The following is a 230686-nucleotide window of genomic DNA, read 5'->3' on the forward strand; positions in this document are numbered from 1 at the left end:
TTGACGAAGTTCGATTTAATTACCAGTCGCGCCTCAAACTTGTCGTACAAACCAACAGAATCGGCAACAGGTATCACATCCATCACGGCAGGAGTGTTTGCATCAGAAGACTGTGCAACTACAGGTATACTGGCCACCACCATCAAACACAAAATCAAAAGGCGCATGTGATTCCGGGTAAGAGAAGCTCAAAGTAACCCTGAATGACACATAGAACAAAAGTCCTTTACAGGAACGGAAACCAGAGGAAACCGGCCTTTGCCGCTGTTATACATGGGTTGGCCAATAAACGACAAAACACTATTTTCAACCATCACTTCCAGTAAGACATTGTCTCATGACCCAATTCACGGCAAACGTGCTTTCCAGATTAACTTTCGCAATGCTGGGAATACTCCTTGCGATATCGTGCAAAAACAAGATTGAAGAGAGCCCCACCGCTCCCATCGGACTTCAGTGCGAATACATGGAAAATCCTGTTGGTGTCGATTCTGAAACACCCCGCTTCCGCTGGAGATCCAATGTTGTTCAGGACGAATACCGCATTGTGGTGGATGAAGACTCCGTGCAAGTCAGCAACGGAAAAGGAACAATATGGGATTCCGGTCAGTTAAAAGGTTCGGATAATCTTGCCGTTTATGCTGGCTCCAGGTTGAAACCATACACCCGATATTTCTGGACCGTGCAGGTTTGGTCAGATGGCGAAACACGCACGAGTGCCGTCGCATCTTTTGAGACCGGCTTGAAGGAGGAATCCAACTGGAAGGGCAATTGGATCACTGACAGTAAAGATGTAAATCTCAAACCCGCCGGCTATTTCAGAAAATCATTCGATGCGACAAAAAGCATCCGTTCCGCCCGTGCTTATGTTGCCGCCGCAGGGCTGTTTGAACTTTCAATCAATGGTGAAAAAATCGGTGACCATGTGATGGATCCCATGTACACCCGCTTCGACAAAACCATTCTGTATGTTACCCACGATATAACCCGTTCAATGAAGCAGGGACAAAATGTAGTCGGCATGTTGTTGGGTAATGGCTGGTACAATCATCAATCGACAGCGGTGTGGGATTTTCATAAGGCTCACTGGAGAGGACGCCCTCGCTTCTGTATAAATATTCGCGTCGAATATGATGACAATACTGTTGAGACTATCGTTTCTGACACCTCCTGGAAAACGTCGTTGAGTCCAGTGATCTTCAACAGCATTTATACTGCAGAACACTACGATGCCCGTCTGGAACAGGGAGGCTGGAATGCTCCCGGATTTGACGATAACAAATGGGCATCTTCAATTGAGGTAGTCAATCCGGCAGCAAGAATCAAATCGCAGGTACTGCATCCGATCCGCCACGTGACACGGATCGCGGCGCATGGCTTCAAAAAGATCGACGATCGTAAATATATTTTTGATCTCGGAAAGAATATCGCCGGAGTAAGCGAATTAACAGTAAAAGGAAATGCCGGCACAACGATCAGGCTAAAGCACGGTGAGCAGCTGGACAGCATCGGAAACGTAGATCAGTCAAACATCGACGTACACTATCGCCCCACAGACGACTCCGATCCTTTTCAGACCGATATCTTTATTCTTAAGGGCGGCGACACAGAAACCTTTTTGCCCCGTTTCAATTACAAAGGTTTTCAATACGTTGAAGTCACCAGCGATCAACCTATTGAACTAACGCAATCGAGTCTTTCCGGTCTAGAGATGCACAGCGATGTGCCAATCGCCGGACACATTCAGTCATCAAGTGATCTCATTAACAAGATCTGGTCAGCGACGAACAATTCTTATCTCTCGAACCTCTTCGGTTATCCAACTGACTGCCCGCAAAGGGAAAAGAATGGCTGGACGGGCGATGCTCACATCGCTTCCGAAACTGGCTTATATAACTTTGATGCCATTACCATTTATGAAAAATGGTTGGCGGATCATCGCGACGAGCAGCAGGACAACGGCGTATTGCCTTCAATCATTCCTACTGCAGGCTGGGGATACGAATGGGGGAATGGTCCGGACTGGACAAGTACAATAGCGATCATTCCGTGGAATCTATATCTGTTTTACGGTGATGTTCGACCGCTTCAGGAGAACTACGAGAACCTCAAACGATACGTTGATCATATTACTGAGATCAGTCCAAAGGGCACTACCGATTGGGGACTGGGTGATTGGGTACCCGTAAAATCAGTGACGCCAAAGGAGCTCACCTCGTCATTGTATTACTATGCAGACACACGCATTCTTTCTAAAGCTGCATCCATCCTCAATAAACCCGAGGATGCAAAACACTATGAGGCGCTTGCTGCCACCATCGCCGATGCCATCAACGCTAAGTTCCTCAACAAGACTGAAGGCATCTACGGCAAGGGATTGCAGACCGAATTAAGTGCGCCGTTATTCTGGGGTATTGTTCCCGATGACGTAAAAGAAAAAGTTGTGAACAATCTTGTAAAGCGGATTCATAGCGATGGTGATCACATCGATGTCGGACTGCTGGGAACGAAAGTAATTCTCAATGCCCTAAGCGAGAATGGTCAGGCCGAACTCGCTTACACGTTAGCCTCGCAGGAGACATTTCCATCATGGGGATACTGGATCAGGAATGGCGCCACCTCATTGTTTGAGAACTGGCCCATCGATGCAAAAAGTGATATCTCGAGAAATCACATCATGTTTGGAGAGATCGGTGCCTGGTTATATAAATCGCCCGGAGGAATCAAACCGGATGCTGCAGCTCCGGGTTTCAAACACGTTCTGCTCGAGCCGCATTTCATGCACGCACTTCAGTCATTCGAGGCGCGCCACACAGGACCATATGGTGAGATCGTTTCCTCGTGGTCCAGAAGCGGAGACCAGATTCACTATACAGCTACGGTTCCTGCCAACAGCAACGCGACGCTGCGCGTGCTGGCGGAGACAATCGACATTACCTCAAAAACAAATGTCGAAGTAACGACTGAGGGACCGCAAAAAGTTGTAAAGTTGCCGGCTGGCACCCACACTTTCGAGATCGTTCAATAGTAAATGGACAACCGGCGACGTCAACGCATTCTTTTAAGTCTGTTCTTTTTTCTGGCAGGCATTTGCTTTTCCTCCTGGGCATCGCGCATTCCAACAATCAAAGCATTCTTTGGTTTTAATGACGCGCAGCTTGGAACAGTTCTGTTGTTTATGCCCATAAGTTCACTGTTGGGATTGCCCGTATCCGGGTGGTTGGTTTCCCGATTCGAAAGCCGGTATCCGATGACGGCCGGATTCATATTGATAGCTTCATCACTCTTTATGATTGGCTTCGCCACATCCGAACTTGTGTTGATCGCCTCGATTTCAGTGTTTGCTTTTAGTACGAGAATCATGAGCATCGCACTTAACACGCAGGCTATCCAACTGCAGAAACAATACGACCGAAAGATCAATGGTTCATTTCATGGCCTGTGGAGCACCGGAGGCATTGTCGGAGTTGGAATCTCGACAGCCTTCGTTGCATGGAATGTGAGCATCGTGATTCACTTTGCCATCATTTCGGCGCTTAGCCTAATCGTTACGCTTGCGGCGTTCCGAAGCCTCAATGGCAACGAGCGATCAACGACGGGCAATCGCATCGCGTTTGCCAAACCAGACCCTTACATTGTCTATCTGGGGCTTCTCGTATTCCTTGCTGCAGTCTGTGAGGGGGGCATGTTCGACTGGAGCGGCATTTACTTTCGTGAAACGGTCGGAGTAGAGCTGTTTACTCTCGGCTATCTGCTTTTCATGGTGCTGATGGCTACGTCACGTTTCGTTTCCGACGGACTTGTTGAACAGTTCGGCATGGCAAAAATGTATATCATGAGTGGAAGTATGATGTGCCTCGGAATCCTCATGGCTGTGGCAATGCCTACTTTCTGGCCATCGCTTATTGGTTTTTGCCTGGTCGGATTCGGATGTGCCTCAGTAATTCCCATGACGTTCTCCCTGGCAGGCCACAGCAAAAAGTATTCACCGGGAATGGCCATATCAATCATAGCCACGTACAGCATCGTAGGCATGCTTATCGGTCCTCCGGTTATCGGCTATATCTCACATGCGCTTAGCTTGCGCGTTGCCTTCCTTGTTTTTGCTTTTGCCGGACTCCTGATGTTACCAATATCACAACTGCTTTTCCGTCTCATCCGGAAGACTGCATAACAGTCTTTCAATCAAAAGTACATCCTGATTAAATGGAAGGATCCCGACTGGAGTTCGTGCGTCAATCAACTTCAATCTCGCCACGAAGATAAGAACGCGCTGTTCCACTGATCTCAACGCGGTCGCCAAGATCTTTGCAGGTGAGTTGTCCTTTTCTCGAAGACAGTTGAATCGCTGACAGAGTTGTCTTACTCAGTCGCTTTGCCCAATAAGGCGTAAGGGTTGTATGTGCGGAACCCGTTACCGGATCCTCATTGACTCCTGATTGAGGCGCGAAGAAGCGCGAAACAAAATCAACGTCATCTCCGGGCGCAGTAACGATCACCCCACGACATGATAGTTTGGCAATCTCACTAAAGTTTGGAACGATAGTTTTGACGTCATGCTCCTTTGCATAGACAAACATATAGTCAGTCTTGCCGCGATAAATCTCCAGAGGCCTGATGGATACTCCCGCGGTTAAAGATTCATCAGGTTGAATACGGGAGTACAAGTCTGCAGGGAAATTCATGGTTAACCTGTCTCCGTCCCGACGGACGGTAAGGTCGCCGCTCCTCGGAGAAAAGAAGTGTATCTCGTCCCCCTTATATCCCTCAAAATTGAAGAGCACGTAGGCCGAGCCCAGCGTGGCGTGACCACAAAGATCCACCTCCACCGTTGGAGTAAACCAACGGATCTCTACACGCGAATCATTCCTGACGAGAAATGCCGTCTCGGCAAGATTGTTCTCCATGGCAATGTTTTGCATAAGCCGGTCATCGGGCCATCGATCGAGCGGACACACCGCTGCAGGGTTACCACCAAATACGTGATCAGTAAAAGCATCGACCTGATAGATTCTTATCGTCATAGTTGGTTCATTGTCAGGATGAGATTCCGTCTTGTCAATTTTCAAAAATTCTGATGCTGGGGCAATGGCGTACCAGAGAATTATTGCAAATAATCAACCTCCATCACGCATAAAGACCATTCCCGCCGATCGCGCGGGAATGGTTGCTTTACGCAGTCGTCACTTAGCCGACTCACAAACGTTGCTACACGAAGATTGCTTCACGCAGGTTCCGTGACACGAGCTGCACCCGGCAGATCGCATTACGAAAAATTGTTCGCGAAAGCTGTGTTCATTTAGCTGGCTTTCACAACGACCTTCACTTACCTCACTTGTCAAACGTGGCAACGGTGGCGTTACCCGCAAAGTCTGTGGCCGTCACCTGAACTTTCGTTCCGGCGATTGCCGCATTCTCTGTTGTGGTCACGTAAGTCCACGCGTCTGCCAGGCCCTCACCCGCTTTTGCAGCGCCCGATTCTATCGCCACACCCTCAGCATTTAGAATCTCTACTGAAACAGCAGCCACTCTGAAGTCATCGGATGCATCGATCAGGATCGTTTGTCCTGTCGCGCCTGTGTAGCCTGTGAGATTCACTTCTGCAATCTCGGGTGCCTTGAGATAGTCACTAAGCGCTACCAGGAATGCGTTGTGTTTCTTTGCCGTTAGGCCCTGCGCATACAAGCTTTTAACCTCGGGTTTTGCATTCTGCCGTTTCGCATAACCCGCCGCCTTCTTAAAACTCTTCCTGACAACAAGTTGCTTTTCCGATACCTCGGTTGATGACGTTGGTCTTTTCGCCATCACCACCTTTCCACGAACGCGACGGTACACAACGACCCTCGCGAACTTTCCACTAGCCCCTTCGAGCAGTGGGTTTTCATTTACAATACTCATTTTATTTGAATTTTTGAATTTCGCATCAACACGACTATCGACAGACGTCATATCGCATAAGCCGCTGATGCTTGGAACAAACATGCAACATTCCGCCGGCACAGAGTTCAGGTTTGAAATGACTCGAAGCAACTTCGCGCAACTTTGATCAAATACGCACGATTCGTAACGGTCGTCTTTTCCGGCGCTTCCATAGGTCAATCGCAACATGAATCATAATTCACAGTCCCCAACTGATCCTCAATAAAGCCTCAATAAAAGGTCAATAAAACCTACACTTAATTTAAAAACGACCGGCTCAGGCTTAGCCGCAACGAACGGAATTCGACTTTGGAACGTTGCCTTCTAGGCCGTCACACGCAGGAAATCTATGACTTGCTGTAAAAGTTGGAAATGCTTGGCCACAACTGGTAACGATTGGAAAAGTGAGTTTGGGAAAAGTTGCAGGTTTGTCTCCATGCATTTAAAACCATCAACTGCACACGTCATGTCAAACTCAATTACACTTCCGGATAAAAATCCTGCACTTAACGATCAGCAGACAACATGTCACGAACCTGCACTTCCGAAGAGCGCAGCCCCTGAGGATCAGGGCCCAATGCCTTCCGACTATGAGCGGAATAAACAACCAGGTCCGCCGCATCCACAATTAATACGGTGGCCAAAGACCATCAAACCGATCCAACCGAGAAATTCGAAGCAGCTGGCCGAAGACCTGGGCATTAGTCTCAGGGTGCTTCGCCAGTACTACCAAGCGATTAAGGACAAAGTCGGCGAGCGCATCGGCCATATGTTCAGCAGAAAACAAGTTTTTATATTCTACGACCATTACGGCTTCCCGGATGGGTATTTTGAAAATTAATCTAATACCATGTCCGGAATATACCCTCCGTCGTCATAATGCGAAACTGAATTTCGTCGGTGTGCCCATCGATATTCATTGTGTTCAGTCTCTCCAATGAATATCTTTACTTTCATGCAAGCCCATCCACGAATCACTCTTTCCATATTTGCCTGTCTTTTGATACTGTCCTCTTGCAGGCAAGCACGCGAGAATGCGAATGAAAATCATAAGCTCAAAGCGCTTATCATAGACGGACAATCCAATCATGGCGTATGGCCGAAGACGACGGCCATGATGAAAGACTATCTCGAACAGACGGGACTATTCACCGTTGATGTTACCCGCACAGCTCTCACGTGGCAAGGCCCGCACAGCGATAACGATGTGACCCTGGGTAAAGACCGACGCGAAGGGCTCCTCCTGGCCTACCCAATAGCCGGACTCCCTCCTACCACCGTTGTTGAGAAGGCTCAACCTGATCCTGATTTCCATCCGGACTTTTCAAATTACGATGTAGTGATTTCGAACTTCGGATGGCAGGCCGCTCCGTGGCCGAAGGAAACACAAACCGCGCTGGAAATGTTTGTAAGCGGAGGCGGCGGACTGGTAGTTATTCATGCAGCGGATAACTCGTTCGGTGATTGGGAGCAGTTCAATAAGATGATTGGAATGGGTGCCTGGGGCGATCGCAACGAAAAGACAGGACCCTATGTTTACTATGACAAACAGGGTAATCTTGTACGCGACACCACGGCGGGGGCAGCAGGTTCGCACGGAAAACAATATCCTTTCCTGATTACCATGCGCGACACCGTGCATGCCATCACCAAAGGGATGCCAACGGAATGGCTACATGCGCAGGATGAACTCTACGACCGCCTTCGTGGCCCGGCGCAGAATATGGACATACTTGCAACAGCCTTCTCAGACGTCTTGGCCAACGATTCACCGTTTTCTGACTTTAAAGGGACGGACCGGAATGAACCCATGGCCATGACAATCGCCTATGGCAACGGACGCGTGTTTCATACACCGCTCGGTCATGCCGACTATTCATGGGAATGCGTTGGGCTCATAACACTCTTTCAACGCGCCTGCGAGTGGGCCGCCACAGGCAAAGTGACAACACCCATTCCATCAGACTTTCCAACAGCCGATAGCGTTCACACCAGAAAGTGGAATCATTGAGACGTGTATAGCTGTTGCGTTATCTCGTGCCCGTACGGGACATCAGCTGATGGCTCTCTGCTGTTATCAAACGGACAATATCATCCACTGTATCGGTAGAATACAAGGTATCCTCCGGCTTCAGTACGTAGGCGGAATAGATCGTATCCGACGTTGTCGCGGAATTTGTTTTCCATATCCCACGGCATTTTACGAGATGATAACGCTGATCGGATACATCGAAGATGACGCCCTGAACCAATGCCTCTCTCATTGAACCAGGATAAACCAGGAACAACGGAAAATCAAACAATCGCGCGCCCGCCAGATCGGGAATCAGGTTCGCATCGAAAAATTCATAACGCGTGAGACGCGCTAAGATGCCGATAGCCAGCAAACTGTCTTTAAGCTTTGACAGTTTCTGATGCATGACTTTAAGAGGCGTACGGTTCTCATGAAACAAAGCAATCGGCAACCATTGTTCATGTTCAAACTGAAGGTACTGTAGGGCGTTCTTGCCAATCGAGAGTTTGTAATCAAAAAAAGGATACCCGGGAACGAAGTAGCCAGGATAGAAGTACCGCATCCCCAACTCCTTGCAGTGATTCATCTTCAGATAGATGAGGTACTTGCCAAGACTGAATTTTTTATAGTCCGGATCATAGATGCTGGAGATGCCCATTCCTGCCTCTTTGCCCAGATCAAAGTATCCAACTGCTATTAACTTTTCGCCGTCATAAACATCCACTTCGAACGTATTATATACGGTAGCATTAGATTTACCGAACAACAGATGATGCAGTGATGCGGAAGCCTCGAAGGGTACACTTTTCTTATACTTGGCAAATAAGGATTCCTTCTCGTCGGTGATAGTTGCCCGCCGGATCTTTGTAGTGAACACGCTGTTGTTCTTGAAGAGCTTTGCCTGGGTTTTTCCCCCTTCAAATTCTGCCAGGTCTACCCGCAGCCAGACAGCGCTGTACAGGTTGTCCTTAAAACTCAGAAAGTTTGTTGTGAATATGGTTGGTCCCATACGAAACCATCCCCGCATCAGGTATGCGTCGAGCTCTGCAGGCGATAGACTTTCAGGATCATGAACCGAAGCAAACATCTGGTATCGCATGGCCACAGAAAAAATGGGGCACAAGCAAATTTAACAAGTTTGACCACGGATAACAACGGTGGCAGGTCGTATGGACAGCAATTCCAACGGTAAATTAAACCAATTCAACCGACGCGTTTAGCGGGCCGGATCGCAACCATGGTTATTATCGCGGAAATCAGAAGTGAACCCGACATAAAAATGTACGACAATCCAAATCCGCCGGTAGTCGCGTTAAAGACCCCTACCAGGTAGGCCCCTATAAAGGACCCTAATGCCCCAAAACTATTGATCAGTGCCATAGCGCCGCCTGAGACGTTCTGAGGCAGCACTTCTGGTATGATTGCGAAAAACGGACCGTAAGGAGCATACATAGCTGCGCCTGCAATGACCAGTAATACAAATGACGTCCAGAAACTATCGGCTCCGATCAGGTAGGAAACATAAAAGGCGATGGCTCCAATCAGGAGAAAGGGCCATACGAAAGCTTTTCTGTTAAGAGTCTTATCCGAATAGTATGAGGCAGTAAGCATCCCCACAATTGCGAACACGTAAGGGAGAGACGACAGCCATCCCGTTGTAACAATATCCATATTGGGAGCCGCCTTGATAATCGATGGAAGCCACATCACGAATCCGTATACGCCTATGCTCCAAAGCGCATACTGGAAACAAAGCATGATAACAATTGGAGACTTAAACGCCTCACCATAGTTGCGCATGGGTTTGATTCCCTGCTGTTCGCGCTCGAGCTGAGCTGCAAGCGCCTCCTTTTCAGCAGGCGTAAGCCACTTCGCTTCATTAGGCTTATCGTTAACGAGGATCCACCAGAATACTGCCCATATCACGGCTGGCAGGCCTTCCAGAATGAACATATTGCGCCAACCCACTGAGTGAATCAGGTATCCGGATAAGATCGACATCCAAAGGATTGTAGCGGGGTTTCCGAGGATAAGAAACGTGTTCGCCCTTGAACGCTCGGTCTTTGTAAACCAGCGGCTCAAAAGAATAAGCATGGCGGGCATCACAGCACTCTCTACAACACCAAGCATGAAACGGATCACGATAAGGACATTGACGTCGTTCACCATGCCTGTGGCCATGGCAAGGATACCCCACAAAATGAGTGACCAGAAAATCAATCTCTTTGCACTCCTGTTAGCTGCATAAAGCGCGCCGGGTATCTGAAAAAAGAAATACCCCAGAAAGAACAACGATCCAAGCAACGACGAGACCTCTGGCGTAATGTTCAGATCTGCCGACATCCCTCCAGCCGTACCAAAACCGAAGTTTGCCCGATCTAGATAAGCCAGGCTGTAGGTGATGAACGCAACTGGTATCAGCCGGTACCACCTTGATTGTGCAATAGTGTTGTCCATTTTTAAATTTCCAACGTGCTTCAGGGGTAACGTTGGGTCTGCCGCTATATTAGTACTTAAACGTTACTGCCACAACCGCGTATGTGATGACAGGCAATTGTGTGCATGTGCGCATAGAATCATCTGCCTGAGTATGCAACTACTGGCCTGAGTATGCAACCTTCAATTGCCTGAGCAGTTCTTCTCTTCCTTGTTTCACTTCCGCCTCCATATCCTTCCATCGGCACTCCAGCACGATTACCTTGTGGTATCCTACTTTGTTTAATGCTTTCAGATAGGGAACGAAATCCTGTCCATGAACACCCGGAGCAGTTCTTCCGTCGCGCTCGGCGATGTCGCAGTGCACAAGGTAGCTCCGGGTACTTTCGATTACCTGCGGCGGTTCATTCTCCATCAGCATATGATAGATATCAACACACAGACGAAAGTTCGGGTGGTTGACATCCTTAACCACCTGCAGAGCGTCCGCTGCAGTATTGATAAAATTCGTCTCGGTAGAATTCAGATTTTCAAGTGCAAGGCGAATCCCATATTCTTTTGCCACTACAGCAACCTTCTTAGCAATGGAGACAAACTGTTGCCTCGCTTTGCGAACATCGTAGCCATCAGGTACACGACGCGCACCGCCACTGCCCCAGATAATGAGATCGATATTTGCCTTCTTACATCTGGCAAACACGCCTTTGGCATATTTAAGTATTGCCTCTTCATTCACATCAGGACCTACGAGCTTCATGTCGCCGGGCATGAAAATATTGAGCGCATAGATTTTCGTCTTCAACCCGGCGAACGTCTTCAGGTTTTGCTCAAACGTGGCGTCGTCGACCGAGAGCGGTGAGAAGTATTTCACAACATTTTCCACAATGTATTTGTATCCCGAGGCATACACCATGCTATCGCGGGTGTTATCCATCACAATACCAAGTTCAGGAAGCTGGCCATACAGGGAGGCGGACAACATTAAACACACCGAAAGCATTTGCAGTTTCTTCATAATGGAAATTTGCAGAATCTTCCCAGTGATTAAAAACCGTTAGTGGATAAAAAAAAGACGCAGGCCATGCAATGCAGGCCTGCGTCCAGAAGATGATTACCGAGGTAATTACTTTACGTGCTTGCTAACCACTTTGGCCAGTTCAAACATCGATACCTGGTTCTTGCCGTCGAATATCGGCTTCAGTTTTTCGTCAGCGTTGATCATACGTCTGTTCTTGCTGTCCTGAAGGCCATTCTTCTTGATATAATCCCATATCTTCTTAATGACTTCAGTGCGAGGCAATGCCTTGCTACCTACTACCTCAGACAACAAAGCGCTGGGCTGGAGGGCTGCCATGAACGCTGCATTAGGTTTTCTCTTCTTAGCAGCCTTCTTAGGAGCTGCCTTCTTTGCGACCTTCTTAGCAGCTTTCTTTACGACTTTCTTGGCTGCCTTCTTGGCCGGTTTTTTAGCTGCTTTCTTCGCAGCCTTTTTCGCTTTCTTTGCCATAGCGTTTTTTGAATTTAGGATTTAGTGAAATTGTTTATTGATTATTGCCACAACTCGTGTGGATCCATTGAGAGTAAGTACGATGTCGATGATTTCCCTCGTGAAATGTGTACTTAAAGATAAAACCATTCGCTCGTTTCGCTGGAGTATTGATCGCCAAAAATAGAATGCTTAAACAAATTATCCTAATGTACACGAGAGAGTTCCCCTCTGAACTCCCTCTGAAACGTCATCATTTTGCCACGATCATCGGAAACAATCGCCGTATGTCCGCCTCTGAAGGTTGAGTTCCGTACTCACATATCTCAAATGCTTCGGCGTGTTTTACCTGCGCCGCGTATGCCTTTCCATACCATTTCTCGAGGGAAGAACGCACTTCTGGCGTTATCCGCACCGTTCTGTTACCCATTAACCATTGCTCACGCTTCGATACATCCTGGGGAACTTCCGAGAGAAAACCACCAATCCAGGGCAGCCATTCATACACTTGAGAAACATGCGCATCGAGCGCATGAATTTTTTGTGGAAATACTTCCGATATATCTACTGCTACGTCGGGACGGAAGGGATTTGGTCTCTGAAAGAAGTCCTGAAAGTATAGAAACACGGGGTTCTTCTTAAGGGGCGGAGTATCGGATGCCACATTTGGAACGGCAACCATATAAGCTGCATCCTGTACCAAAACGCCAGTGTAACGGTGATCAGGATGATAGTCATTTGGCCTGGGAGCAATCACGATGTCTGCATTCCACTCCCTTATCTTGCGAATAACCTGAAGACGCACATCAAGCGTAGGAAGTAATTCTCCGTCGTGATTACCCAAAACTTCATAGGTAACACCAAATCTTTTTCCTGCCTCTTTCGCCTCTGCCAGTCGGCGCGCTGCTAATACTCCACCTCCCTGTGACTGATGACCAGCGTCACCGTTGGTTACTGCAACGAACTTAACAGCGTATCCCATTTTGGCAAAGAGAATAGCCGTTCCTCCTCCATCCTGATCACAATCGTCAGGGTGGGCGCCGAGCATAATTACTCTCAATGGTGTATTCGACTGGCTGATTGCCGGGGAGAAAGCGGCCGTTAAGAGAACGAGAACACTTACAATTATCTTCATACCGTTTAGTTTTATTTCAATTGTTTCATAGATCCGATTCCCACTTCCAGTCCACGCAGTTCTGCCAGACCCCGAAGTCTTCCTATTGCTGAGTACCCTGGATAAGTAGTTTTCGAAAGATCGTCAAGCATCTGATGCCCGTGGTCGGGACGCATTGGAATTGCCCTCCCCGTTCTTTGCATGAGTGCAACCACCTCTCTTACCACTGAGGGCATATCCGCATTTCCCTCGAGGTGATTTGCCTCATAGAAGTTACCTTCAGGATCACGCTGAGTGCTTCTCAAGTGCAGGAAATGTATGTGGTCTCCAAGACGGACAACCATTTCTGAAAGATGGTTGTCGGCACGCGCTCCATACGAGCCGGTACAAAAGCACAATCCATTTGCAGGAGATGGGCATGCATTGATAACTCCCCAGGCATCTGCTTCGGTGCTTACAATCCGGGGGAGACCGAGTATCGGATACGGAGGATCATCGGGGTGAATGGCCATCTTAACTCCATTCTCCTCTGCAACGGGCACTACCTCCCGGAGAAAATAGAAAAGATGCTCTTTCAGCTTCGAAGCATCAATGCCCGAATACAACTTCAGCGCGGAAAGAATCTCCGCCGGTGTAAAGGGCACATCGCTCCCAGGCAATCCCAACAAGCAGTTCTTGAACAACTTTGCTTTTTCCGCATCCGTCATTCCCGCAAAACGCTTTTGCGCGCGCTGAATCTCCTCCGGCGCATAATCTTTTTCAGCCCCTGGCCTCTGAAGTAGAAACATATCAAAGGCAATGAAAGCAGCGCGTTCGAAATAAAGTGCCTTGCTTCCGTCTTCCATAGGATAAGAGATATCTGTTCTCATCCAGTCCAGGATCGGCATGAAGTTGTAGGTCACGACCTTAAGACCGCATGAGGCAACATTGCGAAGACTGATCTTATAATTTTCAATCCATTCAAGATATCTGCCAGTCTGCCTCTTGATATCTTCGTGCACGGGCAGACTTTCAATTACTGTCCAGTCCATGCCAGCATCTTCTATCAGCTTGCGGCGTTTGTTAATTTCCTCTACTGTCCACACTTCTCCGACGGGAATGTGATGGAGCGCCGTCACGACGCCAGTACATCCTGATTGCCTGATGTCGCTCAGACTAACAGCATCATGGGGGCCATACCAGCGCATTGTTTGTTGCATTCGAATCATAGTCACAAAGAAATTTTTATTCAGGTATAAGCAATCAAATGGTTCTTGCCTGATGGTCCGGTAAGTTTGACGAGTCAGGGGTGATCCGCATTTGCATTGCCGTGTTATATTAGCGAATATGCTGATACCGTCGTGAAAGAATCCATTTATTTGTCGGATAAAATGCTTTAATTTCAATCTCTGGTTCGCTTCCATGACTATTGGTTGATCAATGGCATCGAAGCGAATTTCAGTTCTTCATTTTGAATGCGACCAGAACCTATCCTTTGAGTTATGAGTGAATCCAAAAAACATTTGAATCGCCGGCAGTTCATCAGCAAGTCGGCAAAGACCGCTGCTGCTGTCGCCGCAGTAACCGGCTTCCCAACGATAGTACCTTCGAGTGTATTCGGCAAACATGCTCCAAGCAATCGCATCAATGTAGGAGCCATTGGGGCAGGCCGCATTTCACGATCACATGACCTGCCCGGTGTATGGAAGTTTGATACAGCTCAGATCATGGCCGTTTGCGACCTGGATCAAAAACGCGCCGCCGAGGGAAAGGTGCTGATCAATGAGTTCTATACAAAGAAAAACGGCAAGCCTTTCGATGGCGTAAGCGTTTATCACGACTACAGGGAATTGCTCGCCAACAAAGACGTGGATGCCGTTCTCATCAGTACACCAGATCACTGGCATGCCCGCATTGCTGTCGATGCTGTCAAAGCGAAGAAAGATATCTATATGCAGAAGCCTGCGTCCCTCACGATCTCTGAAGGCAGAGCGATGAGCGATGCCATTCGCAAGAGCAAGCAGGTGTTTCAGATCGGAAGTCAGCAGCGTTCGAGTCCGCAGTTCCGATATGCTGCCGAACTGGTTCGCAACGGACGCATTGGTGATTTGAAAACTGTTTATGTCGGATTGCCTGGTGATCCCTCGGGAGATGAAGAGCCTGAAATGCCAATACCGGCAAACCTGAACTACGACATGTGGTTAGGATCGACTCCCGAAGTTTACTACACTGAAAAGCGAGTCCATCCTCAAAAGGATTATGACCGACCAGGATGGCTGCGATGCGAACAGTTTGGCGCCGGCATGATTACTGGATGGGGATCGCACCACATTGACTGCGCTCACTGGGGAATGGGTACTGAATTAACTGGTCCCGTTGAAATCTGGGGACATGCCGACTTTCCAAAATCAGGGCTGTGGGATGTTCACGGGATCTTTCGTACCGAGGCACTTTATGCCAACGGAGTGCATATGGTGGTGAGCAACGAGCTTCCCAATGGAATAAAATTCGAAGGTACAAAGGGATGGATTTTTGTAACCCGCGGAAACTACCAGGCTACGGCAAGTGATCCTGTTCCGAACGCCGATGGTGTCAAGCCTCTCGAGGCAAGCGACTCGGCAATCATCAAATCCGTTATCGGACCGAACGAAATCCATTTGTACGAAAGCAGTGATCACCACGGAAACTGGCTCGAATGCATCAAGAGTAGAAAAGAGACCATCGCTCCAGTTGAAGTTGCTCATCGCTCCTGCAGCACCTGTCTGCTTCACCATATCGTAATGAAACTCGATCGCAAGTTGTATTGGGATCCCTCGATCGAGAAATTCAAGAATGACGAGGAGGCCAACAAAATGTTATCAAGGCCACAACGTTCGCCATATGCGTTGAAAACCTGATTCGGTATCTGGCATCAATCAAACATCAACCTGAACTAGTATCTTAGACTATGTCTATTTGTAGACCAGCAACCACTTTGTTTGTAGGCGCAGCTTCGCTCGTCTTTTCAACCTGTAAACCGAAAACCGAAGAGCACGCCGTGACTTCCAAACCAGTACAGATCATTACAGTAGATCCGGGACATTTTCATGCAGCGCTTGTTCAAAAGTCGATGTATGGAGATGTCGACAGCACTGTGCATGTATACGCTCCTGCTGGTCCCGATGTCGACATGCACCTTACGCGTATCGACAACTTTAACAAGCGGGCCGACCAGCCCACCCGTTGGAACGAAGTCGTCTATACGGGCGCCGACTTCTTCGATAAAGCAATCAGTGAAAAGAAGGGCAACGTAATAGTGCTCGCCGGCAACAACGAAAAGAAGACCGAGTACATAGCGAGATCAATCGACGCAGGATTCAATGTTTTAGGCGACAAGCCAATGGCCATTGATGCCAAAGGATTTGACCTTTTGAAAACCGCCTTTACACAGGCTGCATCGAAGAACCTTCTGTTATATGATGTTATGACAGAGCGCTATGAAATCACGACCATTCTTCAAAAGGAGCTTTCACAACTCCCTGAGGTATTTGGTACACTCGAACCTGGCACGCCCGATAATCCTTCAGTAACCAAGGAAAGCGTTCACCATTTCTTCAAATATGTATCGGGAAGCATCCTTACCCGTCCACCCTGGTTCATGGATGTAAAGCAGGAAGGCGAAGGGATCGTTGACGTTACTACCCATCTGGTTGACCTCGTACAATGGGAATGCTTCCCGGAACAAAGTATCGACTATACGAAGGACATTGAGATCGGGAAATCCAAAAGAACAAAGACTAAAATGACTTTGTCACAGTTCAAGGCGATCACCAAACTTGAAGCCTTTCCTGAATATTTGAAGCCAGATGTGAAGTCCGATACTATTCTTGAAGTGTACAGTAACGGTGAAATAAACTACAAAATAAAGGACGTACACGCACGGGTATCGGTGATCTGGAATTACGCGGCTCCTGAAGGTGCCGGGGATACCCATTATTCCATTATGCGTGGTACAAAAGCCAACCTTGTTATTCGCCAGGGAAAGGAAGAGCAATTCAAACCAACGCTGTACATCGAGCCATTAAAGGCCGATCAATTTGAGGCCGTGCTGACTGAACAATTCAAAAAAATCCAGGAAAAGCATGCCGGAGTAGAACTGAAAAAGAACGCAAAGGGATGGGAAGTTGTTATCCCCGAACAGTACAAGGAAGGGCATGAGGCACACTTTGCGAGGGTGATGGAGAAGTTTCTCGAATACCTGAAGGATCGGAATATGCCGGCGTGGGAAGTTCCCAACATGCTTGCCAAGTACTATACAACCACGAAAGCATTAGAGGTAGCAGTTAAGGAACCGTAGATGAAGAATGTGATTCGAAACGGATTGTCGCTATGGGAGTTTGATTCCCTTTCGGCGCAACCGGGAATAAGGCACTTTGTAACAGATCGAAATACAAATCCGGAAGGCGAGCCGTTCACGCTAAGCTATTCCAGTACACCCGATCGTGAACTGGTGGTAAACAACCGTCGCCTGCTCGCAAGCGCCATGCTTGTTGACGAACGGGCCCTTTACCTGCCATCACAGGTGCATAAGACGCGCATTGTTCACGTTACGCCTTCAACAACGAAGGAAGAACTTCAGGAAACAGATGCGTTGATCACCTCTCATCCGGGGGTTTGCATTGCTGTGATGTCGGCGGATTGCGTTCCCATCGTATTATATGATTCAAAAAACAACGTCATAGCAGCTGTACATTCGGGCTGGCGCGGGACTGTAGCTCGTATTCTTGAGAAAACGCTTAATGAACTGAGCGACCGCTATGGCACAGAGGGAAAGCATGTATTCGCAGGCATTGGACCTTCCGTAAGCCAGGAGTCATACGAGGTCGGCGAAGAAGTGATCACCGCAGTGAAAGCTGCTTTCGATTCGCATAGCGAGCTCCTCGTGCACACCATTCATCAGAAGGCGAAGCTGGACCTCTGGAACGCTAATCGTCACCAGCTATTGGAATTCGGCGTGCCTGAAGAACAAATTGAAATCTCCAACCTCTGCACAGTGATACACAACCATGCGTTCTTTTCCGCACGTAAAGGCGATGCGGGCCGGTTCGCAGCAGGCATAGTGCTGGCGAACCGATAGCCGCATCGTTAGCTGTTATTTTAGTCTTTGTAAAGTTTCGGTGCCGAGTTTAGCCCGTATTGCTGACGCTGATGCCAGTATGGATAAACGGGAGGCACTTCGCTTGCGGCATCCAGACGTTTAACCTGATCTGTTGTCAGATTCCAGCCAGTAGCCCCCAGGTTATCCTGGAGTTGTTCCTCATTGCGGGCGCCGATGATTATGCTCACTACCGTCGGGCGCTGGAGCAGCCAGTTAAGTGCCACCTGGGCAATGGTCTTTCCAGTTTCTTTGGATACTTCATCGAGCACATCAACTATGCGGTAGAGCAGATCATCAGATACGACAAAACCAGGAACAGGACTTCCCCCCTGTGCAACGCGTGCATCCGGCTGAGGCTTACCGCGACGGTACTTTCCGCTTAACAGGCCCGAAGCTAGCGGACTCCATACCAAAGTCCCCACACCTTGATCGATGCCTAATGGCATAAGCTCCCACTCGAAATCACGATTCACCAATGAATAGTATGCCTGGTGTCCCACATATTTTGCCCAGCCATACCGTTCGGAGGTACTGAGCGACTTCATCAAATGCCAGCCCGAAAAGTTGCTGCATGCGATATAGCGTACCTTCCCGCTTTCAACGAGGTTATTCAAGGCACTGAGCAGCTCGTAAACTGGAGTGTTCGCATCGAATCCGTGCATGTGATAAATGTCGATGGTGTCAACACCCAGTCGGCTCAGACTCTGCTCGCATGAACGAATGATGTTAAATCGCGACGACCCATAATCGTTGATTTCGTCGGTCATTCTGAACGTACATTTCGTCGATATCAGCAATTTTTCCCGCTTGCCCTTGATGGCTTTACCTAGTATTTCTTCCGACAATCCTTTCGAATAAGTATTGGCAGTATCAAATAGATTTACGCCCGAGTCAAGGCAAACATCTATGAGACGGCTTGCCTCATTAACCTGCGTTGATCCCCACGCCTTAAAGAAATTTCCGGCACCTCCAAAGGTTGCCGTGCCAAAACTCAATACGGGTACGCGTAAACCCGAAGCTCCCAGTTGTCTGTATTCCATAACTATTGATTGTATTGAAGTCCGTTTATGTTCAAGAACAAGTTCTGCGACCTGAAATCGGGAAGTCCATCCGAAACCAGTACATCACCATTCGACAAACAAATTTCCCGTGTCTGTCCGTTACGACAGCAACGCTCGCATTTCCGCGTCCGTGTCGTCCAGGAGTTCAAGAACATGTACTCCTTCTTTGTTTCGGGTGTCAACGTGAGCGCCTGCCTCGATCAGCAATTTTACACATTGATACTGATGGTGCTGATTTCGTAGTCCGCCCTTTTTGCATCCATGAACTGCCCAGAAAAGTGGTGTCGATTCGAAATCAGTGCATCGGGTGTTCACCAGCGAACCCGCCCAGATTAATTTCGCTACCAATTTATCTCTTCCGCACCAGGCAGCCCAATGCAAAGCCGTTCCTCCGTGACAGCCACAATGAGTTACAGAAGCGCCGATGTCGACGTAATACATTCCCGTTTGATCAGCTGAAAGACTTGCAGCCGCTGTAAGGGGTGAATCCTGATTCCTGCGCAGGTCTACACCATTCACATTGGCACCCGCTGCCACAAAGACCTGCGCCATCTGCCATGCACTTGCGTCAGTATAAACGCCTTCAAATACGCCATCGCAGAGGCGATGCAACGGATGGGCCACTGCTTCGTTTCGGTCTTTCAGACCGATGCCCTTATTAGCCAGCTCAGGATGACGGGCCAGCAGCAGCCTCAACGACCCGATATCCACCCGTTCGATTAATGTTCTGATGTCCGACATATCAACCGATGTTGAAGCCAATATAGGTCATATTCGAAAAAATCCTATTTTGCCTGAAGTTTACCTCCGCCTATGCCCTCAACAACATACCTGGTGCGTAGAACACCCGGTGACTTTGATATCTCGGGTGACGGATCATCACCGGGGTGGCAACAATCAACATGGCTCACTGACTTCAGTTATCCGTGGGAAGACGACAATCCTTCACGAACTTCATTCAAAGCTTTGCATGGAGACTTGTGGATCTATTTCCTCTTCGATGTCGATGATACTAACGTTCATGTCGACATTAAAACTAACGACAAGCTTGAAGTGATCGACAGCTCCCGAGTTGAGATCTTCTTCCGCATCAACGAACAGCTAAATCCCTACTATTGTCTGGAGCTCGATGCCGCCGGAAGAATCCTTGACTACCAGGGACATTTTCACCGGAAATTCGATTTCACCTGGAACTGGCCGGCAGGCGAATTGGTTGTAAAGGCGACCAAAAGAGAGGGCGGATATATGGTTGAAACTGCAGTGTCAAAAAGTTCTTTGAGAACATTAGGACTTCTTTCACCTGATGAGCAATTTCTGCAGGCGGGCCTGTACCGTGCTCAGTGTACCCGTGCCGTTGCTGCCCGGGAACATATGCGGTGGATCAGCTGGATAAAGCCGGAAAGCAAAACACCGGATTTTCACATCCCCTCGTCTTTCGGTTCACTCCAGCTGTTGGATTGACCCCGCTAACTCCTTTATAAAATATCATTGCATAACCGAACTTGCAGGCTTCTGAAAAATTTTGCAAAATCACATTTGAAGACCCTAAGTACCCTTGCCAAAGAGCAAATGACCAGTCTTCGAAGCTATTTCCTCTATGAGTAAAACGCAGGTGTCGGTAGCCGTAATTGACGACGATCAGGACGATCTCGAAATAATGGAGCAGGTGATCACAGGTCTTGATCACGAGATAAAGTGTTCACTGTTCATGTACCCACAGGAGGCAGTCGACAAGTTGGTTGACGCCGCAAAACGTCAACTGCCGGACTATATATTCATTGACATCAACATGCCGGGGCTCTCCGGCGACAAATGCCTTCAGATCTTCCGCGCAAACTCTGCGTTCGACGACGTTCGGATCATTATGTATTCGACTTCTATGCCCGGAAAAACGGCTCAGCAATTACGATCGGCAGGCGCAGACTTCGTTTTCGAAAAACCCGTTCGAATCCAAGACTACTCAGAAATAATCGGAACCATTGTAAGGCAGTCCCTGAGTTAATCCCCATTCTTGTATTCGGCAAATTGTATTGCCGGTAGTACTCAGAACAAAGATCAGGCGGTCGTTATTCGGTTACCCCCTACCTCGACACGTTCAATATGCTCATCAAGGCATTCAGATTGTTTTGATTCAGTAGCATATCAACCGATACCTGGTCAACTGCCTGTTGCGGCATCACCGGAAATTCCGAGTCCGAGGGATCCTGAACAACGATGAAAGCACCCTTTTCTTTTGCAGTCACCAACCCGGCAACTCCATCCGCATTGGCACCTGACAGCAGCACGCAAATCAATCTTTCGCCAACTATCTCCGCGGCACTCTCGAATGTAACATCTATGCTGGGCCGACTGAAGTTTACTTTTTCGGAATCATCGAGCGAAAGTGTACGGTCCTTCTCGATCAGGACGTGGTAATCCGGTGGGGCGATGAAAATGTATCCCGGCTTAAGGTCGTCTTTGTCATCCACTTCCTTTACTTCGAAATCACTTTTCGCAGCCAGCAGCGACACCAAAACATCATCTTCACTTGGCTTCCTGTGCAGCACCACGATGATACTGAGTCCTGAAGTAGATCTGATTGCTGAGGTGATCTCCATTACCGTCTGAAGCGCACCAGCAGATCCACCAATCACCAGCAGCTCATATCTTCTTTCGTGTTCCATGCTAGGCGATTTTACGCCAGATCCGTTCGCGGCCCTCCAATTGTTTGTATTTGTGAGCCATGGAGGTGAACTTGATCGTTTCCTTCGAACCCAATGCAAGATACCCCAGCGTCTCCAGACTATCATAGAAAAGGCGCATGGCCTTATCCTGAAGCGCCTTGTCAAAATAAATCATAACGTTCCGGCAAAGGATAAGCTGAAACTCGTTGAATGTCCCGTCTGATACGAGGTTGTGGGTTGCTAACACTACACGTTTCCCCAATGACTCATCGAACTTAGCTGACGAATATTGGGCTGTATAATAAGACGAAAAGTCAGCGCGTCCACCCGACAAAATGTAATTCTCGGAATACTGCTTCATCTGACTCAATGGAAATATTCCTGCCCGGGCAGTTTGCAATACCGATGGATTGATGTCTGTAGCATATTGTACAGCCTTATGCTGAAGGTTTGCTTCCTTTAGCAGAATTGCAAGAGAATATACCTCTTCTCCTGTCGAACATCCGGCATGCCAGATGCGAATCATCGGCCACGTAGCAAGCACGGGCAGAATTTGTTCCCGGAGAGTCCGGTAGAAGTGAGGATCACGAAACATTTCTGTTACGTTCACCGTCACTTGTTCCACAAATCTTGTGAGATAGCTGGCATCGTCTATCAATCGGAATCTGAATTCGGCAAAACTCAGGAACCGGTCCTGGTCCATCAAGCGCGTAACACGTCTCTTAAATGAAGCGCGTGAATAGTCCGTAAAATCATATCCGTAACGATCAATCAAATCGCCTAACAGCAACTCAATCTGCTGGTCGGTAAGTTCGATTCCGCTCCCGGTTTTCATCACTTAATCATGCGGGTAATGACTTCCATGAGTTGATCCACATCAATCGGTTTGGATAAGTAGGCATCAGCACCTGCTGCCAGACACTTATCCCGATCGCCAACCATTGCCTGTGCAGTGACCGCGACAACAGGCAACAAATTTCTTCCGCTTCTTCGTATCTCACGAATAGCTTCGTAACCGTCCATGTCCGGCATCATCATGTCGATGAGTACCATTTTTATTGCAGGTTCTGAATTGATCAGCGCCAGTCCTTCAGCCGCGCTGCTGGCACATAGAGGATTCAGCGATCGCGACTTAAGCACCGCCTTCAATGCAAAAATATTGCGTTGATCATCATCAATGATCAATACGGTACTATTATCAATGACCTCCTTCATACAACCAGACTCGTAGTAAAGAAAACAACTGATCGGCATCAATAGGCTTCGTGATATAATCTGACGCACCAGCATCAATGCATTTGGCCCGATCTCCCATCATAGCCTTCGCGGTTACGGCAATGATCGGTAACTTTCGGAATTGATGAATGTTGCGGATTTCGCGGATTGATTCGTATCCATCCATTTCCGGCATCATCATGTCCATCAAAACAATATCGATCTGCGGCGCCCCTTTAAGTTTCTCCAGCGCGTCCTTTCCATCCACAGCAGGTATCACATTCATTTCATACTTCTCAAGCGCCTTGGTAAGAGAAAAAATGTTTCTCATATCATCGTCGGCGATCAGTACCGTCTTATTCTTCAGCACTTCATTGAGTGCCCCGAGCTTCGCATAATTTGTCGCTTGTAGTGGAGCGTTCTTGTCCTTCTCCATGAGATGGAGAAACAGCGATACCTCATCGAGAATGCGGCGATACGAATGCGCCGTCTTAATGACAATCGTATCGGCGTATTGCTTGATACGCATTTCTTCGGCATGGGACAAGCTCTTGCCTGTAAAGATGATGATAGGCATTCCTTCAAGACCGGGAGTCTTCTTCACGGCTTCCAGGGTATCATATGACGACTGATCCGGCACGCCCATATCCAGGATCACACAATCGACATTCTTCTCCTTGAACGATTGAATTGTCTGATCGATCCTTGAGGTGACTTCGATATTGACCGCAAAACTTTCCAGGTAGTAGGCAAGCGCCGTGGCATGTTGCGTATTCTCTTCGACGATCAATACCTTTTTCGGGTGTTGCGTCAGAACATATTCAATACGCTGAAAAATATCCTGCATCTGTTCCGAGGTAACGGGTTTTGTAAGAACATCGATCGCACCACGTACCCGCCCCTCATTCTTCGCTTCGTATGAAGACATAATGTGGACTGGGATATGACGTGTTAACGGATCAGCTTTGAGCTCTTCCATTACCTGCCATCCGCTCTTCACGGGGAGCTGAATATCAAGGAGGATTCCCACGGGAAGCAATGCCGCTGCGAGTTCTACCGCTTCATCACCACGAACAGCGACAACCGCTTTATAACCCTTCTTTCGCGTATAATCGAGTAACGCCTTAGCAAAGTTAACATCGTCTTCTACGATGAGAATAGCTTTGTCATACGCTCCAATGCTATTTCTGTCATCCGGCAGTCCTTCGGGTATATTCGGACTGATAAATTTGTCTGCAGCCGCCTTAGGTGTCGCCACTCTATCGATAGCTACACTCAATGACTCCTTCGATGGCGATGATCCTGTTACCGCCGCGGCCTGCTTTCGCAACGGTACGGTTAGAGTAAACTCGCTGCCTGTTCCTGGTTCGCTGGTCAGGCTTATTTCCCCACCTAATAATTTCGCGAGCTCGCGGCTTATTGAAAGACCAAGACCTGTACCTCCGAACTTTCTGCGAGTCGAACCGTCGGCCTGCTGAAAAGCTTCGAACACCAGCTTCTGCTTGTCTGATGGAATTCCAATCCCGGTATCCTTTACTATGAACTTCACCAGATCCGGCATCTCTCCCGCACGCAATGAAAGTTTAACATATCCCTTCTCCGTAAACTTGATGGCGTTCGAAAGGAGATTGCGAAGGATCTGATCCAAACGCATCTTGTCAGTCTCGATCATCGGAGGCAGTCCACCGTCAGTCTCCACTTCAAAAGAAATGTTCTTATCACGCGCCACGGGTCCGAACAGTCCCACAAGATCTCCAACGATTTCCTTCAGCGACACTGCCTTGTACTCCAGCTGCATCTTTCCGGCTTCAATCTTGGACAGGTCGAGAATCTCGTCAATCAGCGATAACAGTCCATTACCTGAACTCTGAATAACGCGGGCATATTCAATCTGATCTGTGCTAAGGTTGTTCTCGAGATTTTCGGTGAGCAACCGCGACAACAACAAAATTGAATTCAGCGGTGTCCTGAGCTCATGCGACATGTTTGCCAGGAACTCAGACTTATAACGTGAACTTTCCGACAGCTCTTCAGCCTGGCGCTGGATGTCGATGTTTCGTTCAGTAATAATAAAATTCTTTTCCTCGAGCATACGGCTGCGCTCCTCCAATTCCTGGTTCGCCTGTTTAAGCTCCTCCTGCTGCACCTTCAATTCCTCTTCGGAAGCCTGCAATTTTTCCGCCTGCACTTCGAGCTCACTGGTAAGATTTTCCATCTCGGTATGCTGAACTCTTAATTCCTCTGCCTGTGCCTGCGTCTCATCCAACAGATGCTGGAGCCGGCGACGGTTGAGGGAAATATTGATGGCAATCCCAATGATCGATGCACTGTTCGCAAGCAAATCCAATTCAAGGGCGCTATAGTTTGACAATGAACCCAGCTCGATTGCTCCTGCAACATAATATCCGTCAAAAACGGGAAATGCCACCACCGACGATGGACGCGCTTCACCTGTTGCAAAGGTTATGCTTAAGTTGTTTTCAGGAATATCCGTAAGAACAATCGGCCTTTTACTCGCAACGGCCTGTCCAAGCGCACCGTCGCCAACTTTAATAGCCGGTCTGCTTGCCGGCAAACAGGAGAACCCCGCCGTAGGCACAAGATCCGTTCCCTGTGACAGATACACAACACCTACCTGGCTGTTTGTATAGGTTGCCAGCGTCTCCACTACATCCTTACATAGAGTTTCAACTTCCTTTTCGCCAAGCATCACCTCATTCAATTTGGTGATGCCCTGCTGGAGCCATTCTTTATCGGCAAGGGATTTGAATGAATACTGCAGCGACTCTGCCATTCTGTTAAGCGCACCTGCTACGCTACCAAGTGCGTCGCTTTGTTTGTCGTCAACACGCACTTCATAGTTGCCCTGAGCGACTTTGTCGGCAATACCGCGAATAATGGAAATCCGGTTGCTGATTTCTTTATCCTTGTCTTCGAGTTCTCCCTGAAGACGAATCCGTTCATCGTAATCTCTCTTAACCCGCATGTAGAAAGAGATCGTGATCAGTAAAGCAAGCACGGCAGCAACTACAATCAGCCGCGGCGTGAAGCTTGCAAACTTATTAAGATCATCAGTTCGCGTCTGCAGAAGTGCAAGTTCACTTTGTTCCATCTCGGTCACCAGCGCGCGAAGTCGTTGCATGATGCCATATCCTGCGAGTAAATCGTCGTTACTAACGATCTCGTTCGTCTCTTTCCTTTTAACGCTCTTATCGAGATACTCAAAACGCTCCACTACAATGTCATTTAACAAGGGCATCCGTGCGCGCTGCTCCTCGTTATCATTTGTCAGCGTTCGCATCACCGCAAGGCCTTCCATGGCGCGTGTACGGGCTTCGTTGTATGCCTGCAACATCGTTCTGTCTCCGGTCAACAGAAATCCTCGCTGCACACTTTCAGCGTCAGTCACAGACCCGCGAAATCTTTCCAGCGTCTGAATAACTTCATGCGTGTGATTTACCCATTGGGAGCTTTCAAGCAGATTGGAAATGCTTACGTAGGAAGCAATGGAAGTTATAATTAGAATGATCAGTGATGCACTGAAACCAAAGAGCAGGTTTCTTCGAACGTTATTCATGTCTCTGTCGACTTAACTATTGTTTACTATTGTGTGAGGGTATGAAGATTGTTTCTATTCTGAATACTCTACTTCCTTACTTATTCTGGCGTTGCTGGAATGACGAAAGGGCAGCACAATGACAAATGTCGCACCGGAGTTCTCCTGGGCGTAGGCCACGATCAGTCCCTCGTGCCGCTCGACAACTTTATGAACAATGGACAAACCAATTCCTGTCCCTTCAAATTGATCGCGATCGTTTAAACGCTGAAATATTTCAAAGATCTTATCGGCATATTCCTGCTTGAATCCGATTCCGTTATCACGAAATGTGATACGACACCAATCTCCCGTGGACGACGGCACCGATGTAACACTTCGGGTCTCGATTCGTTCAGCCTTAATGTGAATGGTGCAGGGCACATCCGGCTTGCGAAACTTAAGAGAGTTGCTGATCAGATTTTGAAATACCTGCCTGATCTGTGAGGGCATTACTTCTATCTCCGGCAAATCATCCATTTCGATAACCGGCTGAAGAGCATACGACGGAAATTCCAGATCGCCAATCGTTTCTTCAAGTATGGTTGTGAGCCTCGTCTTGACAAATACCTCTTCGGCATTGACAATGGAGTACCGAAGCAGATCGGTGATCAGATTACGTAGACGCTTCGTAGACGAGAATATCTTCTCAAAATAGTATTGGATCTTTGACCTATCATCAAGATATCGTTCGAGGCAGATATTGATAAAAGTCTGGATCTTTCTAAGTGGCTCCTGAAGATCGTGCGACGCCACGTACACAAACTGCTGCAGCTCTTTGTTGCTTTGTTCAAGCCGTTGATTGGACCTGAACAGCTCCCGCGTGCGTTCGGCTACTTTTTGCTCCAGCAAGTTCTCGGCCGCTTTCCTCCATTCAATCTCGTCACGAAGAGATTTTTCCAATGCCATCAGTTGCTGAGTCTGCTCGGATAAACGGTAAAACGTTTTGACCTTTAGAAGAAGAATATCGGGATCAAATGGCTTGGTCACATAGTCGATGCCACCGGAGCGATATCCCTTCGTTACAAATTTCTTATGAGTATTGACTGCCGATAAAAAGATGATGGGAATATCGCGACTCTTGCTATAGCCGGTGATCGCATCCGCGACTTCAAATCCGTCCATGTCTGGCATCTGAACATCCAAAATCACGAGAGAGTAATTGTTCAGAATGATCTTCCTCAACGCCTCTTCACCAGAGGAAGCAGAATCCACGTCGAAGTTGTTGAGGACAAGAAGTGACCTCAGTGAAAAGATGTTTTCCTGGTTGTCGTCTACGATAAGTATCATTCAAATCAGGTATCAAGGCGCGACTGCAGCGGCAGCCAGGTAGGTTTGTTTCCCGGGTCTATGCGCGAAAAATATACCAACTAAGACGTTTGGCAGCTAAATGCGGTTGAAAGGCAACTGAGCCCGATTCAACACGCATTTACAAAGCCATTTGAAATGGATGGCGACATTTGTTGTGGAAAAATATCTACAGTTTCGTTTATATTATTGCATCAACGGCTTACCAGTCCTTCAGCCAAAGCCTGCCACTGAATTTCAGAGAATCGCGCCCGGGCTGCCCATGCCACCATATGATTTCTCACTTTATCAACCACATTGGCCGTGTCGTTGTTCGGCTTGATGTTGCGGTCACTAATCGTAACCACTACCCGTTGCCCCTTTCTGATAACCTGAAAGGTGCTCGTTGACTCGTCATCATAGAAATGGTCGGGACCACTGCGATTTGTTGCCGGTTGGCTTGAGGGCCTTACCCTAAATCCATACATGTCGGCGTCATCAGAAAGCTCTTCTATCTTTACCCAGTCGTAACCTTTTCCGGAAGTACCGCCTGGTCCCATCACGTCAATCCTCAGATAGTCTCCTTCCTGCGCCTTCCGAAAAACTTCAAGACCTTCCTTGTTCACAAGCTGAAATTCCGCCGATAACTTGCCGGCAATGACTGACCAGCTGTTAACATGTTGCATTCTGTTTTTAACCAGTTCGAAAAAAAAATTTGCCGTCTTTTCCGTACTCAACACAGCAAATGCACTCGCGTCGATTGCTTTTCCTGAACGTTGAGGAGGTACAAGAGATCCACTAACATTAGAATTGTCTGTGTTTCGATTTTCATTCTCGTTCATATCACATCGTACCAAAAAGTCATGCCACAGGATTTAAGAAACTGTAGGGCATTTACAACGCATGGTGTATTTGCGGCGCCTCAGGTGCGATACCCCGGATTGACTATGAATTTCCACACTTCTCCACCTAACGTGGAAATCGCTTTCTATAAATGCGGTCGTATGTTGGATTAGTTTTGAATAATGATCCATCATCACGCGATGACCAAGTGGCACGCATATTGACCACTTTAAATAAGAATTAGTTGACCTGGCTTTAATATCAACGTTATGAATACAATAACAATCATAGCCATTTTGATTATCAGTCTCTTCTTCACCATCACTTTCGTTGTGATACTGAAGAGTCGTGGACCGTGGGGAAGTGCATGGACTTTCTTAACTATTAATATATTATGGCTGGCAGCCGTATCGTTGTGGATACCACCGGCAGGGCCACTATGGATTGGTGCACCGTGGATTGACTTATTTATTACAGGATTACTGCTGTCATTTTTGTTGTCTGCGACGCCGGGCTCATCACCGAATGCACGTGCAGATGAGGAAGACATTCTGAACGAAAATAACCAGAAGAGCTCTGTCAAGACTATCCAGCACAACGGTGTCTCTATTGTTACTTCAACGGAGAAAGCGTCAAAAGACGAAGCGATGGCTATCCCCAGTCACGGCACAGCAACGAAGGTAAGGGTCGGCGGATTGTTCTGGATGTTGTTGCTTTGTTTGTGCGCGCTCATAATAATTGGCGCGGTGTGAGTGCCGTTATCCGATGCACTCAAGTATCCAATTCACTCAAGGGGATGCTTAGCCAATTGAATGTTACCATTGATTATGTTATCGACTAATCAGGAAGCTGCCATCAATCCAATCTGAAAGCGCGAATATCTTCGCCGAAACGTTCACTATACGCCGCGGCCACTTTCGCCTTTACCTGATCTCGCGACGTAAGATCGCTTGTTTCCCACAACAGGTAGTAGTGCGCAGGTTCTGCCTTATCGAAGTTCTGGCGATTGTTTATAAAATGATATGCCAGTTCTGCAACCTCCTCTTTCGAAAGATTAAAAAGCAGATTATTAACAAGGCGTTCGCCGCTGCTGAGGTTCGACGTGAATTGAGAAAGCATTGATATGTCGCCTTCATTCCTGGCATGATACATATCAACGAGTATCCGGCCTGTACGCATCACGAGATACGGATGTCCTGGATGAACTTTCAGCTGACGCAGGATATTGTATAATGCGACGTCATACTGACTGGTCTGATAGGCGGCCTCGATAGATTGAAAGGCCATCACCGACGCAATGGTCCTTCGCTCCTGTGTATCGATGTCGCTGTTCGAAACCACTGCATCGCATGGAAGCCTGTCCGAGTTTAAAACGTATCCGGAAAGCATCTGAATTCGTCTTTCCATTTGTGGATGTGAGCGGAGCGAATCGAAAGACCAAAGAAAGGTATTCGTCGGCTTTCGGTAGTAGATTTTCAAGCGCTCATCAAGCCAGTGATCTTTAAAAGGAAAGTCGTTGAATTGAAATTCCGTAAATAAATCACGTGTATCAGTCTGGCGCAATGACGCAAGAGTAGTCAACGCGTGCTCAGCGTTTGATGGCGCATAACCTGAACGTTGTATCATCGACAATGCCAGTGAATCGGCCTGCATTTCATGTTCGCGGCTCATGGCAGCGCTCGCATACATAGTCGTTCTGAAGGCGTCAATATATTCGTCGTTGACATCGGTAAGAAGAATTCTGGCGAATGTTGCCGCGGGGTTTCGCGCTTCACGCTCACGCGACAATGCACGAAGGCTTTGCTGAACATGAAGGAGCTCATCATGGGCCATCTCGTGAGCCAGTATGAATGCCAGTGATCCTTCATCCTGCATGTTTGCCAGTAGCCCGGTGGTAACTATAAATACTCCCGAACCGTAACACGCCGCGTTACTCTCAGGACTATTCATAATGAGCACAAGCCTGGGTTTTGAGCGCAGCCTGTTATTGCGCGCAAGCCTGTCAAAGTACCGCTCCACATAGCTCTGGATGCTATCGTTCTGTACAAAAGCATGCGCCCGAACCATTCTCTTCAAAAGTGTGGCCTGCCGAACCCTGACATGCTCAACCCATGGATCGCGTTTTTGATCGGCGTTTGATTCTCCGCTCAGGTGCCTGTCGATCCGCGACATTAATTCGACCGATCTCGGACCGTGAAGGGTCATTGGCGTGAAATTCAGTTGTTGCCCGCAAACCGAAAATGCACACATCGCCGTCAGCACCAGGGCCATCAGCAATGGTCCTGTTTTGGGACAAGCCCCGTTGGACGAGGTGCGTTTGTATTCGACGGATATCAACAATGGTACAGGCATTTGCTGGCAACTCTGGCCGTTGTTAAGGCAGCAGTATAAATCTGAGTGCTTATTCCATGGTAACCCATTACTGCAGTTCAAATATCACCCGAAAAGTGGCTAATCCACGCATTGCACCCGATTCTTAACGGCAGTCACATTACTGTATTGTCATAGCAGGTGTTATCTTTCGCCACTCATTCTGCCACCCTCGATGCAGATATGAAAGACAATTCAGCTAGTTATCAAACCATCATCTGCCCCATGGCCAAACATCACGGATTTCTCAGGAGCCTGCTAACGATCAGGTCCCTTGCATTTCTATTCCTGCTGCTCGTATCACATGTCATCAGTGCCCAGGATTTCATCTGGACTTCGGATGGAACCGGATTCTATGTTGTAGAGGAAAATGAACTCGTGCGATACGATGTCAAAGCGACAAGCCGCACCATCATCATTTCAGCAAACGACTTGCAGGTTAACAACCGCCGTCTGGATATCCGCTCTTTTTACTTTTCAGCAGACGGGACAACGGTCCTGATCTACACAAACTCCGTAAAAGTATGGAGACTGGATACACGGGGTGACTACTGGACGCTCAATCTGCAAACCAAGCAGCTTAAACAACTCGGAAAGGAGCTGCCTCCTTCCTCCCTGATGTTCGCTAAGTTCTCACCTGATAGCAAACGGGTGGCCTATGTGTCAGGTAACAATATTTATGTTGAAGATGTGACTACAGGTGCTCAAACTCAACTCACCCATGATGGAACACGAAAGTTGATCAACGGCACGTTCGACTGGGTCTACGAAGAAGAACTCGCATGCCGCGACGGCTTTCAATGGAGTCCCGATGGAAAGAACATCGCGTTCTGGCAGGTAGATGCCACGCGCATCCCTGATTTCAACATGATCAACAATACTGATTCTGTGTACTCGTCGATCATACCTGTAGAATATCCAACGGCCGGACAAGATCCTTCTTCTGTTCGCATTGGGATTATCCCGTCCTCGGGCGGCGATGTAAAATGGTTACCGATTCCGGGCGATCCCAAACAAAATTATCTGCCGAGGATGGAATGGAATTCTCCGAAGTCATTATTCGTTGAACAAATAAACCGGAAGCAAAACGAATCCCGCATTTACGATTGCAACACTGAAAGCGGGCAAATAAAACTCATACGCACCGAGACCGACAACGCCTGGGTAGACGTCATAACTCCATGGCAGGATTTTTACTTCATCGAGTTCAGACATCGCTTCCAATGGATCAATAACAACCAGGAGTTTATCTGGATAAGTGAAAAAGATGGATGGAGCCATCTGTATCGCATTACAAAAGCAGGGCATGAAGTGTTGATTACACCCGGCGCCTTCGACGTTATGAGCCTCGAAGCTATCGATGAAAAGAATAACCTCGTGTATTTTACTGCGTCTCCTTCGAATGCTTCACAAGCTTATTTGTTCAAGATGCGTCTGGATGGCAAAGGTAAACCTGAACAGGTTACACCAGCTGATCTTAAAGGAACACATGAGTATGACATTTCACCCCTTGGCAAATATGCCTGGCATACGTTCAGCAACACCTATACCCAACCCGTTGGCGAATTCATTTCACTACCTGATCACAAAGCTCTAAATGCCTCACAAAGCATTGCTGCCAGTCTTCCAAAGGCCACAGAAAAAAACAAGGTCGAATTCTTTAAAGTGAAGACAGAAGAGGGCGTAGAGCTGGACGGGTGGATGGTGAAGCCAGAGAACTTCGATCCGAAGAAGAAGTATCCAATCGTGTTCCTGGTTTATGCTGAGCCCGCAGGTGCGAACGTGAAAGACTCATATGGCACAGGCCGCAATCATCTGTATTCCGGCGACATGCGTGCAGACGGTTATATCTATGCAACTATCGACAATCGGGGAACACCAGCTCCCAAAGGCAAAACGTGGAGAAAGGCAATCTATCGCAATATCGGCCGGCTAAACATTAAAGATCAGGCGTTGGCTGTGAAAGAAATGTTAAAGTGGCCTTTTATCGATCCAGAGCGTGTAGCCGTATGGGGATGGAGCGGCGGCGGTTCAACCACTCTCAACCTTATGTTTCAATATCCGGAAATTTATAAGACCGGAATCGCCGTTGCAGCTGTGGCAAATCAACTTACGTACGACAACATCTATCAGGAGCGTTACATGGGAATCCCCCAGGAGACTATGGCTGATTATGTCGCTGGCTCACCAATTACACACGCGAAGAACCTCAAAGGTAACTTGCTTTACATCCATGGCACCGGAGACGACAATGTGCATTACGCTAACGCCGAAATGCTGATTAACGAATTAGTGAAGTACAACAAGCCATTTCAGTTCATGGCCTATCCAAATCGGACGCACAGTATCAAAGAAGGAATGGGCACAACAAAGCACCTGTCGACTTTGTACACGACTTTCCTTAAGATGCATTGCCCGCCCGGAGCGAGATAAGATCACTCAAACACGCCTCATCTGCGTTTGGACGATGAGGCGTGCTTTAGTTCAATGCTCAATTCTTTCTCCAGATCAGATTCTTTCACAACTGAAAGCTCCTGGCCGCAGCGTAAATGGAATACGATCTGACCTTCATTATCTTCGCTTACCTGAGTGATCGTCCATGATTTTCCCTCGTGGTCGAGCTTATCACCAGTTTTCAGTATCTTGTTCATAAGCTTTTTTTATCTACCACCCAAATACTATACCATCGCCCCAGGCACACCAAACGCGCCCGGGGTTGATATTGAAGTTAAAAAATGTGGAATCCTATCCCCTGATTTACTTCACTGGCCAAAAGCGCCACGTCATTTGATGCGAATTTCGAACATCACATTTAAGTCCGATTCTCCCATATCCGACGTTGAAGTTGCACTTTTGAGTTCGGGCTGATGTTTAAGGAGGATTCGAAACGAACCTGATGTCGGGGTGCCAGTAGTCCATATTGTATTCAGACCCAATGGCAGCCCGTTCACATCTTCGTCCTCGTATTGAATCGGATCGTTGCGGGAATCAATGTTACCATCACCCGAAGGATTAGTGAACAGATTGCCTGTCCATCCAAAGAAGATCATGTGTTCATCACCTTCAGCTTCCACTTCTGCAGAGATATCATATTCATCTGAGTCCTTATCTGCGAGATCGTTGTACATTCCAAGAGTCAGCATGTACGTGGTTCCTGCTTTCAGTTCAATTGGACCATCGGTCTCAATATCCCTAATGCCTTCAGCGTCCGGATCAACAGCCGTGCCGACAACGGGTTCACTACCGTCCTGAGGTGTAAATGTTAAGGTTACTGTGGTTACCATTTCAGGCGAATCCTCTCTTGTAGGCTCCTCCGCTTCACATGATGTCATGATACAAAGGATGATGACCATTAAACCTGCTGTATAGGTTGTTGCAAACAGTGCACTCTGCACATTGCAAACAATGAATCGGAACTTGTTCATCAGAAGATACATTTTACAGAAAGGATGATGTTACGTCCCATGTCGTCGGCATAGTATCGAAAGCGGTTCGTGTACTCGCGATATGAAGTGTTCAGCATATTCTCAGAAGCAAGCCGGAAGTCATACTGCGTACGCTTACCCCCGAGAGTCCATCCCACGGCGGCGTTCCAAAGCAGATATCCGTCAGGAGCGGCCATGTAATCGAAGTTTGATGGATCGCCGGCAAACGGATTGCTTCCTGATTCAATTGCATCTTTGATCTCTTCGATCGTCACAACCCTGGGCGAACGTGTTTGCTTTGCGACATACCGGAACTTCGTTTCAGCATAGAAATTCTTTCCGAATGCAAGCACCGGCTTTTCGTATCTAACAGTCAGATCATACCTGTTGGAAGGCACGTAGACCAGGTAGTCGTTGTTTCGAACATCGCTTGCCAACAACAGCGAACTGCTTCCCGCGATTTTCCAATGATGGCTGGCCTGCAACACAATGCTGGCATCGGCTCCAGTAAACAGTGCGTCTGTCTGCGTGTAACGAAAATATGGATACGTACCTCTTGAATTTTGTGTTATGCCTGTTGGACGCAGATAAGTGTAATTGAAAATGTAGTTGATGAAAGGACTAACCTGTATCGACCACTTGCGCCAGTCGAGCTGATATGTGATAACTGACTTTACTGCCTGTTCTGTGCGAAAGTTAACATCATCAAAGTTCATGACCTCGTTGGTAGAATCATTCAGCAGCAAACCATATTCAATTGCTGCAGCACTTTGATGTGTACCCAAACTAAAAAGCTCAGCAACATGCGGCGGTCTCCAGGCACTGCTAACACTTATCCGAAGCGATTGCTTATCGGTTATCTGGTGCGTTGCACCAACAGTTGCACTGGCATTGTTGAACTGAAACGATGTCGCATAATAAGTGTTCTTGAAATCGTAGCCCTTCACATCGTAGTAACGGAAGTCGTAACGGGCCCCGACATCGATAGTCCAGGTATGAAGTGAGATCTTGCTGAATCCAAAGGCCCCCGTATTGAAGGTAAAGAAGTTAGGAATGAAGGGGATGCGTTGAGTGCCCGGAACATTCTGATTGTCCTGCGTCATAAGATTCACGCCAAAGGTGTGACTAGCGCGGCCTGTATGAAGAGTTTCCCATTCGGCATCCAGGGTCTGCGTTGTGAGCTTCAGGTTCATGGCCGGCGTGTTTTCAAGATCACCCATGCGCAGATCGTATTCCTTTCGGTTATTCTGTTGCAATCCGTATTGAACACGCCACTCTCCGCGATCGGTCTGATGGTGACCATTGATCTTCAGCAGGCTGTGATTAACGGTTTGCCTGGGCGCACCTATGTCATATGAAAAATCAGTCGTGTACAAAGGCTCCTCGCGGCCCATAGCATTGGCAAGATCGTCCAGGTTGCCTATTGCAGTTCCTTTCAGAATGCCAAGCTCACTTTGAAAGCGGCTGAAAAACACATCAAACCCGCGCTTCTCTTCGTGATAACCTGTGGCCATGGAGAAATTGAATTCACGGACTCCGGTATTAGTCAACGAATAGTTGGGAGCATGATAATCACCGGCCCCTTTGGCTGTGCCCTGCAACCTCCATCCCCAGCCTGTCTTCTCTCCGATTCCACCTTCCAACGTACCGGATATTGTACCAGAGCGTCCGTTGCTTTGCAGCACGGTGTGTAACGCTCCCGTGATGCCGCCGCTCTCAGGCAATTCGGCCGGGTTCACTATGATGGTTCCCCCAAGAGCGTCGGAACCATACTTGATTGCAGACGCGTCCTTTACGACAACAACATTGGATGCAACGAACGGATCTATCTCCGGAGCATGTTCTGCTCCCCATTGCTGTCCCTCCTGTCGTATGCCATGATTTAATATCAGTATTCGTTGGCTGTGGACGCCGTGAATAACCGGCTTAAATATTCCGGGACCGGATTGAATACTATTCACACCTGTTACATCACGCATCACTTCACCAAGACTTTTACCCGCATTTTCGGATAGCTTTCGTTCATCAAGTTCGGCAATGTTCGTCGCCGTCTCGGTATGTTCGGCATCGTGATGAATAACGACTTCCTCAAGTTCAGTGGCTAGCTCCTTCAAGTGTATCTCACGATTGACGCTACCTGAAATGCGTAACGTCATCGAAAGGTCCTCATATCCGAGAAACTGAACTTTAACTGTGTAATCACCAGGACAGAGTCCTGAGAATTGAAATTTACCTTCTGCATCCGACAACTGCCCCAGCTGCCTGGGTGTGATCATGATGGCCGCCCCACTAAGTGGACGGTCTTGTTCATCGACAATGATACCAGTTAAAGAACTGGTACATGACGACTGGGCCGTGGCTGGTATGCAGAAACACAACCAGGGCGCCAGCAATAGTATACTGCGCATGAGCATTTTAAAATGGGAAAGGGTATTAAAGAATTACAGCGTCATTATTATGCGTGTAATTCTGAAGGCGGTCCCCTGGTAAGAAAGGTGTAGGTTACAATAACCGTCTCAAGGCTGTCTGGCAACAGCACTTTTGATATCGGTGGAGTGGTGAAGAAACCATGACTCGTATCGAACAGCGCCGGATCCGAGTGCGTTAGCGTGTGAATGAACGAACACGAATGCTTTTTGGCAAGGTGAAACTCATGCCGGCAACCGGTATCCACACCGTGGTACATGGACCGGTGGCATGGATCCTCTTCCTGTTTCGGAGAATGACTTGCAGTTGCCTCCTGGGGATGAAGCAGTTGGTGAAGGTAACCTGTCTGCGCTGTGCCTATTACATAGAGCAACAACATCGCTGCTGCACTGAGCATCCTCAGTGAGTTTTTGATCTGCCGCTTAGATACCAGGACCTTCATTCGTAAAAATCAATGGGTATTGACTGAATCGCTTGTTACCGGGTCAGTCCTAACCTTTGAGGGCACCAAAATAGAAAGAGCGCTTTCTATTTGCAACAATATTGCAAGTAGGAAGCGCTCTTTTATGATGACAGCGATTTATGCCTGATTATCTACGGGAAATTCTTTGACAGTCGGTGGTTCAGTTTTACGACGGAACCACTTGATCGCAGCAGATACCATTCCGACGATGGCGAGCCCGATTAGTTTGATGTTCTTTAACAGCAGAGCAAAGATTCCCGCTTTCGCCAGCACCTTGCCTGCCACCAGGCCTCCTACGGTCCAGGCAGCCACCTTGTCTATACCCGGATCAAAATCATCGTATTGATAACCATCGGCATATTGAAATGCGCTCAACACAGGATCGATGTTCTCTTTTACAGTTGGCAATGCATCCATTGAAGCAACGGCATTGAGAACCAAAACGCCCTTGCGTCCGAGCACGCGAACGTTGTAGTTAAGAGTGTGTACGTCAGAATTGCCGAAGCTTATCTCTTTGGCCCAGTGCAGTACTTTCTTGTCCTTATCGTAGAAAGGCTTTGATGCCCATCCAATGATTGAAATCGGATCGTAACCCTCCTGCTCACGCTCTTTGTTTTCCTCGGTTGTTTCCTCCTGCATATCGGAAAGCATGTCGTCGTAATCGATGTCGTCGGCATCATCATCTTTCACGAAACCCATCTCATCGTACGTAACAATAAATGCCCACGACTCTGCCGATGTAATAGGAATGTTCGAAGGAACAATCATTCCCATGGTGCCTTCACCGCCGGGGTTTCCCCACAGGTCATGAATTACAAAACGGGCCTGATCGGCATCGAGATAACGGAAGCCCTGAGGTACCTTCAGTATGCCGACATTGTTGTCGAATTTGATTTCACCCTCCTGGTAATGGAAGGTAGATTCGAGACTGTCCAGAAACACTTGCGTACTGTCGACTTCAGGGTCGGCTGCGAACGCAGGCAGCAAGACGCAGCTCAGCATTAGCGTAATTAATTGCTTCATAGGGGAAGGTTGGTAATATTGTAAATAAGTGACTCCATTCGGCAGACCGGTATCAGGTAACCAGCGCCGTACCCGTTGGATACAGCGAGCGACACTGTTGTGACCACACGCCGCCGGGGTACGCGGCAAACTGCCCTTTTCGGTTGACGAATGGAGTATGATACAGTCAGATTTCAGGCGTAAAAAGACCCGGAAACAGACCAATTAAACCATTCACTCATTTCACAATTCAATTCATAATTCATAATTCTTAATTCTTAATTCTTCATGTTTGTCATCGACCTGCACTACATCGTCGCCCTCGAAAAGCTCGACGCGCATATGACGGAACACGTTAAGTTCCTTCGTAAATACTATAGCCAGAACGTCTTCATCGCTTCCGGCAGAAAGGTGCCCAGAACAGGCGGGATCATTCTGGCCCTGGCAGATTCACGCGAAGCGCTGGATGAGATACTCAGCGAAGATCCTTTTTTCATTCATAAACTGGCAGAGTTCCGGATAACTGAATTTCAGACTTCACAAGTTCATCCGGAGTTTAAGAAGCTGCTCAATATGAAAAGACGGGAGTAATCGATATTTTGTAGCAACAAACATCCGCATTAACCTAAACTTTCCCATGCGAATAGCCGCCCTATGTGCTGCGCTTATGATCTCCGTTGTCGCCGCAGCACAGAAACCTGTCTCTCAAAAAACTATTAATGAGTTCGATTCATACGTCTCCAAAGCGATGAAGGAATGGGACGTTCCGGGTCTCTCCATCGTGGTGGTTAAAGACGGCAAGATATTGTTGAAGAAAGGTTATGGTGTGCGTGAACTTGGCAGACAGGGAGCAGTCGATACACAAACTCTCTTCTCCTGCGCGTCGACGACAAAAGCCATGACTGCTCTCGTTCTTGGAACGCTGGTGGACGAAGGAAAATTGAACTGGGATGATCCGGTAAACAAGTACATACCCGAGCTTCGCCTTCGTGATCCCTATGTCACACGTGAATTGAGAGTGCGCGATCTGTTACTGCACAATACAGGAGTTGCAGGCACCGACTACTTTTGGGACATAGCCGATTTTACATGGGAGGAAATGATTCAAAAGCTCGTGCACGTTGAACCCTCCTACTCATTCCGCGCCGGCTTCGAATATCAAAACACCATGTACATGATTGCTGGTGTTGTGATCGAACGTATCACTGGTAAGAAGTGGAACGATGTGATGACTGAACGATTGTTCAAGCCGCTGGGCATGACGAGTACGGTTCCCGATAGAGTGTTAACAAACTCTCCAAACATCACAAAGCCTCACTTTGCAATTAACGGTGAAATTAAAATCATCGGTTACGACAAGAGCACGCGAATTGGTGCGGCAGGTGGCGTATGGTCGAACGTTGACGACATGAGCAAATGGATACTGGCATTGCTCGACAGCGGAAAATATGAAGGCGGTCGACTGGTGAAAGCGGCTTCTTTTCGCGAGCTATTCAAGCCCCAGACCATTGCGCCTCATAACGATTATCCAACATTCAGTATTCTCAAACCACATTGGGTAACCTACGGCCTTGGTTGGTATCAGATCGACTACCGTGGTCGAATGGTAAACTTTCACACAGGTAGTCTGGCCGGGCTAACCGCTATCGCTGGCCTGCTGCAGGATGATCGATTCGGTGTGTATATCTTTGGTAACTACGACCACGCCGAAGTTCGTCACGCGCTAATGTATAAGGCATTCGATCATTTCGTGTTGGGCAATGACCGCGACTGGAATGCGGAGTTCAAGACACTTTATACTTCGCTGAAACAAGAACACGAAAAGCGTGTTAGAGAATTTGAAAATGATCGTGTTGCCAGTACCAAAACTACTTTGCCCCTTGCAGAGTTCGAAGGAGAATACGTCAATGAAGTTTATGGTATCACCAAAGTTACTGTGGTGGGCAACAGTCTGAGGTTCGATGTCAATAATGGGTTCCTGGTTGCTGAACTGCCGCACTGGCATTACGATACTTTCTACGGGGCAGCTGGAGATCATTACAAGCTGTCTGCGACGTTCATAGTCGGCGTCAACGGCAAGGTTGAAAAACTTAACTTCGATGGACTAGAGTTTGGAAAGAGTCAGGTCACAGCGAAACCATCGCCTTAATGACCTTCGACTTTGGATCGAGCAGCGCAGGAAAGCGTCCCGCTAATTCATCGAAATGCATTTGATGTGTGATATATGTAGTCGGGGTCACGAGACCCTTGCTCATGGCATCCATTACTTTATCAAAATCTTCCCGTGTGGCATTGCGGCTGCTCATGAGCGTAGCCTCACGCTTGTGGAATTCAGGATGCACCACGCCGATACGTTCGCGTTGTAATCCCACCAGAACATATCGACCTCCGTGCGCTATCATTTGAAAACTCTCCTCGATGGCCCGCAGATTTCCTGTGGCGTCTATGATTACCGTTGGCATATCCCCTGCGGTGATTTCACGAACAGTGTCGATTGCATTGGGACGCGACGCATTAACGGTAAAAGGAACGCGTAGTTTGGTGCGACAGAATTCCAGCCTGTCTTCGTTGATGTCCATAGCAATAACCTGTCCTCCTGCGATGCGGGCAAACTCCATGACTCCTAAACCAATCGGCCCGGCTCCCACTACGAGAACAAACTCACCCACTGCTACCTGTGCACGTCGGATCCCATGCGCCCCAATGGCAAGCGGCTCAACCAGGGCCAGCTCCTCGTAGGAAAGATCCGAGCAGATCAACTTATCGTTCGGTACCTGAAAGTACTCCACCATTCCCCCATCGCTGTGTACTCCACATACATTAAGCGTAGCGCAGCAATTGGGTTTTCCATTCCTGCAGGCGATGCAGGTTCCGCAATTGAAGTAAGGGATAAATGTTGCCCGCTCACCATGCTGTGGTTTGTTGCCGTTCCAGTCGTAAACATCGCCCGCCAACTCGTGACCAAGAATGCGCGGATAAGAAAAAAAGGGTTGTGTTCCCTCGAAGGCGTGCAAGTCAGTTCCACATATCCCAATGCGCCGGATTTTCAGAAGGACATGATTCTCCTTCAATGGCGCGGGATCGACATTTCTGTATTCGAATTGAAATGGCTCTGGGCAGACTAGTGCTTTCATCTGTTATTAATCTTCAATGTACTATCCTATCCAAATCATCGGATGAACAATATCAATCAGTTCTGATGGGATATCAATCCTGAAAGGTTCATTTCTTCTTATAAGAAGAGAATGCCGCTGAATTTGAATCAGCATCCTCTAATATCAATATCCAGTCGTTCTCTGCACCTGACGAAGGCGGCGTAAACTTCATTGAAGATGACTTCGTTAAAGTGGCACTGACAGTGACCTCGCCGTTTCGCGGATTATACCAATACGCTTTTGTGCGCTTACCAGTGAGCTGAGTAGCATTGACGGATATCTCTTTCCCCACCGGAAGGTAAATCATAGCGTATTTCTTTGACGCAGCACGAAACGCTTCAGCGTGATCTTTCTTACTGTTCCCCTGCCCTGCAATTATTATCGACAGGTCTCTTTCCCGACCGGAGGCAGGATAAGATTCCATCAGATATTTTAAGTACTTCACCTGCCTGGCGCCTGGTCTGTCGAGCGCATTAACCCATCCCCTATCTGCATAGTTTCCCACTTCTTCCCGCTCGTTAAGAAATTGCCAAACGGCGTGGTGCCCATACGTTACGCCGGCCGCTCCCGCGAACACGGACCGATATAATTGCTTACGTACATCATAGTCTCTGAAGTAACCGCTGTCAGGCTCCCATTTGGGCCAGGGGTGTGCCGGGTGGTCTTCATAGTTGGGCTCTGCATCCAGCGTTGGTTTTTTCGGCGTAAGCTTCAAATCCGTTGCTACAAATTCCCACGTTGGAGCATCATGTTCACCATGGCTTGACTGAATCATATTGAAGTCAAGCCACTCTGTATTATTAAACCACGCAGAAGACGACCGATAACCCGAGGGATGATAGGTGATCAAACGATCCTTTCCTGTACCTGAGATAATGCCTTCGGCCATAGCACCCCATACGCTCCGAAAATCACCTTCCTCTCTTACGGCAGCAACGTCACCACCGAGTATCCACACAATGTTTGGAAACTGCGCATATCGTCTGGCCATCCAGTTGCCAAAGAACCGGGCTTTCGCCTCATCAAATATTATAGGGTCGGCGCCATAACCCGGAACGCGAACAACCTTGTCGCCCCAGGTCACCACCAAACCGATCACAAGTTGTCTGTCAAGAGCAAGCTTTACTATCGTGTCCAGTCTGGTAAAGTAAGCTTCATTCGGCTTCAAGGGGTCACGGTTATGCAGTGGCTGCTCGCCGTACCTGTTTTTCCGTTCCAGGGATTCAAGGGAAAGCCCCGTGATCTGGATGACATTAAAACCCTTCTCCGCACGATCATCGAGGTAATGGATGGCCTCTTCTGTTGTGAGACGGTTCAATAACTCCCACCCGGTATCACCCAACCAAAAGAAGGGAGTGCCGTCGCGGTATTGAAATCCGGTCTTGTCGGGTGTTACATGTAACCGACCGTGCTTCCATGTTGTTTGTGCCTGAATCGAGCCGGGAAATAATACTGCGATCGCCAGTACTATAGACAAATGTATCTTCATATGAGAATAGAGGAGCCGAACGGAAATATACGACGCTTCCGCTACCCATTACAACTAGTCGCATTCTACCTCTGAGAATGTCGGATCCGCCCATACCACACAGCACCCGATTTTATAACTTTGATTCACTATGCAACGGGCATAGAAAAAAATGCTTAACAGCACAAATCAAATTCATCTGAAATAAACTTCCTCTCATATGAAAACGACCAAAATTCTCTACTGGATCTTCACCGCTCTGTTCGCTGCTTTCATGATTTTCTCGGCAATTCCCAATATTATGGTAAACCAGCAGTCCATAGAGATTTTCACAAGTCTGGGCTATCCCAAATATCTTATCAGTTTAATGGGCTGGCTGAAGTTGCTTGGTTCGATTGTTATTCTGGTGCCTGGATTTCCACGCATAAAGGAGTGGGCGTATGCGGGCCTCTTCTTCGATCTCTTTGGCGCGACCTATTCGGCAATTACAGTGTCAGGATTTGTGCCTCCCATGTTGTTCATGGTCGTACCGTTTGCGTTGGAAGCGTTGAGCTACATCTATTACCACAAACTGCTTAGTGTTCCTTCTTCGCTTCCTCGATCTCACGCCTGATTGCCCAGCGCAGATCTTTTAGATTGTAGTGTGAAATAAGGTGGTCGATGCGATGAACAACATATTGAAAATCATCGCCAAACTCTTTCTTCACTTGCTGAAGAAGGTAGTCTTTAATGCCCTTGTCAAGTAGCGAACGTCCGAGCTGATCCATAGTTGTTGTATGAAAAAATCACCAAAAAATACGCTAATAAGCATGGTACTGTAAATATCGTGCCTCTGTAAAAAAGTTCCATTGCGCAACCAATGGCCACATCATTGACAATCCGCTGAGGCGAATAAACCACAATGGCTCCACAGGACGAGACAAGCGTCATGAACGTGGAACGTACGTCACACCGCTAATACATCTTTGTAGAAAAATCCAACAGAAATTGCTGCATTGACCAGCATAAAGCCCAAAGAACACGATTGAAGTCGCGTTGGCACGGTATTCATTCATGATATGACAACTGAATCTTTAAACTTTAACTTAAAATTTAAACAGAAGTATCATGAAAAAGATAGTATTGATGATGGCAGGTGCACTGTGTTTGGGTGCGGCTGCATATGCACAAGAGCCTGCACAACAACAAGCGAAAGACTCGACATCGTTTAGGCCTTCACAACCTGCTGAACAAACTCAGCAGCCTCAAACTGATCCAAGTCAAACGCCGACTGATCCGAGCCAAACGCCTCAGACACCGCAGCCTCAAGCTCAACAGCAACCTACTGAACCGGCTCAACAGCCTTCTCAGTCCGCAACTGTTCCTGCATATCGTAAGGACATGACTCAAATCCAACCAGGCGATGTACCAACAGGTCTTCGTTCAACACTGGATCGTCCTCAATTTAAAGGATGGGAAAATGGAGCAGTCTACTCCAATACCGATAAGTCAGTGTTCATCGTTGAAATCAAGGATGAAGTAGAAGGCCGCCTCAAAGCATATCGATTTGATGCTAATGGAAAGCCAATCACGGATAACTAGTACGCCTGGTATTAGTAAAAAAAGAGGCTGTCTTAACCGACAGCCTCTTTTTTTCTTTCATAACAGCGACGGCACAATTCATCCCCCTATAATATTCTCAGGTAAGTTAGATAACTCAGTTGTACACCAGCCTCACGTTGCCGGATGTAGAAAGATTTACATGAATTCCTCCACCATTTGACTTTCCCTGTACATGCTTCTCATCAGAACGACCGGAAAAATTCGTTAAGGGAACGTCGATTGATTCGCCTTTAATATCCAGATCGAGACCAAGGTTAGCTGGCACAGATATACTGATGTTGCCGTCGCTCGTATGCGCACTCAACTCCTTTGTAAGTCGCTGAATGTTGCCCTTTATATTACCATCCGAAGTACTTGCCGTTAATGCTCCATCCAGGTCCTGAAAATTGATGTCACCATCCGACGTTTTTGCTTTTACGTCACCCTTTGCCTTCGTAATGGTTATGTTGCCGTCGCTTGTAGTGGCCGTTGCTCCCGCGGTTACTTCGTTCACCTTGATGTCGCCATCGCTTGTTTTAAGCTCAACTGCGCCACCCACATGCTTAGCTTCAATATTTCCATCGGATGTAGACGCCCATACAGATCCCTGAATGTTCTCAATGTGAATGTTTCCATCGCTGGTACGCATCTTTTGATCACGTGACAGCCCGGTAATGCTGATGTTGCCATCGGAAGTACGTAAGTCGCAGGTTGTTCCTTTTGGGGTTTGCACGCGGAAACTCACCGTAACACGGTCTTTCCAGTCCATAATGCCATGACTGTTTGGATACTTTACAACGATATTGAGTGAATTATCGGTTTTCTCAACGGTCAGTTCAAGCTCCTTTTCAAGCGCAGCACGGTTCATGCTCAACACCTTATTCTGCTTCTTCACAATAAAGAAGACATCAGTGTTGGGTCCTTCAATATTCACGACTTCTATGTCGCCGTCCGAAGAAGAAATTGCCACCTGCGGTGAGGATGAGAGAGTATAGCTTTCTTTGAAAGAAAATCGGGCATCCTGTGCCAAAGCACCTGTCGCGATTAGTAGTGAGCCGATGTAGGCTAATAGTTTCATGTTCAGGCTGGTTTTAAGGAAAGAGACGCGTTTGAGGTATCGGGAGTTGCATCCCGGCCCAAATTATCTCAGTTTTACCGTAAAAATAGCCTTAACCTGCTGTTCTAGGCAGGCAGCGCCTCCAATTCCCGTGTATTATTAAGGCGATTAATGGCCGAAGTCACCTTGCTGTTGATTGGAATGGTGACCGAGAACCTGGTAAAAGATCCCGCAACGGTCTCAACGTCAATTTTGCCATTTAAGGTTTGCACCGACTTCATAACAATATACAATCCCAGCCCATTGCCTTTGGAATGCTCATGGCCCACAAAGAACATCGTCCACAACTTAATACGCGTTTCGTCATCAATGCCCACACCGTTGTCGTAAACACTCAGGAATAGGTTATTCTCTTCCACACTGGCCATGACCTGAATTTTCGGACGTCGCCCCCGGGTGAGCGTACTAAAGAACAGCGCATTCTCGATCAGATTGTACAAAATGATTTCAATCAGATCAGGATAAGAATAGAAATGTACGCTTGCGTCGTTGTCCACGAGCACTTCAATGTTGTGCTCGGTAATCGATCTGCTGAATACATTGCAGATCTTTTTGATCATAGCCGGCAGTAGAACAGGAGAATAATTGCTTGGCTGATTGACTTCGCTGATCATCTTCAGCTTCTTCAGCAAGCCATCCATTTTGATGGCGGTGTTTGAAATCTTATTTACAAGCTCATCGTCGCCATTCGCATCATGCATAGCAAGATTACACAACCCAATGATCGTACATATTGGTGCACGCAGGTCATGAGATGCCCGATAAAGAAAGATATCCATTTCTTTATACGCTTCCACCAGCTGCCTCGATCGTTCAAATACAAGTACTTCAAGGTTTTCATTGATGCGCTGTATTTCATCGTTGGCTCTGACAAGGCTTTTCTTCTGTGTCATCACGCGATTACGCAACAGCATAGACCAAATAAGAAGCGCCCCAAAAAGGGTAAGTGTTGTAACCGCCAGTAAGATCTTCGTACGAAACTCCTGCTGTTCTTCGAGGCGGCGAATCTCACTTGCGCTGAGTTTGTCCTGAAGATCTTTAATATCGGAAAACGAGGCCTTAAGTGAGCGAAGTATGATCCTGTAGTCTGATATGTTCTTATAGAACTTATCTTCGTTTCGTCTTAGAACCTCCTCAAGCGTACCAAGATCATTCAATAAATTCTCACGCTCTGTCGCGCTTAATGCCGAGGTACCTCCGGTTAACTTTTTGTTAATCACCTGGATCTTGTCGTCGAACTCCTGCCGGAATTCATCCATCATAGAACTTTCAAACTTCGCCTGCTCGAGGAGGTTCTCTACGTCGTTCTTCACAAACGATGAATCTGAAATGCGGCTCACAAATTCGTTTTGCCGCGTGCGGGGTTGCAGTTCTCCTATCAACTCATGAAACCTTTCGTCGATACGTTTTCGGGTAGCTTCATCCAGATCAGACATGTTTTGGGCCTTCAGCATCGAATAGAATACAGTGAGTGATTCAATCGAGTCAAGACTTGCAGTATTGAACGTGCCTGAAGGAGCAATACCGTCGCGTTTGCCCGGCTGTTTTTGGGGCTCTACTAAAAGTACCTTTCCGGTTGAACTGCTTATCAGACGCGTTACTTTGTAACCTTCTATAGCGAACTGAGCGTTTGACGTGAGCTGCTCATCCAGTGCTATAGGTAATTCAATACTTCCTGCGGCATCAGTTGTGAGCTTTACATTCTTACGACCGAAGTATTCGATTGCTACTCCTGCCAGCGGTCTCTTGTTTGCCGTTTGTACCGCGAGCTTGATAATCTGATATGGTTTCGGCCGAATGATTATTTCCAGCGTTCCTTTTGAAAAATTCCACGACTCGACCTCCCATTCCTGCTTGCTTAGCCTGATAGATTTTGGAGGCAGTGAACTTTTTGGCACCTCATAAAACGTCGCCTTCTTATCTGCCAATGGAATGAAGTCGCCATCGTTGATCGAGATGCTGAGATTTGAGGCAGCATTCATCTGCTGATCAAAGGCCTTGATCTGTATCATGCTCGTTTCCTGAGCAAGAAGCGAAGTTGCGCTTCCAACCAGTGAGCAAAAAAACAGCAATGCTACGTTCCGACCCATAAACAGTTTTAGTAATCCTTCTTGAAACTATTCTTCACCACTACCAATTCGAATCTGTTCTCGCCATAGCGGGTTTTCCCAAGGTCAAGGCTAACGATAGCCTGATCGCCATCAGTTGAGCCTGTAACCTTTATCCTGTACTGACTGAAATAAGGAATTGTAAGATTGAATTCGCCTTTTGCATCAGACACAGCGCGCGCAACAACAGTACCCTTGAGGTTGTCTATTAGTTCGAGCTCTGCGAGAGGATAAACAGTCAGCGTTTCAGATTCACGCCAGTTCTCTTCTTTATATTTCAGTACCCCTGCGATCGTGAATGGATAAGTCTGCAGATCTATAGTCACCTCGTAGATATCGTCGCCGCCATTTCTGTTTGACGTGAGATAACCCTTTGATCTGTCGGCATTCAGGCTCAAAGCAAAGTCATCAAAGTTCGTATTTACAGGATACCCCATGTTTTGAACTTCTCCGATGGCCCGATCGCTCATCATCACGCTGAATACATCGAAGCCTCCAAGCCCCGGGAGACCATTGGATGAAAAGCTCAACGAGTTCCCGCTGATAGATGGAAATGCCTCATCACCTACAGTGTTTATTTCATTTCCGAGATTCTTAGGTTTGCTCCACGCCTTTCCATCAAATGTCGATTGATAGAGATCAAGACCTCCTTGTCCACCCCCCATGTCTGAAGAGAGATAAAGTACTTTTCCGTCCTCCCGAACAGTAACAGACGTAATCGAATAGTTCGCTCCATTGAAATCAAAGGCACGAGAGAATTGCCATCCGTCCGGGCCTTTAACAGCAAAGAACAATTGCAACGGACGCTTTCCTTTCAATTGATGATCAGCATTGCTGGCTATAAAAGCCATCTGTCGCTCATTGTCAAAAAATGAAACCGGCCCTAACTGATAGCGGGCCTGAAGTTTTTCAAAGAATGAAACCGGTTCTCCATAATGAACGATGATTCCAGTTGAGTCAGTCTTCATCGTTGACTGATACCAGCGAAAGAATGGACTGTTGCCTTCATCCACATTCTTTATTACCGACGGGCGGGCACGATTTGAAAGAAACACAAATCCATTTTCATAGGGGACCGCGGCGATATCCGCAGACGGTTTGTTGCAATCCAACCGTTTGATGGTGTAGTGCAGAGAGTCTTCCAGAAGGTAGTTTCTATTCTTGATCTGCCAGATCTTTTTCATGACCATGGGATCGTTGTCCGAAAGCTTTTCGTACTGCTTATAGTAATTGACGGCCTGGTCGTACTTCTTTTGTGAGGCAAGTGCCTCTGCATACAGGAGCACATCATTTGCAGGCAGCTCAGATTCAATTGTCAGATACTTTTCATACCATGTGGAAGCTTCCACCGGTTCGTGCAGATAATAATGAGCGCGCGCGAGCGCCAGATAGTACTTTGAGTTGGGAGCACGATCGGCCATCGATTCATACAGACGCGCAGCCTGACGATAACGTTTTGAGGCAAACAACTCAGACGCTTTCCGATTGTCCGACTTCATGATACTAAACACCGTCTCCTGACCGAAAGTGGTAATCACAGCAGTCATCTGAAGTGAAGTGCTGAAACACAAAGCGGTCAATATCGTCCACGTCAGTTTCATCTCGGCGAATCCACGTTTTCGTGTGAAAACTTGAACAGGTAACTGACACTGATCTCATGCGTGCCCTTGCTGGCGTTTACTACGTCTCCGGTAACATGATCATAGGAATATCCAAACTGTAACTGTCGGGTAAGTTGAGCGCGCAGCAGAAAATCAACAGACTCCTTATTACGATAGGAAAGGCCGAGCGTGAGCGCGTCACGAATTACAAGGCAGGTGTTAATGTCAAATGATATCGGTGCACCAGGATAATACTTAAGCAAAATGCTTGGTTCGAGTCTCAGATTGTCGCCAATAAGAAAATCGTACTTCGAGTACAGCAGATAGTTAACACGCTTCCACTTTATGGTAAGGGTATCATTCAATGACGTCGTTTGAGGAAGGACCGATGGCATGGACAATCCAAGATGAAAGTGCTTGCTGCGGTAGTAAGCACCCATGCCCATCATCAGCGAGGTCGATGACATGCCAGCTCCTGCCAGTTGTGGATCAAGTGCAGACCCGCTGCTTAAGGACACATAGTTGGAACGTGCGATCGACAGGCCCGTCTGCATACCAAATGACAAAGTTGCTTCTTTGGACACAGGCAGGTGGTATGCCACCATGCCCCGCAGGTCCTGATTCTTATGGACACCGATCTTGTCGTTCACAAATGAAAGACCCACACCAATCCTTTGCCTCTGAAACAGGCCGTTTGCATACAGGCCCTGCGTTACCGGTGCGCCGTCCACCGAAACCCATTGACTGCGGTTTAGCAGCGTGAGCTTGAGTGCTTCATCAGATCCCGCATAAGCTGGATTGATGACGATGGGATTAAACATGTATTGTGTAAACTGTGCGCCTTGTTGTGCCCTTGACTCTGAAACAGATAAGGCTGTACATGCACACAGCAGGCTGAACCAAAGTCGATATGAAATCATGGCCCTCATCTCAATACTTCGATAAAGCCCCTGGTTTCACTACTCTCCGCTCCGGACCGAACCGTTATCGTATAAAAATATGTTCCGGAAGGAACAACGCTGCCCTGAGTGTTGCGTCCACGCCAGACTTTCGTCTCGTTGTCGTAGCCTGATTCCGAATACACTACGCTCCCCCATCGGTCGACGACGGTAACTTTATTCTCCTTGTACAGTTCTATATTTCCGATGATCCAGCCGTCATTAATGGCGTTGCCATCTGGTGTCAGAAGTTTCGCAATGTCCAGCTTGGTGTGCTCCTGTTTGACAGTGACGACGAAGCTGCACGTCGAGCTGTTTCCTGAAACGTCCTTCGCCGTATAGGCCACCGTTGTAACTCCCAAAGGGAATTGATCTCCGGGCTTATACGTCGATGAAAGTTCAGGAGTTGAGCAGACGTCAGTTGCTACCGGAGGTATCCACGAATAGCGAACACCGCCCGTCGCGGTCGTTGAAATTGTGGTATCTGAAGGACAGCTGCTAAAAAGCGGAGCCGTTTTATCCTTAATCAACACATTGAAAGTACAAACCGCCGTATTGCCAGCTGCGTCCTTTGCTGTGTACGTAACGACGTTGGCACCGGCATTGAACGTATCGCCCGGTTTGCTCGATGAAGTGACAGTGACGGCAGTGCATCCATCTGTAAACTTAGGCGGTGTCCACGTCGCCGTTGCAGTACACCCGGTGGCCACCTGAACGGTGATATCGCCGGGACATTCACTTACGACTGGTGGAGTGGTGTCTTTTACAGTGACCGTAAATTGTGACGTCGCAGTGTTTCCAGAGACATCCTTTGCTGTGTAAGTCACCGTGGTCGCACCGATAGAAAACACGGAGCCGGAGGTATGTGTCGATGTTACTGTTGCACCCGAGCAGTTATCGGTAAACACCGGCGCTGTCCAGGTTGCAGTAGCCTTACAATCATTTCCCGCGTTTACCACGACATCCGGTGTTGTCGCTGTAACTGTAGGTGGCGTACCGTCGGTGACGGTAACTTTAAATGTGCATGTCGAGGTGAGGTTGGCGGAATTTTTCGCAGTGTAAGTCACTTGCGTGACACCCAGCGGAAACGTAGCTCCGGAAGCGTGCGACCCCGTAATTGAAACTACATCACACGCGGGAGCAGTAGGCTCAGTCCAGGTAGCCTTAGCGTTGCATCCCGTTGTTGTTGAAATAGCAATATCCTGCGGGCATCCGAATATTTCGGGGGGCGACACTGATCCGGAATTAGATGTGCAGCATAGGGTTCCACCGTTCTTGCTTTCAGCCGAGACGATTGTAAACAAACCGAAATATGTAAAGGGATCGAACGCAAGTGTACAGTTTACTTTGATGGTGGCATTTACGACGAGGCCGTTCAGCCAAACGTAGGCGAAGTTTCCGGAGAAGACGCCGGCGCCACGGCCATTCACTGTGAAAGTCTGACCAGGAAAGACCCAATCGTTGAATAGCGCGTTTGCGGAAGCATCATTAACCCGGACCACAGCCGGGAATACGCCATGATATCGCAGTGTCAGTGAACTTATGCCACCACTACAGGGGCTACAGGTCCCAGGTGCCGGGCAACATCCCTGGCCGCGAAGCTCGATGGAAAGCAATAGCAGGCAGCCCAGGAAAAAGGATCCTTTTGCAAGGGAAAAAAGCAGCCTGAACATTGATATCTGGGACAAAAGTAGGGATCAATTTAGCCCCGTTATCACAAGTAAGCCAGACCGTTAGACGACGATTCCGCAGCATTGGTCGAACATGTAAGAGACGCGTACCTTTTGCCCCAGCCTTCAATTTCCCGAAGAGAAAACCGCGTTTCCGCCTACAAAAACGGCGTTGATCTTGCGCGTATTCCGGATGTCCTGCAATGGATCTGCATCAAGAATCAGAAAATCTGCCCAGTTTCCGGTCCCGATAACGCCCAGGTTCTTAAGTCCAAGGTATTCTGCAGCATTTTTCGATGCAGCCACTATGATTTGCATCGGCGTCAGCCCTGATTCCTGCATCATTTCCATTTCCAGATGCTCAAAGTACCCCATGAACCGCGTAGGTACCCCGCTATCTGTCCCGAATACCACAGGCACTCCTCCATCCGCCAATAGTTTGAGGTTTGATTTAGCTACTGCAAGTTGCGTCTTGTAAGTCATTGCAGACTTGCTTTCCTGTATCTGCTTTTGACGCGACGCATCCTTCAATGGCGCAACGGTTGCGCTATCGTACACTTGCCTAAAAAAGGGATCTGCAAAAAATGCCGGAGCACTTGCATAAACAAACGTCGACAACTCCCTCGTTAGAGTAGGACAATAAGGAATTCTCTTCGAGGCCAGCAACTGAACGAAATCACCGGGGACATTCGTGTCGCGAATACTGTGTGCAAGCATGTCTGCACCGGCCGCTACAAGTTTTTGCGCATCATCGAGGTAATACATGTGTGCAGCCAATCTGAAACCCAGCTCATGCGACCTTGATATGACCGCTTTATAAATGTCCTCAGACATCTTTGGTGAAGCGCCGAGATTGTCGTCTACTCTTATCTTCATGATGTCAACACCCATGTGGGCATTGCTGTCAACAACTGCGGCAGCAGCAGAAGGCGTAGCGCCATTTATGACTGCACCGGCTATGAACAAGCGCGCGTGCGCAGACTGTGCCGAATCGTTCACCTGCCGTACTGACTCGGCCGCTTTTTGATCACCCCCTAAGCTCACGACAGTAGTCACACCGTAACGCGAATAAATTTCCAGATTGTCCAGCACGTTCTCTTTCGAGTAGTGACCCCCTTCAATACCTTTGGTCTCACCGACGTGCCCATGTCCATTAATGATACCAGGCATTATGAACTTCCCGGACAAGTCCCGGGTGGTAGCTCCGGCCGGTATCGTGGTCGATGCAGCACTTCCTATCATTTCAAATTTTCCATCTTTGATTACCAGAATCCCGTCTTTTATCGGCTCAGCCCCCGAACCATCGATAATCGTTGCCCCTACAAAGGCAATAATTTCACTACTCTGAACATCATCGTTCTTTCGAGTACAGGAAAATAATATTGATACAAAAGCAGCACCTGTAAGGACATTCGATGTTTGTCTAACCAGCGTGCGGGAAATTTTCAGTAAGTATAACATGCGAGAAGATAGACACTCTGGCATGGAAAACAAAAGAGGCGGCTGTCAGCCGCCTCTTTACGATCATCTTGCTTTTCCTGAAATGAATGCAGGAACTAGCATGATTCGCGAAAGCCTATTTATCTTTCTCTTTCAGAACATTACCCTGTTCATCGAACTTAACTTTCTTGGTATCCGATCCATTCTTCAGTTCGACAGCATACATGGTCTTTCCATCTTTTTCCTTTTTGAAAGCTTTGGACACCATCCAGCCGGAATAGTCCTGGCCTTTTAGCTTGTCCTGAATGGCTGCGGGAAGTTCCGTAGCAGATATAGCGTCCTTATCAGAATATTCGCTCTTTGGTTCTTGTTGTGCCGGAGTTTGATAACGATCGCTTTGAGTGGCAGTCGAATCCTGCGCCTGCAGGAATGCTATTGATCCCACTGAAAGCACACATACTAATGCTAGCTTTTTCATAATGATTTTAATTTGATGATGTTATTCATTTTTAATAGCGGTACATGATCACTTACTATCAATCATCGTCGTCCTGAACAGACGTCAGTGGTTTTAGCTTTGAAGTCATTAACCGCAGGATCAATTCTGATCCTTACCATAAGACATTAACAATCATGCCGCCTGGGAAAAGAATCGCTTTCATTTGCGTTTGAGCCAGAATAAGGGCCTTTTTAGCGTGCCAGAGCCTCGCACTGACGTGGAAATTTGGGTACACAGTGGGTAGGGTTGCAGAGGTTTACGGCCAACGGCCCGCATAGTGCACAATGGCCGAAAGCCCTGACGGTTACCGCATTTCGTGAAGTTGTATTAAATGCGCTAAATTACTTTAAACTGTTACCCCCTAAATCCGATGAGATTGGTATCGGCCGTCTTTCTGTGCGTCCTTGCCGGACAGCTAATGGCCCAAAATAATGGATTCCCCTTTGGCAAAGTTACTTACAATGATTTAGGATTATCGGTTTATCCCAAGGACACGTCTGCTTACGCAGTGGTTCTTAGAGAATTTGGCGAGGCGTACATAGACGAGGGGCGCGACAACAATCTGATCTTCGAGTATCACACCGTAATCAAAATCCTGAAAAAAGAAGGACTGAAGCTCGCCGATGTTACTATTGATCTGCGGCATCAGGACCAATCGAAAGAGTTCATTCGCACGACCCGGGCATCAAGTTACAACGTTGAGAATGGAAGCTTAAGAGATACATCCCTGGATCCGAAATCGGTTCACACAGTAAAAGTGAACAACTATTGGGACCAGACCAAGTTTGCAATCCCCAACGTCAGAGTAGGATCCGTCATTGAAATCTCTTATGCACTGGAATCACCGTTCATATTCAATTTCAGAAACTGGGAGTTCCAGTCAGATATTCCAAAGATGAAGAGTGAGTACTGGGCAACGATTCCAGGAAACTATCTTTACAATATTTCACTCCGGGGGTACCTGAAGCTTACAAAAAATGAAAACGTACTCATTAAAGATTGCTTCAGGCCAGGAGGAAGTGCCTCTGCCGACTGCTCCAGATACAAGTGGGTAATGGACAATGTGCCCGCCTTCATTGAGGAGGACTACATGACAGCGAAATCCAATTTCATTTCAATGATCAACTTCGAGCTTTCTGAAATCGTTTACTTCGATGGCCGGAAAGACCGTGTAACGAAAGAATGGAAAGATGCTGACCAGGAACTCAAGTCAAGCGACCTTTTTGGTGTACAATTGAAACGCGGTAAATCCATAGTCGACGGGCACATCGATGCCTTGCTCAAGAATGAAACTGATCCTCTGATCAAAGCGCAAAAGATATACTCGTTCATTCAGGGTTGGTACCAATGGGATGATGTGCTGGGGAAATACAGTGAACTAGGGATTAAGAAAGCATTTGACGCCAGAACAGGCAACGTTGGCGATATCAATTTATCTCTTGTAGCCGCACTGCGTTATGCAGAGATTGAAGCAGATCCTTTGCTTTTGTCAACGCGGGCCAACGGTCTCCCTACTGACATTCATCCTGTGCTCAGTGATTTCAATTATGTAATCGCAAAGGTAAACATTGGTGACAAGGAGTATTTGCTCGATGCGACTGACGATTTTCTGCCGTTTGGAACAATTCCGGAGCGATGCCTCAATGGAAAAGGTCGCGTGTTCGGAGATAAAGCCTCGTATTGGTATGACATTAAAACTGCAGTTAAGGCACGGAAGAGATCGCTGGTAAATCTAAAGCTTAATCCCGACGGAGTAATCAAAGGCAGCATTGAACAGGTTTATACTGGCTATGATGCCATCGACGAACGCAAAGAAATTTTTGTATCGGGTTCTGAGGAAAACTATTACAAGAAACTAAAATCAGATTACAAGGGTATCGAGTTCACTGGCTACACGGTAGATAATCCAGAGGACCTAAGTAAACCGGTTAGCGTAAAACTCGACTTCGAATTGACGTGCTTTGACGATCCGAAAACAACGAACTTCCTGTTCAATCCATTCCTATTCGATCGCATAACACGAAACCCATTCCGCTCGGACGAAAGATTGTATCCTGTTGATTTCGCTTCAGCCATAGAAAGGACTGTAGTTCTGACACTCGAGTATCCTCAGGATTTTCAGCTTTCTGAGCTACCCAACAAGGTGGGCATAACGTTGCCTAATGGGTCGGCGAAATATGGATACGAGGTAAAGGACGACGGCAATAAGCTTACCGTCCAAAGCTTTCTTACTATAGGGAAGCCAGTATTTACATCAACAGAATATCATTATCTCAAGGAGCTTTACGCGCAGATTGTTTCCAACCAGCAATCCGACATGCTATTCAAGAAGAAATCGTAGACTTGCAAAAAGCTTCTGTTTATCTGTGCCGTAAGCGGCTTACTTCTTTTTGTATCTGCCCGTACGCTTGAGCGCCTGTGCGACTATCCATTCAAGCTGACCATTCGTACTTCTGAATTCGTCCGCTGCCCACTTCTCAACTGCTTTCATCACATCGGCATCTAACCTCAGTACAAAAGGTTTTTTGTCCGCCATCCTATAAGTCTTTTGAGATCAATTCTCTTACGCTTAGTTCTGCATTTAATGTTTACCGTGTCTGCTTTTCAATTCTTTCATACTTCTCTCTCCTGCTTCGGCCCGAAAAGTATGATGTCCTACTGATGCAGCGTACCGGTATTAACCACAGGCGTTGCGTCTCTGTCGGAACAAAGCACAACCATCAAATTGCTAACCATGGCCGCTTTACGTTCCTCGTCCAGCTCCACTATGTTTTGCTTTGCAAGATGATCAAGCGCCATCTGCACCATGGTTACGGCACCCTCAACGATCTTAAAGCGTGCCGACACAACTGCTGTCGCCTGCTGACGACGCAGCATTGCGCTTGCAATTTCAGGGGCGTAGGCCAGATAGCCAATACGCGCTTCAATCACCCGAATACCCGCTATCGTTAGCCTGTTACTAAGGTTGTCTTCCAAAGCACTGTTAACTTCATCGTGACCCGACCGGAGAGTGACTTCACTGTCGTCGTCGAAATTGTCGTATGCGTACTGACCGGCAAGTTTTCTCACGGCGGAATCACTCTGCACTTTTACGAAGTTCTCATAGTTATCAACATCGAAAGCCGCCTTGAAGGTGTCTTCCACATGCCATACAAGGATCACCCCGATCTGTATGGGATTACCCACTTTATCGTTCACCTTAATTTTCTCGCTATCAAAATTGCGCGCCCGCAGCGATATATGCCGGCGGCTGAACAATGGATTAACCCAAAAGAATCCGTTGTCTTTAACAGTTCCCTGGTAGTCGCCAAACATGGTCAACACCATAGATGAGTTGGGATTAAGAAAGAAGAACCCACGCACCAGGAAAACACCAATGGCGAGAATCACCATCGCTACTCCCTGTGACGCAGTTCCTATAGCAATAGCCACGAAAAACAGGGCAACCAAAGCGCCAATCATAACATAACCCGATAACGGGGAAATCTTTTTCTCGGCAAGCATACAGATGATATTAAAATGATATCATAAATATATCACTCACCAGTGAACAAAACAAACCCTCACGAATAATTCCGTTGAAGTAGGGTTGCGTATCTTCAGGTCGAATGAACGCAGAATTGCCAGCCGATATACGTTCAGACAAAGCCTGGGAAAGCCGGTACAAAGCCTGGAAAAACCGGTAAAGAGCCGGTAGAAAGCCGGTTGCGAGCCGGTAGAACACCTAATGACAGTACGTTGACTGTTGGTTGACAGCCGGTTGACAGGATTAGAAATTTCAATAAACCGTTGGGGACGAAGTCATGATAAGATCACGGCGTGCGGTGATCCACAAAGTTTCTTACCACATCCTTGTATTGCTCGCCGATGGGTACTGTTGTGTCGCCTATCTGCAGCGAGGTTCGTGTAATCGAAGAGATTTGATTGAGTCCTGCGATATAAGACCTGTGCACGCGCATGAAGCTGTGTGTTGGGAGCTTTTCTTCAAGTGCCTTCAGCGAAGTAAGCGTTAACAACGGACGTGACGCCCCCTTTAAGAAAATTTTCGTATAGTCTTTCAGCCCGACGATGTAGAGAATATCCTTGAAATCCACACGTACGAGACTGTAGTCGACCTTTACGAAAAGGTGATCTATCGACGCAACGTGCTCCATACTGGCCGATTTCAGCTGCACCTGCCGCAGGGCCCGGTTCGCGGCGCGCAGAAATTCCTCATAGCTGAATGGCTTCAGTAAAAAATCGATGGCGTTCACCCTGAATCCATCTATAGCAAAGTGATCAAATGCCGTGGTGAACACTATCATCGGAGGATTCTGAACCACCTGCTGATTAAGCATAGTTGCCAGCTCCAGTCCATTGGTGTGGGGCATTTCGATATCAAGAAAAAGCAGATCAACCGGATTTGCGTGCAAGGCTGCAAGGCCGTCAGCTACCCTGTCACTGCCTCCTGTATAGTGTAGAAAGGGAGTACGTACAATAAAATTCCTGGTAAGCTCGAGCGCGTGTGGCTCGTCGTCGATGGCGAAGCAGGTCAGCGTTGTCATAGGGCGATTTCAAGCGTCACAACGTACGTATTGTCATTATCGTTTCTTCCGTGCTTCAAATGATGCTTGTCGGGATATAACAGGGCCAGGCGGCGCGAGGTATTGGCTATACCAACCTTGCTCTTATGCGCGTCATCCACCGACTTTGTTATATAGTTGCTCACCAGTAGTTGAAGATGAGAAAATGTCTGACGAATTACAATGCGGATATTATGATGCTCGTCGGAGCCGGAACCATATTTAAATGCATTCTCAATAAATGGCAGCAGCAACATCGGAGCAACCGTTGCACCATTCTTTAGTTCATGAATCTCCAACGCTACAGATTCGGGTGTTCTCAGGCGGAGTTTCATCAGATCGACATAATCCCTGATAAACGAAACCTCGGAAGATATCGGTGTAAGTCCCTCTTCGTTCTTGTTCAGGGCGTAGCGCATCATCCGCGACAATCTCAGCAGCGACTCACGTGAATGTTCGACATTCGTGTACGTGAGTGAATAAATTGTGTTGAGAGTATTGAAGAAAAAATGGGGATTGATCTGCGACCGCAGAAAAAGGAGCTCTGCGTTAATATTCTGTTTTTCTGATTGCTCTTTCAGGTAAGTGTTAAGCCTGTAATAACCGACGAGCGTGACACTCGCGGAAAGGGCAATAACCATAACTGTAAGAAAGAACACGAAAAGATCGAACGACAGTGTTTTGTGTTTATCCGCTACTCCCCATGCCCGGCTTAACATCCTTGGCAGATCGGTGTACAGGTCAAAACCTCTGCTGGCTACCTGCATCAGCAGCACGATCAAAATGACCACCAGCGTATACTGAACATGCTTGCTATTGATCAGCAGCCGTGGCACCAGCACACGGGCGTTCAACAGGTAAATACCAGCCAGCAAAGTGTAGTGCATCACCTGCTTAACCCAGAATTCACGGGGGATATCGATCGACCATGTCAGAACCGGATGGATGAACAGTATGAATCCAAACAGTGCCCACGCCAGGACCTGAACTATGACACCAATGTTGTCTCTAACCAAGAGACTGGCCGCGTCGCGGTTAGACATGCTGGATATGCTTGGAGAATATTCCAAAGGTAACTATTACTTACTCAGTTACTCTGGCATGAACATATTGGTCCTGTTACTTCGAATGACGCAGCTTAATGAATTGATTTCTGGATTCGTCGATGAAAACGTCAAGGACTTCACGGAACTCCATGTCATTTTTTACCTGAATAATTAACCAGGTTAGGTGTCCACTCTGCCGCTCCGGAAATTGACGTACACCCAAATCGATGAGTCTGTTGAGGGATAATTCCTTATGTTTCTGAAGGGAGTTGGTAATCAATTCTGCAATCGGCTCATAATCCTTCCTCAGAATTCGCATAACGCGAGCCCCCTTTGCTCTTACCATCCTCACCTTAGCGGTGGGTACATACACTTCCACAAATTCCATGAGCGCCTGGTTGGTCGATTGAATTACATTATTCATAACGGTAAAATTAACCCCGCGATCATCACTGAACACGGATAATAGACAGTCGCCCGATATTCTTAGACGAACACCGGATACTACACCATCGAACACGATCTCGCTATCGGCAGCGATACGGTATGCATAACTCGAGTGTGTGCGTGTGGCCCGCTGATAACTGAAATCATCCATTCATCGAAGGCGAGTTTCCGATGGGTACTGATACAACAACAGGCACTTCACCCATCAAGTTGAAACAATACAATCATCATAAAAGAAAAGAGCTGACTGGCAGGTCAGCTCCTTGATGTGCTAAAGGTGTAATGTCTGTTCAAAGACTTCACGAAATCTGGGGGATCTATGTCATTCAGTTCGAAGACTGTTCACCGGATTAGCAATCGCAGCACGGATGGACTGATAGCTTACGGTGGCGCAGGCAATCATCAAAGCTATGAAACCAGCCACAGGAAAAACCCACCACGAAACATCGATCCTGTAGGCGAAACCTTCCAGCCATTTGGCAATCAGATACCACGCCAACGGGGTGGCTATTGCAACGGCAAGTACTACCAGACGCAGAAAGTCGCGTGATAAAAGCGACGTAATACCATAGACCGACGCCCCTAAGACTTTACGTATTCCGATCTCTTTGGTCCTTTGTTCTGCCATGAACGTCGCGAGTCCAAACAATCCCATGCAGGAGATGATAATGGACAAGGCAGCGAAAACGGTGAATAACGTTCCGGCCTGGCGTTCACCCTCATACTGGCGGTCGTAATCAGCGTCCATGAAACTGTACTCAAAGGGAAGCTCAGGGACGATCGACTTCCATTTTGCCTCAACAGAACTCATCAGCGCCGTTATATCCCCGGCATCCAGCTTCAGCACAATGCTCGACTGATCCTTGCCATATACGAGCGTCAGGGGCGCCACCTGCTGGCGAAGCGTACTGAAGTTGAAATCCTTCACAATACCGACCACGGTCAATTCCCTTACAGACTTTCCGGTGGCATCGTTCGGAGTATACAACTTCTTTCCTATCATACCAGAGCCACCCAGAAAACGAGCTGCGCTTTCATTAAGGATAACGGCCGAGCTATCCGATGCGATTTCTTTCGAGAAGTCGCGTCCTTCGGCAATGTGCATGCCCATGGTTTTTAAATACTGATCGTCGACACGCCACTCCTGCACACTCATCGCACCTGTGATATCCAGTGTAGGACTCTGAAAGAGAGTGTTGTTCGACCGCTGATAACTCACGGGCAAAAAGCCGGAGACCGTTACATTTCTGACTCCGGTGACCGATAATAAGCTGTTCTTTAGCGGCTCGATCCTGTTTCCGACTTGTCGCCCGTTGTTGATGATCAGAATCTGCTCACGATCAAAGCCGAGATCGCGCTTCCTGATGTAATCCATTTGCCTATAGATAACAATGGTTCCCGCGATCAGCGTCACCGACGCAACAAACTGGAATACTACGAGCGTGTTGCGCATCATCGAACGTCGTACACTTCCACTTCCTCCCTTCAACACAGCTACTGGTTGAAATGCCGAGAGGTAAAATGCCGGATAACTGCCGGACAACAAACCAACAACAAGAACCAGTGCGGCGAATGAAGCAATCATCGATGGCGAGTACAGGACATCAACCTCAAATGACTTACCAGTTAATATATTGAACTGTGGAAGCATGATTGCTGTGAGCGCAAGGGCGATGATCATCGCCAAAGCGCAGGTGAGCACTGATTCAAGAATAAACTGCTGAATAAGGCTGGATTTTACCGAGCCCAGAACTTTACGAACACCTACTTCACGCGCGCGCTTCGCTGACCGTGCCGTTGCAAGGTTCATGAAGTTGATTACAGCAATGATGAGAATGAAGACAGCAATAGCAGAAAACATATAAACGTATTCGATCTTACCGGTACCATACAGCTCACCTAACCGGTTCGAGTGCAAATGGATGTCAGGCAATGCCGTAAGAGAAGCGAGGAAAAAGTCACCCTGGCCTCTAAACTCTTCAATCGTCTTATTGATGATCATCTTAAGCTCCGGTCCGACGTGGCGATCCATCATCTTGTTTAATTCCACAGCAAGGGCATAAGGATCAGCATCTGGCCTCAACAACAAATACGTTGCATAGTTCTGGGCTCCGGCCCAAAGGTCTTCGTTCGCCCGATCATCATCAACCAGAGGAATAAAGCACTCGAAACGAAAGTGTGAGTTAGAAGGAATGTCTTTAATGACCGCCGTCACCTTGCGCGTCTTATTGTCGTCAATATTCAGTGTCTTTCCCAGGACATCAGTTGTTCCAAAGAATTTTCTCGCTATGGACTCAGTAAGCACAATTGTGTTTGGCTCATTTAATGCTGTCTTCGCGTTGCCGGCAACTATGGAAAGAGTAAACACATCAAACAGTGTACTGTCGGCAAAGCCTACATTTTGTTGCCGTACGCGCTCATCACCTACATTCACCAGCAGACTGCCAGCCCAACGAATTCGTGTGACTGCTTCGATCTGGGGAAATTCAGCTTTTGCAGTCGATGCAAAGCTTGCTCCTGCTGCGGCTACATCGATGTGATTGTCGCCAAATTTGATTTCATTATTTACGCGATAAATCCGATCTGCTTTTTCATTGAACCGATCGAAACTAAGTTCGTGCCGCACATAAAGCACGATCAGCATACACGCAGTTAGCGCAATTGCTAACCCGAAGATATTGATGCTGGAGTAGCCCTTGCTCTTCTGGAAGTTTCTCCAGGCAACGATGATGAAGCTCTTATACATACTATAGGTGTTTATGAATTGAGGGGATTGCCAGGGTCGGATAATGCCTGGCCGGAACAGGAGAATCAACTCTACCGCCAGACGAAAGTTTGCCATTCCTTGTCCATGCTTACTTATCCATTCACGATGGACCTCTATAAGGTCGCCTTCAATATGATCGGCAAGCCGCGGGTGGCAATACCACCGAAACAGCCGGAGCATGGCGCGTGGAGGTCCCGTGTAAGGCATGACAATTATTGATAAGGTGTTAGCCAGTAATCTTCAGCTTCAACGCAATCTTTGGGATTGCACCCCACAGCTCGTCGCGGGTTTCTTTCGCATGCTCCATTGCCCGCTTACCCAAGGCAGTTATCTGATAGTATTTGCGGGGCCTGCCCATTCGTTCTTCCGTCGCCTCTCCGTCCACTGAAATGATGTAGCCCTTTGTCTCCAGCCGCACCAGCGCCGTATGCATGGCGCCCATGCTTACCTTTCGCGAAAGCCGTCCTTCGATTTCGTTTTTGATCGCCACACCATAAGCTTCCTTGTACAGAATTGCAATGGTCAGGATAACGATCTCCTCGAATTCGCCGAGCTGATATTTCTTCATGATGGACTTATTTCCTAAATGTAGGAATAACAACCATGCCAAAACCCGACAGACGACTCCCATCGCAGCACAGAGATCAAAAAGGGCATTGCCTGGCCTTTCCCCGGCCTTGACCCACGTCCGTATGCGAACGTGCTTGCTCGGAAACGATCAGGCAATAATTCGATTCCTCCTGAGTTCATGAAGACGAAATCCACCGACCTCATTTTACAAATCCCAAATGTTCCTATTTTTGTTAATCAAATAATCCACGGTATGAGACTCATCCTTTCTTTAGCAGCGTTTCTTATAGTTAGTGTCGGACTCGCTCAGCCTCCCGATGTCCCCGCTACCCCCGGAACCACCTATGGCGAAGACGTAAAAGTCGCCGGAGCAACGCCGGTTGCAGAGTTGCCAAAGCTTTTGAAAGAGACTCAACCGCAGACGGTAAAAATCAAAGGAACAGTACTCGACGTCTGTCCTAAGATGGGATGCTGGCTTTCGTTGGAAATGCCTGATAAGTCTACTGTCTTTGTAAAAATGAAAGACTACGGGTTCTTTGTTCCCACAGCCTTAAAGGGAAAGACAGTGGTTATGGACGCCGAAGCGAAAGTGATTAAAACCTCTGTCGAAGAGCTCCGTCATTACGCAGAAGATGCCAAAAAATCGCAGGCTGAAATCGACGCCATTAAGGCCCCAAAGGAAGAAATCAGACTTACTGCCTCAGGAATTACCGTAGTAAAATAATGGAGTGACAGCTTATTACTTGTCACTGCATGCTCATCACGCCAACCGTACGACTTACCAGCATAGTCAAGGGCACCTGGAAACACTTCCTGATCGACCTTTGCGTTTGCATCGTTGCATACTTTTTCAATCAACATGTGCTGGCAAACTTGTTCGATGTCCCCCCTATCATTCCGACATTACTGGGTACGGCACTCGCATTCTTCATAGGTTTCAACAACAATCAGGCGTATGACAGATGGTGGGAAGCACGCAAAATCTGGGGCGCGCTGGTAAATGATTCACGTTCCTGGACCAGGCAACTTCTGCAATACACGCGCAACACCGAACAGCTTCCGGAAACTGAGCTGCTGGCCATCCGAAAAAAAATGGTGATGCGACACCTCGCATTTGTTTACGCACTGAAGGAATCACTCAGAGGTTCGTCTGCCAAAGTGTATCACGACTTCCTTTCTGAGGAAGAAATTAAGGCCGTAGAGCACGAGGTCAATCGTCCAAATGCGTTATTGATGATGCAATCGCGCGACCTGGAGTTTCTTTATCGCACCGGTGCGATTGACGGATTCAAGTTTTTGGAACTCAACCGGATGATCACGAACTTCTGTGATCAGATGGGACAGTCTGAAAGAATCCGGAACACAATCTTCCCGACCACCTATAGTTACTATTCCCGCTTCTTTATCTGGATTTTCATCATCTGCGTAACTCTTGTAACAGCTGACATGATCAACCTTTGGGCTATTGGCGCAGGTACTTTGGTGGGATACGTTTTTCTAACGATACACACCATCGGTCAGGCGCTGCTGAATCCTTTCGATTACATTCCGACGGGTATTCCTCTCGATCAGATTTCGCGAACAATTGAAATCAATTTGCTGCGTGCCATTGATCATCCGGAGATACCGGATCCTATCAAGAACCTGGACAATGAATATGTGATGTAATCTCTCTGACCGGCATTGCCCTTCAGGGAATGCAAAGACATGACCGGCGGCGACGTGACTGCATGTCAATCCGAACCCTCTAAAACTCAATCACGTTGCCTCCGATCGATGCCTTGCTAAGTACCATACCAACACCCCACGCGTCGCTGTACTCTTTTATAAACCCAACACCCGGAGCCAGTGAACTGGTATACTCCTCATCCACCCAACCTTTAGCATCAAAGTAGTAGTTCTTGCAATTGTTTACGGTCTTCGATGATGTTTCTATCGGGCCTATGTAGAGCACTACATCCATATAGTCGTCATTAAAGAACGGATACGTCCAGGTATCGCCCTCCTTTGCATCGAGCTTATACTTCAATTCCTCATTCTCCATGCTCTTCCTATACAGGTACACATTCTTCTGATCGTCCACGCGATAGTATGCTGAGTCAGCAATCGACTTGCCCGAGGGCACACTGGAAATGGTGAGATAATATTCATGTCCGTTCAGCTTAACAATTGCCTTAACCTCGCGATGTAACACTACATCGTCTGTCGCGCTATTGACACCAATGAAGTCCCAATAGTTACCAACCTCAAGAGGCAAATAGCCCGGCGACAATTTCACCGGGTCAGAACCACCATCATCACACGACGACAGAAGGCAAACAGCACATCCCAACCATAACGCGCGTACCAATCTCGCAGTCCTCATACTAGTTTCATTTTCATCATTCGAACACATCTTTTACACACATGATTGCGGGAAAAGATATCAGTCAATGCCCGATTCAATTTCAAAATCCGCAATACATCAGTATATTGACTTAGACACAACACCATGTCAAAAGGTTCGAAAGGCCCTTCCCAATATTCATTACCGAAACATCCCCTTTAATAATATGGACCAAACTCTCCAAGTCAGCTTTACGGCGATAATCGTCGCCACCATTGCAAATTTCTTCTTCGGATTCCTGTGGTACACCCCACTTTTTGGGAAGGCATGGGCGAAAGAATTAAAATTCGACATGTCCCGTACGCCGCAGAAAGGTGAAATGGCACGTGGACTGATCTTCAGTCTCATCGGCAACTTCCTGCTGGCATTCGTGCTCGCTCACAACAATGCCGCCTGGGGATTTGTCCCAGAGATGAAGGGTGCATCATCAGCAAGCATCATCGCCAACTCCGCGATATTTACGTGGCTCGGATTCTATTTACCTGTTGACCTTAACCGCGTGTCATGGGAAAGTGCATCGTGGAAATTGTTTTTTATTAATACCGTCTATCATCTGCTTTCACTGGTTATAGCGGCAGCGATTTTGACTTTAATGTCCTGAGGGAACATGATCATTCGCTTTGACTTCTTGTTCTTTGCCATGTGTCTTTCCAGATGGCAAAGCACGACTTACATGATGGCCAATACCATAATGTCAACAATCATCAAAAAGCGATCAAATTATATACGGAGCGCTAAGACAGATCTGCGATCCTGAAGACGAGTATCCCTACAAGCGCACTGGTGACGATCACATAGAATACCTGCAGTGCCTGCCGAACATTGGGGCGATTATTCAACATGCGACCCGAAACCGCAGTGAGCACCCAGAATACCAGGTTGAAGAAGATTAAAATAGGAAAGATGGTAAACGTCAAAAAGTATTTCCAGCTGAACCGTTGACTTGATGCTATGGGAGCTTCTCCCGATCCTGAGAGAGTAAGAACGCCAAAAATGTTTAGCGCAATTAATAAAATGGCTACTGTTGAAATAATTGTGCAACCATATAAGAGAGCCTTTCCTTTACCTGATGCCACTTTTTAAGCTGTTCAGTTGATGCCGAAAGTTAAATAATCAAAAAGATAATCCTCCAAGGTAGTCAGGTCCGCGAAAATATCCAAGACGTCGCGACAGGCCCTCTCACGGATCAGTTCAACTTAGTGAACTATCAGCCTAACTTAATAACAGTAAGCGTTCTATTGCTTTTACTTCAGTGGTATTCTGACAACGCTGAAGGACTGCTTGTCAAGGACAAGCGCCAGCTTATTTCCAGACACCGCCAACGTACTCTCCTTCGGCGCAATAGCCTGCGGATTTTCAAGACTGTTTACAGCATCAGGCTGCGCGTTCATTTTCCAGACACGGGCCTGACCGTTACGCTTTAGCGAACCTTTAACCTCCAATTCGACATTAGTTGTCTGTTGATTTGTGTTTACAAGTTTCAATATCAACTCATGACTTTGATCGTCGATTACCGCAGATGCGAAAAGACCATTCTCTCCTTCAACGGCATGGCTATTCGACAAGAGCGAAACAATCCGTGTTCCCTTGTTCACGGAGAACAATTTCTGGACATAGTAGTTCGGCGTACCAAACGAGCTGAGGTTATCGAACCAGATCAAATCAGGTGTCCATTGCCAGCCGTCTGTATGAGCAAACAGCGGGGCGTAAGAAGCCATGTAAACCACGTCGGCATTGCGTTCCAAACCCGTCATGAAGGCCGCTTCCGACATGGCACAAAGCCAGTTGTTCTTATTTTCAGGGCTGACGGTGGCAACGCTTTGCGCTGCATATTCACCGGCAAAGATCCTGGGACCATTTCTATCGTAGGAATCGTAACGGCCCGCATTCGAAAGAAACCATTCGGGCTTCTGATAGTAATGTTCATCGACGATATCCGCCTTCAATTCCTTTAACTCATTCGATGCAAAATTAAACAGCTCTCCATCCGCCGTAGGCCCGGCACTCGATACGAGTTTGATTTCGGGATACCGCGCGTGAATGGCGTCAGCGAAAATCTTATAGCGATCAATGTACTGAGGTCCCCATTGTTCATTGCCTATACCCAGATATTTCAAATTGAATGATTCGGGATGCCCCATTTCCGCGCGGACCTTTCCCCACTTTGACTGAGCAGAACCATTTGCAAACTCGATAAGATCGAGTGCATCCTGAAGATAAGGATCCAATTCATTCAGCGGCACCACTTCAGCTGAGTTGAATTGGCAGGCCATGCCACAATTGAGTATTGGAAGAGGTGCCGCACCAATGTCTTCGGCGAGCTGGAAGTATTCATAAAAACCAAGACCAAAGGTTTGATAATAATCCGGAGCGGGGCGATGTTTGAATTCATCATTCCATCTGTTCTTAATCATTTCACGCTGATTGATATCACCAACCGTCTTCTTCCATTGATAACGGGTATCAAGACCAAATCCTTCTACGATACATCCTCCGGGGAAACGAACAAATCCTGGCTTCATGTCCGCGAGCAATTGCACAAGGTCTTTCCGCAAACCGCCCGGCCGCTGCTTCCATGTATCCTGTGGAAAGAGCGAAATCATGTCAACATCGGTAACGCCTTTGCCTTTGAAAACAAGACTGACACTTGCTTTGGCGTCCGTGCCTTTCGAGGCGAGGTTGACACTGTAGTTTTTCCATTCCTTGCCCGCAATCTGAATCTCCGAGCTACCCAGTATCTTTCCTTCCTTTGAGACAATATCAACACGAAGAGTGCCCGACGTTCCATCTTCACGACGCGCCCAAACCGAAAAGGCATAGCTCTGCCCTTCTTTTATACCCATGCCCCGAAATCCTTCATTGGTGATCGTGAAGTCTGTGCTTGAATTTACGGTAACACGGGCGAAGTGAGGATTGACTGTATTTTCCACGCCGCGGTTGATCACCAGGACGGTGCCCGATTCCTTGTTAAGCGAAAACCCTGTTGTTATCCACCAGCGTCCAGCCCATGAGGGGCTGAGCAAATTCGAATGACCGATTCTTGATGAGTTCGGCATACAATCCACCATCAGCGCCAAAATTGATGTCTTCGAAAAAGATCCCCCACATGGTAGGCTGGATCTTTGCCAATGGTTTATCAGCTTGTGCGACGAGTTTTACCTGGCCGAAAGCATGATTAATCGAAAGCCAAATGGTGATAAGGCAGAGTACAGCAGCAAAGCGTTTCATGGTTTCAATTCAGTTTGAAACCCAATATAGTGAAACGTGATTTAGATCAACGCCCCTAGGCTTGAAGCTGTCGGCTCATAAGAGACGTAACATCCAGGCTCAGCCCGATCACCTTTTGAGGTCGGCCGGTGATATCGCGAACAATGTTGTATGATCCGTGCACAAACAGAGTTTCGCGCGAACGGTTTATTCTCTTGAATGTTCCTGAGCTGACCTGGCCGCTTTGAAGGTCGTCCCAGAATCTTCTGTATCCATCCGTGTCGGCTTCTCCTTCAGTAACAAACATCCGATGATGCTTGCCCTGGATCTCATCCAGTCTGTAACCCATCATCTTCAGGAACGATTCGTTTGCATCCAGCAGATGTCCGTTCAGAGAAAACTCCGCCGATCCAATCCCCGACGAGTTGAGTGCCTTCAGGCGTTCCTCATGCTCGAGTTGTTTGCGTCCCATCTCTTCCTGTGTGGCCTGCAATTCTTCCATGTTCTGACGCATCTCTTCTTCCTGAGAGCGCATCTCCTCGGTACGCTGCTCGCTGTCGGCCAGCAACAGTTTAATGCGCTGCGTTGTACGCGACGACAGGATTGCTGAAGCAATATCTTCTGCTGCGCGAATGATAAAATCCTTCTCGCACTGACGAAGCGGATTGAAAGATGCCAGCTCAATAACGCCTGCTATTTCATCGCTGGTCTTTACTGGCACGATGAATACACATCGCGGTATGGCCTCTCCGAGACCTGACGTAATCTTAAGATAATTTGATGGAACAGCCGTGAGATAAATGGCATCACGTTCAAGGAAACATTGTCCGACAAGTCCCTGTCCCGCTTCCACCCTTTGATCGATAAACTTTTTTCGGTTGTATGCATAGCAGGCAGCAAGTCTTAAATGTGCATCACTCGCTTCGCCCTCGCTGACAAACAATGCACCCTGATTCAAGCCTACATATTTGACCAACGTAGCAACAAACGCATCGGCCAAGGCAACCGGATCGTGGCCATGTTCACGAACGACGTCACCGATTTTTGTAATGCCGACGGTGATAAACTTTTCTTCTTCTTCCCGCTCGAGCGATGAACGAAGGCTGTCGCGCATTTTTACGAGAGACCTTCCAAGTTCATCTGAAGCATCCGTTACATCGTATTGGGTTTTCAGATCGCCTTGCGTGATCGCCTCCGCGAACTTCATATTGTTTTCAACATTTGATACCTGGCGCTCCAGCATCAGGGTCTTACTTGCATCCTCAATTACCGACTTCCCAAGATCATAACACCAGAAACCGCAGATGCCCATGATCACCGCAGCCAGACCAGCATGAAAAAGAAAAGCCTGAAGCGACATATAATCCAGCTGAGTAAAATAGATCTCACGATTGCCTGAATACTGGAGCCACGAAAACCATGCATGATGTATCACCGTAACAATGAACAGGGGCAGGATGAGTTTCCAGTTTCGATAAGTGATCAGCAATGCAGATCCAACAAAGAACATGAAGTGCATCTCAAACATACCATGCATCTGATAAATGAACTGCGCTGCGAAGAGTGCAAACACCACGCTCATAACGTAGTGGCTAAGCGATGACTCAGGTAACAGCAGCCGGCAACCGAAATATGCTACGAGGCTAAGACCGCCCACAGTGAGCGCGACAAACCAGGTATCGTAGAAGAAGGCGAGAAAGATCCCAAAGAAGAAATAGACAAGCAGCACATAGTTCATTATGCCGTCTGATTTCCGGTTGATGGATTGAAACGCGCGTGCGTGTTCTGCTTTGGATAATGTGATTGAGAGGGGCATTTTGAGGGACTTTTTTGTATTGTTAATAGAGCGACACCAGGTCCGGTTTATCCGGCTCGAGTTCACAGCCGTACGACTGCATGGCCAAAATTCCAAATTGAGGTGGCTGCTGATGGTTCAACAACGCTATGAGGGAAAGCTCTGCAAAGTTGGTAGCTCTTGAGGTGCAATAACGTGACACATTGTAGTTACCCCGGTAAAACAGGGAACCACTACCATCAACAATGGCAGCTTGTGGCGTCGAGTATACGCCGCACGCCCGGGCAATGGTACCATTCTCATCCTGAACGATCCGAACCTGTTCACCAAAGGCCTTTCTTGCCCTTTCAATGTCAGCGTTCGACTCAACAACGACAGCAATTGCAACGCTGTCACTATACGTTCTGATCAGACTTCTGAGATGCTGAACATTAAATCTGGAACAGGGACAATCCGGATTATAGAAATGGAGAAACCAGGCGGTGCCCGCCTTAAGTTCACTTGGCAGCTGAATGGAATCGCCAATCGCCACAGGGACATACTTCTCCGGAACAGGAGTGGGTCTTCTGTACTGCAATTCCTGTTTCCAAAAAACACAGCCCACACAAAGCATGCAACATGCAAGCAGAGCCAAAGCAATTGCCGTACGCGAGCGTCGGCTAGCGAAAAAAGTCATCAGTCGAATATCAAGGATTTCAATCCGGAGCTGAAAAACCAGCAGGCTCCTGGGTCAGAGCAAACCGGTTGGGCTAAACAGTACAACCCCGGATTTCGCACACAAGTTATATGTTCCGACATTTTGATTCGCCATGAAATCGACGAGATGGGTCATCAGGCAAGATAATCGAACTGAAATTGACGATAAGCCGACGAGGTGGTCGTAGCCGAAATCGTTTCCATTAGCCTCGATCGTGAACGATTTTCCCCAACCACCTCATGCGATAGGCGTTCTTTGCCGTCTCGCCAAGCCTTCGGGTGAGGCGATAATTAACAACAGTTCCAACCGCTGCGCCTATACCAGGTACCAGTTGTAAAAGCTTTGACAGATCAATGTAGTCGCGATATTCCTGTTGAAACGTTCGCCAGTCAAATGCCTCAAAGTGTCGGGCATTTTCCTTCGCTGCTCCTCCCAATTGTTTACTACATCCAGCAGCTCGCGCTTCCGGTCATAACCCGAGAACGTGAGCTCAAAGATGCGCAAGAGAAATACCCGCTCCTTATAGTCTGTGGCATCGTAACCATAAATGGATGCTATCTCAAACAACATCTTCATCTTCAATGTCAGCCACAGAGGAAAGTCGGCAAGGCCGAGCAGGATCCCACCTGCTCCGGTTAATGCACCTTCAGCTGCAGCAGTCTTTGCGTAAAAAGCAATGCGACCATCTGCCTTCGACTCCGCCTCCTGAAATGGAATGTTTGCAAGCGGATCCATCGACGTATATCCAATTCCAAAGCAAACTGCCTCGGTCATGTGCTTCACCGCCGACGTGATAGCGGCGTGGACCTTCTCAGGAATGATGCTGTTGATCTTCTTTTGAAAACGACGCGCTAATTGGGTGGAGTAATAGGGCTCCTTCCTGATAGCTGCCGACCAGCTGTCAACCGCCCGAACGACGTGATCTTTATATACAATGTCGTTAGCTGTTTCCATGGCACATATCCTCAGGCATATTATCTCAGGTTATCCTCCCTACACATCTTAAGCCAACTACTTCAAAAGTATGTTCATAAGGCGCCAATTTTCCGTTCATCAGACTCACCCTTTTAGCGTCGGAAACCTGTATGCAAGAGCATTTTTTGATTTCTCCTGACAGATTGACACGGAAAGACTTCAGATCAATTGACACGCGCTTGATGAACCCTTAATGAACCCTTAATGAAAGGTCAATGAAACGTCGACTTGTTGCTGCGCAGGTTCTCAAGACTCGGAACAGCGTGAGGTTCGCAAACAAAACCTGCCTAAAAGTCATGAATGCTCAGGGATACCAATAAGCGGCTATTCCAAGCTCATCTTTGACTATTTTTGAAGCTGTTGTCTTAAACTATTCAACATTTCATCATGAGGATTTACGTGCTCCTGCTTCTGACATTGTCATCTCTTTCTTTAATCGGTCAACCCGTCGATCGCGGCGAGACCTATCAGCCCACTACCGAAAAGAAGATCAGTCTTATCCATACCAAGCTCGAAGCAAGCTTTGACTATGCAAAGTCACAAATGGCGGGCAACGTAGCCATCACCCTGCGACCATACTTTTATCCAACCGATTCTGTCCAGCTCGACGCAAAAGGAATGGACATCCATCGCGTTTCCATGAACAACCAGGACCTGCGTTACAGGTACGATGGCCTGATCCTTTCCATCAAACTTGGCCGCATCTATAAGGCAGATGAGCAGGCAACTATCGATATTAAATATACGGCTAAACCTTCGACCTTCCAGGCGAAAGGAAGCGCCGCCATCAACGATGCACGGGGTATGTACTTTATTAACCCGACAGGAAAAGAAAAGAACAAACCAACCCAGATCTGGACACAGGGTGAGACTCAGGCCACATCGGTGTGGTGTCCGACAATCGACCATCCCAACCAGAAGTGTACAAGCGAGATGATCCTCAGGGTTCCGTCAAAATATGTATCACTGAGCAACGGTAAATTGATAGGTCAGCAGAACAACGCTGACGGTACGCGCACGGACCACTGGAAGATGGAACTTCCACATTCACCATACCTATTCTTCATAGGCATCGGCGACTACGCAATCATCAAAGACAAATACAAGCAGATGGAGGTAAACTACTACGTTGAAAAGGAGTATGCCCCGGTAGCGCGCAAGATATTCGGCTACACACCTGAGATGATAGGACTTTTTGAACGACTTACCGGCGTAGATTATCCATGGGTCAAGTACTCGCAGATGACAGCCCGCGATTATGTAAGCGGGGCCATGGAAAATACAACGGCAACACTACACGGATCGAGTGCCCAGCAGGACGCACGACAGCTGGTTGATGAAAATTCCTGGGAACGCGTTATCTCTCACGAACTTTTTCATCAATGGTTTGGCGATTATGTGACTGCCGAAAGCTGGAGCAACCTCAGTATGAACGAGTCGTTCGCCACCTATGCAGAATATCTGTGGGACGAATACAAGCATGGAGCAGAGTATGCACACAGCAGCCTTGTCACCGATCATGAAACTTATTTGAACGATTCCTCAAGCTACGAGAAAGATCTCGTACGGTTTCACTATAACGAACGTGAAGACATGTTCGACAACGTAAGTTATCAGAAAGGTGGCGCGATCCTTCACCTGCTTAGAGTGTATGTTGGAGACAGCGCCTTTTTCAAAGGCTTGAAAAACTATCTCGTCAAAAACAAGTTTGGTAACGGGGAAGCACATCAGTTGCGTTTGGCCCTCGAAGAAGTAAGTGGACAAGACCTGAACTGGTTCTTTGACCAATGGTTCTTCAATCACGGTCATCCGATGGTCGACATTACTTACGATTACAGTGTAAAGAATCGGGTTACGGTTAACATCGTTCAAACGCAGCCTTACGTGTTCCGAATCCCGTTAAAGATCGATGTTCATGAGGGCACCAAACGAACAACTTATAATGTCCTGATCGACGAAGCGCGCGAACAGTTCACGTTTCCCTACAGTCAAATGCCCGATCTCGTAAACGTAGATGCCGATAAGTTCATGCTCTGGCAAAAGGCAGATCGCAAGACTCTCGATAACTATCTGTTCCAGTATCAAAGCGGTAATTTCGTTGACAGACTTGAAGCCGTGCATGCTGCTCTGTACACTTCGGAGAACCCGAAGAGCCAAAACCTCTTAAAGGCGGCGCTGAAAGACAAGTCGGAGCGCATCAGGGTTGAAGCACTCCGGTATTTGCCACAACTGCCCGCACCAGTCAAGGAAACGCTCACCCCATCCGTTGTGGAAGCCGTGAACGACAAGCGCCCTCTGGTTCAGGCCGAAGCAATTGATTTCCTGGCATCGCTTGAACAACCAAAGTATGCCGATACATTCAGAAAACACCTGAACGACTCATCGTATTCTGTCGCCGGCAATGCGCTGTCAGGTCTGATGACGCTGTATCCCAAAGAGGCGACCGCAGTTGCCCTTAATCTTAAATCTGCATCAGTCAAAGGCAATCTTGCTGCAGTAGTGGCAAGCACACTAATGGAGACTAATAGTCCTGAACACTTCGAGTTCATCATCAACTACTTTAATGATCTTGAATGGTATGAGTCTGCAGGCATGGCGCAGTCGCTTGCAGAATATGTGGCTCAATTGAAAGACGAGAAGTTAGTCATGCGCGGAGTTGACCTTCTGGCAAAAACCAAAGAACAGATACCTGAGGCTTACAAAGCTATGTTCGAGCCCACCGTTTCCTTCGCCATCAAGCATGTGGCTGACAAGAAACGAGAGGCAGGAAAAAAGAAACTGGCAGCTGATATTGAAAAGCGGGTGACAGGAATTTGAGAGCCCTGTTGTCCGCAGGCAATTAGTCCTGTGATTTTACTTCAGTATCTTCAGTTACGATCGGAGTTAACCGATCTCCGACACTGATTCGCCCGCTTTGGATTACCTTAGCGGTGATGCCTCCATGCCCGCGCATAGCATTGTATGCACCAGGACCAAATGCTTCTTCCATCCTGCTGCAGGGATGACAATCTCCGGAGTAACGAAGCACTGCTTCTCCGAGCCGGAAATCTTTATCTTTCAATGACAGCAGATTGATCCCGCTCACCAGAATGTTTCTTCTCGTGAGGGTGAAGTCGATGCTTTCAACTCCCAGTATAGATGCGACGGCTGACAGATGCTCGGCCTGGATTAATGTTACCTGTCTCACCCCACCGCGGCCTTTGTAACGGTCACCCTGCAGGCCAAGTCCGGCAGCAGCCTCTACGTTATTTAGTTCGACAACGTTTGCCCTTCGTTCGGGGCGCACAGTAATGCGCTCTACCAAACCGTCCTGACGAAACGTCTTCATCAGCTCTTTTATTTCCATAGACTATTGAAGCAAATGTGATATTTTCGTACGCCTGTATATTCCCCGACACTTTCAAGAATGAAACGTTTTTTTCTCGCGCTGCTTGCAGCAATTTTATTAGTGATTGTCATTGTGTTGTTCAAGACATACACATTCAAATCAACACAGCTTACTTTCCCGTCTTCCCAGGCCGCCACTCCTTCGGAAGGCACAATACAGCATCTCTCAGATGCTATCAAATTCAAGACCATAAGTTACGGCGACACCAGCAAACTGGACACCGCTGCTTTCTTCGGATTGCATCGCTTTTTGCAAAAAACCTATCCACTTACGTTTAGTAAGCTGACATTAACCAGGGTAGCGAAATACAGTCTTCTTTTCCGATGGGCTGGCTCACGTGCTGACCTGAATCCCATTATTTTTATGGCACACCAGGATGTTGTTCCTGTTGAAGAGGCGGCAGCATCTCTGTGGACAGTTGATCCATATGCCGGAACTGTAAAGGATGGATCGATATGGGGACGTGGCACTGCCGACGATAAGATTAATCTCATTGCAATGCTTGAAGCTGTTGAGGCATTGTTAGCAAAAGGTTACACGCCATCGCGAACACTTTATCTCTGCTTCGGTCACGACGAAGAGATGGGCGGTTATGGTGCCCAAACCATGGCGAAACTCCTGCTCGATGAAGGCATACATCCCGACCTGATTCTGGATGAAGGAGGAATTGTAACAAGAGAAAAAGTGCCTGGAATGAAAGTACCTGTCGCATTGATTGGAACCTCAGAGAAAGGATATATGACCGTCTCGCTTTCGGTTGAGAAAAGCGGTGGTCATTCGTCGATGCCGGAAACAGAGACCTCGATCGATATTCTGACCAAGGCGATCGTACGACTGCGCGAACATCCATTTGAATCGCGTTTCTCCCCTTCAACCGAGGGGTTCATGCGCAACCTCGGACCCGAAATGCCCTTTACGAATCGTATGGCCTTTGCTAACCCGTGGCTGTTTACACCGATGATAAAGGGTATCTATGAACAATCAGCAGGTGGCAACGCGATGATCAGGACAACGCTCGTACCAACCATCCTTGATGCAGGCATAAAGGACAACGTAATCCCTACACGTGCGGAGGCTTCTGTAAATGTGCGATTGCTTCCGGGTGACAGCTCATCCTTCGTCCTTTCACGGATAACGGAAATCATCAACGACGATCGTGTTAAGATTGCCAGACAAAGCCAGTTTGTTCATGAGCCCTCAGCGGTTACGGATGAAACTTCATATGCCTACCAGGTGGTAAATGAAGCGGCCAAGCGCTCATTCGACAACGTCATTACAAGCCCGTTCCTGATGATCGGTGCAACAGACTCCCGTCATTTCGCAAAAGTATCATCAGGCATTATCAAGTTCAGTCCTATGATCGACCCCGTAGGATTTCACGGCATCGATGAACGGGTAAGTCTGGAAGGCTACGGCAGAGCACTGCTGTTTTACGATCAGCTGATTGCCATTATCAACCGCTAGTGCAGAGAATGGGCCTCCCCTTTTAAATAATTGGAGGCACAACTATTGCTACTTCGGAATTATATTTCCGGAATGAAGGCCACCATTAGGATTGCAATTGTTTTAACCCTGTGCGTCGCAGCAGCGCAGGGCCAGCCTCTAACCAGACAGGACACCTTACGCGGCACGATCACGCCGGAGCGAAAATGGTGGGACGTACTCAAGTACGATGTGTCTGTCGAACCAGATTTCGCCGCCAAAACAATCCGGGGTAAAAACGTCATCACCTTTAAGGTACTTTCCACCGGTTCGGTCATGCAAATTGACCTGCAGCAGCCGATGCAAATCGACTCCGCTGAAATGAATGGTGAAAAAGTTCAGTACACCAGGGATGGAAATATCTATTTGCTGAACCTTAGCTCTTCTCTTAATTCCGGCCAACAGGCAACGTTGAGGCTGGTGTATTCCGGCAAACCCAAAGAAGCAAAAAATCCTCCCTGGGACGGCGGATGGATATGGGCACGTGATAAGAAGAATCGACCATGGATGTCGGTGGCTTGTCAGGGCCTTGGGGCAAGTGTGTGGTACCCTTGCAAAGATCATCAAAGCGACGAGCCCGACAACGGTGCTACATTAAGCATGATCGTAGCGGATACACTCGTGGCCGTTGGCAACGGAAGGATGCTTAACAAGCAACCGTACTCCAATGGGAAAGTTGCCTACACCTGGGGAGTGAAGAATCCCATCAACAACTACAATATCATCCCTTATATAGGGAAGTATGTTCATTGGAGCGAAGTTTATTCCGGAGAAAGTGGAAAGCTTGACTGCGATTACTGGGTACTTGACTATGAACTTGACGCTGCAAAAAAACAATTCGCACAGGTAGTACCCATGCTCAAATGTTTTGAGCACTGGTTCGGACCTTATCCCTTCTATGAAGACGGTTATAAGCTTGTTCAATCGCCTCATCTTGGTATGGAACATCAGAGTGCCGTTGCCTATGGTAACAAGTTTGGAAACGGATACCTCGGCCGTGACCTTTCCGACTCAGGCTGGGGACTTAAATGGGATTTCATTATAGTACATGAGAGTGGTCACGAGTGGTTTGGAAACAACATCACTTCCAAGGACGTTGCCGACATGTGGATACACGAATCATTCACAAACTACTCGGAGACAATATTCACGACTTGTCAGTATGGCGTAAAAGCCGGCGATGACTACAGTATCGGCAGCCGCCGCAACATCGACAATGATGCGCCGATCATTGGCACCTATGGTGTGAATCGCGAGGGAAGCGGCGACATGTATCCAAAGGGTGGCAGCATGATCCATAATATTCGTCAGCTGGTTAACAATGATGAGAAGTTCCGCACGATCCTGCGCGGACTCAATTCAACTTTTCGTCATCAAACAGTAACAGCTGCGGATATCGAAAATTATATGAGCACGGCATCGGGTATAGACCTCTCCCCGATCTTCAAACAATATCTCACAACCACAATGGTTCCTAACCTTGAATTCAGGAAGGAAGGAAAGGTAACGCGTTGTCGCTGGACCAATGTTGTAGACGGTTTCGCGATGAAAGTAAAGCTCACGAATGGCACATGGATATCGCCCACATCGCTATGGACGACAGTACCTGGAGGTGCCATCCCGACTCCCGATCGGAATTTCTACATCACGACAAGCACGGTGAACTAGGGGGGGTTCCAACATTTTGACATTCCCACAATGTGAATTCAAAACGTTTGCGTAACTTACTTTTTTAATTTTTAGCTTACTTTTTAAACGTGCGATTAAAGCTAGACCACCCCGAGGATGAGATCGAGAGATGGAATGCAATGCGCCACGGCGACGCGCTGTCTTTTCAATGGCTCTATCTTCGAAACTTTCAGCCGCTCTACTCCTTTGGAAAAAAGATCGGAGTAACTGAAGAAGCACTTCTTCAATCAATCCACGATGTTTTCGCTGACCTGTGGTTTTATCACGAAAATCTTTCTGAGACCCATTCGGTTAAACTTTACCTGTTCAGGTCATGGAGACGAAAAATAAATCGTCACATCAGCAGCCAGGCACTTATAGATTCACTGGAGGCGCTTCTCGAAGAGCTTCCAGTTTATGAAGACAACGAATTAAGAGATGAAGCGTTTTGCTCCGATGGTCCGGAGCTGCAGGCACAAACGCTGAGAAAGCTAATCAACGATCTCTCTCCCCGACAATATGAAGCACTGGTATTAAGGTGCCACAATGAGTTCAATTACCGCGAGATAGCCGAAATTCTCGACATCAATGAAGGCGATGCCGAATCACTTGTAGAGCGCGGGCTGAGTCATCTGAAAAAGTTCGCGAAGTATGTGATGACCATAGGGCTAATGCTTATATGGAGCGGTATCTGAACTATTCATGCATCGAATTCGTCCACGACGATGATTTTCTCAATTGGGTCAATCACGGCAAATACAACATATTGCTCGATCAGCGATGGAGGAATTGGATCGACAATAATCCGCACAAGGCTGACGATATTGAAGAAGCAAGACTGTTTGTGTTAACGGTTGCCCAGGAGCCTTCGGTGCTTGCCTCCCGTTTAATGCGAGAAGAAGTTTGGCGACGGATCGAGACTACGCTTTGTGAGAACGATGCACCCATTCATCAGCCGCCACTGATATCCCGCTGGTACAGCAAGCTGGCAGTTGCTATTGGATTGATCATTGCCTTTTCGTTGCTGGCCGGTCACCGTGAATCGAAAGTGCCGGCATTAAAAATTCAGGATGCTAAAGTAGAGACGGGATCTCCCAACACAATTCTTGTTAAGTCCGCCGCTGAGTCCAAGACCCTGGTGTTAACGGATGGCAGCTCGATAGTTCTTATGCCCGGAAGTACGCTTGAGTATCCGCGCGATTTTGGCGAGTTAAATCGGGAGGTCTACTTATCGGGCGAAGCCTACTTTGAAGTATCAGCAGAGAATAATCAACCCTTTGTCGTTAACACATCATCGCTGACATTAGCGGCGTTGGGCACGAACTTCAACGTAAGAAGTTATGAAACTGAAGATGACACGAGGATACAGGTGAAGAACGGCCGAGCGTCGGTTTCTGAAAATACCACAAGTTCCACCAATAGCATCGTTCTTCTTTCAAATCATCAGATCGTTTACAGGCATTCCAATCAGGACATGGTTCGGTCGCTTGTAGATAACCCCGGCATTCTGGTCCCTGTTGCACAGGCGAACTTCGTGTTCGAGGGCACACCTATCACCGCGGTGCTCAAATCAATCGGAAACGCCTACGGTATTGATATCTCTTTTAACGAGTGGCAGTTTTCTGGTTGTAACCTTAATGCCGATTTGAATGAGTTGCCGCTGTACGGCAAGCTCAAAACTATATGCGACAAAGTAGCCTGTACCTATGAAGTGGTGGACGAGCGAATTGTAATGCACGGAGGAAATTGTGGAAGTGAACTGGCGGCGACCGTGAACAGATTAAAGGGGAGGTAACACTTGTAAGCCCGGAGAGTTTATCTGTGTTTTTATTAATTATTTATAAAACCTTCTTTCGCCATGATCAACTCCCTGGCTCCATTCCTGGTTGCTGCTGCAATCAGCGTAACAACTGTAGCTGAAGTCGCAATTCTTCCCCCAAACAGCAGTTCAACGCCGACAACTGTTTCCAACGCTCCCACAACCGAATCGCTGGCTGTGGAACACAATGGAAAGAAGCCGGGCAAATCATCAAAAAAGTATAAGAAAAAGATGAGCAAGCAGATGAAGAAGAGGAAGCATCATTAAAGATCACGATGCACTATCGGGGCGATATCGTATAGAGCTGACCCTTTGATGTAGGGAAGGTTGTCAGGTAACTATCTCCCGATTTAGCTATCGTAAACTTCGCTCCTTTCACCTTCACCGGCGCAGATGATCGGATGGTACAGGATTGTCCATCGAGCGATTTGATTGTGGCCGTCTTCAATAGCTTCCTTTCCCAGGAGAGGCTAACTTCGAACGCTCCGCGAGCCCGGAGGCCAGCCACTGAACCAACCGACCATCCATCTGGGAGAGCAGGAAGCAGATGCAGTTCACCCTGATGACTTTGAAGCAGCATCTCAGTCATTCCGGATGTCCCTCCAAAATTTCCATCAATCTGAAATGGAGGATGCGCGTCGAAAAGGTTAGGATATGTTCCTCCGCCATTAGCGTAGTCTGTTCCCTCTACTCCTGTTAACGTCAATTGCTCACGAATCAATTTATGTGCATGGTTGCCGTCCCACAACCGCGCCCACACGTTTATCTTCCAGCCTTTAGACCACCCGGTGCCGCCATCACCGCGAAGCTCCATCGTTCTTCTTACAGCCTTCGCAAGGTCCGGCGTGAGGGCTGGAGTAATTTCATCGGCCGGAAATATTCCATACAAGTGAGAGATATGACGGTGCTGTGGTTCTGCGTCTTCCCAGTCCTTATACCATTCCTGAAGATTACCTTTCGCTCCGATCTGATATGGTAACAGTCGCTGCTTCTTTTCCTTCCATGCTGCTCTCAGATCGGTATCTGTATTCAGCACTTCAGAAGCCCGGATAACATTGTTCAACAAATCACGAATGATAGCCATATCCATCGTGGTTGCAACAGAAACAGTTCCCTTTGAGCCGTCGGCAGTTATGAAAACATTTTCCGGAGAAGTTGAGGGGGCAGTGACGAGATGGCCTTTGCCGTCTTCGATGAGCCAGCTCACGCAAAAAGCTGCACTCCCTTTCATTAACGGATAGGCTACCTGCTCAAGGAACTTCCGATCACCGGTGTACTGATAATGTTCCCAGAGGTGCCGGCTGAGCCAGGCGCCACCCATCGGCCAGTTCGCCCACGAAGGACTTCCACTTACCGGGTTCGTCGCTGCCCATATATCAGTATTGTGATGCAGCGTCCAGCCGTCGAGCCCATAAAAATTTTTGGCCGTCTCAGCACCGGTAACCGCGACGTCTTTAATCAATGACATCAGCGGCAGATGGCACTCGGAAAGATTACACGACTCAGCCATCCAATAGTTCATCTCCGTATTGATGTTCACAGTATAGTTACTGCTCCAGGGAGCTCGCAGATGATGATTCCAGATACCTTGCAAATTGGCAGGACGTCCACCTTCGCGTGAAGAAGAAATCAATAAGTATCTCCCGAATTGAAAGTAGAGCGCTTCAAGTCCAGTATCAGCAGCTCCTTTTGTGTAAGCAAGCAGTCGCTCGTTCGTTGGGAGCTTTACATCTTTGTTGCCATCCAGTATCAGTGATACACGATTGAAAAACGATTGATAATCGGCAACATGGCGTTCACGCAGCGAACTGAAATCTTGAACAGTCGACTGCGTCAGATATTTATTCATCAATGCCTGTTCATCTACACCCTCACTGTCGGGACACTTATCAAACCCATTGAAGCTTGTGGCCGCACTTATATAGATCGTCACTTCTGTAGCATTGTTGACTGAAAGCGAATCGCCGGCAGCAGTTACCTTTCCACCCTTGTTCTTTAATTTTACGCTCCACGCATATCGCATTCCCTTGCATCCGGACACGTCGTTATAAACTACCGGTATCTCCATCGTCTGAAGGTAACTTGGATCCACATGCGACGGTGCCTTTCCTTTGATAGTCATTTCATCACCGGCGGCGGCAACATTATGCTGGAGCTCGCTGGATGCTTTAAGAGTAAGATTAAGTGACGCTTCCTTGCTGGCCGTGATTCTAAGAGCAATCACCTGGTCCGGAGCCGACGAAAAGTATTCACGTGTGTAAATAACATCGCCGACCTGAAAAGTTGTCCGGGCAACAGCATGATTGATATCCAGCTCGCGTTGATAGTTTGTTGCTTCGCCTTTTAGGTTATGCCGTATGTACAAGTCGCCCAAAGAGAGATACGACTCCGTGAAAAGTCCCTGCAGCATTGAGGTCAGTGACTCAGCCTTTTTATAATCCTCTTTAAGCAGTGCTTCGCGAATGCTTCCCAGGTACTGCTTTGCTTTTGGATTCGGGTCGAGGTTAGCGGGGCCACCAGACCATAACGTTGCTTCATTCAATTGCAGATGCTCTTCGGCAACACCACCAAATATCATTGCCCCAAGTCGGCCATTGCCAATTGGCAGCGCTTCATTCCAATTGCTGGCGGACTTCTGATACCAAAGTTTCAATGGAACTTCTTCCTTCTTATTTACTGAAGTTTGGGCAAGTGCTTCCAGCGACAGTGCCAGGAAGAGAATTTGCACAAGAGACGTGCGTAGTGAATTAACAATCACGGATTTATTTGTTTAAGCAGCTTCAAGAAGATTTGTAAACAGGAATGAGTAACTGAATAGCATTAAAAGGTCACTGACAGTGTCACCACTTCATTGGACCGCCGGACCTTGACGGGGATGGTTTGTCCCTTGTCAAACTGACCGAGCGCTTTCATGTAGTCTTCAATATCGGAGATCTTAAGTGTTCCCATCTCAATGATAATGTCTCCCGATTGGATCCCCGCCTTTTGACCGGGACGGCCATCGGAGACGCCATCTACCTTAAGTCCGTTTTCGTTACCCGCATAACTGGGCATTATGCCAAGCGTCACTTTAAACGATGCCCGGCCCGCCGACGATTTGGTACGCGTTTTCAGAAAAGCAAGCTTCGGTTCTGAGTCAAGCACGGAATTAAGGCGGATGATGAGATCGAGCACCTTCGCTTCACCGGATGCATTTATCTTTTCCCAGTCGTCGGATGGCTTATGATAGTCCGAATGGCTGCCTGTAAAAAAGTGAAGGACGGGAATATCCTTGAGGTAAAACGAAGTGTGATCGGAAGGACCGGTCCCTGATGAATCCATTTTAATGATGAGCTCAGGTGATGAAAGATGCTGAAGCAACGGTTGCCATACTGGACTCGTGCCCGTTCCGGTTACAAACACATTTCTTGTAGATCGATCGAGACGGCCAACCATGTCCATGTTGATCATATAGTTAACTTTCTCCAGTTCAACTGCAGGATGTTCGGTAAAATACTTCGACCCAAGCAGGCCTAATTCTTCTCCTGAGAAACAGATAAAGAGAAAATTATTGTTCTCGCGGGTTTTGTTGGTGGAATAATGCCTGGCGAGTTCGAGTACGCCGGCAACCCCGGACGCGTTATCATCGGCTCCGTTATGGATCTTATTCTCGGGATTAGCATCAAGAGAGCTGCCCTGGCCGTCATTACCAAGATGATCATAATGTGCTCCAACTATAATGGTGTTTACGGCTTTGTTATCGAGAAAAGCGATAATGTTATTTGACTCTGCAGGCTTGCCTTCGCCGTGAACACCTTTGTTAAAAGAAAACTTTTGCTGGAATGTCCCCTTGTCACCTTTCGGCTGTAGCCCGAGTTTTTTAAAAGCTGATGAAATGAATGCGGCGGTGTTCTGCTCTCCTTCCGATCCGGCTGCCCTGCCTTCATTTCGGTCATCAGCCAGCCATTTGATGTCATTCAAAACGCGGACGCTATCCGTTTGTGCCTGAGGTACTGCCTGCGCATGCGTTACTGAAAATACGCATGTCATAAACAGAACCAGACATTGGTTTAACATGACGTGGGATGATAAGCGGTATCCTGTAGCCATTTACCAGAGGGGACAATATGAATTGAAAATAAGACGTGCTTTCATGTAGTGGTCAATGACGGGAGAATTATTCCGCCGTTGAAAATTGTGTAAAAAATACTCAATCCGTTCAGGACTTCATTGATTTATCTCGCAACTCTCTCAGCAGGGCACTGTAAATGAAGCATTTAATCAAGGAAATCTAAAATTGGAGGCAAAATTGTTGGCCTCGATGCTACAGGCTGTTATTGACATCGGGACTTAACGATAGAATATGCTTCGTGATCTTACCGTCGCTAAAGGGCTACGCCCTGCATTGGCAATTTGTGCTGTGTTATTTTCTCTCATTCATGGTTACGGACAGGGGACGTCCGTCGGCATATACGCTACGCTGTCTGAATATGATGGCGATCTGAATGGCAACAAACATCAATTCTATCAATTCAAGACCAACAAAGTTGGAGCTGCTATTTCGTTTCAGCAATACATCAATCCGTCATTCAACATCGTAGAGAAGCTGTCATTTAATCAGCTTCGCTATCAGTCCGACGACCATCAAACAGGTTTTGATGGCGATTTCTACGGCCTTAATGTTAAGCTGAAATACAAGTTTAACAACGGATACATCTTCAAAGAAAATGCCGTCGTAGCTCCTTTCCTCGTTGCCGGAGGGGGCGTGCAATATGTGTTTACCGACCAGTACAACGGTGTGAATAGTGGTCCGATCATGGACGGCGGGCTCATCGGAAATGTAGCGGCAGGCGCGGGAATCCTGTTTCAGTTGAATGAGCGTCTGGGCATTGAAGTGGGTAGCACTTTGAACATGCCTCTCGACGATACCTGGGATGATGTTGATAACGGCTATGACGATTTCTACCTGCAACATAATGCAGGTCTCGTATTCAAACTTCGCAAGCCTTCGGATGCTGACAAAGATGGTGTCTCTGATAAAAAGGACAAATGTCCCAATACCCCATCAAGTGCCCAGGTCGATGAAAAAGGATGCCCTGTTGACGGCGACAAGGATGGCGTACCGGACTATATTGATAAATGCCCATCGCTTTCCGGAAAACAAAATCTTGAAGGATGTCCTGATAAAGACAACGACAATGTCGCCGATCAGGATGATAAGTGTCCGGATGTCAAGGGTGTTGAGCAATTTGGAGGATGTCCTGACAGCGATAACGATGGAGTTGAGGATTCGAAAGACAAGTGCCCTAATCAGGCCGGCCTGAGTCAATTTGATGGCTGCCCGGATACTGACGGTGATGGCGTACAGGATGGAGAGGATCAATGTCCCGATACGCCCAAGGGAGTTCGCGTCAACGCTACCGGCTGTGCGATGGATTCTGATAGTGACGGAGTACCCGATACTCAGGACAGATGTCCTACTTCGAAAGGCGATCCTGCAAACAACGGTTGCCCTGTGGTAAAGGAAGAAGTCAAGAAGCGTCTCAATTTTGCCATGCGCGGTATACAGTTCGAAACTGCGAAAGCAACACTCAAGGCATCATCGTATCCAATGCTTGATGAGATTGTGAGCATCATGGGTGAATACACCGACTATAATCTGAGGATGGGAGGACATACCGATTCGAATGGCAGCAACGCAACGAATCTTAAACTATCGCAGGCACGCGTTGATGCTGTAAAGGATTATCTCACACGCAAAGGTGTTGATCCGGCACGTATCGAGGCCACGGGTTATGGGGAAGAGCAGCCCATTGCCACCAACAAGACCGCAGCAGGTCGCGCGCAAAACAGACGTGTAACACTTGAGCTCGTACTGAAGAATCCTTAGGCAATAGAGAAGGCGTTCTTAGAAATCGATAAGAACTTACGAGAGGCAAAAAAAGAGGTGTTCCCGTTTTGCAGGAACACCAAACCAACAGACGTGCAAACGGCCATCTATTCCGGAGCCGCTACTATATCCGCTACCACCACCGGCCATACTCCGGGCTTAGGCACGCTCACACCTTTATTGTCTCCTCTGTTTGCATCATTACCAAAGTAATATAAAGGCCAGCCTTTATAAGTGAGTTGTGTATTACCCATGACGGTGATTGTTCCGAAGAGGGTCTTATCAAGCGTCGATGGAACACTGCCCATGGTCCCTCCATAGATAGGCCAGTTCGCATCGTGAGCGCCATCACCAGTGGTAAAGTTGTTATCATTCTTTTTGTCTTGAATAAACCCATATACGGTTCGCCCCTTCGCATCAACAAAGTATTTCACTTTTGCATCACCTTCAGTGTAGTCGCCTTTATAGTGCTTACCGTCCAGGCCGATCAATTGAGCATTTGCAATCATAAACGTGTAGTCAGTCTTTGCCACGAACCATATTCCACCGACAGCTTCACCTGTTGTTTGACCTGCGGCTTCTCGTACGCCACTTGGTGCATAGTAGTAAAGTGGCCAGCCTTTGTAAGTTGTTTGGGTACCAACTACACTAAAGTCATCGATCGATAACCCTTCACCCAGATTTGCTGCCGCCAAACTTCCTGCACTGTAAACGGGCCAGTTTGTTGCACAACCGCCCGTGCAGGTATTCTGCCCGGCAACATCATTTGAGAAAAAATACAATGTATTTCCGTCGGCGTCGGTGAGATACTTACCAAGCGTGGCACTTGTTCCCAGTTTAACCTTTACCGGTTCTGTGGGTGTTCCCGAACTGCCATCGTCGTCATCACTGCAACCGGTTGCCAGCACACAAGCTGCCACAGCAAATACGGCAACCAGCAGTTTTGTAAGAGAATAGGTTTTTTCGTTTTTCATAGCGTATGTAAAAAGTTGGTTATTATCTGATTTCAAAAAGGAAACTCACTCAGCATCTCTTTAATCATTCGCCTCCACCTTTGAACGAAAATTCTAACGTGACCTCTACCCGCTCCGCAATGTTCTGCCACATCAATCGGGGTATTTCAACTTTATAATCTTTCAGCTCAACCATGAATTTGGATGACATTGAAAGCCCATTATCCGTTTTGGTGATTTGTCCAGGTACGTTGATGTCGCGGGTGACACCGTGAATGGTCAACTTGCCCTGCGCTGTTACATTTTGCTGAGTGGCAACTTCCGGATTGAATCCAACAATCCGTCCCTGAAATGTCGACTTCGGATATTTCTCGCTCTCGAGGTATTTTTCATTGAAGTGCTCCTGCATCAATGACTTGGCAAACTGAAACTGATTAATAGGAACAACGAAGGCGATAGAACCAGAACCCGCATCAAACAATCCGGTAGGTTTTTCATTTGTAGCAGTGATGTCCTCTATCGCTGCGTCGGAGAAGAACTTAACAAAGCCACGATCCAACATGAACTTCTGTCCATAGGCACTGCCGGCGACAAAAATCAACGCAATCAGTCTGATGCTGCTCATAAACATATTTCTTTAAGGCGCGGGCAATACACATCCACTCCCCCTATTCAGGGCGATTTGCCTCTACCGTTTTTTAGTTGCATTACTTAGCGGATCTTCACCGCGAGACCCAACATAGCGGCAACTTGCATTCGCAATCCAGAGCCACATTCAAGCGAGTGTGCAAGTTGCCCTATGAGTTGGTATGTTCTAGTCCTGAGTCCTTAGTCCTGATTCCTAAGTCCTTAGTCCTGAGTCCTTAGTCCTTAGTTTGGTTCATGGTTCTTAGTCCTAAGTATTTAGTAGATATTAATCCGTTCGGGTTAAGTCATTAATTCCGGTGGTCACTAGTCCCAAAAATCACTAGCCCAATACCACTGAGCCAGCATCACCACTACTCAGGACTCAGGACTAAAGACTCAGGACTACCTTATCCAGTACTTTACTGATACAAAAACACCCGCACTCACCAGGTTCACTTTACCTGCCCCTATTCCCTTCATAGGCGCTTTCAAAAAGGGCTCGCCCTGAACAAACCATCTTTTCCCCACCTGATGCTGAATTCCGGTCGACAGGTTCAGCATGCTAAACCATTCATTGTTTTCATGCGAATAGCTCTCGACGTATTCGTAATCTTTATTGTTATGAGTAACCGTGTACACGTATTCCTCATTCAGCATGATATAGGACGAGGATCCGACAGTGACAAACAAGCTCGTTTTGCGTCCGGGCAGCATGTAATAAGTTACATTCAAAGGGATGTCCAGTATTCGGCAATCACCATTGAGCATTTTGGCATGAAGCGGATAGCCACCACCCTGATTATAAGTCTTTGAAGGGTTCTCCTGATCATAGAGCTTCTTAGACCAGATTGCCCCTGTGCTTATGCCGAACCTTGGTGATAAACCATACTCTACCATAGGACCAAAATTAACCCCGGTCTTACCCGCGCTTCCATAATCAATGGAGCTGAAGTCCGGCGAGATGGCAAGCTTCACAAACAATGGATGCCGCGCCGTTGACTGAGAGACTACTACGGTTCCCGGCGACCTCAGCTTCAGACCCTTTGCCTGCAACTCGGGCTCTGCAAATAGGGGATCCGTTGAAGGCGTGTTTATCGCCACAGCTGATGCGGTTACAAAGCTTCCTTCTTGCGGTCCCGCTTTTCCATTATTCACGCCCGATGCCCCGTCATTGCTTGAATGTTCTGCAGTTCCCGAATTTATCTTCGCCGAAGGTGTCCCTGCAGCCTGTCCGGCAACAACACCAGCTGTTCCTGCCGCCGCTGCGCCAGTAATGCCAGAAGCGTTTGAATGATCCGCCTTGTTCGGTCGTCCAGTCCGCGCGTTCCCCGCCCCGGCAATACTTTGTTCTCCTGCTACACGTTTATCTCCCGATACATCGTGCTGTTTGGCAGAGGCCGAAGTGCTTTTCGCATTGGCACCTTTATCAGCTTGTCTTCCCTTTGTGGCAGTGCTGGCTACTTCTGCGTCGCTGGCCTGATCAACCGGAGCATTGGCATCATTCTGTTTCTCAGTTGCAGGGTCGCTGCTATTTTTTGAATCATCGCCCCTACCTACTGCATCATTACCACTATCCACACCACCACTTCCAGCTATATCATTACCATTGCTACTACCTTGTGTAACGCTACCATTGCTTTTACCACTTCCAACGACACCTTCATCACTGCTGACTGCATCATCATTATTAATCGTCTTATCACCAGCGCCTGTCAATCCCGTTGGCTCAGCCTGCTGCAGTTGCTCCACCTTGGGCACGAGCGACGCCTGATCTGATCTGCCTGACTTAAAGTCTTCCGGCACCACGAAGCTGTACAGTAGCAATAATACCAGCATCGAGTACAACGAAATATTCCTTGCACGTGCATCGCGTTCGGCGGCCTCCAGCCGGTGCTGCATGTCTTCCCAATCACCCTGTTGTTGCTCGGGTGAGATCCTGTTGGCGGCTTGCTGGAACAGGTGGTCGAATTCCTGATCAGTCATCTTAGGCATACCGCTTCATGTTATTTTTCTTAAACGCAGCCTTCAGATGTTCCCGCGCTTTGAACAGATTTGACTTGGATGTTCCTACCGAAATATCCAACTGGCTGGCAATCTCTTCGTGCGTATAACCATCGATCACATACAGGTTAAACACCGCGCGATAAGCGGGTGAAAGTTCCTGAACCATAGCAATCAACTCCTCATAAGACAGCTCGTTCAAAGCGTCTGCTTCGTTCGATGCTATCCACGTTACAGAATCGTCGACTTCCTTTACTTTGTAATGTTTGTTGTGCTTCCTATGGTGATCTATGGCCGCATTGATCATAATCCTGCGTAGCCATGACTTGAATGAAGCGTTCACGTCCCTCGTCCCCAACCGCATAAAAATCTTCATAAACCCGTCATTCAAAATCTCCCTCGATTCTTCGCGTGTCTTGGAATAGCGCAGACATATGCTCGCAGCGTATCCGTAGAAGTGCTGGTAAAGCATCTTTTGCGATTCCCGGTCGCCGCGAAGGCAACCCTCAATCATCTTGTTCAAATGAGATGGATCTTCCAAAGAATCCGGGATTTTTGATTGCCGAGACGCGCAAGCCCGAAAAAGGGTTGCCCGTCCGCAAAACAATTATCTAAACTCAATTTACAGGTTAATTCAGTGCCGTTTTTCACATTTTTGGCGACATCGGGCAGTGGTGGAATCGAATCCATCTCGCAACATATTGTAGCCGCCATTCCTCAATAAGCCAAATCACCGAACGTTTTCCTGCGGTATTGGCGCGATCTGCCAAACGGCATTGTTTTTAATTAATCAAATCCAAAGCTCACGGGTAACTGAAAAAGCAATGGAATTTGAACGCTGGACTGGATTGATTCTCAAAAAGCTGCAGGGGTGGCTTCAAATGTTCATTAAGATGCTCCCCAACATGGTCATCGCGGCACTGGTTCTCGTCGTGGTGTACTTTATTGCAAAGCTGGTAAGGCGCATTTCTTACAGAATTTCACTGCGCATTTCTCATAGCGATTCAGTGGCAAGTGTGGTCTCTGTTGTATTGCAGACGCTCATCATGACTTTTGGGTTGGCTACTGCATTGAGCATACTCAACCTGTCTCAGGCGGTTTCTTCGATCCTCGCAGGCGTAGGTATCATCGGCCTCGCTCTGGGTTTTGCCTTCCAGGATCTGTCATCGAACTTTATATCCGGGCTGTTCATGGCTTTCAAGCGACCATTTGAAATTGGAGACAAAGTTGAAACCAATGCTTTTATCGGCACTATAAAGGAAATCAAGCTGAGGGCTACGACCATTACAACCACAGCCGGGCTTCACGTGATCATTCCGAATAAAGATATTTTTCAAAAGCCGATTATTAATTATTCCCGTTCAGATCAACGACGCGTAGAACTCGACTTTATCATAATGAATACAACCGATCTTGAATACGCCGAATCGGTAGTACGTGATGCGATCACAGCTGCAGCCTACGCTCAGGATGTCGAGGTATATTATTCAGCTGTAGAGGATCCTAAGATCAAGCTTACCATTTCATACCACATCGACAACGCCGAAGCTCATGGGTTCAAAAACCACCGCCATCAAACTATTGTCGCCGTATATAAAGCACTGGCCGACCATGGTATTGTGAAGGTAAGCGTTCCGGAAAAAGCTGATGCCGGCGCCTGAACTTAAACGTCTCTTTTCTGTGGCCACAGACCCTGAAGCTTCCGAAGGAACATGATCTGCCCGGTGTGATAACTGTCGTGTGAGGCAAGGCTCAGGAGCTGGCCACCTATTGGTGCTTCGGGCAACGGCTTATCAAGATCAGCATCTGAAAACGTCAATACCTTTTCCCTTATAACGGCCTGTATATACGCCAGGTGTGATAACCGCGCCTGCCACTCGCTCTCTGTGGTTCCGATGCCGCGCTGAAAAGTCTGCTCATTGTCCGTAATCGCCGGTTCAAAGACTATGCCTTCGAGACGGCTTACGAAGCGGTCTTTGTAGCAGATGAGGTGATTTAGAAGTTCCCATACGTTGTGTGCATCTTGATGCGGACGCCACAACGCTCCCTCAGCGTGCATGTTCTCCAACGCATCCTTCAAAGGCGGGTGCCAGCCCTCAACATCATAGCTCGTATCCCATAGATGCAGGATGATGGCTTTACGATTCATAGCAATAACATTTTATCCCTGAATGTACTTCTAATTTTTGAATTAAATTGACAGTACGAACCGGATGCAATGAGCCAACCAATCCATAAAGTGGTGACGTGTTTTATAGTAGTGATGCTCTGGCAATCCGAAGCCCTAGTTCGTGCGCAGAATTCCTCCTCCCCTTCTATTAAATTACAAAATACCTCTGCAAGCGCTGAGCTGAGGTCTCATAACATTATTACGAATTCTATTGGGATGGAATTCGTACCTGTTCCCGCCGGAAGGTTCATCATCGGTGCTTTTAATCCTCCCTATCCGGTTCCCGATGATACCGTTAAGGGAGCGAAAAGGCCTATTAACATGTACATGGGAGATGGACGAGGTTATAACTCTGTTGAGTTTGATCTAGCCAGAACGTTAGCCATGCGCGACAAACGCAATGGCTTTACGGTTAAAATAAAGAAGTCGTTTTATCTTGGTAAATATGAAGTCACACAACTTCAATGGAAAAAGATCATGGGCACCAATCCTTCGACATTTAAGGAGAACGGAGACAATCGTCCAGTGGAAAATGTATCCTGGAGCGACGCGCAAGCATTTTTGATCAGGCTTAACGAGCTTGACTCAAAATATAAGTACAGGCTGCCAACAGAATTTGAATGGGAATATGCAGCCCGGGCTGGCGCAACTGATGACATTCCATGGTCTGTGATTGAAAAAACTGCTAATCTGAATAAGTCACACACTACGCCCGTTGGCGAGAAGGCACCAAATGCATGGGGATTGTTTGACATGCTTGGCAATGTCTGGGAATGGACCAATGATTACTATAACGAAAAGCTATTTGCCGATCCGCAGCCGCCTAAGCGCGGTGATGAACATGTATTAAAGGGGGCTTCTTTTGCGGGCGATGTGAAGAATGCAACCTATATGACACATGCAGCAGGACCCGGCAACGGTTGGGATGTGGGTTTCAGAATCGTTCTTGAGCAGAAATGAAAAAGCCAGTGAACATATCGAACCGGATAGCTGCATTTTTTTTAGTAGTGTGTTCATTGGTTGCTTCTGCTCAGTCTTCAACGAATAATAATGAACAGCATTCACGAGGTGCTGATGCTCAATATCTGGAAGTTGCTGACCACCGGCGTGAAGGCTTTGTGCCACTCTTCAATGCCCGCGATCTTTCAGGCTGGCATGTAAGCCGGACATCGCACCAGGGAACCACTCCCAATTTCTTTGTGAAGGATAGCGCAATCATTGTTAATCAGCGGCCATACGGACAGGGAGGTGTGCTTCTCACAAACAAAAAGTATAGTGCCTTCGAGCTCCACATCGAAGTAAAGATCGACTCATTCTGTAATGGTGGAATCTTCCTTCGTTCCACAGAAAGTGGTCAGGCTTATCAAATTGAGCTAGCGATACCAGGAGGCAATGGCTCTTTATATGGAGAAGCAATGGCCATCAGCAAATCGGTGAAGGCAGAGAATGTCGAACGCGTTTGGAAGCCCGGCGATTGGAATGCGCTTCGCATCCGCATGACCGGCGAGGTGCCAAGGGTTGCGCTATGGATTAATGGCACCTTCATGTGGGAAGTCACGCAGCCGAAGAACGACTTTACTGCCGGCGCCACGTCAGGAATGATTGGACTTCAGTCACATTGGTCCGCCACATATCAGGGTTTACCCGGTGGCTTCAACATGCCAGGCGCCTGGAGGCCCGGTGCAGCACATCGCTTCAGAAACGCGTACATCAAGGAACTCGACTAGTTCGAAGTAATTTTCTTGCTCTATTCGTATAGCTTCCCATCTTTTGCGGACTAGTATTTGCTTTGTACCGGCATAAATAGATTTTTTCGCCTCTCATGTCAGCTTTTTGTAGAGTCTGGCTGCTGGGTCTGATTGTAATAATGATATCATCAGGCACTGCGCTTGGCCAGTTTAATGATTCGATTAATCACTATATCTATATCGGTTCTACCGGTTCTTTCAGCAAAACAAACGATTTAGCTTCGTATGTGCTGTCGAACAACTTCAAATTTGCCATCAGCAAAAAGAAGCTTTCATTCAATACGGTTAATAGCTGGGTGTACGGGGAGCAGTCTGACGTAAAAAGCAATAACGACTTTTCAAGCCTCATCGAATTCGATTTCCTGAAGAAACAAAAGCGCCTCTATTACTGGGGTAACGGTACCTTCGACAAGAGCTATTCCCTGAAAATCGACTTCCGGTATCAGGCCGGGGCCGGTCTCGGTCTTAATATTTCCCAGACACCAAACCTGGTTCTGAACGTTACCGAAGGTCTCATTTATGAAACCGGTAGTATGATTGACAAAGACCTGGGCGAAAGAGATTACGACGTCTGGCGAAACTCGGCGCGATTCAAATACCGATGGGTCATGAAGGATATGATCATTCTGGATGGATTCGTTCTATACCAGCCGTCCATCTCCACGCGTCATGATACTATTTTCAAAACCTCCACGACATTGTCGATAAAGGTGAGGAAGTGGCTAAGTCTGTCGTCCGCGTTAACATATAACGAGATCACGCTAACCGACCGACGAAATCTTATCGTAACTTACGGTGTGATTATGGAGCGCTTCTTCTAAATGCCTGCACAGGGACCGAACTGGACACAATTCTGGAAAGCGGAACGGCATGCATTTGACGACGTTATGCGACTTGCCACGCGTTATTTTGCAGATCGGTTCTGTTCTGCTTTCGCAGTCTCAAATAAGACCCGCGTTTTCGACTACGGCTGCGGCCCTGGCTTCCTTGCCGATGAACTCATTCCTAAGGGACTCATCTTTTCCGGAGCCGATATCAATTCCTATTTTATCGAACGATGTTCAGCGAATCATCCTGACGCGAACTTCTTCTGCGTCAATGCCGATGCACAGAGCAACACATCGATACTTCAGCAACATTTAAAAGGGCCTGCTGACTTCATCATACTCCTGAGCATTGCTCAATATCTGTCGTCTCCCGGGGATCTTGAGAAAATTATTGCTTCGCTACGACCTCATCTTTCAGCTGAAGGACAAATCATTATCGCTGATGTGGTGGATGAACACACTCGTTCCTACCGCGATGCACTTTCCCTGCTAGCCCACGCGATAAAAAGCGGCAAAGCAGGTGCCTTCCTGCGGTTTATGAATTATGTATTGCGATCAGAATATGCTCGGATAGCTAAAAACAACCAGTTGTTACTTATTCCACAGACCTTTGTTGAACAGATGGCGGGGCGGCTGGGCTACACATGCCGGCAAATGAAAGGGCTTACCTTTCATCCAACCCGAAAAAACTATATCCTTCAAACAAAGGATTGATTACTCCGACATTCCATCTTCCTGATTCACCATGAACATGGCCGTTGGTACAAAACGCTTGAACAGGTCATCTTTCACCTTCTCATCTGCATCGAGAGCACCGATGGCCTTTGCCATACACGAAAGCCAGGCGACAGCATCTTCCTGTCCGATGGGATGAGGCATGTGTCGCGCCCTTAGCTGCGGGTGACCGTACCGTTGGCTATATAAGGGTGGTCCTCCGAGAAACTGAGTCAGAAATAGCCTTTGCTTCTCCTTGATCAATTCCTTATCAGTTTTAAACAAATGACTGATCTGAGGATGCTGAAACACAAGATCGTAGAACTTGTCAACCAGAATGGCTATCCGCTCTTCTCCCAATTGTTCGTACAATGTTTCCAATGTGGACATGACACAAAATTAATCTTACAAAGATAGCGCACTTAGAAATTACCCGATTTGTTATTACGAAAAGCCCCTGCCTATGCTGTGGAAACTTTTATATTTGACAACAAAGTCCTCATTACTATGCAACCTAACATTGGAATTAAAAGCGAACACCTCGCAGCAGTAGCAACATCATTAGGCAAGATCCTTGCCGATGAATTCGTACTCGTAACCAAGACGCGCAAAGCGCACTGGAACGTAGAAGGACCTGACTTCTACAGTAAGCACAAGTTTTTCGAAAGCCATTATGAAGCGCTTGATGAGATCATCGATGAAGTGGCTGAACGAATCCGTTCCATCGGACACTTCCCTCCGGCAAGTTTGAAGGAGTTTCTTGCGCTCACGCATCTTACCGAAGCATCGCGCGGAAAGAATGACAGCCAGACATTCGTAAAGGAACTTCTTTCAGATCACGAAAGCATAATTATTCACATTCGCGAAAACATCGATGGATACGTGACCGCCTTCCATGATGCAGGTTCCAGTGATTTTGTCACGTCACTCGCGGAGAAACACGAGAAGATGGCGTGGATGCTGAGAAGCCACCTTAGCTAGAATTTGTCAGCCTCTTTGGGAAAGGACAACGCCATAGCCGTCAATGAGATGGAAGGCATTGAATTCCCGCAGAAATCGTACTTTTGTTGAAATTTTACCAACCCGCTTATGCCAGGAACAGAATTATTTGGCGCAGAGGAAAAGAAGGAAGTCAACGACGTGCTGGAAACCGGCATTCTTTTCCGCTACAATCATGACGCTCAACGCAATAATATTTGGAAAGCCCGTGAATTTGAAGAAGAAGTAAAAAAGATCACGAAGGCCAAATTTGCCCACGCTGTGTCCAGTGGTTCTACCGCTGTGTCGTGTGCACTGGCAGCTGCCGGTATTGGAGCCGGAGATGAAGTGATCGTTCCTCCTTTTACATTCATTGCCAGCGTAGAAGCGGTTTTGTTTGCCGGCGCCCTCCCTGTTTTTGCCGAGATCGACGAAAGCTTGTGTTTGAGTCCTGAAGGCATTCGCGCTGCAATAACACCGAAGACAAAGGCGGTGCTGCTCGTACACATGTGCGGCGGCATGGCTCGCATCGACGAGATCGTCGCTCTTTGCAAGGAAAAGAACATTGCACTTGTAGAGGATGCCGGACAGGCGTTCGGCGCAAGCTTCAAAGGCACCTTCGTAGGTCTGTTTGGTAAAGCCGGAAGCTATTCATTCGACTTCTTCAAGATTGCTACTGCTGGTGAAGGCGGAGTGTTCGTTACCAATGACGAGCAGGCCTATCGCCACGCTGAAACATATTCGGATCACGGTCACGATCATATCGGCAACAACCGCGGAATGGAGAACCATCCTATCGTTGGATTCAATTTCCGCATTGGTGAACTCAACGCTGCTGTCGGCGTGGCGCAAACACGACGTGTTCCTTATGTAATTAAGAAGAACCGTGAGAACAAGGCATTCCTCACTGCGGAACTGAGCAAGATCCCCGGCGTCAGCTTCTCTAAACTGGCAGACCCTGCAGGAGACTCTGCAACATTCCTCAACCTTTTGTTGCCAGACACCGCTTCAGCAAAACGCGTAGTCGAAGAGTTTAACAATGCAGGCGTTGGAGGGTTCAACTATTGGTTCCTCAATATGTATCATTTCATTAATCAGTGGGACCACCTCAAGAACATGAAGACCGCAGCACCGCTTGCGATCCAGGTTCTTGGTGCACCACAGGACTATACCAAATTGCAATTGCCGAAGTCGCAGGAAGTGGTTGGACGTCTTATCTCGTTTGGTATCCGCGTAACGTGGACCGAAGATGAGATGAAAGCACTTTGCGCAAAGATCAAGGCCTGCATCCAAAAAGCGTTATCACCAATCCATGCATAAGAACTTCAAAGGAATTGAAAAGACCGTATTTGGTCACGGTAGTTTTAATCAACTGGATGAAATACTGGCAGAACGTCGCGGCGACAATGCCAAATTCATGCTGTTCGTCGTTGATCAGTACTTTAAAGACAAACCACTTGCCAAACGCATACCGGCGAAGCCCGAAGACTCAGTGGTCTTTGTCGACGTTGATGTTCACGAACCTACTACCGAACAAATCGACAATCTGCGCGACAGTATATTGAAGACGAAAGGGCTTCCTGCCGGCGTTGTTGGAATCGGCGGCGGCAGCGTGATGGATATTGCTAAGGCGGTATCACTCATGTTCACCAACGAAGGATCGTCAACACTCTACCAGGGCCTTAATCTTATCAAGAAACCAGGCATTTACCACTGTGGTGTTCCCACCATTTCAGGGACCGGTGCCGAAGTTTCGATGACTGCAGTTCTCACAGGACCAGTTAAGAAGCTTGGACTTAAATGTGAATGGACCGTTTTCAATCAGGTGGTGCTCGATCCGGAATTGATTGCCACTGTTCCCCGCAACTGGTGGTTTTATACTGGTATGGATACGTATATCCACTGCGTTGAGTCGGAAAACGGACAATATAACAACGCCTATAGCCACGCATATGCCGAGCAGGCAATGAAGCTCTGTCGCGATATATATTTGGGAGAACAAAGCGGACAGAATGCTGAGAATGATGAAAAGCTTATGGTCGCTTCCCTCATGGGTGGCCTGAGTCTTACGTATTCAGAAGTAGGCGTTTGCCATGCACTGTCTTATGGTCTGTCTAAAATTCTCGGAACCAGACATTGCTACGCAAACTGTTTAGCATTCAATCATCTCGGTGATTTCTATCCTGAAGGAGTTGCCGAATTCAAGGAGATGATTCGCAAACACAAGATCGACCTGCCGCAAGGTCTTGCCAAAGAATGGACCGATGAGCAGATCACTGCAATGGCAACTGTATCGTATAACCTTCCACATATGTGGAACCACGCGATTGGTTCTGATTGGAAAGACAAGATCACTGTAAAGTCAATCGAAGAACTTTTCCGCAGGCTATAAATGGCGCGCAGCGGTTGTATCAACGTTATACGGATACGATCAGCTGCACCCGATTCAATTAAAAAGATCAACCACGCTTAAAGCGAAAACAATGAGCAAGAAAATTGTAAAGGTAGGAAACATCGAATGTGGAACTGATGATCTCTTTGTCATTTCAGGTCCCTGTGTGATTGAGGAAGAAAGCATCATGATGAAGACTGCGGAGAAGCTGAGAGAAGTTTCCGAGCGCATGAAAATCAAGATCATCTATAAGAGCTCGTTCCAGAAAGACAACAGGAGCAGCCTTAAGTACTATAATGGTCCTGGTCTCGACAAGGGTGTAAAGATGCTGGCCAAGATCAAAGAACAGTTCGGCTTCTCCGTATTGACGGACATTCATTATCCGGATCAGGCAAAGGCTGCAGCTGAAGTAGTAGACGTACTTCAGATCCCCGCTTATTTGTGTATGCAGACAGACCTTATGGTTGCTGCTGCCAAGACTGGACGCGTAGTGAACATCAAGCACGGACAATTCCTTGCACCTGATAATATGAAGCATCCCGTTACAAAATGTAACGAGGCAGGAAACGACCAGATCATTCTTACCGAACGCGGCTATACCTTTGGCTATAACGACCTGATCGTTGATCCAAGAAGCTTCTATCACATGGGTAAACTCGGTTATCCTGTAGTATTCGATATCACACACTCCATTCGGAAATATGGAATTCCAAGTGCTTCATCTGCGGGTGGTGCGCGTGAGTTCCTTCCCGTTTTATCCAGGGCTGGCGTTGCAGCCGGTGTTGATGGTGTATTCATCGAAACACACCCTACTCCTGAGACTGCTCTTTGCGATGCCGCAAGCCAGTTGTGTGTATATGATTTGGAGGAGTTCCTGAAGCCTTTGATTGAGCTTCACGCCATCCAGGTGAAATACAGGGATCGCGAAGTTATTCCTGCCTGATCTTATACGTAAACAATTGTATACATGGAGCTGTATCTGGATTCAGCAGATATTAACGAAATAGAAGAAGCTTTTAAGCTGGGCTTCTTATCCGGCTTGACCACTACACCGACGTTTATGCATCGCGGTGGCGTTACGGATATCGATGGGCTTATTGTAAAACTTTCGAAGATTGTCCCTGTACTTCAGATCGAAGCCCTGGGCGATACTGCAGAGGAAGTACTTGCTGAGGCCGAACGACAACTGGACCTCGGACTTGATCCACAGAAAACGGTATTCAAGATTCCGGTGTCACTGGAAGGCCTTCGCGGTTGTGCGCTTTTGAGAAAGCGTGGACTGCAGGTTAATGTCCACCTGGTGTATACGCTACAGCAGGCCTACATGGCAATGCAGGCCGGTGCTACTTATGTTTGTCCTTTGGTAGGACGACTCCAGGATCAGGGTCACGACGCATTGTCGTTAGTGGAGCAATGTGTATTTGCAGCCGATCATTACGATTATGACACTAAGGTGATGTTCTCCTCCGTTCGGACGGTCGAGCACGTGCGCAACGCGCTCAACATCGGCGTCCATACGATCACCGTTCCCTGGAAGATCCTGAAAGTGTTGCCTGAAAACAACTTTACCACGCTTGGCACTGATCAATTCATCGAGCACACGAGACTGATGACGGTAAAGGTGGGTGATGCAATCAGCAAAACCAATCCGATCGTAAATGCCGATGTACCATTGATGGATGCCATCGTTAAGATGACAGAATATGGATTTGGTGCAGTGACGGTTGTTAAGAAAGATGGTAGCCTCGTCGGGGTTTTCACCGATGGCGATCTGCGTCGGAAGATTCAATCTGAAGGACGCGACGTTCTTAAGAAGAACATCGGTGACTTTACATACAAGGCCCCTGTTTCAGTTGAAGCGAATGCGATGCTTAACGATGCTTCGACGTTGTTCAAGAAGACCAGTGTCGATTCGATCCTGGTAACGGACGGCGGCAAGCCTGTGGGCATGCTCGACATTCAGGATCTGAAAGCAAACGGCACAAACTAGAAAACAGTTTATCAATGAATATTAAGTCGGGCAACTCGCCCGACTTTTTTGTTAATCAACATGGACATAGAGAAGTTATTTACTGATATCGGCGGCGAGTTCCGCATACCATACGAAGCATTCCATTCGAAACTGAAGGGCATCCGTGCCTTCATCTTTGATTGGGATGGTGTTTTTAATGACGGCGTGAAAGATCATCAGGGCAGCAGCAACTTCAACGAAGTAGATGCCATGGGTACGAACCTTCTCCGTTTCAGCCGGTGGCTCGACCGTGGTGAGTTGCCTGTTGTTGCCGTGATGTCCGGTGAGCGAAACACGTTGTCGTTTCAACTCACGACGAGAGAACACTTCCATCAGGGATACTTCCGTGTAAAAAACAAGATGCAGGCGTTCCGGCATTTTGCAGCACTGCATAATCTGAATCCAAAGGAAATTGCTTTTGTGTTCGACGATGTTCTGGACCTGGGACTCGCTGAAGAAGCCGGACTTAGAATTATGGTACAGCACCCGGGCAGTCCATTATTCAAAAAGTTTGTGCATGATCATCAGCTGGCCGACTATGTCGCAAGTCGTTCGCTTTACAACGTACGCGAAGCTTGCGAACTGATCATCGGTGCCACTGGCAACTACGAAGCAGTGATTTCAAACCGGGCACACTTCACCGAAACCTATGAGCAATACCTGGCTGCCCGTCAGGCGATAGAAACACAGTATTTTACCGTTCAGGAACAGGAACTTCGCCGGACCGAGATTTAGTTAGGCCTGCCAAGTTCCCATCTCGTGTGTCGGAAGCATCTATCTGTAGGAGCCTTCCATCTGGCGTTCCTATTATTGGTAGCTTATGTGTGTTCCAATTTAAACCCAAACACATGAGACAGGCCGAGACATCAATAGCAGGCAATGGAAGGGCACGCACGATGTGGCTGGCCTGGCTCATAGTGGGAACATTGGATATCACTGCAGCCGTTATCCAAACGCTAATCAATGGTAGAAATCCCCTGATGATGCTTAAATTTATTGCCAGCGGAGTGTTCGGTTCCGATGCGCTGGCCGGAGGCAACGGCTACGCTGTACTGGGTTTGCTCTTTCACTATATGATCGCCGGCATATGGACGTGGCTTTTCTTTCAGCTATACCCCCGGCTCAGATTTCTTCAGGAGAACGTCTGGGTAACCACGATCGTCTATGGGCTTTTCGTATGGTTTGTGATGAACCGTATAGTCCTGCCGTTATCAAATACTCCTTCAATTCCCTTCACCGTAAAGGGAGCTCTTATCAGCGCAACAATTCTGATCTTTGCCATCGGTATGCCGTTAGCAATGATGGCGAGGCGACATGCATGGTCGAGATAACAGGACATCCTGATTCTTCAACTGGTTTCAAAAGGATCAACGAGAGTCGCCTGGCTAAACGAGACTTTTACTCACTGCTAACATTATTCAATTGAAGTTCATCAACGCGCTTATATATAGCCAGCGTCCCTGGATCCGGCTCCTCCGTCACATTATTTTCTGGCTTGCTGACGTTTTCAATTGGATGGTAGTCGCTATCGGAGCCGGCGCACCGAAGGGCGAGTTGTACACTTTTCTCCTGTCACTACCCATATGCATGGCCGCGACCTACTTTATCCTCTACTATCTCATGCCGCGGATTTCCGGCGCTGCCTTATTTGGATACATCGCCCTGACTATAGTAGCGTTGGGAATATTTCTACGTGCGTACAAAATCTATTTCGCATACCCACTGACAGGTATGACTTTCCCCGAAGGGTTTGCTCAATGGAATCTCGGTGTAGTGATCAGAGAAATCTTTACATGGCTTGGAGTTGTGTGTATGGCGATCATTGTGAAACTCGTAAAGAACAAGAGGGATCTGCAGGAGAAGAATGAACAGCTGATTGCCGAAAAACGTCAGGCAGAATTAAACTTTCTAAAGGCACAAATGCATCCGCACTTTCTGTTCAATACGTTGAATACGCTTTATTCGGAAACGCTGAAGCATCCAGGGCGGGAACAGGAAATAGTATTGAATCTTGCTTCTTTGCTTCGTTTTACTCTGGAGGAGTGCAACAAGCCCGACATACCGCTGGGACGCGAGATCGAAGTCATAAAGCATTATATAGAGCTGGAGAGAATGCGACACAATTCAAGATTGAATGTATCTCTTACCACTCCACGGGAGGCGCTTTCTCAAAAAATATCGCCGTTGATCTTCCTTCCCTTTGTTGAAAACAGCTTCAAGCATGCCCTTCGAAACATCAGAGGTTCGGTACAGATTGTGATCAACATCCAGGCATCGGGAAATCGCGCAATGCTGATGGTGGAAAACGATCACATCTCAGGCAACGGCAATGGTAACGGACAGGGTACTGGTATCGCCAACATCCGCCGCCAGCTGGAGCTCCTGTATGACACCAACTACTCATTACAAATCTCTGACACTGACAATAAATTCCGGGTCTCATTATCTATACCAGTTAACGCATAGTTATGGAAAAGGTGAGTTGCTTAATTATCGAAGATGAAAAGCCTGCACAGGAAATTCTTCGGACATTCGTGGGCAAAACAGATTGGCTGGTTCTTCAAGGTGTATTTAACGATGCTGTGGAAGCTCTTGAATACCTGAGGAACCACCAGGTGGATTTATTATTTCTCGACATTCAACTGCCGTCACTAACAGGGTTGCAGTTTCTGCGCACGCTGCAGGATCCTCCGGCCGTCATCATCACAACGGCCTATTCAGAATATGCTCTCGATGCATTCGAGCTTCATGTGCTTGATTATCTCAAGAAGCCATTTTCATTTGATCGCTTTCTTAAGGCGGTGAATCGTTACCCGGCTCTTGCTGCAAACGGCGACAACAAAGAAGTTGCCACAGGGAATCAGACGTTTGGTTTCTTCAACGTTAACAAGACCATGAAGAAAGTAATGTTCGACGACCTCCTTTATGTAGAAAGCATGCGGGAGTACATCTATCTTCACACCAATAAGGGAAGAGTTATCACCAAAATGAGTACTCATGAGATCGAGGAGATACTGGGCGAAAAGTTCCTGCGCATACACCGGTCCTTTATTGTGAACGTCGATAAGATCACAGCCTTTAATGCGGAAGAAATCTTTATTGATGTAAAGAACATTCCAATCGGCATCAGCTATAAGAAGCAGGTAGATGAGGTGTTGCGGAAGCACGCTTTTTAGCTGACTGTAAAATAAACTGTGTCACTTATTACTATTAACCGGCGCGCTCCTGGAACATGCCTCCCAATGTAGTAGGCACTGGGCAGGCAATAAGGCCGCAGCATTTTGCCTACTGGTTGGCTACCGTCAGGCGGCATTTTCGCTACGTTTTCCGAAGTCGCTCCCAACTTTTTCGCAAGTCTTACCCAACCCCGCCCAGACTTTCCCAGTCGTTTGCTCAACTCTTCCCAGACTTTCCCAGACCGTTTCCCAACGTTTACCAGACTTTCCCAGACCAGTCGCCCCGACTGTCCGATCCGGAAAAACCTTTACAGTCTGAGTTATTCCGGCTGGGACTTTACACGACCTTCATATTCTGAGGATGGGGAAGACGTCCTGCAATATTTATAAATTGAATACGTCCTAACCATTATCAATAACAGCAAATCATGTCCCTCAAAGTAATTATAACAGGTTCGACCGGGATGGTAGGTGAAGGTGTATTGCTCACTTGTCTCAACCGGCCCGAAGTAAGTCAGGTGCTCTCTGTTAGCCGGAAGCCGGTAGGAATAAAGCATCCAAAACTCAGGGAATGTCTTGTCAGCGACTTTCTTCATCTCGAAACCATTGAGGCACAGCTTGCCGGTTATGATGCATGCTTTTATTGTGCGGGCGTGAGCTCCGTCGGCATGACAGAAGAAGCATATACTAAAATCACGTACGATACTGCGGTTAATTTCGCGAGCACCGTTCAGCGTTTGAATCCAGGCATGGTAATCACGCACATTTCCGGATTGCATACCGACGGAACTGAACAAGGCAAAGTAATGTGGGCGAGGGTAAAGGGTAAAGCGGAGAATGCGTTGATGAAGATGCCGTTCAAAGGTGCATACAATTTCAGGCCGGGGTTCATGTCGCCTGTAAAAGGTCAGCAGCATCTGAAAACGTTGTATCGCGTAATGCTTGTTCTCGCTCCCGTTGTCAAAGCATTGTTCCCCTCTCAGGTGCTTACACTGGATGAAGTTGGAAGGGCAATGATCAATGCTGCGAACAAAGGTTACGAAAAGCAGGTCCTCGAAATTGCAGACATCCGCAAGCTCGCAACACGTTGATTCGCAACGCGTAATTGTTGGCCTCCTCACAAGTTGCGTGGTTAATTGCGCAGGCAACTGCGCATATTACGCAAAAACCCCCTCGTCCATCCGGTTCGAAATCGTGTTCTGCTGGAAAGGCATTGTGTAACTCGCAGGAATTTTCTATAATTCCTGTTAAGTAATTAACACAAACACTAACAATTTGTAAAAAGTATGAGCTCGCAGCGTTTATTATCAATGTTTTTTCTGCTGGCAATTGCAACGGCAGGCTATGCGCAAACAACTAAACCCGCATTCACTGACGACGACCTGAAGAAGTATGCTATCACGATGGACTCCGTGAAGGACATGCAGGAGAACCTCAATGAAAGCATCACCGAAATGGTTCAAAAAACCACGATCATGGAAGTCCCCCGTTACAATGAACTGTTCAAAGTTATCAATGATTCCACGAAGCTTGTTGCTGCGAATGCAAAACCTGAAGAAGTAGCCTTCGTGAAAGAAGTAGCAAAGAAGCGCGCTGATGAATCAGCAAAAATCACCGCCACATTCCAGTCACTTGCAAAGGACTATGTTGGCCTGAAAGCCTTCAATGCCATCAAGAAATCACTAGCTACTGATACCGCGGTTAAGGAAAAGTACGATGCACTGGCTAAAGAGTTAGATGCAAAGAGTTAGTCTGACCGATTCAATCACATACGACATCTTAGAAAAGCGGCCCATTACAGGGCCGCTTTTTTTGCTTTGGGTTGTTATCTCTCGACGGGAGTGCGTTCAGTTTTCCTGATCGGCTGCTTGTGAGAACTCGCTTCAACTTTTGTGGTCTTCTGGCGGATTGCCCCCAGGTACATGATATAGGCCGCGACTGCCAGAAGAACATGACTTATGTCTATATAATTGAACCAGGTATGCAGAGAAATCTCGTTCGTAAACACAACTGAAGCCACGGAAGTCACGACAACTGCCCCTAAAATGATAAGGCTTCCCTTGTCGCGTGTGCGATAGTAAGCATAACCATGAAAGCCGGCGACATTGATAAGGAGTCCGTAGGCGTTGTGATATTGCACCCATTTAAAGTCGAGCGAGATCATCGTGATGGCCAGAATTGCACACATCTCGATGATGTTAAATATCAGGAAGAACTTGCCGATCTTCGGTTGAATGAGCGCCTGTGCATGTGATATAGCCGACCGCTCGACGAGCGCCACAGAGACGATACCCACGATCCATCCCGGTAGTTTCCATGCGAACGTAAATGCATAGAGGAATCCGTGCCCGATAATGCCGCCCCAGGCAGTAGCTATAGCAACGAGCAGAAAATAACGGCGGAAGTGAATCTGGGACCAGTCATTCAAACCCATGCGACGCATTTGCACATACGCATAAGTGCAGACAACCGTCACCAGCAGGTCAGTGATGGTGGCGACTGGTTCGTCGATTCGGATTCCAAATGGAAAAATGGACGTTTGCGGATCTACCATGCTAACTTAAAACGGCAGTTCAATCGATTTGTTCCGCCACATGTGGGGTGGCATTCGGCCCAAGGTAAGTCTTTCCGGCCCAACTTCTCGTAACGTCCTGTATCTCCCATTGTTAAACGTCCAGCTCGAAATTAACCAAGGTAAACCAATTCCTTACGGCACCATTTACATTCCCCAAGCCTTCAATCGTAAACAATGACGGCGATTCTGGGTTCCCCTGGGCTGGAACTTAGTACAGAATGTAAAGATTTATTACACCGACGTTGACCTGCATCGATTGCAACAGCATTTTTTGCAAGTCAGCGGTAACTTTGAATCATTAACCCAGATAGAATGGCGGCTATAAAAAACCTAAACGGCCTTACCGCTGAACAAGTCAGCCGTGAAATCCAGCGCGGCGGACGGTTTGTGATGTATCAATACACTGTCTCTCTCCTTGTTGTCACATTGCAAAGATCGTCGGACATATACTTCATTTCGGCTGACGAAAAGGGAATTGCCGAAGGCATGGGATTCACCCTGCTCTCATTCACCCTTGGGTGGTGGGGTTTGCCATGGGGACCGATAAGAACCGTTAGCAGCATCGCCTGCAATCTGTCCGGAGGTAAAGACGTAACTCAGGAAGTGATGGCACTGATGGATGCCTTCGACAATGGCAAGCCGGCCTCACGCCAGGTTGCATAATATGAGGCGGCATACCTCGCTATGCGCTATGCGCTCATTGACTGAGCATCGTCACTTCCCGTCATATGAAGAACTTCTCCCGGATTCAAAATCTTCAACCCTGCGTTTAGTTTCCCAGCGGATTTAAGTGACAGAAGTTTGGAAACCGGTTCGCCCGGTGGTTCATCACTTAAGTCGAACGTTCCATAATGCATGGGAATCATCAATGAAGCATTAAGATCATTGCATGCATTTACTGCCTCCTCAGGTGAAATGTGAACGTTAGTCATCATCCAGGAAGGCTTGTATGCCCCAACGCCAAGAATAGCGATATCAATGTCGGGGAATAATTCCGACGCGTGTTTAAAATGCTTACCGTACGCAGTGTCTCCTCCAAAATAGATGGTATGGTCCGCTGACTGAATACTGAATGCTCCCCACAGTCGTGTATTCGTATCGTTGTAGCTTCGCTTTGACCAATGCCTGGTTGGCAGGAAACAAAGAGCTAAAGCAGATCTCGTTTTGAATTGCTGATACCATCCCGCACACTGGATTCGTTCGATGGGTATCCATTTCTTCAATAACGAGTCCATTCGGAGACCTGTCAGGACCTCTAACTCAGGATTGTGCTTGAACACTTCCCGAATAGAGCGCTCCTGGCAATGATCACGATGATCGTGAGAGATAAGAAGATAGTCGATGCGTCCCAGCGTCGCAGGTGAAAGGGCATGCTTCGAATAACGTTTCACAAAAGGCAAATCGTAAAATACGGGGTCTATCAGGATCACGACTCCACTGACACGTATATAAAAAGTCGCGTGTCCAAGCCACACAATGCAGTCGTCATTTTGATGAACGAAAGAATTATCGTCGGACACTTTTAGTCTGAAGTGATCCCGCGCTTTCTCATTTCGCTGAGGGTTTCTTGAAAAGGTCCATTTCAGAACATCAGTGAATTGTGGAGCAAAAGGGTGCTCTTCATCTACAAACCGATTGTCATTTTCATAAAGGTTGCCCGGCCATCCTGGCTTGATAACCGGCAACCTGTAGTTTCTCACGCGTATTGCAGTCACGGATCGAAAAGATTGAAGTTTCAAGGTAATGCATTGCAGTCGCAACTCCCGGATATTCCTCATTACATTAGTCCGTATTCGGACAAAAATGTCCCCGGCCGTTCAACCATTTTATTGAAGATTGTTCCTGGGGCCTATTGGAACGCATGGAAAATGTTGGTGCGACTTTGGCAATGGCAGTTCAAAATACGGGCGCATGCTGTACAACTACCTGAAAATCGCGCTGCGAAATCTGTCGAAGTACAAGGCATTTTCCATTATCAATATGCCGGCATGGCAACAAGCCTTGCCTCCTGCATACTGATATTTGTCTTCGTTTCCGATGAACTCTCCTTCGATAACTATCACCCCGACGGAGATCGCACCTATCGTATTTACAATACCGTTACCAACGAGGGCGTCCAGCAAAATCTCCCCATTGTTCCATATCCATACGCATCAAGGATGCAGGAAAGTTTCCCGGAGATAGAATCAACATTAAGGATACTGGACACCTATGAGGAACAGTTGTTTGACAAAGACGGAAAGAAGTCCAACGAAGGCCAGGGCGTTCTCTCCGAGTCCGGAATATTTGAGATGCTCTCATTGAATGTTGTTAGTGGCAATCGCGACTCGGCAGTGACCCGGCCGGGAACAGTCGCTTTATCAAAGTCATTAGCGGAGAAATATTTCGGCGCGAACGATCCTGTTGGACAATCAATTAAGATTGACAATATAGAAAGAGAAGTTACCGCAGTGTTCGCCGATCCACCTTCTAATTTTCATTTGAAACTCCGCTACATACTTTCACTGTCAACCACCAACTGGGCCGCCCGGTTTGGCGACAACTTCCGGCGGCAGCAGATATTTACTTATCTCAAACTGAAACCTGGCTCAGATGCGGCTACTCTTGAATCTAAGTTCCCGGCATTCATTGAAAAATACGCTGCGCCCCAGTTGAAGGAGCTCGGATCACACTATGATGCGCACCTTCAGAATATCAGCGATATCCACTTGCACTCGTCATCTTTTCAATGGGAGATTGCGCAACGCGGCGATGCTCAAAGTGTTTACATATTGATTGCCACTGCCGCGATCATACTTCTGATTGCCATCTTGAACTTTGTAAATCTTTCAACAGCGCGGGCAACGAAGCGAATTAAGGAAGTAGGTATCCGAAAATCCACAGGCGCATTGCAAAGCCAGCTCATACTTCAGTTTCTGTCTGAATCGATCCTCGTTACCTTGGTCGGACTTGCCATCGCGGTGGTAATTGCAGAAACCTCGATGCCATTCTTAAATGCGATCGTGAACAAACAGCTGTATATAGATTACAATTTTCAGTTCGTGTCAGTGGCGGTGCTGTTCTGCCTGACGCTCGGAATAGCTGCCGGCTCCTACCCTGCCCTGTATCTGTCCCGGTTCAGACCCGCACTCGTGCTATCGAAAAAACGACTGGATGGTAGCGGTGGATCAATGCTGAGGCAATCACTCGTAATTGTTCAGTTCATGTTATCGTTCTTCCTCGTTAGCGGATCCCTGATCATCATTGCGCAAAACAAATTACTGAGGGAAAAGAACCTTGGCTTTGACAAGTCGCATGTTGTAGTTATACCGTTGCGTTCTCCTCAATTGACAAACCAGTCGACCACCAGGCTGCGATATATGAATCATCCGAATGTGGTGAATGCAACGATTGGTTTCGGCCTCCCAGGCAACCTGGTTGCAGGTGATGGCGTCGTCGATCCTGTATCTGGTAAAGAATGGTCGACATCATTGTTCTGCATCGATCACTACTACATTGAGACCATGGGAATGGAACTGGTTGCGGGCCGCAACTTCGCCGTCGAGTTTCCATCTGATTCTACTGATGCTTTCATCGTTAATGAAACGTTCCTTAAAACGTATGGGCTGGGCGACGCCGAATCATCCATTGGCAGGCGGCTCGATTGGCCCCGCTGGGACAAAGGAAGAAACGTAATGAAGCGGGGAAAGATCATCGGCGTGGTGAAGGACTTCCACTTTAAAAGCCTGCGTGAACAGCTCACACCTGTAGTGATGCAGTTGTTTCCTTATGCCAGCTGGCAAATGGCCGTCCGGATCAAGAGCAATGATGTGTCTTCTACACTTGAACATCTGAAGAAGACCTACGAGCAGCTTGATCCCGAGTGGACATTCTCATATGAATTCCTTGACGAACGACTCGACGAGATGTACAAGTCTGAGCAACGGCTCGGCAAATTGTTTCTGCTCTTCACTTATCTCGCAATTGGAGTTGCCTGCCTCGGACTATTTGGATTGGTAGAATACACAGTGAATCAGCGCGCGAAGGAAATAAGCATTCGCAAGGTTCTCGGTGCCAGCGTTTCCTCGCTGCTTGTGCTTCTTACAAAGAGATACGCAGCCCTGCTCGCCTTCTCGTGCGTCGTAGTCGTTCCTGTAATCTGGATGGCAGCCCAACGCTGGTTGAATCAGTTTGCTTATAAGATCAATGTCGAGCCAGCGATTTTTTTCAAAGCGGGTCTTCTCATCACAGTCATCACAGCCATTACCGTAGCGTCACTGGCGATACGGGCGGCACTTCAAAATCCGGTGCGCAATCTGCGCAGCGAATAAGTTTTCTCAGGCCTCACGATAGGAAATCTTTGCTTTTGGAGTGTGAACCATTTGCCACACTTCGTACCCCGATGCGGACATCACCCAATATAATGACGTGCAAGTATTCTAAGATCCGCCATTAAATCACGCCAAATACTCACGCACGCAATTTGCGTCCTGCCCTGAGAAAAGACCTATGGAAAAGGAAGCATCAAAAATTAAGAACCTTGTCAATGAGGACGCAATAGATAAATTCAAAGAGCTCGTAAAGCATGAATCGACTTGCTTGCTTACAACCAATTTAACGCAGTTGCCACTAAACACGCGTCCCATGGCGGTGCAGAAAGTCTGTGACCAGGGCAATTTCTGGTTCCTCAGCGGAAGTGACACGGATAAGAATATCGAAATATCGAAGGATCCCAGAGTGCAGTTGTTCTTTCTGAACACAAGCAACTACGAGTTCCTTTCAGTTTACGGTGAAGCAACCATTACGAGAGACCGGGCGAAGATTGACGAACTTTGGACCGATATCGCTAAAGCATGGTTTGAAAAGGGAAAGGACGATCCCAGGGTCACAGTGATCAAAGTAACTCCGATTGAAGGATACTATTGGGATACAAAGAGTGGCAAGCTGGTTTCACTTCTGAAGATTGCAGCTTCGGCAGTTACTGGGAAGACATTGCAGGAAGGAGTCGAAGGTACAATTGCTGTGAAGTAGCCGGAGAGCGGTTGAATGAAGTGGTGGTGATCAACTCAACAGGCGCCTTAGTGTTTTGAAGTGTAACCGCAAAATGTAAAACACTGAATGTAAAATTTAAAAGTGTTTGAATGTAAAATGAAAGAGTGTTAATGCAAGAGAGGCTGTCCTATATGACAGCCTCTCTCATTTTTCTTCGGATGAAGGGAACCATTACGGGAACAGTTTCGGTGCCCGTGACGTCCAGGAACAACCTTCACGCTATACGCAGATCGACGGTCTTCTCACTCGCTCTTGAGTGCATTGGCCGGACTTCCTGATCAATAGTTGATGTTTAATGTAATCGGCACTGCAGCGAGTGCCTTGGAAATTGGGCAATTTTCTTTAGCGCCGTTAGCAAACTTTTTGAAGTCTTCAGCTGAAAGGCCATCGATTTTGGCAGCATTAAGATCAAGGGTAATGCCAGTGATTTTAGGTCCACTTGTATCGAAGTCAACAGTTGCTTTCGTAGTCAGGTCGTTTGCAGTATGCCCGGCCTGCCCCAGGGCAGCGCTTAGAGCCATGGTGAAGCAGCCTGCATGAGCAGCGGCAATTAGTTCTTCAGGGTTCGTGCCAACGCCTTCGGCAAACCGGGCATTAAAGGAATATTGAGTATTGTTCAGGGTGGAGCTTTGTGTTGTGATCTCGCCTTTTCCGGCCTTAAGATCACCTTTCCAATGAGCACTTGCTGTTCGTTTCATAAATCGAAAGGGTTAGTTGAATCAATTGCGGAAGTAGGGGAAAAAAACTGATCCGCACAATCAATCGGCCCTCTGAGTTGGTCCTTTGAAGGCCGGTGGTAACATCAAAAAAGCCCGATTTCAGGTTGTGTGTCCGGTACCTGTAAACGTTAGCGGTGTGCGGTCGATTGCACTGACAATACGTACTTCAAAGTCGTCTCCTCATCCGTTTATCATTCCCATACGCCGTGTGAATCCACTTTGGAAAAATAAAGGTAGATAACACACTTGTCTTATAAGCCAAAAATTGCAATCTTCGATGCAATCGATTGCGTTATTTAGTCACTTTGAATAGCTATGAAATTCTCAATCCTGCTGCCTCCAACACGATCTCCAAAATGACCTGTCGGTGCCCGCCATATAGCGGGCAGGTTGACTTGACATATAGCCATAGCCACACACATTGACTCACACACGCAATCAGATTTTATGTTGAAAACTTCCTAATCCTAATCATATGACAAGATCACTACTACTATGTATGCTAGGGTGGATAGCCATATGCGCTACCGCACATGGTTATCCGCTGTCGCCACCCTCGGCGTCGGTCCTATCCGACGAAGCACCTCTCTTTCAGAATTCAACAATAACAGGAACCGTAAGCGATGAAGTCGGCGCTCCTCTTCCCGGCGTAAACGTAATCGTAAAGGGAACATCCAACGGTACCACTACTGACGCAGATGGTAAGTACAGCCTCCGCCTGGAAGGAGACCAGTCTTCAGCAGTACTCGTATTCTCCTTCATAGGCTTCAAGCCTCAGGAACTGGCCGTCGGAGGACAGAGCAAAATCAATGTAAGCATGTCAGCAGATCTTGCTGAACTTACTGAGATCGTTGTCGTCGGTTACGGTACACAGGAGAAGAGAGACGTAACTTCCTCGATCTCTTCGATCAGCGGTGAAGCCATCACAAAGGTATCTACTGGTAATGCCATGGATGCTATGAAGGGACAAATAGCCGGCGTGGACGTACTATCCACCGGCGGTCGCCCCGGCCAGTCACCTCAAATTGTAATTCGCGGACGACGATCACTAGCAGCATCGAATGATCCCCTGTTCGTTATTGACGGTATCCCCATGACCGCCGGAACACAAACCATCAGCGACTTCAACCCGTCAGACATCGCTTCTGTAGAGGTATTGAAGGATGCTGCTTCGCAGGCTATCTATGGTTCCCGCGGATCAAACGGCGTCATCCTTATCACCACAAAACGGGGTAAGCCGGGCGAAGTATCCGTGAACTTCTCAACAACTTATGGCGTAACGCAACCCTTCAAAACGATACCCATGATGAATGGTGAAGAGTTCGCCGCCATGAAGCGCGAAGCAAACCGACTTGATGCAAAAAATCAAACAGGCCGCACAGCATGGGGTGACGTAGGCTCCACTATCCCTTCCGATGCAGCAGTCTTTAACGATGCAGTCGAATACAATTCCGTTGTTAACGGACTGTCTACTGACTGGCAGGACCTGATCTATCACAGCGGGTCCCAGTTAAATCAACAACTAAGCTTGTCGGCAGGTACGGAAAAGTCTTTGATCCGTATGTCCTTCGGTAACTTCAAGGAGAAGGGTATCGTTGACGGCACAGATTATACGCGGTATTCAGGTCGCATAAATGCCGATCAGGACATTGGCAAATACTTCCGCGTAGGTATGTCCGCTATATTTTCACGGGCGATTCAAAACTACGGATCCAACGGTGTGATACCAGAGGCGGTAAATCAATCACCGCTCGGCTTGCCCTATGATGCTAACGGAAATCTCATCTTCCTCCCTATCTCTGACGGTATCCGGTCAAACCCTTTGAACGAGTTGGTACCAGGCAAGAAGATCGATGAGCGCAAGACTGATCGTATCTTCAGCTCAGCATACCTGGAAGCAAAGATCACGAAAGGCCTCACTTACAAATTGCTGTTTGGTGTAGACGTTCAGAACTACCAGCAGGGTATTTTCGATGGCCAGTTCACCAACAGCAGAAAGAACGGTACACCAGCCGCATCACTGATGAAGGGCCAACAGTTTGGCTACACGCTGGAAAACCTCCTTACCTACAGCAAAGAATTTGGTGACCATACTCTTGGTCTGACAGCATTACAAAGCGCGGCCAGCCAGCAATATGAGTTTGGAACGACTGCAGCGCAGAACCTTCCATACGAAACTATGAAGTGGTACAATCTGGGACTGGGAACAATCACCAGCTATTCTACCCGCTTCCTGGAATATCAATTGTTGTCTTATATGGGGCGTGTCAACTACTCATATAAAGGCAAGTACTTATTACAGGCGAGCATGCGATGGGACGGATCTTCACGTCTCGCACCTGGAAACAAGTGGGCGAGCTTTCCGGGTATTTCAGCAGGCTGGCGCATTAAGGACGAGGGCTTCATGTCCGGCGTGAGACCGATCAGTGAATTGAAACTTCGTGCTTCCTATGGTGAAGTGGGTAACACATCAGTACTGCCTTATCAAACCCAGGGCACACTCACGGGAACATTCTACGACTGGAACAACGTGGATGCACGTGGTTTCCGCCTCGATCAGATTGCTAACCCCAACCTGAGCTGGGAAGTGTCACAATCCTTTGACGTCGGCGTCGACTTCGGATTTTTCGAGAACAGACTCACTGGTTATTTTGATTACTATCATACGTCAACTGGCACTTCACTGCTGTTAAATCGCCAGTTACCTCCAACTTCGGGTTACGCTGCCATTCTGCAGAACATCGGCGGAACACAAACCGAAGGTTATGAAGTAACATTGAACGCAACCATCCTTGATTTACCCAACAGTCTGAAATGGACGGCCGAATTCAACCTCGGAAGTTTGAAAGAAAAGATTGTCGATCTCGCACAACGCGGACCTGATGGCGAAAAGAAGAATGATATCGGTAACGGATGGTTCATTGGTCAGCCCATTCGCGTGTTCTATGATTACGAAAAGATCGGTATCTGGCAGACTGAAGAAAAGGATGCGGCCGCCGGCTTCAAGCAGTATCCAGGCGAAATTAAAATCAAGGATCAAAACGGAGATGGCAATATCGATCTGACCAATGATCGCAAGATTATTGGCAACGATGTACCAAAAGCTTACGGTGGCTTAAGCAGCAAAGTGGAGTTTAAGGGAATTGATTTTTCCTTCTTCTTCTACTACCGTCTTGGCTTCATGATCAACAGCCAGTTCAGCAACGACCAGGCGACTATGCAGGCCAGATATAACAACCTTAAGGTTGACTACTGGACAGTCGACAATCCAACGAACAACTATCCTCGTCCGAATAAGAATCAGGAGAGCATTACTTATGGCTCCAGCCTCAACTACATGGACGGCGGCTACATCAAACTGCGTACTGTTACGTTGGGTTACACACTCCCTGCGAGCTTAACTGAAAGGATATACACGAAGAAGATCCGTGTTTACGCTTCTGCACAGAATCCTCTGGTGTGGTCAAAGTACAAGTTGTTTGATCCTGAAAGGGCCGGCAACGTGACATCAGGCGAAATGCCATCTACTACTTTGTATATGGGCGGCATCGAGATCGGCTTCTAATGAACATTCTAAAGCATTCCAACATGAAAAAATATATTTCAACAGCGGTTTCAGTCACCCTCGTGATCGTCGCCATGGTTGCGCAGTCGTGCAGCGACTATCTTGACGAAACACTGGTGTCCGACGTCACCGCAGCAACCTATTACAAAACGGCTGCGGGTTATGAAGACGCCGTAGATGCTACCTACACTTTTCTTCGTGAAATTCACAGCGAGGAACGGGCATGGAGTCTTTCCGTATTTGGTACCGACACTCACACAAATGGAGCTGACGGTGGATACAAGTCATTTAACTGGTACGATAACGGATTAAACTCGTCAGTTGATATTCTCCTGCAGCAGTGGACATTCCTGTACCAGGGTATCAACCAGGCCAACGCTGTCGTTGGTCGTGCCGAGTTCGTTGAAGGAATGGCTGATGACCTCAAGCTTCGCCGCCAGGCTGAAGCCCGGTTCTTAAGGGCCTTTTATTACTTCTATCTCGTTCAGACCTGGGGCAACGTGCACCTCTCATTGGAAGAAACAATGGAGGCACAAACTTCAGCAAACTATACGAATGAAAGTGACATCTATGCGCAGGCAATCATTCCCGATCTTGAGTTTGCAATCGCCAATCTGCCGAATTCACAATCTGACTATGGCCGTGCAACAAAACCTGCTGCTCAGTTTCTACTGGGTAAGGTTTATTTGACCCGCAGTTACAAGTCATTCGCCGACGGCGGTGACGCTGCTAAAGCTAACGAGCTTTTCACACACGTGATCGATGACTACGCTTTCTCCCTGGTGCCATCACATGCTGACCTCTTTAACCAGGATAAGCAAATAAACCCTGAGGTAATCTGGGCAGTTCAGTACTCTACAGACATCATCCTGAACGGAGGCGACAACTCAGTCGGTAATCGCGGGCACCTCTATTTCGGTATGGAATACGATGTGCAACCCGGTATGATCCGCGACATCGCCAACGGTCGCCCATTCAAGCGCTTCAGACCGACGGAGCACATGCTCGACGTTTGGGCTACTGAACGTGTCAAAGATCAGCGCTATGATGATAACTACAAGAGCGTATGGTATTGCAATGATAACCGCACTTCAGGTAATGGTATCCCGCTGTGGAAACAAATTCACGTAGACAAGGGTGCAAAGAAGGCGGACGGAAGTTTAGTAACTGCTGCCGACATTGGAAAGCGCAGGTTCGCCATCGGCGATACAGCGATTTATGTTCCCGGACCCGGTAAGGATGCTAAGTGGCTCGGCGATGAAAAGCTAAAGGTGCGCTATACCGTCGTTACTAGAACGAAGGCAAGCTATCCAGGCAGCACTTTACCAACAAACGATCCGAACTTCTATCCTTCTGATCCCTTCTTTTACAATGAACGTTTATTCCCGGTGATCAACAAGTTTCTCGATCCCAGACGCCCTACCATCCAGTGGGAACGCGGTTCGCGTGACTGGTTCTCGATGCGTCATGCAGACACGTATCTGTTGCGCGCAGAGGCACGCTTAAAAATGGACCAGAAAGCTCTTGCTGCCGACGACATAAACAAAGTACGTACGCGCGCTGCTAAACCTGGCAAGCTGGCAGAAATGCTGATCACACCCGATATGGTGGACATCGATAGAATTCTTTTCGAGCGCGCTCTTGAATTTGATGCTGAACAGGTGCGTTGGTTTGACCTCACCCGTACAGGCAAACTTATCGAGTACGTCAAGAAGTGGGGATCATCAGCCGGGGCAACCAACATTAAAGATTTCCATATTCATCGTCCGATTCCTCAGGCGCAAATCGACAGAGTTATCGGCGGCTATCCTCAAAATTCCGGATACTGATATGATGACGAATTGAAAGCTAAGATTACACGCACCTGATTTCTACGGGTGCGTGCAATTGCGCAAAGAGATTACAACCTAAACCTCTTAAATTGAAAACCCCTGGCACTGTTTGGTATGCCAGGGGTTCTTTGTTTTTGCCAGTTTATCCGACGTGGACAAACAGCATGATGCAAATGTGATAAGTTTTTTGACTGGTAGGTATCTGCTCCAATGATTTATTTTTTTCATTACAAGCATCCTGTAACAAAATGGTCTGGAGACGGCATTCTCACAACTTTACGTGTGTCACCATCAAATGAATAATTGTTACAACGAGGTGTTGCGAAGTACTTTCTCGTGACCTTTTCATATTTTGGTGCTCCTCCTTATGAATCCGACCTGCCAAAATTGTGATCATCCTCTCGACGAATCCTATGGCTATTGTCCCGGATGTGGTCAAAGAACAAGCCTTCGCCGACTCCGGTTGATGGAGATCATCGGCGATTTCTGGATGCAGTTCACAGATATCGACAAAGGTTTCTTCACTTTACTTCGGTCGCTCGTTATTCAGCCTGGAATAGTGGCGCGCGAGTACATAGCAGGTAAAAGGAAAAAGCACTTCGGGCCATTGAACTTTTACCTGATCGTGGGAACACTCCTCATACTTTCAATGAATGTAACGGAGTGGATACACGCCAACGGTACACCTTCAAAAGCAACGGCGGGTGCATCCACTCAAAGCAGCCCGGGCGACACCGGCGTTACCAATCCCTCCACTCAGTCACACTCCAAAGGTTCACAAAACATCCCTGCAGACAGCATCGGGTCACCATCTGCCAGGATGAAAAAAATAAACACCAGAAGAATGGCAGCCACCTCATTCTGGAAACAATACTCAGATCTTGTATCCATCGCAGCTGCACCATTGCTATGTGTTTTCTTCTGGATGTTTTATCGCAGCGCCGGATTCAACTACACAGAGCTGCTCGTTGCCTGCTTCTATATGATGGGTTTCACTAATCTTGTATTTGCTGTCATCGTCTCGCCTATCAGTTCGTCTCTTGCCTCGATGGGATCATACAAGGCTAATTACATGGTAACCGGAATCTTCAAACTGTTCGAGATTCTCTACTTCACCTACTTTTGTTTTCAACTTACCACTGGACTTGTACGTCGCCCTCTTTTGCGCGCATCCATTGTTTCAACGCTGGTGGCCGTGTTTTGGGTCGTGCTGACTTTTGCACTGATGTCTGTTTATATCACAACAGGCTTTGGACTGGATTAATACTTAGATTAACTGCACCACCTGGCTCAGGTCTTTATTGTCGTCCCTCTGTCCCTGTCATACATCTTCCGGATTTGCAGAGCGAAACTCAGCAGGAAAAGGATGCCGAGAACGATATAGAATATCATTGGCGACACGGACCACTTGCTGACAAAAAATGTCCCAAGCAAAATAAAGCATCCACTGGCAAGAAATGATCCTACCCCGGATCCGACAACATACATGATGTACTGAACACCAACTGCTTTTATGATCTTCTTGTCTGCGAGGATTGCTGTCCATCCCAGCCAAAAGGGAAGCTGCACAGGATTCACGATCATAATGACGAAACCGAGGATTAACGGTGACGCATCATCGACAATCATTGTATCCGGTTGTTGATGAACGCTGAATGCTGCAATGAAACATCCAAGCGCAAAAATGAATAGCACAACTAAAGAAGTCCACTGAAGCACGTTTGCCATGTTTTTGAATCGCAGCATTCTGTCGACAAGAATGAGACTCGCGGATACGGCAACCAATTCCGCCAGCAAACAGCCAACAGAAAACCAAACAGCAGACGCAGCACCGGATTCTGTAGCAAGACGGATAGTCATCAGGTTGGTGGTGCCAGGTGGCAATGAGCCGAGAAAACTCAATAACACGGCAATACAAAACAACCTGGGATTATCAATGCGCGTCGCCGACTGCTGGTTGACGAGCCCGGTGAAGAATTTTATAACCGATAGGTTTGAACGCATAGTTATTGGATTTTTCGGCTGAGCAGGCAGTCATGCCCACAATGAGATCCATCTCGGCCTGAATGCAAACATAGTCACCGGCTGAACTTAGTGGCGGGCGTACGTCTATCCTTCCGGTTGTGCCATCCACATCCACGTGCATGAAGATATTGAAGCAAACTGGTATCTGATCCGGCTGTATTCCATACGGTGCCAGTGCTTCAACCAGGTTGCCAAAACAGCCGCGGTGAGGTTCCTGATGACCATAAATGATTCGGAATGTATCCTTGCTGCAAGGCGTCAGCAGAAAGTCATGACGCCCCACCGTATCTTCACTCATTGTGAACATCACATTGCTTCTGTTCGAATAGAATCGGTGACCGGTAGTAAGAAAAATTGTGTCGGCATAATCGATCGTGCGCCCGGATGAAAGATACTCGCGCGTATCGTGCAGATTAAAGCAAACAAAGTCCGATACCTGTTCGCCTTTTATATCAGTAACCAGAAGCTGATCTCCTTTATTCAGGATGAACGCCGCCCCTGTTCTCGGAGGAATAACAATCATCTCTTCAATGCCTCGAGATGAAAGGGCATTTCCAGTTATTTCCATTTTGTATTCCGCTGTATTGAATTGCTTCCGACGATTCGCCGAAGTCGGTCAGCATTGGGTTCACAGACCCTGCATAAGACATGTCCCGCTGACGCACGGCGCGTTTTAGTGAATCGTACTTACCACGACTGCGCAGTTTTTCAAACTGAGCGTGAGGATTGAACACGATGGCCGGATGCGCAAAACGCCGCGCAGGTCGTAAACTATCCGCATGAAGCCCAATAACATAGAGCGCCTCAGACTTAATTGAAAAACCAAAGTTCCTCGCAGTGGGGTCGTCTGAGACACGAAGATCATACGCGAAGTTATCGCCATCAATGTCGGCAAGTGCCTGCAAACGGGTCCACAAACAACGATCGAAGTCTGCCTCAGTAAAATGCAATGGCGATTGAAAGATTATTGCAGCGCTGCAAAGCAAGCCATCCGACAGCCTGTACATGTCGATAAACTCATAGAGAAAGTTTATGATGCGCTTATCGTCTTCGTCACTTCTCATGTCAGCGACAACTAGGCTCCTGAGGTTATCTTTCGCCAGCACAGCTTTCGCACCAACACACGGATATGCCGGTTGACCTACCATACGAACGAGGTCTCCTACATAGTCTTCAATCGCAGGGTTGACTTCCATTGTCATACGATTTCAGAATTAGTTGAGATGGCCCTGGAATAGCGCTCAGCAAATGAGGCGAATTCGGCAGGTACTATTACGGTTTCTACCGAATCGCAAAACTCGAAGCTTTCATCGAGTACCTTGAGCAGTCGCATGTGGCGCCCTGCATGATTTATAAAATGCCTTCCTGATTCATGATGCCAGACTGGAATGCCCTTCTTCCTGTTTGCTTCTGCAATTCGAAACAAAATCCCCCAGTGCTTAACCAGTACACTGCATGCAGAGAACAATCCAAAGCCACCACTATATACATGATGTGGTTCAGCTCCTGCTCCATTGTATTCGAGTATGCTAAAATTGCGCCCTGCCTTCAGATCTTCGATCGACCGGCATTTCACATCATAACGGCCATAGTAGAAATTTTTTGTATAGCGGCTGATGTCATCAAAAACTTTTAGAAGACTGCTATCATTCTCATTCTCGAGATTTACGAGCCGCCCTCCACGACTGAGGTTCAACGCATGCGACAATACATAAGGCTCGCCGTTTGGCACCACCCAGCTGAGTTTACTTTCGTGCTTGCTGAACAGCTCAGCACGACGATATCGCGCACGCGGATAGTCACCAATGAGCTGCCTGAGCGTTTTCACGCCGTCACCAACAACCTGCATATATTCCTTCTTCACAAAACCTGTAATGCGTCCGGAGTCTTCACCAGGCATGCGATAGTAAAACACACTTACTTCAATAGGATAGTCGATATATTCCTGAAGAACATAAGGCACGGGCATTGAACGGTGATACTGTTTGAAATGATCCAGGGATTCGATCTTGCGGAACATCAGACCCATTTGCCCGACATCCGGTTTGGCAACAATGGGAAATTTGAGGCCATGAGAGCATCTCAGGTTATCCAGCTTATCGACCGGGAAATCCGGCGTCACAAGTGCCGTTGAAGGATAAGTTCCTAACGGCAACTGTTTGTATATGGCAAATTTGGATTCGCCGACGAAACCACCAAATGTGATTGTAGGGTTCGAAGGAGTAAAGAACCAGAAGGATCGGGCCTTCAAACAATACCAAAGCCACGCAGGTCCGATAAGGATATACTTGGCGAACCAGTGCCACACTTCCCAATGTCCGAGGTAATAAAGCAGTCTTGAAATCATTTGATTAGGTTGCCCAAAACATATGCCATGGGCAAACCCCTCAAACGACCCGCTATTTTAAGTCAAACGGGAAGCTATCTGATAATAAAGTGGGGAGTTATGTTCCCACATTGCCTCTACTGAATGAGGCAATGTGGGTGTCGGCCTACTGATTGGCCGCGCGCTTGTCCGTTACAGGTTTAAGCTCATATTCCTTCGGTGGCTCTACCCCTTTCAGGTACCGGACAAAGTAATCCCATCTTCTGCGCATCATGTAGTAAGTATCCTTACCGAAACCATGGCGCGCGTTAGGGAAAATGATGAGATCGAAGTCTTTGTTAGCGCGCTGGAGCGCCTCCACCACGAGATAAGTGTTATAGGGCGGAACGTTGTCGTCAACATTGCCATGTGCAAGTAACAGTTTCCCTTTAAGATTTTTAGCCTGAAGCTGATTCGCTTGTTCTTCGTAATTACTTGATCCGCTTTCACCCTGTCTGATCAATCCATTATAGCGTTCTCCCCAATCGTCTTCGTAGTTTCGATTGTCGTGATTGCCTGATTCAGATATTCCCACTTTAAAAAAGTCAGGGTAACGAAACATTGCCGCTGCTGTCGCAAAGCCGCCACCGGAATGCCCCCAAATGCCCACACGATCAAGGTCCATGTAGGGATACCGTTGTGACAGCTGTTTCATTCCGGAGATCTGATCTTCCAGCGTGTTGTCCCCCATGTTTCCATAACATACATCATGAAAGGATTTTGAACGTCCCGGATTGCAGGTGCCTTCAAGTTGAACAACTACGAAGCCAAGTTCTGCAAGCGCCTGACAATCGATACGCGACGGTGAGAATTCCCTTGATCCTACACTTCCGCCCTGTGGACCCGGATAGATGTAATTGACAACGGGATATTTTTGAGTCTCTGACAAATTTGAAGGCGTGTACATGAGACCATAAAGATCCCACCGCCCGTCACGCGACTTTACCGTGAAGGGTATGGGCGCCTTCCAACCTGTTTGCTGAAGTCTTGAAACATCACACTTCTCGAGCGTGGTGATCAGTTTGCCTTTCATATTACGTAATACCACCGTTGGTGCGACATCGGGCTTCGAATACGTGTCTATGAAAAAGTTTCCATCTGGTGAAAGTTGAATCCTGTGTGCTCCGTCTTCAGGTGTAAGTAACTTGATACTCTTGCCTGCAAAGTCTACGCTATAGAAGTGACTGAAGTACGGATCGCCTGGCTCTCTGCCCTGTGCCTCAAAGTAGATGATGCGGTTCTTAGTATCGACAAGCAATACGCGGTTAACAACAAAGCTTCCTTTTGTAATTTGATTTTTGAGCTTGCCTTTTTCATCATACAAATACAAATGACCCCAATCATCGCGCTCACTGTACCAAATGAATTCCTTTGATGAAGGCAGATACCTCCAGTTGATTGAACCGCGACCAGATTCGTATTGCGTTTGCACCGACTCCTCCATGACATCCGAAACCTCTCCAGTTGCTGCATCGGCAACACGAAGTTTGGCTATCTTATGATCACGACTCGACGACACGAACGCAAGCTTCTTACCATCCGGGCTCCATTCGTTATCATCGAATGCACCGGAACAGCTGATGTCATCGCATAATGTTGCTCGCCTTGGGTCCGGCGGAATATTCAAGGGCACTACAGTTTTATTTTCCACGTCGATGATGACACGATGGAGTCGGATAACATCTTCATCTCCGGGAATCGGATACTTCCACGCCTGAAGTTTAGGTTCTCCAACTTTAGTTTCAACAAGGTACATGTCACTTACATGACGCTGGTCCTGTCTGTAGGTTGCAATTTTCTTTGAGTCTGGTGACCACAGGACGACCGGACGATCACTCTTACGCCAGCCGGCGTTATCTGTTGCGTAGCCAAAATCCTTGATGCCGTCGGTGGTGAGCTGTGTTTCCTTCTTTGATAGCGAATCACGCAGCCACAAATTCCAGTCGCGAATGAATAAGACGTGCTTCCCATCAGGAGAGGCCACAGTAGAGCTCGTGCCACGGCCACGCTGAACACCCCGGGTTTCTTTTGCCCATTCAGCCCGCGTCGCCGACGTCTGACGACTACCGTCTTTTGGATTGATCAGAACATATTCAGAACCACCAGGAATAAGCACACGATACCAGAACTTGCCATCGGGCATCCAGTTAGCCTGTACAGAACTGCGGTCAACAAGCGGAGCGGTGCGATAAGATAAACGGCTTTCAGCGCGGGCATAATCGTCGGTTGTTACCGACTGCGATTGTGCAACAAGAGGAAGGATGCTGCAACAACATATAATTACGTTGAAGCAAATAGTAAGACGACTCATAAGTCCAGGTTAATTACGACCGCGAATATGCCGGAAAAAGCTGGAGGTGCAAGTCCTTTCGAGCGAAGCCACGAAATTCATGATTGATGGTATTGGCTCACCCATTTTGCTGTTACCAGTAACTGCCCGACATGTCGTTGCGAATGTTCAGCTGCATGAAAAATCAAGCCTATCATGTTTGTAGGAATTTGCTTTCGACCAATTCCACGGGGGGCGAGCAATTCGTCCGATGGGGTTAATCGCAATTGCCCAAGCGCCACATCGACCTGATCTTTAAATCTCGCGACCAGTGCAAGAGCTGTTTCATCGCCAGGCTGGCCTTCCCGCTCCAGGTCTTCCAGCTGTTTTTGCGAAAGGGTAGCACCTCTGGCGTAGGAAAGCAAACGATCAACGACACCGCTGAGATGCCTGAGATGGAAACCAACGGATGCCATACCCGCAGGTTTTGTCCACAGGAGTTTGTCATCAAAATCCTTTATGATCGTTTCAACTTCTTCCACTGACTGCAATAACGCATGCGCTGCTGGCTGGAGTAACGCCGGCACTTCAGGTACTGGTCCGCGCATCCATACTTCTGGTTTCTTCATACTCATCAGGCGATTTATTGAGAATTGACAATTATGACAGGTCTTGTCAGGCACGCAATTGCCAATACTCTTACATTGTTTTACAATGTTCTAAAGTTATCAAATATGCATGCATAACCTGCATAACCCAATTATCGTTCAATCCATATTGGTTCTTACTGTTCCGTTAAGTGGTGATGGCTGGTAATCATTTCGCTGATTTCACTTGATACAATATTAAATCGGCACCATCTTTCGAATCGTGTAAACAACCTGATCATGACGTTTGAGATCTTCCTTCGGTACGTTCACTTTTTGTGCATTTTTGCCATTGTAGGTTCACTGTCATCAGAACACCTGCTCCTGAAAAAGTCCATGACACGACGCGAGATCGGCCGCCTGGCATCCATCGACGCCGTGTACGGCATTGCTGCCCTCATTCTGGTTGCAGCAGGACTTACCTTATGGCTGGGCAGCATCGGAAAGCCTGCGGTGTTTTATACCAAAAACTGGATTTTCCATACCAAGCTAACCGTATTCATACTGGTAGGATTGTCCTCAATCATCCCCACTGTTTTCTTCACCAGGAACAGGAAGGGAAATCCGGACGAATTGGTTGAAGTTCCGTCACGGGTAGTGATGATGGTGCGCATAGAATTGGCGTTACTCGTAATTATGCCGCTTCTTGCAGGGCTGATGGCCCATGGTGTTGGCTTTTTTGGAAACTGAAAATCACCTTGACAATGACAGAGCGAGAACTGAGAAAACTGGAGATCACCATAAAGTCCAAGATGACCGATATCCGGGAGCGTCGCGTTTCAGTGAAAGATTCGGGCATCGGCGCCATGCTTAACACCCTCAAAAAAGTAGACGAAGCACTCTATGAAAAAATACTGCCCGAGTATAAGCTTCTAGTCACAAGTGGGAACGTGATCAAGTAAGCTGCTCTCCGGAGTCGCCTTGGAAATTCTCGTTGAATCCTCCACAGCCACGGGAGTATCAGCGCGCAGACGATCGTGACTTTACTTTGTTCGACGTCGACTTTACTTTACTGGGCGGCGATGATTTTACCTTGACTGGCATTGCATCAACAGACGGCCTTTTCTTTTTAGATGCTTTTGCACTGGGATTAAAATCAAGGCACTGCTGCAGCCAGTAATCAAAATCCTTTTTTGCCTTAAACCCGTCGGGACTTACATAGCAATAACCTTTCATCTCCTTTCCTCTCATCACCATAGGCTTGAAACCCTTTCGCTTTGAAACTATTTCGTAGCGCTCAGGATCAATACGGCACATAAGATTATCGCCACTAACGTTCACACACATCTTGCCATTGACCAGAAACGCCAACCCGCGAAACATCTTCTTTTCCGTTATCTTAATTCGTGGCACTTCAGCAAGATGAAGCCGGACACGGTCTGCAAGGTCGGTATCGTAAGGCATGGAAATTATTTTATCTGCAACAGGCCGACATGACCTGAAATGTATAGTTCAGTAAGTATACGAAATTCGCATACGGGAAGTTTACATACGCCTTGAATAGAGAGTGTAAAGAAGTTTGCACATGGGCAGTAAGCGGCCCAGAGCTATCAGCCTTCAGGTACTTCCAATCAGCGCCTGCTAGTGCTCGTATTGCAATTTGTTGTTGATCTCACGCACAACCTTATCAAGCTCTAAGGCCGACTGATGAATACGGACGTTGTATTCTTTCACCAGTTCCACCGAATGCTCAGACTCCATTAGGCCGGCAAGGCCGAGGATACGCGCGAGAGGACCTCGCACGTTGTGAGCATTAAAATAGGCATACTCAATCAGCATCTGATTCTGCTGTCGGATCCTCTCCGATCTATGCTGCACTTCCTGCTCAAGAGATTCATTAATCCTTCGAACCTCCTCATTTGCTTTTTCCAACTCTTCCGTCTGCACGAGAATCTCCACGTGTTTGTTGGAGATCTCATCGTTGAGCTTCTCAAGTTCCTTTGCCGTCTTTCGCTTGTCGCGATAATAGTGATAACTGATATAGCCAAGAACGGCAAGTACCAGCATCAATACACTGATAATTGAAATCACCGTTGCCTGAAACCGGAGCTTATCATTCTTCTCACGCAGCTCCCGATCCTTGCTTTCCGTTTGATAGACCTTTTCAAGAGTTGCCATCTGCCGCGCCTTCTCCGTATTGAAGATCTCCGCATTCAACACCAGACACTGCTCCTGATAGTAAAGTGCCGAATCGAGCATGCCCGCATCCTTGTATGTGTCTGCCAACTGACGCCTTGCCATGATTCGCCCGTTGCTATCTTCATTGTCGTCCGACATGGCAATTGCTGTCCGGAGATATCGGCTTGCTTCTATTCTGTTACCCATATGGTGATAGACTGCGCCGATGAGACGGAATACTTCTCCAGCTGTGAAAACGTCGCCCTTCAAATCGAGTTTGCCTTTGGCACGCAGAGCCATGTTTAGCGCCTCCGGATAATTTTCGAGAGCATCATAAACTTTCGCAATCTCAACCAACGCCCAGCCCTGCTCAACAGTCATCTTCCTGTCTTCAAAAAGGTCGTGAGCCGTCGAGAACATAGTTAATGCCAGCGCATAGTTCTTCTTGTTCATGTAAATGCCGCCAATGTTGATATAACCTAACCCCAACTGTTTTGTACTGTTGATCTTTCGTTTGGCGTCCATCGACTTCAGCGCATACTCAAGCGCATGGTCATAATCATGCTGGTAAGTGTATATCCTTGCAATATTTGAGTGAGTGCTGGCAATCGCAGACTGATCACCCAGACTTTCGCGGAGTCTTAATGACTGCATGAAGTAATCGAGTCCCTTACTGTAGTCACCGCGAATGGAAGAACAGATACCCAAGGCATTGTAGCTTGAAGCAATGCCCTTTCCATAACCGATTGGCTGCGCTAATGTCAATGCCTCCTGCGCGAGTTGTTCGGATTTGGTGAGCGACAGGGTCGAATACGACAACGAAAGACTGGTGAGGAGATCTATCCTCACTTCAACATTTGGAGCCGAAGCCAGCAAATGCTGGAGTGAATCCACCTTGGTGGTCTGAGCAAATAACCCGGCAGAGATGAACATCAGCAGGCAGAAGATCGCTTTCATACGCATTCAGGGTGTTCGTGTTGTGAACCGAACTGCGAAGATTCTCCAATCATTTCTATTGTGCAAACGCAAAATATACTGAGACGCGATGTCTGGAAAAGACCTCAGAATGAAACCCTTCATGCCGATAGGTAGCTGGCAGGCTGATGGCCGTAAAAAGCTGAGAAATCAGAAGTGAGGCCCCGAAATTTGAGCCCGTCACTCGCCAGATGCTATTGATTTACCTGGCTACCCTATGATTTCAGCTTCAATGCGCTGTTCAGAAATTTTTTCACCGTCAACGTTTACGTAGTAGCAATGGTTTTGATCATTCAGCGAAACAGCGTTTCTCAGCCGTCCATTAACAAAAATCATGGCTGCCTCATCATCGCAGGCATAGCCCGGACCGATCGTTTTGCTTGCAATTAACTGGTGATACAACGGTCTTCGCCCTTGTTCCCTCAGGTAATGGGGCGAGTGGCTGAAGTTCAGAAAACCAAGGCCCTGAACAACTGTGAGTTCTTTTGGCCTGGAATCGGTTGAACCTTCATTAAACCAACATAGTGATCCCGCGCTACCTCCGGCCATTACGATACCGGCATCGTATGCTTTCCTTAGAGCAATGTCAATACCCTGTGCTTTCCAGATGGCAATCATGTTGAGCGTATTCCCGCCTCCAACGATAATTGCATCCATGCTCATCAATTGTTCTTCGAACGATTGCGGCGTATACAGCGAGTTTATAAACGTCCTCATCACATAAGGCCGAACCTCCAGGCCTTCGCAGTTCGTGTACCAGTTCACGATCGTATTTGGATTATCGCCTGTGGCTGTCGGAATATGACAGATCTTCGGGTTCGGCTTTCCAGTCATCCCGGCAATGTATTGGATGAATACCTTGCTGTTGATTCCTGCGCCAGCAGCAAAAATGGTCCGCTCTCGCTCCGGTGCCGACGATTCCATAACTGAATTTTCCTGTTTACCCGATTTGACGCCGCTGTCTTTCATAAGCATTCACATTTGAAATGCTGCAAAATAACAGGCGCACCAATTACATCAAATCACCGGATAACAGACGCGATCAAATCATTAGTCAGAGACGTTATCTATTGCAATATCGCTCTCCTACTTATGCCTGTAGTAATCGCGAATCTCCCGTTCGTTCTTCGATGCCATCGCTATCTTATCACGTATAAGGTACTGGCAAAGAGCGTAGGTTACCATATCCGTTCGCGCCAGCAGCTGCTTTAGCATCGGCTCGATATGCTTCGTCACGAAGGAAAAGAAAAACTCAACCTCATTTCCCCCATGCAACGTCTTGTCGCGCTCGCGCTGATAAGAACTATACCATTTGGGCGACAGATGAAAAGTCTTCTCAGCATACCTGAAAAACTTATCGACGTCTGTCGCATCAAAAAGTTTCAATTGGGGAGGAACCAATGATCGCGGCACTCTTTCGCTTCTTATCGACATGGTAATGCCTCATTAATATCACGCCTCTGATTTTCTATTACTAAACCGATGTCGCTTCATCAGCACGACAATGTCATTGCCTGAAAACGTACCTCGCGAGCGACGATACTCCACAACCATTTGCCTGGTGGTTAGTATGGCGCCTCCGCTTCCCATGAAGTCTATTCTGTTTTCGTAGTCGTGCGGTTGAAGAAACTCGTAATTGATCGCCTGATTCTCAAACTGCGACAGATCCATCTTGCCATAGGTTTCAAAGGCCGATACAACATTCTTAAACCAGTTCTTAAGAAACGTATCCTCCACAGGGTAAAATCTCGCCAAATTCGATGTTTTGACCTGCTCAATGCTTATCGTCATGTTCATAGCTGCTGTCGGGTAATTATATAGCAAATCTAATATTATTAGTTTAAAGACAAAACAAATAGTACTAAATATATTAGTATTAGATTTGAGCCTAAATAGGCCTACCGATCCATGTTTTCAGCAGACGATTTGCCTTTGCTGGGTCTGGCAACTCGCCTGATTATTGTTTTATCTTGTCGGACGTAAACCCGAAAAGCTATGTGCTATCACAAGTCGCAGACAAACAGCATCGATTATCTGGCGGAATACTACTCAGTGTCCTATACCGACCTGATGGCCGAACTTTACCAGACCCATTACCATGAAAATGGATTCGACTTTCTGTCATCGCCAATCGTGACAACAGAGAATCAAGATCAACTGTCACCGTTTAACTGGGGACTCATACCCTGGTGGACGAAAGGGCTGGATGCGGGCCTGAAACTCCGGGTTCAAACCTTAAACTGCATCAGCGAGGAAATGTATGAGAAGCCGGCCTTCAGGGATTCGGCAAAAGAAGGCAAGCGATGCCTTATTCCCTGTTCAGGTTTCTTCGAATGGCGATGGATGGATGAAAAAGGAAAGTCTAAAGTCCCGTATTACATTTCAATGCCGGGAAAGCAAGTGTTCTCTATCGCAGGATTGTATTCGACATATCGCGATCGCTCTACCGATCAACGTTATCAAACCTATACGGTACTAACTACGCGCGCCAACGGCCTCATGGAAAAGATCCATAACAGCAAGAAGCGGATGCCTGTCATTATACCGCGCGAATATGAAAAAGATTGGCTCAATCCGTCGCTGTCGGAACAGGATGTGCTTGCACTTTGTCAACCACTTGAAAACGCATTAATAGAAGGTCACACCATCAGTAAGTTGATCACAAACAAGAAGGAAGAGACTGATGTCCCCCGGGTTCTTGAACCGGAATCATATCCTGAAGTGATCGCCGCTGACAACAGTTCGCCTGAAGCTGCGGAAAAGTCAGAGCCAAAGAAGAAGGCGCCTGCTGCATCGTCGGCTAAAAGCAACGGTCCCAAATCATCTGGTAAAAGCATCACTGGCCAAACAGAATTGTTCTGATGTATCGCGAATCGCTGGACACTTTGTATATAAGGGAAGTACTGACAACAGAGGACTTCGACAAGGTCTGGCTATTGCTGGAAGAAAAATTCTCAATGAACGTGGCTGCATGGAAAGAATCATTTGAGAAAGCAGCACGTACCCGCGGCAGGTTTACGAGCAGGGAAGAGGCCTTCCTTCTATTTGGAAAGCAAAAGATCGAACCTCTGCTCAATGACTTGTTATTTCGTCGTCGCGTTCCTACATGGATTTATCTGCTGCGTTATGTTCTGCGTGATAAACTTAAGGCACGTGAGCTGCGCGCAACGAAGTATCAGGGTCGATTAAGATGATGTCCACAACATTCCACAGTTTTTGGGGAATGCTGGTGAGGCGACACACAATGTCATTACCATGAGACGCAGCTTTTAATATTAGAAACGAAGACGTCTTATAAGCACCGGGATTTTTGTTAGATTTGTCTTTGCATTTTTTGCTATCATAAAGATCCTCTGATTATGAACGCGCCTTTTTATCTGCTTCAGACCTATGCTTATAGCACTCGGCTTCAATACTGCATGTTGAATGTCCAGTCGTCGACATCGATCACATTAAACCAATACGGAAAATGAAGATCGACTGCGCCATAAAGATTGAAGGTTTTTCCGTCGACCAATTCGAAATCCGGGATCATACTTACGCACAGGACCTGGAGAACAAATTCACAACACGGATAACACCGAACGTGTCTTCTGAAAAAGACAACATTCGTCACATCGTCGACATCACCGTTGAGACCCAGGCCTACCGTCGTGGGAAAGTATGTGAGCTTGCAGTAACATCGAAATTCTTATTAGAGTTTCCGATGCCCTATAAGCTTGCCAATCATTACTCAGCAGACTTCGTGGTGAATATTTTCTCGCAGCTGTTCCTTTATGCGAACGGGCAGTTGGCAGGTGTCTTCGCAGAGCGAACAAAAGGAACCATATTCGCCGACTTCGTTATTCAGTCACGCTTCCAGGACAGCCTGTCGATTCTCACGAGAAACGTGATCGCATCGACGGTTCACTAGGTCTTCTTCCTTTTGCTGGCTTTTGATTTTCGCTTTGCCAAGCCGAAGGCATCATCGATCATGCCTGCTTCATAGAGCAGTCCACGTATGACGTTGTCATCTATTTCGGTAAGCTTTCGGAAGTACATGACGTAGACTTGCTTTCTTCCTTCGGCCAAAAGCAATCCCTCGTCATTCGACATCATGTAGCCCTGACAAAAACCAAGTGTGACAACCCCTTTCTTTGCCGGATCAAGCTTGTCCGTCTCCCATAATACAGAAGATGGCCAGATGTAACAGATGAGTCTGTGATGGCGGTAAAAGGGTATGCCTAACCCATAGAACTCTTTCTCGGAGGCCTTCGGCAGGCATTCTATAACAAGACTCCTTAGCCGATCGACCATAACGCGCTCCGACTTAGGGAGCGTTGATAACATGTCGTCGATGGTAACAGCGCCTGCCATAGAGAAAACAAATCCGATCGTTTATAAAACGATGAAAGCTCCCTGTTGGTTAAGCGTCAGCAACTGAATTGTTACTGTTGTCAAAGGAATCAACTGAGCGCTGGTACTCAAATAATGAAGTACCAGTTGAACGTCGCCATTCAAAGTCCACTAACTACTCAGGACTCAATACTCAGGACTACTTGGAAGTTACATCGCGGGCACTGGAGCCGCGGCAGCAGGAAGAGGCGAAATACGTTCGCGCTCAACGATCTGAACGCTGGTACCTGGAATCTCGATGATGAACTTTGTCTGAGCTTTGTTGAATGACTTCAAGATAACTGCTTCGGTCTTGCCATCAATAAGGCACTTTGACCCGATTTCAAAAAGAATCATGATAAATACTAAATGGTTGTTCGATTAAAGAAAAAAACTATAGTTGCTTGGCCGTTTGGTGGCGCGGAACGTATGTGGGTGTTACAAGGATCGTTCCTAAATACTTTAACTGGATTGACGCCAAAATGGTTTATATATGAATAACTATTTTGCAGTATTAGTGGGTTCGGCAATGGAGTTATGTAGAAGGCGAAACTGCTGTTTCGTACCAATTAGCTTGGTATCCCATCCGTCGTAAGTTCCATTGAAATCCCTGGCTTTAGTGCTGAGATAGGTAGTTTGATCATTCATTTCTTCCAGACTCACCGTTCCAAACCTCGCCAGGCGCACCTGATATCTAAGGTTGTCGCGACGCATATCGCGCTCCTCCTTGATATCATATTTCATTCTGCCAATATAGCGTATAAACAATTCGCGATCCTCAATTGTATCGAAATAAATCAGGTGTTCAACGAATCTTGGCCGGCTCAGAACGTCGCCGGCGTCACGCATGCGTGTAATCGCCCGGTTGTTCATCATAAAAATCCTGACTGACTCATTTGGATAGAGAAAGTTTTTATATGCGTCCCATTCTGGGTCTCTCTGGAATTGAATGTGATAAGCATATCCCCTCCCAAATTTGCCATACACTTCTTTAAGTGACGATCGGATACCTGTCGTGTCTGCTAAGTATATGTAGTCCAAACGTTGGCAGAGGTGAGTGAAATTTCCAACGAGTATTGCCCGATTTCTTTCAATGTCTGTTGTCGATCCTTGCTCCGTTGACCGAAGTTCAGGCTGCGCCATCGTTAACGTTTGGAGCACATGCCGATTAACTTCATCAGACAATCGATACAGACGTTTGTATTCGCGACGAAGAGGAAATCCATCCCCGGTACACTCTTTACAATCAACGCCTGTTACCAGCAAATACGGGAAGCTGGATCGGTCTTCGTCCTGAACATGCATGTTCAGGATCACAGATCCTAATCCCGCCTCATAGCGGGCTACGTAGGCATCCCAACGGTCCTGTCCCCTGCCGTGTCCGAACACAGCAATGAATAAGATTATTAATACTGCTTTCCTGTGAAGTGATCGTCCCATGAGGAACCTGTTCCTCATAAAACGAGAATACGGGACAATTATTTTACGTTGCCCAGGTCTTGCCCACCTGCGTTAGTGGAACACAACCCTGATAAGGACCTGGAGCCTGATTATACTGAAGCACCTGAGTTGCCCCCGGCTGACTTGTGAAAAAGCCGAGAAGAATGAGCTCCTTCATTTCAACTATGAAAGGTTTATCACCACCACCACTCGCACGCCACCATCCTGCAGAACTATCTCCGGCTTTTCCGGCAAGTGCTTCATGATGCTTCTTCACGAGAGCGATCTGCTCTTCTTTTTTTACGGAAGCAAATAAATCGCCGTATGCTGATTTTGACTCTTCATCAAATGCAGCCATTCCTTTTGCAATACGATCCTTATCTGCCTGCGTGTAGACTGTCTGAAACATGTCGTCGATGAACTGGGGCACGCCCGCCTCGACAGCACCCGGCGTATCTGTCTTCGGCATGATCACATCGCTTAATGCGACAACGAGCTGCGCCTGATCCGCAGTTAGAAATGCCGGCTTGAATGGCAGCTCAGGTTTGGCTTTGCAACCATTGAGTACTCCCACCATTGCCGGCCCCGCTACAGCATAGCCCAGCACCATAGCCGTCCGTTGAATAGCTTCTCGTCTGTTCATAAGATGATTATATCTTTAATAGGATTCAGAACCAAAATTCTTAATTCTTAATTCTTAATTTCTCAAATGTTGCCCTTCTTTTGCTCCTTCAATGCATAGTCCACCGCGCGTGCCGTCATAGCCATATAGGTTAGCGATGGATTCTGACATGCCGACGATGTCATCGCTGCTCCATCGGTAACAAACACATTTGAGACTTCATGTAACTGATTCCATTTATTGAGAACAGAAGTCTTCGGATCTCTTCCCATGCGGGCCGTACCCATTTCATGAATACCCAGCCCGATATTATCAGGAGCATCATAGGTCCTTACGTTCTTGAAGCCTGCACCTTCAAGCATTTCCGCCGCCGACTCGCGCATGTCTACGCGCATAGCTTTCTCGTTGGCCTTCCATTCTGCGTCAATGGACAAAGTTGGCAATCCCCATTTGTCGGTCTTCTTCTTATTCAGTGTTACCCTGTTTTCTGAATAGGGTAAACATTCGCCAAAACCTGTGATACCGATGCGCCATGGTCCTGGCTCCATGAGCTCTTTCTTCAATTCTTCTCCGAAAGACATCTCAGCTACCCCGCGCGACCAGCTCTCGCGACTTGCACTTCCCTGGTATCCAAAACCACGAACATAGTCTGTGCGCTTATCGTTACCGATATTTCTGAATCTCGGAATGTATATGCCGTTAGGGCGACGTCCGATGTAGTATTTGTCTTCAAATCCCTCCACTTCGGCTTCAGCACCTGTGCGGTACTGATGGTCCATCAGATTACGGCCGAGTTGGTCGCTGCCATTACCCATACCGTTGGGGAATCTCGATGAAGTTGAATTAAGAAGAATGAACGTGCTTCCAAGCGACGAAGCATTAAGGAAGACAATCTTTGCAAAGTAGTCCGTTTCCTGTTTCGTTTCAGCGTCAAGCACTTTCACGCCAACCGCTTTCCCTTTCGCTTCATCGTATAACACAGAATGAACGATGGCGTTCGACTTCATGGTTAAGTTTCCGGTCTTCTTAGCCCAGGGAAGTGTGCTCGCATTGCTGCTGAAGTACGCCCCATAAGGACATCCGCGATCACAAAGATTTCGCGACTGACATACGCCACGACTTGGATCATGCGGTAGCGGAGCCGTTAAATGAGCTACCCGGCCGATAGTAACTTTTCTTCCAAACTTTTCAGACAGCCGGTCGCGTAGCACCTCCTCCACGCAATTGAGTTCCATCGGAGGAAGGAACTTTCCATCCGGAAGATGCGCCAGTCCTTCTGCACGACCACTAACTCCTATGAATGTTTCGACGTAATCATACCATGGTGCCAGGTCGGCATATCGGATGGGCCAGTCAACGCCTATTCCCTCCTTCTTATTGGCTTCGAAATCAAGGTCTGACAGTCGATATGTTTGCTTGCCCCACATAAGCGAGCGGCCGCCGGTATGGTAGCCTCTGATCCAGTCAAAAGGTTTTACCTCAGTGTATGGGTTATCAACATCGTTCACCCACCAGTGTTTGTTGCCCTGATTGATCCAGTTAGTTCGCGATTGAACCGGATAGAATTTCAACTCCTCCGGTGGCACTTTTCCGCCGTGTGGCAGTTCCCATGGATTCTTCATCATGGTTGGATAATCCCGCAGGTGTTCCACTTCTCTGCCCCGCTCAAGCACAAGAGTCTTCAGACCTTTTTCCGTGAGCTCTTTCGCTGCCCAACCACCGCTGATGCCGCTTCCGACAACAATGGCGTCGAACGTGTTTTCTTTTACCGCGTCGATATTTAGATTCATGGGAATTTTTATCGTTTCAAACGTTGAAGGTAGTACTTATTGTCCATTTTACCATATCCTCTGGTTCCGCAAGTCCGTCGAAAATTGCGACGCTGATGAGCAACAAAGCCCGGGTCGTTTATTCAGGGATAATTAGCTAACTTCATCGCATCTTCATCTTGATTTCAACTGAAAAAAGAACCTTTCTATGAAGGCATCCAGAGTAACGAGGCTTTTGTTAATTGCAACGATGCTTCTCTGTAATTTCGGATGCGATCAGTTGTCGAAACACATCGTTCGTAAGAGCATCGCTAACTACCAGGAAATTCCCTTAGTCAAGGGCCACCTCACGCTCACCAAAGTTGAGAATACCGGCGCGTTCCTCAGCTTCGGTCACGGGCTTCCACAGCAGCTTAAGACTGTTTTGTTGGCAGTACTGCCGCTGCTGGCTTTGGCGGTTGCAATCCTCTATCTGCTCTTCAATGATCGTATCACTTACCTGCGCGCCGCGGGCATTTGCTTCCTGGTTGGAGGAGGACTCGGAAACATCATCGACCGCTTGTTCTATGGATCAGTAACTGACTTTCTCCATTTGAAATACGGCAATTTTCAGACGGGCATATTCAATCTTGCCGACGTCTCTATTGTGATTGGATTGTTAATTATCCTCTTCACGTCGTATACGCGAAAGGTCCACGAGGTCTATTAACATAAAAGGCCCCATCGCCGGGGCCTTTTTTCGTGTACCAAAGTTTGTGAATGGGACTCAAACTTCTCAATTGAAATCTATTCCCACTTCCAGTCGCCTGCAAGTTTAAGTGGTTCTTCCAGGTGATTATCGATCATGAACTGGCGGGTGGTTTCTGAATCCATCTTAGATGCAGGAAGTTTATCTGCGTTGGCAAGTCCATAAAGGACCATCGTTCCAAACCTCGAGGTATTCATCAGGTGTTGTTTATTCACGAGTTTGAAGTCATCGCAGTTCGCATGGTAGCAACCATAAATAGAGCGATCGAGGTTGCCGTTAAGATCAAGAACAGGAACGCCCTCGAGCATGAATGGCTGGTGATCGCTATGCAATCCAGATTCACCTGTGATCTTATTCTTGAACACAGTATCGATGCGGTTGATCTCGCTGCCCAGACTCTTGAAGAAAGTTGAGTCATCCAGTTTGCCACCGGCATTGATACCAATAGGGTTACCAGTCATATCGAGGTTCATCATATATCGGATGTTTTCAATCGAACCATCTTTGATGGCCTGCTGAACCATGTATGTTGATCCGAGTAAGCCCTGCTCCTCACCCATGAACATGATGAACTGCACCGTGCGCTTAGGCTGAAGGTTGTTGGCTTTGAATGCGCGGGCAATATCAAGTACTGCAAATGAACCAATGCCATTGTCGATAGCACCTGTGGCCAGATCCCACGAGTCGAGGTGACCGCCGATGAGTATCTTTTCATCAGGAAGCTCACTGCCTTTGATAGTAGCCACCACGTTACGCGCTTTGATCGGATCGCTGTGGTTAGTCATCGCGATGTGAGCCGATACCTTCCTGGTCTTCAGCTTCTCTTTGATCTTGAATCCCTCTTCTTTTGGAATGCAAATGGCCGGGATGTTCAACACCTCTCCAGTGACGGATGCCGTACCCGTGAACATGATGCCACCATCTACCTGATTATAGATAATAACACCAATAGCTCCATGTCTGATCGCAATTGCAGTTTTTTCGCTGCGATGAAGATTGCGCGAACCGGCCGGGCTGCCAGGAAGAATTCCTATATAAAAGAATGCTATCTTCCCCTTGGCCGCATCGGGCTTTGCTGTGTAGTCCGATTCCAGACCGCTACCCATGTCAACCAACTCTCCGGAGATGTCGGCCTGAACGGGCGAATGTCCAAGGGTTACGGCAGGAACAGAGTCGCCATCGATCTGCACGGAAATCGTACCCCGGGACCAGGCTGTTACTTCAAAATCCTGATAGGCTACGTCGTCAAAGCCATATTCCTTAAACTTATTGAAAGTGAATTCTTCTGCCTTCTTGCCATTTTCCGAGCCGGTCAACCTGTGACCGATCGTTGAGGTCGCCTTCTCGAGGGCAGCATAAGAATCAAAATTGTTTTTCACCTCCGCATCGATGCGGGCGAATGTGTCGTGAATTGTTTCCTGCTTTTTACAGGCTGTTGCGGCAAGCAGCATTAATGCCGCAGGAAGAATAGATAGCTTCATACGAATAGGTCAAGCGGGAAAGATAGCGCTATCCAAAGGGCTGTTTCTTATGAGCCGGCATTTTTTTTCCAGTGGTGCGAAGCCGACAGCAACGCATCATTTCCATCGGTTGAACAATCATTAAATCTGGGGTGAGTGGAATTTGCTCTTTCAAAATCTGAGCGGTTTTGTTCGGCACAAGGCTTATTTCGATTACCTTTCGAATTGTGATGCCCAGGTACAATCATCTGATGCTCATCGACGACGATGAGGATGATCGCGAATTCTTTCTTCAGGTTATGGTAGACATTCTTCCTGATCTGGTGTGTGACACAGCATCAAACGGAAAGATTGCGCTCGACAAACTAAACACCTCGCCGGAACGACCTGATCTTATTTTCCTCGACCTGAACATGCCTCTGATGAATGGACGGCAGTTTCTGGCCGAGATCCGGAATCACAAACACCTTCTGGATATCCCGGTTGTAATTCTAAGCACCAGCGGCGACTCACAAACCATTCGGGAAACCATTAACCTTGGGGCAAGGTACTTTATAACCAAGCCTGACTTACTTCAAACCTGGGAATCGGTGTTAAAAGAATTCTTCAGCGACGTAGAAAAATTCCTGAGAAAGTAACATTGATATGGTAACCACAACAGGCAAGGTGAAGCATCATTTTCTCGAGGGAGGTGGTGAAATGGGAGCGCTCACACGATCCTTTGATTGGTCGAAAACACCACTGGGAGCGGTAGATCAATGGCCTCAGACCTTAAAGGCCATCGTTGGTGTTATCCTGCATTCTGAATTCCCGATGTTCCTGTGGTGGGGTGAGGAAATGATCCAGTTTTATAACGATGCGTACCGGCCTAGCCTCGGTGAAAATGGAAAACATCCTGCTGCTCTCGGTCAGCACGCTGCTGAATGCTGGCCAGAAATATGGGATGTCATTTATCCATTGATCAAACAGGTCCGCACCACAAACAAATCTTTCTTTCTCGAGGACCAGCTCATTCCAATCTATCGCAACGGCAGCCTCGAAGAAGTTTACTGGACATTCTCTTACAGTTCGGTAATCGGAGAGACAGGTACCATCGACGGCGTGCTTGTCGTTTGTAATGAGACGACGTCCAAAGTGAAAACGCTTCAGGAGCTGGAGCGAAACAAGAAGCTGTTATTAGCACGCGAGTCGAACCTGTTGAGCATTATCAGACAGGCACCTGTTGCCATGTGCATTCTCATGGGCCCACACCATGTTGTCGAGATAGCGAATGATAAAATGTTTGAGCTATGGGGCAAGCCGCGTGAAGAATTCATGGGTAAACCTGTATTCGATGTCCTGATCGATGCCAGGTACGAAGGCTTTGAAGATCTGCTCAAGAACGTTTACCGAACAGGTAAAACTTATAGTGCGTACGGGGCACCCGTTACCTTATTCAGAAACGGAGGTACCGCAACCGCCTTTGTGCATTTCGTCTATGAAGCCTTTCGCGAAGCAGACGGAACGATCCTGGGTGTAATGGTTGTCGCTTCCAACGTCACTGAAGAAATGATCGTTCGCAAGCAACTCGAAGACAGTGAGCACCAGGTGCGATCAATTATCGAAAGCGCGCCCTTCCCAATTGGAATATACGTTGGCCGCGAGATGCGCATCATCATGATGAATCAGGCAATCATCGACGTGTGGGGCAAAGGACCTGATCAGGTGGGCAAGACTTATTATGAAGCCCTGCCGGAACTTGAGTCGCAGGATATTTTCCCTATCCTTGATCGCGTGTTCATGACGGGAGAACCTTTTCATGCGCGAAATCAGCGCGTTGATCTCGTCGTCGATGGAAAGCTGGGCACGTACTATTTCAATTACAGCTTCACGCCGTTGTTTGACAGGGCAGGGAATGTTTATGGTGTGATGAATACCGCCGCGGATGTAACAGACCTGAACCAGGCGAAGTTACAGATCGTAAAGGAACAGGAGCTCGCCCGTCAGAAGATTGAAGAAGTCGTTGCTGAACGAACACGCGATCTTCAAAAATCTAACGCCGAACTATCGCAGTTTGCATACATTGCTTCCCATGACCTTCAGGAGCCGGCACGGAAGATCAGCACATTCATTGGTATGATCAACAAGTCGCTGGAGGATAAAGTTGATCCGAGAACCAAAACATATCTTGAGAAGATCGAAGTTTCTGCAGCACGTATGCTGGCACTCATCAGAGACGTTCTCAGCATTTCTCAGCTCTCGAAGATCAATCACCAGCTTGAAAGTGTTTCCCTGAGTAAGATCGTTCAGGAAGTCAGCAATGAATTCGAATTGATGATCGAACTAAAGCAGGCAATCATAGAAAGTGATCCTCTTCCGGAGATACTGGCGATACCTGTTCAAATGAGCCAATTGTTCGGCAACCTCATCTCAAATGCATTGAAGTTTGCCAAGCCGGATGTACCGGTCCGCATTCGAATCAGTGCCGAAAAGTTTACGCGTGCTCAACTTGGATTCGATCCTGACCTTAAGGAAGCTTCCATTTATTATCGGATTTCAATCGCCGACAACGGCATTGGATTTAGTCAAAGCAATGCATCACAGATCTTCGATATATTCCAGCGACTTCATTCCAAGTCCGAATTTGAAGGCACTGGTATCGGTCTCGCTATGTGTCGCAAGATCGTGGAAAACCACGGCGGACGAATATCTGCCTCGGGTGAGCTGGGCATTGGCGCCCGGTTTACAATGATCCTTCCTGCGATCTAATTACATTGCACGCGGTCGCATTGCGACAGGGCGTTGGTTGGACTTCGGTACGGTATCTGCAGGAATTGTCTAAAGCTGCTATATACTTTGTGTATAGTCGGTCCAGTCTTTTCCAGGTATTCTCCAGTGTTTCTGTATACCCGCTCCAGACCTTCCCATGGCTTCCATCGCAATGTATGACTCCTACAATACTTGTTCATCGGGTGAATTACTTCGCCCGGCGTTTTGTAAATGTGTACAGCCCGACCGTTAGTTCAAACGATCACCCGATCTATTGGAACAACAAAAGTGGTGCTACCGGCAGATCTGTTTTGAAGATGAAGTTTGTTCGCGACTCTTCGAAGCGCTGAAACGCAACACAAGTTTTAATGTGGCGTCCAAATCCTTCGGCACTGAACTCTACGAAGTGGCAGCAGTGTACGCACATCCATTGACCTCTACGACTGGGTGCCTGAACGTCGTCCGTAGGGATAAAAGTGAAGTTGGTAATCATGGGTCTTTGAGGTTAAAAAATCTTTAAACGATTTTCGATGTTTTTTAACCGGGCCGCCAATTCAAAACAATGCGCTTTTGACTCGGGTAAGGTTTTAGGAAAAAAGAAAGGAAGACCGGCTCGCCGTGGAATTATTTCCTTATCTTCATGGGATCTACAACCCACGGATGAACGTTAATCAGCTAATTGTTGTCGCTATTGCCCTGATTGGAATCTCCGCAGGCAGTTTTTGCCTGGCGAGATGGGCAAAATATCCGGAAGCAGCTGATTTTAAGCTGAAAGCATACGCCGTGTTCAACACTGTCGTCGGCACCTTCTCGCTTACCTATGTGATGATCCACGTGTTCAGGAGCCTTCTGCAATAGATTTGCGATCGCAAATCGCTCCGCAACGCCGCCCTCGCAAACCATCCTACACTCATCCTTCACTGATCCTACACTCATCGTACACTCATTCTACACTCGAGGCCTTAGTTGCGGTTTATCGACCCGTCTGTAAGGAGGCAGCGAGGCCCCGAAGCCATATGGTCAAGGCGCTCTGATTAGCCGGGCAATTGGATGCTTAGTGCATGTATCGTGCATCTATCGCCGACCTATCGTCGACATAACGTGCACTGTGAGTGCACTGTGAGTGCACTGAAGCATAGGCCTCACTCGATCCCGAATTGAGACAAGGAGACATGGTTGCGAATCTTTGCAAACCGTTGCGGTTCGCAAATGCCCTCAAAGCTGATTTCTGTTGGCTTGATTAGACTAGACCCTAAACCCTCGTAAGCTTTACCGGAGGGGTATAGTTGGCGTTCCACTGGCAGACGTACACATTCTTTTCGTCGTCAACACAAACATCGTGTCCATGGTGAAATACTCTTGAGGCCGACTGCATCACAGGTTGAAGCACGTTGTTCTTATATATGGGCTCGTTTCCACCTGGACATGACACGACTTTATTGTTTTCATCCAGAATGGTCACAAACCCCGTGTCAGACTGCTTGTTGCCCGCTGCATCCTTCGACCAGCAGACGCCCGCATAAAGATTCTTACCATCGACTACCGGTCTGCACACATACATCCCCGGCATGTCCATGCGCTTGATAAACTTACCATCGGGAGTATACACCTTGAAACAGTTCTCTTCTCTGGAGGTACATATAACGGTCGGATTAGAGGCATCCCGTGTATCAACGGCAACACCATGCGCATTCACAAGGTTGTGTTCCTTGTTTGCATTGTTTCGTCCTCCGAAGTGCCGGATGTACTTACCATTTCGATCATAGTGAATGATGTAGTCCGATCCATAGCCGTCCGCCACATAGATGTCGCCATTAGGAGCGACTGCAGTCTCTGTTGGCCTGAATGGTTCAGTGTCTTTATATACGCCTATAGTTTTAGGATGACCTATGGCAAACACAAGACGACCATCTGTTGTCATCTTAACAACCTGACCTGCCTGGCTGTTCCAGTTCCCGGTTCGGTCCTGGAAGTACCCGCAATCAGTAATATAAAGGAAGTCCTCTTCGCCCTCGTGCGAGATCGAAAGTCCATGTCCTCCCGGAAATGCACTACCCCAGAAGTCGAGGAGCTTTCCCGATTTATCAAATATGAGAATGTTGTTTCGGGTACAGTCGCCCAGCATGATAAGTCGTCCCTTTCGGTCCTGCACCATTTCGTGACAGTTCAAAAGTGGATTAGAGGTAACGCTAAGCTTTGCCCATCCCTTATCAACCTTATAGCGAAATCCTCCGTGGCCGATAATGGTGTCTTCTGGTTGCATGTTGTCGTGGTTGATGTTAAAGTCTTTTATTGTAGTTGCCAGTCCTTTGACCGGAGCAAATGCCGAAGCGGTGGAGATTGCAGCTGCCGCTGCCACGGAGTTGCGTAGAAATTTTCGTCTTGTGGCCATTGGGTGTTTATGCCGGGTTGATTGTCAGCATTCTATAATTAAGCATCGTGCTGGCTCATGCAATTTAAACAAGTTCTAATGAGTGCAATGAAGGATAAGTTTATTTGGGACCAGGGTTTATTTGATTGGTTTTTTTTTGCAGGTGCTGCGATCGCTCGCGGACACCGGCGGTCGGTTTTGTGCTTGCCTAAAAACACAATGCGGTTTTGCATTCAAATTTGGCTTGTTTTCGTAGCTCGCCTTACTGGTTTGATTATTGAAAGCCGGAGCAGCAAGTCAACAGATAAAAAGGAATTTTATCTGAGACATCTTTATAAGAATTCATTGCTATGAAAGGATTTCGTCTTGCATTCCGGCACCTGCTGCGTCAACGCCTCAACAGCACGCTGCACATTGTTGGCCTCACATTAGGGATCAGTGTTTGTCTGCTGATCGGCCTCTTCATCCATTATGAACTCACCTTTGATTCTTCGCAACGTGATGCAGAAAGAATCTATCGGATCAATTCTATATTTAAAGATGGTGCACGGGCAGACAGGAGCTTTTCAACGCCAATGCCGCTGGCTGATGAGTTACGCCGTGAGGTAACGGGGCTGGAGATGGTGACATTGTCGCATCCGGTTTACGAGCCAACAGCCATTGTCGAGGTTGAGCCCGGAAAGCGCTTCAAGCAGGAGCGCATGATGATCGCCGACCCGTCGTTTCCCGAAATTTTTAACATAACGCCACGGCTAGGCAATCCTGCCGAAGTGCTAACAAAGCCTTATCATGCATTACTCACCGTTTCTGCGGCAAAGAAATTCTTTGGAACTGAGGACCCCATCGGAAAGACATTCATGCTCAAAAACAAGTTTAGCATTACCGTCGGTTGTGTTATTGAAGACATCCCTTCGAACACGCACCTTCCTGCAACGGTAATACTTTCTTACACACCCAACGAAGAATACCTTGGTCACGGACTAGAAGGATGGAACTATGTGAGCGGCACATCAACCTATGTGAAGGTTCCTGCTGGTTATGATCTTAGGTCGCTTCAATCAAGTCTTGATCGCATCGCCGCCAGGTACATGAATAAGAATGCACCATCGAAACAGGTTTCAAGTGCTTTTGATATTCAGCCATTGAACACCATCCATTTTGACGCCAGATACTCAGGCGGAAGTGAATGGGTAAAGGCGGTAAGCAAGAGCTGGCTTTGGTTCTTTGCATCGATAGGTATTGCCGTGCTGACGCTGGCATGTATCAACTTTGTCAATCTCTCGACTGCTCAGGCGCTTACGAGAGCAAGGGAAGTAGGTGTGTTAAAAACCGTTGGAGCGAATCGTTTTAATCTGATCTCACAATTTCTCCGCGAGGCATGGATACTCGCGTTCACGGCAGGGCTATTGGCAATTGGCCTTTCGCAAATCGCGCTGCCTTACATGAACACGATTCTCAACAAGGACATCACGTTTAGCATCCTGGAATCGCCGCTGGTGCTGGCAATAATTGTAACAGGCGTATTTACAACGGGGTTGCTGGCGGGCATTTATCCGGCCTATATTATTGCACGGTTCAATCCTGCTATCACATTAAAAGCAACTTCTGGCAGCGTTGGAAGTTCCGGCTCATCCTGGGTGCGGAAGGGGCTCGTGGTCGTTCAATTTGTGGTGTCAGCAGGTCTGCTTATTTCGGTACTCGCAATGTCTCAGCAGGTAGACTATCTGCGGAGCCGCGAGATTGGATTTGATCATGAGAATATTTTAAATGTTCCCATACAGGGCGCTGACAAGGCCCAGGTGTTTAAGAATGAAATCCTTCGCATTCCGGGTGTTGTCGATGTCTCCTTTGCTACTGCAACTCCTTCAAACAATGGACACTGGGGAACGATCATGAGTCCAACAAACGGGGATGATCCAGCCCGTCAGCATATAACAATGATCCTTGCTGATGATAACTTTTGCAGGATGTACGGATTCAAACTGCTGGCTGGCCGGCTTCTCGTTCCTCAGGACACATCCTATGCTTCTGATAAATTACCAAGAGAGCAGCAGATAATGCGCGTGGTGGTGAATGAGAGCACTGTTCGTGGACTCGGGTTCTCTTCCAACGAGGAAGCAATCAACCGGAAGTTCTGGATTGGTATGAACAGCGGAAATGCTGAGATCGTCGGCGTCGTCGCTGACTTCAATACCAGCTCGCTTCACGAAGCTATTAAGCCAACGCTCATCATGATTAATTACCGGATGGCGGGACAGGCAGGAATTAAACTAGCTGCAGGAATTGATCTGCCCTCTACAACCTCACGGATCAGTGACATATGGAACAAAGTGTATACTACTGGTGTGTTTGAATACAAGTTCCTGAACGATCAGCTCGATGCCTTTTACAAGGCAGAGTCAAATCTGTATGCGCTCTTCCGCATTTTTGCCACCATCGCTATCCTTATCTCCTGTCTTGGCTTGTGGGGATTGTCGGCGTTCTCGGCTCAGCAGCGGACAAAGGAAATTGGCATCCGCCGTGTACTGGGTGCATCGGTTAACACCATCGTCGTCCTGCTTTCGCGCGACTTCCTGCTGCTGGTTGTGGTTTCCATCGTGGTAGCCATTCCGTTATCCACATTCTTTCTGAATCAATGGCTTCAGAACTTTGCATTCCACATCACATTGGGATGGCGCATGTTTACCTATGCGGCAGTTGCCTCAGTCTTTATTGCAATGGTCACGGTATGCACGCACTCGGTTAAAGCGGCCCTGGCAAACCCGACGGATTCGCTGAAGACGGAATAAACTGATTCGTCGGAGAAAGCTGAGGTGGATGTGAAGGTCAGCCGTTGCTGGTCATTGATGGTGATGTCTCTTCTTCTTAATGTAACGGCGGCGCCATACTTTGTACCAGTGCTTATTCACCGGATACTGACGCGACGTAGTGATGTTGTTAAAGATCATAGCAACGATCAACAGAATCGCCACGCCACTCGCGATCGGGTTGAGTATATACAGGAAACCGAGGCTCTTGATCTTGGTAGAACCAATCACTGCAATTAAAGCGGTTGCTCCCCCTGGCGGATGAAGGGTCTTCGTTACCTGCATGGCAACAATGGATAACGCGACGGCTACGGCCGCTGCCAGCCATAGAGTGGGAATGAAATAGCTTACTGTTGTACCCACTATCGCACTTACAATGTGTCCCCCAAATACATTACGCGGTTGGGCAAGCGGGCTGTTTATTACCCCATAGATCAATACCGATGTGGCACCAAATGATCCGACCAGAAAGAGGTTGTCGGTTTCTGACAGATAGTAACTCTGGACAAGACCTATCGAGCCGATCCCCACAAATGCACCCAGGAACGTCCATAAGTGCTCATTGAAATCTACGAGTGTCTCTTTGTATATGACCACGCGTGCGAGACGCAATGATTGTTTTATCCTTTGCTTCATGAGGGCGCTGAGTTCAAAAGAGCCGCTATGAGACTGAGTTCTCCGGACAGGCGGCCATCAAAAAATAGGCTGCAAATTTAATGAAGTCGAAGGTGTATAGGGATCAGGGTAAACACCTAGTTGAAACCGGCGACGATCTAAATCCTACTCCGCGTTCGATGAACTGTCTTTGCCTTCAACACTTGCGGCCTTGCTAACCAGAAAATAGCCAATTGCCAGTGCCAGAATCACAATGCCTACGGCAATCTCCTCCATCGGTTCAGCGTGGGTCATATCAGCCATAAGAAGCTTCCTGGTGACAGCGATGATGCCCACGATCAGGATGATCTTTATTTTGATAATATGTCCCTTTGAGAAAGTCTTAACGGTTTCCAAAACCTCCAGCAGCAGCAGGATGTTAAAGAACAGCCCGGCGATGGGCATGCCGTGTTGCCCGACAAAAAACTCTCCCGCGACTAATGAGTTATAAAGATTCTTGAACACCAGGTATACGAGCTCGATTGACTGGTACACGGCGAAAAGAAGCCCAACGCTGATGAGCGTGTAGCTGATTACCTTCTCAATCCTTCCGATGACGTGCTCGAATCCTTTATCCATGGCGAGGGCGTTTAGTCCAGGGGTGATAGCCTAAATTACAACAGCTATATTCAAAAAAAAATCGGATTGTGTTTACAATCCGATTTCCTGCCCCAATGGGAGGCAATCCCTCGTCAGGCCATTACCGTTGTTCACAGCCAGTTATTACTCATCTTCACCGGCCGCTTCTACGTTTACATGGTTTTCAGCAATCTCTGTCAGAAGCTCATCGGTCTCCTTTTCTTCTGATAAGGTCTGGCCGAGGATGTCCTTGATCTCAGTCAATCCGAGAGTTTTCGCCAGCTGAGCCAGTCCGCCGTAAGTAGCGATTTCATAGTGCTCTACTTTCTGAGCAGCCATAATCAATCCCACATCGCGGGTCGCTGTTCCATCTTCGGTGTCTTCGATGATGCTCTTTCCCTCCTCTACGAGTCCTGCCATAGCATCACATTTTTTTGCCATGGGTTTCATGCCGAGGATTTCAAATACCTGCTCAAGGCGGGAAACGTGCTCCTCAGTCTGAGAGAGATGATTTTCGAAAGCCTCACGTAATTCCTCAGAAGAAGCCGCTTTTGCCATTTTCGGCAGCGCTTTGGTGAGATGCTTTTCAGCCCAATATATGTCCTTCAATTCATCAACAAGAAACTCCTGCAGCATCGATTTAGCATCGCTTTCCTGTGACATTGCTCTGGCAGCAGTCTTCCTGGTTGAAGACTTCCTGGTCGTTGGTCTTTTCATTGTCTTGCTCATATCTGGTCATTGGTTGATATATAACCGCCGCATTAAATTCTATGCCGGTTTTGAACGACTGATATCCATCCCTATTAACACTTGTTGTAGGTTTTTATCCACATACATGCCAGCTCACTGTGAACTGGCTTCACCGTTAATCACCGCCAGTGCTATCCTTAAACCGATTTCGGTAGTTTCAATAAAAACAAATCGGCATGCTTTGGTCAGTCTGTCTCAGGACTGTAACTTGTCGTCCATGAGACGTATACTGGCCATACTGCTGATGACGCTGATGATCGGGGAAACAACCTCCCTGAATCAGCTGATTAAGGTGCCGGTATTGTACACTCATTTTGTCGAACATCACGCAGCAAATCCCTCGGTAGACTTCGCTACGTTCCTTGCCTGGCACTATTGGGGCGACGACGATAACGATCAGGACAACGATCGTGACATGCAGTTGCCATTCAAGAAATTTGAACACCAGTCGCTAACCCTTTTATACGCGTTCACCAATAAAGTAGTACCTCACATCAACAGTTGGCCAATAGCCCGTGACTTTAACACCGAGTGTACGCTCTTTTATTTCGATCCTGCACCCACTTCTCTCTTTCGCCCTCCCCGTTCCTGATGTTTGCTCCAGCCCATCCGTGGGCTGACTCATTGGTCTGTTGTTCGCCTTTCCGGCGACAAGTACTTTTTGCATTCATCCTATTCTTCATGTTACAACGTGTCATTCAATTCTCTGTAAAGAATAAGCTGGTCATTGGACTACTTATGCTACTATGGGTCGTCTTTGGATCCTTTCAGCTCACCCAACTACCCATCGATGCCGTACCGGATATCACCAACGATCAGGTACAGGTAATTACATCAGCACCGTCACTGGGTGCCGAAGACGTGGAAAGGCTGATAACTTTCCCGATTGAGCTGGCGATAAGCAATATTCCAGGTATTAAGGAAAGCCGGAGCATGTCGCGCTTTGGGCTGTCTTTGATAACGATCGTCTTCGAAGATGGAACAGATGTTTACTGGGCCCGGCAGCAGGTATCTGAAAAGCTGTCAATGGTTGAGATTACTGGATACGCGGACACGCCTCAGCTGGCGCCCATCACGACAGGGCTAGGCGAAATCTATCAGTACGTTCTGCGGCCACAGGCCGGCTACGAAAAGAAGTATTCGCTTGCCGAGCTTCGGTCTATACAGGATTGGCTCGTGCGCCGACAGATCCTTGGAACAAAAGGTGTAGCCGACGTTTCGACATTCGGCGGCGATCTCAAACAATACGAAGTGTCGGTGAACCCATCCAGGCTCAAAGCAATGGACCTTACCATTGCCGATGTATTCAATGCATTGAGCCGGAATAATCAAAACACCGGCGGCGCCTATATAGAAAAAGGATACACTGTTCTCTACATCAGAAGTATCGGCCTAACGGGATCCATAGACGACATCAACAACATTGTAGTGAAGTCCAGCGCGTCCGGGATCCCGGTGCTGATCCGTCACATTGCCGATGTCCATTTCGGTTCGGCAATCAGGTATGGCGCATTGAATATGGCGGGCATCGGAGAAGTTACCGGCGGCATTGTAATGATGCTCAAAGGCGGCAATTCATCGGAAGTTGTTGAGCGGGTGAAAGCACGAATTGCCGAAGTTCAGCACATGCTTCCGGAAGGCTTGGTTATTGAACCCTTCCTGGACCGGTCTAAGATGGTCGATAACGCCATTGGCACAGTTGAACGCAACCTTATGGAAGGTGCCCTCATTGTAGTGTTCGTGCTCGTTCTGTTTCTGGGCAACGTACGTGCCGGATTAATTGTAGCATCTGTAATACCTCTATCGATGCTGTTCGCTGTCTCAATGATGAATCTGCTTGGTGTATCTGGCAATCTTATGAGTCTCGGCGCACTCGACTTTGGATTGATCGTCGACGGCGCTGTGATTATTGTGGAAGCTATACTCCACCAGCTTCACCTGAGTAGCTATACCGATCGCAAGGAACTTTCAGGCGAAGAAATGAACGGCGAAGTTGTCGGATCGGCGACGCGCATGATGAATGCAGCCGTCTTCGGGCAGATCATCATCCTCATTGTTTATCTCCCCATTCTCTCGCTTTCAGGAATAGAAGGGAAGATGTTCAGGCCAATGGCTCAAACTGTAGGCTTTGCCGTCCTGGGAGCTTTCATTCTTTCGCTGACATACGTTCCAATGATCAGCTCGTTGTTTATCAGCCGAAAGCTTAATCACAAGCCCACCATCTCGGATCGTATGATGAAACGCATCGAGCAGGCATATGGCAGGATACTGGAACGAACACTTTCTTTAAAGAAGACGATAGTGATCGGTGCGATGGCGCTCTTCGGTATTGCTCTCTTTCTCTTCGCCCAAATGGGTGGTGAATTCATTCCTCAACTCGAAGAAGGAGACTTCGCTGTGGAGACAAGGCTTCTTGTAGGAACCAACCTGAGTACGACCATTGACGCCATTAACCGGGTATCTACTGCAATTCAAAAGACCTACCCGGAAGTTGAAAAGGTTGTATCCCGCATTGGCACTGCCGAAATCCCCACCGATCCAATGCCGATCGAAGGCGGGGACATGATTGTGTTATTGAAGGACAAATCTTCCTGGACAAGCGCTTCATCATTCGCTGAGTTGGCAGAAAAGATGGCGGCAACAGCCCAGGAAGTATTGCCTGGCGTAACAACGAGCTTTCAATATCCTGTTCAGATGCGTTTCAATGAACTGATGACGGGTGCAAAGCAGGATGTTGTCTGCAAAATATTCGGCGAAGACCTCAATCAACTTGATGCCTATGCGCAAAAGCTTCAGACAATTGCGCGTCAGGTTAAAGGCACGGCCGATATCTACGTGGAGAAGGTCGTTGGTATGCCACAGGTGATTATTGATTACAACCGCGGCGAAATCGCGCGATACGGTCTCACGATAGAGGAAGTTAACCGAACCATCAACTCGGCATTTGCGGGTGCCGTTGCTGGCAAGGTATACGAAGGTGAGAAAAGCTTTGACCTTGTCGTTCGTGTGGGAACCGAAGCCAGGAAAGACATTCAGGATGTGATGAATCTTCAGATATCCACTCCGGGCGGAGTGCAGATTCCGTTATCGCGCGTAGCAGACATCAAAGAAATAGAAGGTCCCAACCAGATACAACGAGAAAACGGACATCGTCGGATCATCGTCGGCTTTAACGTACGGGGAAGAGATGTGGAATCAATTGTCGAAGAGCTTCAGCATCGCGTCAATCGCGAAATGAAACTGGCAGCGGGTTACAGTATCTCGTACGGAGGAACATTCCAGAATCTCCAGGAAGCAAAGGATCGCCTCCTCATCGCAGTACCGGTTGCGTTGCTTATGATATTTATGATGCTCTACTTCGCGTTCTCTTCACTGAAAGAAAGCGCACTCATTTACATCTCTATTCCTCTCTCTGCAATAGGCGGTGTGTTTGCTTTAACGATGCGCGGCATGCCCTTTAGCATCTCCGCTGGCGTTGGTTTCATCGCGCTGTTTGGAGTAGCTGTGCTCAATGGCATTGTATTGATTACTGAATTCAACAGATTACAGAAAGAGGGTGCAGACCCTTTGACTCGTGTATTAAGGGGAACGAGGAACAGGCTTCGTCCGGTCCTGATGACTGCATCAGTGGCATCGTTGGGATTTCTGCCGATGGCATTAAGCGCAGGAGCCGGCGCTGAGGTACAACGGCCACTTGCTACCGTAGTGATCGGAGGTCTTGTTACAGCAACACTCCTTACGCTTTTCGTACTGCCAGCCATTTACCTGCTTATAGAACAGCGCAAGTCAGGATCCAATCATACGCATATTGCAACCGTTGTGGTGGCATTGCTGATGTTATCTTCCTTTTCGTCGATGGCGCAATCAAACAGCGGAGCTTCAAAATTGTCAGCCCCCAATATACCGGCGAATGCAAACAACAATACTTCGCTCAACGCCGTCTCACTCGATGTGGCTATTAGCATTGCAATTAAAAACAATCTTTCTGTTGAAACCTCCCGGCTTGAAAAAGAGGTAGCCGAGCGCCTTAGCCATTCGGGCGTGAATCCCAACAAAGCAACCGTATCTGCCGACTATGGCCAGATTAATACAATCCACAACGATACACGCTTCGGAGTATCTCAGGAATTCAGTTTCCCTTCCGTTTATACCAATCAACGGAGCACATTGTTATCCGAGTACAAAGCATCTGAAGAAAGTCAAATCCTTACAGAACAATCGGTTCGAACTGAAGTGCGGCGTAGATACTATGAATACAATGTATTACTCGCCAGACGTAAACTTTTGTTAAAAGCTGATTCTCTCTTTCGGGAGTTTGCGGACAAGTCCAATCTTCGTCTCAAGGCAGGTGAAGCTAATGTCCTGGAAAGCACCTCAGCCAATACACGCCGCGCGCAAATTGCCGTTCAGCTGCGTCAGCTTGATCGCGATCTTGAAATCGCACTTCGACAGTTCAACCTTCTCTTACAGGATTCAGTTAACGTGACGCCAGATGGAACTTCAATACGTTCTGATACCGCAGATTCTGAGTCAGAAGTATCAATAGAATCACTTCCACAGTCGAGCCTCCTTCGATATAAACAGGATGCTGCGCGTTATCGGTGGCGAACAGAACGCGCACGCATGTTTCCGGACATCGTCGTCGGCTATAACAATCAAAGTCTCATCGGTCCTCAGGTGGTTGAGGGTCAGGACCGCTACTTCAACGCAAACACAAGGTTCAGCTATGTGAATGCCGGCATCACGCTGCCCCTGTTTTTTAAGTCTCAGTCAGCACGAATTGAGGCGTCAAAGCTCGAATACCTGCGGGCTGAAAAAGAATCCGTTCAACATAACCGTGTGATGGAAGCTGCCATAACCGATGCCCGTACAGAAATAGAAAAGTATCGTGAGAGTTTATTGTACTACGAGGGCGAGGGTCTTCAAAGTGCCAGGACCATCATCCAAACAGCAGATCAGAAGTTCAACGCGGGAGATATCGACTTCCTTCAATGGGTCATACTCGTCGAACAATCCATCGCTCTGGAAACCGAATACATTAATACTTTATCCAGCTACAACACAGCTGTCATCAACCTAAGGAATTTGATCCATGAATAATAAAACCAATCTCAACAACATCACCAATGCCGGCATCGGTAAACTTCTGCTTGGAATGGCAGTATGCACACTTTTTGGATGCGGCGGAACTCCCACGGGAACTGACGCTAAAAGCTCCGAGCTCACTCCGTCGGCAAGCGTCCATCTTACGGCCCAGCAGGCTCAGCATGTGGGCATTGAAATAGGCCATCCCAGTCTCGACACCGTGAGCAGCATTCTGCGACTGCAGGGTACCATAGATGTGCCGCCTCAGTCGATCGTAAGTCTTAGCTTTCCATTGGGTGGATATCTGAAATCAACGGACCTGCTACCCGGCATGCATGTGAAGAAAGGTCAGGTGCTGGCTACTCTCGAAGACATGCAGTTCATCCAACTGCAACAGGACTATCTGCTTGCAAAGGAAAAATTATCCTTAAGCGAATCTGAGTTCAGGCGGCAGGGTGTACTCAATTCGAGTAAAGCCAGCAGCGACAAGGTCTTCGAGCAGGCCAGAGCAGAATATGAATCAAACAAGATCCTGGTGAGCGCATATGCCCGAAAGCTCGAGGTGATCGGCATCAATCCGGTTAAATTAACCGCAGAGTCACTTTCAAAGGAAGTACGCATTCTGTCTCCAATCGACGGATTTGTGTCCAGCGTCAATGTCAGCATCGGGAAGTATACTGCCCCCACAGATAACCTTTTTGAGCTCATCGATCCGCGTGATATACATTTGGCGCTCTCCGTGTTTGAAGGTGATCTTGGTAAGATTGCAGTAGGGCAACGGGTGATTGCCTACACAAACAACAACCCTGAAAAGAAATTTGAGGCCCGCGTTATTATAGGGAACAAGATGTTAAACAACGAACGGCTTGCCGAAATACATTGTCACTTCGAACAGTATTCATCCGAACTGGTTCCTGGCATGTTCATGAACGGCGAAGTTTTCGTTAAAGCACATGATGCATTAACGGTACCTGAAGATGCCGTTGTGAGGTGGGAGAATAAGTACTACATCTTTGTAGCACGCAACGATGCTGACTTTGACATGGTTGAAGTAGTGCCTGGTGTACTGGAACACGGACGCCAGCAGATCACTTCCGACGAAGTGGGTAAAGAATCAAACGTCGTGGTTAAGAACGCATACACATTGCTAATGAAGATGCGTAACGTCGACGAAGAAGGATAGTGCCCGCCAATGTTAAAGTTTTTCGAATTCGTCGCGCCACTTGTCGTCGAGGGCCTTGTGAGAACGCGTGAAGTTCTCGTTTATCTTCTTAACGGCAGCCTTAAATTGTTTCTCTTCAAAGAGGTCTTCGCATGTCGGATCGACGTCAATCAGAAGCAATTGATAGTGAAACATCTCCTGGGTATCAGCAAATCTCGTGATCAGATCCAGCGCCTCCTTTTTCTTTCCCTTCTGAATCAGTAGCGACGCCTGATTCAGATCGTGATAGAAAGTCTGGTCCTGATCGACGTAAGCCTGATACTCTTTATAAAAGTAATTCGCTTTTGCCGTGTCGCCCGTGTGTTCGTGGGCGATTCCGATACGCAGGTATTCATATTTCAATATATCCATCCGAAACATGTTCATCATCGAAAGCGCACTGTCGTAATGCTTGCTGGCTGATGCATAGTCGCGCATGATAAACTCTGCTTTTGCTATCTCGGCTAATATATCGAAACGCATTGGAGTCTTATTGTATTCCTGTTCCAGCGTTTCCTTAACTGCCTTCCAGTTGTGGTTTGCAAAATTCGGCACCCATGCTCGTAGATAACGAGAGAAAAATCCGTTGGGGTCCAGTGCAATGGATCTTTGAATGAATTGATCTGCCTCTTTTGTGAAACCATTCTGAAAAAGTGCATTGCTGACATGAAAATAATTAAAGGCGCGTGTAGTTGAATCGTTGGCTGCATCGACCTTTGCTTTCCGTATGGCGATTTCGAGATACTTGTGAGGATTGGGGTCGTAGAGGTTATAGAATTCCGCGAGGAAGTGCATAACCAACCCAGACCGCGGAGAATATTCGAGAGCGCGTTCCAGGTATGGCGTAGCGAGGTCATAACGGTGTCGCTGGGCGAATGACAACGCTTTAGCCACAAGTGCTTCGCTCAACTTCGGATCATAGAGAATTGCCTTGTCCGACATGTCATCGACATCTGCAGTGTGATTCTTGACCACATTGAATATGTCGAGATAATAATAGACCATCACCAGGTGGGCATAGGCCAATGCAAACTGAGGATCGTGCTCAATGGCCTTTCTAAACCAGGGGATGGCTGCTTCGAGGTCAGCTTTCTTACTTTGATAGAAGTGCTCCTTACCCTGCAGGAATGCTTCGTATGCCTCGATATTCTGTGTTGGTCTCTTTTCAATACGTCCAAGTTCCTCTGGAGTAACAATTACCTTGATCTCGCGAACAATGTCATTGGCAATTTCCTGCTGCAATGCAAAAATATCCGCCGACTCCCGTCTGTATTGCCTGGCCCAAAGGTGACTATCAGTTTTAGCATCTATAAGCTGCACGTTCAACAATATCCGGTTACCGATCTTCTGCCCGCTGCCCTCTATAAAGTATTGTACATTTAACTCCGACGCCATTTCCGGAATTGACTTACTGGTGCTCCTGTATTTTTCAGCCGTCGTGCGGCTTACCACATTAAGATTGCCAATACCCTGAAGGTTGTTTAGAGTAGCATCCATCAATCCGTTAATGAGATACAGGTTTGAGGAATCAGCGCTTTCGTTTTTAAAAGGAAGCACCGCTATGGATTTTGGACCCTCCGATCGATTCAGGAAGTACCATCCAACGCCCAGGCCCAGCGCGATTACCAAGACCGCACCTCCGATCCATGCCCATTTCTGCCGGCCACTTCCATTGGATTCGTCAAAAGATCGAATAGCATTTTTTGCAGGCCCGGACCTTTTGTCGTAAGGTTGGCCAATTGGTGATCCATCACTGAGGGGCATCTGCGCGTCCCACCCTGCCGCCTGATCTTCGGCTTCTTCCAACGGCTTTGGCTCAGCTTCACCTTTTTTATTGACCTCGCCAGGAGGAAACCCGTAATGCTCCCGGAAACACTTTATAAAATAGGAGGTGCTGTTGAAGCCGACCTGTTGGGAAACCTCGGTCACATTGAGCTGCGACGTTTTCAGAAGGTCCATGGCCTTCTTTAGCCGTGCCTGACTGATCAGCTGGCTAACAGAAAGGGCCGTTTCCTTCTTCACCTTGCGCAGCAGGTTCGAACGGCTCATATTCATTTCTTCGGCGAGCTCCGAAACTCCAAATAGCTCATTTGGCAGATTCCGGTCGATCACCTGCATCAACTCATCAAGAAAGGGCTGCTGATTCAGCTCTGGCATCAGGGTAAAACTAACAATACTTGTACGAAAACCAGACAATTGCGGTCATCTGATCCAACACAACTTCCGGGATATCGGTCATTGAAAAGAGGGCAAAATCGGGCGTTTAACGCCATTGTTGCTTCAAAATTTATATCCCTGCGTCACCATTTATATCCCCGTCCTCAAAGGTGATGCTTTTAGGCGCAAAAGTGATCGGCCAATGGCCGCCTTACTTCCGTTTTTCGTGTCATAATTCTCTCACAAAAAACAACACCTAATTATGAAACGCATTCAACACCTCAGAACAGCTCGCGCAATCAATTCTATTAAAGTATCACTGAAACGGGCAGCTAACTGGACGGCTAAGGCCAGAATGCTGGGAGCAATACTACTTGTAGTTGTGAGCGCCAGCTGCACCAATTCGCAAAGCAAGAACAAAGCAGAAGCCCCATCGGTGGATATTCATACCGCAGTGGTCACGGGTAATAAAGAGGCCCTGATGCAGCACATCAAAGCCGGTACAAACATCAATGAGAAGGACCCATTTGGAGGATCCAGCCCGCTCATCAGTGCTGCTGTATTTGGAAAGCCGGAAGAGGCAAAGATTCTTATCGACGCCGGAGCGGATCTGAACTTCCAGAACAACGACGGGTCTACTGCTCTTCATACTGCTGCATTCTTCTGTCGTCCCGAAATCGTAAAGATGCTTCTGGCCAAAGGCGCTGACAAAAACATCACAAACAAGTACGGTGCCACACCGTACCAATCGGTTGCTGGTTCATTTGAAGAAGCCAAACCTGCCTATGATATGATGACCAAGATCCTCGGTCCAATGGGCCTGAAGCTTGACTACGCCTATGTCGAAAAAACACGACCAGAAATTGCAACCCTTCTTAAATGATGGTGTCAGTAATAATGTCCAAATAACCCTCTCTCTTAAAAATTATGAATCGCAGATACGATATTGACTGGCTTCGCGTAATTGCCATCGCGTTGTTGTTGATCTATCACGTGGCCATTGGTTTCCAACCGTGGGGGATCATGATCGGTTTCATCACCAACAAAGAAGCATGGTCGTCGCTTTGGTTGCCCATGGCTATGCTGAACATATGGAGAATACCCTTTCTCTTCTTCGTTTCTGGAATGGGTGTCTATTTTGCAATGCAACAAAGAGACTGGAAAGCTCTCTTGAAGGAACGCGCGCTTCGAATCCTGTTACCTTATGTGTTCGGCATGTTCTGCATCTTTCCAATAAGCCTGGCGTTGGGGCAATACTATAATCAGTTGCCAGTGACCTATTCAATCAGTCCAGGCCACCTGTGGTTTCTTGGTAACATCTTTTCGTATGTGGTGATTCTCGCGCCAGTGCTATATGCCCTAAAAAGTAATCAGGACAGTGCCTTCGTCCGTCTCATGAGAAAAGTATTCTCGCATCCGGCCGGATTACTGATCATCACAGGTCTTTTTGTTGGGGAAGCTTATGTATTGAAACCCTTTCCATATGAAATGTATGCGATGACCTGGCATGGATTCACCCTTGGATTCCTGGCATTCTTAAGTGGCTTTTGCCTCGTTCTTTCCGGGCAATCGTTCTGGAACATGTTACTACGGTGGCGCTGGATGTTTCCAATACTGGGTGTCGCTGGATTCGTTGTGAGAGTGATACTCAATGTACAAGTGCCTATGTATGCACTAGTCGCTGAATCGCACGCCTGGATATTTACGTGCTTTGCGTTCGGTTACAAGTATCTCAACCGTCCGGGCAGGGCGCTCAGATATCTCAGTGAAGCAGCTTACCCCGTATACATTCTGCACATGATATTCTTATATGCGGGTTCGATACTAATATTCCCGCTTACTATAGCTGTTGAAATAAAATTCTTTCTCCTGTTATTATTTACGACCGCGGGTTGCTTTGCATCGTACGAGATCATACGACGATTGAAATTTTTACGCCCTTTGTTCGGATTGAAGTGGAAATCCGTTTCAGAAAGTAAGTCATCGCTAACCCTCAGGTCAAAACAGCAACTGACGTAACAGACACTGCATTCAACAATTAAGCCGAAGGCAATAAGCGATAATCCACAAAGCATCCCTCCCTCTTTAGTCAGGAGATCAGCAGGATGTTTTGTGGATTTTTTGCTTCCATCTGATCGGGTGATTCCTAATAGAAGTTCAAATGGCTTAACTTGCAGCAACGCCGTCCATGACACGCATTGCTACCTGTCTTGTTGTGACAATTCTGTTTTCACTGATATGCCATAATCTTCATGGACAGGATGAAGATTGGGTTGAAGAGAAAAAGAAGAAACGAAAATTTGATCTCGCAGGGATTCCGATCATCAGTTACAATACTTCTTACGGCGCCATCATTGGCGCAAACACAATGTTATTCTTTGATGTTAATCCCCGCGATACGATATCCCATGCCAGCGTGATCGGATTAGGCGGGGGCTTTTCGCAGAACCGGTCATTGTTCGCTGCAGGCTTTACACAACTCTATCTCGGGGAAAACAAGTGGCGTATCGCTGTCGCGGGCGGTGTCGGCAACATCAATTTTCAATATTTTGAATCGCCATCTGCTGCTGGTGATGGCGACTTTGTGGACTATAGCGCTGTCAATACATTTGGATTACTCAAGGTTCTGCGGCGGGTTACAGGAGATTTTTATGCCGGAGTAGTAACAAAAATTCAATACACCAACACGTCCTTTGAAACAGTAAGACCGCGCGAAGAAATCGTAAACGCCAATGGGATCGGCTTTACAACGAGTTATGATTCACGCAATCATATATACAATCCGCGTTCTGGCGTCTTTTCAACGCTTACCCTATTGAACAATGCGAAGTGGATGGGTAGTGATAGCGCTTTCTATTCTGTACGGTTCTTCTTCAACTACTATCAACGAATATCTAAAAGGTCGGTACTTGCGTCGCGTCTCACCTGCTTTGGCGGATTTGGAGATGTGCCTTTCAGTGGACAGCAATCAATTGGAGGAAAAGACATCCGGGGTTATACCGATGGAAAATATCGGGGGGATATTGAAGCTACTGTGCAAACAGAATACCGATGGAGCTTCTATAAACGATGGGGTATGATTGCGTTTTTTGGTTTGGCCATGACTGAAAAGCCATACAGCGGAATACTTCCCGGAGGCGGAGCCGGTATACGATTCAAATTGCTTGAAGCACGAAATGTGAACATCGGCATTGAAGGCGCACTAGGCAAGAAAGATCAGGGCATCTACTTCCGCATCGGGGAGACATTCTAGTGACCAGGACCGATGTATGCAATTATTCGATGCAGGCAAATTCTCTGAACGAATTCACTGAAGCAATGCCTTTCCGGTGATACCAGACGTGATGGACAAACTATCTACTGTAATTCACGACTAAGCCTCGCCGTACGTGCTTTTTACATACTTGACAGATCTGTCAACCACTTGCTGTAAAACTTTCACATCGATGTCTGCAAGCTTCTTTATGTAGATACATGCCGTGGAGACCTTGTACTTGCCGAGTTTCTTCAACAGTGATTCCCGCTCCGACTCCGGCAACATAAAGTATACTGTGATCGCCGTCTTGCGGGGAGAAAACCCTGCAAGGCATGAATATCCCTCGTGACCGCTCTCATATTTATAATGGTATTTGCCAAACCCAACGATGGAAGGGCCCCACATCTTCGGCGGTGCACCTGTGACTTTCTCCATCATCTTCATAATGACTCTGCAGTCATCGCGGGTTTGTTCGGAAGGAACTTTGCCAAGAAACGCCTCAACCGATTGTTCCGTAGGCTTCGTTTTTTGTTCTGCCATGACCTTCTCTTTGTATCAAGTTAAGAAAAAATGTTGGCAAAAAAAGGAGACGGAAATATCCCCAGGCCGGACAACCCACAGTCCCGGACACCTTGGTCCTTGACTGTGAGTAGCCAACCCGTTGTGTCAATAGTACTCGTAAGATGTAGTTTCCATAGTTCCCGAACCGGAAGCCGTGCGCGACGATGGCCGTCCGCCCTCGAGGAACTGATATGTGAAGGAATAGTTCAATACCTTATCCTCTGTTTCATGGCGGTAGCTTGAAGGTAGTTTGTTCTGAATTGGCTTCCCGTGAATGATCTCGATTGGAAACGGATTCACCCCATCGACATAATGCTCATAGGTATCGGTAGTGATGAGTACCGGCTCACCACCTCCAGCCGGATTGTACACAAGCTTCTTGTAGAGGTTTCCGTCGGTATAATACAGGTACACGAAGTCGAGAGAGAAAGCAAAACTACCATCAGACTGTCGGTCATGAATGGCAACTTCACCAATGTTACCCGCCTGATCGTAACCATAGAGAGTGTACCGATCAAGTTCTTCATTGTCATATTCCTCCGCTTTGATGATACGACCGTTTTCCCGAATGTATTTAATATAGGTAACTGCATTAACGATTACCTTTTCAATTGCGCCGGATTGGTCGTACACGTAACGATATTCCCCGCCGGTTTGACCAGGTGTCTTGCTCTCCCAGGCCACTCGTTCCACACTGCCATCAAGCGCGTAATAGATCTGACGCTTGCTCGACCATCCATTGCCCGCATTCGTCACGTAGGCCTTTGCCCTTCCGCCAAGTTCATCGTCGCTGATTGTGAACTCGTAAGATGATCTGGCGCCCAGTTCCAGTACAGAAGAAACGGAGTTGATCTTAAAATTGATCTTCCTCTCTGCATTGTAAAGAGCATCATTCAATGGGTCTATAGTGAAACTCACCACTGCACTTCCTGCCTGCACTGGCACTACGATTTTGTTGTTTACTGCCTCCGGAATCGTTGTGAAATCAACTGCGTAAGAACCCTGGCTTCCTGAAAAATCAATCTCAATTGATCCATCAGCCAGTGCGGCGTGAGATAACTGCAAGGTAACAACAGTGCTGGTCGATGAAGATTCTATGACGGAACCTCTTTCAAGCGCAAAGCTTACAATGGAAGGACTTTCATCGTCAATCCACGTTGACTCAAGGCGGTTGGCTGCACCAACCTGTAGCCCCTTAGTGGCATTGCTCAGCGCAAAGCTCAGCACTTTTGTACCGTCCAGTTTGTCATTGTCAATAGGAGCGACTTTGATAAACGCCCCTAAACTTCCCTGCTCGACCTGTAGCGTAATAATGCCGTCATGGGGCGTCGGTGAAATAGCAAAACCATCCAACACATCCGATTCCAGTACAACGGATAGTGTACCCGCTTCTTTAGCTGGTTTGCTCAACTCGATAGCGATGTCCTGGCTGCCATCTTTTTCGGAATAGGATACTGTTTGAAGGGAAAAGGTTGCAACGGAGGGTCTCAACGCTAGCTCGGCTTCTTTGTCGCATGCACATAGGAACAGCGCAAAACCCATTGCCGAAATGGGTAGAGTGTGGGTCTTCATAGAACGTCTTTCGTACCCCTTTTACGGAGGGGATGCAAAAGAGTTAGACCTAAGCAGAAAAAAATGCCAGGTATTGAATCTGGAGGTTAAACCTCGCTGAAAAACAGTGAATAAAGGCCAGGGCTGAGTTAATGGACCAGCGCTTATTAATGGCATTAGAATAACGGCATGAAGGCTAAACGAATTAGCCCAACCCGTTCACCGGGAACGAACGCCAACTTCCCGATGTACCTCTTGCTCGGCAAGTTCCCAGCTGATCTCTATTTCTTCGATGAGCTTTTGAATGATCTCATCGAGTCCATCGTACCAATCGAGATGAGGGCTCCACTTGGCACAACCTATTGGTGCATGAAAGCACTGCGTATCCTTCCATATTTTGCCGCAGTTGGGGCAACGACCTGCAGTCGAAAAGGTATTCCATTGGTGACCGCACGAGCATGCCCACTTATCATCCGGTTTCGGTTCCCACTCACACTTCGGACATCTTATTCGTACGTCACTCATGTTCTATTCGTTTAATTGGCTATGCTGCTTTTATTGTTAAACTGATTGCAAAAGTTTTTATGAGAAGTTCTCAATTTGCTTCTGATCATTAGGTTTTCATTTTACCTCTGCCCTCTAAGTCTCATTTACCTCTGGCCACTAAGTCTCATACCTCCGATCACCGAGTCCCATTTACTTCTGATCACAAGTGCCATTTACCTCTGATCACTGAGTTCTCTTTTCAATACCCCTGATACTAAGGCGAGACTACCAACTCTTACCGGAACGAACATCAACCTAATGATCTCGTTCATCTGCCAACAAAGATAGCAAATGATTCATTGAATTTCGCTCGCGAGGATGTGACTCAACAATGTATTACCTTTATCGGATGATGAATGGCCAAACTTGAATGACACCGCTGCGATCCGTTAATGTGACCAGATACATCACGCCGCTTCGGGAGGGTGGATCATTGCCAGGTTTGGTTGAGGCCGACGATGGTTTTATGTATGTCTTAAAATTTCGTGGCGCCGGACAGGGAAAGAAAGCTCTTGTCGCTGAGCTCATTGGCTGCGAAATAGCAAGGACTCTCGGGTTACATGTTCCCGAATTAGTCTTCGCCAGCCTCGATGTGGCATTCGGACGAATTGAAGGTGACGAAGAAATCCAGGACCTGCTGAAAGGCAGTGTAGGAATTAATCTCGGCGTTCATTATTTATCCGGCGCCGTGACTTTTGATCCGGTAGTTACGACAGTGGACGCCGACCTTGCATCGCGAATCGTATGGCTCGACAGCTTGTTGCTTAATGTCGATCGCACTGCACGAAACACCAACCTGCTTTGGTGGCACAAAGAAGTCTGGGTCATTGACCATGGCGCATCACTGTACTTTCATCATTCCTGGACAGATTGGGAGTCACGTAAACGCCCGTTTCCCAGGATTAAAGATCATGTACTGCTTACGGCAGCATCAAAATTGCAGGACGCAAATGCGCAATGCCGTCAGTTGCTCACGAATGAGTTGATCAAAGACATCCTCGAACAGATTCCGGATGACTGGCTTGATGATCATGCATTTGACGGACCTGCTGCACAACGGGACGCCTACTATACATTTCTCACTCACCGCATCGCTGATGCGGATTTCTTTGTAGAAGAAGCTAACTATGCAAGAGCGCAGCGTATTTGAATATGCCGTGATCCGGATCGTACCAAAAGTCGAGCGACTGGAATTTTTCAACGTCGGTGTGATTCTCTATTGCGGACCTCAGAAGTTTCTTGGAACACGTATCCAGGTAAACCGCGAAAAGCTTAAAGCATTCGGCGATGTCGACTGCGATGAGCTCGATGGCTACATAATGGCTTTCGAAAGAATAAGCGCCGGCGGTAAGACAGGCGGACCAATCGGGGAACTTCCGATTGCTGAACGGTTTCGATGGCTCACAGCAACACGGAGTACAATTGTTCAGACTTCACACGTTCATCCCGGACTTTGCCTTGATGCAGAAGAAATGCTCGATAGTCTTTTCAGACAACTCGTACTATAATTCAGCAATCGCTGATGAGGCCGCTTAACGCTGATTGTTCAAATCGAATGCCGACCAATCAATTTCATCGTATATTCCGTTTATACAACATCGAAGTAAATGAAGCCTCTTGTGATCTCTAACGAACGCGCACGCAGCATCGTTTTGCATGCGGCCGGTCTGTCAAAACCAGCTCAGTTCGGAAAGGGCAAAGAGGCCGTTTATAAGTACATCGAACACCTCGGCTTTCTTCAGATCGACACCAACTACATTGTCGAACGGGCGCACCACCATTCGATCTGGTCGCGTGTTCCCGATTATGAAACAGAATGGCTTTTCGAGCTGCAGGACGAAAGCAGGATATATGAATTCTGGACTTTTGCTTCCGGTTTCATGCCTATGGAGAACTTTCGCTTTTCGTATCCGATAAAGGAGGCACTTGCTTCGCGCAGACACACAGTCTCACAAAAGGAAGCCAATCTGATGAATCAGATCCTCGACCGAATATCGCGTGAAGGGCCACTCATGGCCCGTAATTTCGAAAACGATCGCGTCACTAAGAGCACAGGATGGTGGGACTGGCGTCCGTCCAAAGTAGCACTCGAACGTCTTCATTCCGATGGAAGTCTTATTAGTACACGCCGCAGAGACTTTCAAAAGTTATACGACCTTTCTGACAACGTGATTCCATCCGACATTGACAAATCACGGCCAACTCCTGAAGAATTTGCTCACCATATCATCCTGAGCTCGTTGCGTGCCTGGGGAATCGGATATATAAAGGATGTCGCCTATCGCGGCCGTTATGTTAAGAACAATGTCATCAGATCAGAGTTGAAAAAGCTGGTTGACGAAGGAGTGGTCTGTCAGGTTGAAATCGACCGATTCCGCTCTGCGCCTCTATATATGTTGCCTGAATATCAAAAACGGAAGATCGCTCTATCCGGCGATATATTTATCCTTTCACCGTTCGATGTTCTCAATGTTCTGCGTCACCGGCTCAAGGACTTCTTCGCCTTCGATTACCAGGTAGAGTGTTTTGTTCCTGAGAAGAAGCGCAAGTATGGATATTTCGCGCTCCCCGTTCTGATGGGTGACACGTTCATCGCACGCATGGATGCTAAGGCCGATCGAAAGCAGGATACACTCTTTATCAACTATCTTCATTTTGATACGGCCGAACTGGACCAGAAGGTCATTAAGAAACTTGCCAGATCAATTCGCGAATATGTACGGTTCAACGATTGCCTTCACGTTTCGCTTACCCGTTGTAACGACAAAAGGCTGAAGCAGGATCTGTTGGACCTACTGGGTGACATTGTTGCGCCAGCCGGAAAGCGGAAAGGAAAATCAAAGCGTTGATGGAAGCAAAATCAAAGCGCTGATGTTAGATTGGTCACAAGATAAAACAGCAGGAGCACGCCAACGAGGATTATTGAAATAGTAAGAAGGATTGAAAGTGTGAGCGATGGAAAGAAAGTATTGGACAGCAACTGCTTTTCAATATTCTTGTAACGAAAGAAAGCGAGCAAACACATCAAAGTACCCAACCCGACGAGGCCTATGCCCACATAAGCCGAGTGAAACTGCTGCGATGGTGACACAGCAATGTTTTGTGCCGTTAGCATAAGCGATGCCTGCCTCACAAACAGCGCGAACTTGACAACAACAAAACCGAAAGCCATGATGGCAATTCCGGTCCTGATCCATGCCAGGTAGGTTCGTTCATTTGCCAGGTGATCGGTAGCCGAGGTTTTCTTTCCTTCAGGAATGTTCATATTGATAATGTGTGCGTGATCAATCAAATTTATAGAAATTCAGGTCAAATAATTTCTCAATGATCATCAAGGTAGAAATCCTGCATCTCATTCATGATGGAAAAGTCACTCTGCAGTTCAGAAAATGGACAAAGCCTTCTGTGAAAAAAGGAACACTACTCAAGACGGCAATCGGTCAGGTGGAAATAACTTCGATTGATGTTGTCAAAGAACGTGACATAAGCGAAGTCAATGCTAAGTCAGCGGGTTACGAATCACGCGAGTCGCTTGTGAATTCACTTCAAAAGGTCGAAACCGGAGAGATATACAAAGTGGCGGTGCGTTATCATTCAGAAGACCCACGCATAAAACTGCGAAGCACCACAGATATCGGCGATGAAAAATATCAGCAGCTAATCAAAAAGCTTCAACGTTTCGACGCAGTCAGCAAAGAAGGCCCATGGACAAAAGAAACGCTGGATATCATCAGTAAACATCCCCACGTTGTGTCCACTGAGCTGGCTTCAAAACTTGGGCGCGAGCGAATGTGGCTGAAGCTCAATATCCGCAAATTGAAGAACCTCGGGCTGACCATCAGTCACGAGATTGGCTATGAAATTTCTCCACTTGGCAAAGTTGTTCTTGGCCAATTGTGATAGTTTTACCCTCACATCATGATTCTCCTTCTCAGCCTTGCGTGCCTGCTTGCGGGAACGTTTATACTTAAAAACATCCGCATTGGTGCTGTTGCTGGTATTCTTGTGCAGGTGCTCTACGTTGTACTGGGACCTGGCTGGGGAAGTACACAGACAAATGCCGTCGTCAACGGTGTGGCTATCACACTGGAGCTCTCCTTACTTCTGTTTGGGGCCGTTGCTTTCTACCGATTTTTGTTAAACAATCAGCGCCTCGCTTTCCTCGACGAATTTGTGGTGACCAGTCCTGACAGGCCTTATCTGTTGATTACCTATTGCTTCTTCCTGGGTACTTTCTTTGAAGGCATCGCCGGTTTTGGAGTGCCTCCTATCCTGCTCATTCCCCTGCTTGCAAAATCGGGTTTTAAGCCACTCACGTCGATCGCCGTTGCCTTAAGTGGTAGCCTTAACGGAGTGATCTTTGGTGCACTCGGTGCACCATTGATTTTCGGACTTGGAATTACAGAGCTGAACGAAACGATCAACATTGTGATGGTCATCAATGCACTCTCGTGCCTTGCAATGCCATTCATCCTTACGTACCTGTATAGCAAGATTGAAGGCGTCGCTGTAAGCTGGAGCACAACTCTGCCCATGCATCTTGGCGCGGGTATTATTTACTACGTACTGTTCTTCATTGGCAGCAGGTTTACAGTTGAATATCCTTCTGTGATCACTGGGGCTGTCGGAATGATACTGTTCATGACTATATATAATCCTGCCGTCAGAACCTGGGGATTAAAATTCTGGATCACATCCTTCTGGCCCTACTGCCTATTGATTGCGTTCCTGTTAATGAGCAAACTGATTTTGGGAACGATTTCTTTTACGATGCCCGGCGGGACAAAGTCCCTTTCAGCGTATCAGCCCGGATTGGTGTTCCTGATCACCATAGCGGTCATCAGCCTAATATTTAAAATCAGTCATCAACAGTTCCAGGCGAAAGAGGCAATTGAAAAGTCAGCGCAAAGAACTGTCCAATCGACATTGACAATTCTTGCACTCATAATCTTCTCCCAGCTCGTACGTTGGGAGATGGTCGACTACATCGGAGTTTTCATTGCCCATCAACCGGAATACCTGGAACCATATCTCATTATGTCTTTCGGTGTTCTTGGTGCCTTCTTAACCGGCAGCGCGACCATGTCCAACTTACTGTTAAATGGTCTGCTCACAAGCGCAACTACTAACGTAACACTTGCTACTGCGGTGCTCCACAGCGGCAGCGTTGCCGGCAATGCCATTGCTTTGCAAAACATTGTCATGGCCAGGTCGGCGGTCGATGAACCAATACATGATCGCGAGGTATTCAGGTACACATCCAGAACGTTACTTATATGCCTGTTATGTGTTTCTATCTCAGCAGCCGTGTGGTTGCTGTTAAACTAACGCCGCACGAGCACCTTTTCAAGCATATCAGCAATGATTTGATAGCCTTTGTCTGATGGATGTAAACCGTCATACGTCATATCAATTGCCTCCGGAGGGTAAGGATAAGTATCTGCTTCCGGGTTGAACGGCACACCCACGTAATCGGGATATTTATAGTCACGCAACTCGGCCGTAGCCGGATCTTTCAGCCTCTTGAATGCAACCATATTGTCTAACGTAATGCCACTATCATTGTACAGATCAATTACCGGCAACTTTTCATATGCCCCAATATCTTCAATAGCCTGGGCCACCTGTTTAAGGGTCTGACCATTTTTATCACGATAGGAGCCATATGCATTGTTCTTCATGTCATTGATATAAACAAAATCACCCCGTTGCAACGGCGTGATCAAAATGATGCGCGCCTTCCTGTTGAGCGATCGAAACTTGTTCACGATAATCCGAAACGATCCGTTAATTGTCCCATCTCCAGTATTGTTCTTGTAGTCACTGATTTCACCTATTGGTTTTCCCTGCCACCAGTCGTTGGTGCCAAGAAAAACAGTGTATACGTCGGCCGGCTCAAGACCCAAAGTCTCTATCTTATTGGCAATCCCGCATGACGTCCAACCATTAAATCCTTTGTTGACAAATTGAATATCAGGATGACGGCCACTGATTATGGTCATATAGCCTTTGGTTATCCTGTTGCCCGTCTCATCGGCATGATCATTCAGGTAAGTAATAGAATCGCCAAGCGCCACCCATTTAACAGGGCGATTAAAGGATGCGCATACAAGCAAAGTCAGGACAAGGATGGATATTCGTGCCATAGGCATAAAGGTATCTCACCAATGTCGGCATTTTGCTCGATTTCCACCTGCATGGCGAACATCCCTGGCCCTGTTTTACGTCAATGGTCGGCCGATTCGTTACACCCCTTTCAAAAAAATGTACTGGCAATAAAATGCTTCATCTCGTCCCAGTATTGAATCATCAACCAGAAAAGGAACAGTATCACAGCAACTGCCAGATTCTCCTTCCATTTAAACCCTCTCTTTGTCATAAGCAGGTATTTGGTTTGTTGTTCGTATTAGCGCTTCTTCCTAAAAGTGACACATGCTGTATTTAAGCTGGGTAATCAGGGCAGCCCTTCTGCAATGATTACCCAGTGAGATCAGGGCATCTATTTAATGCGCTCCGGCTGGCCCGCGAGACCTGCCTTGAAATTATCCCAATCCCTTACTACAGTTCCGACGGCAACAGCGATGGCGCCGCCAAGAATTTGAATCCAGAATCCACCTGAGATGTTCCGTTCCTCCTCGGGAGTCAAGGGCGACAATCCCGCGCTTTTTAAATCGAAAGTTTTCATTTTTTAGTGGTTTAAAGTTGACACAACGTGTAATGTCCCGGCCTGAAACATGATTAAACCTAACGAAGCTTTTGGCGGCAACAATGAAAACCCGGCGCCAATAAACCTGACAATCTTCAGCACATCGTTAATATGTTGCCGGCATTGTTCCGCCGGCAACTGTGAGGAGCCCTTTGTAGCGCACAACGTGACCGATGGCAAGATGAGTAATTTCAAATTCAGCCGAAATCAGGAAAACCTGACAATCTTTAAGAGACACTGAATCGATTTTTATGCTAGCGGCTTTAGGCACAACAGTCGATTGGCTATCTTGATCCACAACAAAAACCGCATATGAAACGCCTATTTTATTACTACGCCTTTATTGCAGCAATTACCCTTTGCTCCGTTCCCGCAGTGGCTCAGCAATTCAAAGTTCTGTTGTTTTCCAAAACAGATGGCTTTCACCATCAATCCATTCATGAGGGCGTTGATGCTGTGCGTCAACTCGCGAGCCGCCATAACTTTGTTGTCGATTGGCAGGAAAACGCCGGCGTCTTCAGCGACAAAGGACTGGAAAGCTTTCAAGCAGTGATTTTCTTAAATACAACAGGTAATGTCCTCAACGATGAGCAACAGGCTGCCTTCGAAAAATTCATTAAAAGTGGCAAAGGCTACGTAGGCATACACAGCGCTGCTGACACTGAATATGATTGGGCATGGTACACAAAACTTGTTGGTATGATGTTCAAGATCCATCCTCAGCAACAAACTGCCTACCTCAATGTGCAGGATAGCAACTTCCCCGGTATGGAAAGATTTCCAAAGAAGCTGTTGTGGACCGACGAATGGTATGAATACAGCGAACGTAAGGCTGATGATCTCAAAGTGCTTGTGACGGTGGATGAAAAGACATACGATCCTAAAGTAAAGTGGGGCACCAACGAAGGTAAAGGCATGGGAGCTGTACACCCGATATCATGGTATCACAACTACGACGGTGGTCGCGCCTTCTACACAGGTCTTGGTCACATCGGGCTGGTGTTTTCAGATCAAACTTTCCTCGATCACCTCTACGGCGGAATCTACTGGGCAGCCACGGGCAAAGGCTTGTGAGTATGACATTGCCCGCCAGTCATTGACGTCTACCAGTCAAGATACTTATAAATCACTCTAATGAGCTTATATGCCTCGGCCATATCCCTGGCCTGATACGAAACGGTGAAACCATCGAGACGTTTCATGCCAGGGATGCTCATTGCAATGTCGGCACGTGTTGGAGTATCCACTTTGATTTTGAATTCTACTGGTCCTGATAACGACAAAGGTTTTGCTTTACCGATGTCCTTAACCGCTGCCCGCGTCTGGACTTGAAGTTCTTTGATTACAACATCGGGATGAAGCAGTTTAGCAGCGTTGTTACCAATCGCCTCTTTGGTAATCACTATGCGTGGAGATACAAGCTTCCTAATTTCCTCGCTGAAAGTCTTATCTCCGCTCGCTAACAGGACAGGTACACCAAGAGATCCTGCGTAGAAAGCATTCAACCCTCCCTCGCCTACCTCAGTTCCATTGATCCAAAGGCCCTTCACAACACTTGAACCTGTGTGGGCAAGAAATCCATTTTCGGTACCAGCCATCGTATGATATCCTATAAAGAACACCCCACTGAATGAATTGTCGAGACCCTGCGCCATTCCCAGGGGCTTGATGTTACTCTGTATATACTGAACACGCGCATCCAGCTGGGTATGTAAGAGGTTTTGCATGTCACCATGACTATCGTTAACAACGATCTCAGCTGGTCCAGCCTCGAAGATCGCCGCGACAACGGCATTTACTTCAGCAGTCATGAGCTTACGACCGGTGTCATAATCTTTGCCGGACGAGCTCACCATTGCAGCAGTGCCTATACCGCCGATGCCTTCCATGTCGACGGAGATAAAAATCCTATTCGCTTTCTGAGCATGCAGGTTTGTTGCTATCAAGAGCCCAAATGCAAAAACGACAACTCGACCGATTGTCAATGCAAAGAAGTGAACACAAAGAAAACGCATAGGTATAGGGTTGAGGTAATGTAATCAAAAATACAAACTTGCTTGCATTTCCTGACAAAGAAGGAATGAGATTCTAAGCTTAGGGGATCAGCACTTTCAGCAACGAATCCAGATCTGAAATGCATCAGTTCACCATGAGGAACTTATTACTCAACCCGCAGCTGGCGGACAACAACACAATTGAAATAGATATCTCTAATGGCCCGGATCAATCCTGTTTGACGCAAGTGTGATGGCTCTGATGACTTCACAAGCAATCAGAACAGTGATGGCATGAATTTTTCAAAATGCCTGTAGGAAAGACACTAAGATTGATCCTATGCAAACAAATAACAGCTATAAGCGAAAAGGCGAACAGGCAGCCAGGCAGCATCGAAAAATTCAAACGAGCGTAGCGCGGGCAGAAAAGAGACTTGGCAAATCAAAAGAGCCAACCGCCATGCAGGCCGGCGCAAGAAAATATCCGGAAGCACCTCTGCCCGGTAAGAAGCTTAAGAAACCAGGTGTCGAATCCGATCTTACGCTTGAGCCGATGTATGATGCCCCATATTATCAGGGCTCCGGCAAGCTTCGCGATATGGTTGCCATCATTACCGGTGGAGACTCGGGTATCGGCAGATCGGTAGCAATACTCTTTGCCCGTGAAGGGGCCGATGTAGCTATCGTATATCTTAATGAACACTCAGACGCCCGAAAGACGAAGCAACTTGTTGAACAGGAAGGCAGGAAGTGTATTATTATTCCAGGAGATGTTACTGAAAGTGAGTTCTGCCTGTATGCAGTAAAACAGACCATCGACGAGTTTGAGAAACTCGACGTACTGGTGAACAATAGTGCGTTTCAGATGCACGTTCCTGACATTGATCATCTGTCGGAGGAACATTTTGACTTGACACTGAAGACGAACCTGTATGGGTATTTTCATATGACGCGTGCAGCCCTACCGTACCTCAGGAAAGGAAGCAGCATTATCAACACAGGATCCGTAACGGGAATTAGAGGCAGCAAGAATATCCCTGATTACTCTCTAACAAAGGGAGGCATCCACGCGTGGACGCGAGCTATCGGCGGAAAACTTGTGAGCAAAGGAATACGAGTGAATTGCGTCGCGCCGGGACCTGTGTGGACGCCGCTCAATCCCGCAGACAAGAAGCGCGAACAGGTAGAAGAGTTCGGAGCAGACACGCCAATGAAGCGGGCTGCACAACCAGAAGAGATTGCACCCGCTTATGTGTTCCTTGCTTCGCCACAATGTTCAAGCTATATGACAGGAGAAGTGATTCCTATTATAGGTGGATACTAACCTGGACCCGAAAGATTACATACATCGCTTGTTGAGGGAATGAATAAGATGAATAGCCCACGGTGGCCCCGCCAGGACAATTGCAATTATGGTTGCCACTACCTGATCCTGGCTAATATTCATTTTCTGCACGACAGTTCTCTTGATCATGCACACAATGGAATACATTGTAAACAAATTTAAAGACATCCAAACTGCCAGCAATGCCAGGAATGGCCATTCGAGACGTCGCCCCGAATATGTTCCCGAAGTTAGGTTAAGGATGTTTGCCACGAAATAAATTGCAACCAAGCTGAACAGTAATAATATCAGTGACCATGCCCATTTGTTCTTCTTCAAGATGGTAACTCCGGATATCATGAATGCACATTCGAGGGTAATACAAACAAAAACATCCTGCTGGACCTTGCCCATGACAACGAAATACAATGGAATAATAATCAGAATCCCCCACGCGATGCTCGTAAATCCGGCTATGTTGAAATCTCTTTCCAAAGAAGAATATTATACAACTCCTATGACTCTTCTATAAGCAAGCTTACGCAGACCGCTTATGTTGCAAGAGTAATCAAGTAAAAAGAGATTAGGGCGCGTAAAGATCGTCGACAACAACCAGGTAGCTGCGACCGACACTTGCACCCAAAACTTTACGCACGCCTAACTCTATATCTCGTTATTTAAACTGTCACTGCTTAACGGGTGACGCTCTGTCTTTACCAACACCGTGCCACGAAAAAAGAAGTGAAAGAGGTTCAAAATCCGCTATATATAATTACGCGCGCGTCCTTATTCGGACAACTTTGTCCGGATGCATTCATTCGGACCGAAGAACTTTGGCTGGATTCATCATTGCTCCTTTTAAGACCTGCATGCCAACCGTTAGTAGCGCGATACAAGCAAGGGCGGCGAATGGAATGACAAACAACTGCCAGCCTAGTTCAATCCTGAACGCGAATTGGGCAAGCCAGCTGTCCATGCCGTACCATGCTAAAGGCATAGCGAGTATCGACGAAATCACCACCAGCTTCATAAACTGACTGCATAACATGTAAATAATGTTTAAGACGGATGCGCCCAATACCTTCCGTACTCCAATCTCCTTAAGTCTCTGCGATGTGGTGAAGGAAGCAAGTCCCCACAATCCAAGGCAGGAAATTGCAATCGCCAGGGTGGCAAACAGACCGAATATCTTTCCGAACTGAAGATCGCTTTGGTACTGTGAGTTGAAAGAATCGTCGAGAAAGTAATATTCAAAAGGTTCTCCGGGAATAAGCTGCTGATAAAGTTCTCCTATGGCCGCAGTAGCTGAACGCAGCTCCTGCGCATTCAGCTGAATGGATATGTTGGCCGGTATAATGTTGTCGGCACCAAACAGAAAAGGGGTTACCTCCGATTTCAGGGAGTTCCAGTTGTAGTTACGCGCTACACCAATGATCGAGGAAGTGTCGCCGTCCATAATCAGTTTCTGTTGCAGTGCTTCTTCCGGTGTTCCAAGATCGAAGGCTTCCAGAGAGGCCTCGTTTACAATGAGCGCTTTCATATCGGACGCAATCCTCTCATCAAAGTTTCTGCCAGCCACAAGAGGAATATCATAGGTAGCGAGGAAATCTGGATCAACCCACACGACGCAACCTAGACGAATGTCAGTCTTTTCCTTCCCAACCCTATAGATATCCGCACCCCAGTTGTAGCCTGCCCCGGGTAAAGCCCCGGAAGTAGTAATAGCCTCTACTCCTTTGATCCTCCTTACTTCTTCCTTAAAAATGGCAAGTCGTCGTTTGGCATCTTCCCAGTTTATGGTTCCGGGTCCTGGCACTACCAACATCTGGTCCATCTGTAGTCCGGTGTCCTGCGCTTGCATGAACGAAACCTGACGATAAACTACCAGTGTACCTGCGAGGAGCAGCAATGAACAGGCGAATTGAAATACAACAAGTACCTTTCTAAGAGAGAAGTCTTCACGAGAAATCTTCAAAGCTGCACCTATTTTGTACGACGACATAATGAACGCAGGATAAACACCTGAGGCCAGCGACCCTGAAATAAAGAGCAGAGTAAGTACCATCCAAAGACGACCATCCGATAAATCGAGAACCAGCTTCTTCCGGAGTACCTCCCCGAGTTGAGGAATGAAAAATAAAGCAAGCAATAATGCCAAAAGAACAGCGACGATATTAATAACGACTGATTCGAGCAGAAACTGAACGATCAGTTCGCTTCGTCTCGCGCCAACCGTCTTCATGATACCTACCTCGCGTGCACGTTCCATGGCCCGCGCTGTTGAGAGATTGATGTAATTGATCCATGCAATGATCAAAATGAACGCAGCAATAAGTGCAAAAAAGTACAGAGTATCAGGACTCACAGTGGGCACGTCATGACGTATGCCCGTTTCGAGATGGATATCGTGCAATGGCTGAAGTTTCAATTCGATCACTCCACCATAGCCAACAAACTTCGGATTGATATACCTTTCGGAAATAAGATTTAGTCGTGCCGAGGCACCTTCAAGTGACGCCTGGTCGTGGAGTTGCACGTAGGTGATGAAGTTATTTGTCCCCCAGCCGTCCTGCTCCTTGTACTGACCCTCGAGGAAAATATTGTGAATGGGTAGAAGAAACCTGAAGGAGAAACTTGAATTTGGCGGTACGTCTTCGATGATTGCAGAAACAACATAATCTCCGTTCATGCGACCACCGTTTAGCTTCACGTCACGTCCAATCGCGTCGAGACTGCCGAAATATTTCATCGCCATGGAACGAGTAAGCACAATGCTGTTCGGATTGTCGAGTGGAGTTTTTACATCGCCCGCAAGTGTCTCAAAAGTAAATGCCTCTAAAAATGTTGAATCTACAATGAGGATATTGTTCTCGTGAAATGCCTTTGTTTCGCCGCTGAAATTTTGTACCGATACAACCGAGTTTCCGTCGTGAGTGCGGACAAAGTTTTTGACCTCCGGTATATTCTCCTGAAGTGCAGGTCCAAGCCCGTAGGTTGTCATCACATTGGGTTGTTTCCTTTCATTGCCCTGGATCATCGTGCGTGTCATTCTATAGATTGACTCACCATGAGTGTGAAAATTGTCATAGCTCGTTTCGAAGTCCACGTATTTAAGGATGGTGAGACATGCACACATCCCGAGTGAAAGTCCAAATACATTGACGAACGAAAAGGATGCGCGCTTGCGCAGGTTCCTGTAAGCCAGCAGAAGAAAGTTACGGACCATAATTGAATTGATTTAAGTCACGCACGCGCGTGACTCGGGGGTAAACCTTCGTTTTTTTGAAACGTTACAAAGTCGCGCTTAAAAAATTTAGCACGTTCATCGACCACCGGGAATGTGCTCCGCAGATATCAGACGCGCCAAAAGGTACCAGCCGCGGTAACACTGTTCCTCTTACTGCTAATTTTTATGCTTAAATGCTGCTTAATCCTTATGCTGCTTATCTTGCCATCTATATGGATCCCATTACCCGCCTTGTTAATCACTTGCAGCGATTTGTGCCCTTTTCGGAAAAAGACATACCTGCATTAAAAGAGCATTTGGGAACTTTGCACGTTGGAAAGAAAGAGCACCTGGTTGAGCCCCTTCAGCCCTGTAACGAACATTACTTTGTTGTTGAAGGCTGCTTGCGTATGTATTTCTTCAATGAGAAGGGGGACGAACAGACGGTTCAGTTCGCTATAGAGGATTGGTGGATAACCGATCATGCGGCGTACACCCAAGGCGTTGATAGTCACTTTTGCATACAGGCTGTTGAGTCCAGCACGGTGCTCACTGTCAATCGGAAAATACAGGAGGACCTTTTTCGTGCGCTCCCAGCACTGGAACGCTATTTCAGAATCATCTATCAAAGGGCCTTCGCAGCAGCTCAGTACCGGATGAGAGTTCGACAGGACTATTCCGGAGAAGACACTTACCTGATGTTCAAAAAGAGTTATCCTGATTTTGTTGACCGGGTGCCTCAGTACATGCTTGCTTCTTATCTTGGAATCACGCCGGAATATCTGAGCGTCGTGAAAAAGCGGCATGCTTGAGCCATCATTCTAAAAAAGCGTTGTGCTTAATCCAGATTAAGTTGTTGTAGAACGGCAATGCTTAGGTTTGGCTATAAACAAATCAAAGCATTATGAAAAAGCGAATTGACATGGCGCAAACGCAACCGGCGGCCTACAAGGCGATGTATGGACTTACTGATTACCTCCGAAGCACTAAAATAACCGGCAACATACGGCAGTTGGTGAAGATGCGTGCGTCTCAAATCAACGGGTGCGCATTGTGTCTGGAGATGCACGCTGAAGAATCGCAAAAGATTGGAATACCTCTCGAAAAGCTAATCCTGTTGAACGCCTGGAAGGAGTCCAGCTATTTCAATGACGAGGAACGTGCAGCGCTGGCGTTGACGGAAGAGGTAACCCTCATCAATCAAAAGGGATTGTCAGAAGAGACGTATCGACATGCGTTGACAACATTTGGAGAAGAATATGTCGCGGCGTTGATTATGGAGGTAGTGACGATCAACGCCTGGAATCGCATTTCAATAGCGACACATGCTGAGTTCAGAAAGCATTAACAGGCGTGCGAGCAAATCAAAAAGACAGCACAATTCCAAAGTACACGACCCGACGAGAGAACAACTGCTCTGCACGGGTCGTGTAATCATAGTTATATGAGTATGACTGGACGTTCCGGAAGTCGGCCACATTTGCAACATTGATAAATGCTATCGCCGTAAGCTTGTCGTTCAATAGGAATATCCTTGATGCACCAAAGTCAATTGTGTTATATGAAGGGAGGCGCGAAGGTGAATTTGAATAGACGGGCTCAAAAAGTTGAAGGTCATCGTGAAAAACAGTTGCATCAACTGGATAGTAGTAACTTCCTTCACGCATCAAGAACACCAATGTAAACGTCCAAATGCCCTGTATCTTGTATTCGACATTGCCGCGGAAGAAGTATCCAATATTATATGCGGTTCCATTTCCGCTGTCATCATGGGCATTCAGACTGGTGACTGACAGTTGAGTCTTCCACGAGTCGCCTAACTTCACTCGGCCGAATAATTCCAGTCCGCTTAGTTGTTCACGGCCTCCACCTCTGCTGATATTCTTTCTGAATAACGACATGGAAAGATCAAACTTTCTGTCCAGATAGGTAACATCAAGGCTGTACTGCCGGCTCATGAGCAGATATCCTTTCGAATTCCGCTCGTGCTGAAGGATGTATTTGTTATAGTCACCGGCGGATAGATTAATGTTCCATCGTCGTGCAGGCCGCACGTTGACGTTGCCCTGCCAGCTCAGGTAATCAATGTCATCGTTAGGAAGATTCTTTCGTAGTCCGGCCCCAACGGTAAGCGCGTTTCCTATATAATGTTTGTAATATCCGAACCATTCCAGCAGTCCGATGTTATCCTGCCTGTTCACTGGTATCGATCCAAACTGCTGGCCATAAGCATATGGATAAGTTGGATACTTTCCGCGGGTCGCTGACTGTTTGTACTCATACACCACCCCTGTCTTCCATTGATAATGGGATGTTGATCTATGCAGGTTCAAGGCCGCATAATAGTTCTGTGCAGGTGATTCAATATCCAGAGAGCTGAATGTATAGTCGGCTGATGAAAAACTAATTCCCTGATTCAAGGAAAGAGAATAACTACCAAGTTGCTTACGCAGATTGGCGACAGTAAAATTTCGAACGCGATCCTGATTGAATACTCCTTCCATTGTGGGATGTACATACTGATACCGGTATGCCTCCCGTAAAGTATAGTTGAACATCTTCAGCGATAATGTTGGCGATATTCGCGAGAAGTAGTGAAACCCCGCGTCTGCCGAAAAGAAACTCTTGAGACCGCGCAAAGCGCGAGCATTAATATAGTTGAATAAAGCAGATGATTGAACGTTGCTAAAGAAAGCAAGAGACGAGCGATTTGTCACCCGCCTTGTATGATAAGCTCCAAGGCTAGCGAGGGATATTGAAAGCTGAGTGGAGTTACGAATGGGAATTTGCTCGTCCGAATATAAGGCGATCACCCCCGAAGTACTGTTTCCAAACTCCATCGGGGGATTGCCTGGGTACACCTGAACTTCGTCAATGAGTGCTGTGTTAAAAATGCTGAAAGTACCAATCCCATTCATTTGTGAGTATCGAACTGCATCTTCAATCGGAACATCATTCAGGAATATTCCCGTCTCTGCAGGGCTTCCTCCCCGCAGACTGATGTTTGCCGATTCATCGGTGGTTGTTGCAAAAGGCGTTGAATTAACGGCCAGTATTGGATCCGCCTTTGCACTCGGGTTGGTATAGACGTCAAGGCGATGGAGCTTGCGTATGGCGAACTCTTCCGTGATGAGCCGGTCGCCTTCGATAACTACTGCTTCGATGTCGGTTGCCAAAGGATTGAGCGTTACCTTAAGCTCGCAAGCAGCGATGACAAGTTCAACTGGTTCGTAGCCGATAAATGTAATGCGCAAAGTATCGCCGGTAGTGGCGGGGAGAGAAAAGGAGCCAACCATGTCAGCCAATTGACCCACGCTTCCCCTACCCGCCACGCTCGCACCAGGGAGTGCTTCTCCTGTCGTTGCGTCCGTTACAAATCCACTTACAGATTTGCAGCTTTGGCCAAACAACACTGTATTCCAGTATACTGAGCAAATCACCAGGACGAGCACTGACCTCATCTCTATTTAGCTTTGGCCTGCGCGTTGGGTAACAGGTTGTATTTTACCCAACCGAAAGAAGGTTCAGCAGCAAGGGCCTTCTCATAAATCGCAGTTGCCCTGGATGGATCATTGTGTCTGACGTATGCCTGACCGAGGAACGCCATGGTATCAAGGAATATCCAGTTATCCCGTGTCTTTTCCTTTTGGGTATTGTACAACGAGAGCGCCTTCTCATAGGCTGTGATGGCTTCCACAACGTCGCCACCATACGCCTCCGGAGTGTGAAACATGGAGTTGGCATACAGCTTCCAGACAAGTGGTGAATCGGGATCAGACTTACGTGCTTTGCTTAGCAACGAACTACTTTTCGGCCCGAGAAACATGCCCTTCGAAGGATCATACGCCATCTGCAGACCATGCACGGCAGCCAGCACGGCCATCGCCTCTCCCGCATGCATGCCCTTGATCGACTCAAGATTAATTACTGCTCCATCAATGTACTTCTTAAATGTTGCTTCATCCATTGAACGCATGGTTGCATTCAAAAGTCCATAGTGAGCCAATGCAAGTTTGAATTTCGTGTCGTCTGTTGGCGTTGTCTTCGCGTCAGCCTCAGCTGTGGTTACTACGTTCACCCAGGCCTTCTGAGCATCCGTCGTCGAACGACTCAGATATGCCTGATATGCAGCCGGATTAGATTCCAAAGACTGCGCAGTGCAGTCAATTGAGCTGGCGATCGTCAAAACAATCGACAATGCCATAAGGGTCTTGGTCTTCATTTGTATAAACTGGTTTATGTTATAAACTATATGGACAAAAAAATACTAGGGTTGGATGTAGGCCTTTAACGCATTCACATAGTCTTCAAACGCCTTGATGCCAGCCTTTGTAATAGAACACGTAGTAACAGGTTTCTTGCCCTTGAATGACTTGGTGACTTTCAGATATCCCGCATCAGACAACTTGTCCAATTGGATGCTAAGGTTGCCTGCAGTACTGTTCGTCTTCTCCTTTATGTAGGTGAACTCAGCAGAGTCCACAGTCAGCAACAAAGACATAATCGCCAGCCGCAGTTGTGAATGCAATAAAGGATCTAGGTCTTTGAACATCAGTCGCGCCTGTTTTTAAGCATGTAACCTGGAACGAGATAGCAACACGCAATTGCTACCGCACCAACGAGGGGCTGAAACTCACGAGGCAGGATGAAACTCACAATACCGGCTATCCAAAAAAGCACTCCTCCTATGATTAAAGGCCTGAATTTAAGAATGACGCCAGACGTAAAAGTTGGAATAGCACTGATCATGAGGATAATCGGTCCCAACTGGAAGTTGATCTGATAACCGAATATTACGAGCGTGAATATTACAACGCCCAGGCTTACCCACAAAGCAGTGCTAACGCGTTCAAAGTGGGTTGAAGTTCTTGCGGCGCTTCTGTGACGAAATCCCCATGCGAGAGATAGGATCCACGCAGGTATCGTAATGAGCCATACAAGATAAGGCCGTTCAAATCCGACGCGGTTGAGGGTAAACATCCCAAGGTTGGCAAGCAAAATAACCCAGCCCCAGAGCAAATAATAAAAACTATTTGCCTGTACGCGGCCTTTGGCTTCACTGATCATCCGGCTGATGAGTTCGAGACTTTGATTGGCTGTAAGTTCGTTTGAGGGTTCCATATTTATCTTTTGGAGATATATACGGATCAAATATAAACTGGTTTACAGTATAAACCAAATTATTTTAAAATACCCTGGATTCACCCTTCTCCTTGTAAATGCATGATTGCCTTTGTCGCCAATTGGATCTGCGTTTTTTCGCATCTGTTACGCTATCTTGAGCCTTGCGGCACGATTCAGTGAAATCAAATAAAAGATGCAATGAAACACGAATTTAAACCCGAAGGCTACAATTCTGCGTCGCCATACCTAATTGTAAATGGCGCACAAACAATGATCGATCTCCTGGTTAGTCTTTTCGACGCTCAACCGCTCCGACGATATGACCGTCCAGATGGAAGCATCATGCATACGGAACTCAGAATAGATGATAGTGTGATCATGCTTTCGGATGCTACTCAACAATGGCCGGCGGTGACAGTAATCATGCACGTTTATGTTCAGGATGTTGAGAAAGTGTATCAGCGGGCATTGACACTAGGATGCACCGCCGTTCAGGCCCCGAAGCAGCAGGAGGGCGATCCAGACCGGCGCGGCACGTTCGCCGACTTTGCAGGCAACATGTGGTCGGTGAGCACACAACTTTAGCAACGTGGGAGCCGGCTGAATTGCAGCGAAAGGTCCTACGGCAAATCGAAGCTATAAAGAATTTCAAGTTCCCCCTCTATGTCGCGCTGACTTGTCGTGTACCCATCAGCGTTGTACTCGTATTCGTATTTCGTTTCGCCAACAGAGCCATTTGCATTCTGAATACGCCACACCCGGGCATTGTTTTCGAATTGCACATGATACGGATTAATAAAATTAAGGAACAATGAGGAGGAGTTCTTCTTGTTATCGAAATCGAGGAACTGCGAGTTGGAAACTAGCGCGTAACCCCTGGTAACCGGATCATAATTCTCCAACTCCATTGATGTCGCATTTCCGGATTCATCATAAGTATAAAACTTACGGCTGATTGGCGTTTCATTATCGCCATCTATTGCCTTCGTCATCCATGCGTCTACTTTACCTGCTTCGTTGTAGATAAATGAATGCAAAAAAGCAACTCGCCCATTTGCATATTCGCGGGTCTCGATCATTCTCCTGTCATCATTATATCTGTACTGAAAAACCTGCGACTCATCCTCAGCTGTTATCCTCTGAATGTTTGGACCGTTGTAGATGACATAGAATATCATTTCAACGGAATCACTTTGATCATCGATTAATCCGTTTACAATTCTCATGATTCGATCGCTATCATCGTAGTGAAGGATGGTATAGTGGAACTCGCCATGAGACATGGCAATACTTTTCCGTTGTGGCTTTGGATTGGAATCTTCATCGTCGCAGCCGTTAAACATCAAGGCCAGTAGTGCAAGAATGAAAAGGCAGTATGGCGTAATCTTCATCTTTGGATATGTCATGGTTGTACTGACACACCAGATGGCGCCATGGTTGGAATAAGAATTAAGCATTGACGCAGAATCCCTTTACCCGGGGTATGATTCTGCAACTGCTCTCGGAAATCGGTCGAAAGAATTGGCTTTATGCCACTGTATCATACTAATCTACGTCCTACGACAGTTTACTTTTGAAGAATTCAATTGTTCTTGTCCATGCGAGATCGGCCGCAGCCTTGTCGTATCGCGGCGTTGTATCGTTGTTGAATCCGTGATTAACGTTATCGTACACGTAAGCCTGATAAGACTTGTTGTTTGCTTTCAACGCCGCCTCATAGGCTGGCCATCCTTCATTCACACGCGTATCCAGTCCTGCGTAGTGCAGCAAGAGCGGGGCCTTTATCTTTTGAACATCATCCGCAGAAGGCTGACCTCCATAGAAAGGAACAGCCGCAGCCAGGTCGGGAACACGCACTGCCATCATGTTGGCTATCCATCCCCCAAAGCAAAATCCAACAACGCCGACTTTACCATTGCAATCCTTGTTTTTCTTCAACGTTTCAAAAGCAGCAATAAAATCCTCAAGCATTTCGTTACGATCCCGTTTAGACTGCAGTTCTCTGCCCTGATCGTCGTTCCCCGGGTAGCCACCGAGTGGTGTGAGCGCATCAGGCGCCAATGATATGAAGCCAGCAAGCGCCACTCTCCTTCCTACGTCTTCAATATGTGGATTGAGGCCGCGGTTTTCATGCACAACCACAACGCCACCAAGTTTGCCATTAAACTTTGCAGGCATCGAAAGGAGTCCCTTTATCTTTCCTCCTCCCTTAGGCGATTCATATTCAACATAACTCGTCTTGATGCGTGGATCGTCCTTAGGTATTTGAAACCGCTCCTTGTAGTCCGGCATGAGAAAACTCATCAGGGATGTAACAGTCACTCCGCCGACCGCATAGACTGACAATCGCTGCATAAATGTTGATCGGTCAATTCGATTGTGAGCATAATCGTCGTACAGGTCAAATACTTCCTGCTTTATGTCTTCCTTCCGGATGGGATTTATATTTGAGTTCATGGCTTCTAATTTGGTAGAAGATAATAAATTGAATGCCAGTATACCAACCACAGGGAACGAATTTCCTTGGCTGGCTACTTGCTTATCCAGGCGCGTATGCTTTTGCAGTGATGTATATTACCTTGGGCTGTTTCTTCAGAATAAAAACCTAAGACGATGTCATTGAGGATAGTTTGGCCCCTGCTAATGTTGATCTTATGGATGTCCTTTCATGCTACTGGACAACCGTCGACAGTTGAGTTCAAGCGATATGATAATGGACCACGGCTGGATATGGACATCTATCCGCCAAGTCCTTCAGCAGACAAAATTGAAGATGCGTATAGCCCACTGGTAATATGCATATTTGGCGGTGGATTTCTTGCCGGATCGCGCACCGATGCAGTCTACCTTCCATATTACAAATTCCTTACAGAACAGGGCTTTACTGTTGCTGCCATTGACTACCGCCTCGGCTTAAAGGACGCAAAAAAACCACCTTCTCTTTTCAACCGTAAGCCGATCATTACTGCCATAGAAATTGCCGTCCAGGATGTATATGCAGCAACGGATTACCTGTTGAAGCACGCTACTGACTTGAAGTTGGATACCGGCAAGTTTATACTGAGTGGCTCGAGTGCTGGTGCTATCACCGCCCTACAGGCCGACTATGAAAAGCGTAACAACATGAAAAATGCCAAGGTCCTGCCCGCGGCTTTCCAATATGCCGCTGTGGTCTCGTTTGCAGGCGCCATCTACAGCCGCGAAGGCAGGCCCGACTATGACATCGCTCCAGCTCCAACGCTTTTTTTTCATGGAAGCAAAGACAACTGGGTACCTTATAATAAGGTGAGCCTCCTGGGCACCGGCGTCTACGGCTCAAAGTGCCTCGCTAAACGACGCAAAAAACAAGGCTATTCCTACTGTTTTTATTCATTTGAAAACGTTCGCCATGACGTAGCCGCATTTCCAATGAAAGAGTATCAACCTCAGATACAGGACTTCTTTCGCGATTTTGTATTCTCGAAGCGGCCTTTGTTTATCGACATCAACATAAAAGACCTCAATCGTAAAAATTCTTTTATGAGGAACCCGTCCGACATTTATAAGTAACTGACCGAATGTTTCATCGGTTTGGCGAGGCTATTAAGTATTTTCTTTTACTGTGTGCGAATTCTGATTTTAAAAAATTTGCAAGCCCTTAAGCGTTCTCGGTAACACCCTGTAAAACGCTGGTTTACAGCAATCGATGACGTTAAAGCAATGGTTTAAATTGACAGGAATTACCAGTACCTTTACATGATTCACCCATTCCGGAATGCACATCACAAAGGCGTTCATTGTGCTCATCATCCCTCTTCTGGGCTGGACCCTTTCAGTTGGACAGCCCGTCGGTGCCGATAGCCTGGAAAGATCATTAAGAGCCACTAAAGGAAAACCACGAGTGGATCTCCTGAACAAACTAACTTATACCTACATCACAAACGATAGCGCTAAAGTTAGTTCCTACAACAAGGAGGCGTTAACACTAAGTCATGCAATCGGCTATACCCAGGGTGAGGCAAGGGCTTATACCTATCGCGGGGTGGCCGAATATCTATCCGGTCAATTGGAAACAGGGCATTCAAATCTCCGCAGAGGCCTCGCTCTGGCCATGGCTTCTGGTGATAAGGAGCTTGCTGCTTATACCTATCTTCAATTGGGTAATTGCAGCCTCGAGGAAGTACAGATGGATTCCGCCATGCTCTTTTTCAAAAGCAGCCGGGCAATATTAAAGGACGGCGCCGATCCAGTCACCTTATCCAAATTGTATCGTAATATCAGCGCCCTGTATGGCCAACGGTATCAGACGGATTCACAACAATTCTATTTGGACCGCGCAATTGCAATACGCCGGACGCTGCCCAACAAAAACCTTCTCGTTGAAGCCCTTGCAATGAAGGCCGACCTTAACCTGGTATTGGGGAATATCCCTGCAGCCGAAAAACTCACCGAGGAAGCCACCGAGATTATTCGTGATCCTTCAACTGATCAGGAGTTCAAAAATGATGTCCGAAGACTTCACGCGTTATTGCTATTCAGAAAAGGCGACTTCGATAAAGCTTCCGTTCTGTTTGGCTCGGCCCGAAATTACTTTCTGCAGAAAAGTCTCATTCGAAAATATGTCACGCTGTTGATTGATGTGAGCCGCGTATTTACTGAACGCGGAGACTACGAGATCGCACTTGACAATTTGTACAACGGCTTAAAAGTTAGTCAGCTGCACGACTTCGATGCTGAGAGTACCATTATCCGAATTCAGATCGGATGGATCAATCACTTTCTCGGCGATCCTGAGCATGCTGTGCTCATGGCTGACGAGGCCATGCAGAGTAATCCTCAAAAGCTCCTTAAGGGAGACGTTGCCGACGGCCTTACATTGAAAGGTGTTGCGCTCATCGATTTGAAGAAGTTTAATGCATCGTATATCTGTCTTGATTCAGTGCTGCACATCTACAAGCGCTTTGGGAGTCAGCAAGGCGTGAGCGAAACGCATATGCATCTTGGCTACCTCAACCTGCAACGGAATGCCTACACACGGGCGATTGCTGATTACACAGAGAGTATTCAACTTGCCGAAAGAATACCGAGTGATCAGGTGCTTGCCTGGGCATACTGGGGCCGCGGTCAGGCCAAAGTTTTAAACAAAGACCTGAACAATGCACTACCTGATCTTGAGCGCTCGGAGCAGTATGCGAGGCGGTTTGGTGCAAAAGAGGTGATCGTCAGAAACTATAACACACGAAGAAATCTCCTCTCTGCACAAGGCAGGTTTAAAGAAGCACTCTCATTTTCAATACTGGCCGAACAACTCGACGACTCCCTGCGTAAAACCGATATCGCCCGTCGATTTATTAACCTGGAAAAGATTCAGGAGATTGAACAGCGCAATCGTGATATTCAGTCGCTACAACAGGAACAACTTCTTTCCAACAACAAGATCCAGCTCCAGGACGAGAAACTAAAGAAGCAGTCCATCATGATAATTGCCGGACTGATTGGGCTATTGCTCCTCGCTGCCCTCTCGTTTGCTTACTATCGCTTTTATGAGCGCACCAGGCTGTTCAACGTTTCTATTACCGAAAAGAATGCGCGCATACAGGCGCAGGCTGATAAGCTCCAGGAAGTAAATGGAGAATTAAGCAGACTCTACAGTGAAGTATCGGAACAGAAACAGGAGATCCAAACGCAAGCCGAGAAACTTTCCGATAGCCATCAAAGCATCAGCGAGATGAATCGCGGACTGGAACAGATCGTTGCCGAAAAAACCGTCGAACTTCGACGCATTAACGAAGAGCTGATTAAGAACAATAACGAATTACTACAATTTTCTTTTACAGTTTCGCACAACCTGCGTGGACCTGTTGCACGCCTTCTCGGCCTCTCCGATCTTGTGTCACGTCAGGAACTTCCCGCGGAGACACGACAGTTGGTAGACTTCATTGACGTTACCGCTGAGGAACTTGATCACATTATCAAGGATCTGGTTGATATCCTTGAACTACGCAACGACCCAAAATTCAGTCGCGAACATATTGTTCTCGAAGAAGAATGGACGCAGATCGTGGGACGCCTCAAAGATAATCTTACAGGCGTTGAGGAATTGTCCTCCGATTTCAAAAAACTTCCGGAGTTGTATACTGTCCGAAGTCTGCTCGGAAACATACTATATAACCTTTTGAGCAATTCTATAAAGTTCCGCTCACCTGAAAGAGCACTAAAAGTTCAGGTTTCCAGTCATGTAGAAAACGGACGTGCTGTCCTGGAAGTTCGCGATAACGGATTAGGTTTCAACATTAAACAGCATCGCGATAAAGTATTCAAACTTTATCGAAGATTTCACTCACACGTTGGCGGTCGGGGTATGGGATTGTACCTGATCAAAACCCAGGCGGAAGTTCTTCATGGATCTGTCGAGGCAAGTTCAGAACCCGATAAAGGTGCGCTCTTCCGCATCATACTACCACTGAACGGCGAAGAGCACGCATAGAATCCCGATTTATTAATCGATCAATCTCCGATGATAGTTCACCTGGCCAAGATGGTAAGTTAGATGCGTAGCCAGATGGATCAGCATATACTCGATTGAAGTCATCTCTTCAAACACCAGAATTGGAAATTGTTCTTTTAGATCGTTCTCCGAAACTTTGTCCAGCGCGCTATCGACTACTTTAATTGTGTTATCGATCATGCTCAAAAGCTTTTCCCGAGGAACGTCTTTCAAAGCGAACTCTGCGGGCCGGTCGCGAACGTAGTCGGTCCCACCGAGTTCCTTGCCGATGTACGTGTTCAGATTACCGACGAGATGGAGGCAGAGATTTCCACCCGAATTGGCTATGTTCTTTTCAATCCTCCAAATGTTTGATTCCTGATTGTAAGAAGTTATCTCAGTCCTCAGCTTTGCAAGATCCCGGCTAAACAGCTTCTTCAATGTTTGAATTGCCATGATTGGTGCATATTGATGTTAGCGCAAGATAGAAACTTGAACAAATCGCAACCCGCGTTTCGCCTCTTAAAGAGCGTAGTGCTACTTGAATGCCCGGATGCGTTTCTGAACTATTTTGCTCTAAGATATTGGCTAGGCCATTGAATCTCAGAACCGAGCTCCTTGGCTGCATGCAACGGAAAGTAAGGATCGCGCAGCATCTCTCTCGCGATTGAAATGGCGTCCGCTTCCCCGTTTTGCAAAATTGCCTCAGACTGTCTCGCGGTAGTGATCATGCCCACAGCGCTTGTCGCTATGCCGGCTTCCTTTCGGATTGTCGCAGCGAACGGAACCTGATATCCGGGTCCCAACGGAATGACTGGACGCTCAAGTGTTCCACCCGAAGAGCAATCAATCATATCAACTTCCAGTTTCTTCAGCTCTTTCGCAAGGACGACGCTCTGTTCAACGTCCCAACCACCAGACTCGGCCCAATCGGTTGCAGAGATACGCACAAACACCGGCCACTCCTTTGGCCATGCCTGGCGAACAGCAGCAGCAACCTTTAACGGAAGCCTCATTCGATTCTCAAGAGCGCCGCCATAATTATCCTGTCTCCTGTTAGATATCGGGGACAAAAACTCATGTAACAAATACCCGTGAGCCATGTGAATTTCAACCACTTGAAATCCTGCATCCTTTGCCCGGTTTGCTGCAGCAACAAAATCCACTACCACCTGCTCAACTTCCAATGACGACAACTCCCGGGGTACTGGATACGTTGCACTGAAAGGAGTATTGCTCGGCCCCACTGGCGTCCAGCCTCCGGTTTCTATTTTTCCATGCCCCTGCCACGGAATTTTAGTCGATGCCTTTCGGCCGGCATGGGCCAACTGAATTCCTGGAATCGCCCCCTGCTCTTTTATGAAGGCAGTAACGGGTTTAAATGCCTCCTTCTGTTCATCATTCCATATTCCCAGATCGGCAGGACTGATCCTCCCGATATCAGTTACCGACGTGGCTTCAGCAATAACCAGTGCAGCGCCGCCTACAGCTCTGCTTCCTAAATGCACGAGGTGCCAGTTGTTGGGAACACCATCAGTCGCTGAGTACTGACACATTGGAGCTACAAATATCCGATTACGAAAAGTAAGATCACGGATCTTAAGGGGAGCAAACAGCTTTGCTGACATAGGTTGAAAGAAATCAATTTAAATTAAAATCCGGCATATCCTGCAGTTCTCAGAACAGCCAGTTTACAATACTAGATACACGATAGATCGGCACGAAGTTCAATAGACAGCTAAAAAAAGCAATGCCTGCCTTGCAAATTTCCATGCACACGATGACGTTAAAGGTAACGGAATTCCATAGGCCTTACACCTGGCGGAAATATCCTCTTATTTTAGCAATCAATAGGATCGCAGAAGTACCGCCAATCGGCTTGGCGGCTGCATTGGTGAGCGGGCTGGTGCTTAAGAAAAAAACGAAGCAGGATATACCAGAAGCACAAACAGGAAAATGATCACCTGTCAAATTGCATATGAAGCGGCATCATGTAATCATATTCCAGGATCAGTTCTATCTTGCACGACTTAAACACCTGATTTGAAATTCAAGATCGACGGATTCGTGGCCGCAATCATAGTTGTGATAGCGATCGCCTACATGGTTCCTCAGTTGGGTCGCGATGACAGCCCTTTGCCCCTTGATACAATCGGGTCGATCGGCGTTTCTCTGATCTTTTTCTTCTATGGCTTAAAACTCAGTCGTGAAAAGCTTGTATCAGGATTAAAAAACTGGAAGCTTCATGTTCTTGTGCAAAGCACTACGTTCCTTCTCTTTCCGTTGATAGTATTGGTATTCCTGCCTTTTGTTGAAGGTGAACACGCCCATCTTATATGGCTGGCATTTCTTTTTCTCGCGGCCCTTCCTTCCACGGTTTCTTCGTCGGTAGTAATGGTCTCAATCGCCAAAGGCAACATACCAGCTGCTATATTTAATGCCAGTATCTCGGGATTAGTTGGAATAGTGATCACACCTTTGTGGATGGGATTGTTCATCCAGCAAACATCTTCAGAATTCGATCTCAGTCAAATTTACCTTAAACTTACGTTAGAAATTCTTGGTCCGGTTTTGCTAGGTATAATACTACAGCGCTACCTTGGAAAGTATGTTCAGCGGTACAGCAAGCAACTTTCCACTTTCGACAAGTCCGTAATTCTTCTGATTATTTACAGGAGCTTCGCCGAATCGTTTGATCAGAACATATTTGGATCTGTAGGGGTGATTGACCTTCTCACTATTCTGTTCGCATCGCTCGTGCTATTCTTTAGTGTCTATAGTTTCTCAGGCTACTTGTCACGAGTTTTGCGTTTCACACACGAAGATCAAATCACTGCGCAGTTTTGTGGCACAAAGAAATCGTTGATTCATGGAACTGTCTTTTCCAAAATACTCTTTCAGAACAGCGCCCAGGTGGGAATCCTGTTACTTCCTCTGATGATGTTTCATGCGATGCAAATCTTCATCATCAGCATTATTGCATCAAAAAAGAGCGACCAGGGTACTACCATGCGCTGATACGGTCATAACTAACACACGATGTATAGTTCGTTGTGTTATTTAATATTTTAACAACCAAAATGGAGATAAAGCCGGTCATCGTCTTCCATCACATTCAGAAGATCAAGCAGAGCTGTCTTGTCATTCATGGGCAGCATTGTCGTGTCTAGAACCCAATCTTTTGCCTCAATAAAGTCGACAGGCCGGAAGAGGACAGCACAAGGTTCACCGCTAACAAAGTCAACGGCGATACGAAACGCTACCGTTATCTCCTGCCCTGCTATACTAATTCCACCTTCAAATTCCATCCATTTATACCAGAGGGGCTCTTCATCATAGGTGGAATTCCACGCCTCCTCTGATAGTCGAAACGGTGTGATGATAAAATTCATCGACTCGGTATTTATCATTATGAGTGTGCGGGTTGCGCTAAGCATCAGTCTTGAGTTATCAGCCACTATCCTTAAATTCCGGCGGGCTGTCCGAACGGAATGTCGACCGCTGACTTAAAACCTTGCAGATCTGCCAGCACCATCCTTTCGAATGCCGGATTCAAAGCTTGTGCTAATTTCTCACCGGCGAGTCCGGCAGGCGCCCTGTAGGTAATTGTCACATTTACGCGAGTCCTGCCTTCACCAATATCAACGAACTCAACTTTGCCCGCATTGTGCAAGGGAGATCCTTCACTTGACTCCCAGCCTATTGCTTCATCCTCTTTATCGAGCACGATGGTTGCTTTCCAGCGGATATTCATTGGCAGGCCAGGGATCGACGCTGACCATTCAGAATGCTTATTATCAAGTTCCTCGACACGCGTGATATGCTTCATGAATGACGGAAGGTTTGAAAGCCTCCGCCAGTAATGATATACTTCCGACCTGGGGCGATCCACCATTACCGATGTACGTACATTAACATTTCGGGGATAGGTTATTACATGCCCACCCATGAAATTATAAAGCACGCAATTACCAGTGGCCGCGCGATAAAATAAGTAAGCTGCTGCTCCCAGCCCTAATAAGCGCGATGGGCGCGCGAGGACAGAATACAGCAATGCTCCTCCGGCTGCAGCAGAAATCAAACGCTCGGCTATGCTGAGGTTTTGATTGATCGTTATATCATCAGGCACTACCTTAACGATGCCATTTGCATCTGAACTGTCAGCTTGCAGGGCCGTACTTGTTCTTCCTCCTTTGATCCGGGTATTCATGGCGATTTCAACTTGATTGGTTTACAAACTTGATTTTGACCTCACTGAATTATAGTCAATGATCTACTGCGAATAGCGCATGATTGCTACCATCATTCTGCGCATCGGCATTTCGTTTTCTTCCAGCATAAACACCTTTCCGCCCGATAAGACAGTCTTAAGAATAGTTCTATCAATCAAATCGTGGTCCGTCGGCGTTTCCGAAGCGTGAACGATCAGTTTATCATTGATGTCATCAAAAGACCCGTACAATCTCGCACTCTTACTAACAAACAAAGTGTCGATCCTCCGATAATAAGCTGCGCGGACAATATCATCGATGATGTGCGCTGTTAATTCCGTCGCGGATTTATTGCCGTAGTCGTTCAACGCCTTCTTCTTTGCTTCTTCAAAGTATTCATGCATCACTTCCGATGCAGCAGCAAAGAGTTTGTCTTCGTTCTCGTATTCGAGGTTTCCGGTAATGGCCTTATCCCAAACATGATTGTATTTAGTTACTTTCCTGTAGATTGGAATAAGGTATCCGACGCCGGCCAGCAATAGAGGAGCAGTTGAATCGTGGAGCACTTCCTTGCGAATGGTGCTGTCCACCTCCGCCAGATACATCGCAATGTTCTCCTTATCATCAGGACGACTCGAACCCGTACCGTGATAAACTCCACCACCGCCACCACCGCTGCTTCCAGTTCTGAATAAGTTCTCATCGTCCTTTTCTTCGAGATGAACAACATCTTCAATACCGTTTGGCATTTCGTTCAATTGAATGAAAGTCAACCCAAACCTGTCGCCGCGAAACAATTTCGATTGCTTTTTGCTGACGACCAATAAAAAGTAGTGCTGATTATTTGTGAGAAAGGGCAACAAAGGCGAGACAACGAAAGCACTGTTCACCACGGTTTGCTGCTGTGTTGCCGACGGTATGGCTACATACTTGAAGTATCCATCCGAAAGGAAGAATGCGAGCCCGCGGGCAGATTGAGAACTCCAAAATTCCCCATTGCGCAGCAGTTCATAACCTGGCGAAAGCACGCGTTGCATCAGGGCCTTTTCATTTTCCTGCGCAGACTTTTCAGCCTGTTGAAGCGCAGATTTGAAGGCAATTGCGTCCGCCTGCTCATTCCTATCAACAGTCATCTGTTCTGTAGACAGATAGATCGAAATGCATGGAGTTCCTTTATGATCAAACAACTCATTCAGGAAGTCACGGGAAATTTCCGCCACACTTTCCGGTGTTGCGTCACTGGCTGTATTACCTGCTTGCTGATTCCTTACCGTAGTAGATCTCAGTGTGGTTTTTCTTCTTTCGTTCCGCTTCTCCGGATTTCGGTTTGGATGCCGAACCTGGGCACTCGTTATATTGTTTGTATCCGGATCAATACCGTATCGATCTTCAATTTCAATTTGCTTTTCAAGGTTATTGTGGTCAATAGTAATATCCATTGTTGCACCTCGTACTGAGGGCGCTCCACCACTCGGGTGAAGGTTTCCTTCTCTGTCTTTCGCCATGATTCAATGGGTTTAATGTCAGACAATATATTGGCTCGTCATGAAGTTGTAATCCAGCACTTGCGTTGTACGATGCGTATGTGAAATCACCTTTGTTCATTTAAGCCACACCTAATCACGTTGGGTTCAATTCATATGCCATGTAATAATGGCTTTCTGCGAACTGTATGCACATATCGGGAAAAATGAAGTGTGCGGTTGATCCACAATCATTCATCAATTCGAGGAATGACACTATGGTCTAATTTTTGAAACAATAACTATCGCCAATAATCTCCCGATCAAACTGTATCTCTGGATCAGGCTGAATTTTTCTATTCGTGGGTGGCAATATTTGGTTAATGAAACGCTTTCACCAAATTAGATGAAATTGATGGCGCCGCATTATGGAAAACTACACAAACACGCATTGGCCACGTACATCTGAAAGTCTCTAACCTGCAACGTTCCCTTGACTTCTATTGCCAGCTCCTGGGTTTCCAGGTAATGACAACCTATGGCGTTGATGCGGCTTTCATATCTGCCGGCGGTTACCATCATCATATCGGACTGAACACCTGGTACAGCAAGAATTCCCCGCCGGCGTCAAGGGATGGCGTGGGTTTGTTTCATAATGCAATCCTGTATCCGACACGTAAAGACCTGGCGGCTATTTATGTGCGGCTGCATGAGGCCGGCTATCCCCTCACCGGTGCTTCCGATCACGGCGTCTCTGAAGCGCTTTATCTAAACGATCCCGACGGCAACGGTGTAGAATTGTATTGGGATCGCCCAAGAGAAGAATGGCCACTTAATTCGGACGGAACGCTTGTGATGTACACGCGTCCGCTTCGTCTGGATGATTTAGTTGGTGAACTTGCCCGATAGTCTCAAACAAAATTTCTGATAACACAACAATACTGATCAGCTCTCCCACAAAAGGACTATCTTCACACCAAACACCGTAGTCTTGAAAAAATATTTGATCCTCGCATTACTGGGCAACGTACTGTGCAATCTCTCTCTGCACGGACAATCCATTACATCCGATCATGATACGCATATCGACTTTAAGAAGTTCAAAACCTACGCCTGGCTGGCCCCTGGCGATAGCGTACTGAACCGTTATAGAAGAGATAAATTATTCAGTGGTTCAATAACGTATGCAGCGAACGCCGAATTAAAGAGTCGTGGCATGGCAATGGACACACTTAAGCCAGACGCAGTCTTCCTGTTCTTCACAAGTGTTGAAGAGATCACTACCTATTCACAAACTCCAACACTTAGCCTCGGCCTTGGTGTAGCTGGGCCTGGATATTATGTTGCGGGATCCGCTCCTGTTGCCGGTGGCAAGATCATTGAAAAAACTGAAGCCGATGGCGTATTGAAATTTGCCATGTACGACACTGAAACGAGAAAACAGGTCTGGACAGGAATGGTGAATAAAACCTTCAATCCTTCCGACGACGTTTCGGAGTTAGTCATGGAATACACAGCAAAGATCTTCAAGAAGTATCCCCTCAAGAAATCGCGTTAACTTCCGTCTTCAAACTGAATCGATTGAACATGAAAAGCAACATGATGGCTATACGTTGCGCACTAATCATGTGCTCACTTGCCGCATGCCAGGGGAATAGGAATCATTACGAAGGCAAACCTTTCAGCGATGCGCAGAACAAAGCTGCACAGACAATACCTGGCCGGCTCCAGTTCGAGCTTTATGATCTTGGCGGAGAGGGCGTAGCATTTCACGATAATGACTCAACCAACTCAGGAAGCGGAAAACTGAATCCGGCGGATGGAAACTATCTGAATGAGTTCAGGTTGCATGAACCGGTTGATATATCCTACACGAAATTTCGCGACCCTCTGATCGACAACTCTCCATTCAACTTCGTTGAACCGGAGCCGGATCAACTTTATGTGGGCTGGACTGCACCAGGGGAGTGGATCAAATATACTGTAGATGTCAAAGAATCCGGAAAGTATAGACTAGGTCTAATGTATACTGCCAACCAGGATGGGCAGATCGCGCTATCAGTTAACGACGTTGATGTAACGGGCCCAATCGATGTGCCTTCCACCTATGTAGATAAGGATACGATCGCCTGGCGTCAGTGGCATCATTGGAACTATCTCGATCAGTTACCATTCGTTCAATTGGAAAAAGGAACGCAGGTGTTAACGCTTCATACTATAGCCGTGGGACAGATGAACTACGAGCACCTCGATTTTGAGCTTATCAAGTAGCTGGACAGCGCGCAATCTTTTACAGTTCTTATTTTTTATAATGATCCCGGTTCGAAAACACTACCCGAAATCCCTTGTTGTGATTTCTCGAAGTGGGCGACAGTGGATTTCGATACGCATTTCGCGTATTACGCGCGCCGATATCCCAGGCCCCTCCGCGCAACGTTTTGAATCGTCCTTGCGATGGACCTGCGGGACTAAGTTTGGTAGCTACTGAGTAGTAACTTTCATCATACCAATCGCTGCACCATTCCCAGACGTTGCCCGACATATCGTATAGCCCAAGGGTGTTAGCTGGCTTCGAAGCAACCTTCATCGTCCCCTCGGAATGATGTCCATACCAGGCTACGGAATCCAGGACGTTATTGCCACTATAGAGATCTGAAGTGCCACCAGAACCGCCGCGCGCGGCGTATTCCCACTCAGCCTCCGTCGGAAGCCTGAACTTCACATTAGCTGTCTCGGTCAACCAATAGCAATAAGCGACGGCATCGTCCCAGCTGATGTTGACGATCGGATGGTCATCTTTAAAACCAAACCATGGAGCATTGGGCATTGACCGTCCAGTACGCAAGCAAAATAATTTCCATTGAGCAACGGTGGTCTCCGTCTTTGCAATCCAGAAATCGCCTACTTCAACTTTATGAACCGGCTTTTCATCGCGCTCGCCCTGATCACTTCCCATCTCAAATGTTCCACCTTTCACGAAGACCATCTCTGGCACATCTTGTGCATGAATACAAACACTAACAAGAACAGAGAGCAGAATAGCGATGGTCTTCATTTCTTGACGGCATTTATGGTTACTGGCTTGCCTTTCCCAATCCACAGCAGTGAATTTGCAATCATCTTATTCTGGAGTGCATCAGACATAACAGCATCGCCATGTCCCATGTTCATGTAGATCATCCTGTATCGGGTGTTGGTCCACACCACGGGCGTATCACCACCAGTAATAATATCCTTAATGCCCAGGGGATAATTCATCGGATCCAACGTGAGCAGCACTTTAACATTCTTGTTGGCTCGCGGACTTGGCTTCCATTGATACCACTCATTGGTGGGTGATGCCAGAGCAGGCGGTATACCTTTCGTAATCGCATGGGTCGTGTCGTCGACTATTAAGCGGGCGGGCTGCGGCGGCCAGTTGTTCGTATAAAAGACTGCGCCTCCCATAAAATCAACAAACCACGGCCAGCCAGTAGTCTTATCGTTATAACCGGAAACGTGAAACCCTATCCAACCGCCTCCATTATCCATATACTTTTCAAAAGAACGTCGTTGCTGTTCCGTGTGCGGAAAGTCGTTGATCCACATCACCACCTGATAATTTTTAAGGAGCGTATCATTCAGATTGGTCCAGTCTTTCGTGACGTCGAAAGTAAAGTTACGGTCATCAGCAAGCTTTGTATAAAATGCACGTACATCCTTTGAAAAGTCCTGATGGTCCTGTTCAACCTTTGTACTATAAAAGGCCAGCACCTTAAACTCAGGCTGCGCTATACAAACTGCATGAAAAAGAAATGCGGCAACAAGAATTAGCAACGGACGTATCATTTCTTCACCTCCATTCGTTCAGCGCCACCGAGCCATAACAAGCCATCGGTGATCATGTTGTTCTGGTCCTGGCTTGAAAAGATTTTGTTACCATGCCCCATGTTCATATAAAGCATTTTGTACCTGGTGTTTGTCCATACTACAGGCGTATCTCCGTCCTTTATGATGGTCTTCACACCGAGAGGATAACTCTCCTTCGACAGTGACATCAGTACCTTAACATCTTTGTTCTCGCGTGGGCTGGGCGTCCACTGATACCATTCGCCCGTTGGCGAATCATAGCTGGCAGGCAAACGTTTTGTCACAGGATGTGACCGATCATCAACAACAACCTTAGCTGGCAGTGGGGGCCAGTTGTTCGAATGAAAATAAGCACCTCCCAGAAATTCGTTGAACCATTTCCATTTCGAATCCGGAAGATTAAAAGCTGAGACATGGCAACCCAGCCATGCGCCGCCACGACCGATAAAACGTTCGAATGCCTTACGCTGGTCATCTGTTTGCGGAAAGTCATTCAACCAAATCACGACATCGTAATTAGCGAGGTAGTTGTCATTGAGATTCGTCCAATCCGTTGTGGCATCAAATGTAAACTGTTGCTGGGCTGCAATCAGGTCAAAAAAATACAATCCGTCTCTGGCAAAATCCACATGGTCCATTTCGCCCTTCGTGGAATAAAATGCAGCCACCTTAAACCGTGGACTTTGAGCCGGAGAACTGAAAAAGGAAAGCAACAGGAAGAAAATAAACAAAAAGGGATTCGTCATCATATTACAGAGATGCAAGCCGAATATAGTAATTAACTTTAGCGACTAACATTGCAGTCATGAGAAACCTTTCCTTATGCGTGCTCCTCGTATGCTCATTAATCAATGCCCATGCGCAGGACTTTTACGACAAAGAGCTGCTCAACCTGAGCAGCGTCCGGAAACTTGCCGAGTATAGGACCGGAGAAATCGAACAGCTTTCGAGCTACGACCGGACAGGCGGAAACGACGATGGGTTTAGCGGGAAGTATTCCTTTGTCAGAAAAGAAGCAGGAGGTCTGGTAATGGCCGATCTGAAAGGGCCGGGTGTTGTTAATCGCATCTGGACTCCAACTCCTACGAAGGACACTGTCAAGTTCTATTTTGATGGCGAAAAGAAACCAAGGATAGCCGTACCATTTATTGAGCTCTTCACCGGTAAGACGTTTCCTTTCCTTGCACCATTAAGTGGAAATCAGGTTGGAGGTTACTATTGTTATTTACCGATACCATATGAGAAGTCGTTAAAGATCGTGTACGTCGGCACTGAGCTTAAATTTCATCAAACACAGTACCGTACGCTCCGTAAGGAAGATGCTGTAAAGTCATTTACCAACGAATTGGTGCGTACTCACCAGGCAGCATTGGAGAAGGTTTCAACGACCTGGAACAGAAAGGTCTCGCCCGTTGCAGAGTATGGAAATAATGTGAAAGAGAAGAAAATAAACATAGCACTTCGCTCTGGCGTCGAAGAGTCTTTATTTTCACTCGCCAGCGGCGGAAGACTTGTAGGCATTGAATTGGATGCAGGAACGCTGACGCAGGTCTATCGGAAAGTCATGCTTACCGCGCGATGGGACAACGAGTCAAAGAATGCCCTGGACCTTCCCCTTCACGACTTCTTTGGTTTCGCCTTTGGCAAATCGGCGATGCAATCCATACTGCTGGGAGCAAACCTTCAAAAGCTCCACTCATATCTGCCGATGCCTTTCGATCAGTCTGCCGACTTCAGGCTGAAATATGATAAAGGGCAGACAGGTCCTGAAGAAATTCTCGTCACTGGATCTGTATTCTATACTGAAGAAAAGCGCAATCCCGCCAATGAAGGTAAATTGTATGTTCAATCACGCCGTGAGTACAACAGCCCATCCGGAACTCCTCATCTCATTGCCGACATCAAAGGCAAAGGTCACTACGTGGGAACAGTGCTGATATCGCAAGGGCTCGAAGAAGGTCACACTCGGTTCTTTGAAGGCGACGACCGGGCGACCATTGATGGTAAGCTGAAGCTTCATGGTACGGGATCTGAAGACTACTTCAATGGTGGATGGTATGCCGTGATGGATAGATGGGACCGCGGTATCAGTTTACCTCTTCACGGATCGTTAGATTACAATCTCATGAGCGCGCGAACAGGTGGTTATCGGTTTTACATGAATGACAAACTCAACTTCAATGAGTCTTTCAATATGACGATCGAACATCAGCCGGATGCAAAAGAAAACGTTAAGGCTGATTACACTTCGGTTGCTTATTTCTACGGTGACCGTCCTCAGTTCGAAAACAAACCTGTGCTTATCGATGCCTCGATCGGTAAGATCGCACATCGTGATAAACTGACCGCGCAGGGGATGATGGTTACACTCTACTGGCTCGCGACTGCCAGCTATGAAGATCCGGCAATGATCATTTCGATGAAGCGCAGTGACAAGTGGTTTGCCACAATTGATCCCGAAGCGATACCCATGGCCCAAATTGTTCTTAACACACTCCACAACGGGCGATACAAACTATACCTCACATACGGGAGGACAGAAGGCCTTGAACCATTCAGCATCTGGCAACGGTCGGACCAGGTATCGGAGTGGATCGCCGCGGCCAGTGATACGCCGGCCGAGGGGAAAACGATTGATGCTGGAATAATTGAGATTACAGATGAAGTTAAGACGATCACTCTTCGTAAGAAAGCAGGCGATACGTCGGTGAAGATCATGGCCCTGGAGTTTGAGAAGATACAATAAACATTTGACTCCCCAGACTCCTGGAAAACGAGGGATGAATTAGCTGCTCACCAGGCACATTCAAGTAATATCAGGTAAGCCAGATGTTGATAAACGTAATGATACCCAGCAACAGTAGAATTGCACTGGGCAGCATTGCGATGAGTCTGTTGTGCTGAATGAATCGCGACACGCGCTGAGCGGCAAACGCCAACAGCGTCAAGAGGCCAAGAGCACCTAACGAGGTACCCAGGACATAGGCATGAACTCTTCCGGTTGTGTCAAGAACAATCCATCCTTCTGCTTTGAGATATGCGGTCACAGCAATCCACCAGGGTATCGCTTGCGGGTTCAGAATGCTTAGCACCAGTCCTCTCACAAATCCGCTTTCCTGTAGCTTCACCGTTGCAGCCGATGGCTTGCGTGCGCTCCAAAGCCCGATGAGTCCGAGTAGTACCATGACAGATGCCGCCAGTATTTTGAAATTCTCCTGTACAACGGGCGAGCTGGTTACCCAGCCTTCAAATGCAACTGCAATCCAGGCGTAAGGATATTCTACAAGGGCAACCGCCAGAGCAAAATTAAGGGCCGCCTTCAGCTTGTTTTCGAGACCAAGCTGCATAACAAGGATATTTAACGTACCCGGAGGAATCGATCCGATGAAGCTGGCTACGGCGCCTATGATGAAAACCTGAAGTATCAATCCGGGATAAGCTAAGCTATAACCGCGTATATAGCGGCGAAATACAAAGGTAGTCGAAAAAAAATAGGGCGACACTACTGCCGCCCCTGGATAAATGTGGTCCGGCATAACGCCGGAAAATAATCTCAAGCTCACATCATTACGCAATTGCGTCAGCTCGCCAGTAATCTACTTAGAACGCTTCTCAAAATCCTCGCGTCTGATCAAGATGGGAGTACCCACTTGCTTTCCCTTTCTGTAGCCAATGGCCCTGAAGCGATAGACATCCACAGGTATCATGATCTTCCCACCTGTGTACTTCGGATGATATTGGTTTGGAATGGCATTGTCGAGCGTATAGTAAATGTCGAGGTCGTCCAGCTCCGTTTTCATTTCGATGGCATAGACCTCACCCGACTTTGTTATGCTTATACTTGGATCGTAAACACTTCTTGAGTAATTGACACCTGCTGCATCGAAGCGTACAAATTGATCTTCAACACGTGTGACAAAGTTCTTCCAGTCTTTATTCTTTTCAGGCGACCATAAAGTTTCTGACACGGCCAGGGCCCGCGGATAAGTCATGTATTGCAATTGCGCCACAGAAGCGATCTGCTCAGTCCAGATGTTCGCCTGGCCTCCTATTACATAAGATGCATCGATACCTTCAGGCAAAAGATTGAACTTGTACACATTGTCGAGGCGTGAAGTGCCGTACACGGGAACTTCTGTTGACACATCTCCCTGCATCATATCGAGGTACCAGTCTATAGCGGGACTCATTACAACGGGGTGTTTAAGGTGAGTCGCTTCAACCCCGCCCTTCACGCCACGCCATGCCATAACGGCCGCGTTAGGCGCAATTCCTCCTTCCAGGATCTCATCCCATCCGATCATCTTCTTCTTTTGCCCCTCAACGATCTTTGCGACACGCTTCATGAAATAGGCCTGCAACTCTGTACCTGAGGCGATCTTATTTTTCTTCATGAAGGCCTGCGCTCCCGGATCCCGCTCCCAGAATCCTTTGTAACATTCGTCACCACCCACATGGATGTATTCGAATGGAAACAATGAAGCGATTTCACCAAACACCTTCGTTAGAAACTGGTACGTCTTCTCATCAGTCGGATCCAGCGAATTGTCTGTATGCATTACAAAAGTGCCGTTACCCCAGGTAGCAAATGAGCTTCCTGGATTGACACGAATAGTCGTATCGTTAGTAATCGACAACTCCGGGTAAGACGCTATCGCCGCCATGCTGTGTCCTGGAACATCTACCTCAGGCATAATCTCAATGTATCTGGACTTCGCATATTGGATTACTTCCTTAATATCTTCCTGAGTATAGAATCCTCCGTAGGTAGGCTTCTCGCCTGGCTTTGGTGGAGTCATTGTATTAAAAAGTCCGGTTCTTGGAACCCGCCACGCTCCGACGCTGGTTAACTTCGGAAGACTCTTGATCTCGATGCGCCATCCCTGGTCATCGGTCAAATGCCAATGAAGTCTGTTAAACTTGAAGCGCGCCATCTGATCGATGTATGCCTTCACTTCTTCCTTCGTGAAGAAATGACGCGATACATCCAGCATAAGTCCCCGCCACTTGAAACGTGGGTAGTCTGTGATGCTCACCGCGGGTATCCGCCACGTTGTGCTCTCCACTCTCTTACTCTCAATTTGAGGTGGTAGCAATTGTAGAAGTGACTGCACGCCGTAGAACAGACCGGCAGCTGAAAATGCCTCGATAGTTACGCCCGAGGAAGTTGATTGCAATGTATAACCTTCATCTCCCAGCGCACCTTTGTCAGTCCCGCTCTTCAATGAAAGGACAATTCCGGCCCCCGATGTTGTCGTAGTCTTTAACGAAAAGCCGCTTGCGGGGCTGAGCTTTTCTGACAGATAAGCGGCAATCTTCGCTAATTCGGGCTGCTTGTCCGGGACACCTATTGTTGTTTGCTGTGTGATTGTGTACTCGCCATTTTGAACCTGGAGGCTCACAGGAACCGGCGTGATCTTGATTGCAGAGGTTTGAGCGTTTGCTGTCGCTGCCGCACACATGACACACGCGCAAACTAGAAAAAGAAAAATGCGTGACATTTCTGATTGATAAGGTTGAATTAATCTATTGCCAGCTGGCATTCCAGCAATGTAACTCAATAAATCATCAATTGTATAGAATGGGACTCGCAGAAGGCAATTTCATTTGCCATGCAATGCGTAAGTCAGATTCAGATAGTAGAGTCCGCCAATGGCCGGGCCGCCGATGAACGAATAGTAGTACTGATTTAATACATTCGTCGCTCCCAGTTTCGCAATCAACGATCCCTTTAAAAGATCTGCCGTTACCTGTAGATCCAGAGTTCGGTACCTGGATACTGTTCCTGTTGCCAGAGCCGATTGCCAGAGAAACTCAGCCTGCTCCCGATAGTTGATTCCAAAGCCAAAGAACTTATAAAGAGAACTTCCAGAAACAGAGAGATTATATATCCATGGCGGCGTGTTGAACCCGTCCTCCAGCCCGTCGCTTTGATCCTTGTGCCCCAGTTTCGCGTATGTAAAGTTACCGCCAACGGTAAGCTTACGTGTCAATGCATAATTCACGCCGGCAGTAGCCCCGTAGTTATGACTGATCGTCTTGGAGTTCGTCCATAGGCGGTAGAGGTTCTGTTTTGAATTCTGCTGCAGATAGAATGGAATACTGTCGGGCTTTTCAGTCTTGGGAACGTTCGCGTCGATCTGCGCTATGAGATTATCGTAAATATTATAGTAGGCGTCGACATCGATAGTGAGACGATTGTCCAGCATCACAGCCCGGTATCCTGCTTCAAGACTTCGTACACGTTCGGGCTCGAGATACGTGTACGGATTCTCAGCAAGCAATCCCTGCTCCTGTACGATCGCGTTGTTCAAAGTCATGCCTTTGGTATTGACATCACTTTGCACTGCTCGCTGAAATTGTGTTATCGAACTTTGTGTATAACTGTTCTCAAATACACCGTCCGACATCACCCGTAATCCACCAATTCTCTTCCTGCCACCACTATTGATATTCGAGAACGCTTCAAAAATGCTGGGGAACCTATATCCGCTCTGTGCAGACAGGCGGATCGTATGGGTTGGTGCGGGCGTATAGACCATCGCCAGTCTCGCATTCAGTTTGGGATCGAAGTATTGATTCTTCTCAAGGCGCATCACGGCATTGGCTTTAAACTTACCGTCCCACATCAATTTCGTTGCCTGAACAAAGCCACCTGCTTTCCAGTAGTTAATGTTCTTTCCTTCCTCCTCAGGATTCACAAAATAGTTTCCGTCGGGTACAATGTTGTAGTCTCTGTAATCCACCCCGTACATCAGCTGAAAACTATTCGACTTCTTAAACAAAAGGTCAGTGATGTCATGCTGAAATTCCGAGTGGATGAGTGCCGCTTTTACACGAAGTGCTGCACCAACATCCCAGTTATTGATGTCACGCAGCTCTTCGATTTTATCCGTCATTGCCTGTGAGCCGGGCTGAATCCTTCCATTGTCAGTCATTGCACGGGCATGAGCCATGGCGTCCGGCACCGACATTCCGCCCGTTACATCACTGTTGAATTGTTTTGAAAAATCAGAGAACCAGACATTGTCCGGCTTGAAGCTTCGATCAACATTTTCGGCCATGGAACGAATGTTATATGACTGACCTGTATTCTCCTGGGTGACGTAAGCCTTGAATTGAATCGTGTTTGATTTAAGGGAGAACGCGTGCTGCTGCGTTAAGTAATCTTCAAAACGAAAGCGATTCGTTCTTTGATAGATATTGTTTTGGTACGCAGCACGGTAAGTGTAAAACATTTCAACTTTCGAATTCGGGCGGAAGGCAATCGTTGCGTCGCCCTTCATATTCTGCAAACCGTAATCAGCCACCTCTTTTTCTGCGTATCCTGTACGACTCACAACATACTGCTTTCCGCCAAGGGTGAGGGTACGCCGGTTGCTGGATTCGTCACCATATTGGTTCACTACATCGGCACCAGGATTTGACTCACCCGTAAGACCCGTGGAGGAGTTGGCGCTAGGATTCAGGTCTGTCCGATTGTTCGCTACCCAGTCTGTTCCCTTTACAAACGACCCGTTCACTTTGAAGGCCCATTTATCATTGAACGCCTTGGCTATGCGCAGATTTGTTTCACTGAATACTGTGGACTTCGAATCCGGAGAGTTGATGTTGTTAACGCCAGTCTTCTGACTGATGGCGATTCCCTGATATAGAAAGGGATCCTTAGTACTGAAATTTGCAACTCCGTTAATGGCATTCATTCCGTACATGGCAGATGCCGATCCGGGAATAAGCTCTACTGAAAGGATGTCGAGATCGTTAGGACCCAATGAATTACCGATGGGCGCTCCAATGTGCGGAGCCTGATTATCAATGCCATCTACCATTTGAACGAACCTCACGTTTGTGGTGTGGGCAAACCCCCGCGCATTGATCACTTTGAATCCGAGGCTCGGTGTGATCACCTGAACCCCTTTCAGGTTTGTGATGGCATCAAAGAAACTGGGCTGAGGAGATTGCCTGATGAACTGCTGGTTCATCTTCTCAACGCTGGCCGGCGCCTGGAGCAATGATTCCTGATGCCGGCTGGCGGTGACAACCAGCTCGCTCAGGATGGTAGTTTTAACAGAGTCACGGTTCACCTCCTGTGAGAAGGCATAGCATGGGATAATAGTGCTGAGCAATAAGAAGCGTGCCTTCATTTAATCGTATCGGTGTGTACAAATATACATATCGGTTCGATATAGCAAGACGTTCCTAACGGCTGTGGAATCTTCGACGGCCATACGACATAGTTTTATGGATGAATTGCGTCCCTCAAGCCTTGGACAGCCTGAGCCAATTAAAGCACTGTCCCTTTCGTCGGCCTTAATTTTCAGGCATGAAACCAGCCGATTAATCGTTGTTCCTAACGAACTGCGAATCAACCTCCGAAGAGGCGCAGCACTTGTTCGCGAATCGGCTCGAGTACATGAGTTATAAACTGATGATGAAATAAAAGCGGTAAGGGAATAATTAACATCCCAAATACCCATACAAATGCAAAACCCCGACTTTGATTCAACGCCCTTGCAAACGCAGGTCTCGATTCAAGATTCATCGCCACTGCATGAATGGCAAAGTACAGCATCGAAAGGCCATACCCACTGCGAACGGGAAGCGAAATAGCAATCTCATGTAATGCGCCGGACAACAGGAACGACAACATCATTGCCGCTTGTCCTCCAACTTTGCTCTTTAACGGACGATACAAAATCAGTGCAGTCATCTCAGAGAATGCCAGGTTCCATCGCCTTCCCCAGAACTCCTTTAAAGAACGAGACCGATAAGGAGCTCGAAACAGTTCCGGTACATCAGCCCCCAATAGCCGCCACCACGATGCAGAAAGATTCAATAGTCCGAAATGCAGGATCAGGCTGATAGCCGTCAGCAACAACAACTGTGGCACAAAAAGCATTGCCAGAAATGAATACTTACCCGCGGCGAAAGAAATAAACAGCATAATCACGGCCGCGACTATTCTTGAAAGTCCCTTAAATGCCAGTCCTCTGGAGAAAAGCGCTGGTCCCGGAAGTCGCTCAAATAATTTTGGGTTCATTCCAAACCATCCCAACGCGAAGGCTACCCATTGCGCGGGTGAAAGTCTGTTCCCCAAAGGATATGACTCAATACTCACCAATAGCTTCATCGACAACAGCTGCATGAACACTATGATAGCCATTCTTACAACCGGCGGCGCGTCGTTGGCTAATACGCCTGACAGACACACCGTTGCGGCGGCCAACGTCCAGCCGACTATTCTGGAAATCCTCAGAGATGCCCGGCCCGGAAGCACGTATCCAGTTATCAGAAGAAAAAGGCAATACGCAGCGATACCCGTGACATTCATATCCAGGCACAGTTAATAAAGAACGCGAGAAGGTATACGATCGAGAATGCGATAAATGCACTCACCAACAGAACCTCGCCAATAGTATAGATAATTCCTTCAGGAGCTTCCGCGCGATCAAAATAGAAGAACTGAATGCACGTTCTGCTGAGCCAGTAAATGCCAATAAACAATGTCACACACCGGGCAAGGAAAGAAGTGTTCAACAATTCGCCTGCTCCTGCCACTGACACGATGCCAAAACAAAAATTGATAACGAGTATGTATCCGGCGTAAGTCCAGAACATTTGTCTGAGCAATGGCTTTAGGCTGCTCAGCCCCTTTTTCCACTCCAGTGCGGCAGGTACGTAAAGACTGGCCGCACAGAGCCCGAAATGGCCCATTCCTGACCAGAAAATGAGTTTCTCAACCAACAGCCTGTCCATATGATTAGTATTTGATTCTCAAAACACGACATTTAAGATTAAACTTTCAATAATTATTGAAAGTTTAATAACCTATGATTACCTTTACCGTATAATTAAGACAGATGAAACTCGCAGAGGCTAAAAATCAGTTTATTCAGGCCTGGGGCACATTAGGCTCCAAGTGGGGTATTAACCGAACAATGGCGCAACTCCATGCGCTTTTGATGGTGTCTCCAGATCCTCTTAGCACTGAAGATCTGATGGCAGAGCTGAACATCTCGCGTGGCAACGTGAACATGAACATACGAGAATTGATGGACTGGGGGCTGGTAGAGAAAATGCACAAGCCCGGTGACAGGAAAGAATACTTTTCTGCAGAAAAGGATATCTGGAAGATAACGAAACAAGTTGCCAAAGAAAGAAAGAAAAGAGAGCTCGAACCTATTATCAAAGTGCTTGAGCAGGTGAGCAGTGTTGAAGGAGATAAAAAGGACAGGAACGTGAAAGCGTTCGTAGATGGCATAAGTGGAATAAAGCGTATGGCTAACAACGCCGATAAGACGCTTGAAACCATGGTTAAGGCAGAAGAGAATTGGTTCTTCGGGGGAATACTAAAATTGTTCAAGTAGTACTCCCCTTTTTTTAAGTCAATGTTTCATTACATATTGAAAGTTCTGAATGATATGAGACCATTAGATAATAAAGTGATCGTATATGACAGTAACTGCAAGGTGTGCTCATCCTGGAAGGACATTGTCATCAGCCTCACACGTATTCCCGAATCAAAAGTCAAGGCCTACAAGGACCTCAGTGACGGTCTCGACACTAAGGTAGACTTAGCCAAATTCCAAAACGCAATGGCCCTGGTAGATACCAACGGAGGGCCTACGCTCTATGGAACTGAGGGCATCGCATACATTTTTTCAAGTCAGTTCGGGATTGCCGCAGCACTCTTCAAATTCCGGCCCGCTCTGCGTATGTTCGACTTTCTATATAAAACGCAGGCATACAACCGTTACATTATTGCCACTCCTAAGAGCAAATTCATGTGCGATTGCTTTCCCGATAGAATTGTCAAATACCGGATCAGCTATATCGTCATATGTGTCATAATTTCCCTAATGCTCACAGCGCTTCTCGGAGTTTCCCTGAAATCATTTGCCGGAGTTAGTCTTGCTGCCTCGGTTGCGCAAATGCTTTTGATAGCCGGAACCGGCTGGGTTTTGCAAATCTTATTGGCTATTGTGATCCTGAAAGAAAAAGCCCTTGACTATATCGCTCATTTGGGAAGTATTATGGTTACCGGATTGCTGGTGTTGATCCCATGGATTTTACTTCACTGGATAGCCGGAGTTAAATCCTATTATATTCCAATCATTTCAGTCACGATCAGCAGCACGTTGATGTTGTACCTTCATATACACCGCGTTCGACACTTACAATTATCCCAGGCCTGGACCATCAGCTGGTTTTTGTTTCTTCAAGCTACTGCAGTGGCGTGGATCTATACCTTCTATATCCAATAGCACCATGGACTTCTTCAAAAGAATACCGCTGCACTTCACGGGTGAGCTCCACGATGTGCGTCTCATCAACTTCACTGTCGATATGAATGAGGTCGCTTCAAGCGTTCCGGCACACATCAAAGTGAGAGATTTTAATGGACGTGCTATGATCTCGATGGTGGATGTCAAACTCAGAAACATGCGGCCAACCATCATGCCGCTATTACCCTTCAACTATCGGCATGTGGCCTTCAGACTACTTATAGACGACAGTAAACTCAATGACGGAATCAACAAGGGAATATACTTCATAAAAGGGTTCACACAGAATTCAGTGCTTATCGCGGGAAGCACTTTGCTGACGGACTATAAACTAAGTAAGGCAACCATTGATGAAACCGAAAGCTGTGTTACCGTGACTCAGCAGGACAACCATGTAACCTACAGACTGTGCGAAGGCGTTCCTGCCGACAATCAATCGCTGAAAGAGATCGTTGGATCTATCGACCGGGCATACGCCATGCTGGGTGACAGGATGCGCGTCACACAGATACAAAGAGAGAGGTGGCCATTAAAGGCCGTGAACTGCACCGGCTTCGATACCAGCTTCTTCAAGACAGCCCAATTTGTTGGCGCATTTCGGGTGTTCGAAACAATACATTATGATTGGCTACCGTCGAAGTTTGTAGACTAACAGATTCCATCGCATTGATCCATCCATTCAAATACATTTCAAAGCTGTCTGTTAACAGGGATAAAAGACTAAGAAGATGAACATCGTCGTACTTGGTGCAAGCGGGCAAGTGGGTTCAGTCATTCTTCAGGGGCTGAAAAGCGGGCACAACGTTGTGGGTACCTCAAGGCATGGCACAAGCACACTACTGGCATTTGATCCCTTTGCTGACGACTGGGCAAGTCTGGGCAAGCCGGACGTGATCATCAACTGTATTGGGCAAATTGAACCTAAAGTATCTTCAGGTTTCGAACGTATACATGTGGAATTGATTAGTCTGCTTCTGGCAAACCGCGCAACTCTGGGTCGACCTAGAATAATACAGATCTCTGCACTGGGCGCCAGAAAGGATCATGCCGTCGCCTTTCTCCGCACGAAAGCCGTTGGTGATGAACTCTTGCTACAGGTACCCAACACTGTTGTACTGCGTCCATCCATCATTTGCACCAATCGGACAATGCTGGTTAAGAAGATGTTAATACTGTCGGCAATTGCACGTTACACTGGAGTGATTTGCCTGCCCCGCGGCGTTCGTGAAACAAAGTTACAACCCGTAATGCCGGACGATCTTGTCGACGTTATAAAAGTTGTGCTGAATCCGGTAGAGGAAAAGATCATTAACGTGGTTGGGCCGAAAGAAATAAGCTTAAATGAGCTATTAAAGCGACTATCAGTAACAAGACATCAACGTCCGCTACTGATTGACATGCCACAAACAATTATGAACATGTTGATGCGTTATCTCGTCGAGCCCCTCAATCCGCGACTGTTAAATTTACAACAATATCAATTGCTCTTTGAGAACAATGTGGCTGATAGTCAGCAGATCCAAAAATTACTGGGCAGGAGCGCAAACCCTGTCGATGACTTCTTCAACCAAGAGTTTGAATATGCCAACCATTGAACTAACGACAACGATAAATGCTCCCATAGAACGATGCTTTGATCTTTCCAGAAGTATTGAATTGCATAAGCATTCGACAGCAGGAACAGAAGAAGAAGCAATCGCCGGAGTGACATCAGGTCTGATCGGCCACGGTGAACACGTGACCTGGCGTGCACGTCACTTTGGTATCGTTCAAACACTTACGTCAAAGATCACGCAATTTGAGCGCCCTCATCATTTCCGCGATGAGATGACTGAAGGCATCTTTAAAATGATCTGCCACGATCATCTGTTCGAAAGTCAGGGCAAACAAATAACAGTTATGAAGGATGTATTCCGGTTCGAGTCTCCGGGTGGCCTTTTCGGAGCTCTCTTTAACAAAATTATGCTCGAGGATTATCTTCGAAATTTCATCGTGAGGCGGAATCAAATCATTAAGACGGTTGCGGAAAGTAATGACTGGCGAGCAATCCTCACCAGCACTCACGATTCATCGCACAATTGAATTATCAAAGCAACGCGATAAGCTCCTCACTTCACCTGTCCAGATGACCTAATTATAACGTGCACTTAATATAATTGCAATGACTATGAAAATGCCTGAACTCGATGGAATCATCGATCGGCGGATACTCATCAACTACCGCGTTGATCCACTTATTGTCAGCACCCTGCTGCCTCCTCATCTGGAGCCTTTAGTTGTAAATGGCTTTGCAAGTGTCGGCATCTGCCTTCTTCGACTGAAAAACATTGGAATAAAACATGCTCCCGGATTTATGAGAGTCAACTCCGAAAATGCCGCGCACCGATTTCTGGTAAAATTTCGTGACAACGGTCAGCCTGCTGTATTCATACCAAGAAGAGACACCGACTCATTGTTGAATATTGTCATCGGCAATAGGCTTTTGTCGTGGCCGCACTTCCCGGCGCATTTCATCAGCACCGAACGAAACGGATCTTACGCTGTAGCCATGCGAAGCGAAGACGAATACTCGCGCCTCGATATTGAAGCCGAGCTGGCCACAGAATTTCCCGGTAACTCAATGTTCGATTCTCTTGAACATGCATCAAACTGCTTCAATGCCTGTCAGGTTGGTGTGTCGCCCTCGACAAAACCAGGCGAATACAAAACGGTAAAACTCCACACTAAGACCTGGAATGTTCAAACCCTTCGTGTGAATAAACTTCAGTCAAGCTTCTTCGAAGATCGAAAGAAGTTTCCCGGACACACCATCAGCTTCGACAACGCGCTGCTAATGGAAGGAATCGAACACGAATGGTTGTTTAGCTGAGAGATCGTGTTCGGCATTTCACGGCCATGATTCGGCTAACGCCCGAGCTATGTAATTCAATGCAAGGAGTGTGGCACGAGAAGATCAAAGTTGAGATCTAAACTGTACTAAATCTTCCTCAAAGGTTAACCGCAAAATATCAAGCTCTAAATGTAAAGTATAACGTAGGTTCAAAATAGATCCTGCTCAAACACAACGCGATCTACGCCGGGGCCACTGTAATTGCGAACTACCGTGACACCATCCTCGTTAATCTCACCCAGAAGGCGCATGCCAATCTTTTTATGAAAAGCGATGGACTGCGCGTTTGTCGGTCCCGTCATTGCTTTTATTGTCTTACATCCTCTTTCACGGGCGAGTGACATGAAGTGATGGTACAACATGCTGCCCAGTCCTCTTCTCTGCGCATCGGCGCGAACACCCACCAAATGCGCGTACGCCATTGGACGCGTTTGAGCATAAAAGCCGAACATGTATGCCATAACCCGGTTGTTTTCGCGTATCACAAAGGCAGTGTCACCGAATTCGTAAACATACATCGGGTGGTGCAAATTAAGTGTCCGATCACTTCCCCAGAATTCAGAAATATTAGAAATGATCTCAACATAATCATCGTAAGTACAGCGCTCAATATTCATACAGAAGGGGTGCTGGTGAATTTACTCACGAAATTAAAATAAAAAACTCCCCGACAAGCTTTCTCGCCGGGGAGTTCATCACGTGATAGCTGCTATTGCAGGCGTGATTTTCTATAGATATGATAAATATTGTTTGCCTTCTTCATATCCGAGAGCTCCGAACGGGGGATCATTACCGTTTCATCATAGTTCTCGTCCTTTTCTATTGAGGTGAGTCCAGTTGCTTTCGTTACTGCATAGGCATTCCACGCAACGAGAAGGCTATCGCCTGAGACAGCTTCAATCCGGAAGGTTGTATAATTTTGATCCACTTTAACTTCGTACAAGTCGCCCTGCACCGGATTGTTTAAGAATGCTTCTTCCTGCTTCGCAGTGACACCTGAAGCGTAAGAACCATAGCCAACCATTATTCCTATGATTGCAAGACCCACAAAGTTCCAAATTGGAATACGAGTCTCGTTAACAAGGTCCTTGTATGATGTCTTTACAGACTGCGGCATTTCGTTCTCTTTCAGAACATGCTTGCAATGCTGGCATTGCGATCCACCTGTTCTCCCTACAGAGAACAATGGTACCCAAAAAATGTGGGCATACTGGGCAAAAACACTGGCTGTTAATGAGCCGTTGGTACCGCAATGAGGGCACGCAACATGGATGAGCTGAGAGGTTTTTAGATGCGTCGCTCGTCGACCGTATATAATCATAGCTATGTTTTTATAACTGCTTCTGAATACGGTTCAACATAAACATGTAAGTCCAGACAGGAGGCAAAAGCCTTTAGAACAGCCCAAATTGCGGCCATTTTCATCTTCCAGGGGCCGGGATAAAGCACCTTTCGGACGCAATGTTCTGTCATTCGCCGAATAATTCATCAACGACAAGTAGCCTTTTCCGTTAAAGGCATTATCTGGTCGTGCAACGTGTTTTACCTCTTCGTACTATCGATTGCGTTCTTTCTCATGCTCCTCATCGTCTTAAAAAGTGAGAAGTCACTAAGTGATTATGTTCTGTTGATCTGGATGATCCTTGTAGCTGCGCATGTCATGCTTATATATCTCCACAATGAAAGAATTGTATATCATTATCCGCAATTGCTCGGACTGGCTGTTCCATTGCCCGTGCTGCACGGAGCATTACTTTATTTTTATTGCGTCAGCGTCACCCGCGAGAACTTTGCAAGACCTGGACTTATTGTTTTATGCCTGCTCCCGTTTGTTGCCCTGTCTACAACCGTCGTTCCTTTTTTTATGTTGCCTGCTGAGCAAAAGATCTATGTCTTTGAACACCAGAACGCAGGCTTTGGTTGGTTCACAACGATTCAAAGCATTATCGTACCAGTGTGCGGACTTTTCTTTTCGCTGCTTACCATCAATGAGATCAGAAAGCATCGGCGGCGATTATTTCATACATTTTCAAATCACGATAAGAAGATGCTCCGCTGGCTTTTTGTAGTCGCAATTTGCATCGCAGTTATTTGGACGCTTTCTGTGCCATTCAATAATCCCATAATCTTCGACGCTGTCGTGACATTCATCCTGCTGATCGCACTCATGGGAATCAAACAGGCTCCAATTTTTGATACGCATCACAACACAATTGCAACTCCCGGATCAAAACAAGATTGGAACGCTGTTCACGTGCAACATAACCACTTGACAACGGTTGATCATTTGGATTCTTCTTTAAAGACCTATCACGATAAAAAGAATGATGAAAGTGCATCCGACGAAAATAACAAGCTTACAAAGGGCGGATTAAAGGTCGGGAACTTTCGCGGCTTAAGAGGTCGCTTGACGATTATATGAAGCATGCCAAACCTTATAAGGACCCGGACCTCTCTCTTAATGGCCTGGCCACCATGTTGCACATGCCGTGTAATCAGCTATCACAGATCATCAACGCGCTAGAGGGTAAGACGTTTTATCACTATATCAATACTTATCGCATTTCTGAGTTTCTGGAAATTGCATCGCTTCCGGAAAACAAGAAGCTCTCCTATCTCGGACTTGCAAATGATTGTGGCTTTAGTTCGAAATCGACGTTTAATAAGTATTTTAAACTTCGGACCGGCAAGGCCCTGTCGGAGTACTTCCCCGCCTGATCCAGGTCCAAAAGCCTCCGCAGCGGAGATGCTCTGCACTGCCTGTGCACTCGTCCTGGGCTCGTTCTGCACTAAAACGGTCAATCCTGGTTTTGTTGAGGATTCAATTTACTCGGCTTGCCCCGTCAGGGATAAGTGTAAAATGAGACGATCGCAACCCTTTCGACCCTTGAGACGTTTACAACCCCACCCTTACTGTAAAGTTTACATGCAAACGAGACTTCTCCCCGCCTCTCTGGCCTTTGTAATATTGCTATTTATATCCGCCTGCAACAACGACGATCCGGCACCAGTAGGTAACGCTGAAAATACTGTCACCATTGAAGGCGTGGAGTATGAAACGATAACGATAGGAATGCAGACATGGACCAGCTCAAACTACGCTGGACCAGGTGGCATTGCTTTTGACGATACGAACTCAAAACCGGAGTATGGCAAGTATTATAGTCGCATCGAAGCTGAAGCAATAAGAGTCCCCGCCGGATGGAGACTGCCGACAAAGCAGGACTACGAAAAACTTGCCGCATTCTATGGCATAACTTTTCCAACTAACGGTACCCATACTGAAAGCATCAAAGCGCTAACCTCCAAATCAAACTGGAACCACGTATTGGGAACGAACACATCTGGATTCAACGCGCATCCTGGTGGATACATCTTTCAAAACAGTAAGCCCATTCCTGGTGATATCGCCGAGTTTTGGACATCCGAAGGCATAACCCTGAGTATTCAGGAGGCTGGCACTGGCCTCACCAATTTAAGGATCGCGTTCTATCAAAGTGACAACAGCCCGGATTACAAGTTCAATGTTCGGTTTATAAAGGATTAACTTCCTCCGCCAACCTGATTCCATCATTAAGTTTTTCCTTTTAGGTTTCATTGTTTAGGCTTGGTCACTTAAATAAAATCAATACTGCGTATATTGAGGGTAAACTCTCATTGCGTTCCTCCGTATGCACATGGAAAAGCTCCGCGCATTCTTCAGTCACGTTGGATTCGCCGGTCAGTCACTCGACCAGATTGTTGCTTCATTTAAACTCCAGAACTTTGAAAAAGATGAGCTGGTGGTCACGGAAGGAAAGGTGAGCCGCCACATCGGCATCGTTGAAAGTGGAATGTTTCAATACTATGTCGTGAAAGACGGCGATGAAATCACCAGCTACGTATCGGTTGAGAACACATGGCTGGCATCGGTGATGAGTTTCGTTGCCGAACAGCCTTCACTCGAAAACATTCGCGCCCTGACAAAAGGTGCGGTCTTCATGATCAGCAAAGCGGACCTGAAAAAACTCATCAGTGAGGTTCCGCCCTTCAAGGACTTTTACATCGCGTTACTGGAACAATCTATTGTTGGAATTGACGAGAGCCGTCATGATCTCATTGTACTGTCCGCTGATCAGCGTTATGCCAAACTATTAAAAAAGCAACCTCACCTCCTGCAGATGATACCATTGCAGCACCTCGCCTCCATGCTGGGCATCACTCCCCGGCACCTTAGCCGCATCAGAAGTTCTATCCGATGATCCTTTTGGACATTTGTCCAGTAGAATCGGTTTGGCCTGAAAGAGCTTTGTATCGTCAACACAAAACCACGATACATTATGCAAATTCTCCTCACCACCTTCATTTTCGCGATCGCTACATGTTGCGCCACTGCACAAAGTCGCTTTTCTAAAAGGGAAATCAGCGTCAACGGGTTCCGGAATCCCTCAGTAGGATTGGAATATCGATGGAAGCAGATTTCAATGCATGCCGGGTATTATCCAACAGCCTTTAAGGCGGGCGAGAACACTTCATTTTTGAAGATCGGCACCTCATTCTGGTTTCTGCCTGTTGGGAAAAAAGAGAACCCATCATCTTTCTACGCTGGTGTCGGTTACCTGCGAGGCTACAATCGCGAATACGAAAACGAGAATGCCATGTCTATGGAGGCTGGCTTTCGCTGGATGGTCTGGAAAGGACTTAACCTCCGCATTGGTGCAATTGTCGTTGCCGGCGGAGGCGAAAGCGTGAAGATCAATCCCGCCCCAGGCATCAGCTATTCGTTCTTCTTCAAATAGTCTTCCTTCAACAATGGCCCCTCCATCAACTGCAATCTCTTTTGGACAAATGTCCTGCGTAAGGTTGACTGCTCACGCGACCTTTACGGTACAATACAGGAACACAATAAGTGATCCCATTAAAAAATCCTCATAAAGAACGATCCTATGGAAAGAGAACTTCGTCAACAAAAAGCAATTGGTATACTTCTCATTTCTGGTGCAGTCGCACTGCTGATTCCCTACACGATTCTAACAATAACATTCGAGTATCCTGATATATTACGCAAGGATACTGCGACGGTGCTTACAAAGTTTCACCAGGGTGGAGTCCGGTTGATATGGACATGGTTTGCATTTGCAATCACCGGTATTCCTTTGATTCCAGCTTTCGTGATGATGGGACAAAGATTGGAATCAAAGTCATCTATGGCACGAGTTGCCACCAGCCTTGGCGTTGTTAGCCTCATCGTGCAGATGGTTGGTCTCCTTCGCTGGACGTTTGTTGTTCCGGTTCTTGCTGACACTTTTGTAAACGCTTCGGACGAGGCAACGAGGGCAGCTGCTATTGTTGCCTTCAAAACAATTCATCAACTCGCCGGGGTTGCACTTGGAGAACACCTCGGACAATTGTTTACCATTGCGTGGACGATCATGATATCGATCGAGTTTTCAAGACTCAGGATACTTCCAAAGTGGTTCAATGTGCTTGGGTTTATATCGTCGGGCATTTATCTTGTCGCGCAGGCAGAATTGTTTGCAACGGTTATACCAACGTTTCCTGTATGGACCATGGCGGGATTTGTGGGCAGCACGCTTTGGTTGATCTGGCTGATCGTGATTGGTATAAGATTTACCATCACATCCCGCCTTCGATCCATTCGTTCCTTTCAATGTCTTTGATGGCAACCTGCTCGATCCACAAATAGTCATCGTATTGGAAGTCGGTATTAATAATGACCCCGGAAACGACAACGGCGTAGGCAAAATGTCGCTCGTGAACCGCCTTAGCATACTTCGTCATTTCCTGCTGCGCCTCATGAAAGACTATTCGTGTAAGAGTAACCAACGGCTCCTTCGCGGTCAGGATTTCTTCCTTGTGTCGAAAGGCAAGCCGCTCTATGATTTTTTCCTGATAGTCATCTCGCGATAGGCTGTCGGATTCATGCAAGGCATTTTCCTTCAATTTGGTTAACGCAGCATACAATGCGCCACAACACGTGCTTGAATGATGTTGCCCATGTCTGAGAATCTTGCCCCATCCTTCGTCCTGTTTGTAACCAATGTGAGGCCCTACCAGCATCAACGCCGTGCCACCCTCCGGCACATGATGTGAAAAAGCACTTACTCCGGTGATTCCAGTGAACGGAAGTCCTCCGAGACCTCCGAAAGTGAATGGGCCTTTTATCTCAGGATGTATCAGCTTGTTCTTCGTGTTGGTGATGTCATCAACACATGTAGATTGTCCCCAGAGTATCTGATCAGGAGAAATACCCGCTCGTAATAAATGCTGAAGCAACGAATCGATGGCCATATTGAAGGGCATTGCTCCTGGAAATTCGTTTTCAATTGTTTCAGCCACTTCACGAGGAAGAGCTTCATGTGGTGTCGATACAGGCGATGGATATAACGGGTGGGCTACTGGCCTGTCATTCCGCGTACAGGAAGCTAACAACAAAATTGCCACAGCCCATCCAAGGATATTGCTTACTGTTTCTGTTTTCATGATGGAGGCGTGATGAGGATTGGTGATATATATTGCAGCACTGCAAGGGGATTCAGGCTGGAGATATGATGGGGTTTACTAAATATAGACAAAGTCGCAGTCTCAATTACAAGTCGTGGGGATTTAAAATTGAAGGAATTTTATTTTATAGTAAATTGAAAAACACATCACCCGTGGAGCAAAATACATCTCTATTTGAAGGCGAAACCCGCGCGTTGCGGGTATTGTACAAGTGCAACCAGGTATTGCAACGTCGCGACGTACCGGTTCACGCAGTTCTTGAGGAGATCGTACAACTTTTACCCAACTCCTGGCAAGATATCGATTCGACGTGTGCAAGGATAGTCGTTGCCGAAATGGAGTTTGCCACACCGAACTACGTTCAGACTTCAGATGTCGAATGCTTTCAATTTACCAGCAAAGATGGCCTTCAGGGAAGACTTGAGGTTGCCTATGCGGCCGGTAGTAAGACGACCAATGAGCAACGCTCAAAAGAGAAAGAACTTCACACCATGCTGGCGGATATGATCAGCATCTATTTGAGTCGCCGGTTCGATGAAGACATCGTGCGAAAGGCAGAATCCAACCAGCGTGCCATGGTGGACAATACAAACTTCATCGTTTGGTCTGTGAACCGCGATTATCAACTCATCAGTTTTAACAAACCGTTCGCGAACATCATCAAACACCGGTTTGGCACAACGCCACAGGTAGGGCAACGTCTCACCGATGGTATTGATCGGTTGAATAGACTCAGGGACGAATGGAGTCCCTTGTACGACAAGGCTCTTGGAGGTGAAACTTTCAAAATCACCTGGGGATTTAACGAGGTGTATCACGAGTACACACTCAATCCGATCATTGAGGACGCTAAAGTGATCGGCGCTACTATTTTTGGAGAAGATATTACAGAACGTCTCAGGCTTGAAAAGGAAATGCAGATTATGAACAAGCGCCTTGCGGAAAGCCGGCTCATGGCAATCCGCGCGGCTATGAATCCGCATTTTATTTTCAACTGCCTTAACTCGATACAGTATTACATTATGGAGAACGACCAGCGTAGTGCCGTAAAATATTTATCAAAGTTTTCGAAGCTCATCCGTGCAACTCTCGATAACTCCGTTCACAGCAAAGGACGGTTGTCGGCTGCCATCGATCTGATTATATTATATGTTGAACTGGAAACACTGCGTTTTGAAGGCAAGTTTGATTTCAAACTGGAGATTGATCCATCAGTAGATATTGAGTCCATAGAAATACCTTCATTGCTGATTCAACCTTATGTTGAAAACGCCATCGTCCACGGTTTAAATAACAAAAAAGATAAAGGGTCTCTTCGGATATCCTTTGCGTTGCAGGAGAAGATGCTGTACATCGAAGTCGAGGATGATGGGGTTGGAAGAAAGGCCGCGGCGGAAGTAAAGAAGTCGAGTCAGCCTGAACATCGCTCGCTCGGCGTAATGCTGACCGAAGAACGATTGAAACTGATTAACGGAGAAACAGGAGCATTGGTAGAAACGGTTGATTTAGAAAGAAAGGGAGTGCCGTCGGGAACGCTGGTAAAGATCCTGGTGAAAGTAGTAGAATGAAAAGATCTGATCTTATGCTTAGGGCTATTATTGTCGACGATGAATTGAAGAGCCGGGAAAGCCTCAAAAAGATGATATCCACTTTCTGTGAGGGAGTCGACGTGCTGAGTCTGTGCCAGAATGTTGCAGAGGCAAAAGAAGCCTGTTCTCAGCTTAAACCAGACGTTGTCTTTCTGGACGTACGGATGCAGGGTGAAACGGGATTCGATCTCCTTGATCAACTCGGCACCGTGGATTTCAAAATTATATTTACGACTGCATTTTCAGAGTACGCACTCAAGGCAATCAAACTCTCTGCGATCGATTACCTCCTTAAACCAATTGACGCGGATGAATTGCTTGAAGCTGTTGAGAAAGCAAAGCTCCAGAAGAATAACAACGCACTCGACAGAATTCAGCAACTGCTTCAGAATACAAAAGTAAGCGGCTCTGAAAAGTTCAAGATGGCATTGCCCACAGCTGAGGGACTATCATTTGTTGAAGTTCGGGACATCATCTATCTCAAGGCCTCGGGTGCCTACACGGAGATCTTTTTGAATAGTGGGCAAAAGCATTTGGTAAGCCGCCACCTGAAGGAGTATGACGAAACACTTTCGGAACAAAACTTCTTCCGAATACATCACTCCATTCTGGTCAACATTGATCTCATCAGCAGTTATGTACGGGGCAACGGTGGGTATGTGGTGATGACTGATGGATCAACACTTGACGTTTCACGCAGAAGGAAAGAGGCCTTTCTTCAGCGAATTGGATATAAAGACTAGCACTCCAGTCAGCATCAGGTATTGATGGGCCGTCGCTTCTAGCCCACATATACACGAAAAGTAGCCAGTTATTCATTCGTACTTTCGTAACCGTTTACACCGGATACTTTTATGGTATTCGTTCATAAATGAAGGCCATCCTGATTATTGAAGGTTCCACTCCCGTCAGGGGGTTCTGGCAGAGACACTGGAACACTATGGCTATGAAACAATAGCCTCCCCCATTCCGATGCGGTGTACTGGTTTCGTCCATTGAGAAACTTATGTCAGATCAGGTGTCTCAATAATAGAAATGATACCAAAACGCGACGGATTGCACATTCTCCCCGCTTCTCTCCTACTCAATAATTCCAACCACTTGTTCAGCCAAATCGGCCGACAGTTATCCGGTCATTCCTTATTAATAAGGTGATGATAAACTTGCCTGACGATAAAATCACAATCTCATGGCAAGTCTTACTTCGTTTAAGCTGGTTAATAAAAGGCTTATAGAAAGCCTTCAGGAGCGCATTGCTACACAGGATGCCGAAATAACCTCTGCAACGGCGTTTATCAAAGAAATGGAAAAGGGGAACTTGGAAAACCTCAATTCCAAAAATGTCGATGCAAACTCTCTTACCGGATCACTGGTTACGATGGGTAACAAAATGAAAACCATTGCGCAGGATGAAAAAGAACGCAATTGGGTCGCGGAAGGCCTTGCTCTTTTTTCAGATATCCTTCGCTCTCACAGCAATGACCTTCGAGAACTCTCCGATCATATCATTTCAGAGCTTGTAAAATATATGCAGGCAAATCAGGGCGCTCTCTATCTCGTCAACAATAACAATCCTTCGGATGTCCATATCGAACTGATTTCCTGCTATGCATATGATAGAAAGAAATATAGCATCAAGAGAATCGAGTTGGGTGAGGGAATGCTTGGTCAGACTGCACTGGAAAAGGCAACCCTCTACATGACTGAAGTGCCGACTGACTACGTCAAGATAACGTCTGGCCTGGGCGAAGCATTGCCCCGAAACATCGTGATCGTTCCTCTGAAACTGGAAGACGAAGTTTACGGACTGGTAGAGCTCGCCTCATTCCACGTCATCAGGAGGCATCAGCTCAACTTCGTTGAAAAACTCAGTGAGACACTCGCTTCAACCATCGCTGCCGTAAAAACAGCAGAACGCACACAACGACTACTAAAAGAATCTCAGATACAGGCCGAACAACTCCGTTCACAGGAAGAAGAAGTACGGCAGAATATGGAGGAACTTTCGTCCACGCAGGAGGAGATGCAGCGTGTATTGAAAGAAGTGGAGCGGAAAGAAAAGGAAATCAGCGACCTCCTCAATGCAAGCAACGACGTGATTGCTACGGTAAACAGAAGCTTCCAGATTCAATTATTCAATAAAGCATTTGCCGACACATTCAAACGTGCAAACATTGCGAGGGGCACGGACTATCTGAGTCTTTTTTCTATCGAAGAGCAGGCACGCAGAAAGTCACGCTTCCTCGATGCATTCGAGGGCAAAAGGGTGGATAAAGTAGATCATATCAAGAATGCCGATGGAACCGAGCTATACTACCGCGTAAGGTGTGTGCCGATGCTCGACATCAACACAGGTATGGCTCATGCCGTTGCCGTTTATGCAACAGACGTTTCAGAGTTGTATCTGGAAAAAACAAAGGCAGAGCGTCTTGCCAATGAAGCGCAGCAGCAAACAGAAGAAGCGCGGGCGCAGGAGGAAGAGATCCGTCAGAACATGGAGGAGCTTCAGGCCATTCAGGATGAAATGAAGCGCGTAAATGCGGAAGTAGAACGCAACGAAAAAGAAGTGAGCGCACTTCTGGATACATCAACAGATTCCATACTTACGCTCGACAAAGAATTTAGGGTGATTCGATTCAATCGCGTGTTTGCAAGTTCGTTTAATGGATTGAAAGTTGAAAAGGGACTTGACATCCTGACAATGTTCGATGAAGAAGCTGAAAAGACCCGAAAGAAGGCAGTATACAATCAGGCCTTTGAAGGAAAAGTCGTAGAGTCAATCGACCACATTTCGATTGGCGGACACGATTTATACTTTAAGGTCACTCACTCACCTCTCACCGGCGCTGATGGAACGATTACATCCATCGCCATCTTTGCTTCCAACATCACAGAACTCCAAAGATCAAAAGAGCAGGCCGAACAAAAGGAGAAAGCGATATCGGAACTGATCAACGTATCCAGCGATTCCATACTTACTATAGACAAAGACTTCAAGGTTGTTCAATACAACGACATCTTCGCGAAAAGTCTGGGTGGGTTTAAAGTTGAAATAGGATTCGACCTTATGGCCCTTTTTTCGGCAGCCGAGCAAAAGGCAAAGAAGGAGCTCTACAACCGAGTCTTTGCTGGTGAAACCGTCGAGCTTATCGATCATAGCGAGCTCAATGGCATAGAAATGTATTACAAAGTAAAGCACGCCCCTATGCACGACGTTGATGGAAACATCAGCACGATTGCGCTATACGCCTCTGATGTAACCGAATTGTACAAAGCAAAGCACGAGGCGGAAGAAAAAGCCAGGCAGGCCATGCAACAGATGGAGGAGCTTCGCGCACAGGAAGAAGAGATCCGTCAGAACCTGGAAGAGCTTCAGGCGATTCAGGAAGATCTTAGTCGCAAGAATCAGGAGATGGAGAAGATTAAGGCCGTCGAACGTGACCGTGCCGACGTCGTACTCCAATCACACAAGAACAACATGCGCAACATCATGACCAAATTCAAAGAACTTGAATCGGGATACAAGGCGCGTATTGCCGAACTGGAGAAGAAGGTTATCGCAAAAAAGTAACGACATAATCATAGCACAATGGCTGTTTATCAAATCAAGAACAAAAGAATAGCAACATCGGGTCAGGCACTTCAGGGATTCATCAATGGATTAGGAGACAATAAGGCCACTGGACTTGAAATCCTATCGAGACATGGTATCATAGATCCAAAGTCCGATCAATGGTATTCGCTTCACGACTACCTCCAGGCCTTCCGGGAATTGGAAAGCAGCCTTGGACCGGCAGCGTTGTATTCAGTTGGTTCAAAAATACCGGAAGCCGCGGCGCTTCCTCCGGAGATCGATACGCTCGAAAAAGCATTGGCCTCTATCGATATCGCTTATCATATGAACCATGCCATAGATGGCACACCAATGTTCAATCCGGCAACCGGTAAAAAGACCAGCGGTATGGGCGGCTATGAATTTAAAATAACGGGAGATGGGGAAGCCGAGATCACCGCCGATAATCCCTATCCTACATCATTCGATGAAGGATTGATCTTTGCCATGGCGCAGCGCTTCAACACTGCTTCAATGGTACAGGTGATCGAAGAAAGATCTTCCCGGAACAAGGGAGGAGACAAGGATGTTTATCTGGTGCAGTGGTTTTAAAGGGATTGTGAACTCGAACCGTTTAAGCATCCAGGGGCTCCGCAAGGAGCCTCTTCTTTTTTTAAGATACCGGCCTCCTCCCCTTCAGGGTCCCAACTTGCCCTTGGGTCAGTCCGGCATACCCGACGTCCGTTCGTTGGGCACAATCAAAGGTGGCAATTCCATGTACCAACAACTGAATGTGTCTTTAGTTTCTGCAGTACGTTTTGAGTGCAAAGTCACGAAAAGTGCTTCGCGATAATCGCGTTCTTCTCTTTGCGCATGTAATCCAAAAATGCAGCAGCAACAGGAGAATGCTTCTTACCCTTGAGCCATATTAGTCGCCACGTTGTCTTTAAGGGAAATCCATTCACAGGTATGATCCGAAGGTTGCCATTCTCAAGTTCATTTTTCATCCCGAACTGGGGAATGATTGAATAACCAAGTCCTGCCATTACCGCTTCTTTAACCGCAGCATTCGACGTCAGTTCCATCTTCGGTTCAATCGAAAGACCATTTCTCTTCATATAGTCTTCCATAAACTGCCTCGTACCAGAGCCGTGCTCACGAAAGATGATTGGCAGATCTTTCAGTACGCTCTTCGGATAGATATTCTTCCTTAGCTTGGATTCACTGTTGCCCACGAGAAACAATCTGTTCTCCACAAGATCGAGTCGCTCGATGGCAAGTGCATTGGGCAAATAGGATAACAACACAAAGTCAACTGAATTCTGTTCCAGATTTTCTATGACGTGATTCTGATTCGTCACATCCATTACCAGCTCAAGATTCGGATGCTGCTTCATAAACGGTGACAGAAAATAGGGCATCACATAGGCACCTGTGGAAACGATCGACAGCTTTAATCGACCTGTAAGCTTGCCCCGGTATACATCCATTTTGTGATTGATGTCCGCTACCTGATCAAGAATACTTCCCGCTGCCTTTGCTATCTCCTTTCCGAAATCAGTGATGTATATCTTTCTTCCGACAACTTCAGTCAATGGAATTTCAAAATGATCCTGAAGGTTCTTCAACTGAATAGAAACCGCTGGTTGAGTAAGGTGTAGTTCTTCCGCGGCCTTCGTCACACTCAGGGTTTGCGTGATCTTCAGAAATACTTGCAGTTGGTTTAACGTGTAATTCATAAATATTATTTATGCAAGCCATAATAAATATAAATAGAAATTTCCGATGATTTTCCCTCTAATTAGTAATTCAGACGACGCTTGTTGTTGGAAACGGATTACCGCTGGTGAAATCACTGACAAAATATCGCTATCAATTTGTGCTCCTCGTGACACTGGTTGTAGGGTATAGTCAATTATTCTTTCCCATTACGAACGCCTGCGCCATCGAGGCGCCGGATAGCGTCGATCACTACAAATCGCAGTCGGCCATTGCCGGTTGTACGAACCCCTTCTACCTGGAAGAAGGTCGCACCGACGAAGACGACAGGTTTGCGCGAAAGATGGTGGAGCTACCGGGATACAGTTTATCCTTCCTCTATTCAGTCCTTGAAATCACGGCGCGTCCATCTATTCAGATCGCCGTTTATAACACTCAATTACACTCTAACGAGTTACACTTCGCCGCGCGCGTGCTTCGTTTGTGAGCACTGTTCTGCAGCGAACCTCATCGTTTGCCTGACAACTGATTTTTAAGGTCCACACCCTAGCCCAGGAAAACGCGGACCAGGATGAGCTTGCATTTCTCTCTTGAAAAGGGTGAAGAGCCGTCCTAAAAAACCAAACCCGAATTTTCAAAACAAGTTTACTATGAACAGAATCCTCATTTCGATGAGTCTGTCCACCATATTATGGGTGACGGGCTGCGGATCGAAACACGAAGAAAAGGAAGAAGCAACCAAATTTCTGGTCACGAGCCCTCTCCAGAAGGACACCATCACTACCCGGCAGTACGTTTGTCAGATCCGTTCTATTCAGCACATTGAATTGCGTGCACTCGAGCGAGGTTACCTGCAGAAGATCTACGTTGACGAAGGGCAGAACGTCCGTGAAGGACAACAGATGTTTCAAATCATGCCGATGCTCTATCAGGCAGAGTTGCAACGGGCGCAGGCAGAGGTAAATTTTGCCGACATCGAATATCGAAACACCAAGGCGCTTGCAGACAGCAACGTTGTTTCAGCCAACGAGCTGGCGATGACCAAAGCAAAACTGGACAAGGCAAAAGCCGAGCTGACTCTCGCAGATACACATCTGCAATTCACACAGATCAAGGCTCCGTTCAGTGGAATCATGGACCGCTTCTACGCGCGACAGGGAAGTCTCCTCGAAGAAGGTGATCTGTTAACGATCCTGTCCGACAACAGTAAGATGTGGGTTTACTTTAATGTGCCTGAAGCGGAATATCTTGATTATAAGTCGAGCGAGAACAATGAAAGCTTCAGGCACGTCAACCTGATGATGGCAAACCATCGGATGTTCGAGTTCCCCGGAATCGTTGAAACGATTGAAGCAGACTTCAACAATGAAACGGGTAACATTGCGTTTCGCGCAACCTTCCCAAATCCCAAGGCGCTTCTGAGACATGGTGAGACCGGCAATATTCTCCTTACTGTTCCGTTGCCAGGCGCATTGATCATTCCTCAAAAGGCAACGTTCGAAATTCTCGAAAAGAAATACGTATTCGTCGTCACTAAAGACAATGTCGTGCAACAAAGGGAGATAACCATTGGAGCCGAAATGCCGGATATCTATGTAGTGAAAGATGGCTTAAAGGCGGATGAAAGAATATTGCTGGAAGGTCTCCGAAAGGTGGCCAACAACGATAAGATAGAATACGAGTATGAGGAACCGCAGGGAGTGATCGCGCACCTGAAAGTGTATGCAGAGTAGAATCGTGAAATCAAAACCAGCAAGAAATGTTCAGTCGATTTATACACCGGCCGGTACTGGCCATCGTCATATCGCTCGTTATAATCTTTCTGGGAATGTTGGCGATAAAGACATTGCCGACTTCCCAGTTTCCTGAAATCGCGCCTCCCGTCGTGATGGTAAGCGCATCCTATCCCGGTGCGAGTGCCAAGGTGCTTACAGAGTCTGTACTCATACCACTGGAGCAGGCGATCAACGGCGTATGGGGTATGCGTTACATGACTTCAGATGCGACGAGCGCAGGCGAAGCTAATATTCAGATCGTGTTCAACCTGGGCACCGATCCTGATCAGGCGCTTGTACAGGTCAACACCAGGATTGCCCAGGTCTTAAACAGGTTGCCGATCCTCGTTCAACGTGAAGGTGTTATCGTGAACCGCATCATGAACAGCATGTTGATGTATGTAAACCTCTACAGCACCGACAAGAACGCCGACATGAAGTTTCTTTTCAACTTCGCTGGCGTAAACATGATACCTGAACTGCAACGCCTCAACGGCATCGGACAGGCACGTATTCTGGGGAGTCGTCAGTATGCCATGCGCGTATGGCTGAATCCCGATCGCATGAGGGCCTATAATGTTTCAGCCGATGAAGTGATGGAAGCGCTGGCCGATCAAAGTGTTATCGGGTCACCTGGTCGCATTGGCCGTGCCGACGGAAAGCGCGCGGAAGCGCTCGAATATGTACTGACTTATCAGGGCAGGTTTAACAAACCAGAGCAATACAAGGATGTGATCGTTAAAGCCAATTCAAATGGCGAGATATTAAGACTCAAGGACGTGGCGAATGTTGAATTGGGCAGTGAGTACTACGACATCTATTCGAATCTTAATGGATATCCTTCTGCCGCCATCGTATTGAAACAAACCTATGGCAGTAACGCCAGTGATGTGATCGCGGAGGTAAAGGCCAAACTGGATGAACTAAAGAAGGCATCATTCCCACCTGGGATGGACTACGAGATCAGCTACGATGTTTCAAACTTTCTAAACGCGTCTACCGAGAACGTTGTGCACACCCTCCGCGATGCCTTCATTCTTGTTGCATTGGTCGTGTTCGTGTTCCTGGGCGACTGGCGATCAACCCTGATCCCGACGCTCGCCGTTCCGATATCTCTGATCGGCGCCTTCGTGTTCATGCAGGCGTTCGGGTTAACCATTAACATGATCACCCTGTTTGCCATCGTATTGGCTATAGGTATAGTGGTGGACAATGCAATCGTAGTTGTGGAAGCCGTACACGTGAAGATGCATGAAGAACATCTCAATGCATACCGTGCCGTTCAACGCGTGCTGGATGAAATCAGCGGTGCCGTTATCGCCATTACCTTGTTGATGACGGCGGTGTTCGTACCCGTGGCATTTATGACAGGCCCCGTGGGTATATTCTACAGGCAGTTTTCAATTACCATGGCGAGCTCAATTGTACTCTCCGGTATTGTCGCGCTCACTGTAACACCAGTGTTGTGTGCCATGCTTTTGAAGAACGAACACGGAAAGCCAAAGAAGAAAAACTTGCTTACTAAACTTCTTGACAGCTTCAACAACTGGTTCGAAAAGGTTACGGATCAGTATGTAGTACTGCTTCGTAAGATAGCGCACAGGCGCTGGCTCACCGTGACCATGTGGATTGCATTCGGTGCCGGCATATTCGCGTTGAGTAATCTGCTACCTCCCGGATTTATTCCCAGCGAAGACCAGGGCATGATCTATGCGATCATCCAAACACCTCCAGGATCAACACTTGAACGCACAAACGACATATCATTAAAGCTTCAGCAGATCACAGAAAAGATCGATGGCATCAAGTCTGTATCTGCATTGGCCGGATACGAAGTACTTACCGAAGGTCGCGGTTCAAATGCCGGAACTTGTCTAATCAACCTGAAGCCCTGGTCCGAGCGCGACCATTCAGTAGCAGAGATCATCCTTGAGCTTGAGGAAAAAGCAAAGGCAATTCCAGGAGCGACTATCGAATTTTTTGATCCCCCGGCCGTCCCTGGTTATGGTGCGGCTGGTGGCTTCGCCCTTCAGTTGCTGGATAAAACAAACAGTGCAGACTACGATCAACTCGAGCGCGTGAAGAACGATTTCATGAATGCGCTTCATGCACGAAAAGAAATCACCGGATTGTTCACTTTCTTCAGCGCGAACTATCCACAATATGAGCTGGAGATCGATAACCAGCTCGCAATGCAGAAAGGTGTTTCCATCGGAAATGCCATGAACACTCTGTCAATACTTATCGGCAGTACATACGAGCTTGGCTTCATCAAGTTCCAACGGTTCTTCAAAGTGTTCGTGCAGGCGTCTCCTGAATTCAGAAAATTGCCGGAAGACGTAATGAACCTGTATGTCAAAAATGATCGGGATGAAATGGTGCCGTTCTCCTCCTTTATGAAAATAAAGAAGATGCAGGGACCGAACGAGATCAACCGCTACAACATGTACACAACGGCGGCCATACGCGGTGGACCCTCGGAAGGATTCAGCAGCGGTGAGGCGCTCGCTGCTGTTAAGGAAGTCGCAAAGACGCTTCCACGCGGATTTGCGATTGACTGGGCAGCACTTTCATACGACGAGGTACGGCGCGGAAACGAAGCGATCTATATTTTCCTCATTGTACTGCTGTTTGCCTATCTCGTGCTGGCGGCGCAATACGAAAGCTTTATCATTCCGCTGGCCGTAATTCTATCGCTGCCCGCAGGCGTATTTGGATCGTTCATGCTCATTAAATCAATGGGGCTTGCCAATGACATCTATGCACAGGTTGGGCTGGTCATGCTCGTTGGTCTGCTGGGAAAAAACGCGGTGTTGATTGTGGAGTTTGCCATGCAGAAACACAACCAGGGGGCTACCGTACTGGAAGCAGCGATCGAGGGTGCCAGAGTTCGCTTCCGCCCTATCCTCATGACCTCGTTTGCGTTTATTGCCGGCTTGATTCCACTCGTGCTCGCTCATGGTGCAGGTGCCATCGGAAACCGGACTATCGGCGCATCGGCCCTTGGTGGCATGCTGTTCGGAACCATCTTCGGTGTCGTCATCATCCCGGGACTGTACTACATCTTCGGCAAGATGGCTGAAGGTCGCCATCTCATCCGCGATGAATACGAAGATCCGCTCACGGAAAGCATTGCTCACCACATCGACGATTTCCCACAACAAGAAGACGATGAAAATGAAGAAGAAAACAAGTAGTAACCGTTTCGTGAGATGGGGGCTATGGGCGATAGCGTTTCTGCCATCAGCCTGTACGTTACCTCCTCAGTTCGTTCCGAGTGCTGAAAACAGAAACGTACCCGCTACGTTTCCAGCTGTCGCACAGGATACACTAACCACCGCGAAAGTTGCCTGGAAAAAATTCTTCACAGATCAAAATCTTCTGGTGCTGATCGATACTGCGCTCAGGAACAATCAGGAGGTCAATATCCTGTTGCAGGAAATCAACATAACACAGAACGAAATCAGGGCAAGGAAAGGAGAATATCTGCCTTTCGTTTCAATCAATGCTGGCGCAGGTGTCGACAAAGTGGGGAAGTATACAAGATCGGGTGCCGTCGAAGAGAATCTGGAAATCGCTCCGGAAACAAAATTCCCCGAGCCACTTCCGGATTATATGCTTGGAGCATTTGCATCGTGGGAAGTCGACATCTGGAGTAAGCTGCACAATGCGAAACGATCATCACTGCTTCGATACCTTGCAACTGTAGAAGGAAGGAACTTTATGATCACGCAGCTGGTCTCCGAAATTGCGAATTCATACTACGAGCTTATGGCACTCGACAATCAATTAGACATTCTGCGGAAGAACATCGAGATTCAAACCAATGCGTTGGAAATCGTCAGACTCGAAAAGAAGGCCGCAAGGGTAACCGAACTTGCTGTCAAAAAGTTTGAAGCCGAGGTACTGAAGAACCAGAG

At 47.3% G+C, this 230686-nt stretch carries 217 protein-coding genes (2 of these 217 only partly in view); 101 read left to right on the plus strand and 116 right to left on the minus strand.

The window, feature by feature from the left end:
* Positions 1 to 167 carry the 5' portion of a DUF5060 domain-containing protein gene (locus tag WBG78_RS21635; protein WP_337328580.1) on the minus strand. The gene continues 1597 nt to the left of window position 1, outside the view, so only the first 167 of its 1764 coding nucleotides appear in the window; the start codon lies at positions 165 to 167; the stop codon falls past the left edge of the window.
* A 170-nt stretch (positions 168 to 337) separates the two neighbouring features.
* Between WBG78_RS21635 and WBG78_RS21640 the strand changes: the two genes are divergently transcribed.
* Both WBG78_RS21640 and WBG78_RS21645 read left to right on the plus strand, forming a co-directional pair.
* The gene (locus tag WBG78_RS21640) at positions 338 to 3028 is read left to right on the plus strand and encodes an alpha-L-rhamnosidase (protein WP_337328581.1); all 2691 of its coding nucleotides are present in this window, start codon (positions 338 to 340) and stop codon (positions 3026 to 3028) included.
* A gap of 3 nt (positions 3029 to 3031) precedes the next feature.
* Positions 3032 to 4174, plus strand: coding sequence for an MFS transporter (locus tag WBG78_RS21645; protein ID WP_337328582.1), 1143 nt, complete (start codon positions 3032 to 3034; stop codon positions 4172 to 4174).
* A gap of 61 nt (positions 4175 to 4235) precedes the next feature.
* Here the strand turns inward: WBG78_RS21645 and WBG78_RS21650 are convergent, their stop codons facing one another.
* Both WBG78_RS21650 and WBG78_RS21655 read right to left on the minus strand, forming a co-directional pair.
* A complete protein-coding gene (locus WBG78_RS21650) occupies positions 4236 to 5024 on the minus strand; it encodes a PhzF family phenazine biosynthesis protein (RefSeq protein WP_337328583.1) in 789 nt (262 codons plus the stop codon).
* 307 nt (positions 5025 to 5331) lie between these two features.
* Entirely contained in the window at positions 5332 to 5898 is a 567-nt protein-coding gene (locus WBG78_RS21655) for a hypothetical protein (RefSeq protein WP_337328584.1), read from the minus strand.
* A 487-nt stretch (positions 5899 to 6385) separates the two neighbouring features.
* Here WBG78_RS21655 and WBG78_RS21660 point away from each other — a divergent pair, with 487 nt between their 5' ends.
* Positions 6386 to 6760, plus strand: coding sequence for a hypothetical protein (locus WBG78_RS21660; RefSeq protein WP_337328585.1), 375 nt, complete (start codon positions 6386 to 6388; stop codon positions 6758 to 6760).
* Positions 6761 to 6856: 96 nt separating this feature from the next.
* The gene (locus WBG78_RS21665; RefSeq protein WP_337328586.1) at positions 6857 to 7930 is read left to right on the plus strand and encodes a ThuA domain-containing protein; all 1074 of its coding nucleotides are present in this window, start codon (positions 6857 to 6859) and stop codon (positions 7928 to 7930) included.
* A gap of 19 nt (positions 7931 to 7949) precedes the next feature.
* Here WBG78_RS21665 and WBG78_RS21670 read toward each other — a convergent pair whose 3' ends face one another.
* The 6 genes from WBG78_RS21670 to uxuA all read right to left on the minus strand — a co-directional run bounded on the left by WBG78_RS21670 (position 7950) and on the right by uxuA (position 14168).
* Positions 7950 to 9032, minus strand: coding sequence for a GNAT family N-acetyltransferase (locus WBG78_RS21670; protein ID WP_337328587.1), 1083 nt, complete (start codon positions 9030 to 9032; stop codon positions 7950 to 7952).
* 104 nt (positions 9033 to 9136) lie between these two features.
* Positions 9137 to 10390, minus strand: coding sequence for an MFS transporter (locus WBG78_RS21675; RefSeq protein WP_337328588.1), 1254 nt, complete (start codon positions 10388 to 10390; stop codon positions 9137 to 9139).
* 139 nt (positions 10391 to 10529) lie between these two features.
* The gene (locus WBG78_RS21680; RefSeq protein WP_337328589.1) at positions 10530 to 11384 is read right to left on the minus strand and encodes a sugar phosphate isomerase/epimerase family protein; all 855 of its coding nucleotides are present in this window, start codon (positions 11382 to 11384) and stop codon (positions 10530 to 10532) included.
* A gap of 108 nt (positions 11385 to 11492) precedes the next feature.
* Complete coding sequence (locus tag WBG78_RS21685) at positions 11493 to 11876, minus strand: SWIB/MDM2 domain-containing protein (protein WP_337328590.1); 384 nt, start codon at positions 11874 to 11876, stop codon at positions 11493 to 11495.
* 232 nt (positions 11877 to 12108) lie between these two features.
* Positions 12109 to 12990, minus strand: coding sequence for a PIG-L deacetylase family protein (locus WBG78_RS21690; RefSeq protein ID WP_337328591.1), 882 nt, complete (start codon positions 12988 to 12990; stop codon positions 12109 to 12111).
* An 11-nt stretch (positions 12991 to 13001) separates the two neighbouring features.
* Complete coding sequence (gene uxuA / locus WBG78_RS21695) at positions 13002 to 14168, minus strand: mannonate dehydratase (protein WP_443092797.1); 1167 nt, start codon at positions 14166 to 14168, stop codon at positions 13002 to 13004.
* 282 nt (positions 14169 to 14450) lie between these two features.
* Between uxuA and WBG78_RS21700 the strand changes: the two genes are divergently transcribed.
* Genes WBG78_RS21700 through pgeF form a run of 3 tightly spaced genes read left to right on the plus strand, consistent with a single transcriptional unit; the run spans position 14451 to position 18064 of the window.
* Positions 14451 to 15845 (plus strand): Gfo/Idh/MocA family protein, encoded by a 1395-nt coding sequence (locus WBG78_RS21700; protein WP_337328593.1) that lies wholly within the window; start codon positions 14451 to 14453, stop codon positions 15843 to 15845.
* Positions 15846 to 15895: 50 nt separating this feature from the next.
* Positions 15896 to 17284, plus strand: a complete 1389-nt coding sequence (locus WBG78_RS21705; protein ID WP_337328594.1) for a putative oxidoreductase C-terminal domain-containing protein — start codon at positions 15896 to 15898, stop codon at positions 17282 to 17284.
* Positions 17285 to 18064 (plus strand): peptidoglycan editing factor PgeF, encoded by a 780-nt coding sequence (pgeF, locus tag WBG78_RS21710; protein WP_337328595.1) that lies wholly within the window; start codon positions 17285 to 17287, stop codon positions 18062 to 18064.
* 20 nt (positions 18065 to 18084) lie between these two features.
* Here the strand turns inward: pgeF and WBG78_RS21715 are convergent, their stop codons facing one another.
* Positions 18085 to 19125: an aldo/keto reductase gene (locus WBG78_RS21715; protein WP_337328596.1), complete on the minus strand. Its 1041-nt coding sequence runs from the start codon at positions 19123 to 19125 to the stop codon at positions 18085 to 18087.
* 120 nt (positions 19126 to 19245) lie between these two features.
* On the minus strand, positions 19246 to 19887 hold the full coding sequence (locus tag WBG78_RS21720; RefSeq protein ID WP_337328597.1) for an ankyrin repeat domain-containing protein: 642 nt from the start codon (positions 19885 to 19887) through the stop codon (positions 19246 to 19248).
* A 72-nt stretch (positions 19888 to 19959) separates the two neighbouring features.
* Here WBG78_RS21720 and WBG78_RS21725 point away from each other — a divergent pair, with 72 nt between their 5' ends.
* Together WBG78_RS21725 and WBG78_RS21730 are read left to right on the plus strand one after the other, a co-directional pair.
* Entirely contained in the window at positions 19960 to 20607 is a 648-nt protein-coding gene (locus WBG78_RS21725) for a carbohydrate-binding family 9-like protein (protein WP_337328598.1), read from the plus strand.
* A gap of 136 nt (positions 20608 to 20743) precedes the next feature.
* Entirely contained in the window at positions 20744 to 21148 is a 405-nt protein-coding gene (locus tag WBG78_RS21730; RefSeq protein WP_337328599.1) for a response regulator, read from the plus strand.
* Positions 21149 to 21227: 79 nt separating this feature from the next.
* On the opposite strand, the gene WBG78_RS21735 is transcribed toward WBG78_RS21730, so the two are convergent.
* The 6 genes from WBG78_RS21735 to WBG78_RS21760 form a co-directional block, all read right to left on the minus strand.
* A complete protein-coding gene (locus WBG78_RS21735) occupies positions 21228 to 21809 on the minus strand; it encodes a chemotaxis protein CheB (RefSeq protein ID WP_337328600.1) in 582 nt (193 codons plus the stop codon).
* A 1-nt stretch (position 21810) separates the two neighbouring features.
* Positions 21811 to 22644 (minus strand): CheR family methyltransferase, encoded by an 834-nt coding sequence (locus WBG78_RS21740; RefSeq protein ID WP_337328601.1) that lies wholly within the window; start codon positions 22642 to 22644, stop codon positions 21811 to 21813.
* Positions 22644 to 23024, minus strand: a complete 381-nt coding sequence (locus WBG78_RS21745; RefSeq protein WP_337328602.1) for a response regulator — start codon at positions 23022 to 23024, stop codon at positions 22644 to 22646. Before WBG78_RS21745 ends, WBG78_RS21740 begins: the two co-directional genes overlap by 1 nt.
* Positions 23008 to 26601, minus strand: coding sequence for a response regulator (locus tag WBG78_RS21750; protein WP_337328603.1), 3594 nt, complete (start codon positions 26599 to 26601; stop codon positions 23008 to 23010). Before WBG78_RS21750 ends, WBG78_RS21745 begins: the two co-directional genes overlap by 17 nt.
* Before the next feature lie 54 nt (positions 26602 to 26655).
* On the minus strand, positions 26656 to 27909 hold the full coding sequence (locus WBG78_RS21755) for a hybrid sensor histidine kinase/response regulator (protein WP_337328604.1): 1254 nt from the start codon (positions 27907 to 27909) through the stop codon (positions 26656 to 26658).
* A 212-nt stretch (positions 27910 to 28121) separates the two neighbouring features.
* Positions 28122 to 28748, minus strand: coding sequence for a hypothetical protein (locus WBG78_RS21760; RefSeq protein ID WP_337328605.1), 627 nt, complete (start codon positions 28746 to 28748; stop codon positions 28122 to 28124).
* Between the two features lie 270 nt (positions 28749 to 29018).
* On the opposite strand from WBG78_RS21760, the gene WBG78_RS21765 reads away from it, so the two are divergent.
* Positions 29019 to 29501, plus strand: coding sequence for a hypothetical protein (locus tag WBG78_RS21765; protein WP_337328606.1), 483 nt, complete (start codon positions 29019 to 29021; stop codon positions 29499 to 29501).
* A 103-nt stretch (positions 29502 to 29604) separates the two neighbouring features.
* Here the strand turns inward: WBG78_RS21765 and WBG78_RS21770 are convergent, their stop codons facing one another.
* A complete protein-coding gene (locus tag WBG78_RS21770; RefSeq protein WP_337328607.1) occupies positions 29605 to 31101 on the minus strand; it encodes a M48 family metallopeptidase in 1497 nt (498 codons plus the stop codon).
* A gap of 243 nt (positions 31102 to 31344) precedes the next feature.
* Here WBG78_RS21770 and WBG78_RS21775 point away from each other — a divergent pair, with 243 nt between their 5' ends.
* Positions 31345 to 33552 (plus strand): S9 family peptidase, encoded by a 2208-nt coding sequence (locus WBG78_RS21775; RefSeq protein WP_337328608.1) that lies wholly within the window; start codon positions 31345 to 31347, stop codon positions 33550 to 33552.
* Between the two features lie 17 nt (positions 33553 to 33569).
* Here WBG78_RS21775 and WBG78_RS21780 read toward each other — a convergent pair whose 3' ends face one another.
* From WBG78_RS21780 to WBG78_RS21800, 5 genes are all read right to left on the minus strand, one after another.
* A complete protein-coding gene (locus tag WBG78_RS21780) occupies positions 33570 to 33770 on the minus strand; it encodes a hypothetical protein (RefSeq protein ID WP_337328609.1) in 201 nt (66 codons plus the stop codon).
* A gap of 132 nt (positions 33771 to 33902) precedes the next feature.
* A complete protein-coding gene (locus WBG78_RS21785; protein WP_337328610.1) occupies positions 33903 to 34544 on the minus strand; it encodes a hypothetical protein in 642 nt (213 codons plus the stop codon).
* A complete protein-coding gene (locus WBG78_RS21790; protein WP_337328611.1) occupies positions 34544 to 36952 on the minus strand; it encodes a TonB-dependent receptor in 2409 nt (802 codons plus the stop codon). Before WBG78_RS21790 ends, WBG78_RS21785 begins: the two co-directional genes overlap by 1 nt.
* Positions 36953 to 36999: 47 nt before the next feature.
* Positions 37000 to 37413, minus strand: coding sequence for a hypothetical protein (locus WBG78_RS21795; RefSeq protein WP_337328612.1), 414 nt, complete (start codon positions 37411 to 37413; stop codon positions 37000 to 37002).
* A gap of 138 nt (positions 37414 to 37551) precedes the next feature.
* A complete protein-coding gene (locus WBG78_RS21800; protein ID WP_337328613.1) occupies positions 37552 to 38457 on the minus strand; it encodes a DUF2167 domain-containing protein in 906 nt (301 codons plus the stop codon).
* A gap of 267 nt (positions 38458 to 38724) precedes the next feature.
* Between WBG78_RS21800 and WBG78_RS21805 the strand changes: the two genes are divergently transcribed.
* Positions 38725 to 39027, plus strand: a complete 303-nt coding sequence (locus WBG78_RS21805) for a YciI family protein (protein WP_337328614.1) — start codon at positions 38725 to 38727, stop codon at positions 39025 to 39027.
* 46 nt (positions 39028 to 39073) lie between these two features.
* On the plus strand, positions 39074 to 40585 hold the full coding sequence (locus tag WBG78_RS21810; protein WP_337328615.1) for a serine hydrolase: 1512 nt from the start codon (positions 39074 to 39076) through the stop codon (positions 40583 to 40585).
* Here the strand turns inward: WBG78_RS21810 and WBG78_RS21815 are convergent.
* Together WBG78_RS21815 and WBG78_RS21820 are read right to left on the minus strand one after the other, a co-directional pair.
* A complete protein-coding gene (locus tag WBG78_RS21815) occupies positions 40563 to 41570 on the minus strand; it encodes a zinc-binding alcohol dehydrogenase family protein (RefSeq protein ID WP_337328616.1) in 1008 nt (335 codons plus the stop codon). The genes WBG78_RS21810 and WBG78_RS21815 overlap by 23 nt on opposite strands.
* Positions 41571 to 41658: 88 nt before the next feature.
* Positions 41659 to 43080, minus strand: coding sequence for a glycoside hydrolase family 140 protein (locus WBG78_RS21820; RefSeq protein ID WP_337328617.1), 1422 nt, complete (start codon positions 43078 to 43080; stop codon positions 41659 to 41661).
* 199 nt (positions 43081 to 43279) lie between these two features.
* On the opposite strand from WBG78_RS21820, the gene WBG78_RS21825 reads away from it, so the two are divergent.
* A complete protein-coding gene (locus WBG78_RS21825; RefSeq protein WP_337328618.1) occupies positions 43280 to 43672 on the plus strand; it encodes a DoxX family protein in 393 nt (130 codons plus the stop codon).
* Here WBG78_RS21825 and WBG78_RS21830 read toward each other — a convergent pair.
* Positions 43635 to 43826, minus strand: a complete 192-nt coding sequence (locus tag WBG78_RS21830) for a hypothetical protein (RefSeq protein WP_337328619.1) — start codon at positions 43824 to 43826, stop codon at positions 43635 to 43637. The genes WBG78_RS21825 and WBG78_RS21830 overlap by 38 nt on opposite strands.
* A gap of 340 nt (positions 43827 to 44166) precedes the next feature.
* Here WBG78_RS21830 and WBG78_RS21835 point away from each other — a divergent pair, with 340 nt between their 5' ends.
* Positions 44167 to 44640 (plus strand): hypothetical protein, encoded by a 474-nt coding sequence (locus WBG78_RS21835; RefSeq protein WP_337328620.1) that lies wholly within the window; start codon positions 44167 to 44169, stop codon positions 44638 to 44640.
* A 115-nt stretch (positions 44641 to 44755) separates the two neighbouring features.
* Here WBG78_RS21835 and WBG78_RS21840 read toward each other — a convergent pair whose 3' ends face one another.
* From WBG78_RS21840 to WBG78_RS21870, 7 genes are all read right to left on the minus strand, one after another.
* Positions 44756 to 45718, minus strand: a complete 963-nt coding sequence (locus WBG78_RS21840) for a DUF4097 family beta strand repeat-containing protein (RefSeq protein WP_337328621.1) — start codon at positions 45716 to 45718, stop codon at positions 44756 to 44758.
* Between the two features lie 104 nt (positions 45719 to 45822).
* Entirely contained in the window at positions 45823 to 47847 is a 2025-nt protein-coding gene (locus tag WBG78_RS21845; RefSeq protein ID WP_337328622.1) for a sensor histidine kinase, read from the minus strand.
* Positions 47848 to 47855: 8 nt separating this feature from the next.
* Positions 47856 to 49466: a tetratricopeptide repeat protein gene (locus WBG78_RS21850; RefSeq protein ID WP_337328623.1), complete on the minus strand. Its 1611-nt coding sequence runs from the start codon at positions 49464 to 49466 to the stop codon at positions 47856 to 47858.
* Complete coding sequence (locus WBG78_RS21855; protein ID WP_337328624.1) at positions 49463 to 50395, minus strand: PorP/SprF family type IX secretion system membrane protein; 933 nt, start codon at positions 50393 to 50395, stop codon at positions 49463 to 49465. The genes WBG78_RS21850 and WBG78_RS21855 overlap by 4 nt, the downstream gene beginning before the upstream one ends.
* On the minus strand, positions 50392 to 52077 hold the full coding sequence (locus WBG78_RS21860) for an HYR domain-containing protein (protein WP_337328625.1): 1686 nt from the start codon (positions 52075 to 52077) through the stop codon (positions 50392 to 50394). Before WBG78_RS21860 ends, WBG78_RS21855 begins: the two co-directional genes overlap by 4 nt.
* Before the next feature lie 123 nt (positions 52078 to 52200).
* Positions 52201 to 53535 carry an amidohydrolase family protein gene (locus WBG78_RS21865; RefSeq protein WP_337328626.1) on the minus strand — a complete coding sequence of 445 codons (1335 nt, stop codon included), beginning with the start codon at positions 53533 to 53535 and terminating at the stop codon, positions 52201 to 52203.
* Between the two features lie 115 nt (positions 53536 to 53650).
* Complete coding sequence (locus tag WBG78_RS21870; protein WP_337328627.1) at positions 53651 to 53992, minus strand: hypothetical protein; 342 nt, start codon at positions 53990 to 53992, stop codon at positions 53651 to 53653.
* Positions 53993 to 54383: 391 nt separating this feature from the next.
* Between WBG78_RS21870 and WBG78_RS21875 the strand changes: the two genes are divergently transcribed.
* Complete coding sequence (locus WBG78_RS21875; RefSeq protein WP_337328628.1) at positions 54384 to 56354, plus strand: DUF3857 domain-containing protein; 1971 nt, start codon at positions 54384 to 54386, stop codon at positions 56352 to 56354.
* Positions 56355 to 56393: 39 nt separating this feature from the next.
* Here WBG78_RS21875 and WBG78_RS21880 read toward each other — a convergent pair whose 3' ends face one another.
* The 7 genes from WBG78_RS21880 to WBG78_RS21910 all read right to left on the minus strand — a co-directional run bounded on the left by WBG78_RS21880 (position 56394) and on the right by WBG78_RS21910 (position 63403).
* The gene (locus WBG78_RS21880; protein ID WP_337328629.1) at positions 56394 to 56549 is read right to left on the minus strand and encodes an Arc family DNA-binding protein; all 156 of its coding nucleotides are present in this window, start codon (positions 56547 to 56549) and stop codon (positions 56394 to 56396) included.
* 119 nt (positions 56550 to 56668) lie between these two features.
* Entirely contained in the window at positions 56669 to 57517 is an 849-nt protein-coding gene (locus WBG78_RS21885; protein ID WP_337328630.1) for an SPFH domain-containing protein, read from the minus strand.
* Positions 57518 to 57825: 308 nt separating this feature from the next.
* Entirely contained in the window at positions 57826 to 58557 is a 732-nt protein-coding gene (locus WBG78_RS21890; RefSeq protein WP_337328631.1) for a LytR/AlgR family response regulator transcription factor, read from the minus strand.
* Entirely contained in the window at positions 58554 to 59618 is a 1065-nt protein-coding gene (locus tag WBG78_RS21895; RefSeq protein ID WP_337328632.1) for a sensor histidine kinase, read from the minus strand. The genes WBG78_RS21890 and WBG78_RS21895 overlap by 4 nt, the downstream gene beginning before the upstream one ends.
* Before the next feature lie 76 nt (positions 59619 to 59694).
* The gene (locus tag WBG78_RS21900; protein ID WP_337328633.1) at positions 59695 to 60219 is read right to left on the minus strand and encodes a DUF6958 family protein; all 525 of its coding nucleotides are present in this window, start codon (positions 60217 to 60219) and stop codon (positions 59695 to 59697) included.
* Between the two features lie 171 nt (positions 60220 to 60390).
* Complete coding sequence (locus WBG78_RS21905; RefSeq protein ID WP_337328634.1) at positions 60391 to 63042, minus strand: ABC transporter permease; 2652 nt, start codon at positions 63040 to 63042, stop codon at positions 60391 to 60393.
* 19 nt (positions 63043 to 63061) lie between these two features.
* Positions 63062 to 63403 (minus strand): PadR family transcriptional regulator, encoded by a 342-nt coding sequence (locus WBG78_RS21910; RefSeq protein ID WP_337328635.1) that lies wholly within the window; start codon positions 63401 to 63403, stop codon positions 63062 to 63064.
* 255 nt (positions 63404 to 63658) lie between these two features.
* On the opposite strand from WBG78_RS21910, the gene WBG78_RS21915 reads away from it, so the two are divergent.
* The gene (locus WBG78_RS21915) at positions 63659 to 64129 is read left to right on the plus strand and encodes a DUF4920 domain-containing protein (RefSeq protein ID WP_337328636.1); all 471 of its coding nucleotides are present in this window, start codon (positions 63659 to 63661) and stop codon (positions 64127 to 64129) included.
* Between the two features lie 29 nt (positions 64130 to 64158).
* Positions 64159 to 65073, plus strand: a complete 915-nt coding sequence (locus WBG78_RS21920) for a bestrophin family protein (protein ID WP_337328637.1) — start codon at positions 64159 to 64161, stop codon at positions 65071 to 65073.
* Positions 65074 to 65152: 79 nt separating this feature from the next.
* On the opposite strand, the gene WBG78_RS21925 is transcribed toward WBG78_RS21920, so the two are convergent.
* The gene (locus WBG78_RS21925) at positions 65153 to 65770 is read right to left on the minus strand and encodes a hypothetical protein (RefSeq protein WP_337328638.1); all 618 of its coding nucleotides are present in this window, start codon (positions 65768 to 65770) and stop codon (positions 65153 to 65155) included.
* Positions 65771 to 65957: 187 nt separating this feature from the next.
* Between WBG78_RS21925 and WBG78_RS21930 the strand changes: the two genes are divergently transcribed.
* On the plus strand, positions 65958 to 66392 hold the full coding sequence (locus WBG78_RS21930; protein ID WP_337328639.1) for a DUF1761 domain-containing protein: 435 nt from the start codon (positions 65958 to 65960) through the stop codon (positions 66390 to 66392).
* 133 nt (positions 66393 to 66525) lie between these two features.
* Here the strand turns inward: WBG78_RS21930 and WBG78_RS21935 are convergent, their stop codons facing one another.
* The 7 genes from WBG78_RS21935 to WBG78_RS21960 all read right to left on the minus strand — a co-directional run bounded on the left by WBG78_RS21935 (position 66526) and on the right by WBG78_RS21960 (position 72444).
* On the minus strand, positions 66526 to 66867 hold the full coding sequence (locus WBG78_RS21935) for a hypothetical protein (RefSeq protein ID WP_337328640.1): 342 nt from the start codon (positions 66865 to 66867) through the stop codon (positions 66526 to 66528).
* Positions 66868 to 67035: 168 nt separating this feature from the next.
* Positions 67036 to 68721 carry an alpha-L-arabinofuranosidase C-terminal domain-containing protein gene (locus WBG78_RS21940; RefSeq protein WP_337328641.1) on the minus strand — a complete coding sequence of 562 codons (1686 nt, stop codon included), beginning with the start codon at positions 68719 to 68721 and terminating at the stop codon, positions 67036 to 67038.
* A gap of 37 nt (positions 68722 to 68758) precedes the next feature.
* Positions 68759 to 69019 (minus strand): hypothetical protein, encoded by a 261-nt coding sequence (locus WBG78_RS21945; RefSeq protein WP_337328642.1) that lies wholly within the window; start codon positions 69017 to 69019, stop codon positions 68759 to 68761.
* Between the two features lie 55 nt (positions 69020 to 69074).
* The gene (locus WBG78_RS21950) at positions 69075 to 70814 is read right to left on the minus strand and encodes a PAS domain S-box protein (RefSeq protein WP_337328643.1); all 1740 of its coding nucleotides are present in this window, start codon (positions 70812 to 70814) and stop codon (positions 69075 to 69077) included.
* Positions 70815 to 70836: 22 nt separating this feature from the next.
* Complete coding sequence (locus WBG78_RS21955; RefSeq protein ID WP_337328644.1) at positions 70837 to 71469, minus strand: DUF6436 domain-containing protein; 633 nt, start codon at positions 71467 to 71469, stop codon at positions 70837 to 70839.
* Positions 71470 to 71692: 223 nt separating this feature from the next.
* Positions 71693 to 71845, minus strand: a complete 153-nt coding sequence (locus tag WBG78_RS30785) for an EcsC family protein (RefSeq protein WP_443092798.1) — start codon at positions 71843 to 71845, stop codon at positions 71693 to 71695.
* Positions 71806 to 72444, minus strand: coding sequence for an EcsC family protein (locus WBG78_RS21960; protein WP_443092794.1), 639 nt, complete (start codon positions 72442 to 72444; stop codon positions 71806 to 71808). Before WBG78_RS21960 ends, WBG78_RS30785 begins: the two co-directional genes overlap by 40 nt.
* Before the next feature lie 408 nt (positions 72445 to 72852).
* Between WBG78_RS21960 and WBG78_RS21965 the strand changes: the two genes are divergently transcribed.
* Entirely contained in the window at positions 72853 to 75282 is a 2430-nt protein-coding gene (locus WBG78_RS21965; protein WP_337328645.1) for a M1 family metallopeptidase, read from the plus strand.
* A gap of 22 nt (positions 75283 to 75304) precedes the next feature.
* On the opposite strand, the gene WBG78_RS21970 is transcribed toward WBG78_RS21965, so the two are convergent.
* A complete protein-coding gene (locus tag WBG78_RS21970) occupies positions 75305 to 75811 on the minus strand; it encodes an MOSC domain-containing protein (protein WP_337328646.1) in 507 nt (168 codons plus the stop codon).
* 60 nt (positions 75812 to 75871) lie between these two features.
* Between WBG78_RS21970 and WBG78_RS21975 the strand changes: the two genes are divergently transcribed.
* The 5 genes from WBG78_RS21975 to WBG78_RS21995 all read left to right on the plus strand — a co-directional run bounded on the left by WBG78_RS21975 (position 75872) and on the right by WBG78_RS21995 (position 81089).
* Positions 75872 to 77317 carry a M20/M25/M40 family metallo-hydrolase gene (locus WBG78_RS21975; RefSeq protein WP_337328647.1) on the plus strand — a complete coding sequence of 482 codons (1446 nt, stop codon included), beginning with the start codon at positions 75872 to 75874 and terminating at the stop codon, positions 77315 to 77317.
* 72 nt (positions 77318 to 77389) lie between these two features.
* Complete coding sequence (locus WBG78_RS21980; RefSeq protein ID WP_337328648.1) at positions 77390 to 79003, plus strand: M1 family metallopeptidase; 1614 nt, start codon at positions 77390 to 77392, stop codon at positions 79001 to 79003.
* Between the two features lie 89 nt (positions 79004 to 79092).
* Positions 79093 to 79698 (plus strand): RNA polymerase sigma factor, encoded by a 606-nt coding sequence (locus WBG78_RS21985; protein WP_337328649.1) that lies wholly within the window; start codon positions 79093 to 79095, stop codon positions 79696 to 79698.
* Entirely contained in the window at positions 79683 to 80798 is a 1116-nt protein-coding gene (locus tag WBG78_RS21990; protein WP_337328650.1) for a FecR family protein, read from the plus strand. The genes WBG78_RS21985 and WBG78_RS21990 overlap by 16 nt, the downstream gene beginning before the upstream one ends.
* Positions 80799 to 80861: 63 nt before the next feature.
* Positions 80862 to 81089 carry a hypothetical protein gene (locus tag WBG78_RS21995; protein WP_337328651.1) on the plus strand — a complete coding sequence of 76 codons (228 nt, stop codon included), beginning with the start codon at positions 80862 to 80864 and terminating at the stop codon, positions 81087 to 81089.
* A 13-nt stretch (positions 81090 to 81102) separates the two neighbouring features.
* Here WBG78_RS21995 and WBG78_RS22000 read toward each other — a convergent pair whose 3' ends face one another.
* Both WBG78_RS22000 and WBG78_RS22005 read right to left on the minus strand, forming a co-directional pair.
* A complete protein-coding gene (locus WBG78_RS22000) occupies positions 81103 to 83580 on the minus strand; it encodes a glycoside hydrolase family 95 protein (RefSeq protein WP_337328652.1) in 2478 nt (825 codons plus the stop codon).
* A 62-nt stretch (positions 83581 to 83642) separates the two neighbouring features.
* Positions 83643 to 84851 (minus strand): M20/M25/M40 family metallo-hydrolase, encoded by a 1209-nt coding sequence (locus tag WBG78_RS22005; RefSeq protein WP_337328653.1) that lies wholly within the window; start codon positions 84849 to 84851, stop codon positions 83643 to 83645.
* A 313-nt stretch (positions 84852 to 85164) separates the two neighbouring features.
* Between WBG78_RS22005 and WBG78_RS22010 the strand changes: the two genes are divergently transcribed.
* A complete protein-coding gene (locus WBG78_RS22010; protein WP_337328654.1) occupies positions 85165 to 86691 on the plus strand; it encodes an OmpA family protein in 1527 nt (508 codons plus the stop codon).
* A 107-nt stretch (positions 86692 to 86798) separates the two neighbouring features.
* On the opposite strand, the gene WBG78_RS22015 is transcribed toward WBG78_RS22010, so the two are convergent.
* From WBG78_RS22015 to WBG78_RS22030, 4 genes are all read right to left on the minus strand, one after another.
* Positions 86799 to 87665 (minus strand): COG4315 family predicted lipoprotein, encoded by an 867-nt coding sequence (locus WBG78_RS22015; RefSeq protein ID WP_337328655.1) that lies wholly within the window; start codon positions 87663 to 87665, stop codon positions 86799 to 86801.
* A gap of 64 nt (positions 87666 to 87729) precedes the next feature.
* The gene (locus WBG78_RS22020; protein ID WP_337328656.1) at positions 87730 to 88269 is read right to left on the minus strand and encodes a YceI family protein; all 540 of its coding nucleotides are present in this window, start codon (positions 88267 to 88269) and stop codon (positions 87730 to 87732) included.
* Between the two features lie 404 nt (positions 88270 to 88673).
* Positions 88674 to 90263: an outer membrane beta-barrel protein gene (locus WBG78_RS22025; RefSeq protein WP_337328657.1), complete on the minus strand. Its 1590-nt coding sequence runs from the start codon at positions 90261 to 90263 to the stop codon at positions 88674 to 88676.
* Positions 90256 to 90813, minus strand: a complete 558-nt coding sequence (locus WBG78_RS22030) for an RNA polymerase sigma factor (RefSeq protein ID WP_337328658.1) — start codon at positions 90811 to 90813, stop codon at positions 90256 to 90258. Before WBG78_RS22030 ends, WBG78_RS22025 begins: the two co-directional genes overlap by 8 nt.
* Before the next feature lie 283 nt (positions 90814 to 91096).
* On the opposite strand from WBG78_RS22030, the gene WBG78_RS22035 reads away from it, so the two are divergent.
* Positions 91097 to 91933: a mechanosensitive ion channel family protein gene (locus tag WBG78_RS22035; protein ID WP_337328659.1), complete on the plus strand. Its 837-nt coding sequence runs from the start codon at positions 91097 to 91099 to the stop codon at positions 91931 to 91933.
* A 2-nt stretch (positions 91934 to 91935) separates the two neighbouring features.
* On the opposite strand, the gene WBG78_RS22040 is transcribed toward WBG78_RS22035, so the two are convergent.
* Positions 91936 to 92421: a DinB family protein gene (locus WBG78_RS22040; RefSeq protein ID WP_337328660.1), complete on the minus strand. Its 486-nt coding sequence runs from the start codon at positions 92419 to 92421 to the stop codon at positions 91936 to 91938.
* 237 nt (positions 92422 to 92658) lie between these two features.
* On the opposite strand from WBG78_RS22040, the gene WBG78_RS22045 reads away from it, so the two are divergent.
* From WBG78_RS22045 to WBG78_RS22060, 4 genes are all read left to right on the plus strand, one after another.
* On the plus strand, positions 92659 to 93402 hold the full coding sequence (locus WBG78_RS22045) for a formylglycine-generating enzyme family protein (protein WP_337328661.1): 744 nt from the start codon (positions 92659 to 92661) through the stop codon (positions 93400 to 93402).
* Positions 93399 to 94169 (plus strand): 3-keto-disaccharide hydrolase, encoded by a 771-nt coding sequence (locus tag WBG78_RS22050; protein ID WP_337328662.1) that lies wholly within the window; start codon positions 93399 to 93401, stop codon positions 94167 to 94169. Before WBG78_RS22045 ends, WBG78_RS22050 begins: the two co-directional genes overlap by 4 nt.
* Positions 94170 to 94309: 140 nt before the next feature.
* Positions 94310 to 95011 carry a DUF481 domain-containing protein gene (locus WBG78_RS22055; RefSeq protein WP_337328663.1) on the plus strand — a complete coding sequence of 234 codons (702 nt, stop codon included), beginning with the start codon at positions 94310 to 94312 and terminating at the stop codon, positions 95009 to 95011.
* Positions 95012 to 95731 carry a class I SAM-dependent methyltransferase gene (locus tag WBG78_RS22060; RefSeq protein ID WP_337328664.1) on the plus strand — a complete coding sequence of 240 codons (720 nt, stop codon included), beginning with the start codon at positions 95012 to 95014 and terminating at the stop codon, positions 95729 to 95731.
* Here the strand turns inward: WBG78_RS22060 and WBG78_RS22065 are convergent, their stop codons facing one another.
* Complete coding sequence (locus tag WBG78_RS22065) at positions 95732 to 96121, minus strand: globin domain-containing protein (RefSeq protein ID WP_337328665.1); 390 nt, start codon at positions 96119 to 96121, stop codon at positions 95732 to 95734.
* 117 nt (positions 96122 to 96238) lie between these two features.
* Here WBG78_RS22065 and WBG78_RS22070 point away from each other — a divergent pair, with 117 nt between their 5' ends.
* The 11 genes from WBG78_RS22070 to WBG78_RS22120 all read left to right on the plus strand — a co-directional run bounded on the left by WBG78_RS22070 (position 96239) and on the right by WBG78_RS22120 (position 106039).
* On the plus strand, positions 96239 to 96712 hold the full coding sequence (locus tag WBG78_RS22070; RefSeq protein WP_337328666.1) for a Dps family protein: 474 nt from the start codon (positions 96239 to 96241) through the stop codon (positions 96710 to 96712).
* A 108-nt stretch (positions 96713 to 96820) separates the two neighbouring features.
* Complete coding sequence (locus tag WBG78_RS22075) at positions 96821 to 98029, plus strand: DegT/DnrJ/EryC1/StrS family aminotransferase (protein ID WP_337328667.1); 1209 nt, start codon at positions 96821 to 96823, stop codon at positions 98027 to 98029.
* A complete protein-coding gene (locus WBG78_RS22080; RefSeq protein ID WP_337328668.1) occupies positions 98022 to 99101 on the plus strand; it encodes an iron-containing alcohol dehydrogenase family protein in 1080 nt (359 codons plus the stop codon). The genes WBG78_RS22075 and WBG78_RS22080 overlap by 8 nt, the downstream gene beginning before the upstream one ends.
* A 91-nt stretch (positions 99102 to 99192) precedes the next feature.
* A complete protein-coding gene (gene kdsA / locus WBG78_RS22085) occupies positions 99193 to 100044 on the plus strand; it encodes a 3-deoxy-8-phosphooctulonate synthase (RefSeq protein ID WP_337328669.1) in 852 nt (283 codons plus the stop codon).
* A 24-nt stretch (positions 100045 to 100068) separates the two neighbouring features.
* A complete protein-coding gene (locus WBG78_RS22090; RefSeq protein WP_337328670.1) occupies positions 100069 to 101091 on the plus strand; it encodes a transaldolase family protein in 1023 nt (340 codons plus the stop codon).
* A gap of 60 nt (positions 101092 to 101151) precedes the next feature.
* The gene (locus tag WBG78_RS22095; RefSeq protein WP_337328671.1) at positions 101152 to 101847 is read left to right on the plus strand and encodes a phosphatase; all 696 of its coding nucleotides are present in this window, start codon (positions 101152 to 101154) and stop codon (positions 101845 to 101847) included.
* Positions 101848 to 101960: 113 nt separating this feature from the next.
* Positions 101961 to 102443, plus strand: a complete 483-nt coding sequence (locus WBG78_RS22100; protein ID WP_337328672.1) for a hypothetical protein — start codon at positions 101961 to 101963, stop codon at positions 102441 to 102443.
* Between the two features lie 91 nt (positions 102444 to 102534).
* Complete coding sequence (locus WBG78_RS22105; RefSeq protein WP_337328673.1) at positions 102535 to 103578, plus strand: sensor histidine kinase; 1044 nt, start codon at positions 102535 to 102537, stop codon at positions 103576 to 103578.
* A gap of 2 nt (positions 103579 to 103580) precedes the next feature.
* Complete coding sequence (locus tag WBG78_RS22110) at positions 103581 to 104288, plus strand: LytR/AlgR family response regulator transcription factor (protein ID WP_337328674.1); 708 nt, start codon at positions 103581 to 103583, stop codon at positions 104286 to 104288.
* 428 nt (positions 104289 to 104716) lie between these two features.
* Positions 104717 to 105379 carry an NAD-dependent epimerase/dehydratase family protein gene (locus WBG78_RS22115; protein ID WP_337328675.1) on the plus strand — a complete coding sequence of 221 codons (663 nt, stop codon included), beginning with the start codon at positions 104717 to 104719 and terminating at the stop codon, positions 105377 to 105379.
* A 195-nt stretch (positions 105380 to 105574) separates the two neighbouring features.
* Positions 105575 to 106039, plus strand: coding sequence for a hypothetical protein (locus WBG78_RS22120; protein WP_337328676.1), 465 nt, complete (start codon positions 105575 to 105577; stop codon positions 106037 to 106039).
* Between the two features lie 74 nt (positions 106040 to 106113).
* Here WBG78_RS22120 and WBG78_RS22125 read toward each other — a convergent pair whose 3' ends face one another.
* The gene (locus tag WBG78_RS22125) at positions 106114 to 106842 is read right to left on the minus strand and encodes a DUF6962 family protein (RefSeq protein ID WP_337328677.1); all 729 of its coding nucleotides are present in this window, start codon (positions 106840 to 106842) and stop codon (positions 106114 to 106116) included.
* A gap of 333 nt (positions 106843 to 107175) precedes the next feature.
* Between WBG78_RS22125 and WBG78_RS22130 the strand changes: the two genes are divergently transcribed.
* A complete protein-coding gene (locus WBG78_RS22130; RefSeq protein ID WP_337328678.1) occupies positions 107176 to 107526 on the plus strand; it encodes a hypothetical protein in 351 nt (116 codons plus the stop codon).
* 26 nt (positions 107527 to 107552) lie between these two features.
* Here the strand turns inward: WBG78_RS22130 and WBG78_RS22135 are convergent, their stop codons facing one another.
* A complete protein-coding gene (locus WBG78_RS22135; protein WP_337328679.1) occupies positions 107553 to 108578 on the minus strand; it encodes an MBL fold metallo-hydrolase in 1026 nt (341 codons plus the stop codon).
* A 273-nt stretch (positions 108579 to 108851) separates the two neighbouring features.
* Here WBG78_RS22135 and WBG78_RS22140 point away from each other — a divergent pair, with 273 nt between their 5' ends.
* Both WBG78_RS22140 and WBG78_RS22145 read left to right on the plus strand, forming a co-directional pair.
* Positions 108852 to 111173 carry an ABC transporter permease gene (locus tag WBG78_RS22140; RefSeq protein WP_337328680.1) on the plus strand — a complete coding sequence of 774 codons (2322 nt, stop codon included), beginning with the start codon at positions 108852 to 108854 and terminating at the stop codon, positions 111171 to 111173.
* A gap of 178 nt (positions 111174 to 111351) precedes the next feature.
* Complete coding sequence (locus WBG78_RS22145; protein WP_337328681.1) at positions 111352 to 111873, plus strand: pyridoxamine 5'-phosphate oxidase family protein; 522 nt, start codon at positions 111352 to 111354, stop codon at positions 111871 to 111873.
* Positions 111874 to 112172: 299 nt separating this feature from the next.
* Here the strand turns inward: WBG78_RS22145 and WBG78_RS22150 are convergent, their stop codons facing one another.
* Positions 112173 to 112592 (minus strand): OsmC family protein, encoded by a 420-nt coding sequence (locus WBG78_RS22150; protein WP_337328682.1) that lies wholly within the window; start codon positions 112590 to 112592, stop codon positions 112173 to 112175.
* Positions 112593 to 113088: 496 nt separating this feature from the next.
* On the opposite strand from WBG78_RS22150, the gene WBG78_RS22155 reads away from it, so the two are divergent.
* From WBG78_RS22155 to WBG78_RS22165, 3 genes are all read left to right on the plus strand, one after another.
* A complete protein-coding gene (locus WBG78_RS22155; RefSeq protein ID WP_337328683.1) occupies positions 113089 to 116178 on the plus strand; it encodes a SusC/RagA family TonB-linked outer membrane protein in 3090 nt (1029 codons plus the stop codon).
* Between the two features lie 23 nt (positions 116179 to 116201).
* Complete coding sequence (locus WBG78_RS22160) at positions 116202 to 118007, plus strand: RagB/SusD family nutrient uptake outer membrane protein (protein ID WP_337328684.1); 1806 nt, start codon at positions 116202 to 116204, stop codon at positions 118005 to 118007.
* Positions 118008 to 118476: 469 nt separating this feature from the next.
* Positions 118477 to 119274: a DUF3667 domain-containing protein gene (locus WBG78_RS22165; RefSeq protein WP_337328685.1), complete on the plus strand. Its 798-nt coding sequence runs from the start codon at positions 118477 to 118479 to the stop codon at positions 119272 to 119274.
* 26 nt (positions 119275 to 119300) lie between these two features.
* On the opposite strand, the gene WBG78_RS22170 is transcribed toward WBG78_RS22165, so the two are convergent.
* The 6 genes from WBG78_RS22170 to WBG78_RS22195 form a co-directional block, all read right to left on the minus strand.
* On the minus strand, positions 119301 to 120014 hold the full coding sequence (locus WBG78_RS22170; RefSeq protein WP_337328686.1) for a LysE family transporter: 714 nt from the start codon (positions 120012 to 120014) through the stop codon (positions 119301 to 119303).
* On the minus strand, positions 119944 to 120603 hold the full coding sequence (locus WBG78_RS22175) for an urea carboxylase-associated family protein (RefSeq protein WP_337328687.1): 660 nt from the start codon (positions 120601 to 120603) through the stop codon (positions 119944 to 119946). The genes WBG78_RS22170 and WBG78_RS22175 overlap by 71 nt, the downstream gene beginning before the upstream one ends.
* Positions 120563 to 121237, minus strand: a complete 675-nt coding sequence (gene gntA / locus WBG78_RS22180; RefSeq protein ID WP_337328688.1) for a guanitoxin biosynthesis heme-dependent pre-guanitoxin N-hydroxylase GntA — start codon at positions 121235 to 121237, stop codon at positions 120563 to 120565. The genes WBG78_RS22175 and gntA overlap by 41 nt, the downstream gene beginning before the upstream one ends.
* Entirely contained in the window at positions 121234 to 122382 is a 1149-nt protein-coding gene (locus WBG78_RS22185; RefSeq protein WP_337328689.1) for a hypothetical protein, read from the minus strand. Before WBG78_RS22185 ends, gntA begins: the two co-directional genes overlap by 4 nt.
* A gap of 145 nt (positions 122383 to 122527) precedes the next feature.
* Positions 122528 to 124711 (minus strand): S9 family peptidase, encoded by a 2184-nt coding sequence (locus WBG78_RS22190; protein ID WP_337328690.1) that lies wholly within the window; start codon positions 124709 to 124711, stop codon positions 122528 to 122530.
* A gap of 77 nt (positions 124712 to 124788) precedes the next feature.
* Entirely contained in the window at positions 124789 to 125298 is a 510-nt protein-coding gene (locus tag WBG78_RS22195; RefSeq protein ID WP_337328691.1) for a DinB family protein, read from the minus strand.
* Between the two features lie 258 nt (positions 125299 to 125556).
* Here WBG78_RS22195 and WBG78_RS22200 point away from each other — a divergent pair, with 258 nt between their 5' ends.
* Together WBG78_RS22200 and WBG78_RS22205 are read left to right on the plus strand one after the other, a co-directional pair.
* Positions 125557 to 126006, plus strand: coding sequence for a DUF2214 family protein (locus WBG78_RS22200; RefSeq protein WP_337328692.1), 450 nt, complete (start codon positions 125557 to 125559; stop codon positions 126004 to 126006).
* A gap of 14 nt (positions 126007 to 126020) precedes the next feature.
* Entirely contained in the window at positions 126021 to 126218 is a 198-nt protein-coding gene (locus tag WBG78_RS22205; protein ID WP_337328693.1) for a hypothetical protein, read from the plus strand.
* 58 nt (positions 126219 to 126276) lie between these two features.
* On the opposite strand, the gene WBG78_RS22210 is transcribed toward WBG78_RS22205, so the two are convergent.
* The 5 genes from WBG78_RS22210 to WBG78_RS22230 form a co-directional block, all read right to left on the minus strand.
* Complete coding sequence (locus WBG78_RS22210) at positions 126277 to 126720, minus strand: TfoX/Sxy family protein (RefSeq protein ID WP_337328694.1); 444 nt, start codon at positions 126718 to 126720, stop codon at positions 126277 to 126279.
* A 177-nt stretch (positions 126721 to 126897) separates the two neighbouring features.
* A complete protein-coding gene (locus WBG78_RS22215; protein WP_337328695.1) occupies positions 126898 to 128391 on the minus strand; it encodes a tetratricopeptide repeat protein in 1494 nt (497 codons plus the stop codon).
* A 228-nt stretch (positions 128392 to 128619) separates the two neighbouring features.
* Positions 128620 to 129378, minus strand: coding sequence for a peptidase E (locus WBG78_RS22220; protein WP_337328696.1), 759 nt, complete (start codon positions 129376 to 129378; stop codon positions 128620 to 128622).
* Positions 129379 to 129495: 117 nt separating this feature from the next.
* Positions 129496 to 129843 carry a hypothetical protein gene (locus tag WBG78_RS22225; RefSeq protein WP_337328697.1) on the minus strand — a complete coding sequence of 116 codons (348 nt, stop codon included), beginning with the start codon at positions 129841 to 129843 and terminating at the stop codon, positions 129496 to 129498.
* A gap of 18 nt (positions 129844 to 129861) precedes the next feature.
* A complete protein-coding gene (locus WBG78_RS22230) occupies positions 129862 to 130206 on the minus strand; it encodes a hypothetical protein (protein WP_337328698.1) in 345 nt (114 codons plus the stop codon).
* A gap of 198 nt (positions 130207 to 130404) precedes the next feature.
* Between WBG78_RS22230 and WBG78_RS22235 the strand changes: the two genes are divergently transcribed.
* The 3 genes from WBG78_RS22235 (at position 130405) to WBG78_RS22245 (ending at position 132322) form a co-directional block, all read left to right on the plus strand.
* The gene (locus tag WBG78_RS22235) at positions 130405 to 131271 is read left to right on the plus strand and encodes an SOS response-associated peptidase (protein WP_337328699.1); all 867 of its coding nucleotides are present in this window, start codon (positions 130405 to 130407) and stop codon (positions 131269 to 131271) included.
* The gene (locus WBG78_RS22240) at positions 131271 to 131603 is read left to right on the plus strand and encodes a hypothetical protein (protein WP_337328700.1); all 333 of its coding nucleotides are present in this window, start codon (positions 131271 to 131273) and stop codon (positions 131601 to 131603) included. Before WBG78_RS22235 ends, WBG78_RS22240 begins: the two co-directional genes overlap by 1 nt.
* Positions 131604 to 131878: 275 nt before the next feature.
* The gene (locus tag WBG78_RS22245) at positions 131879 to 132322 is read left to right on the plus strand and encodes a hypothetical protein (protein WP_337328701.1); all 444 of its coding nucleotides are present in this window, start codon (positions 131879 to 131881) and stop codon (positions 132320 to 132322) included.
* On the opposite strand, the gene WBG78_RS22250 is transcribed toward WBG78_RS22245, so the two are convergent.
* The 5 genes from WBG78_RS22250 to WBG78_RS22270 all read right to left on the minus strand — a co-directional run bounded on the left by WBG78_RS22250 (position 132319) and on the right by WBG78_RS22270 (position 136635).
* Positions 132319 to 132765: a DUF1801 domain-containing protein gene (locus WBG78_RS22250; protein ID WP_337328702.1), complete on the minus strand. Its 447-nt coding sequence runs from the start codon at positions 132763 to 132765 to the stop codon at positions 132319 to 132321. The genes WBG78_RS22245 and WBG78_RS22250 overlap by 4 nt on opposite strands.
* A gap of 189 nt (positions 132766 to 132954) precedes the next feature.
* Positions 132955 to 133140 carry a hypothetical protein gene (locus WBG78_RS22255; RefSeq protein ID WP_337328703.1) on the minus strand — a complete coding sequence of 62 codons (186 nt, stop codon included), beginning with the start codon at positions 133138 to 133140 and terminating at the stop codon, positions 132955 to 132957.
* A 144-nt stretch (positions 133141 to 133284) separates the two neighbouring features.
* Positions 133285 to 134223, minus strand: coding sequence for a DUF695 domain-containing protein (locus WBG78_RS22260; RefSeq protein WP_337328704.1), 939 nt, complete (start codon positions 134221 to 134223; stop codon positions 133285 to 133287).
* A gap of 43 nt (positions 134224 to 134266) precedes the next feature.
* A complete protein-coding gene (locus WBG78_RS22265) occupies positions 134267 to 134866 on the minus strand; it encodes a gluconate 2-dehydrogenase subunit 3 family protein (protein WP_337328705.1) in 600 nt (199 codons plus the stop codon).
* A gap of 62 nt (positions 134867 to 134928) precedes the next feature.
* Positions 134929 to 136635 (minus strand): GMC family oxidoreductase, encoded by a 1707-nt coding sequence (locus WBG78_RS22270; protein ID WP_337328706.1) that lies wholly within the window; start codon positions 136633 to 136635, stop codon positions 134929 to 134931.
* Between the two features lie 187 nt (positions 136636 to 136822).
* Between WBG78_RS22270 and lspA the strand changes: the two genes are divergently transcribed.
* Complete coding sequence (gene lspA, locus WBG78_RS22275) at positions 136823 to 137323, plus strand: signal peptidase II (RefSeq protein WP_337328707.1); 501 nt, start codon at positions 136823 to 136825, stop codon at positions 137321 to 137323.
* 77 nt (positions 137324 to 137400) lie between these two features.
* Here the strand turns inward: lspA and WBG78_RS22280 are convergent, their stop codons facing one another.
* A complete protein-coding gene (locus tag WBG78_RS22280; RefSeq protein WP_337328708.1) occupies positions 137401 to 138843 on the minus strand; it encodes a M20/M25/M40 family metallo-hydrolase in 1443 nt (480 codons plus the stop codon).
* Positions 138844 to 139052: 209 nt separating this feature from the next.
* On the opposite strand from WBG78_RS22280, the gene WBG78_RS22285 reads away from it, so the two are divergent.
* Together WBG78_RS22285 and WBG78_RS22290 are read left to right on the plus strand one after the other, a co-directional pair.
* The gene (locus tag WBG78_RS22285; RefSeq protein ID WP_337328709.1) at positions 139053 to 139460 is read left to right on the plus strand and encodes a response regulator; all 408 of its coding nucleotides are present in this window, start codon (positions 139053 to 139055) and stop codon (positions 139458 to 139460) included.
* Positions 139461 to 139467: 7 nt separating this feature from the next.
* A complete protein-coding gene (locus WBG78_RS22290; protein ID WP_337328710.1) occupies positions 139468 to 141570 on the plus strand; it encodes a PAS domain-containing sensor histidine kinase in 2103 nt (700 codons plus the stop codon).
* A gap of 271 nt (positions 141571 to 141841) precedes the next feature.
* Here WBG78_RS22290 and WBG78_RS22295 read toward each other — a convergent pair whose 3' ends face one another.
* Positions 141842 to 142063, minus strand: coding sequence for a hypothetical protein (locus WBG78_RS22295; RefSeq protein ID WP_337328711.1), 222 nt, complete (start codon positions 142061 to 142063; stop codon positions 141842 to 141844).
* A 125-nt stretch (positions 142064 to 142188) separates the two neighbouring features.
* On the opposite strand from WBG78_RS22295, the gene WBG78_RS22300 reads away from it, so the two are divergent.
* Positions 142189 to 142428 (plus strand): hypothetical protein, encoded by a 240-nt coding sequence (locus WBG78_RS22300; RefSeq protein WP_337328712.1) that lies wholly within the window; start codon positions 142189 to 142191, stop codon positions 142426 to 142428.
* 394 nt (positions 142429 to 142822) lie between these two features.
* On the opposite strand, the gene WBG78_RS22305 is transcribed toward WBG78_RS22300, so the two are convergent.
* On the minus strand, positions 142823 to 143962 hold the full coding sequence (locus WBG78_RS22305; protein ID WP_337328713.1) for a 6-bladed beta-propeller: 1140 nt from the start codon (positions 143960 to 143962) through the stop codon (positions 142823 to 142825).
* 329 nt (positions 143963 to 144291) lie between these two features.
* On the opposite strand from WBG78_RS22305, the gene WBG78_RS22310 reads away from it, so the two are divergent.
* The gene (locus tag WBG78_RS22310) at positions 144292 to 146730 is read left to right on the plus strand and encodes an FtsX-like permease family protein (protein ID WP_337328714.1); all 2439 of its coding nucleotides are present in this window, start codon (positions 144292 to 144294) and stop codon (positions 146728 to 146730) included.
* A gap of 51 nt (positions 146731 to 146781) precedes the next feature.
* Here the strand turns inward: WBG78_RS22310 and WBG78_RS22315 are convergent, their stop codons facing one another.
* The 3 genes from WBG78_RS22315 to WBG78_RS22325 form a co-directional block, all read right to left on the minus strand.
* Complete coding sequence (locus WBG78_RS22315) at positions 146782 to 147384, minus strand: HPP family protein (protein ID WP_337328715.1); 603 nt, start codon at positions 147382 to 147384, stop codon at positions 146782 to 146784.
* 144 nt (positions 147385 to 147528) lie between these two features.
* On the minus strand, positions 147529 to 147981 hold the full coding sequence (locus WBG78_RS22320; protein WP_337328716.1) for a phosphate-starvation-inducible PsiE family protein: 453 nt from the start codon (positions 147979 to 147981) through the stop codon (positions 147529 to 147531).
* Positions 147982 to 148125: 144 nt separating this feature from the next.
* On the minus strand, positions 148126 to 148710 hold the full coding sequence (locus WBG78_RS22325) for a YciE/YciF ferroxidase family protein (protein ID WP_337328717.1): 585 nt from the start codon (positions 148708 to 148710) through the stop codon (positions 148126 to 148128).
* 238 nt (positions 148711 to 148948) lie between these two features.
* Here WBG78_RS22325 and WBG78_RS22330 point away from each other — a divergent pair, with 238 nt between their 5' ends.
* From WBG78_RS22330 to WBG78_RS22340, 3 genes are all read left to right on the plus strand, one after another.
* On the plus strand, positions 148949 to 149323 hold the full coding sequence (locus WBG78_RS22330; RefSeq protein ID WP_337328718.1) for a hypothetical protein: 375 nt from the start codon (positions 148949 to 148951) through the stop codon (positions 149321 to 149323).
* Between the two features lie 89 nt (positions 149324 to 149412).
* Positions 149413 to 153831 carry a CusA/CzcA family heavy metal efflux RND transporter gene (locus WBG78_RS22335; protein ID WP_337328719.1) on the plus strand — a complete coding sequence of 1473 codons (4419 nt, stop codon included), beginning with the start codon at positions 149413 to 149415 and terminating at the stop codon, positions 153829 to 153831.
* Positions 153824 to 154999 (plus strand): efflux RND transporter periplasmic adaptor subunit, encoded by a 1176-nt coding sequence (locus tag WBG78_RS22340; protein WP_337328720.1) that lies wholly within the window; start codon positions 153824 to 153826, stop codon positions 154997 to 154999. Before WBG78_RS22335 ends, WBG78_RS22340 begins: the two co-directional genes overlap by 8 nt.
* A gap of 12 nt (positions 155000 to 155011) precedes the next feature.
* Here the strand turns inward: WBG78_RS22340 and WBG78_RS22345 are convergent, their stop codons facing one another.
* Positions 155012 to 157174, minus strand: coding sequence for a helix-turn-helix domain-containing protein (locus tag WBG78_RS22345; RefSeq protein WP_337328721.1), 2163 nt, complete (start codon positions 157172 to 157174; stop codon positions 155012 to 155014).
* 262 nt (positions 157175 to 157436) lie between these two features.
* Here WBG78_RS22345 and WBG78_RS22350 point away from each other — a divergent pair, with 262 nt between their 5' ends.
* From WBG78_RS22350 to WBG78_RS22360, 3 genes are all read left to right on the plus strand, one after another.
* A complete protein-coding gene (locus tag WBG78_RS22350) occupies positions 157437 to 158057 on the plus strand; it encodes an ankyrin repeat domain-containing protein (RefSeq protein ID WP_337328722.1) in 621 nt (206 codons plus the stop codon).
* 44 nt (positions 158058 to 158101) lie between these two features.
* Positions 158102 to 159193: an acyltransferase family protein gene (locus WBG78_RS22355; RefSeq protein ID WP_337328723.1), complete on the plus strand. Its 1092-nt coding sequence runs from the start codon at positions 158102 to 158104 to the stop codon at positions 159191 to 159193.
* Between the two features lie 169 nt (positions 159194 to 159362).
* The gene (locus WBG78_RS22360) at positions 159363 to 160427 is read left to right on the plus strand and encodes a BamA/TamA family outer membrane protein (protein WP_337328724.1); all 1065 of its coding nucleotides are present in this window, start codon (positions 159363 to 159365) and stop codon (positions 160425 to 160427) included.
* A 120-nt stretch (positions 160428 to 160547) separates the two neighbouring features.
* On the opposite strand, the gene WBG78_RS22365 is transcribed toward WBG78_RS22360, so the two are convergent.
* The 3 genes from WBG78_RS22365 to WBG78_RS22375 all read right to left on the minus strand — a co-directional run bounded on the left by WBG78_RS22365 (position 160548) and on the right by WBG78_RS22375 (position 163067).
* Complete coding sequence (locus tag WBG78_RS22365) at positions 160548 to 160970, minus strand: DUF1801 domain-containing protein (protein WP_337328725.1); 423 nt, start codon at positions 160968 to 160970, stop codon at positions 160548 to 160550.
* 126 nt (positions 160971 to 161096) lie between these two features.
* Entirely contained in the window at positions 161097 to 162563 is a 1467-nt protein-coding gene (locus tag WBG78_RS22370; protein WP_337328726.1) for a hypothetical protein, read from the minus strand.
* Between the two features lie 198 nt (positions 162564 to 162761).
* Entirely contained in the window at positions 162762 to 163067 is a 306-nt protein-coding gene (locus WBG78_RS22375) for a hypothetical protein (RefSeq protein ID WP_337328727.1), read from the minus strand.
* A gap of 391 nt (positions 163068 to 163458) precedes the next feature.
* Between WBG78_RS22375 and WBG78_RS22380 the strand changes: the two genes are divergently transcribed.
* The 3 genes from WBG78_RS22380 to WBG78_RS22390 all read left to right on the plus strand — a co-directional run bounded on the left by WBG78_RS22380 (position 163459) and on the right by WBG78_RS22390 (position 165937).
* Positions 163459 to 164238, plus strand: a complete 780-nt coding sequence (locus tag WBG78_RS22380; protein WP_337328728.1) for a HipA family kinase — start codon at positions 163459 to 163461, stop codon at positions 164236 to 164238.
* Positions 164216 to 164596 carry a DUF3037 domain-containing protein gene (locus WBG78_RS22385; RefSeq protein ID WP_337328729.1) on the plus strand — a complete coding sequence of 127 codons (381 nt, stop codon included), beginning with the start codon at positions 164216 to 164218 and terminating at the stop codon, positions 164594 to 164596. The genes WBG78_RS22380 and WBG78_RS22385 overlap by 23 nt, the downstream gene beginning before the upstream one ends.
* A gap of 99 nt (positions 164597 to 164695) precedes the next feature.
* On the plus strand, positions 164696 to 165937 hold the full coding sequence (locus WBG78_RS22390) for a winged helix-turn-helix domain-containing protein (protein ID WP_337328730.1): 1242 nt from the start codon (positions 164696 to 164698) through the stop codon (positions 165935 to 165937).
* An 11-nt stretch (positions 165938 to 165948) separates the two neighbouring features.
* Here the strand turns inward: WBG78_RS22390 and WBG78_RS22395 are convergent, their stop codons facing one another.
* Entirely contained in the window at positions 165949 to 166353 is a 405-nt protein-coding gene (locus tag WBG78_RS22395) for a YidH family protein (protein WP_337328731.1), read from the minus strand.
* A gap of 59 nt (positions 166354 to 166412) precedes the next feature.
* Here WBG78_RS22395 and WBG78_RS22400 point away from each other — a divergent pair, with 59 nt between their 5' ends.
* Both WBG78_RS22400 and WBG78_RS22405 read left to right on the plus strand, forming a co-directional pair.
* Positions 166413 to 166988 carry a hypothetical protein gene (locus WBG78_RS22400; protein ID WP_337328732.1) on the plus strand — a complete coding sequence of 192 codons (576 nt, stop codon included), beginning with the start codon at positions 166413 to 166415 and terminating at the stop codon, positions 166986 to 166988.
* Between the two features lie 18 nt (positions 166989 to 167006).
* The gene (locus WBG78_RS22405) at positions 167007 to 168416 is read left to right on the plus strand and encodes an L-lactate permease (RefSeq protein ID WP_337328733.1); all 1410 of its coding nucleotides are present in this window, start codon (positions 167007 to 167009) and stop codon (positions 168414 to 168416) included.
* Here the strand turns inward: WBG78_RS22405 and WBG78_RS22410 are convergent.
* The 3 genes from WBG78_RS22410 to WBG78_RS22420 all read right to left on the minus strand — a co-directional run bounded on the left by WBG78_RS22410 (position 168413) and on the right by WBG78_RS22420 (position 169773).
* Complete coding sequence (locus tag WBG78_RS22410) at positions 168413 to 169234, minus strand: SGNH/GDSL hydrolase family protein (protein WP_337328734.1); 822 nt, start codon at positions 169232 to 169234, stop codon at positions 168413 to 168415. The two genes, WBG78_RS22405 and WBG78_RS22410, sit on opposite strands and share 4 nt — an antisense overlap.
* Positions 169235 to 169344: 110 nt before the next feature.
* The gene (locus tag WBG78_RS22415) at positions 169345 to 169467 is read right to left on the minus strand and encodes a hypothetical protein (protein ID WP_337328735.1); all 123 of its coding nucleotides are present in this window, start codon (positions 169465 to 169467) and stop codon (positions 169345 to 169347) included.
* 120 nt (positions 169468 to 169587) lie between these two features.
* Positions 169588 to 169773, minus strand: coding sequence for a hypothetical protein (locus WBG78_RS22420; protein ID WP_337328736.1), 186 nt, complete (start codon positions 169771 to 169773; stop codon positions 169588 to 169590).
* Positions 169774 to 170106: 333 nt separating this feature from the next.
* Between WBG78_RS22420 and WBG78_RS22425 the strand changes: the two genes are divergently transcribed.
* Positions 170107 to 170868 (plus strand): ThuA domain-containing protein, encoded by a 762-nt coding sequence (locus WBG78_RS22425; RefSeq protein ID WP_337328737.1) that lies wholly within the window; start codon positions 170107 to 170109, stop codon positions 170866 to 170868.
* Between the two features lie 29 nt (positions 170869 to 170897).
* Here the strand turns inward: WBG78_RS22425 and WBG78_RS22430 are convergent, their stop codons facing one another.
* On the minus strand, positions 170898 to 171809 hold the full coding sequence (locus tag WBG78_RS22430) for a M55 family metallopeptidase (protein WP_337328738.1): 912 nt from the start codon (positions 171807 to 171809) through the stop codon (positions 170898 to 170900).
* Between the two features lie 319 nt (positions 171810 to 172128).
* Here WBG78_RS22430 and WBG78_RS22435 point away from each other — a divergent pair, with 319 nt between their 5' ends.
* Complete coding sequence (locus WBG78_RS22435; protein ID WP_337328739.1) at positions 172129 to 173112, plus strand: SDR family oxidoreductase; 984 nt, start codon at positions 172129 to 172131, stop codon at positions 173110 to 173112.
* Positions 173113 to 173127: 15 nt separating this feature from the next.
* On the opposite strand, the gene WBG78_RS22440 is transcribed toward WBG78_RS22435, so the two are convergent.
* Together WBG78_RS22440 and WBG78_RS22445 are read right to left on the minus strand one after the other, a co-directional pair.
* The gene (locus WBG78_RS22440) at positions 173128 to 173607 is read right to left on the minus strand and encodes a hypothetical protein (RefSeq protein WP_337328740.1); all 480 of its coding nucleotides are present in this window, start codon (positions 173605 to 173607) and stop codon (positions 173128 to 173130) included.
* A gap of 319 nt (positions 173608 to 173926) precedes the next feature.
* Complete coding sequence (locus tag WBG78_RS22445; protein WP_337328741.1) at positions 173927 to 176338, minus strand: ABC transporter permease; 2412 nt, start codon at positions 176336 to 176338, stop codon at positions 173927 to 173929.
* Between the two features lie 194 nt (positions 176339 to 176532).
* Here WBG78_RS22445 and WBG78_RS22450 point away from each other — a divergent pair, with 194 nt between their 5' ends.
* Both WBG78_RS22450 and WBG78_RS22455 read left to right on the plus strand, forming a co-directional pair.
* On the plus strand, positions 176533 to 177150 hold the full coding sequence (locus WBG78_RS22450; RefSeq protein WP_337328742.1) for a Crp/Fnr family transcriptional regulator: 618 nt from the start codon (positions 176533 to 176535) through the stop codon (positions 177148 to 177150).
* A gap of 92 nt (positions 177151 to 177242) precedes the next feature.
* Entirely contained in the window at positions 177243 to 177686 is a 444-nt protein-coding gene (locus WBG78_RS22455) for a carboxymuconolactone decarboxylase family protein (RefSeq protein WP_337328743.1), read from the plus strand.
* Between the two features lie 16 nt (positions 177687 to 177702).
* Here WBG78_RS22455 and WBG78_RS22460 read toward each other — a convergent pair whose 3' ends face one another.
* The 4 genes from WBG78_RS22460 to WBG78_RS22475 are packed head-to-tail and all read right to left on the minus strand — an operon-like array spanning position 177703 to position 181459.
* A complete protein-coding gene (locus tag WBG78_RS22460; protein WP_337328744.1) occupies positions 177703 to 179799 on the minus strand; it encodes a carboxypeptidase-like regulatory domain-containing protein in 2097 nt (698 codons plus the stop codon).
* A 2-nt stretch (positions 179800 to 179801) separates the two neighbouring features.
* Positions 179802 to 180560 (minus strand): tetratricopeptide repeat protein, encoded by a 759-nt coding sequence (locus WBG78_RS22465; RefSeq protein WP_337328745.1) that lies wholly within the window; start codon positions 180558 to 180560, stop codon positions 179802 to 179804.
* Positions 180561 to 180605: 45 nt separating this feature from the next.
* Positions 180606 to 180890, minus strand: coding sequence for a winged helix-turn-helix domain-containing protein (locus tag WBG78_RS22470; RefSeq protein ID WP_337328746.1), 285 nt, complete (start codon positions 180888 to 180890; stop codon positions 180606 to 180608).
* A complete protein-coding gene (locus tag WBG78_RS22475; RefSeq protein WP_337328747.1) occupies positions 180890 to 181459 on the minus strand; it encodes a hypothetical protein in 570 nt (189 codons plus the stop codon). The genes WBG78_RS22470 and WBG78_RS22475 overlap by 1 nt, the downstream gene beginning before the upstream one ends.
* A gap of 201 nt (positions 181460 to 181660) precedes the next feature.
* Here WBG78_RS22475 and WBG78_RS22480 point away from each other — a divergent pair, with 201 nt between their 5' ends.
* Positions 181661 to 182047, plus strand: coding sequence for a VOC family protein (locus WBG78_RS22480; protein WP_337328748.1), 387 nt, complete (start codon positions 181661 to 181663; stop codon positions 182045 to 182047).
* A gap of 35 nt (positions 182048 to 182082) precedes the next feature.
* On the opposite strand, the gene WBG78_RS22485 is transcribed toward WBG78_RS22480, so the two are convergent.
* Both WBG78_RS22485 and WBG78_RS22490 read right to left on the minus strand, forming a co-directional pair.
* A complete protein-coding gene (locus WBG78_RS22485; protein ID WP_337328749.1) occupies positions 182083 to 182868 on the minus strand; it encodes a hypothetical protein in 786 nt (261 codons plus the stop codon).
* A 151-nt stretch (positions 182869 to 183019) separates the two neighbouring features.
* Positions 183020 to 183907: a dienelactone hydrolase family protein gene (locus tag WBG78_RS22490; protein ID WP_337328897.1), complete on the minus strand. Its 888-nt coding sequence runs from the start codon at positions 183905 to 183907 to the stop codon at positions 183020 to 183022.
* Between the two features lie 168 nt (positions 183908 to 184075).
* On the opposite strand from WBG78_RS22490, the gene WBG78_RS22495 reads away from it, so the two are divergent.
* Entirely contained in the window at positions 184076 to 185011 is a 936-nt protein-coding gene (locus WBG78_RS22495; protein ID WP_337328750.1) for an alpha/beta hydrolase, read from the plus strand.
* A gap of 205 nt (positions 185012 to 185216) precedes the next feature.
* Entirely contained in the window at positions 185217 to 187928 is a 2712-nt protein-coding gene (locus WBG78_RS22500; RefSeq protein WP_337328751.1) for an ATP-binding protein, read from the plus strand.
* Between the two features lie 12 nt (positions 187929 to 187940).
* Here the strand turns inward: WBG78_RS22500 and WBG78_RS22505 are convergent, their stop codons facing one another.
* Positions 187941 to 188384 carry a DUF1572 family protein gene (locus WBG78_RS22505; RefSeq protein ID WP_337328752.1) on the minus strand — a complete coding sequence of 148 codons (444 nt, stop codon included), beginning with the start codon at positions 188382 to 188384 and terminating at the stop codon, positions 187941 to 187943.
* A gap of 110 nt (positions 188385 to 188494) precedes the next feature.
* The gene (locus WBG78_RS22510) at positions 188495 to 189556 is read right to left on the minus strand and encodes an NADH:flavin oxidoreductase/NADH oxidase (RefSeq protein ID WP_337328753.1); all 1062 of its coding nucleotides are present in this window, start codon (positions 189554 to 189556) and stop codon (positions 188495 to 188497) included.
* Positions 189557 to 189971: 415 nt separating this feature from the next.
* On the opposite strand from WBG78_RS22510, the gene WBG78_RS22515 reads away from it, so the two are divergent.
* Entirely contained in the window at positions 189972 to 190946 is a 975-nt protein-coding gene (locus tag WBG78_RS22515; protein ID WP_337328754.1) for a bile acid:sodium symporter family protein, read from the plus strand.
* A gap of 50 nt (positions 190947 to 190996) precedes the next feature.
* Here the strand turns inward: WBG78_RS22515 and WBG78_RS22520 are convergent, their stop codons facing one another.
* The 3 genes from WBG78_RS22520 to WBG78_RS22530 all read right to left on the minus strand — a co-directional run bounded on the left by WBG78_RS22520 (position 190997) and on the right by WBG78_RS22530 (position 193644).
* Positions 190997 to 191320 carry a hypothetical protein gene (locus WBG78_RS22520; RefSeq protein ID WP_337328755.1) on the minus strand — a complete coding sequence of 108 codons (324 nt, stop codon included), beginning with the start codon at positions 191318 to 191320 and terminating at the stop codon, positions 190997 to 190999.
* A gap of 71 nt (positions 191321 to 191391) precedes the next feature.
* A complete protein-coding gene (locus tag WBG78_RS22525) occupies positions 191392 to 192138 on the minus strand; it encodes an SRPBCC family protein (protein ID WP_337328756.1) in 747 nt (248 codons plus the stop codon).
* Between the two features lie 63 nt (positions 192139 to 192201).
* Positions 192202 to 193644, minus strand: a complete 1443-nt coding sequence (locus tag WBG78_RS22530; RefSeq protein WP_337328757.1) for a baeRF7 domain-containing protein — start codon at positions 193642 to 193644, stop codon at positions 192202 to 192204.
* Between the two features lie 369 nt (positions 193645 to 194013).
* Between WBG78_RS22530 and WBG78_RS22535 the strand changes: the two genes are divergently transcribed.
* From WBG78_RS22535 to WBG78_RS22545, 3 genes are all read left to right on the plus strand, one after another.
* Positions 194014 to 194511 carry a VOC family protein gene (locus tag WBG78_RS22535; RefSeq protein WP_337328898.1) on the plus strand — a complete coding sequence of 166 codons (498 nt, stop codon included), beginning with the start codon at positions 194014 to 194016 and terminating at the stop codon, positions 194509 to 194511.
* A gap of 82 nt (positions 194512 to 194593) precedes the next feature.
* On the plus strand, positions 194594 to 195160 hold the full coding sequence (locus tag WBG78_RS22540) for a DUF4136 domain-containing protein (protein ID WP_337328758.1): 567 nt from the start codon (positions 194594 to 194596) through the stop codon (positions 195158 to 195160).
* A 29-nt stretch (positions 195161 to 195189) separates the two neighbouring features.
* Entirely contained in the window at positions 195190 to 195873 is a 684-nt protein-coding gene (locus WBG78_RS22545) for a carbohydrate-binding protein (RefSeq protein ID WP_337328759.1), read from the plus strand.
* Positions 195874 to 195901: 28 nt separating this feature from the next.
* On the opposite strand, the gene WBG78_RS22550 is transcribed toward WBG78_RS22545, so the two are convergent.
* From WBG78_RS22550 to WBG78_RS22560, 3 genes are read right to left on the minus strand one after another with little or no spacing between them, the layout of a single operon-like run.
* A complete protein-coding gene (locus WBG78_RS22550; RefSeq protein ID WP_337328760.1) occupies positions 195902 to 196657 on the minus strand; it encodes a formylglycine-generating enzyme family protein in 756 nt (251 codons plus the stop codon).
* Positions 196654 to 197430 (minus strand): ThuA domain-containing protein, encoded by a 777-nt coding sequence (locus WBG78_RS22555; protein ID WP_337328761.1) that lies wholly within the window; start codon positions 197428 to 197430, stop codon positions 196654 to 196656. Before WBG78_RS22555 ends, WBG78_RS22550 begins: the two co-directional genes overlap by 4 nt.
* Positions 197427 to 198200 (minus strand): ThuA domain-containing protein, encoded by a 774-nt coding sequence (locus WBG78_RS22560; RefSeq protein ID WP_337328762.1) that lies wholly within the window; start codon positions 198198 to 198200, stop codon positions 197427 to 197429. The genes WBG78_RS22555 and WBG78_RS22560 overlap by 4 nt, the downstream gene beginning before the upstream one ends.
* Before the next feature lie 56 nt (positions 198201 to 198256).
* Between WBG78_RS22560 and WBG78_RS22565 the strand changes: the two genes are divergently transcribed.
* Entirely contained in the window at positions 198257 to 200197 is a 1941-nt protein-coding gene (locus WBG78_RS22565; RefSeq protein ID WP_337328763.1) for a glycoside hydrolase family 172 protein, read from the plus strand.
* 70 nt (positions 200198 to 200267) lie between these two features.
* On the opposite strand, the gene WBG78_RS22570 is transcribed toward WBG78_RS22565, so the two are convergent.
* The 5 genes from WBG78_RS22570 to WBG78_RS22590 all read right to left on the minus strand — a co-directional run bounded on the left by WBG78_RS22570 (position 200268) and on the right by WBG78_RS22590 (position 207207).
* Complete coding sequence (locus tag WBG78_RS22570; RefSeq protein ID WP_337328764.1) at positions 200268 to 200987, minus strand: LysE family translocator; 720 nt, start codon at positions 200985 to 200987, stop codon at positions 200268 to 200270.
* A 60-nt stretch (positions 200988 to 201047) separates the two neighbouring features.
* The gene (locus tag WBG78_RS22575; protein ID WP_337328765.1) at positions 201048 to 202952 is read right to left on the minus strand and encodes a beta-N-acetylhexosaminidase; all 1905 of its coding nucleotides are present in this window, start codon (positions 202950 to 202952) and stop codon (positions 201048 to 201050) included.
* Between the two features lie 102 nt (positions 202953 to 203054).
* The gene (locus WBG78_RS22580; RefSeq protein ID WP_337328766.1) at positions 203055 to 205595 is read right to left on the minus strand and encodes a TonB-dependent receptor plug domain-containing protein; all 2541 of its coding nucleotides are present in this window, start codon (positions 205593 to 205595) and stop codon (positions 203055 to 203057) included.
* Between the two features lie 221 nt (positions 205596 to 205816).
* A complete protein-coding gene (locus WBG78_RS22585; RefSeq protein WP_337328767.1) occupies positions 205817 to 206782 on the minus strand; it encodes a wax synthase family protein in 966 nt (321 codons plus the stop codon).
* Positions 206779 to 207207 carry a hypothetical protein gene (locus WBG78_RS22590; RefSeq protein ID WP_337328768.1) on the minus strand — a complete coding sequence of 143 codons (429 nt, stop codon included), beginning with the start codon at positions 207205 to 207207 and terminating at the stop codon, positions 206779 to 206781. The genes WBG78_RS22585 and WBG78_RS22590 overlap by 4 nt, the downstream gene beginning before the upstream one ends.
* Positions 207208 to 207311: 104 nt before the next feature.
* Here WBG78_RS22590 and WBG78_RS22595 point away from each other — a divergent pair, with 104 nt between their 5' ends.
* The 6 genes from WBG78_RS22595 (at position 207312) to WBG78_RS22620 (ending at position 211605) form a co-directional block, all read left to right on the plus strand.
* Entirely contained in the window at positions 207312 to 207818 is a 507-nt protein-coding gene (locus WBG78_RS22595; protein WP_337328769.1) for a GbsR/MarR family transcriptional regulator, read from the plus strand.
* 54 nt (positions 207819 to 207872) lie between these two features.
* Entirely contained in the window at positions 207873 to 208715 is an 843-nt protein-coding gene (locus WBG78_RS22600; protein WP_337328770.1) for a hypothetical protein, read from the plus strand.
* A gap of 4 nt (positions 208716 to 208719) precedes the next feature.
* On the plus strand, positions 208720 to 209388 hold the full coding sequence (locus WBG78_RS22605; RefSeq protein WP_337328771.1) for a DUF2071 domain-containing protein: 669 nt from the start codon (positions 208720 to 208722) through the stop codon (positions 209386 to 209388).
* Between the two features lie 76 nt (positions 209389 to 209464).
* Positions 209465 to 210331: a hypothetical protein gene (locus WBG78_RS22610; protein ID WP_337328772.1), complete on the plus strand. Its 867-nt coding sequence runs from the start codon at positions 209465 to 209467 to the stop codon at positions 210329 to 210331.
* Entirely contained in the window at positions 210318 to 210818 is a 501-nt protein-coding gene (locus tag WBG78_RS22615; RefSeq protein WP_337328773.1) for an SRPBCC family protein, read from the plus strand. Before WBG78_RS22610 ends, WBG78_RS22615 begins: the two co-directional genes overlap by 14 nt.
* A gap of 85 nt (positions 210819 to 210903) precedes the next feature.
* A complete protein-coding gene (locus WBG78_RS22620) occupies positions 210904 to 211605 on the plus strand; it encodes a DUF2071 domain-containing protein (protein WP_337328774.1) in 702 nt (233 codons plus the stop codon).
* 170 nt (positions 211606 to 211775) lie between these two features.
* Here the strand turns inward: WBG78_RS22620 and WBG78_RS22625 are convergent, their stop codons facing one another.
* Both WBG78_RS22625 and WBG78_RS22630 read right to left on the minus strand, forming a co-directional pair.
* Positions 211776 to 212243, minus strand: a complete 468-nt coding sequence (locus tag WBG78_RS22625; protein ID WP_337328775.1) for a GNAT family N-acetyltransferase — start codon at positions 212241 to 212243, stop codon at positions 211776 to 211778.
* A 92-nt stretch (positions 212244 to 212335) separates the two neighbouring features.
* A complete protein-coding gene (locus WBG78_RS22630; protein ID WP_337328776.1) occupies positions 212336 to 212743 on the minus strand; it encodes a hypothetical protein in 408 nt (135 codons plus the stop codon).
* A gap of 420 nt (positions 212744 to 213163) precedes the next feature.
* On the opposite strand from WBG78_RS22630, the gene WBG78_RS22635 reads away from it, so the two are divergent.
* The 6 genes from WBG78_RS22635 (at position 213164) to WBG78_RS22660 (ending at position 217286) form a co-directional block, all read left to right on the plus strand.
* Positions 213164 to 214048, plus strand: coding sequence for a hypothetical protein (locus WBG78_RS22635; protein ID WP_337328777.1), 885 nt, complete (start codon positions 213164 to 213166; stop codon positions 214046 to 214048).
* Positions 214045 to 214344, plus strand: coding sequence for a helix-turn-helix domain-containing protein (locus WBG78_RS22640; RefSeq protein ID WP_337328778.1), 300 nt, complete (start codon positions 214045 to 214047; stop codon positions 214342 to 214344). Before WBG78_RS22635 ends, WBG78_RS22640 begins: the two co-directional genes overlap by 4 nt.
* A gap of 208 nt (positions 214345 to 214552) precedes the next feature.
* Complete coding sequence (locus tag WBG78_RS22645) at positions 214553 to 215173, plus strand: FISUMP domain-containing protein (RefSeq protein WP_337328779.1); 621 nt, start codon at positions 214553 to 214555, stop codon at positions 215171 to 215173.
* A 130-nt stretch (positions 215174 to 215303) separates the two neighbouring features.
* Positions 215304 to 215867, plus strand: a complete 564-nt coding sequence (locus WBG78_RS22650; RefSeq protein WP_337328780.1) for a Crp/Fnr family transcriptional regulator — start codon at positions 215304 to 215306, stop codon at positions 215865 to 215867.
* Between the two features lie 78 nt (positions 215868 to 215945).
* The gene (locus WBG78_RS22655; protein WP_337328781.1) at positions 215946 to 216404 is read left to right on the plus strand and encodes a hypothetical protein; all 459 of its coding nucleotides are present in this window, start codon (positions 215946 to 215948) and stop codon (positions 216402 to 216404) included.
* 147 nt (positions 216405 to 216551) lie between these two features.
* A complete protein-coding gene (locus WBG78_RS22660; protein WP_337328782.1) occupies positions 216552 to 217286 on the plus strand; it encodes a DUF4386 domain-containing protein in 735 nt (244 codons plus the stop codon).
* Here the strand turns inward: WBG78_RS22660 and WBG78_RS22665 are convergent.
* Positions 217243 to 218109, minus strand: coding sequence for a hypothetical protein (locus WBG78_RS22665; RefSeq protein ID WP_337328783.1), 867 nt, complete (start codon positions 218107 to 218109; stop codon positions 217243 to 217245). The two genes, WBG78_RS22660 and WBG78_RS22665, sit on opposite strands and share 44 nt — an antisense overlap.
* A 173-nt stretch (positions 218110 to 218282) precedes the next feature.
* On the opposite strand from WBG78_RS22665, the gene WBG78_RS22670 reads away from it, so the two are divergent.
* The 4 genes from WBG78_RS22670 to WBG78_RS22685 all read left to right on the plus strand — a co-directional run bounded on the left by WBG78_RS22670 (position 218283) and on the right by WBG78_RS22685 (position 223884).
* The gene (locus WBG78_RS22670) at positions 218283 to 219698 is read left to right on the plus strand and encodes a sensor histidine kinase (RefSeq protein WP_337328784.1); all 1416 of its coding nucleotides are present in this window, start codon (positions 218283 to 218285) and stop codon (positions 219696 to 219698) included.
* Entirely contained in the window at positions 219695 to 220462 is a 768-nt protein-coding gene (locus tag WBG78_RS22675; RefSeq protein ID WP_337328785.1) for a LytR/AlgR family response regulator transcription factor, read from the plus strand. Before WBG78_RS22670 ends, WBG78_RS22675 begins: the two co-directional genes overlap by 4 nt.
* A gap of 446 nt (positions 220463 to 220908) precedes the next feature.
* Positions 220909 to 223290 (plus strand): PAS domain-containing protein, encoded by a 2382-nt coding sequence (locus WBG78_RS22680; RefSeq protein WP_337328786.1) that lies wholly within the window; start codon positions 220909 to 220911, stop codon positions 223288 to 223290.
* A gap of 18 nt (positions 223291 to 223308) precedes the next feature.
* A complete protein-coding gene (locus tag WBG78_RS22685) occupies positions 223309 to 223884 on the plus strand; it encodes a hypothetical protein (RefSeq protein WP_337328787.1) in 576 nt (191 codons plus the stop codon).
* A gap of 218 nt (positions 223885 to 224102) precedes the next feature.
* Here the strand turns inward: WBG78_RS22685 and WBG78_RS22690 are convergent, their stop codons facing one another.
* A complete protein-coding gene (locus tag WBG78_RS22690) occupies positions 224103 to 225011 on the minus strand; it encodes a LysR family transcriptional regulator (protein WP_337328788.1) in 909 nt (302 codons plus the stop codon).
* 107 nt (positions 225012 to 225118) lie between these two features.
* Here WBG78_RS22690 and WBG78_RS22695 point away from each other — a divergent pair, with 107 nt between their 5' ends.
* The 4 genes from WBG78_RS22695 to WBG78_RS22710 form a co-directional block, all read left to right on the plus strand.
* Positions 225119 to 225478 carry a hypothetical protein gene (locus tag WBG78_RS22695; RefSeq protein ID WP_337328789.1) on the plus strand — a complete coding sequence of 120 codons (360 nt, stop codon included), beginning with the start codon at positions 225119 to 225121 and terminating at the stop codon, positions 225476 to 225478.
* 163 nt (positions 225479 to 225641) lie between these two features.
* Positions 225642 to 226724: an efflux RND transporter periplasmic adaptor subunit gene (locus WBG78_RS22700; RefSeq protein WP_337328790.1), complete on the plus strand. Its 1083-nt coding sequence runs from the start codon at positions 225642 to 225644 to the stop codon at positions 226722 to 226724.
* Between the two features lie 26 nt (positions 226725 to 226750).
* The gene (locus tag WBG78_RS22705) at positions 226751 to 229963 is read left to right on the plus strand and encodes an efflux RND transporter permease subunit (RefSeq protein ID WP_337328791.1); all 3213 of its coding nucleotides are present in this window, start codon (positions 226751 to 226753) and stop codon (positions 229961 to 229963) included.
* Positions 229944 to 230686, plus strand: the 5' portion of a protein-coding gene (locus WBG78_RS22710) for a TolC family protein (protein ID WP_337328792.1). Its footprint extends 706 nt past the window's final position; 743 of the gene's 1449 nt are visible here — the first part of the coding sequence; it begins with the start codon at positions 229944 to 229946; the stop codon falls past the right edge of the window. The genes WBG78_RS22705 and WBG78_RS22710 overlap by 20 nt, the downstream gene beginning before the upstream one ends.

It is taken from the genome of Chryseolinea sp. T2, from assembly GCF_037203685.1.
GTDB lineage: Bacteria > Bacteroidota > Bacteroidia > Cytophagales > Cyclobacteriaceae > Chryseolinea.

Bases quoted from the DNA above. Each gene is read 5' to 3' on its own strand.
- WBG78_RS21840 (WP_337328621.1), bottom strand. From the start codon at position 45,718: ATGAAACTATTAGCCTACATCGGCTCACTACTAATCGCGACAGGTGCT.
- WBG78_RS22450 (WP_337328742.1), top strand. From the start codon at position 176,533: ATGCTGCTTAATCCTTATGCTGCTTATCTTGCCATCTATATGGATCCC.
- WBG78_RS21850 (WP_337328623.1), bottom strand. From the start codon at position 49,466: ATGAAACTGACGTGGACGATATTGACCGCTTTGTGTTTCAGCACTTCA.
- WBG78_RS22470 (WP_337328746.1), bottom strand. From the start codon at position 180,890: ATGTTCAAAGACCTAGATCCTTTATTGCATTCACAACTGCGGCTGGCG.
- WBG78_RS22210 (WP_337328694.1), bottom strand. From the start codon at position 126,720: ATGCCTTACGATACCGACCTTGCAGACCGTGTCCGGCTTCATCTTGCT.
- WBG78_RS22675 (WP_337328785.1), top strand. From the start codon at position 219,695: ATGAAAAGATCTGATCTTATGCTTAGGGCTATTATTGTCGACGATGAA.
- WBG78_RS21760 (WP_337328605.1), bottom strand. From the start codon at position 28,748: ATGAACGAGAATGAAAATCGAAACACAGACAATTCTAATGTTAGTGGA.
- WBG78_RS22685 (WP_337328787.1), top strand. From the start codon at position 223,309: ATGGCTGTTTATCAAATCAAGAACAAAAGAATAGCAACATCGGGTCAG.
- WBG78_RS21785 (WP_337328610.1), bottom strand. From the start codon at position 34,544: ATGAACAAGTTCCGATTCATTGTTTGCAATGTGCAGAGTGCACTGTTT.
- WBG78_RS22555 (WP_337328761.1), bottom strand. From the start codon at position 197,430: ATGATACGTCCGTTGCTAATTCTTGTTGCCGCATTTCTTTTTCATGCA.
- WBG78_RS22410 (WP_337328734.1), bottom strand. From the start codon at position 169,234: ATGGCACGAATATCCATCCTTGTCCTGACTTTGCTTGTATGCGCATCC.
- WBG78_RS21880 (WP_337328629.1), bottom strand. From the start codon at position 56,549: ATGGCGGACAAAAAACCTTTTGTACTGAGGTTAGATGCCGATGTGATG.
- WBG78_RS22510 (WP_337328753.1), bottom strand. From the start codon at position 189,556: ATGTCAGCAAAGCTGTTTGCTCCCCTTAAGATCCGTGATCTTACTTTT.
- WBG78_RS22125 (WP_337328677.1), bottom strand. From the start codon at position 106,842: ATGGTAGATCCGCAAACGTCCATTTTTCCATTTGGAATCCGAATCGAC.
- WBG78_RS22035 (WP_337328659.1), top strand. From the start codon at position 91,097: ATGGAATTTGAACGCTGGACTGGATTGATTCTCAAAAAGCTGCAGGGG.
- WBG78_RS21780 (WP_337328609.1), bottom strand. From the start codon at position 33,770: ATGAACAAGATACTGAAAACTGGTGATAAGCTCGACCACGAGGGAAAA.
- WBG78_RS22225 (WP_337328697.1), bottom strand. From the start codon at position 129,843: ATGTCGATAAGAAGCGAAAGAGTGCCGCGATCATTGGTTCCTCCCCAA.
- WBG78_RS21995 (WP_337328651.1), top strand. From the start codon at position 80,862: ATGATCAACTCCCTGGCTCCATTCCTGGTTGCTGCTGCAATCAGCGTA.
- WBG78_RS22160 (WP_337328684.1), top strand. From the start codon at position 116,202: ATGAAAAAATATATTTCAACAGCGGTTTCAGTCACCCTCGTGATCGTC.
- WBG78_RS21890 (WP_337328631.1), bottom strand. From the start codon at position 58,557: ATGACAACGCTGACCTGCTTCGCCATCGACGACGAGCCACACGCGCTC.
- WBG78_RS22235 (WP_337328699.1), top strand. From the start codon at position 130,405: ATGTGCTATCACAAGTCGCAGACAAACAGCATCGATTATCTGGCGGAA.
- WBG78_RS22010 (WP_337328654.1), top strand. From the start codon at position 85,165: ATGCTTCGTGATCTTACCGTCGCTAAAGGGCTACGCCCTGCATTGGCA.
- WBG78_RS22335 (WP_337328719.1), top strand. From the start codon at position 149,413: ATGTTACAACGTGTCATTCAATTCTCTGTAAAGAATAAGCTGGTCATT.
- WBG78_RS21805 (WP_337328614.1), top strand. From the start codon at position 38,725: ATGTTTGTCATCGACCTGCACTACATCGTCGCCCTCGAAAAGCTCGAC.
- WBG78_RS21835 (WP_337328620.1), top strand. From the start codon at position 44,167: ATGAAAAAGATAGTATTGATGATGGCAGGTGCACTGTGTTTGGGTGCG.
- WBG78_RS22620 (WP_337328774.1), top strand. From the start codon at position 210,904: ATGAAAATGCCTGAACTCGATGGAATCATCGATCGGCGGATACTCATC.
- WBG78_RS22455 (WP_337328743.1), top strand. From the start codon at position 177,243: ATGAAAAAGCGAATTGACATGGCGCAAACGCAACCGGCGGCCTACAAG.
- WBG78_RS21910 (WP_337328635.1), bottom strand. From the start codon at position 63,403: ATGAAGAAATATCAGCTCGGCGAATTCGAGGAGATCGTTATCCTGACC.
- pgeF (WP_337328595.1), top strand. From the start codon at position 17,285: ATGAAGAATGTGATTCGAAACGGATTGTCGCTATGGGAGTTTGATTCC.
- uxuA (WP_443092797.1), bottom strand. From the start codon at position 14,168: ATGCAACAAACAATGCGCTGGTATGGCCCCCATGATGCTGTTAGTCTG.
- WBG78_RS22500 (WP_337328751.1), top strand. From the start codon at position 185,217: ATGCACATCACAAAGGCGTTCATTGTGCTCATCATCCCTCTTCTGGGC.
- WBG78_RS21665 (WP_337328586.1), top strand. From the start codon at position 6,857: ATGAATATCTTTACTTTCATGCAAGCCCATCCACGAATCACTCTTTCC.
- WBG78_RS22580 (WP_337328766.1), bottom strand. From the start codon at position 205,595: ATGAAGGCACGCTTCTTATTGCTCAGCACTATTATCCCATGCTATGCC.
- WBG78_RS22485 (WP_337328749.1), bottom strand. From the start codon at position 182,868: ATGACATATCCAAAGATGAAGATTACGCCATACTGCCTTTTCATTCTT.
- WBG78_RS22260 (WP_337328704.1), bottom strand. From the start codon at position 134,223: ATGGGACGATCACTTCACAGGAAAGCAGTATTAATAATCTTATTCATT.
- WBG78_RS21885 (WP_337328630.1), bottom strand. From the start codon at position 57,517: ATGCTTGCCGAGAAAAAGATTTCCCCGTTATCGGGTTATGTTATGATT.
- WBG78_RS22415 (WP_337328735.1), bottom strand. From the start codon at position 169,467: ATGACAAAGAGAGGGTTTAAATGGAAGGAGAATCTGGCAGTTGCTGTG.
- WBG78_RS21750 (WP_337328603.1), bottom strand. From the start codon at position 26,601: ATGAATAACGTTCGAAGAAACCTGCTCTTTGGTTTCAGTGCATCACTG.
- WBG78_RS22385 (WP_337328729.1), top strand. From the start codon at position 164,216: ATGCAAGAGCGCAGCGTATTTGAATATGCCGTGATCCGGATCGTACCA.
- WBG78_RS22265 (WP_337328705.1), bottom strand. From the start codon at position 134,866: ATGAACAGACGAGAAGCTATTCAACGGACGGCTATGGTGCTGGGCTAT.
- WBG78_RS21645 (WP_337328582.1), top strand. From the start codon at position 3,032: ATGGACAACCGGCGACGTCAACGCATTCTTTTAAGTCTGTTCTTTTTT.
- WBG78_RS22065 (WP_337328665.1), bottom strand. From the start codon at position 96,121: ATGTCCACATTGGAAACATTGTACGAACAATTGGGAGAAGAGCGGATA.
- WBG78_RS21775 (WP_337328608.1), top strand. From the start codon at position 31,345: ATGGCCAAACATCACGGATTTCTCAGGAGCCTGCTAACGATCAGGTCC.
- WBG78_RS22165 (WP_337328685.1), top strand. From the start codon at position 118,477: ATGGAGATCATCGGCGATTTCTGGATGCAGTTCACAGATATCGACAAA.
- WBG78_RS22590 (WP_337328768.1), bottom strand. From the start codon at position 207,207: ATGGACAGGCTGTTGGTTGAGAAACTCATTTTCTGGTCAGGAATGGGC.
- WBG78_RS21865 (WP_337328626.1), bottom strand. From the start codon at position 53,535: ATGTTATACTTACTGAAAATTTCCCGCACGCTGGTTAGACAAACATCG.
- WBG78_RS22380 (WP_337328728.1), top strand. From the start codon at position 163,459: ATGACACCGCTGCGATCCGTTAATGTGACCAGATACATCACGCCGCTT.
- WBG78_RS22370 (WP_337328726.1), bottom strand. From the start codon at position 162,563: ATGAAGACCCACACTCTACCCATTTCGGCAATGGGTTTTGCGCTGTTC.
- WBG78_RS22520 (WP_337328755.1), bottom strand. From the start codon at position 191,320: ATGAATTTTATCATCACACCGTTTCGACTATCAGAGGAGGCGTGGAAT.
- WBG78_RS22700 (WP_337328790.1), top strand. From the start codon at position 225,642: ATGAACAGAATCCTCATTTCGATGAGTCTGTCCACCATATTATGGGTG.
- WBG78_RS21735 (WP_337328600.1), bottom strand. From the start codon at position 21,809: ATGGAACACGAAAGAAGATATGAGCTGCTGGTGATTGGTGGATCTGCT.
- WBG78_RS22005 (WP_337328653.1), bottom strand. From the start codon at position 84,851: ATGACATGCGTATTTTCAGTAACGCATGCGCAGGCAGTACCTCAGGCA.
- WBG78_RS22220 (WP_337328696.1), bottom strand. From the start codon at position 129,378: ATGAAAGACAGCGGCGTCAAATCGGGTAAACAGGAAAATTCAGTTATG.
- WBG78_RS22585 (WP_337328767.1), bottom strand. From the start codon at position 206,782: ATGAATGTCACGGGTATCGCTGCGTATTGCCTTTTTCTTCTGATAACT.
- WBG78_RS22240 (WP_337328700.1), top strand. From the start codon at position 131,271: ATGTATCGCGAATCGCTGGACACTTTGTATATAAGGGAAGTACTGACA.
- WBG78_RS22025 (WP_337328657.1), bottom strand. From the start codon at position 90,263: ATGCCTAAGATGACTGATCAGGAATTCGACCACCTGTTCCAGCAAGCC.
- WBG78_RS21745 (WP_337328602.1), bottom strand. From the start codon at position 23,024: ATGAAGGAGGTCATTGATAATAGTACCGTATTGATCATTGATGATGAT.
- WBG78_RS22075 (WP_337328667.1), top strand. From the start codon at position 96,821: ATGCCAGGAACAGAATTATTTGGCGCAGAGGAAAAGAAGGAAGTCAAC.
- WBG78_RS22660 (WP_337328782.1), top strand. From the start codon at position 216,552: ATGGAAAGAGAACTTCGTCAACAAAAAGCAATTGGTATACTTCTCATT.
- WBG78_RS22305 (WP_337328713.1), bottom strand. From the start codon at position 143,962: ATGGCCACAAGACGAAAATTTCTACGCAACTCCGTGGCAGCGGCAGCT.
- WBG78_RS21950 (WP_337328643.1), bottom strand. From the start codon at position 70,814: ATGCCCCTCTCAATCACATTATCCAAAGCAGAACACGCACGCGCGTTT.
- WBG78_RS22110 (WP_337328674.1), top strand. From the start codon at position 103,581: ATGGAAAAGGTGAGTTGCTTAATTATCGAAGATGAAAAGCCTGCACAG.
- WBG78_RS21660 (WP_337328585.1), top strand. From the start codon at position 6,386: ATGTCAAACTCAATTACACTTCCGGATAAAAATCCTGCACTTAACGAT.
- WBG78_RS21715 (WP_337328596.1), bottom strand. From the start codon at position 19,125: ATGGAATACAGACAACTGGGAGCTTCGGGTTTACGCGTACCCGTATTG.
- WBG78_RS22435 (WP_337328739.1), top strand. From the start codon at position 172,129: ATGCAAACAAATAACAGCTATAAGCGAAAAGGCGAACAGGCAGCCAGG.
- WBG78_RS22280 (WP_337328708.1), bottom strand. From the start codon at position 138,843: ATGAAGCTATCTATTCTTCCTGCGGCATTAATGCTGCTTGCCGCAACA.
- kdsA (WP_337328669.1), top strand. From the start codon at position 99,193: ATGAGCAAGAAAATTGTAAAGGTAGGAAACATCGAATGTGGAACTGAT.
- WBG78_RS22070 (WP_337328666.1), top strand. From the start codon at position 96,239: ATGCAACCTAACATTGGAATTAAAAGCGAACACCTCGCAGCAGTAGCA.
- WBG78_RS21820 (WP_337328617.1), bottom strand. From the start codon at position 43,080: ATGAAGATACATTTGTCTATAGTACTGGCGATCGCAGTATTATTTCCC.
- WBG78_RS22615 (WP_337328773.1), top strand. From the start codon at position 210,318: ATGCCAACCATTGAACTAACGACAACGATAAATGCTCCCATAGAACGA.
- WBG78_RS22550 (WP_337328760.1), bottom strand. From the start codon at position 196,657: ATGAAGACCATCGCTATTCTGCTCTCTGTTCTTGTTAGTGTTTGTATT.
- WBG78_RS21980 (WP_337328648.1), top strand. From the start codon at position 77,390: ATGAAGGCCACCATTAGGATTGCAATTGTTTTAACCCTGTGCGTCGCA.
- WBG78_RS22090 (WP_337328670.1), top strand. From the start codon at position 100,069: ATGGAGCTGTATCTGGATTCAGCAGATATTAACGAAATAGAAGAAGCT.
- WBG78_RS21685 (WP_337328590.1), bottom strand. From the start codon at position 11,876: ATGGCAAAGAAAGCGAAAAAGGCTGCGAAGAAAGCAGCTAAAAAACCG.
- WBG78_RS21965 (WP_337328645.1), top strand. From the start codon at position 72,853: ATGAGGATTTACGTGCTCCTGCTTCTGACATTGTCATCTCTTTCTTTA.
- WBG78_RS22310 (WP_337328714.1), top strand. From the start codon at position 144,292: ATGAAAGGATTTCGTCTTGCATTCCGGCACCTGCTGCGTCAACGCCTC.
- WBG78_RS21895 (WP_337328632.1), bottom strand. From the start codon at position 59,618: ATGTCTAACCGCGACGCGGCCAGTCTCTTGGTTAGAGACAACATTGGT.
- WBG78_RS21790 (WP_337328611.1), bottom strand. From the start codon at position 36,952: ATGCGCAGTATACTATTGCTGGCGCCCTGGTTGTGTTTCTGCATACCA.
- WBG78_RS22080 (WP_337328668.1), top strand. From the start codon at position 98,022: ATGCATAAGAACTTCAAAGGAATTGAAAAGACCGTATTTGGTCACGGT.
- WBG78_RS21720 (WP_337328597.1), bottom strand. From the start codon at position 19,887: ATGTCGGACATCAGAACATTAATCGAACGGGTGGATATCGGGTCGTTG.
- WBG78_RS22320 (WP_337328716.1), bottom strand. From the start codon at position 147,981: ATGGATAAAGGATTCGAGCACGTCATCGGAAGGATTGAGAAGGTAATC.
- WBG78_RS22285 (WP_337328709.1), top strand. From the start codon at position 139,053: ATGCCCAGGTACAATCATCTGATGCTCATCGACGACGATGAGGATGAT.
- WBG78_RS22465 (WP_337328745.1), bottom strand. From the start codon at position 180,560: ATGAAGACCAAGACCCTTATGGCATTGTCGATTGTTTTGACGATCGCC.
- WBG78_RS22195 (WP_337328691.1), bottom strand. From the start codon at position 125,298: ATGAAGAAACCAGAAGTATGGATGCGCGGACCAGTACCTGAAGTGCCG.
- WBG78_RS21825 (WP_337328618.1), top strand. From the start codon at position 43,280: ATGAAAACGACCAAAATTCTCTACTGGATCTTCACCGCTCTGTTCGCT.
- WBG78_RS22390 (WP_337328730.1), top strand. From the start codon at position 164,696: ATGAAGCCTCTTGTGATCTCTAACGAACGCGCACGCAGCATCGTTTTG.
- WBG78_RS22525 (WP_337328756.1), bottom strand. From the start codon at position 192,138: ATGAATACCCGGATCAAAGGAGGAAGAACAAGTACGGCCCTGCAAGCT.
- WBG78_RS22605 (WP_337328771.1), top strand. From the start codon at position 208,720: ATGGACTTCTTCAAAAGAATACCGCTGCACTTCACGGGTGAGCTCCAC.
- WBG78_RS22445 (WP_337328741.1), bottom strand. From the start codon at position 176,338: ATGGTCCGTAACTTTCTTCTGCTGGCTTACAGGAACCTGCGCAAGCGC.
- WBG78_RS21975 (WP_337328647.1), top strand. From the start codon at position 75,872: ATGAAACGTTTTTTTCTCGCGCTGCTTGCAGCAATTTTATTAGTGATT.
- WBG78_RS21705 (WP_337328594.1), top strand. From the start codon at position 15,896: ATGTCTATTTGTAGACCAGCAACCACTTTGTTTGTAGGCGCAGCTTCG.
- WBG78_RS21680 (WP_337328589.1), bottom strand. From the start codon at position 11,384: ATGAAGAAACTGCAAATGCTTTCGGTGTGTTTAATGTTGTCCGCCTCC.
- WBG78_RS21915 (WP_337328636.1), top strand. From the start codon at position 63,659: ATGAGACTCATCCTTTCTTTAGCAGCGTTTCTTATAGTTAGTGTCGGA.
- WBG78_RS22255 (WP_337328703.1), bottom strand. From the start codon at position 133,140: ATGATTCTTTTTGAAATCGGGTCAAAGTGCCTTATTGATGGCAAGACC.
- WBG78_RS22360 (WP_337328724.1), top strand. From the start codon at position 159,363: ATGACACGCATTGCTACCTGTCTTGTTGTGACAATTCTGTTTTCACTG.
- WBG78_RS22345 (WP_337328721.1), bottom strand. From the start codon at position 157,174: ATGCCAGAGCTGAATCAGCAGCCCTTTCTTGATGAGTTGATGCAGGTG.
- WBG78_RS21770 (WP_337328607.1), bottom strand. From the start codon at position 31,101: ATGCCTGTACCATTGTTGATATCCGTCGAATACAAACGCACCTCGTCC.
- WBG78_RS22330 (WP_337328718.1), top strand. From the start codon at position 148,949: ATGAGACGTATACTGGCCATACTGCTGATGACGCTGATGATCGGGGAA.
- WBG78_RS21675 (WP_337328588.1), bottom strand. From the start codon at position 10,390: ATGGACAACACTATTGCACAATCAAGGTGGTACCGGCTGATACCAGTT.
- WBG78_RS21765 (WP_337328606.1), top strand. From the start codon at position 29,019: ATGAATACAATAACAATCATAGCCATTTTGATTATCAGTCTCTTCTTC.
- WBG78_RS22050 (WP_337328662.1), top strand. From the start codon at position 93,399: ATGAAAAAGCCAGTGAACATATCGAACCGGATAGCTGCATTTTTTTTA.
- WBG78_RS21725 (WP_337328598.1), top strand. From the start codon at position 19,960: ATGCCCTCAACAACATACCTGGTGCGTAGAACACCCGGTGACTTTGAT.
- WBG78_RS22190 (WP_337328690.1), bottom strand. From the start codon at position 124,711: ATGAGTCGTCTTACTATTTGCTTCAACGTAATTATATGTTGTTGCAGC.
- WBG78_RS22140 (WP_337328680.1), top strand. From the start codon at position 108,852: ATGGCAACAAGCCTTGCCTCCTGCATACTGATATTTGTCTTCGTTTCC.
- WBG78_RS22115 (WP_337328675.1), top strand. From the start codon at position 104,717: ATGTCCCTCAAAGTAATTATAACAGGTTCGACCGGGATGGTAGGTGAA.
- WBG78_RS22400 (WP_337328732.1), top strand. From the start codon at position 166,413: ATGATCATCAAGGTAGAAATCCTGCATCTCATTCATGATGGAAAAGTC.
- WBG78_RS22395 (WP_337328731.1), bottom strand. From the start codon at position 166,353: ATGAACATTCCTGAAGGAAAGAAAACCTCGGCTACCGATCACCTGGCA.
- WBG78_RS22295 (WP_337328711.1), bottom strand. From the start codon at position 142,063: ATGATTACCAACTTCACTTTTATCCCTACGGACGACGTTCAGGCACCC.
- WBG78_RS22420 (WP_337328736.1), bottom strand. From the start codon at position 169,773: ATGAAAACTTTCGATTTAAAAAGCGCGGGATTGTCGCCCTTGACTCCC.
- WBG78_RS22495 (WP_337328750.1), top strand. From the start codon at position 184,076: ATGTCATTGAGGATAGTTTGGCCCCTGCTAATGTTGATCTTATGGATG.
- WBG78_RS21640 (WP_337328581.1), top strand. From the start codon at position 338: ATGACCCAATTCACGGCAAACGTGCTTTCCAGATTAACTTTCGCAATG.
- WBG78_RS22290 (WP_337328710.1), top strand. From the start codon at position 139,468: ATGGTAACCACAACAGGCAAGGTGAAGCATCATTTTCTCGAGGGAGGT.
- WBG78_RS22170 (WP_337328686.1), bottom strand. From the start codon at position 120,014: ATGCGTTCAAACCTATCGGTTATAAAATTCTTCACCGGGCTCGTCAAC.
- WBG78_RS21800 (WP_337328613.1), bottom strand. From the start codon at position 38,457: ATGAAGCAATTAATTACGCTAATGCTGAGCTGCGTCTTGCTGCCTGCG.
- WBG78_RS22250 (WP_337328702.1), bottom strand. From the start codon at position 132,765: ATGGCAGGCGCTGTTACCATCGACGACATGTTATCAACGCTCCCTAAG.
- WBG78_RS22665 (WP_337328783.1), bottom strand. From the start codon at position 218,109: ATGAAAACAGAAACAGTAAGCAATATCCTTGGATGGGCTGTGGCAATT.
- WBG78_RS22625 (WP_337328775.1), bottom strand. From the start codon at position 212,243: ATGAATATTGAGCGCTGTACTTACGATGATTATGTTGAGATCATTTCT.
- WBG78_RS21900 (WP_337328633.1), bottom strand. From the start codon at position 60,219: ATGGATGATTTCAGTTATCAGCGGGCCACACGCACACACTCGAGTTAT.
- WBG78_RS22055 (WP_337328663.1), top strand. From the start codon at position 94,310: ATGATATCATCAGGCACTGCGCTTGGCCAGTTTAATGATTCGATTAAT.
- WBG78_RS21870 (WP_337328627.1), bottom strand. From the start codon at position 53,992: ATGAAAAAGCTAGCATTAGTATGTGTGCTTTCAGTGGGATCAATAGCA.
- WBG78_RS22475 (WP_337328747.1), bottom strand. From the start codon at position 181,459: ATGGAACCCTCAAACGAACTTACAGCCAATCAAAGTCTCGAACTCATC.
- WBG78_RS22655 (WP_337328781.1), top strand. From the start codon at position 215,946: ATGCAAATTCTCCTCACCACCTTCATTTTCGCGATCGCTACATGTTGC.
- WBG78_RS22640 (WP_337328778.1), top strand. From the start codon at position 214,045: ATGAAGCATGCCAAACCTTATAAGGACCCGGACCTCTCTCTTAATGGC.
- WBG78_RS22175 (WP_337328687.1), bottom strand. From the start codon at position 120,603: ATGGAAATAACTGGAAATGCCCTTTCATCTCGAGGCATTGAAGAGATG.
- WBG78_RS21925 (WP_337328638.1), bottom strand. From the start codon at position 65,770: ATGAGGACTGCGAGATTGGTACGCGCGTTATGGTTGGGATGTGCTGTT.
- WBG78_RS22645 (WP_337328779.1), top strand. From the start codon at position 214,553: ATGCAAACGAGACTTCTCCCCGCCTCTCTGGCCTTTGTAATATTGCTA.
- WBG78_RS21740 (WP_337328601.1), bottom strand. From the start codon at position 22,644: ATGAAAACCGGGAGCGGAATCGAACTTACCGACCAGCAGATTGAGTTG.
- WBG78_RS22120 (WP_337328676.1), top strand. From the start codon at position 105,575: ATGAGCTCGCAGCGTTTATTATCAATGTTTTTTCTGCTGGCAATTGCA.
- WBG78_RS21875 (WP_337328628.1), top strand. From the start codon at position 54,384: ATGAGATTGGTATCGGCCGTCTTTCTGTGCGTCCTTGCCGGACAGCTA.
- WBG78_RS21655 (WP_337328584.1), bottom strand. From the start codon at position 5,898: ATGAGTATTGTAAATGAAAACCCACTGCTCGAAGGGGCTAGTGGAAAG.
- WBG78_RS22460 (WP_337328744.1), bottom strand. From the start codon at position 179,799: ATGAGGTCAGTGCTCGTCCTGGTGATTTGCTCAGTATACTGGAATACA.
- WBG78_RS22230 (WP_337328698.1), bottom strand. From the start codon at position 130,206: ATGAACATGACGATAAGCATTGAGCAGGTCAAAACATCGAATTTGGCG.
- WBG78_RS21700 (WP_337328593.1), top strand. From the start codon at position 14,451: ATGAGTGAATCCAAAAAACATTTGAATCGCCGGCAGTTCATCAGCAAG.
- WBG78_RS22705 (WP_337328791.1), top strand. From the start codon at position 226,751: ATGTTCAGTCGATTTATACACCGGCCGGTACTGGCCATCGTCATATCG.
- WBG78_RS21970 (WP_337328646.1), bottom strand. From the start codon at position 75,811: ATGGAAATAAAAGAGCTGATGAAGACGTTTCGTCAGGACGGTTTGGTA.
- WBG78_RS22340 (WP_337328720.1), top strand. From the start codon at position 153,824: ATGAATAATAAAACCAATCTCAACAACATCACCAATGCCGGCATCGGT.
- WBG78_RS22650 (WP_337328780.1), top strand. From the start codon at position 215,304: ATGGAAAAGCTCCGCGCATTCTTCAGTCACGTTGGATTCGCCGGTCAG.
- WBG78_RS21795 (WP_337328612.1), bottom strand. From the start codon at position 37,413: ATGAAGGTCCTGGTATCTAAGCGGCAGATCAAAAACTCACTGAGGATG.
- WBG78_RS22680 (WP_337328786.1), top strand. From the start codon at position 220,909: ATGGCAAGTCTTACTTCGTTTAAGCTGGTTAATAAAAGGCTTATAGAA.
- WBG78_RS22130 (WP_337328678.1), top strand. From the start codon at position 107,176: ATGGCGGCTATAAAAAACCTAAACGGCCTTACCGCTGAACAAGTCAGC.
- WBG78_RS22560 (WP_337328762.1), bottom strand. From the start codon at position 198,200: ATGATGACGAATCCCTTTTTGTTTATTTTCTTCCTGTTGCTTTCCTTT.
- WBG78_RS21855 (WP_337328624.1), bottom strand. From the start codon at position 50,395: ATGAGGGCCATGATTTCATATCGACTTTGGTTCAGCCTGCTGTGTGCA.
- WBG78_RS21945 (WP_337328642.1), bottom strand. From the start codon at position 69,019: ATGAAACGCTTTGCTGCTGTACTCTGCCTTATCACCATTTGGCTTTCG.
- WBG78_RS22565 (WP_337328763.1), top strand. From the start codon at position 198,257: ATGAGAAACCTTTCCTTATGCGTGCTCCTCGTATGCTCATTAATCAAT.
- WBG78_RS22595 (WP_337328769.1), top strand. From the start codon at position 207,312: ATGAAACTCGCAGAGGCTAAAAATCAGTTTATTCAGGCCTGGGGCACA.
- WBG78_RS22405 (WP_337328733.1), top strand. From the start codon at position 167,007: ATGATTCTCCTTCTCAGCCTTGCGTGCCTGCTTGCGGGAACGTTTATA.
- WBG78_RS22045 (WP_337328661.1), top strand. From the start codon at position 92,659: ATGGAATTCGTACCTGTTCCCGCCGGAAGGTTCATCATCGGTGCTTTT.
- WBG78_RS21860 (WP_337328625.1), bottom strand. From the start codon at position 52,077: ATGTTCAGGCTGCTTTTTTCCCTTGCAAAAGGATCCTTTTTCCTGGGC.
- WBG78_RS22145 (WP_337328681.1), top strand. From the start codon at position 111,352: ATGGAAAAGGAAGCATCAAAAATTAAGAACCTTGTCAATGAGGACGCA.
- WBG78_RS21920 (WP_337328637.1), top strand. From the start codon at position 64,159: ATGCTCATCACGCCAACCGTACGACTTACCAGCATAGTCAAGGGCACC.
- WBG78_RS22570 (WP_337328764.1), bottom strand. From the start codon at position 200,987: ATGCCGGACCACATTTATCCAGGGGCGGCAGTAGTGTCGCCCTATTTT.
- WBG78_RS21690 (WP_337328591.1), bottom strand. From the start codon at position 12,990: ATGAAGATAATTGTAAGTGTTCTCGTTCTCTTAACGGCCGCTTTCTCC.
- WBG78_RS22015 (WP_337328655.1), bottom strand. From the start codon at position 87,665: ATGAAAAACGAAAAAACCTATTCTCTTACAAAACTGCTGGTTGCCGTA.
- gntA (WP_337328688.1), bottom strand. From the start codon at position 121,237: ATGACAATGGAAGTCAACCCTGCGATTGAAGACTATGTAGGAGACCTC.
- WBG78_RS22365 (WP_337328725.1), bottom strand. From the start codon at position 160,970: ATGGCAGAACAAAAAACGAAGCCTACGGAACAATCGGTTGAGGCGTTT.
- WBG78_RS22425 (WP_337328737.1), top strand. From the start codon at position 170,107: ATGAAACGCCTATTTTATTACTACGCCTTTATTGCAGCAATTACCCTT.
- WBG78_RS22150 (WP_337328682.1), bottom strand. From the start codon at position 112,592: ATGAAACGAACAGCAAGTGCTCATTGGAAAGGTGATCTTAAGGCCGGA.
- WBG78_RS22630 (WP_337328776.1), bottom strand. From the start codon at position 212,743: ATGCCGCAGTCTGTAAAGACATCATACAAGGACCTTGTTAACGAGACT.
- WBG78_RS22505 (WP_337328752.1), bottom strand. From the start codon at position 188,384: ATGGCAATTCAAACATTGAAGAAGCTGTTTAGCCGGGATCTTGCAAAG.
- WBG78_RS22325 (WP_337328717.1), bottom strand. From the start codon at position 148,710: ATGAGCAAGACAATGAAAAGACCAACGACCAGGAAGTCTTCAACCAGG.
- WBG78_RS22205 (WP_337328693.1), top strand. From the start codon at position 126,021: ATGACAGAGCGAGAACTGAGAAAACTGGAGATCACCATAAAGTCCAAG.
- WBG78_RS21815 (WP_337328616.1), bottom strand. From the start codon at position 41,570: ATGAAAGCACTAGTCTGCCCAGAGCCATTTCAATTCGAATACAGAAAT.
- WBG78_RS22040 (WP_337328660.1), bottom strand. From the start codon at position 92,421: ATGAATCGTAAAGCCATCATCCTGCATCTATGGGATACGAGCTATGAT.
- WBG78_RS21730 (WP_337328599.1), top strand. From the start codon at position 20,744: ATGAGTAAAACGCAGGTGTCGGTAGCCGTAATTGACGACGATCAGGAC.
- WBG78_RS22375 (WP_337328727.1), bottom strand. From the start codon at position 163,067: ATGAGTGACGTACGAATAAGATGTCCGAAGTGTGAGTGGGAACCGAAA.
- WBG78_RS22545 (WP_337328759.1), top strand. From the start codon at position 195,190: ATGAAAAGCAACATGATGGCTATACGTTGCGCACTAATCATGTGCTCA.
- WBG78_RS22095 (WP_337328671.1), top strand. From the start codon at position 101,152: ATGGACATAGAGAAGTTATTTACTGATATCGGCGGCGAGTTCCGCATA.
- WBG78_RS21930 (WP_337328639.1), top strand. From the start codon at position 65,958: ATGGACCAAACTCTCCAAGTCAGCTTTACGGCGATAATCGTCGCCACC.
- WBG78_RS22315 (WP_337328715.1), bottom strand. From the start codon at position 147,384: ATGAAGCAAAGGATAAAACAATCATTGCGTCTCGCACGCGTGGTCATA.
- WBG78_RS22480 (WP_337328748.1), top strand. From the start codon at position 181,661: ATGAAACACGAATTTAAACCCGAAGGCTACAATTCTGCGTCGCCATAC.
- WBG78_RS22350 (WP_337328722.1), top strand. From the start codon at position 157,437: ATGAAACGCATTCAACACCTCAGAACAGCTCGCGCAATCAATTCTATT.
- WBG78_RS21960 (WP_443092794.1), bottom strand. From the start codon at position 72,444: ATGGAAACAGCTAACGACATTGTATATAAAGATCACGTCGTTCGGGCG.
- WBG78_RS21955 (WP_337328644.1), bottom strand. From the start codon at position 71,469: ATGACTTTTTTCGCTAGCCGACGCTCGCGTACGGCAATTGCTTTGGCT.
- WBG78_RS22600 (WP_337328770.1), top strand. From the start codon at position 207,873: ATGAGACCATTAGATAATAAAGTGATCGTATATGACAGTAACTGCAAG.
- WBG78_RS22530 (WP_337328757.1), bottom strand. From the start codon at position 193,644: ATGGCGAAAGACAGAGAAGGAAACCTTCACCCGAGTGGTGGAGCGCCC.
- WBG78_RS22690 (WP_337328788.1), bottom strand. From the start codon at position 225,011: ATGAATTACACGTTAAACCAACTGCAAGTATTTCTGAAGATCACGCAA.
- WBG78_RS22060 (WP_337328664.1), top strand. From the start codon at position 95,012: ATGCCTGCACAGGGACCGAACTGGACACAATTCTGGAAAGCGGAACGG.
- WBG78_RS22100 (WP_337328672.1), top strand. From the start codon at position 101,961: ATGAGACAGGCCGAGACATCAATAGCAGGCAATGGAAGGGCACGCACG.
- lspA (WP_337328707.1), top strand. From the start codon at position 136,823: ATGAAGGCATCCAGAGTAACGAGGCTTTTGTTAATTGCAACGATGCTT.
- WBG78_RS21810 (WP_337328615.1), top strand. From the start codon at position 39,074: ATGCGAATAGCCGCCCTATGTGCTGCGCTTATGATCTCCGTTGTCGCC.
- WBG78_RS22610 (WP_337328772.1), top strand. From the start codon at position 209,465: ATGAACATCGTCGTACTTGGTGCAAGCGGGCAAGTGGGTTCAGTCATT.
- WBG78_RS21845 (WP_337328622.1), bottom strand. From the start codon at position 47,847: ATGGGTCGGAACGTAGCATTGCTGTTTTTTTGCTCACTGGTTGGAAGC.
- WBG78_RS22215 (WP_337328695.1), bottom strand. From the start codon at position 128,391: ATGAAAGCGATCTTCTGCCTGCTGATGTTCATCTCTGCCGGGTTATTT.
- WBG78_RS21670 (WP_337328587.1), bottom strand. From the start codon at position 9,032: ATGCGATACCAGATGTTTGCTTCGGTTCATGATCCTGAAAGTCTATCG.
- WBG78_RS22200 (WP_337328692.1), top strand. From the start codon at position 125,557: ATGACGTTTGAGATCTTCCTTCGGTACGTTCACTTTTTGTGCATTTTT.
- WBG78_RS22155 (WP_337328683.1), top strand. From the start codon at position 113,089: ATGACAAGATCACTACTACTATGTATGCTAGGGTGGATAGCCATATGC.
- WBG78_RS22430 (WP_337328738.1), bottom strand. From the start codon at position 171,809: ATGCGTTTTCTTTGTGTTCACTTCTTTGCATTGACAATCGGTCGAGTT.
- WBG78_RS22245 (WP_337328701.1), top strand. From the start codon at position 131,879: ATGAAGATCGACTGCGCCATAAAGATTGAAGGTTTTTCCGTCGACCAA.
- WBG78_RS21755 (WP_337328604.1), bottom strand. From the start codon at position 27,909: ATGATACTTATCGTAGACGACAACCAGGAAAACATCTTTTCACTGAGG.
- WBG78_RS22355 (WP_337328723.1), top strand. From the start codon at position 158,102: ATGAATCGCAGATACGATATTGACTGGCTTCGCGTAATTGCCATCGCG.
- WBG78_RS22020 (WP_337328656.1), bottom strand. From the start codon at position 88,269: ATGAGCAGCATCAGACTGATTGCGTTGATTTTTGTCGCCGGCAGTGCC.
- WBG78_RS22270 (WP_337328706.1), bottom strand. From the start codon at position 136,635: ATGAATCTAAATATCGACGCGGTAAAAGAAAACACGTTCGACGCCATT.
- WBG78_RS22575 (WP_337328765.1), bottom strand. From the start codon at position 202,952: ATGTCACGCATTTTTCTTTTTCTAGTTTGCGCGTGTGTCATGTGTGCG.
- WBG78_RS21905 (WP_337328634.1), bottom strand. From the start codon at position 63,042: ATGCCTTACACGGGACCTCCACGCGCCATGCTCCGGCTGTTTCGGTGG.
- WBG78_RS21990 (WP_337328650.1), top strand. From the start codon at position 79,683: ATGGAGCGGTATCTGAACTATTCATGCATCGAATTCGTCCACGACGAT.
- WBG78_RS22185 (WP_337328689.1), bottom strand. From the start codon at position 122,382: ATGATTTCAAGACTGCTTTATTACCTCGGACATTGGGAAGTGTGGCAC.
- WBG78_RS21650 (WP_337328583.1), bottom strand. From the start codon at position 5,024: ATGACGATAAGAATCTATCAGGTCGATGCTTTTACTGATCACGTATTT.
- WBG78_RS21830 (WP_337328619.1), bottom strand. From the start codon at position 43,826: ATGGATCAGCTCGGACGTTCGCTACTTGACAAGGGCATTAAAGACTAC.